The 214891-nt window shown below is 35.0% G+C and carries 201 protein-coding genes, 2 tRNA genes and 3 pseudogenes (1 of these 206 running past the window's edge); 145 read left to right on the forward strand and 61 right to left on the reverse strand.

Annotation, left to right across the window (positions count from 1 at the left end; translation table 11 throughout):
• From H7U22_RS05285 to H7U22_RS05295, 3 genes are all read right to left on the reverse strand, one after another.
• Positions 1-170 carry the 5' end (the start) of a helix-turn-helix domain-containing protein gene (locus H7U22_RS05285; protein ID WP_187070306.1) on the reverse strand. 238 nt of this gene lie to the left of the window's left edge, so the window shows 170 of its 408 coding nt (coding positions 1-170); it begins with the start codon at positions 168-170; the stop codon falls past the left edge of the window.
• Positions 171-259: 89 nt separating this feature from the next.
• A complete protein-coding gene (locus H7U22_RS05290) occupies positions 260-1108 on the reverse strand; it encodes a ThuA domain-containing protein (RefSeq protein WP_187070307.1) in 849 nt (282 codons plus the stop codon).
• Positions 1109-1313: 205 nt separating this feature from the next.
• Positions 1314-2957 (reverse strand): glycine--tRNA ligase, encoded by a 1644-nt coding sequence (locus tag H7U22_RS05295; protein WP_187070308.1) that lies wholly within the window; start codon positions 2955-2957, stop codon positions 1314-1316.
• 377 nt (positions 2958-3334) lie between these two features.
• Between H7U22_RS05295 and H7U22_RS05300 the strand changes: the two genes are divergently transcribed.
• From H7U22_RS05300 to H7U22_RS05315, 4 genes are all read left to right on the forward strand, one after another.
• Entirely contained in the window at positions 3335-4258 is a 924-nt protein-coding gene (locus H7U22_RS05300) for a glycerophosphodiester phosphodiesterase family protein (protein ID WP_187070309.1), read from the forward strand.
• Positions 4259-4438: 180 nt separating this feature from the next.
• Positions 4439-5146 (forward strand): ATP-binding cassette domain-containing protein, encoded by a 708-nt coding sequence (locus H7U22_RS05305; protein ID WP_187070310.1) that lies wholly within the window; start codon positions 4439-4441, stop codon positions 5144-5146.
• 3 nt (positions 5147-5149) lie between these two features.
• On the forward strand, positions 5150-5689 hold the full coding sequence (locus H7U22_RS05310; protein WP_187070311.1) for a hypothetical protein: 540 nt from the start codon (positions 5150-5152) through the stop codon (positions 5687-5689).
• 274 nt (positions 5690-5963) lie between these two features.
• Positions 5964-6530, forward strand: a complete 567-nt coding sequence (locus tag H7U22_RS05315) for an outer membrane beta-barrel protein (RefSeq protein WP_187070312.1) — start codon at positions 5964-5966, stop codon at positions 6528-6530.
• A gap of 64 nt (positions 6531-6594) precedes the next feature.
• Here H7U22_RS05315 and H7U22_RS05320 read toward each other — a convergent pair whose 3' ends face one another.
• The gene (locus H7U22_RS05320; RefSeq protein WP_187070313.1) at positions 6595-7641 is read right to left on the reverse strand and encodes an alpha-L-fucosidase; all 1047 of its coding nucleotides are present in this window, start codon (positions 7639-7641) and stop codon (positions 6595-6597) included.
• 133 nt (positions 7642-7774) lie between these two features.
• On the opposite strand from H7U22_RS05320, the gene H7U22_RS05325 reads away from it, so the two are divergent.
• From H7U22_RS05325 to H7U22_RS05355, 7 genes are all read left to right on the forward strand, one after another.
• Entirely contained in the window at positions 7775-8548 is a 774-nt protein-coding gene (locus H7U22_RS05325; RefSeq protein ID WP_187070314.1) for a hypothetical protein, read from the forward strand.
• Positions 8549-8589: 41 nt separating this feature from the next.
• Positions 8590-9315 carry a gliding motility-associated ABC transporter permease subunit GldF gene (gene gldF, locus H7U22_RS05330; protein WP_187070315.1) on the forward strand — a complete coding sequence of 242 codons (726 nt, stop codon included), beginning with the start codon at positions 8590-8592 and terminating at the stop codon, positions 9313-9315.
• The gene (gldG, locus tag H7U22_RS05335) at positions 9312-10997 is read left to right on the forward strand and encodes a gliding motility-associated ABC transporter substrate-binding protein GldG (RefSeq protein WP_248284687.1); all 1686 of its coding nucleotides are present in this window, start codon (positions 9312-9314) and stop codon (positions 10995-10997) included. The genes gldF and gldG overlap by 4 nt, the downstream gene beginning before the upstream one ends.
• Before the next feature lie 33 nt (positions 10998-11030).
• On the forward strand, positions 11031-12155 hold the full coding sequence (dnaN, locus tag H7U22_RS05340; RefSeq protein WP_187070316.1) for a DNA polymerase III subunit beta: 1125 nt from the start codon (positions 11031-11033) through the stop codon (positions 12153-12155).
• A gap of 86 nt (positions 12156-12241) precedes the next feature.
• On the forward strand, positions 12242-12925 hold the full coding sequence (locus H7U22_RS05345) for a DUF4397 domain-containing protein (RefSeq protein ID WP_187070317.1): 684 nt from the start codon (positions 12242-12244) through the stop codon (positions 12923-12925).
• A 58-nt stretch (positions 12926-12983) separates the two neighbouring features.
• Positions 12984-13688 carry a hypothetical protein gene (locus H7U22_RS05350; protein WP_187070318.1) on the forward strand — a complete coding sequence of 235 codons (705 nt, stop codon included), beginning with the start codon at positions 12984-12986 and terminating at the stop codon, positions 13686-13688.
• Between the two features lie 72 nt (positions 13689-13760).
• Entirely contained in the window at positions 13761-14450 is a 690-nt protein-coding gene (locus tag H7U22_RS05355; RefSeq protein ID WP_187070319.1) for a DedA family protein, read from the forward strand.
• On the opposite strand, the gene H7U22_RS05360 is transcribed toward H7U22_RS05355, so the two are convergent.
• The gene (locus tag H7U22_RS05360; RefSeq protein WP_187070320.1) at positions 14447-15403 is read right to left on the reverse strand and encodes a zinc dependent phospholipase C family protein; all 957 of its coding nucleotides are present in this window, start codon (positions 15401-15403) and stop codon (positions 14447-14449) included. The two genes, H7U22_RS05355 and H7U22_RS05360, sit on opposite strands and share 4 nt — an antisense overlap.
• Positions 15404-15502: 99 nt before the next feature.
• Positions 15503-16063, reverse strand: coding sequence for a hypothetical protein (locus H7U22_RS05365; protein WP_187070321.1), 561 nt, complete (start codon positions 16061-16063; stop codon positions 15503-15505).
• 112 nt (positions 16064-16175) lie between these two features.
• On the opposite strand from H7U22_RS05365, the gene H7U22_RS05370 reads away from it, so the two are divergent.
• Complete coding sequence (locus H7U22_RS05370) at positions 16176-16619, forward strand: DUF4395 domain-containing protein (RefSeq protein WP_187070322.1); 444 nt, start codon at positions 16176-16178, stop codon at positions 16617-16619.
• A gap of 2 nt (positions 16620-16621) precedes the next feature.
• On the opposite strand, the gene H7U22_RS05375 is transcribed toward H7U22_RS05370, so the two are convergent.
• The 3 genes from H7U22_RS05375 to H7U22_RS05385 all read right to left on the reverse strand — a co-directional run bounded on the left by H7U22_RS05375 (position 16622) and on the right by H7U22_RS05385 (position 21308).
• Positions 16622-17653: an Atu2307/SP_0267 family LLM class monooxygenase gene (locus H7U22_RS05375; protein ID WP_187070323.1), complete on the reverse strand. Its 1032-nt coding sequence runs from the start codon at positions 17651-17653 to the stop codon at positions 16622-16624.
• A 334-nt stretch (positions 17654-17987) separates the two neighbouring features.
• Complete coding sequence (gene dnaK, locus H7U22_RS05380) at positions 17988-19844, reverse strand: molecular chaperone DnaK (RefSeq protein ID WP_187070324.1); 1857 nt, start codon at positions 19842-19844, stop codon at positions 17988-17990.
• A gap of 240 nt (positions 19845-20084) precedes the next feature.
• On the reverse strand, positions 20085-21308 hold the full coding sequence (locus H7U22_RS05385) for a glycosyltransferase (RefSeq protein WP_187070325.1): 1224 nt from the start codon (positions 21306-21308) through the stop codon (positions 20085-20087).
• 160 nt (positions 21309-21468) lie between these two features.
• Between H7U22_RS05385 and miaE the strand changes: the two genes are divergently transcribed.
• Positions 21469-22050, forward strand: coding sequence for a tRNA-(ms[2]io[6]A)-hydroxylase (gene miaE / locus H7U22_RS05390; RefSeq protein ID WP_187070326.1), 582 nt, complete (start codon positions 21469-21471; stop codon positions 22048-22050).
• A 118-nt stretch (positions 22051-22168) separates the two neighbouring features.
• Here the strand turns inward: miaE and H7U22_RS05395 are convergent, their stop codons facing one another.
• The 3 genes from H7U22_RS05395 to H7U22_RS05405 are packed head-to-tail and all read right to left on the reverse strand — an operon-like array spanning position 22169 to position 24847.
• Entirely contained in the window at positions 22169-23251 is a 1083-nt protein-coding gene (locus H7U22_RS05395; protein WP_317172946.1) for a DUF3810 domain-containing protein, read from the reverse strand.
• Positions 23252-23284: 33 nt separating this feature from the next.
• Positions 23285-23482 carry a DUF2683 family protein gene (locus tag H7U22_RS05400; RefSeq protein ID WP_187070327.1) on the reverse strand — a complete coding sequence of 66 codons (198 nt, stop codon included), beginning with the start codon at positions 23480-23482 and terminating at the stop codon, positions 23285-23287.
• A 30-nt stretch (positions 23483-23512) separates the two neighbouring features.
• Positions 23513-24847, reverse strand: a complete 1335-nt coding sequence (locus H7U22_RS05405; RefSeq protein WP_187070328.1) for a dihydroorotase — start codon at positions 24845-24847, stop codon at positions 23513-23515.
• Between the two features lie 326 nt (positions 24848-25173).
• Here H7U22_RS05405 and H7U22_RS05410 point away from each other — a divergent pair, with 326 nt between their 5' ends.
• From H7U22_RS05410 to H7U22_RS05425, 4 genes are all read left to right on the forward strand, one after another.
• Entirely contained in the window at positions 25174-26520 is a 1347-nt protein-coding gene (locus tag H7U22_RS05410) for a DEAD/DEAH box helicase (protein ID WP_187070329.1), read from the forward strand.
• Positions 26520-26789 carry a hypothetical protein gene (locus tag H7U22_RS05415; protein ID WP_187070330.1) on the forward strand — a complete coding sequence of 90 codons (270 nt, stop codon included), beginning with the start codon at positions 26520-26522 and terminating at the stop codon, positions 26787-26789. The genes H7U22_RS05410 and H7U22_RS05415 overlap by 1 nt, the downstream gene beginning before the upstream one ends.
• A gap of 129 nt (positions 26790-26918) precedes the next feature.
• The gene (gldC, locus tag H7U22_RS05420; RefSeq protein ID WP_187070331.1) at positions 26919-27254 is read left to right on the forward strand and encodes a gliding motility protein GldC; all 336 of its coding nucleotides are present in this window, start codon (positions 26919-26921) and stop codon (positions 27252-27254) included.
• A 115-nt stretch (positions 27255-27369) separates the two neighbouring features.
• Complete coding sequence (locus H7U22_RS05425; RefSeq protein ID WP_187070332.1) at positions 27370-27768, forward strand: hypothetical protein; 399 nt, start codon at positions 27370-27372, stop codon at positions 27766-27768.
• Position 27769: 1 nt separating this feature from the next.
• On the opposite strand, the gene H7U22_RS05430 is transcribed toward H7U22_RS05425, so the two are convergent.
• The 3 genes from H7U22_RS05430 to H7U22_RS05440 are packed head-to-tail and all read right to left on the reverse strand — an operon-like array spanning position 27770 to position 29231.
• Positions 27770-28273, reverse strand: a complete 504-nt coding sequence (locus tag H7U22_RS05430) for a lipocalin family protein (RefSeq protein ID WP_187070333.1) — start codon at positions 28271-28273, stop codon at positions 27770-27772.
• A 56-nt stretch (positions 28274-28329) separates the two neighbouring features.
• Complete coding sequence (locus H7U22_RS05435) at positions 28330-28722, reverse strand: cupin domain-containing protein (RefSeq protein WP_187070334.1); 393 nt, start codon at positions 28720-28722, stop codon at positions 28330-28332.
• A gap of 29 nt (positions 28723-28751) precedes the next feature.
• Positions 28752-29231: a methylated-DNA--[protein]-cysteine S-methyltransferase gene (locus H7U22_RS05440; RefSeq protein WP_187070335.1), complete on the reverse strand. Its 480-nt coding sequence runs from the start codon at positions 29229-29231 to the stop codon at positions 28752-28754.
• Between the two features lie 209 nt (positions 29232-29440).
• Here H7U22_RS05440 and H7U22_RS05445 point away from each other — a divergent pair, with 209 nt between their 5' ends.
• The 4 genes from H7U22_RS05445 (at position 29441) to H7U22_RS05460 (ending at position 32713) form a co-directional block, all read left to right on the forward strand.
• On the forward strand, positions 29441-30106 hold the full coding sequence (locus tag H7U22_RS05445; protein ID WP_187070520.1) for a heme exporter protein CcmB: 666 nt from the start codon (positions 29441-29443) through the stop codon (positions 30104-30106).
• A gap of 96 nt (positions 30107-30202) precedes the next feature.
• The gene (gene ccsA, locus H7U22_RS05450; protein ID WP_187070336.1) at positions 30203-30865 is read left to right on the forward strand and encodes a cytochrome c biogenesis protein CcsA; all 663 of its coding nucleotides are present in this window, start codon (positions 30203-30205) and stop codon (positions 30863-30865) included.
• A gap of 74 nt (positions 30866-30939) precedes the next feature.
• Entirely contained in the window at positions 30940-31158 is a 219-nt protein-coding gene (locus tag H7U22_RS05455; RefSeq protein WP_187070337.1) for a CcmD family protein, read from the forward strand.
• Between the two features lie 133 nt (positions 31159-31291).
• Positions 31292-32713, forward strand: coding sequence for a Glu/Leu/Phe/Val family dehydrogenase (locus tag H7U22_RS05460; protein ID WP_187070338.1), 1422 nt, complete (start codon positions 31292-31294; stop codon positions 32711-32713).
• 318 nt (positions 32714-33031) lie between these two features.
• On the opposite strand, the gene H7U22_RS05465 is transcribed toward H7U22_RS05460, so the two are convergent.
• From H7U22_RS05465 to H7U22_RS05475, 3 genes are all read right to left on the reverse strand, one after another.
• Complete coding sequence (locus H7U22_RS05465; RefSeq protein ID WP_187070339.1) at positions 33032-34438, reverse strand: hypothetical protein; 1407 nt, start codon at positions 34436-34438, stop codon at positions 33032-33034.
• Positions 34439-34538: 100 nt separating this feature from the next.
• Positions 34539-36560, reverse strand: coding sequence for a hypothetical protein (locus H7U22_RS05470; RefSeq protein WP_187070340.1), 2022 nt, complete (start codon positions 36558-36560; stop codon positions 34539-34541).
• Between the two features lie 51 nt (positions 36561-36611).
• Complete coding sequence (locus tag H7U22_RS05475; protein WP_187070341.1) at positions 36612-37292, reverse strand: hypothetical protein; 681 nt, start codon at positions 37290-37292, stop codon at positions 36612-36614.
• Positions 37293-37552: 260 nt separating this feature from the next.
• On the opposite strand from H7U22_RS05475, the gene H7U22_RS05480 reads away from it, so the two are divergent.
• From H7U22_RS05480 to H7U22_RS05505, 6 genes are all read left to right on the forward strand, one after another.
• On the forward strand, positions 37553-37984 hold the full coding sequence (locus tag H7U22_RS05480) for a cytochrome c maturation protein CcmE domain-containing protein (protein WP_187070342.1): 432 nt from the start codon (positions 37553-37555) through the stop codon (positions 37982-37984).
• A 7-nt stretch (positions 37985-37991) separates the two neighbouring features.
• Positions 37992-40457, forward strand: a complete 2466-nt coding sequence (locus H7U22_RS05485) for a heme lyase CcmF/NrfE family subunit (protein ID WP_187070343.1) — start codon at positions 37992-37994, stop codon at positions 40455-40457.
• Between the two features lie 48 nt (positions 40458-40505).
• A complete protein-coding gene (locus H7U22_RS05490) occupies positions 40506-41270 on the forward strand; it encodes a Rossmann-like and DUF2520 domain-containing protein (protein ID WP_187070344.1) in 765 nt (254 codons plus the stop codon).
• Between the two features lie 40 nt (positions 41271-41310).
• Positions 41311-41643 (forward strand): 2Fe-2S iron-sulfur cluster-binding protein, encoded by a 333-nt coding sequence (locus tag H7U22_RS05495; protein ID WP_187070345.1) that lies wholly within the window; start codon positions 41311-41313, stop codon positions 41641-41643.
• A gap of 77 nt (positions 41644-41720) precedes the next feature.
• Entirely contained in the window at positions 41721-41963 is a 243-nt protein-coding gene (gene iscX, locus H7U22_RS05500) for a Fe-S cluster assembly protein IscX (protein ID WP_187070346.1), read from the forward strand.
• A 61-nt stretch (positions 41964-42024) separates the two neighbouring features.
• On the forward strand, positions 42025-42585 hold the full coding sequence (locus H7U22_RS05505) for a KdsC family phosphatase (RefSeq protein WP_187070347.1): 561 nt from the start codon (positions 42025-42027) through the stop codon (positions 42583-42585).
• Positions 42586-42781: 196 nt separating this feature from the next.
• Here H7U22_RS05505 and arsM read toward each other — a convergent pair whose 3' ends face one another.
• The 4 genes from arsM to sigZ all read right to left on the reverse strand — a co-directional run bounded on the left by arsM (position 42782) and on the right by sigZ (position 45363).
• Positions 42782-43714: an arsenite methyltransferase gene (gene arsM / locus H7U22_RS05510; RefSeq protein WP_187070348.1), complete on the reverse strand. Its 933-nt coding sequence runs from the start codon at positions 43712-43714 to the stop codon at positions 42782-42784.
• A 10-nt stretch (positions 43715-43724) separates the two neighbouring features.
• Complete coding sequence (locus H7U22_RS05515) at positions 43725-44444, reverse strand: PIG-L deacetylase family protein (protein WP_187070349.1); 720 nt, start codon at positions 44442-44444, stop codon at positions 43725-43727.
• Positions 44445-44555: 111 nt separating this feature from the next.
• Positions 44556-44735 carry a hypothetical protein gene (locus H7U22_RS05520; RefSeq protein ID WP_187070350.1) on the reverse strand — a complete coding sequence of 60 codons (180 nt, stop codon included), beginning with the start codon at positions 44733-44735 and terminating at the stop codon, positions 44556-44558.
• Between the two features lie 79 nt (positions 44736-44814).
• Positions 44815-45363: an RNA polymerase sigma factor SigZ gene (sigZ, locus tag H7U22_RS05525; RefSeq protein ID WP_187070351.1), complete on the reverse strand. Its 549-nt coding sequence runs from the start codon at positions 45361-45363 to the stop codon at positions 44815-44817.
• A 235-nt stretch (positions 45364-45598) separates the two neighbouring features.
• On the opposite strand from sigZ, the gene H7U22_RS05530 reads away from it, so the two are divergent.
• From H7U22_RS05530 to H7U22_RS05545, 4 genes are all read left to right on the forward strand, one after another.
• A complete protein-coding gene (locus H7U22_RS05530; protein ID WP_187070352.1) occupies positions 45599-46429 on the forward strand; it encodes a universal stress protein in 831 nt (276 codons plus the stop codon).
• Between the two features lie 100 nt (positions 46430-46529).
• Complete coding sequence (locus tag H7U22_RS05535) at positions 46530-46922, forward strand: hypothetical protein (RefSeq protein ID WP_187070353.1); 393 nt, start codon at positions 46530-46532, stop codon at positions 46920-46922.
• A 99-nt stretch (positions 46923-47021) separates the two neighbouring features.
• Positions 47022-47585, forward strand: a complete 564-nt coding sequence (locus H7U22_RS05540; RefSeq protein ID WP_187070354.1) for a Maf family protein — start codon at positions 47022-47024, stop codon at positions 47583-47585.
• A 59-nt stretch (positions 47586-47644) separates the two neighbouring features.
• Entirely contained in the window at positions 47645-48331 is a 687-nt protein-coding gene (locus tag H7U22_RS05545) for a carboxypeptidase-like regulatory domain-containing protein (RefSeq protein ID WP_187070355.1), read from the forward strand.
• Here H7U22_RS05545 and H7U22_RS05550 read toward each other — a convergent pair.
• From H7U22_RS05550 to H7U22_RS05580, 7 genes are all read right to left on the reverse strand, one after another.
• A complete protein-coding gene (locus H7U22_RS05550; protein ID WP_187070356.1) occupies positions 48326-49240 on the reverse strand; it encodes a Ppx/GppA phosphatase family protein in 915 nt (304 codons plus the stop codon). The genes H7U22_RS05545 and H7U22_RS05550 overlap by 6 nt on opposite strands.
• Before the next feature lie 286 nt (positions 49241-49526).
• On the reverse strand, positions 49527-50690 hold the full coding sequence (dnaJ, locus tag H7U22_RS05555) for a molecular chaperone DnaJ (protein WP_187070357.1): 1164 nt from the start codon (positions 50688-50690) through the stop codon (positions 49527-49529).
• Positions 50691-50762: 72 nt separating this feature from the next.
• Positions 50763-51347 (reverse strand): nucleotide exchange factor GrpE, encoded by a 585-nt coding sequence (locus tag H7U22_RS05560; RefSeq protein WP_187070358.1) that lies wholly within the window; start codon positions 51345-51347, stop codon positions 50763-50765.
• 192 nt (positions 51348-51539) lie between these two features.
• Positions 51540-52223: a cell division ATP-binding protein FtsE gene (locus tag H7U22_RS05565; protein WP_109930004.1), complete on the reverse strand. Its 684-nt coding sequence runs from the start codon at positions 52221-52223 to the stop codon at positions 51540-51542.
• Between the two features lies 1 nt (position 52224).
• A complete protein-coding gene (locus H7U22_RS05570) occupies positions 52225-52428 on the reverse strand; it encodes a fructose-6-phosphate aldolase (protein ID WP_187070359.1) in 204 nt (67 codons plus the stop codon).
• 52 nt (positions 52429-52480) lie between these two features.
• Positions 52481-54385 (reverse strand): T9SS type B sorting domain-containing protein, encoded by a 1905-nt coding sequence (locus H7U22_RS05575; RefSeq protein ID WP_187070360.1) that lies wholly within the window; start codon positions 54383-54385, stop codon positions 52481-52483.
• A gap of 62 nt (positions 54386-54447) precedes the next feature.
• Positions 54448-55464, reverse strand: a complete 1017-nt coding sequence (locus H7U22_RS05580; protein ID WP_187070361.1) for an acyl-CoA reductase — start codon at positions 55462-55464, stop codon at positions 54448-54450.
• A gap of 77 nt (positions 55465-55541) precedes the next feature.
• On the opposite strand from H7U22_RS05580, the gene H7U22_RS05585 reads away from it, so the two are divergent.
• Positions 55542-55892 (forward strand): 4Fe-4S dicluster domain-containing protein, encoded by a 351-nt coding sequence (locus H7U22_RS05585; protein WP_187070362.1) that lies wholly within the window; start codon positions 55542-55544, stop codon positions 55890-55892.
• Positions 55893-55959: 67 nt separating this feature from the next.
• Here the strand turns inward: H7U22_RS05585 and H7U22_RS05590 are convergent, their stop codons facing one another.
• Together H7U22_RS05590 and H7U22_RS05595 are read right to left on the reverse strand one after the other, a co-directional pair.
• Positions 55960-57102, reverse strand: coding sequence for a serine hydrolase domain-containing protein (locus H7U22_RS05590; RefSeq protein ID WP_187070521.1), 1143 nt, complete (start codon positions 57100-57102; stop codon positions 55960-55962).
• A gap of 132 nt (positions 57103-57234) precedes the next feature.
• Positions 57235-57687, reverse strand: a complete 453-nt coding sequence (locus H7U22_RS05595; RefSeq protein ID WP_187070363.1) for a universal stress protein — start codon at positions 57685-57687, stop codon at positions 57235-57237.
• A 109-nt stretch (positions 57688-57796) separates the two neighbouring features.
• Here H7U22_RS05595 and H7U22_RS05600 point away from each other — a divergent pair, with 109 nt between their 5' ends.
• The 5 genes from H7U22_RS05600 (at position 57797) to H7U22_RS05620 (ending at position 61008) form a co-directional block, all read left to right on the forward strand.
• The gene (locus H7U22_RS05600) at positions 57797-58582 is read left to right on the forward strand and encodes a C40 family peptidase (protein ID WP_187070364.1); all 786 of its coding nucleotides are present in this window, start codon (positions 57797-57799) and stop codon (positions 58580-58582) included.
• Between the two features lie 33 nt (positions 58583-58615).
• A complete protein-coding gene (locus tag H7U22_RS05605) occupies positions 58616-59338 on the forward strand; it encodes a carboxypeptidase-like regulatory domain-containing protein (RefSeq protein WP_187070365.1) in 723 nt (240 codons plus the stop codon).
• A 171-nt stretch (positions 59339-59509) separates the two neighbouring features.
• Positions 59510-60223, forward strand: coding sequence for a carboxypeptidase-like regulatory domain-containing protein (locus H7U22_RS05610; protein WP_187070366.1), 714 nt, complete (start codon positions 59510-59512; stop codon positions 60221-60223).
• A 129-nt stretch (positions 60224-60352) separates the two neighbouring features.
• Positions 60353-60559, forward strand: coding sequence for a hypothetical protein (locus H7U22_RS05615; protein ID WP_187070367.1), 207 nt, complete (start codon positions 60353-60355; stop codon positions 60557-60559).
• Positions 60556-61008 (forward strand): hypothetical protein, encoded by a 453-nt coding sequence (locus tag H7U22_RS05620; protein ID WP_248284688.1) that lies wholly within the window; start codon positions 60556-60558, stop codon positions 61006-61008. The genes H7U22_RS05615 and H7U22_RS05620 overlap by 4 nt, the downstream gene beginning before the upstream one ends.
• Here the strand turns inward: H7U22_RS05620 and H7U22_RS05625 are convergent.
• The 10 genes and pseudogenes from H7U22_RS05625 to hisG all read right to left on the reverse strand — a co-directional run bounded on the left by H7U22_RS05625 (position 61003) and on the right by hisG (position 69991).
• Positions 61003-61914, reverse strand: coding sequence for a WD40 repeat domain-containing protein (locus H7U22_RS05625; RefSeq protein WP_187070368.1), 912 nt, complete (start codon positions 61912-61914; stop codon positions 61003-61005). The two genes, H7U22_RS05620 and H7U22_RS05625, sit on opposite strands and share 6 nt — an antisense overlap.
• A gap of 51 nt (positions 61915-61965) precedes the next feature.
• A complete protein-coding gene (hisIE, locus tag H7U22_RS05630) occupies positions 61966-62589 on the reverse strand; it encodes a bifunctional phosphoribosyl-AMP cyclohydrolase/phosphoribosyl-ATP diphosphatase HisIE (protein WP_187070369.1) in 624 nt (207 codons plus the stop codon).
• A 63-nt stretch (positions 62590-62652) separates the two neighbouring features.
• Complete coding sequence (hisF, locus tag H7U22_RS23030) at positions 62653-63438, reverse strand: imidazole glycerol phosphate synthase subunit HisF (protein ID WP_317172948.1); 786 nt, start codon at positions 63436-63438, stop codon at positions 62653-62655.
• Between the two features lie 21 nt (positions 63439-63459).
• Positions 63460-63846, reverse strand: a pseudogene (locus H7U22_RS23035) (endonuclease domain-containing protein); the annotation flags it as partial.
• Positions 63847-63909: 63 nt separating this feature from the next.
• Complete coding sequence (hisA, locus tag H7U22_RS05640; protein WP_187070371.1) at positions 63910-64659, reverse strand: 1-(5-phosphoribosyl)-5-[(5-phosphoribosylamino)methylideneamino]imidazole-4-carboxamide isomerase; 750 nt, start codon at positions 64657-64659, stop codon at positions 63910-63912.
• A 1-nt stretch (position 64660) separates the two neighbouring features.
• A complete protein-coding gene (hisH, locus tag H7U22_RS05645) occupies positions 64661-65305 on the reverse strand; it encodes an imidazole glycerol phosphate synthase subunit HisH (RefSeq protein ID WP_187070372.1) in 645 nt (214 codons plus the stop codon).
• Positions 65306-65388: 83 nt separating this feature from the next.
• Positions 65389-66567 (reverse strand): bifunctional histidinol-phosphatase/imidazoleglycerol-phosphate dehydratase HisB, encoded by a 1179-nt coding sequence (gene hisB, locus H7U22_RS05650; RefSeq protein ID WP_187070373.1) that lies wholly within the window; start codon positions 66565-66567, stop codon positions 65389-65391.
• A gap of 137 nt (positions 66568-66704) precedes the next feature.
• Positions 66705-67745, reverse strand: coding sequence for a histidinol-phosphate transaminase (hisC, locus tag H7U22_RS05655; protein ID WP_187070374.1), 1041 nt, complete (start codon positions 67743-67745; stop codon positions 66705-66707).
• Between the two features lie 55 nt (positions 67746-67800).
• Positions 67801-69090 (reverse strand): histidinol dehydrogenase, encoded by a 1290-nt coding sequence (gene hisD / locus H7U22_RS05660; RefSeq protein WP_187070375.1) that lies wholly within the window; start codon positions 69088-69090, stop codon positions 67801-67803.
• Positions 69091-69139: 49 nt separating this feature from the next.
• Entirely contained in the window at positions 69140-69991 is an 852-nt protein-coding gene (gene hisG, locus H7U22_RS05665) for an ATP phosphoribosyltransferase (RefSeq protein WP_187070376.1), read from the reverse strand.
• A 389-nt stretch (positions 69992-70380) separates the two neighbouring features.
• Here hisG and H7U22_RS05670 point away from each other — a divergent pair, with 389 nt between their 5' ends.
• The 38 genes from H7U22_RS05670 (at position 70381) to hscB (ending at position 102888) form a co-directional block, all read left to right on the forward strand.
• Positions 70381-71832, forward strand: a complete 1452-nt coding sequence (locus H7U22_RS05670; RefSeq protein ID WP_248284689.1) for a L,D-transpeptidase family protein — start codon at positions 70381-70383, stop codon at positions 71830-71832.
• Between the two features lie 330 nt (positions 71833-72162).
• Positions 72163-72738, forward strand: coding sequence for a TerD family protein (locus H7U22_RS05675; protein ID WP_187070378.1), 576 nt, complete (start codon positions 72163-72165; stop codon positions 72736-72738).
• A 15-nt stretch (positions 72739-72753) separates the two neighbouring features.
• Positions 72754-73419: a TerD family protein gene (locus tag H7U22_RS05680; RefSeq protein ID WP_187070379.1), complete on the forward strand. Its 666-nt coding sequence runs from the start codon at positions 72754-72756 to the stop codon at positions 73417-73419.
• Positions 73420-73486: 67 nt separating this feature from the next.
• The gene (locus H7U22_RS05685; RefSeq protein WP_187070380.1) at positions 73487-74038 is read left to right on the forward strand and encodes a TerD family protein; all 552 of its coding nucleotides are present in this window, start codon (positions 73487-73489) and stop codon (positions 74036-74038) included.
• 14 nt (positions 74039-74052) lie between these two features.
• The gene (locus H7U22_RS05690) at positions 74053-74712 is read left to right on the forward strand and encodes a TerD family protein (RefSeq protein ID WP_187070381.1); all 660 of its coding nucleotides are present in this window, start codon (positions 74053-74055) and stop codon (positions 74710-74712) included.
• Entirely contained in the window at positions 74712-75143 is a 432-nt protein-coding gene (locus H7U22_RS05695) for a hypothetical protein (protein ID WP_187070382.1), read from the forward strand. The genes H7U22_RS05690 and H7U22_RS05695 overlap by 1 nt, the downstream gene beginning before the upstream one ends.
• Before the next feature lie 5 nt (positions 75144-75148).
• Positions 75149-75787: a vWA domain-containing protein gene (locus tag H7U22_RS05700; protein ID WP_187070383.1), complete on the forward strand. Its 639-nt coding sequence runs from the start codon at positions 75149-75151 to the stop codon at positions 75785-75787.
• A gap of 5 nt (positions 75788-75792) precedes the next feature.
• Positions 75793-76428, forward strand: a complete 636-nt coding sequence (locus H7U22_RS05705) for a vWA domain-containing protein (RefSeq protein WP_187070384.1) — start codon at positions 75793-75795, stop codon at positions 76426-76428.
• Positions 76406-76915 carry a hypothetical protein gene (locus H7U22_RS05710; protein ID WP_187070385.1) on the forward strand — a complete coding sequence of 170 codons (510 nt, stop codon included), beginning with the start codon at positions 76406-76408 and terminating at the stop codon, positions 76913-76915. The genes H7U22_RS05705 and H7U22_RS05710 overlap by 23 nt, the downstream gene beginning before the upstream one ends.
• Positions 76916-77167: 252 nt before the next feature.
• Positions 77168-78220 carry a TerY-C metal binding domain-containing protein gene (locus H7U22_RS05720; protein WP_187070387.1) on the forward strand — a complete coding sequence of 351 codons (1053 nt, stop codon included), beginning with the start codon at positions 77168-77170 and terminating at the stop codon, positions 78218-78220.
• 10 nt (positions 78221-78230) lie between these two features.
• Positions 78231-79661: a PP2C family serine/threonine-protein phosphatase gene (locus H7U22_RS05725; RefSeq protein ID WP_187070388.1), complete on the forward strand. Its 1431-nt coding sequence runs from the start codon at positions 78231-78233 to the stop codon at positions 79659-79661.
• A 9-nt stretch (positions 79662-79670) separates the two neighbouring features.
• Positions 79671-81179 (forward strand): helix-hairpin-helix domain-containing protein, encoded by a 1509-nt coding sequence (locus H7U22_RS05730; RefSeq protein ID WP_187070389.1) that lies wholly within the window; start codon positions 79671-79673, stop codon positions 81177-81179.
• A gap of 75 nt (positions 81180-81254) precedes the next feature.
• The gene (locus H7U22_RS05735) at positions 81255-81947 is read left to right on the forward strand and encodes an NUDIX hydrolase (protein WP_187070390.1); all 693 of its coding nucleotides are present in this window, start codon (positions 81255-81257) and stop codon (positions 81945-81947) included.
• 68 nt (positions 81948-82015) lie between these two features.
• A complete protein-coding gene (gene prs / locus H7U22_RS05740) occupies positions 82016-82852 on the forward strand; it encodes a ribose-phosphate diphosphokinase (protein WP_187070391.1) in 837 nt (278 codons plus the stop codon).
• 4 nt (positions 82853-82856) lie between these two features.
• Positions 82857-82958, forward strand: a complete 102-nt coding sequence (locus H7U22_RS22820; RefSeq protein WP_222621801.1) for a nucleoside 2-deoxyribosyltransferase domain-containing protein — start codon at positions 82857-82859, stop codon at positions 82956-82958.
• A 12-nt stretch (positions 82959-82970) separates the two neighbouring features.
• Positions 82971-83339, forward strand: coding sequence for a nucleoside 2-deoxyribosyltransferase domain-containing protein (locus tag H7U22_RS05745; RefSeq protein ID WP_222621802.1), 369 nt, complete (start codon positions 82971-82973; stop codon positions 83337-83339).
• A gap of 14 nt (positions 83340-83353) precedes the next feature.
• Positions 83354-83926 (forward strand): NADAR family protein, encoded by a 573-nt coding sequence (locus H7U22_RS05750; protein ID WP_248284690.1) that lies wholly within the window; start codon positions 83354-83356, stop codon positions 83924-83926.
• On the forward strand, positions 83913-84767 hold the full coding sequence (locus H7U22_RS05755) for a DUF2971 domain-containing protein (RefSeq protein ID WP_187070392.1): 855 nt from the start codon (positions 83913-83915) through the stop codon (positions 84765-84767). The genes H7U22_RS05750 and H7U22_RS05755 overlap by 14 nt, the downstream gene beginning before the upstream one ends.
• 30 nt (positions 84768-84797) lie before the next feature.
• Positions 84798-85529, forward strand: coding sequence for a metallophosphoesterase family protein (locus H7U22_RS05760; protein ID WP_222621803.1), 732 nt, complete (start codon positions 84798-84800; stop codon positions 85527-85529).
• A 17-nt stretch (positions 85530-85546) separates the two neighbouring features.
• Positions 85547-87004 carry a nicotinate phosphoribosyltransferase gene (locus H7U22_RS05765; protein WP_187070393.1) on the forward strand — a complete coding sequence of 486 codons (1458 nt, stop codon included), beginning with the start codon at positions 85547-85549 and terminating at the stop codon, positions 87002-87004.
• A 62-nt stretch (positions 87005-87066) separates the two neighbouring features.
• Positions 87067-87471: a hypothetical protein gene (locus H7U22_RS05770; protein WP_187070394.1), complete on the forward strand. Its 405-nt coding sequence runs from the start codon at positions 87067-87069 to the stop codon at positions 87469-87471.
• A gap of 52 nt (positions 87472-87523) precedes the next feature.
• On the forward strand, positions 87524-88354 hold the full coding sequence (locus H7U22_RS05775) for a TlpA family protein disulfide reductase (protein ID WP_187070395.1): 831 nt from the start codon (positions 87524-87526) through the stop codon (positions 88352-88354).
• A 54-nt stretch (positions 88355-88408) separates the two neighbouring features.
• Positions 88409-90448 (forward strand): BatA domain-containing protein, encoded by a 2040-nt coding sequence (locus tag H7U22_RS05780; RefSeq protein ID WP_187070396.1) that lies wholly within the window; start codon positions 88409-88411, stop codon positions 90446-90448.
• On the forward strand, positions 90445-91701 hold the full coding sequence (locus tag H7U22_RS05785; RefSeq protein ID WP_187070397.1) for a dihydroorotase: 1257 nt from the start codon (positions 90445-90447) through the stop codon (positions 91699-91701). Before H7U22_RS05780 ends, H7U22_RS05785 begins: the two co-directional genes overlap by 4 nt.
• Before the next feature lie 64 nt (positions 91702-91765).
• The gene (locus H7U22_RS05790) at positions 91766-92434 is read left to right on the forward strand and encodes a hypothetical protein (RefSeq protein WP_187070398.1); all 669 of its coding nucleotides are present in this window, start codon (positions 91766-91768) and stop codon (positions 92432-92434) included.
• A gap of 11 nt (positions 92435-92445) precedes the next feature.
• Positions 92446-92979, forward strand: coding sequence for a DUF4199 domain-containing protein (locus H7U22_RS05795; protein WP_187070399.1), 534 nt, complete (start codon positions 92446-92448; stop codon positions 92977-92979).
• A 69-nt stretch (positions 92980-93048) separates the two neighbouring features.
• Positions 93049-93624 (forward strand): zeta toxin family protein, encoded by a 576-nt coding sequence (locus H7U22_RS05800; protein ID WP_187070400.1) that lies wholly within the window; start codon positions 93049-93051, stop codon positions 93622-93624.
• The gene (locus H7U22_RS05805) at positions 93614-93781 is read left to right on the forward strand and encodes a hypothetical protein (RefSeq protein WP_187070401.1); all 168 of its coding nucleotides are present in this window, start codon (positions 93614-93616) and stop codon (positions 93779-93781) included. Before H7U22_RS05800 ends, H7U22_RS05805 begins: the two co-directional genes overlap by 11 nt.
• Positions 93782-93894: 113 nt before the next feature.
• Complete coding sequence (locus H7U22_RS05810) at positions 93895-94848, forward strand: glycosyltransferase family 2 protein (RefSeq protein WP_187070402.1); 954 nt, start codon at positions 93895-93897, stop codon at positions 94846-94848.
• Positions 94849-94979: 131 nt separating this feature from the next.
• Complete coding sequence (locus H7U22_RS05815; protein ID WP_187070403.1) at positions 94980-95948, forward strand: glycosyltransferase; 969 nt, start codon at positions 94980-94982, stop codon at positions 95946-95948.
• Positions 95945-96733: a hypothetical protein gene (locus H7U22_RS05820; protein WP_187070404.1), complete on the forward strand. Its 789-nt coding sequence runs from the start codon at positions 95945-95947 to the stop codon at positions 96731-96733. The genes H7U22_RS05815 and H7U22_RS05820 overlap by 4 nt, the downstream gene beginning before the upstream one ends.
• A gap of 111 nt (positions 96734-96844) precedes the next feature.
• Complete coding sequence (locus H7U22_RS05825; protein ID WP_187070405.1) at positions 96845-98341, forward strand: GH3 auxin-responsive promoter family protein; 1497 nt, start codon at positions 96845-96847, stop codon at positions 98339-98341.
• 56 nt (positions 98342-98397) lie between these two features.
• Positions 98398-98775, forward strand: a complete 378-nt coding sequence (locus H7U22_RS05830; RefSeq protein ID WP_187070406.1) for a four helix bundle protein — start codon at positions 98398-98400, stop codon at positions 98773-98775.
• 49 nt (positions 98776-98824) lie between these two features.
• Positions 98825-100012, forward strand: a complete 1188-nt coding sequence (locus H7U22_RS05835) for a 1-deoxy-D-xylulose-5-phosphate reductoisomerase (RefSeq protein ID WP_222621804.1) — start codon at positions 98825-98827, stop codon at positions 100010-100012.
• 29 nt (positions 100013-100041) lie between these two features.
• Positions 100042-101442 carry an RIP metalloprotease RseP gene (rseP, locus tag H7U22_RS05840; RefSeq protein ID WP_187070407.1) on the forward strand — a complete coding sequence of 467 codons (1401 nt, stop codon included), beginning with the start codon at positions 100042-100044 and terminating at the stop codon, positions 101440-101442.
• Positions 101443-101512: 70 nt separating this feature from the next.
• Positions 101513-101824, forward strand: coding sequence for an HTH domain-containing protein (locus H7U22_RS05845; protein ID WP_187070408.1), 312 nt, complete (start codon positions 101513-101515; stop codon positions 101822-101824).
• 83 nt (positions 101825-101907) lie between these two features.
• Positions 101908-102087 carry a hypothetical protein gene (locus tag H7U22_RS05850; RefSeq protein WP_187070409.1) on the forward strand — a complete coding sequence of 60 codons (180 nt, stop codon included), beginning with the start codon at positions 101908-101910 and terminating at the stop codon, positions 102085-102087.
• Between the two features lie 261 nt (positions 102088-102348).
• The gene (gene hscB, locus H7U22_RS05855) at positions 102349-102888 is read left to right on the forward strand and encodes a Fe-S protein assembly co-chaperone HscB (protein WP_187070410.1); all 540 of its coding nucleotides are present in this window, start codon (positions 102349-102351) and stop codon (positions 102886-102888) included.
• A 31-nt stretch (positions 102889-102919) separates the two neighbouring features.
• On the opposite strand, the gene H7U22_RS05860 is transcribed toward hscB, so the two are convergent.
• The 3 genes from H7U22_RS05860 to H7U22_RS05870 all read right to left on the reverse strand — a co-directional run bounded on the left by H7U22_RS05860 (position 102920) and on the right by H7U22_RS05870 (position 104728).
• Positions 102920-103504, reverse strand: a complete 585-nt coding sequence (locus tag H7U22_RS05860) for a YdeI/OmpD-associated family protein (RefSeq protein ID WP_187070411.1) — start codon at positions 103502-103504, stop codon at positions 102920-102922.
• Between the two features lie 8 nt (positions 103505-103512).
• Positions 103513-103965 (reverse strand): DUF1569 domain-containing protein, encoded by a 453-nt coding sequence (locus H7U22_RS05865; RefSeq protein ID WP_187070412.1) that lies wholly within the window; start codon positions 103963-103965, stop codon positions 103513-103515.
• A gap of 70 nt (positions 103966-104035) precedes the next feature.
• Complete coding sequence (locus tag H7U22_RS05870; protein WP_187070413.1) at positions 104036-104728, reverse strand: helix-turn-helix transcriptional regulator; 693 nt, start codon at positions 104726-104728, stop codon at positions 104036-104038.
• Positions 104729-105134: 406 nt separating this feature from the next.
• Between H7U22_RS05870 and H7U22_RS05875 the strand changes: the two genes are divergently transcribed.
• From H7U22_RS05875 to H7U22_RS05905, 7 genes are all read left to right on the forward strand, one after another.
• Positions 105135-106466, forward strand: coding sequence for a site-specific integrase (locus H7U22_RS05875; protein ID WP_187070414.1), 1332 nt, complete (start codon positions 105135-105137; stop codon positions 106464-106466).
• Positions 106467-106469: 3 nt separating this feature from the next.
• Entirely contained in the window at positions 106470-107150 is a 681-nt protein-coding gene (locus H7U22_RS05880) for a hypothetical protein (protein WP_187070415.1), read from the forward strand.
• A gap of 101 nt (positions 107151-107251) precedes the next feature.
• Positions 107252-107536, forward strand: coding sequence for a helix-turn-helix transcriptional regulator (locus H7U22_RS05885; RefSeq protein ID WP_187070416.1), 285 nt, complete (start codon positions 107252-107254; stop codon positions 107534-107536).
• Positions 107536-108507, forward strand: a complete 972-nt coding sequence (locus tag H7U22_RS05890) for a hypothetical protein (protein ID WP_187070417.1) — start codon at positions 107536-107538, stop codon at positions 108505-108507. Before H7U22_RS05885 ends, H7U22_RS05890 begins: the two co-directional genes overlap by 1 nt.
• A 115-nt stretch (positions 108508-108622) precedes the next feature.
• Positions 108623-109225 carry a hypothetical protein gene (locus H7U22_RS05895; protein WP_187070418.1) on the forward strand — a complete coding sequence of 201 codons (603 nt, stop codon included), beginning with the start codon at positions 108623-108625 and terminating at the stop codon, positions 109223-109225.
• Positions 109226-109352: 127 nt separating this feature from the next.
• Entirely contained in the window at positions 109353-109730 is a 378-nt protein-coding gene (locus H7U22_RS05900) for a terminase small subunit (RefSeq protein WP_187070419.1), read from the forward strand.
• A 2-nt stretch (positions 109731-109732) separates the two neighbouring features.
• The gene (locus tag H7U22_RS05905; protein WP_187070420.1) at positions 109733-109981 is read left to right on the forward strand and encodes a hypothetical protein; all 249 of its coding nucleotides are present in this window, start codon (positions 109733-109735) and stop codon (positions 109979-109981) included.
• Positions 109982-109993: 12 nt separating this feature from the next.
• Here the strand turns inward: H7U22_RS05905 and H7U22_RS05910 are convergent, their stop codons facing one another.
• Complete coding sequence (locus tag H7U22_RS05910; RefSeq protein ID WP_187070421.1) at positions 109994-110224, reverse strand: helix-turn-helix domain-containing protein; 231 nt, start codon at positions 110222-110224, stop codon at positions 109994-109996.
• 99 nt (positions 110225-110323) lie between these two features.
• On the opposite strand from H7U22_RS05910, the gene H7U22_RS05915 reads away from it, so the two are divergent.
• On the forward strand, positions 110324-110788 hold the full coding sequence (locus H7U22_RS05915) for a hypothetical protein (RefSeq protein ID WP_187070422.1): 465 nt from the start codon (positions 110324-110326) through the stop codon (positions 110786-110788).
• An 89-nt stretch (positions 110789-110877) separates the two neighbouring features.
• On the opposite strand, the gene H7U22_RS05920 is transcribed toward H7U22_RS05915, so the two are convergent.
• Positions 110878-110957 (reverse strand) — tRNA-Leu (locus H7U22_RS05920).
• 92 nt (positions 110958-111049) lie between these two features.
• Positions 111050-111361, reverse strand: coding sequence for a DUF3817 domain-containing protein (locus H7U22_RS05925; protein ID WP_187070423.1), 312 nt, complete (start codon positions 111359-111361; stop codon positions 111050-111052).
• A gap of 221 nt (positions 111362-111582) precedes the next feature.
• Here H7U22_RS05925 and H7U22_RS05930 point away from each other — a divergent pair, with 221 nt between their 5' ends.
• Positions 111583-111948 (forward strand): response regulator transcription factor, encoded by a 366-nt coding sequence (locus tag H7U22_RS05930; protein WP_187070424.1) that lies wholly within the window; start codon positions 111583-111585, stop codon positions 111946-111948.
• On the opposite strand, the gene H7U22_RS05935 is transcribed toward H7U22_RS05930, so the two are convergent.
• The gene (locus H7U22_RS05935; RefSeq protein ID WP_187070425.1) at positions 111945-114053 is read right to left on the reverse strand and encodes an AAA family ATPase; all 2109 of its coding nucleotides are present in this window, start codon (positions 114051-114053) and stop codon (positions 111945-111947) included. The two genes, H7U22_RS05930 and H7U22_RS05935, sit on opposite strands and share 4 nt — an antisense overlap.
• Positions 114054-114560: 507 nt before the next feature.
• On the opposite strand from H7U22_RS05935, the gene H7U22_RS05940 reads away from it, so the two are divergent.
• The 12 genes from H7U22_RS05940 (at position 114561) to H7U22_RS05995 (ending at position 135913) form a co-directional block, all read left to right on the forward strand.
• Positions 114561-117404 carry a TIM-barrel domain-containing protein gene (locus tag H7U22_RS05940; protein WP_187070426.1) on the forward strand — a complete coding sequence of 948 codons (2844 nt, stop codon included), beginning with the start codon at positions 114561-114563 and terminating at the stop codon, positions 117402-117404.
• Positions 117405-117446: 42 nt separating this feature from the next.
• Positions 117447-119114: an alpha-L-arabinofuranosidase gene (locus H7U22_RS05945; RefSeq protein WP_187070427.1), complete on the forward strand. Its 1668-nt coding sequence runs from the start codon at positions 117447-117449 to the stop codon at positions 119112-119114.
• Between the two features lie 9 nt (positions 119115-119123).
• A complete protein-coding gene (gene galA / locus H7U22_RS05950; protein ID WP_187070428.1) occupies positions 119124-121976 on the forward strand; it encodes a beta-galactosidase GalA in 2853 nt (950 codons plus the stop codon).
• Positions 121977-122287: 311 nt separating this feature from the next.
• A complete protein-coding gene (locus H7U22_RS05955) occupies positions 122288-125449 on the forward strand; it encodes a SusC/RagA family TonB-linked outer membrane protein (RefSeq protein ID WP_187070429.1) in 3162 nt (1053 codons plus the stop codon).
• A gap of 15 nt (positions 125450-125464) precedes the next feature.
• Positions 125465-127117: a RagB/SusD family nutrient uptake outer membrane protein gene (locus H7U22_RS05960; protein WP_187070430.1), complete on the forward strand. Its 1653-nt coding sequence runs from the start codon at positions 125465-125467 to the stop codon at positions 127115-127117.
• A 7-nt stretch (positions 127118-127124) separates the two neighbouring features.
• The gene (locus H7U22_RS05965) at positions 127125-128264 is read left to right on the forward strand and encodes an IPT/TIG domain-containing protein (protein ID WP_187070431.1); all 1140 of its coding nucleotides are present in this window, start codon (positions 127125-127127) and stop codon (positions 128262-128264) included.
• A gap of 56 nt (positions 128265-128320) precedes the next feature.
• Positions 128321-129607: a glycoside hydrolase 5 family protein gene (locus tag H7U22_RS05970; RefSeq protein WP_187070432.1), complete on the forward strand. Its 1287-nt coding sequence runs from the start codon at positions 128321-128323 to the stop codon at positions 129605-129607.
• A gap of 46 nt (positions 129608-129653) precedes the next feature.
• Entirely contained in the window at positions 129654-131891 is a 2238-nt protein-coding gene (locus H7U22_RS05975; RefSeq protein WP_187070433.1) for a glycoside hydrolase family 3 N-terminal domain-containing protein, read from the forward strand.
• A gap of 2 nt (positions 131892-131893) precedes the next feature.
• A complete protein-coding gene (locus H7U22_RS05980) occupies positions 131894-132454 on the forward strand; it encodes a carbohydrate binding domain-containing protein (protein WP_187070434.1) in 561 nt (186 codons plus the stop codon).
• 2 nt (positions 132455-132456) lie between these two features.
• Positions 132457-133689, forward strand: coding sequence for a glycoside hydrolase family 26 protein (locus tag H7U22_RS05985; RefSeq protein WP_187070435.1), 1233 nt, complete (start codon positions 132457-132459; stop codon positions 133687-133689).
• 6 nt (positions 133690-133695) lie between these two features.
• Positions 133696-134670 carry a glycoside hydrolase family 5 protein gene (locus tag H7U22_RS05990; RefSeq protein ID WP_187070436.1) on the forward strand — a complete coding sequence of 325 codons (975 nt, stop codon included), beginning with the start codon at positions 133696-133698 and terminating at the stop codon, positions 134668-134670.
• Between the two features lie 10 nt (positions 134671-134680).
• Positions 134681-135913: a glycoside hydrolase family 27 protein gene (locus H7U22_RS05995; protein WP_187070437.1), complete on the forward strand. Its 1233-nt coding sequence runs from the start codon at positions 134681-134683 to the stop codon at positions 135911-135913.
• Between the two features lie 306 nt (positions 135914-136219).
• Here H7U22_RS05995 and H7U22_RS06000 read toward each other — a convergent pair whose 3' ends face one another.
• Positions 136220-137095 (reverse strand): helix-turn-helix domain-containing protein, encoded by an 876-nt coding sequence (locus tag H7U22_RS06000; protein WP_187070438.1) that lies wholly within the window; start codon positions 137093-137095, stop codon positions 136220-136222.
• 215 nt (positions 137096-137310) lie between these two features.
• On the opposite strand from H7U22_RS06000, the gene H7U22_RS06005 reads away from it, so the two are divergent.
• The 5 genes from H7U22_RS06005 to H7U22_RS06025 are packed head-to-tail and all read left to right on the forward strand — an operon-like array spanning position 137311 to position 143844.
• Positions 137311-138432 (forward strand): glycoside hydrolase family 26 protein, encoded by a 1122-nt coding sequence (locus H7U22_RS06005; RefSeq protein WP_187070439.1) that lies wholly within the window; start codon positions 137311-137313, stop codon positions 138430-138432.
• A 6-nt stretch (positions 138433-138438) separates the two neighbouring features.
• Entirely contained in the window at positions 138439-139593 is a 1155-nt protein-coding gene (locus H7U22_RS06010) for a glycoside hydrolase family 26 protein (protein ID WP_187070440.1), read from the forward strand.
• 25 nt (positions 139594-139618) lie between these two features.
• Positions 139619-141445 carry a sodium:solute symporter family protein gene (locus tag H7U22_RS06015; RefSeq protein WP_187070441.1) on the forward strand — a complete coding sequence of 609 codons (1827 nt, stop codon included), beginning with the start codon at positions 139619-139621 and terminating at the stop codon, positions 141443-141445.
• Between the two features lie 21 nt (positions 141446-141466).
• Entirely contained in the window at positions 141467-142651 is a 1185-nt protein-coding gene (locus H7U22_RS06020) for a glycoside hydrolase family 130 protein (RefSeq protein ID WP_187070442.1), read from the forward strand.
• A gap of 2 nt (positions 142652-142653) precedes the next feature.
• Complete coding sequence (locus H7U22_RS06025; protein ID WP_187070443.1) at positions 142654-143844, forward strand: AGE family epimerase/isomerase; 1191 nt, start codon at positions 142654-142656, stop codon at positions 143842-143844.
• 29 nt (positions 143845-143873) lie between these two features.
• On the opposite strand, the gene H7U22_RS06030 is transcribed toward H7U22_RS06025, so the two are convergent.
• Entirely contained in the window at positions 143874-144200 is a 327-nt protein-coding gene (locus tag H7U22_RS06030; protein ID WP_187070444.1) for a hypothetical protein, read from the reverse strand.
• 175 nt (positions 144201-144375) lie between these two features.
• Between H7U22_RS06030 and H7U22_RS06035 the strand changes: the two genes are divergently transcribed.
• The 8 genes from H7U22_RS06035 (at position 144376) to H7U22_RS06070 (ending at position 157009) form a co-directional block, all read left to right on the forward strand.
• Positions 144376-146004: a DUF6377 domain-containing protein gene (locus tag H7U22_RS06035; RefSeq protein WP_187070445.1), complete on the forward strand. Its 1629-nt coding sequence runs from the start codon at positions 144376-144378 to the stop codon at positions 146002-146004.
• A gap of 344 nt (positions 146005-146348) precedes the next feature.
• The gene (locus tag H7U22_RS06040; protein WP_187070446.1) at positions 146349-149327 is read left to right on the forward strand and encodes a SusC/RagA family TonB-linked outer membrane protein; all 2979 of its coding nucleotides are present in this window, start codon (positions 146349-146351) and stop codon (positions 149325-149327) included.
• A gap of 18 nt (positions 149328-149345) precedes the next feature.
• A complete protein-coding gene (locus tag H7U22_RS06045) occupies positions 149346-150941 on the forward strand; it encodes a RagB/SusD family nutrient uptake outer membrane protein (protein WP_187070447.1) in 1596 nt (531 codons plus the stop codon).
• A gap of 11 nt (positions 150942-150952) precedes the next feature.
• Positions 150953-152002: a SusE domain-containing protein gene (locus tag H7U22_RS06050; protein ID WP_187070448.1), complete on the forward strand. Its 1050-nt coding sequence runs from the start codon at positions 150953-150955 to the stop codon at positions 152000-152002.
• Positions 152003-152060: 58 nt separating this feature from the next.
• Positions 152061-154520 (forward strand): glycoside hydrolase family 31 protein, encoded by a 2460-nt coding sequence (locus H7U22_RS06055; RefSeq protein WP_187070449.1) that lies wholly within the window; start codon positions 152061-152063, stop codon positions 154518-154520.
• Positions 154521-154531: 11 nt separating this feature from the next.
• On the forward strand, positions 154532-155956 hold the full coding sequence (locus H7U22_RS06060; RefSeq protein WP_187070450.1) for an alpha-amylase family glycosyl hydrolase: 1425 nt from the start codon (positions 154532-154534) through the stop codon (positions 155954-155956).
• Between the two features lie 124 nt (positions 155957-156080).
• A complete protein-coding gene (locus tag H7U22_RS06065) occupies positions 156081-156485 on the forward strand; it encodes a hypothetical protein (RefSeq protein WP_187070451.1) in 405 nt (134 codons plus the stop codon).
• A gap of 143 nt (positions 156486-156628) precedes the next feature.
• Positions 156629-157009 (forward strand): hypothetical protein, encoded by a 381-nt coding sequence (locus tag H7U22_RS06070; protein ID WP_187070452.1) that lies wholly within the window; start codon positions 156629-156631, stop codon positions 157007-157009.
• 51 nt (positions 157010-157060) lie between these two features.
• Here H7U22_RS06070 and H7U22_RS06075 read toward each other — a convergent pair whose 3' ends face one another.
• From H7U22_RS06075 to H7U22_RS06085, 3 genes are all read right to left on the reverse strand, one after another.
• On the reverse strand, positions 157061-157687 hold the full coding sequence (locus H7U22_RS06075) for a M23 family metallopeptidase (protein WP_187070453.1): 627 nt from the start codon (positions 157685-157687) through the stop codon (positions 157061-157063).
• Positions 157688-157811: 124 nt separating this feature from the next.
• Entirely contained in the window at positions 157812-159029 is a 1218-nt protein-coding gene (locus H7U22_RS06080; protein ID WP_187070454.1) for a metallophosphoesterase, read from the reverse strand.
• A 100-nt stretch (positions 159030-159129) separates the two neighbouring features.
• Positions 159130-160641 (reverse strand): response regulator, encoded by a 1512-nt coding sequence (locus tag H7U22_RS06085; RefSeq protein ID WP_187070455.1) that lies wholly within the window; start codon positions 160639-160641, stop codon positions 159130-159132.
• A 304-nt stretch (positions 160642-160945) separates the two neighbouring features.
• On the opposite strand from H7U22_RS06085, the pseudogene H7U22_RS23480 reads away from it, so the two are divergent.
• From H7U22_RS23480 to H7U22_RS06170, 18 genes and pseudogenes are all read left to right on the forward strand, one after another.
• A pseudogene (locus H7U22_RS23480) lies at positions 160946-161014 on the forward strand (hypothetical protein); the annotation flags it as partial.
• A gap of 16 nt (positions 161015-161030) precedes the next feature.
• On the forward strand, positions 161031-161477 hold the full coding sequence (locus tag H7U22_RS06090; protein ID WP_187070456.1) for an RrF2 family transcriptional regulator: 447 nt from the start codon (positions 161031-161033) through the stop codon (positions 161475-161477).
• 383 nt (positions 161478-161860) lie between these two features.
• On the forward strand, positions 161861-163951 hold the full coding sequence (locus H7U22_RS06095) for a HEPN domain-containing protein (RefSeq protein WP_187070457.1): 2091 nt from the start codon (positions 161861-161863) through the stop codon (positions 163949-163951).
• Positions 163952-164062: 111 nt separating this feature from the next.
• Positions 164063-164833 (forward strand): uroporphyrinogen-III C-methyltransferase, encoded by a 771-nt coding sequence (cobA, locus tag H7U22_RS06100; protein ID WP_187070458.1) that lies wholly within the window; start codon positions 164063-164065, stop codon positions 164831-164833.
• Positions 164817-166328 carry a TSUP family transporter gene (locus H7U22_RS06105; RefSeq protein WP_187070459.1) on the forward strand — a complete coding sequence of 504 codons (1512 nt, stop codon included), beginning with the start codon at positions 164817-164819 and terminating at the stop codon, positions 166326-166328. The genes cobA (H7U22_RS06100) and H7U22_RS06105 overlap by 17 nt, the downstream gene beginning before the upstream one ends.
• 3 nt (positions 166329-166331) lie before the next feature.
• Complete coding sequence (locus tag H7U22_RS06110) at positions 166332-167051, forward strand: phosphoadenylyl-sulfate reductase (RefSeq protein ID WP_187070460.1); 720 nt, start codon at positions 166332-166334, stop codon at positions 167049-167051.
• A 437-nt stretch (positions 167052-167488) separates the two neighbouring features.
• Positions 167489-168394 carry a sulfate adenylyltransferase subunit CysD gene (gene cysD, locus H7U22_RS06115; protein ID WP_187070461.1) on the forward strand — a complete coding sequence of 302 codons (906 nt, stop codon included), beginning with the start codon at positions 167489-167491 and terminating at the stop codon, positions 168392-168394.
• A gap of 156 nt (positions 168395-168550) precedes the next feature.
• On the forward strand, positions 168551-169801 hold the full coding sequence (locus H7U22_RS06120; RefSeq protein ID WP_187070462.1) for a sulfate adenylyltransferase subunit 1: 1251 nt from the start codon (positions 168551-168553) through the stop codon (positions 169799-169801).
• 321 nt (positions 169802-170122) lie between these two features.
• Positions 170123-170593: a hypothetical protein gene (locus tag H7U22_RS06125; protein ID WP_187070463.1), complete on the forward strand. Its 471-nt coding sequence runs from the start codon at positions 170123-170125 to the stop codon at positions 170591-170593.
• 114 nt (positions 170594-170707) lie between these two features.
• Positions 170708-171127 (forward strand): SRPBCC family protein, encoded by a 420-nt coding sequence (locus H7U22_RS06130; protein ID WP_187070464.1) that lies wholly within the window; start codon positions 170708-170710, stop codon positions 171125-171127.
• Between the two features lie 12 nt (positions 171128-171139).
• On the forward strand, positions 171140-171559 hold the full coding sequence (locus tag H7U22_RS06135; protein WP_187070465.1) for an SRPBCC family protein: 420 nt from the start codon (positions 171140-171142) through the stop codon (positions 171557-171559).
• A gap of 1 nt (position 171560) precedes the next feature.
• Positions 171561-171995, forward strand: coding sequence for an EVE domain-containing protein (locus H7U22_RS06140; protein ID WP_187070466.1), 435 nt, complete (start codon positions 171561-171563; stop codon positions 171993-171995).
• The gene (locus H7U22_RS06145; protein WP_187070467.1) at positions 171985-172437 is read left to right on the forward strand and encodes a MarR family winged helix-turn-helix transcriptional regulator; all 453 of its coding nucleotides are present in this window, start codon (positions 171985-171987) and stop codon (positions 172435-172437) included. Before H7U22_RS06140 ends, H7U22_RS06145 begins: the two co-directional genes overlap by 11 nt.
• A 161-nt stretch (positions 172438-172598) precedes the next feature.
• Complete coding sequence (gene cobA / locus H7U22_RS06150) at positions 172599-173393, forward strand: uroporphyrinogen-III C-methyltransferase (protein ID WP_187070468.1); 795 nt, start codon at positions 172599-172601, stop codon at positions 173391-173393.
• 121 nt (positions 173394-173514) lie between these two features.
• Positions 173515-173658, forward strand: a complete 144-nt coding sequence (locus H7U22_RS06155) for a hypothetical protein (RefSeq protein WP_187070469.1) — start codon at positions 173515-173517, stop codon at positions 173656-173658.
• A 124-nt stretch (positions 173659-173782) separates the two neighbouring features.
• A complete protein-coding gene (locus H7U22_RS06160; RefSeq protein ID WP_187070470.1) occupies positions 173783-175195 on the forward strand; it encodes a glycogen synthase in 1413 nt (470 codons plus the stop codon).
• A 10-nt stretch (positions 175196-175205) separates the two neighbouring features.
• Positions 175206-176474, forward strand: coding sequence for a glucose-1-phosphate adenylyltransferase (locus H7U22_RS06165; protein ID WP_187070471.1), 1269 nt, complete (start codon positions 175206-175208; stop codon positions 176472-176474).
• A gap of 360 nt (positions 176475-176834) precedes the next feature.
• The gene (locus H7U22_RS06170) at positions 176835-178619 is read left to right on the forward strand and encodes a glycoside hydrolase family 15 protein (RefSeq protein WP_187070472.1); all 1785 of its coding nucleotides are present in this window, start codon (positions 176835-176837) and stop codon (positions 178617-178619) included.
• Positions 178620-178773: 154 nt separating this feature from the next.
• On the opposite strand, the gene H7U22_RS06175 is transcribed toward H7U22_RS06170, so the two are convergent.
• The 3 genes from H7U22_RS06175 to H7U22_RS06185 all read right to left on the reverse strand — a co-directional run bounded on the left by H7U22_RS06175 (position 178774) and on the right by H7U22_RS06185 (position 183967).
• Complete coding sequence (locus H7U22_RS06175; protein ID WP_187070473.1) at positions 178774-180963, reverse strand: bifunctional alpha,alpha-trehalose-phosphate synthase (UDP-forming)/trehalose-phosphatase; 2190 nt, start codon at positions 180961-180963, stop codon at positions 178774-178776.
• A gap of 183 nt (positions 180964-181146) precedes the next feature.
• Positions 181147-182505: a sensor histidine kinase gene (locus H7U22_RS06180; protein WP_187070474.1), complete on the reverse strand. Its 1359-nt coding sequence runs from the start codon at positions 182503-182505 to the stop codon at positions 181147-181149.
• 91 nt (positions 182506-182596) lie between these two features.
• Positions 182597-183967, reverse strand: a complete 1371-nt coding sequence (locus tag H7U22_RS06185; RefSeq protein WP_187070475.1) for a sigma-54-dependent transcriptional regulator — start codon at positions 183965-183967, stop codon at positions 182597-182599.
• A gap of 581 nt (positions 183968-184548) precedes the next feature.
• Between H7U22_RS06185 and H7U22_RS06190 the strand changes: the two genes are divergently transcribed.
• The 16 genes and pseudogenes from H7U22_RS06190 to H7U22_RS06265 all read left to right on the forward strand — a co-directional run bounded on the left by H7U22_RS06190 (position 184549) and on the right by H7U22_RS06265 (position 206700).
• Positions 184549-185793 (forward strand): efflux RND transporter periplasmic adaptor subunit, encoded by a 1245-nt coding sequence (locus tag H7U22_RS06190; RefSeq protein ID WP_187070476.1) that lies wholly within the window; start codon positions 184549-184551, stop codon positions 185791-185793.
• 147 nt (positions 185794-185940) lie between these two features.
• Complete coding sequence (locus H7U22_RS06195) at positions 185941-186639, forward strand: ABC transporter ATP-binding protein (protein WP_187070477.1); 699 nt, start codon at positions 185941-185943, stop codon at positions 186637-186639.
• A gap of 277 nt (positions 186640-186916) precedes the next feature.
• A complete protein-coding gene (locus H7U22_RS06200) occupies positions 186917-189286 on the forward strand; it encodes an ABC transporter permease (RefSeq protein ID WP_187070478.1) in 2370 nt (789 codons plus the stop codon).
• Positions 189287-189426: 140 nt separating this feature from the next.
• A complete protein-coding gene (locus H7U22_RS06205) occupies positions 189427-191817 on the forward strand; it encodes an ABC transporter permease (protein WP_187070479.1) in 2391 nt (796 codons plus the stop codon).
• A gap of 140 nt (positions 191818-191957) precedes the next feature.
• Complete coding sequence (locus tag H7U22_RS06210) at positions 191958-194330, forward strand: ABC transporter permease (protein ID WP_187070480.1); 2373 nt, start codon at positions 191958-191960, stop codon at positions 194328-194330.
• Positions 194331-194473: 143 nt separating this feature from the next.
• Positions 194474-196873 (forward strand): ABC transporter permease, encoded by a 2400-nt coding sequence (locus H7U22_RS06215; RefSeq protein WP_187070481.1) that lies wholly within the window; start codon positions 194474-194476, stop codon positions 196871-196873.
• A gap of 131 nt (positions 196874-197004) precedes the next feature.
• Positions 197005-199428 carry an ABC transporter permease gene (locus H7U22_RS06220; protein WP_187070482.1) on the forward strand — a complete coding sequence of 808 codons (2424 nt, stop codon included), beginning with the start codon at positions 197005-197007 and terminating at the stop codon, positions 199426-199428.
• Positions 199429-199559: 131 nt separating this feature from the next.
• The gene (locus tag H7U22_RS06225) at positions 199560-200240 is read left to right on the forward strand and encodes an ABC transporter ATP-binding protein (RefSeq protein ID WP_187070483.1); all 681 of its coding nucleotides are present in this window, start codon (positions 199560-199562) and stop codon (positions 200238-200240) included.
• Between the two features lie 136 nt (positions 200241-200376).
• Positions 200377-201174 carry a helical backbone metal receptor gene (locus H7U22_RS06230; protein WP_187070484.1) on the forward strand — a complete coding sequence of 266 codons (798 nt, stop codon included), beginning with the start codon at positions 200377-200379 and terminating at the stop codon, positions 201172-201174.
• A gap of 60 nt (positions 201175-201234) precedes the next feature.
• Positions 201235-201540 (forward strand): hypothetical protein, encoded by a 306-nt coding sequence (locus tag H7U22_RS06235; RefSeq protein ID WP_187070485.1) that lies wholly within the window; start codon positions 201235-201237, stop codon positions 201538-201540.
• 152 nt (positions 201541-201692) lie between these two features.
• Positions 201693-201774, forward strand: a tRNA-Leu gene (locus H7U22_RS06240).
• Positions 201775-201947: 173 nt separating this feature from the next.
• Positions 201948-203297 carry a trigger factor gene (tig, locus tag H7U22_RS06245; protein WP_187070486.1) on the forward strand — a complete coding sequence of 450 codons (1350 nt, stop codon included), beginning with the start codon at positions 201948-201950 and terminating at the stop codon, positions 203295-203297.
• Positions 203298-203390: 93 nt separating this feature from the next.
• Positions 203391-203717: pseudogene (locus tag H7U22_RS06250) on the forward strand (four helix bundle protein); the annotation flags it as partial.
• 55 nt (positions 203718-203772) lie between these two features.
• Positions 203773-204480 (forward strand): ATP-dependent Clp endopeptidase proteolytic subunit ClpP, encoded by a 708-nt coding sequence (clpP, locus tag H7U22_RS06255; RefSeq protein ID WP_187070487.1) that lies wholly within the window; start codon positions 203773-203775, stop codon positions 204478-204480.
• Complete coding sequence (clpX, locus tag H7U22_RS06260; RefSeq protein ID WP_187070488.1) at positions 204464-205702, forward strand: ATP-dependent Clp protease ATP-binding subunit ClpX; 1239 nt, start codon at positions 204464-204466, stop codon at positions 205700-205702. Before clpP ends, clpX begins: the two co-directional genes overlap by 17 nt.
• Positions 205703-205836: 134 nt before the next feature.
• A complete protein-coding gene (locus H7U22_RS06265; RefSeq protein ID WP_187070489.1) occupies positions 205837-206700 on the forward strand; it encodes an AMP nucleosidase in 864 nt (287 codons plus the stop codon).
• Between the two features lie 90 nt (positions 206701-206790).
• Here the strand turns inward: H7U22_RS06265 and H7U22_RS06270 are convergent, their stop codons facing one another.
• Together H7U22_RS06270 and H7U22_RS06275 are read right to left on the reverse strand one after the other, a co-directional pair.
• The gene (locus tag H7U22_RS06270; RefSeq protein WP_187070490.1) at positions 206791-207450 is read right to left on the reverse strand and encodes an ATP-binding cassette domain-containing protein; all 660 of its coding nucleotides are present in this window, start codon (positions 207448-207450) and stop codon (positions 206791-206793) included.
• A 407-nt stretch (positions 207451-207857) separates the two neighbouring features.
• The gene (locus H7U22_RS06275; protein WP_187070491.1) at positions 207858-208718 is read right to left on the reverse strand and encodes a sigma-70 family RNA polymerase sigma factor; all 861 of its coding nucleotides are present in this window, start codon (positions 208716-208718) and stop codon (positions 207858-207860) included.
• A 406-nt stretch (positions 208719-209124) separates the two neighbouring features.
• Between H7U22_RS06275 and H7U22_RS06280 the strand changes: the two genes are divergently transcribed.
• A complete protein-coding gene (locus H7U22_RS06280; protein ID WP_187070492.1) occupies positions 209125-209772 on the forward strand; it encodes a DUF2975 domain-containing protein in 648 nt (215 codons plus the stop codon).
• Positions 209773-209786: 14 nt separating this feature from the next.
• Complete coding sequence (locus tag H7U22_RS06285) at positions 209787-209993, forward strand: helix-turn-helix domain-containing protein (protein WP_187070493.1); 207 nt, start codon at positions 209787-209789, stop codon at positions 209991-209993.
• A gap of 415 nt (positions 209994-210408) precedes the next feature.
• Here H7U22_RS06285 and sucC read toward each other — a convergent pair whose 3' ends face one another.
• The 3 genes from sucC to H7U22_RS06300 form a co-directional block, all read right to left on the reverse strand.
• On the reverse strand, positions 210409-211608 hold the full coding sequence (gene sucC, locus H7U22_RS06290; protein WP_187070494.1) for an ADP-forming succinate--CoA ligase subunit beta: 1200 nt from the start codon (positions 211606-211608) through the stop codon (positions 210409-210411).
• Between the two features lie 223 nt (positions 211609-211831).
• Entirely contained in the window at positions 211832-212188 is a 357-nt protein-coding gene (locus H7U22_RS06295; RefSeq protein ID WP_222621805.1) for a hypothetical protein, read from the reverse strand.
• Between the two features lie 106 nt (positions 212189-212294).
• Positions 212295-214891: MSEP-CTERM sorting domain-containing protein (locus H7U22_RS06300; RefSeq protein ID WP_187070495.1), on the reverse strand; the 2597-nt coding region annotated here is incomplete at its 5' end.

Below are 214891 nucleotides of genomic sequence, written 5' to 3' on the forward strand. Positions count from 1 at the left end.
GTATTGCTTAAGTGAGTAGGGTGAACATGAATCAGTTCTGCAAAATCTCTAACCTCAAACATTTCAGTAGCCCTTCCAGAAACTACATCATCCAAATGTTTATCTAATTCCTTCAAAAAATCTGCTGCGATTTCATGTTGACGGGCAAAAAACTTCTTCGGGATTTTCATAACGATGATTTTGAGATTAAACAAATATAATATTCAATGCATGGATTATGAAATTAGACGAGTGCGTTTTAGCTTTTGTGACTAAAGAATTATTTTATTTTTTTGCCAGTTCCTAGCCAAATTAAACTATTAACGATCATTTTGCTTTCCATTTCACTATCAAAAGTATTCGATAAGGTTTTATTCGTTTTATCGTATTTATGTTCGTAATCCATATCGTTGTGGCCCATATTTACGTAAACCATTTTGTAATTTTTATTACTCCAAACCACAGGGTAGTAGCCACTCCGCCAAATTTCATATTCCTTTGGCCCCGTTCCTAACGGAAAACTGGTCGAATCGATGGACAGCAGAATTTTAATATCAGGATTTTTTCTTAAATCATTTTGCCATCGATACCACTCGTTGGGCGATGCTTTAAAAGTTTTAGGCAAGTTTCTCGTAACGGGATGCTTTTTGTTTTCTACTTTTAAAATTGCAGATGTTGGTCGCCAGGTATTGCTTCCGTATTCTCCTGAACCTAAAAAAGTATTGTGATACCAATCCCAATCGGCTGGATAAGTTGACTGAGCCAAAGCAAATGCGGAGAAATGAAAACCCATCCAACCACCACCGTTTTCCATATATTTTTTAAAGGCTTCTCGCTGTGCAGTAACTTCTGGGCGGGTATCTAAAAATAACACAACCTCGTATTTTGATAAGAATTCGGCATTCAAATTATCCCAATTCGCTGTAGAATCATAACTGAAATGATATTTATCCGCCATTGCTGGAAACCATTTATTCGCTTCGTGTACAAAACTGATGTGTGCTAAGTCACTTTTGGCGGTATAAAATGCGATTACACGGAATTTGGGTTTTTTGGATTGGGCAAGAGAATATATGAAGCAATTAAGAAGAAAAAGTAATGCTAAGATCGATTTTCGAGAAATGTTCATTTGGATAGATTTATCTACCTAAATTAAATAAAAGTATCCTCAACTATAAAGTATAAAATGCTAATCGAACTAAATATAGGTTTGAACATTAATTCAATCGTTTTAAATAATTGATATTAGATATAAAAAAACCACGAGCTATTCACTCGTGGCTATATTTAAAATCTTCAACTTAAGTTTTCTTAAATGTTTAAGGTGGTGAAAACTAGGCTAACAAATTTTTCCAGCTCACCGCTTTACCAATTATGTTGCCCAAATCTGCAATGGCAACACGTTCTTGTTCCATGCTATCGCGATGACGAATCGTAACTGTATTATCCTCTAAACTCTGGTGATCAACAGTAATACAAAATGGCGTACCCACAGCATCCTGACGGCGGTAACGTTTACCAATGGCATCTTTCTCCTCATAATTACAGTTGAAATCAAACTTTAAAGTATCCATAATTTCACGAGCTTTTTCTGGTAAGCCATCTTTTTTGGTTAATGGGAAAATAGCCACTTTAATTGGCGCCAAAGCAGGGTGAAGGCGTAATAAAGTACGGCTATCCTGTTTATCTTCAGTGCTTAAATCTTGCTCTTCAAACGCATTAATCATTGTTAACAAAAACATCCTGTCTAAACCAATTGAAGTTTCAATTACATAAGGAACGTAATTTCCGTAAGGCTTACCATCTTCATTTAAATCATTATCGAAATATTGCAATTTCTTGCCAGAAAACTGTTCATGTTGCTTTAAATCGAAATCAGTTCTGCTGTGAATACCTTCAACTTCCTTAAATCCGAAAGGGAATTCGAACTCGATATCAGTAGCTGCATTCGCATAATGAGCCAATTTTACATGGTCGTGGTAACGATATTTTTCAGGAGGAGTTCCTAAAGCCATGTGCCATTTTAAACGAGCCACTTTCCAATATTCAAACCATTTTTTGTCTTCACCTGGGCGAACGAAAAATTGCATTTCCATTTGCTCAAACTCACGCATGCGCATAATAAACTGACGGGCAATAACCTCATTTCTGAAAGCTTTACCAATCTGTGCAATACCGAAAGGAATTTTCATTCTTCCCGATTTCTGTACATTTAAAAAGTTAACGAAAATACCTTGCGCCGTCTCCGGACGAAGATAAACTTCATCACTACCTTCTGCCATTGCACCAAATTGAGTGCTAAACATCAGGTTAAATTGGCGAACATCTGTCCAGTTTGATGTTTTAGAAATTGGACAAATTACCTTATAATCAACAATTAAATCTTTCAGCTGTGCTAAATTCTCAGATTTTAATGCAAGGTTCATTTCAACCTCAAGCGCTAAGCCTTTCTTAACAAATTTCCAGCTGGCTTCACCAACAAAAGGATATTTAGCATGATCTAAAATTCCAGTTTCATCTTTAAAACTTGGTATCCAGCTTGCTTGCCCTTCATCACTCAAACCCAAAATTTCTTGTTGAAATTCTTCAAATTTAGCTTTGTTTTCCGTAGAGAAATTTGCTAATTCTGAATATAGTTCATCAATTTTATTTTCTAATAATTGATCAGCACGGTAACGTTTTTTCGAATCCTTGTTGTCGATCATCGGGTCGTTAAAACCATCAACGTGTCCACTGGCTTTCCAAACTTTCGGGTGCATAAAAATTGCAGAATCAATGCCTACAATGTTCTCATGCATTTGTACCATGGCTTTCCACCAGTACGTTTTAATATTGTTTTTTAACTCGGCACCCAATTGGCCGTAATCGTAAACGGCACTTAAGCCATCATATATTTCGCTGCTTTGGAACACAAAACCGTATTCTTTAGCGTGTGATATTACATTTTTAAATTGTTCGTCGTTATTCTTTTGTGCCATAATGGTGGCAAAGATAATTATTTTGAGCTGAAAGACTAAAGACCAAAGATTAAAGTAAAAAGCTAAGGTCAAATGTTCTTAAATGTCTTACAGGATTCAAAATTTTAGAAAAGCAATTATGGTAATTCTTTGGTTTCAGCAGTCCCGCCCTCGCTGCAATCTTTTAAAACTTTTGTCATTCTGAGGTACAAAGAATCTGCAAGCTTTGAAACAGATTCTTCGTGCCTCAGAATGACAGCAAATTAATGGTCTGTACAATTCAAAAGTATTTTCGCTAAGTCGGGTTTATGATGGCAAAACTGTACATCTATCTACGTTTTAAAGCATGGTGCTAAGAACACCTTCTTACATCTTCCATTTTTTTCTATTTTTGAGCCATGAAATTTCATTACCTACTTTTTCTAGTTTTTATCACCGTTTTTTTTGCATCATGCAAGCAAGAAGAAAAAGTTCATCATTATATTAAATTTAATAAAACTGAAGAATTGTATCAATTCCTAAAATGGTCGCCCGAAAATCGTTTCCCATTAATTAGTGCCCACCGTGGCGGACCAATGCCCGGTTTTCCTGAAAATTGTATCGAGACTTTTAATAATGCCACAACATATAATCCTGTAATTATAGAATTTGATATCGCTTACAGCAAAGATTCTGTAATGGTAATAATGCACGATGATAAATTGGACCGGACTTCTACAGGAAAGGGAGAAATTGGAAATTATACCTACGAAGAATTAAAAGCCTTCAATTTAAAAGATGATGAAGGCAAGGAGACGAATTTCAAAATCCCCACTTTAGATAGTGTTTTAAGCTGGAGCAAAGGCAAAGTTTTACTGACCATCGATCTTAAAAAAGGCATTTCTTATGCCAAGGTGATTGAAAAAGTTAAACGATATAAAGTAGAAAGCAATTCGATCATAATCACTTACACAGCCGATCAAGCTAAAGAAGTTCATCAATTGGCGCCAGATTTAATGATTTCGGCATCTGTACAAAAGAAAGCGGAATTGAAACGATTAAATTCAATGGGAATTCCGAACGATAGAATTGTAGCTTTTGTGGGTGTTAGAGCTCCAGATAAAGAACTATATCAGTATCTTCATAACAGAAGAATTACGACTATTTTAGGCACAATGGGCAATATTGATAAAAGTGCAATTGCTAATCCTGCTAAGCTGGTTTACTACCATTTGATAAATAATGGAGCAGATATTTTGTCGGGCGATAATTTGCCACAAGCTTCAGAGCAATTGGATAAATTTAGATATAATAAAAAGTTGAGTTCGGTTTACGTTAATTAATATAAATTCGTCATTGCGAGCACGAAGTTAAACGGCAATCCCTTTAGGACAATCTTAAAGCATTGGGTTTATCGCGATTATAATGAGATTACTTAATTTTTCACAATCACCACTAGCCTTTTTTAAAAACTTCGTGTACTTTGCGAATAACTTTGTGTTCTTTGCGGTTAAATATAAGAAATGAGTATTTCGGTAAAAAATCTTTCCAAACATTACGATAAGCAAAAAGCTGTTGATGCGATTAATTTCGAGGCCAAGCCAGGTCGTATTTTGGGTTTTCTTGGCCCTAATGGTGCTGGTAAGTCAACTACTATGCGCATGTTAACTGGTTATTTAGAACCTACAGCTGGCGAAATAGAAATCTCGGGAAAGAATATTTTATCGCAAGCCATTGATGCCAAAAGGCACATTGGTTACTTGCCAGAAAATACGCCGCTTTATAGTGATATGTATGTTAAAGAGTTTCTTAGTTTTATTGGTGATGCTTATAATCTTCCGAATTTATCCGTTAGGGTGGAGGAAGTAATTAAAAAAGTCGGCTTAACGCCAGAGCAACATAAAAAAATTGGAATGCTTTCTAAAGGCTATCGTCAAAGGGTAGGATTAGCACAAGCCATTATCCACAATCCAGATGTATTAATTCTAGATGAACCAACATCGGGGTTAGATCCAAATCAATTGGTTGATATTCGTGCGCTAATTAAAGAATTGGGAAAAGATAAAACGGTTGTTATCTCAACGCACATTATGCAAGAAGTTGAGGCCATTTGCGATGACATCATCATTATTAGCAAAGGAAAAATAGTGGCCAATAACTCTCTTGAAGGAATTAAAAAAGCGCATCAAAATAGCTCACTAGAAGACATTTTCAGAAAACTTACCGCTTAAATTATGTTTAAATTCAAACTCGCCCTAGTTCTATTTATTCTTTTAATTTATTCAAAATCTCAAGCTCAAAATTCTCCACAGATTAGCGTAGGGGCAGAGCTGGGGTTGCCATCAGGTAATTTTACTGCACTTTCTGGATTCGGAATCGGCGCATCCTTAAAAGCTGATCTTCCAGTTTCGGGAAATCTTGCAATTACATTCAATGGTGGTTATATGAACTTTTTTGGTAAGCGAAATCAAATTATGAGCATTCAAGATTTAACTTATGTGCCATTAAAAGCTGGATTAAAATATCAATTAAGTGAGAGTTTTTATGCCGAAGGCCAGCTCGGTGCTGCGCTCGCTTTAGATAATGGGCAAAGAACACTCTTTGTTTGGTCGCCCGGAATTGGAAATCTATTTCGCCTTTCCGGTAAAAATAAACTGGATTTAGGGATTCGATACGAAGTTTGGACTGGGAAGAATGATAACTTGATTATTTTAAATACCTCCAGCAGTAAAGGTTTTGTAGGCATTCGCTTCGCTTACGTTTTCGATTTATAAACTATCCTGCATTATTTTTACAACCAATGGTTGTGTAGACTATTTTCCTCACATTGGGAAAATAGGGTTTCTTAGTGGGGAAAAAAGTTCCCAATTATTTATTATCCAATTTCTTAGGTTCTACGCTTAAATGTGTTTTTTAAAAACTTTTCCTGTTGATTACAAGGTTATTAACTAATTTTTTAGGTGTTTGTTGCTGATTTGTTTCTAATGGCATTGGCTTTGCCTAGCGGGAGATTAGATATACAATAAACAACTAATTTAAAAAAACAACATGAAAAGTCTAAAAATTGCCATTCTCTTCGTTATCGTTTCTTTTTCTGCTTTTAAAGCAAATGCTCAATCAGAAACATTCAAACCATTTAAAGTCGACATCGCTTTTGGTTACGCTGTACCTGCAGGTTCAGGCAGTAAAGGTGGAGTTCTATTTGCTGTAGAACCAAAATATGCTATCAACGATCAAATCACTTTAGGTTTAAGATTAGAATCTGCATTAACTGCGTATTCGTTTGAATCTAACGGTCAATCTTTTACTGGTGATATTAAATCAACAAGTTCTTATTTAGCAACAGCTGATTACATGTTCAATACTAAAAGTGTAAGACCCTTTGCTGGATTAGGTTTAGGTATTTATAGCGTTGCTGGTGTTAGCATTAGTGATAATAGCCAAAATATTGCTGTAGGTTCTACAACTAAATTTGGTTTCGCTCCAAGAGTTGGTATTGAAACAGGTCATTTCCGTACTGCAATAGAATATAACTTTGCTGGTAAAGACAATGGTATTAAATACAATTACTTAGCTTTTAAAGTAGGTTTCTTCTTAGGTGGCGGTAAAAAATAATTTTATTAAAACTTTGTGTTTAAATGGCTCCAAATTTTTGGAGCCATTTTTTGTTTGATCAAATTTACATCACTTCTTTTTTGAGTGCCATAAGCAAGTCAATATCTGCCTGTCTCATCTTTCCTTCACGATTTGGTGGACAATTTAAAATCAATATATTATTTTGCGCTGTTGCTTTTTTATAACTTTCTGCTAAAACTTTTACTGATTTATAAGTAGTATCCTTGGTATTATAAAACCATCTCGAACTCATACAAATTGTAGATTCCCACGGCATATAACATTGTTTGCCATCGTGAGAGAATGTTTTTGGATCTGGATTGGCTGGTAAATACGGATCGCCAAGTCTAAAATCGCTAGGGAAATAACGAATCGGAAAACTTTCTTTTTGCTTATCTGGCAAAACTGGATGCGCATCTTCGTTTTCTGGTAAACCAATAGTCCAGTTTATTCCAATTTGGCATTGTGGGGCTTTAGATTTTATGGCATTGTAAAGATCTTGCGCTGGCCATCGTTTGTTTGGTTTTAACCAACCTCCATCAAACCAAAATTCTACAACTTTAACCTTTGCATTTTTGGTAATCTCTAAAAGTTCACCAATTTGATTCACCATATATTCATTATAGGCTTTATCGAGGGTTGCATTTTCAACGTCTTCATTTTGTTTCCTATCCCAAAGAGAATAATATAGGCCCAAACCAATATCATACTTTTTGCAGGCTTTGGCAACAGCTTCCACCACATTTGTTTTATTAGTAGAAGATTCTACATCATAATCTGTGTACTTACTGTTCCATAAACAAAAGCCATCATGGTGTTTCGTAACGAGAATAACATATTTCATTCCAGCATTTTTGGCCGTTTTTACCCACTGTTCTGCATCAATTGCCGATGGTTGGTAGGAAGTAGGGGGAAGAGTTCCATCAGACCATTCCACATCATGAAAAGTGTTCATTCCGAAATGGATAAACATTCCGTACTTTCTTTTAATTTGTTCTAATTGGTACTGATTTGGTTTTAAAGAAGCAATTGGGGAGATGTTCGGTTTTTCTTGAGCATTGCAAAAGCAGAACATCAGCATCGCGATGATCGATAAAAATAGTTTTTTCATAAAATTGGGATTAGGTAAAAAAATAAATAGCTTAGATAAGCCGTAAATATATTTATTTTCGATTTTCATCTTAGTAACTAAGGAGTTACAAGTGCAATCAGGCTTTATATTTTTATAATTCTAAACTCAGCTCATGTTTCAATACATATTTTTTCTCTTTTTATATCCATTCCTGCTGCTTTTAAGCGTTTTTGTTGGCGCACGTTACGCCGCACATCGCCTGCGCTTAAACAAATCTTGGAAAAATATTGGGTTAGAATCTAGCTTAATGAGTATTTATGCGCTCTTGATATCTTTTGCGTTAGTGGGCTCTAGTAACCACGCAAGTCAGCGAAATGACGAAATTTATGCTGTAGCAGATAAGCTCTCATTGGTGGTTAAAAAATCTAAATATTACGAACCTGAATTGAGAAAAGGGGTACAGAACTATCTTAAGGCATTTTTTGAAATTCACAATCACAATTTAAATCCAGATGCTAAGCAGAGCGAAGGAATTGTGAAAGAGATTGTAAAAAATGATCAGCAGTTCGATTATTTTTTAATTGAATACATAAAACAGAAGCCAGAATCTAAAGCGGAAATATCTGAAATTACAACCGAAACCAGCAATTTACGTTCTGCATATATTCGCTTAACCATGAATTACGGGAAGAGTACACCATCATTAATCATGAGTATTCTAATACTTTATTCGTTCATGATGGCTTTTTTGATTGGTTTTATGAAAAAAGTGCACAGCAATCAAACCTTTATTGTTACCTGTATATTTATAATTATCAGTTCCGTAATGGTTGGGGCTATCTGGGATCAAGATCATCCGGGGATTGGATTAATTACGCCGAATTATCAAAGTATAACAGATGTAAGCGATTTATTTAAGGCTTATTTACTTCGCGATCATCTTTAATTTGCTGGAATATTTAGTTAACTTCGACGTTTTAATCGCACATGTACGCAGTTTTTAAACGCGAATTATTCAGTTTCTTAAGTTCGATGGTTGCTTATATAACCATCGGCATATTTCTACTGGTTTCGAGCCTTTTGCTCTGGTTTTTTCCAGATACATCATTGCTTGATTATGGCTATGCCGAACTTGGTGGTTTTTTTAGTTTGGTGCCTTATCTTTTTATGTTCCTGATTCCGGCAATTACCATGCGATCTTTTGCTGAGGAAAGACGAGAAGGAACTTATGAGCTCTTAATAACTAAGCCAATAACACTTTGGCAAATTATTATGGCTAAATATTTTGCAAGCTTAGTCTTGGTTTTGTTTGCGCTTATTCCAACATTGGTTTACTATTATTCCATTTCTGAGTTGGGTTTTCCTAAAGGAAATATAGATTCTGGAGCCGTAATTGGCTCTTATATCGGGTTGTTTTTATTGGGTTCAGCATTTACATCCATCGGAATCTTTGCTTCTTCACTCACAAAAAACCAAGTTATTGCTTTCGTAATTTGTGCCAGCCTATGTGCTTTTGCTTTTCTAGGCTTCGATTATACCAGTCAGATTATCGCCTTGCAGAAATTTGAAACTACAATTACAGCTTTTGGCATTAACGAGCATTATATTTCTATAAGTAGGGGCGTTTTGGATACTCGAGATCTGATTTATTTCATCAGCTTTTCTGCTCTTTTTTTATTGTTTACCAAACTTATAATGGGAGGTAAGAAATGATGAAAAGGGAAAATAAATGGATCAATTTTATTGGTGTCTTAGTCGTGTTAATCATTTTAAACTTTGCTGGGCAATACGTTTATCATCGGTTTGATTTTACAGCAGATAAAAGGTTTACCTTAAGTGATAAAACAAAAAGCATCCTTCAAAAAAATGAAAAGCCAGTAATTATAACTGTTTTTTTAGATGGTGAACTGCCCCCAGCTTTTAAGCGATTGCAAACTGCGGTGAAGGATTTATTAGCTGATTATAAAGCCTATTCTAAAAGCGAAATTAAGGTTGTTTTTGTTGATCCAATAGCAGGTCGAAATCAGGCTGATCAAGATACAGTAATTACCAATTTATATCAGCAGGGCATCGAGGCCACCAATATCAGTGTAAAAACAGAATCAGGATTAACCCAAAAACTGGTTTTCCTGATGGCGATGATGGAAAGTGATGGTAAACAAATTCCCATTAAATTATTCCAAAATTTAGAAGCTGGAGCAGGTTATGAAGATAATTTTAACAGATCCATTGAAAATTTAGAGTACACTTTTACATCAAGTTTAAAGAAAATAGTAAGTGGCGAAAATCCTAGGATTGGATTTACTGAATCAAATGGAGAACTAACTGATTTACAGCTTTATGATGCTAGGTTTACACTTTCAAGTAGTTACGAAGTTGGTCGTGTGGATTTAAATACCATTGAAAAGGATGGACTTGATAAACTTAAATTGCTCATTATTGCAAAGCCAAAGAAACCCTTTACCGAAACTGAGAAGTATAAAATAAACTACTTTGTGATGAATGGCGGGCGTGTAGTTTGGAGTATTGATCAGGTTAACGCTGAGTTGGATAGCTTAAAAGGCAGAAATGGGCAAATGGTTTTTAATAATAATTTAAATTTAGACGACATGCTTTTTATGTACGGCGCCAGAATAAATTATAATGTAATTGCCGATCGTAATTGTGTAGATATTCCAATATCAACAGGAAGTGTTGCTGGGCAAAGCCAAATGAGGTTGGTGCCGTGGCTTTATTATCCAATTTTATTGCCAGATACTGTTCACAGTGTGGTTAAAAAATTAGATGGCATAAAATCAGAATTTCCAAGTACAGTTGATACTATTGGAGTTAAAAATGTTAAAAAATCTTACATATTAACAACTTCTTCATTCAACAAGGTATTTAATGTGCCAAAACTGTTTACCTTGCAAATGGTAGCCGAAGAACCAGATCCTAAAACCTTTCAAAATCCTCCACAAAATGTTGGCCTAATGTTAGAAGGTAGTTTTCCTTCTGTTTTTGAAGGACGACCTTTGCCTGCTGGAATAACAAATCCTTTTACGTTGGCTAGTAAGAGTAAACCAACCAAAATGATTGTAATTGGGGATGGTGATATTTTTAAAAATCAGATCGCTGAAAAGGACGGCTCACCATTTCCTTTAGGGTTTGATCGATTTACACAGCGCACTTATGGAAATAAAGCGTTATTATTGAACATTGTAGATTACTTTACCGATGAAGACAACCTCATCGCTCTGCGTAATAAAGAAGTTAAAATTAGATTGCTGGATAAAGCAAAGTTGAAGATTGAAAAAACAAAATGGCAATTCATAAATATTGTGGCGCCTTTGCTATTGTTAATATTCTTCGCAATTTTTCAACATTATTACCGCAAGTACAAGTACGCTAAATAATTTTTATATTTTTGAAGAAGACTAATTGATATCATGAGATTTATTGTATCCACATCAACTTTATTAAAACACTTACAAACTGTAAATGGTGCATCTAGCAGCAGTACAGTTTTGCCTATACTTGAAAACTTTTTATTCGAGATTAAAGACGGTAACTTAACCATCTCTGCTACAGATTTGCAAACCAGTATGACAACCTCTTTGGCTGTAGAATCAAAAGAAGAAGGCAAAGTAGCTGTGCCATCTAAAATTTTATTAGATACCTTAAAAACTTTACCAGATCAACCAATTGCTTTTAATATAGACGATGCTACATTTGCTATAGAAATTAGCGCAGGCGATGGTAAATATAAATTAAGCGGAGAAAATGGAGATGATTTTCCGAAAATTCCAGTTGTTGAAAATGCATCATCTGTAAATTTACCTGCTTCAGTTTTAACAGAAGCCATTACAAAAACAATATTTGCGGTAAGTAACGATGAGTTGCGCCCTGCAATGACAGGTGTTTATTGCCAGTTATCTCCTCAGCACATTACATTCGTTGCTACTGATGCGCATAAATTGGTGCGTTATCGCCGTATGGATAGTAAAGCTGATAAAGCAACTTCATTTATCTTACCTAAAAAAGCATTAACACTTTTAAAAGCAGCATTGCCATCAACAGATATCAATGTATCAGTTGATTATAATGCTACAAGTGCTTTCTTTAAGTTCGAAAACATCAATTTGGTGTGTCGTTTAATAGACGAACGCTATCCAGATTATGAGGCAGTAATTCCAACAAACAACCCAAACAAATTGGTTATCGATAGAGGATTGTTTTTAAATACTTTACGTCGTGTTGTAATTTTCGCTAATAAAACTACTCATCAGGTAAGACTAAAAATAAACGGAAGCGAGCTTAATATTTCTTCAGAAGATTTAGATTTTGCAAATGAAGCTCATGAGCGCCTAAGCTGTCAATATGATGGTGAAGACTTAGAAATTGGCTTTAATGCACGTTTTTTGATAGAAATGTTGAGTAATTTAAGTGGCGATGAGGTTACCTTAGAACTATCTACTCCAAATAGAGCAGGTCTTTTAATTCCACAAACAAATGATGAAAATGAAGATGTTTTGATGTTGGTTATGCCAGTTATGTTAAATAACAGTTATTAATACATTATCTTTTTAGTTAAAATTATAGGAAATGGCTTGGTTTTTGACCAAGCCATTTTTGTAAACTGCCAAATACAAAACATCCTATGAAAATCTATACTAAGCACTCAATCTCTCTAAATAAGTTATTTCTATTTTTAATACTTTCAAGCGTATTTATTTCCTGCAAAAAACACGATCCAGATGTAATAGTAAGAGGTGAGGCAAAAGTTAAAATGATTAATGCTGTACAAACAGAATCAAATCAAGATGTTTATTTCGATAGTGAAAAACTTACTTCAACCGCACTTGCATTTGGAGAAAGTAGCGACTATTTAAAAGTTGGCTCTGGAAGCAGAAATGTTTCTTTTATGGGAACCAATAATATTTCTACAAAAGCCTCTATTAACTTTACCCCGTCAATAACCTATTCGGCTTTTTTAGTGAGTGATAAAACGGGAAACCGGGAAGTAGTTAGCTATGAAGACAATTTAAGCAGTACCGAAGTAGGTAAGGCTAAAATTAAGCTGATTAATTTAACACCATATTTTGCTACTGGGATTAATGTAACTGTTCAGGGCGGAACTCAATTCGTTAATGGTCTGCTATATAAAGAAGATTCAAACTATTTTAATGTTGAACCCGGTATAAATTTACGATTCAATGTAGTTGGTTCAGGAAGTATTAAGACTATAGATGGTGCCACATTAGAAGCTGGCAAAATATACACCATTTGGTTTAGTGGAATTACCGCTTCAGCTCTAGAAGCGCATCTTATTGCTGATAATTAAATCTTCCAAACTAAAATCCTTCTGCTATCTTTACGTTTTAATTGTATAGCAATTCTATATGAAACATTCACAATTTGTAATTTCAAAAATTTTACTATTTCTGAGTACTTTACTTTTGTTAAGCGCTTGTATCAAAAATGATAGTACAATTGCTGGAGATGCTAAAGTTATTTTTTCTAATTATGTAAGCACTGGGTTATCCAAAGATTTCTATCTGGATAGTGTAAAATATGGCTCTTCAGTAAGTTATGGCTCAAGTACAGCTTACGTAGTTATTCCAGTAAATACATACTTGCCAGATGGACAGACCTACAAATTCTCAGCGAAAAATTTTAATACAACCTTAGGCCTTAAAGGCTCTTTAAGTCAGCTGATTAAAATCGGTAAAAACTATTCGGTTTTTTACACGAAAACAAAAGGTACTATGCCAGATTCTTTATTGCTTTTTCATGAAGATGATTTGAAACCTGATGTAAACAATACACGACTTTTTTTTATTAATCTTGGCTACACGCTAGGTTCAAAGGTTGTTATAAGAGATAGCTTAAATACTTTTACTAAAACTTTAGATTATGGCGAAATGACGGATTATATTCCAGTTCGGTTCGCTGGTAAGAACAAAATCTACGTCAATCTAGTTGATTCAGCGAACGTTGTTGATACATTAAAATCAAATAGATTTTCTACAGGTAAAATCGTTACCATCGTGCTTGATGGTAATAAAGGGGGTAAGTTACTCGAACGCCTCATCGCAAATAATTAATTGTAACATTAATATCTTCGATTAGTCTATTAATCATTTTGATATTCCTATTTTTGCCCAAAATCATACACATTGGAATTACTACAACAGCTTTTAGATTTTATCCTTCATATAGACGTTCATTTAGCAGAAATTGTTAATGAATACCAAACCTGGACTTACTTAATCTTATTCTTAATCATTTTCGCGGAAACAGGTTTCGTAGTTACTCCATTTCTTCCTGGCGATTCTTTATTGTTTGCTATGGGCGCATTAATTGCGGGCGAGCATGAAACTGGTTTGAATATTTGGCTGATGCTGATTATTTTAATCATTGCAGCTATTCTCGGTAATACCGTTAATTATAAACTTGGAAGTGTACTGGGAGCTGGTGTATTTAAGGAAAAAAATAAAATTTTAAAGCTTAAATATTACCACCAATCTCACGAATTCTTTGAAAAACATGGTGGAAAAGCAATTATGTTGAGTCGTTTTCTTCCAATTTTTAGAACAATAGCACCATTTGTAGCAGGGATAGCTAAAATGCCATTCGGTCGGTTTACTTATTATAACATTATTGGTGGCGTTGCTTGGATTTTTGCTTTATTGATGGGCGGTTATCTATTAGGTCAAATTCCAATTATTAAAAACAATTTTGAGCTAGTAATAATATTCATAGCAGTTGTTACTTTTGTACCTGCTGTTTGGGCTGCAGTAAAAAGCAGAATGAAACCAAAGAAAATTGAAGAAATTATTGAAGGTGAAGATTCAAAAGCGAGCTAGATTTCTCTTCCAATGATTGCACCTTTCTCAAATTTTTTATCTGCATCATTATTCTCTTTCTTTTCATCGGGGATAAGATCTATTTTTATTAAATTTTTAAGTTCGGGCTGGCCAGCATCTACCCATGCAGAATACCAAAAAGAACCAATTTCTAAAATTGCAGAGCGCATTTGCTTTTCTACCATTTTTTTCATTGCATCATGATAAGCCTTGGAGTATGCCACAGAGTATTGTTTAAGCACTGTATTGTTCCTTTCGGAAAAACTATATTTTTTATCTGAAGGAAAAGAGGCATTTAATTGTGCTTCGAAAGTTAACACAGTATCAACAAGACTGTGCGTGTGTTTAAGAATTTTCCAAGCTTCTTTTAATGGATTTTCGACGTAAAAAGCTTTACCAACCACAAAGCTATAATTCGTTGAAAATAGTTCGGGCAAACGGCTTTCCCAAAAAGCATGTATGCCAACCTGATTTGTTAACTGCCCATTGTGATTAGAAGTGGTGTGCAGGGGAACGTGAGCATCACCGATATAATGGCCTAAATCTGCAGAGTATTTTAAAATCTTGATCGAATCTCGCGTTTTAAAGGCCTTAACCAAGCTGAAGTAAGTTCGTTGAACTTGCCACGGAACAATGCCATTCTCATTCAGTTTTTTTAGAGAATATTTAGCAACAGCATCATTCCATTTCTGTGGAATGCTATCAATTTCCTTTTCATAATTTTCTACATCCAAATAATGTCGTGGTGCCTCTAGTGTATCGGCATATCTGCGTTTATCAGGATCTACAGCATGTTCGGTAATATATTTGATGTTCTTTTTATAAAAACGAATCATACCGTTTGGTAGAGTAAAAATCGCTAAATTATTTATTCTTTGGTGGGCAAAAAAGCCCCAAGAAGTACATAGAAATAAAGGGATGATTAACGCAATTAAAATCGTTAATCTTTTCATAGAATGAAGATAAGAAGATTACTCCGTGAAATAATCTTTCATACTATAAATATTTTCACGTTTCTGTATTAACTGACAAATAATTATTTCGATTAAGATTTAAGGATTTCCACGTTTCACAACATGGAGGATATATCTACATTGATCGCGTAATAAAGTATCTTTTGCGGTTGATATGAGGGGCAAATCTTTCGGCATTTGCCACACCAGGCTTCCATAAGTGTCACAGTTAGTTTTTTCGCTGTATGTATGCTCTACTGACATGTCGACCATCCCTCTTGTGGTTATACTAAAACCGCTTATATTGCCTTTCTTTATTGAATAAAATGCGCTGTCTAGTTTCGGAAATATAAACTTGGGCATGTTGCTGAAGTTGATATCCTTTTGAATAAAACTATTTTCCTTTTCGTTGTCGTGCAGGAAATGAAATTCCTCCACTTCTCCAGGATGATCGAGTTGAGCCTTTCTAAATTTTATAATCGTATCCATATGTTCAACAATTAAATCATTTAGTTTTTTATACGAAGTAAAATCAGCAATAATGGCTTGATTGAAACTGGCTTGTTGAACTAAATCAATTTGTTGCCTTCTATTTTTACAAGAAACTGTTACCGAAATAAGAATAAAAAGGATAATAATTAGAGCGTTTCTTGTTTGCATGCTAGATGATAAGTTAGAGCATTAAATAACAATTGATTTATAGATGTAAAATTATCAAAATGTTAGATAATAAATAAACGAGTTTCCTAAATTCACAACAAATAAATTTTTTATGGAATTATCTTGTCCAATATCTGCAGAAAGAGTTAATGAAAGTGTAATTCGAATTGTTGCTTTTTTGGTGGCTTTGATTACTTTAAGTTGTATCCTATTTTCCAATTATTGGGCAATGCTTTTTCTCGTCTTTGATTTTTCGATAAGAGCATTTACCACAAGAAAACTGAGCATTTTGAAGGCAATATCAATTCGATTGGCGAAATCGTTTTCACTCCCTCCAAAAATGACCGATTTAGCGCCTAAAAAATTCGCGGCAACTTTGGGTGGCGTTTTCAGTTTGTTTATTGCTGTTTTTTACCTGCTAAATTTCCAAACCATTGCTGATATTCTATCTGTAGTTATGCTATGCTTCGCCTTATTAGAAAGTCTGTTTGCGGTTTGTGTGGGCTGTTATGTTTATTCTTTCTGGCAGATTTTCGTTAAAAATAACCAGGAATAGATTTACTTTTTTAACGCTTCTCTAACTTTCGGTGCAATTTGAGTTCCGAATATTTCAATTGATTTCATCATAGCTTGATGTGAAGGACCACCAACATCCATGTGAGCTGAAAAACGCGTTAAGCCAAAAGTTTCTTCCATGGCTAAAATTTTATCTACTGATTCACTTGCATCGCCAATAATTAAAGCTCCACTTTTACTTCTACCAGCATCAAATTGGTTTGGTTGATAAGGTGGCCAACCGCGAGAACGGCCAACTCTATTCATTTGCGCAGAATATAGTGGATAGTAATAATCTGCTATTTCTTTGCTGTTTTCGCCGAATAACGAATGCATATGAACGCCAACCTCGAACTTATTCATATCGTGGCCATATGCTTGATAAACTTTTTTGTAGTAATCAAATAGTGGTTTAAATTGAATGGGCTGACCGCCAATAATGGCAAACATTACCGGTAAACCTAATCTTCCAGCTCGCTCTACTGATTCTGGTGTTCCGCCAACAGCTACCCAAATTTTTAAATGATCGTTTACTGCACGAGGTAAAACTTCTTGATTTACCAGTTCCGGTCTGAATTTGCCTTTCCAGCTTATTTTAGGGTTTTCATTTATTTTCAAAAGTAATTCTAACTTTTCTTCATAAAGCTCATCGTAATCTTGCAGATTATAGCCAAACAAGGGAAAAGATTCAATAAAACTTCCGCGACCAGCCATTAATTCTGCTCTGCCATTAGAGATCAAATCTATCGTAGCAAAGCTTTGGTATAACTTTACAGGGTCTGAAGAGCTTAAAACCGAAACGGCGCTACTTAATTTAATATTTTTGGTTACGGTTGCTGCGGCCGCTAAAATTATTTCAGGACTAGAAACGGCATAATCGGGTCTGTGGTGCTCACCGATTCCATAGAAATCCAAGCCAACTTCATCCATTAATTTAATTTCTTCTATAATTTCTTGAAGTCTTTGTTGAGCGGGTTGAACTTCACCTTTTGCATTAATTTGCAAATCGCCGAACATGCCAATACCTAATTCCATAATTGCTAAATAATTTTAACAAAGTTAAGTGCTTAGTGTTTAGAAATTTTTGATGTATGGTAAGAAAAGAAGGATTTTACCACGGAGAGCACAAAGTTTGCATAGAAAATAGGAGAGTTAAATGTTATAATCTAAGTTATATTGATAGATGTAATTTTGATACGGCCGTCATTGCGAGGCACGAAGCAATCCTAATGCTTTGGGTTTTTATTCCATGCAATAATGTTAAGGTTGCTTCGTGCCTCGCAATGACGACAAAAGTCCTTACAGGAGTTAATATCATCGCACTCTAACGCCATGGTTCGTGTCTCCACGAACCATTAATTATAAATTTTTATTCTATTTTCTTGCCCTTCATTGCTGTAGAAATTGCAGCATCCATAACACGTTCCGCAAATGGGCGGGTAAATTCGTTAAGCTCATCAGCTTTTTTCAAAATCGCATCTTTTTCTTGTGATGCCAAAGCAGTTTTTAACGCTTCAATATGAATCTTTGTCTCTGCAATTTCTGATGCAGTTAAATGCTCCGCATGTTTTTCGATGAAACGCTCTGCCGTATAAAGCAATTGTTCACCTTCGCTACGAGCCTCGATTAACATACGTTGCTCAACATCACTTTTTGCATGTGTAATGCTATCGATTAGCATTTTCTCAACAGTATCATCACTTAAGCCATAACTTGGTGTAATTTCGATTTCTTGTTTTACGCCAGAACGTAATTCTATAGCCTGAACAGTTAAAATCCCATCAGCATTAAGCAAAAAGTTAATATCCACTTTTGGTAAACCTGCTGGCATTGCCGGAATTCCTTTTAAATCAAATTCAGCAAGTTTACGGTTCTCTTTAACTAAGTCACGCTCGCCCTGATAGACCGAGATTTTCATATTTATCTGTCCATCAAGAGAGGTGGTATATTGTCGGCCAGCTTTTGTAGGTACTTTGCTATTTCTAGCAATAATTACATCCATTAAACCACCCATGGTTTCGATGCCCAATGAAAGTGGCGTAACATCCAACAACAAAATATCCGAGCGGTTTCCCGCCAAAACATCCGCCTGGATAGCGGCACCAAGTGCTACAACTTCATCAGGATTGATGTTATCTTGAGGTGTTTTACCAAAGAAATTTTCTACAGCTTGTTTTACAAATGGCGTGCGGGTAGAACCGCCAACTAATATGACTTCATCAATATCATTTGAAGTTAAACTGGCATCGGCTAATGCATTTTTACAAGCCGTTATCGTTTCTTCAACCTTAGCAGCAATTAATTGCTCGAAAGTTTGTTTATCTAAAGTGCACCAAATCTCTCCAACCTGTTCATTAAATAAATTTTGTGTTGATAAAGCTTTTTTTGCCGATTCTGCCTTTAAGCGAAGTGTTTGCATTAAAATATTATCTTCAGCAACCTCTGCCAAATTTAAATTATTCTTCTCAATCCAATAGTTTAAAATTAAACGGTCAAAATCATCGCCACCTAAATATGTGTTTCCATTGGTTGCTAAAACTTCGAAAATTCCATTCTGAATTTGAAGAATAGATACATCAAAAGTTCCTCCGCCCAAATCGTAAACAGCTATCGTTTTTTGCTGCGATGGATCTAAACCAATTCCATAAGCCAAACTGGCTGCGGTTGGTTCGTTAACAATGCGCATCACATCTAAACCGGCAAGTTTTCCTGCATCTCGTGTAGCTTGGCGTTGACTATCGTTAAAATATGCCGGAACGGTGATTACTGCTCGGTTAACAGGCGTTTTTAAAGCATGCTCTGCTCTTGCCTTTAATTCTTTTAAAATCTCTGCAGATAATTCGATGGGTGTGTAAAAGCGATTTCCGGCTTGAATTTTTACTAGAGAATCAGTATCATCATCAATTATTTTGTAAGAGAAAATGGCTTTATGGTCGGCAACGTCATTATAAGAACGTCCCAATAATCGTTTTACTGAAAAAATGGTATTGGTAGGATCAGTGGTTAAGAATTCTTTTGCTTCATTACCTACAACAACATCGTTTTGATTATTAAAATAAACTACAGAAGGTACTAAAATGCCCTTTCCTGCATCATTAATAACCTGCGGGTTTTTATCTGGATTTATAAAAGCAACCAAGCTATTGGTTGTTCCCAAATCTATTCCAACTATAATTTCTTCTTTCTGTAATGAACCTGTGGCCAGATTGATCGATATTTTTGCCATGGGGCGAATTTACGGAGATTGTTGCAATGTTTTAAGGTTGAAATGTTTTAATGTTGTAAAGAAGTTGGAAGCTTGGAAACAGCCAAGTTCAAAATCTATCTATCTTTTTTTGGAAATGTATGGTTCGGTAATGCTTAGCAACTGAATCCCTGCTGTACACTATAGCCTCGCAGAAAATGCTCGGGCTGTCGTTTCCATCAGGTTTATTAACAAAAAATTAACTGCTTCTAGGCCAAAATACTATCTCTTATTCTTTTCTTCAATCCACAAAGAAAAATACTTTGTACTTTGGGCGTTATGATGACTTAAAATTTGGCCAAAGAAATTCTTCTGACGATGGGAAGATAAATTCAGATTTTCTACATGATTAATGAAGTGGTCAGCAAACTTTTTTATCAAATATCTTTCATTGATAATCTGTACGCCATTTTGTTGAGCATTAAGCCACAATGTTTTATCTTGATATAACCTTACAGTTTTATCTATAAAACATTCTAAATCATCTTCAATAATTCCATTCCAAGTCAAGTTGCCTTTCATCGCTTCCGCACCAATTGACGTAGTTGCAGATGGCGTTCCAACTTGCATTGCATCAATAAATTTCCCCTTCATACCAGCTCCAAATTGGATGGGCGCAATTAGAATTCTATGTTGTGAAAGGGTCTGTCGGGCATTTTTAGCTCTTCCATGAACATAAAAATTCTCGCTTTTATGCTCTAACTGCAATACTTTTGGAACTACGTACGCACCATAAATATTTAGGCTTGCTTTTGGTAGTTTTTTGCGTAATGCTGGCCAAACGATTGTTTTTAAATATTGGACCGTATTCCAGTTAGGCTCGTGGATAAAATTACCTATAAATACAAAGCCTTCTCTTTCTTCGAAGGGAATCCATTTTTGAATAATTTCAGATGTGATTTCTTCTTCTAAAAATGGCAAATAGTAAAGTAAAGAACCATCTAAATTAAATTGTTCTTGAAGAATTTTCATCTCCACTTCAGAAATAATTAAAGATAAATCGCAACGTAAAATAGAGGCTATTTCTCGCTTTGCGGTATCTGAAAATAAATCTGCCGGAATTTGTTTTTTGTTGCTTTGTTGCCTTGCCTGGCGGAGAAAATGTAAATCTTCAGTATCTAGAATTAAAAAGGCGTTAGGGCATTCCTCTTTCACTCGCCAGCCGTATTGTTCTTCAATCATAAAGCGATCGAACATTACAATAGCTGGATTAAGTTCTTTTAAAAAGGTATTAAAACTTTCATCATTGAGTTTAATTTCCTGCTCTTTAACATCGATTTTGGAAAAATCATAACTGAAATCGCTTTTTGATGCCGCTGTGGCAAAAGTGATTTCATAACCTTTGTGCAAAAATAAATCAACTAATTGAATCATCCGTGTTCCTGCTGCCGATGAAGTAGGTTCAGGCCAGACTAATCCAATAATCAATATTTTCTTTGCTTTCATATTTGTTTACCTGCAAAATAAGTGCTTTTTTTTTGCTCCGGCAGATAAATGTGATTTTTGCTAATTAAAATTTAAAATCTGCGTATATCTTCTAAATCTGCGTGAGATATTAAACGTATATTAAATATTCTTAATTTTGCATTTCAATTTACATCACCGAATGTTAGGATTAAAACTATTAACAGACCCACGTTGGGCAAATATTGCTGAGTCTAATTTGGAAGAGATTTTATCTGATCATGCTTGGTGCGAGCAAAAAGCCGCAACAAATGCGATAACCCTAATTACCCAAAATTCAGAACATCAAGATTTAGTTGAAGAGTTAACAGCAATAGCGATAGAGGAAATGCAACATTTTCAAATGGTTATTAACATTATCAAACAAAGAGGATATACACTTAGTCGAGAACGTAAAGATGATTATGTGGGTAGATTAGTTAAGTTTAGTAAAAAGGATGGAAGTAGAAACCAAGCTTTTATTGATCGGCTTTTATTTGCTGCGATGATTGAAGCCAGAAGTTGTGAACGCTTTCGTGTTTTGTCTCAAAATATCAAGGATGAAGAATTGGCAAAATTCTACCATGAATTAATGGTTTCTGAAGCCGGACATTATACTACTTTTTTAAACTTTGCCCGAAAATATACAGTTGATGTCGATGTAGATAAACGTTGGAAGGAATGGCTTGATTTTGAAGGCGATTTGATTCAGAGTTTCGGGACAAAAGAGGCAATACATGGATAACCCCCCAACCCCCTAAAGGGGGCTTTGACTTTCTATAGTTGATGTAAACGTACCATAAATAAGCTTAAAAAAATACGCCTCGCTTTTTCATCATGCTTTGATTTCCCCCTTTAGGGGGCTAGGGGGTAATTTCCTTTTTATGGATATTCCACAGCCATATTACAATATCTTGATAGCTATCAATTCCTTTTTTCTGGTTATTAAGTTTTAAAAATCGATCAAAGGCAGCATCCATATATCCAAACATATCGCCATTATACTTTCGCCAGAATTCTTTTTCAGTTTTAAAATCTGCTAAAACTCCAGCAGATAATTTATCATAAAGTAACTTATAATCATCTGGAGATTTCATTCTAATTTCGAACAAAATATACCTCAACATTTCATAGTTCGCAGAATACTTGTAGTAAACATTATTACTGTTACTTGCGGTTAAATAGCCTAAAAGATTTGCCTCATCTTCATAAGCAATTCCTAATTGATGCGCAATTTCGTGGCAAGTAACATAAGGTTTCACAAAATCAGGTAAATTCATGTTGATGTTAGCTTCACCACTTAAAGGTGCATAATAACCCTCAATACCAACTTTGCTAATTATCCAACTGTTCAGTACAGATTTAACGCAAGGATTTTTGTATCTGAATACAGCATTTTGTCTTTCTCTTAATTGATAAGCAGAGGCAGATAAAGATTCCAGTTCTTGAATGGTGTAAGTGGGTATTTTACCTTGTTTTGTGGTTTGAATTTTTTGATCATTCGTTTTTTGTACAAAGTAGTTGCCCAGTAAAACGAGTTCTTTAACATTGTATTTTTTATTTCCTATTCCAAGTTCTTCACTAATAGTTGGCCGACTGTAATTTAGGCCCCAAACAATTTTAAAAATAATATTTAGAATTAAAAAGAAGTTTAAAACTTGAAGAGGAACAGTAATTCTGTGCGATTTATGAAGTTCTTTCTTTCGAATTTTTTGATAGAATTTGATGATTTTATAGAATACAAAAACGATGAGCAAAGCATAAATGATATCGCCAATGGCAAAAGGAAATATCGAGGAGATAAATCTTAAACTTGAAGAAATAATAGGATAGAGGCCTGCTGAATAATATTTTTGAACTTGGGAGGGGAATTGGCCAAAAAAATAAATTAATATAGTTATACTGATTGAAACCAAGAGTGTTTTATATACCGAATGCTTGAACACTATTGATAATGGGCTTTTAAAGATTGAATTTAATTACTTCCATAAATCTTCAGCAACGATTTTCACACCTTTGCCATTTTTGATGTCTTCTCGTGCTTGCAATATATCTTTAACAAATTCTGGATTATATGGGCTTTCTTCAGTTTCAAACTCAATCCTTAAAACTTTCATAACAGCTTTTAAGGCTGTTGCCTGTTCCTCGTTTTTTGGATGTGCGATTAAAGTTTCCACTTTTTTTCCTATTAAACAAATATAACAAAACTATCTTGCAAAAGTTAAGCGTTTCCCAATCTGATCCGTTGTGAATTTGCCATTTTGATAAGCCAAATTTCCCGACACAAATGTGTGCGTTATACTTGCTTGGAAAGTGTCTCCTTCAAATGGCGACCAGCCACATTTATAAAATACATTGAGTTTAGTTACTTTGAATGGATCGTTTAAATTTACCAAAACTAAATCGGCCCAATATCCTTCACGAATGAAGCCTCGTTTTTCTATATCGAAACAAATTGCCAAATTATGAGCTGTTTTTTCAACGATTTTTTCTAAAGAAATTTTGCCTTGTAGGTGCATTTCTAATAAAGCGGGCAACGCGTGTTGAACTAATGGACCGCCAGATGGTGCTTTAGAATAAGATTGTTGCTTTTCAGCTAAAGTATGTGGTGCATGGTCTGTTGCAATAACATCAATATTGTCTTCCAAAACGCCTTTTAAAATTCCTTTTTGATCGTTTTCTGTTTTTACGGCAGGGTTCCATTTAATAAAATTCCCTTTAGTAGCATAGTCTTTATCATTGAACCACAAATGGTGCACACAAGCTTCTGCAGTAATTTTTTTATCTTTCAATGGAATCGTATTATCAAACAAAGCGATTTCTTTTGCAGTTGAAATGTGCAAAATATGCAAGCGGGTTTGATATTGTTTTGCCAATTCTACGGCTAATGAAGATGATTTATAGCAAGCTTCCGCGCTCCGAATTAATGGGTGCATATCTATTGTTAAATCATCACCATATTCCGACTTAAATTTAGCCAAGTTCTCACGAATAGTTTGTTCATCTTCACAGTGCGTGGCCACTAATATTGGTGCTTTACTAAAAATGTTCTCTAAAGTTTTTTCATTATCCACCAGCATATTTCCGGTTGATGAACCCATGAAAACCTTAATTCCACAAACATTTTTAGGATCGGTTTTTAAAACTTCTTCTAAATTATCATTGCTGGCACCCATATAAAATGAATAATTAGCCAATGAAGTTTCTGCAGCGATTGCATATTTATCGGCAAGCAGTTTTTGAGTTAAAGTATTCGGAACGGTGTTAGGCATTTCCATGAAAGAGGTAATTCCACCAACTACGGCTGCCATACTTTCGGTAAAAATATCTCCCTTATCTGTTAGTCCCGGCTCACGAAAATGAACTTGATCATCAATCATTCCTGGTAAAAGATATTGTCCTTCGGCGTTGATTTCCTGAGCTTCTGGCGCAGATAAATTCTGACCGATTTTCTCTATAAATCCATCTTTAATCAATACATCGGCGACAATTTTTTGTCCCTCGTTTACAATTGTGGCGGCTTTTATCAGGTAAGAATTCATAGTTTCAAAGGTAGTAAATTAGTATTAAGTTGCGAGTATCAAGAATCAAGATTTGGGCGGATGAAAGGTGGAAACTGAGTTTTTAGCATAGGTTTAAGTTAAATAAACGTGACAGTAGCGGGCACGTAGCATCAGCCCTCGCGGCTGATTTGCGAAGTAAAGCGAATGGCAGGACTACCATAACCGAAGAATTACTGAAATTGCTTTTCTGAAAATTTTAAACCTTTAAGAAATATAAGAACATTTAAGTGTTTTGTGCATTGGTCTTTTCGCTTTGGTCTCTAAGCTTTTAGCCTTTCGGCTTAAAAAACCTATCTTTGTGCGCTATGGCAAAATCGTTTGAAGAATTTAAGTTAAATAGGCAAATATTAAATGCAGTTGCCGATGCAGGTTACACTGTAGCGACACCCATTCAGGAAAAGGCAATTGCTCCTGTGCTTTCTGGACAAGATATTTTTGGAATCGCAGAAACTGGAACTGGTAAAACTGCCGCATTTGTATTGCCGATTTTAATGCAATTGAAATATGCTCAAGGCGATAATCCAAGAGCTTTGATTTTATCGCCGACAAGAGAATTAGCTATGCAAATTGCAGAACAGGTTAAACTTTTTTCTACTTATACCGATTTACGTTCGCTTGTGATTTTTGGTGGAATTGGTCCGAAAACACAAAAGGAGCAAATTGCGAAAGGAATTGATATTCTGATTGCCACACCAGGAAGATTTTTGGATTTATATTTAGCTGGCGATATTAACACGCAAAGTCTTAAATTTTTGGTTTTAGATGAAGCCGATAAAATGATGGATATGGGCTTTATCGGTTCTATTCATAGAATTTTAGAAATTGTTCCTCGTAAACGCCAAAACTTGCTTTTCTCTGCAACAATGAGCGATTTGGTACAGAAAATTGCTGGTGATTTTTTAAATAATCCTTTAGTAATTGAGGCATCAGCGCAAGCTACCCCAGCGGCGAATGTTACACAGGCTTTATATTATGTGCCCAATTTTAAAACTAAAATAAATCTGCTTCAGCATTTATTAAAGAATGACGAAACTTTTAATCGTTTAATTATTTTTTGTAAAACGAAAACCGTTGCAGATAATATTTACAGTTTTATTGAGCGAAGATATGGTGCCGAAAATGTTCGTGTAATCCATGCCAATAAAGGACAGAATACCAGAATTAACTCTATTAACAGTTTTAAGGAAGGTAACATCCGAGTTTTGGTTGCAACAGATGTGGCCAGTAGAGGGATTGATGTAAGCGATGTAAGCCATGTTATTAATTTTGATGTGCCGATTATTATTGAGGATTATGTACACAGGATTGGTAGAACTGGGAGAGCTTTTTCTAAAGGTGATGCGATTACTTTTGCTACCGATGCAGAGAAATATTACATCCGTAAAATTGAAAAACTAATTCGCCAATATATTCCTGTTGCCGAAATACCTGAAGGTGTATTTATTGACGAAACTCCATATGAGGAGCGTCAGTATATTGCCAAAGAGATCGATTTGCAAAAACGTAAAGAAGATCCTGATTTTAAAGGTGCTTTCCACGAAAAGAAACATGCTGCAGCAATTGAGAAAAAGGTAAGAGAGAAAGCAAAGGCTAAAGCTGGAAAAGAAGTTAAGAGTTTTAAAAAAGGTAAAAAATTCGATAAGAAAAAGTAATGAATGTAAGGATTACACCTTTAAATATTGTAACCTCTATTGCGTTTGCATTTTTGGTAGTAAGTATTTTCCAAACGAAAACTACAGGGCAACATTTTGATATGGGTGGATTTTATAAACTCATTTTAGGTTGCTTAATCGTTGTAACGTTTATTACAGATTTGATTTTCCGTTTCAGTTTTAAAAGTTTAAAGCGGATTTGGGTTGTTGAGTTGGTTTTTATTGTTATCGCTGCGATTTTGATGTTGATTTTGCAAAAAGTAGCGTAATTAAATCGTAAAAATATCTGTGTAGCCCTTTCATTTATTTAATCAAACCAAAAATTAAGCATCTTTGCAACCGTAAAAAATAATCGATAATCTGTGTAATCATTTCATCGGTGGAATCAATTTTTAATAATGAGAAAAGAAAAAATAACAATAACTGTTGAATTGGATGAACAGAATAATCCAGAGAATTTGCTTTGGGAAAGTACTGACGCTGGCAATACAGACAAAGTACCTGTAAAAGCAATGATTTTAGCACTTTGGGATCACAACTATAAAAATTCAATGCGCTTAGATCTTTGGACAAAAGATATGCCTGTTGATGAAATGAAACGTTTCTTTTATGAAACTTTGCAAACCATGGGCGATACTTTTTTAAAAGCAACAAACGAAACTTTAATTGTTGAAGATCTTCGCGATTACTGTGCGCACTTTGCTGATAAAATGGGGATTATTGAGGGACAGTAGGATAGTCATTGGTTCATTGGTTCATTGGTTATTAGAAAATGCAAAACAAGTTAGCTACAAAACTGTGGTCTATTAGCAATTAATTCATTCAAACAAATAAACAGTTAAACAAGATATGTTAATTCTAAATAAATTTTACGCCTGGTTAGGCATTTTGTTATGTGTGATAGCTGGCTTCTGCCCAATGTTAAAAGTGCCCATTAAAGGCAATTGGAACTTGTATCAGTCTGATGCTCGTTTATTTTTAATTACTTATGCAATTATAGCCATATCGGTTCTTTTTCTTTTCATCAGAAAAATTGGCGCATTCAAGTTTATGAGTTTCGTTATGGCAATTTGGTATGTATTAGCAGTAGTTGCCGTGTATTTTACAGCAAATAATTATACAAAATACGGTTTTGCAAATAAACTAATTGGTAGAGTTGTTCATTTCCAATGGGGATGGATTGTACTTTTAGTTGGGGTATTATTTATGCTTTTCAGCGTTAAACGCGGAGAAAAAATTACGGCTTAATTTAGCCCTTAAATTGCGAGGTGAGTTTGCTTACCTCGTAACCTTTTGCCTTACACCTGGCAACAATTTCATCATGAGTCTTTTTCGGCATAGTTTGATTCCGACTCATGATGAATAGAAACTTATGGTCTGGATGACCAACAACCACGTAAGAATAATCTTCAGCAAGCTCGATAATCCAATAGTCTACTTTAATAGGCCATATAAATTGTGCTTGCAATTCTCCATTATTTCCTTCTTCCGATGGAAACATTTTCGAATTTCTTGAATAAATCTTTTCCTCTCCAGGCTTTTTGTAAGTTGTTAATACGTTATAGAAACCATCTTTATTCAAGGTATATTTTGTTGTTGTTTCTCTGCTTCCTTTATCAAAAATAGTAGGGATTGAGTATAAGGAATACCAAGTTCCGGCATATTTTTTCAGATCTAATTTTGCCACTGGAGCATTTTTATCCATCGGCAAATAACTTAATAATAGAAATAGAATGGAGCAGATCGTTTTCATAACATCAATAGGTTTGATGTTATTTACGATTTTTGAATAAATATGGATTTATACGGCTAATCTAGAACGAAATAATCATCAGCGTCAGTTTCCAAAGGAATGTAAAGTCTTTCCCATTCATCGCCATCTAAAATTTCCCAAGTGTGGCCACTGCCCATTGTATCGTTAGCAATTAATATTGTTCCCGGTTCTATAATAAATGTATTTCCGTTGCTTACTTTAAATCTCAACTTACCTTTTAATGTAATTACGTATTGCCTTCTCGGCGCTGGATGAGGAACTTTTTCATAAGCATCAACTTCTGTTTGGGCAAAGAAATAATTAACGTTTATATGCTGTCTGACAGGGATTTTGCCAATTTCGAAATCGCATTTTCCATCTTCAATATTAATTAAACGGATGGCTTTTAAGTAGTTTTTGGGTTTAGTTTCGGCTTGATCGTTCTTCATCTTGTTCTAAATCTGTAAGTTATAGGGTTTTAAAATTTTAATTCTGTCTGTCCTTTTTTAGCTACCTCATGTTCGTGCTGTAAGAGCCATTTTTTACGCCATAATCCACCTGCATAACCAACCAATTTTCCATCGCTTCCAATTACTCGGTGGCAGGGAATAACAATAGCCAGACTATTTTTGCCATTTGCAGAGGCGATTGCTCTAATGGCCAAAGGCTTATGTTCAGAAAATTTTGCATAAGATATCGTTTCAGCGTATGGAATAGTCGTTAAATTTTGCCAAACCTCTTGCTGAAAATCCGTTCCTTTTTGTTTTATTGGGAAATCAAAAGTTTGTAATGTTCCATCGAAATATTGTTTCAATTGATCTGCTACTTTCTTGGTAAGCTTATTCTCTGGTGTTCCTTCCACGTCTTTCTCAGAAAAGGTTACTTCGCTCACGTAATCATCATCAGCAATAATGGTTAATTTGCCAACAGGCGATTCTATAATGGATGCGTAGTTCATAATTTTACCACAGATAAAATGTAGATTCTTGTTTTTGAACTAATACGCAACTGAAAAGCTTGTCTGTGTTCATCCTTTTTATCTGTGGTTATTTAGTTTTTTTTCTTGTACTCCGGATCTAATATTCAGGCACTAAACCTCTAAACAAAATTACAACAATCCAACAATTTATGCGCTCATTATTTATCAATAAAAGTATCTTTGCGGTTATGCAACTGGCCAAAGAGGTTAAATATTTAATCCATAAGGAAGTACTTTTAGAATGGCGCTCAAAATACACGATAAACGGTGTTTTGTTATATGTTGTATCTACAATTTTTACTTGTTATTTATCTTTTGTAAGTCTTGGCGATAAGTTGACTTGGAATGCGCTGTTCTGGGTTATTATGCTCTTTGCATCCATTAATGGTGTTTCAAAAAGCTTCCTTCAAGAAACAAAAGGTCAACAGCTTTACAGTTACATTCTTGCAAGTCCGGCTGCGGTTTTAATCTCCAAAACAGTTTATAACATATTGCTAATGTTGGTTTTAACCACAGTAGCTTTGGGTTTTTACGCTTTGGTTTTTGATACATTTACACCTCCAGATTTATTATTGTATTACGTGGCGGTTGTACTCGGTAGCATTAGCTTTTCAACTGTTTTTACCATGGTTTCAGCGATTGCCAGCAAAGCTGGAAACGGCGGAATGTTGATGGCAATTTTAAGTTTCCCAATTATTATTCCAGTGCTTATTTTGCTTATTAAACTGGCCAAAAATGCGGTTGATGGTTTGCCATGGGAAAATAGTTATGATGAAATTGCAATGCTTTTGGCTGTTAATGTAATTATGGTTGCTACCTCTTTATTGTTATTTCCATACCTTTGGCGGGATTGATAAAATGAGTGAATTATAGAATGATAGATTGAGTGAATGTGAATTTCTAACTCACTCATTTCCCAAAGAGATGCCTTTGGAACAAAATTAAATATTATGAATAAAACTTGGTGGAAAATTTTAGGTTCAGTGCTGGTCATTTATACTGCAATAGCAGGATTATTGCTTGGTGTGCCTCGTTTGCCTATTTTAAATGAAACAATCAGGAATTTGTATTTCCATGTTCCAATGTGGTTCGCAATGATTGTGCTCTTTTCAATCTCCGTATTTTACAGCATAAAATCATTAAGTAGCAAAAGTGAAATTGATGATATTAAAGCTGTAGAAAGTGTGAACGCAGGGATTATTTTTGGAATTTTAGGATTAGTTACCGGTGCAATTTGGGCTAAATATACTTGGGGCCAATTTTGGAGTTTTGATCCCAAACAGAATTTCGCAGCCATTTCAATTCTTCTCTACTTTGCCTATTTAATTCTTCGCAATGCGATAGATGAAGAACAGAAAAGAGCAAAGATTTCGGCCATTTACAATATTTTTGCTTTCCCAATGATGGTGGTTTTACTTTTCGTTTTACCACGTCTAAAAGATTCTTTACACCCAGGGAACGGTGGTAATCCTGGCTTTAACAGCTACGATTTGGATAGCAGAATGCGGATGGTTTTTTATCCAGCTTGCTTGGGTTGGATTTTAATTGGTTTTTGGGTTTATACCATCCGTTTCAGAATCCGCACCATCGAAAATAAACAACAACAGAACTAAAATAAAACCGTCGCGATTTTCAAAATCACAAAGTGAAATGAATAAATCAAGACCTTTAAAATAATTATATAAAGATGAAAAAGTTACTTTTCTCCCTGATATTAACAATGGCGACCATGCAATTATTCGCACAAAACAATGGTGTAGAAATGGCCGATGCGTTGCGTAGTAATGGCAAAATTTACGTTGTTGTGATCTGTATTGTTATAATTCTTGTCGGTTTACTGTCTTATCTATTCTCATTAGATAAAAGATTAAAAAAAATCGAAAAAGAAAACTTACCTAAAAACTAAGTTTAGGCTGTTTAAAGCTATTTTTATACTTAAAATAGATTGGTGTTGGCTTTACACTAAGTGTTTTTTCATTTGGATATATGCGTTTTTTTTAGGCAATTTTGCGGCATACTAAATTCATAAAAAATAAATAATGGCTAATCTAGCAGACGAGAACAAGTTTTTTGCAGATGTATGCAAGAACTTTGACAGTGCGGCTCAATTCACCAATCATCCCGATGGTTTATTGAACCAGATTAAAGCGTGTAACAGTGTATATCGTTTCCAATTCCCAATTCGCCGAGGAAACGGTTTTGAAGTAATTGATGCTTGGCGTGTAGAACACTCGCATCACATGAGCCCAACCAAAGGCGGTATTCGCTACAGCGAAATGGTTAACGAGGATGAAGTTATGGCGCTTGCAGCCTTAATGACATACAAATGTGCCATTGTAAACGTTCCTTTCGGTGGTGCAAAAGGCGGTATCAAAATCAACACGAAACAATATAGTGTTGCTGAGTTAGAAACCATCACTCGTCGTTATACGACAGAATTAATAAAGAAAAATTTTATCGGTCCCGGTATTGATGTTCCTGCTCCTGATTATGGATCTGGTGAACGTGAAATGAGCTGGATTGCAGATACTTACATGACTATGAATCCTGGTCAGTTGGATGCTTTAGGTTGCGTAACAGGTAAACCAATTGCTTTACATGGTATCCGCGGTCGTAAAGAAGCTACTGGTCGTGGCGTTGCTTATGCCGTACGCGAATGTGTTGATGTTGCTGAAGATATGGCGAAAATTGGCTTAAAAGCTGGTTTGGGAGATAAAAGAGTAATTGTTCAAGGTTTAGGTAATGTAGGTTATCATTCGGCAAAATTCTTAGCAGAATTCGGTGCAACCATAGTTGGCCTTTGCGAATTTGAAGGTGCAATTTACAATCCTAATGGCTTAAATGTTGATGAGGTTTTTGCACACCGTAAAAATACAGGCTCAATTTTAGGTTTCCCAGGTGCTAAAGATTTCAAAAATTCAATGGAAGGCTTAGAGCAAGATTGCGATATTATCGTTCCAGCTGCTTTAGAAAATCAATTTACAGAGCTTAATATTCGTAATGTAAAAGCAAAAATTATTGCTGAAGGTGCAAACGGACCAACTACTCCAGAAGCCGAAGCAATCTTTACCGAAATGGGCGGAATCATTATTCCAGATATGTATTGCAATGCGGGTGGGGTTACCGTTTCTTATTTCGAATGGTTAAAAAACCTTTCTCACGTAGCTTTTGGTCGTATGGAAAACCGTTATGCAGCTAACTCTAACGCAAATTTAATTGCAACTTTAGAAAACTTAACGGGCAAAACCATTCTTCCTGAACATCGTTTAATGATTGTTAAGGGTGCTTCAGAAATGGAATTGGTAAACTCAGGTTTGGAAGATACCATGATCCATTCTTATCACGAAATTCGCGAAACGTTAATGAATAAGCCAGCAACTCAAACTTTGAGAACTGCAGCATTTGTTAATTCAATCGATAAAATCGCCGTTTCTTATATGAACTTAGGTGTTTGGCCATAGTAAGCTGAAAGTCGTAAGACTAAAGCTTAAAGCAAAAAATCCTTGCAGATGTAAATTTGCAAGGATTTTTTATTTTCTTCCTTATTTGGTGATCCACCAACCAATATTAAAAAATGCTTATTAAGCCACCAAATATTTGAGTGAGTAATTTATATTTTGAAAATGGTCGGTTCTGTCTTTGTAGGAGAGGCTCGGTCCTGCTAATGCTCCAAGCACCAGAAAATGGTGGCTTTTCGCGTATATCAGGTTTATTAACAAAAGATCGTTTCAGGCATGGAGTTCTCAATTATTATTATCCACTCAAAGAATCCATTAAACTTACCTCGAAAGTGGTGGTTTTATTACCATATTAAAATTAGAATTTAATAAAGTAGTTAATCCATTCTGTGCTAAATTTAAAATCTGTACCAGCGAATTTGCATTTTCATTTGTGAAAGTTAATTCAGATTCTAACTTAATTTTATCTTTTTCTATTGCTCTTCCCCTAATTTCTAATTTTTTAAACAAATTAATTCGACTAATCAGCACATTGAAAGGTTGTTGTTTGCCCAATTTTTCGAAATTCAATTTAAAATACAAGAAATCATCTGAGGCCTCTTTTTTAACTTCCAGATTTTTATTTTTAATTGTACTCAGCTGTACATTGTTTTGATTGGCCTTAAAATAAAAAGAAGAAAATGGAATTATTGGTCCGCTTATTTTGCCTGTCGATGAATTTAAAAGGCCATACTTTTTTAAATAATTAGCCATTTCAGTAGCGTTGGCATCCATATTTATAGAAATATTCGGAACCATATTGTCCTGAAGAATCTTCTTTTCAACCCGCTCAAAATTATCATTGTATTCATAACCAACAACAGTATCTACCTGCTTTGTCGAGCTTAACCATTCAATATCAATATAATCCTTATAAAAGCTTTTTAATGTATTTGTAGATAGGGCAGGACTTTCAATCGCTGGTTCTTTCTTGGTAGAATCCGCTTTGTATTTGGCATTTATCCAAAAACTTATCGTGCTTTCCGAACTTAAAATTCTGTGCTGAGGTTTTAATGCCGGCTCAATTATTTTACTAATAAATTCACTGGTAAAATCGACTTTTCCATCAGTAAAATTCATTTTACTTAAACTCTGCTCATTTTGAAAGCATAAGTGATCAGAAATATCCGTTAAATCTGCAAACTTAGTTTCGCCAATCTTAACTGTATTTTTCTGGTTTAAAAGATCCCTTAAAATGGAGACCGATGCGTCCTTTTTTGGTGCAAATGCAAAAGCAACTTTCTTATTATCGAATAGAATAGTTAAAGTTGAATCTGTTGACTGATAAAAATTATGTTCTATTTTGGTCAATTTGGACGACAGCTTACTCTCGGCAAACTTTTGAAAAGCTACGGAATCACTTATTTTGAAAGTAGAGAAAAAGGTCGATTTATCTTTGCCTTTTAAGCCATAAAAATAAATGTTTGCAGGGATTTCCAATCCTGTTTTTAAATCTTCAATCTTTTGCTTAAAATCTTTTTTGCCCGATCCAGCATATTCTTTTGGGTGTTTAAGGTAACTTATCGCAAGTGTTTTAAACAATCCATCAACGCTAATTTTAATTACTGCATTTGTATTAGCTGGAATTAAAACATTGTTAGACTGAATCTCGCGATATTTAAAAAATGCAAAATAGGAGATCAGCAACAATACTACGATTGTTGCTGATATTATTAAAAATTTCTTCATCAGGTGCTCTTAACTTTTCTTGCCACAGAAACACAGATCTCCACGAAATTTTTTCTATCAAATCTGTGTTTATCCTTTTTATCTGTGGTTAATAGTTTAATTATTTAGTCGCGTTTTCAATTAAAGAAAACAGATACTTTAAAGCATTTTCATGCCCATTGGGAATTTCTGCACTAATTTCTCCAGAAACGACATTGCCTTTTATCGGGTTAGATTTAATGTAAAGATTTCCCATTTTACTTAGCGTGCTGTTCAATTTTTCTGCATTTTCTTCACCACCCATTTCATCAACCGGAAATTTTCCAACCATGTTTTTCGAGTTAAAGAGCAAAGTAAAATTGTTTTTGCTTAACAGGTTTTTATGTTCCTTGCTAATCGACCCTTGGTATTGGTTATTGCTAATGCTCTGCATTTCGGTTAAAGAGTTGCCAAAAAACACAATGCCATCCTTAATCATGAAGTAAATATCAATCGGACTTTTCTTTTTCTCAATTTTATAAATATTCTGATCAACCGAAACATAATTTTTATTTACGCCGTATTTAATTAGTTTATTAATCAATCTATTATCCTCTGATGAGAACATGAAAAGAAAATCAGGCAAAGTTTCCTTTTTAGTTTTGGTAACTTCCTTTCTATTATAATCATCGTCATAATCGTAAGTGGTATAAGTAACATCTTTAGTTGTAAGTCCATTAACAACTAACAGAGCATCACCTTTAATCACATTGCTTACCGCTTCTTCATCTAACAAAAGTGTAAATAAATCAGTACCTAAATCAATTTCCTCATCCATTTTACCACCTAAAAAAGAGCCGTAAGTCTGTTTTAAAAGTTTAGGAAACTCCTCCAAGTAAGCTTTAGTGTCAATAGAATAGCTTGTAAAACCGATGGCTTTTTCGCTGTTTATGTATTTCAAAAAGTTTTTATTCAACTTTCTGTTCATTATCTTCTTGTAAGAATCTGCTTGTTCCTGAGCCAATTCCAAACCTGTAGAAATGCGGAAACTAGTTTTATCCATGTAAAGTTTAGCATTTAAACTTCCGTAACCTTTCATAATTCCAGCTTTGCCATAAGTTCCAAATTCTGGCGCAATCGAATTATATGCATCTTGTAGGCTCGATACCCAAAGCTCTGCAATGGCCTTATCATCCAAACTGGCGGTATAAGATTTATTGTTTGAAATGGATTCGTATTCGCTATTAAAAATTTTGTCGGCCTGTGCATTCATCCACACAAAAGCCAATTGTTTTTTCTTAGCCTCTTGTTCTGCTCTTTCTGTTTGATAAATGTCGTATTGATCATCAACACTTGCCGTATCAACAGACATAGTGGTACCTTCAGCTGGCTCATCCATAATTGGCGCTTCTTCCACTTTAATCTTCTTAGTCTTTATAGCTTTTTTGCTCTTTTTAGGCTTTATAGCTGTTTTTTTACTTAAAGATTTTTTCTTTGTTGATTTTTTTGATCCTACTTTTTTCTGAACCTTTTCCTGTACTGCGGGAACTACAACTTCCTCTACCATAGGTTCAGCAGTTGTTACATAAGTAGTATCTGTTACAATAGTTGCACTATCTGTTAAATCATCATAATTATTTTGATAGCGAATTTCTTTAATTCCGTACTTAGCAGATTTTGTAGAATCTGCAAAGAATGTGCTTCTAATGCTTCCGGTAACAAAATAAAGTGTGTTGTCATTCCATTTTATAATGCTCGTACTGTCAGGCATAACCATTGTTTTTATCCCATTTACAGTTTTAATCTTTTCGTTTTTGTTATTAATTAAGCCTTCAAATTTTGAAGCATCTTTTAATGGAATCAAAAAGCAGTTATAAGTTATACTATCGTTTAACTGATTGAAATAGTACATATTTTTGTTCAGGTTTATCCCAAAGTCTTCAATACTTTTAAATTCTTTGTCAAGAGATTTCGAAGTTTCCGTTAATAATTTTTTGCCTAAAAAAGATTCATTAAAATCTTTAACAAACATTAATTTGAAAACATTGTCGCCTTTAATTGTAGCCACAGCAAAAGCGTTGGATGGGATTTTCTTGACTAAATCTTGAGCTTTGGCAAGATTGAAAATTAAGAATAGGGAGATCGCAAATAGAATTTTTTTCATTAGTTGTAGATGTTAAGGTGATGAAAATTGCTTAAATAAGCAGATTTCAAATTATTTAGATAGTTGTATTTGGTTGGAAACATTAATTTTTCCGTTTATTAAATCCATTATACTGCTTTTTAGCATTACCGCTTTTTTAGATTTCGATACGTTTGATGCAGGATTGCTGGTGTTTGTTACAGGAGATTCGAACCGATAGATGCTGGTGTATGTTGCAGTATTAAAGACGGCTTTATCCTGATTTTTAAGTTTGTTAAACTCTGTTTTAGCTGTGCCAACTGCCTGATATTTTCGGCTAAATGTTTTGGTTAACTTATTATAACTGTAAGATGAGGTGTTTGTTGCCTTGATTTTTTGTTGGGCTAAAATGTTCTTTGTAATGTTATTGATGTTCGAAACATCCTTAAAAGAAAAACTAATCGTGGCGATGTAATTGGTAAAATCACTAGTGCTTTTAACATTTGAGATTCCCTCAGATTTTTTAAGATAAGTCACAGCTTCATTTAATTCTTGCTGAATTTTTGTTTTGCTGGGAACTTTATAACCTTGAATGCTATCTAAGAGCATAACAGAAGCCACCTTAGTTCTGCTCTGACTTAAATTAATGGTTAGAACCACATCGCCAGTACCATCATTTTTCATGGTAATTTCTTCAATAACCTGAAAGCAAGAACTTAGGAGTGGAATAAAAAAAACGATTAGTAAAACTGCATAGAACTGCTTAAGGTTCATAATCTTTAAATTAGGTGCCGGAATGTAATTTTTAAAAGGATTATCTGATGTTTCAAACTTAAGAAATTATGAGCGCAATTTTAGCTGTCTGTTAATTATCCAAGTCTTTTTCTTAGAACCATTACAAATAGTTGCAAAACTGGTTTTAATTTATATTAAACTATCAGCTAATTGTCAATATAAAGACAAGATAAATGTAAAAGAACCATCGCTAAGCCTATTTTTCTATCTTTGTTGCCAGCTTTTACACCAATAGAGAAATGAAAAAAAGTGCCATCATTGGATTGATTACAATCGCGATTTCTGTAGGGATTTTATTCAGCTTAAATGCGAATACGGATACTTACTCTAATTTTAAACAGGCTTCTGCATCTGATAAAGAAGAGCATGTTATGGGTTATTGGGAAAAATCAAAAGGTACTTATTACGATGCTGTTAAGGATGCTAATCACTTCTCTTTCCACATGAAAGATGAAAAAGGAGAAGTTCGCGAAGTTGTTTATAGTGGTACAAAGCCTCAAGATTTTGAAAAATCTGAAAAATTAGTTCTTATTGGTAAAATGGATAAGGATAAATTTTACGCCTCAAAAATTCTAATGAAATGCCCTTCAAAATATAATGATAACCTTGTTGAAGTAAATAAAAACGGTAAGGTGGAAGAAGTGAGCAAAGACGGCGAGAAAAAAATATAAAAATTTAATGGATATTCAATTTGTAGGCGAAAACCTGTTGCCGGGTAAAATCGGGCAGTTTTTTATTGTGTTGGCGTTTTGCGCATCGTTGCTTTCAACAGTAGCGTATTTTTATGCCAGTCGCGATAAAAATTTAGAAGATAAATCTTGGCGAAACCTTGGTAGAATTGGGTTCTTAGTTAACTGGGCGAGTATAATTGGTATCGGAGCCATTTTATTCTATTTAATTTTAGGTCATTATTTTGAATATTATTATGTTCAATCTCACTCTTCAAAACAACTTCCTGTTTATTATATTATATCTGCATTTTGGGAAGGTCAAGAAGGTAGTTTTTGGCTTTGGGCTTTCTGGCAATCGTTTTTAGGCGGACTTTTAATTTGGAAAGCCAAAACTTGGGAACGTCCTGTTATGACGGTAGTGGCCTTTTCGCAAGTTTTTTTAACCTCAATGCTGTTGGGTGTAGAGATTTTCGGCGAACGCATCGGAAGTTCTCCTTTTATATTATTGAGAGATGCAATGGATTTAAAAGCACAGGCGCCAGTTGTTTTTGCTAATCCAGAAAATTATAAAAATTACCTCAAGTTTATAACTGATGGTAAAGGATTAAATCCATTATTACAAAACTATTGGATGGTTATTCACCCGCCAACCTTGTTTTTGGGTTTTGCCAGTATGGTTGTGCCTTTTGCTTATGGTATAGCTGGTTTATGGAAAAAAAGATATAAAGAATGGATTAAGCCTGCCATGCCGTGGACGCTTTTTGCGGTTATGGTATTAGGAACAGGAATTATAATGGGCTCTTTCTGGGCTTATGAAGCATTAAACTTTGGTGGTTTCTGGGCTTGGGATCCTGTAGAAAACGCATCGTTAATTCCTTGGCTTACTTTAATCGGAGCCGTGCACGTAATGATTGCTTATAAAAACACTGGTCATGCTTATTTTACTGCAATTGCATTGGTGTTTTTAAGTTTCTTGCTGGTACTTTATGCTTCTTTCTTAACCAGAAGTGGAATTCTTGGCGACACATCCGTACACTCCTTTACGGATATGGGGATGTTTGGCCACTTAATTCTTTATAACGTTGTGTTTGCTGTTTTGGCAGTTGTGCTTATCGTTGTCAGATGGAAAGAATTACCGATCACTACTAAAGATGAGGAAACTTATTCTCGCGAATTTTGGATGTTTATTGGTGCATTAGTTGTAACCATTGCTTGTATTCAGGTTATTTTCTCCACCTCAGTTCCGGTTTTCAATAGGGCTTTTGGAACAAATTTTTCTCCGCCAATTGATGCTGTAAAATATTATAATCAATGGCAAGCACCTTTTGCTGTTTTAATAACATTGATTTCTGGCTTTTCTCAATATTTAAAATATAAAAGGACCGATCCGAGAAAATTCTATAGCAGTTTAATTTCTGCAATTCTTTTCTCCGTTGTACTCACAGCGGGCTTGGTTTACATCACAGGTATTTACACCAATACCATGTATATTTTAATTACTTTTAGCTGTATGTTCGCGGTCCTTTCTAATGCCAGTGTTCTTTATCAAGCATTTGGAGGTAAGGCAAAATTGGCTGGTTCAGCGATTGCGCACATTGGTTTTGCCTTTTTAATTTTGGGGGCATTAATTTCGGCGGCTACAAACAAACCAATCTCAATTAATACCAATAATTTTATTCCAGTTAAAGATTTCGAGAAAACGGAGAAACCTGGCGAGAACATTATGTTATACAAAAACGAACCTAAAAAAATGGGTAAGTACACGGTAACTTATGTAAGCGATACCACAATCGCTCCGAACACGATATATCAGCTAAACTTTAAGGTTTATGGTGAAGATGGGAAAGTTAAAGAAGATTTTAACCTACATCCTCACGTTCAGGATAATGAAAAAATGGGCTTAATAGCTTCACCTGATACCAAACATTATTTAACTTATGATGTGTACACCCACATTACAAGCGCCGCAATAAAAAAAGAATCTCATGGTGATCATGAAGGTCATTCGGATGATGAAAATTATAAAGAACCAAGAATTGTAAAAGTTTCTGCAGGCGATACCATCCACACTTCAAGCGGGATTGTAACGGTTAAAGAATTAAATAGAAACCCGACTGCTAAAGATTTAGTATTAGCGCAAGGCGATTACGCTGTTGGTTTACCATTAGAAATTAATGCAAGCGGCAAAATTTACAATACAGAGCCAATTTTCTTAATTAAAGGAAATAATACGTTCGATTTTGCCCGGAAAGTAGAAGGTGTAGATTTGAAATTCCGTTTCTCAAAGGTACTTCCTGATGAGAAAAAGGTTGAGCTACAAATCTTTGAAAAACCTCAGCAAGCTAAAGATTGGGTGGTTTTTAAAGCCATAGAATTTCCATTCATCAACTTGTATTGGGCCGGAACAATTGTAATGGTTGTTGGATTCTTGATTTCAATTTTTAGAAGACGAAAAGAAGCTAAAACCGTATAATAAAACTGCATTTTACTACCATTGCTGTTTAATGAAATTACTTATTAAATGAAAATTGTTCTATTAGGTTCTGGAAACGTTGCTACTCATTTAGCTAAAGCTTTAATGGCTGTGGGCGAAGATGTGGTACAGGTTTATAGTCAGAATTTAGAACATGCAAAGCTTTTGGCTAATGAATTAAAAACTACTGCTATTGATCACTTAGATGAAGTTTCTTTAACTGCTGATCTTTATATTATAGCCGTGAAGGATGATGCCATTGAAAGTGTTGCCAAAAGTTTAAAAAATGTAAGCGGATTAGTGGTACATACTTCAGGTACTACCGATTTAAAGATTTTATCTTCGAATGTGAAAGATGCAGGTGTTTTTTATCCACTGCAAACCTTTTCAAAAAATAAAGCGGTTTCATTTAAAAATATCCCAATTTGTTTAGAGGCTAATTCGGATGATAACCTAAAGAGATTAAAAACATTAGCAAATAAATTAAGCAACCAGGTTTACGAACTCGATGGCGAAAAACGTAAGGTTTTGCATTTGGCAGCAGTTTTTGCTTGCAACTTTACCAATCATCTTTACGTACTTGCGAATCAGTTGTTAGAAAAAAATAATTTAGATTTTGAGATTATAAGACCACTAATTGCTGAAACCGCAGATAAGGTAATGGAAAATTTACCTGAAAATGTGCAGACTGGACCAGCCATCCGTAAGGATGAAAATACAATGAATCAGCATTTAAATATGTTGGCAGACCTGCCTGAATTGCAGGAGATTTATCAAACATTAAGTAAGAGCATTAAATTAACGCACAAATAGTTCTTTTTACGCTTTTGCTTGTTACTTTTGCAACACAATTATGAGCATTTATAAATTAAAAATAAATTTTGAAGAAGCAGATCACGAATCTATAGAATTACCTATAGCTGCAGGAGAATCTGTTTTAGATGTTTGCCTAGATAACGGAATTGATCTTCAGCACAACTGCGGTGGAGTTTGCGGTTGCAGTACTTGCCACGTTTACGTAACTAAAGGCATGGATAACATCGAAGAAATTTCTGATAAAGAAGAAGATTTTATCGATAGAGCAGTTCGCCCAAGAATTACTTCTCGCTTAGGCTGTCAGTGTGTAGTTATTAACGGCGATATCGAAGTAACTATTCCAGATCAATCAGATTTTATGGGTCACTAAAAGTCCAAAGCCTTTAGATGCAAGTCGGAAGATTGGATCGAAATTTTAACTATTACAAATTACAACATTAACAAAACATGAATAACGATAAATTTGCTTTACCCTTTTATTGGAACGATTATGAAGATATTGCAATGTCTTTATATGAGAAATTTGGTGATGATTTCAATGAAACCAAAATCTATAGAATTCGTTTTACGGAGTTGCTAGAATGGGTATTGGAATTGCCAAACTTTAAAGGAACTCGCGAAGAAAGTAGCGAAGGTCATTTGGAGCAAATTCAAACCGCTTGGTGTTACGAGTGGCGAGATAATCAGTAACCGCCCATCCCCTTAATGGGGAGCTACAGGCGAGTCGAAAATGGCAATTGCAAAAAAAAACATGGAACAGAATACTACTAATGGTTGGGGAAAGTCTCCTTTAGGAAATTTGGGGATTATTTCTACCTTCATTTTTGATGTTGATGGTGTATTAACCGACGGAAGTATTCAGGTTACAGATAATGGGGAAGGCTTGCGAACTTTCAACATTAAAGACGGTTATGCCATGCAATTAGCTGTTAAAAAAGGATATAACATCTGTATTATATCTGGTGGTGATGGAGTTGCCATGGCGAAGCGCTTCAGCAATTTAGGGATTACCGATGTTTATTTAGGGGCTGGAAATAAAGTTGATATTTTTAAGCAATATCTTATTGATAAAAATATTGTTGCTGAGGAAGTGCTTTACATGGGAGACGACGTCCCTGATTTAAATGTTATGAAATTGGTAGGCTTGCCAACTTGTCCGGCTGATGCTGTAGAAGAAATAAAAGCCGTTTCTAAATTTATATCTCCATACTTAGGTGGTAAAACCGCTGTACGCGATATTATTGAGAAGGTGATGAAAGTGCAGGGAAAATGGAATGATGCACATCCAAATGCATCTGATTCTGGTAAGTAGGAAATTCTAAATTATTTTAATTTAACAATTCTTTCTTTTTAAATTCTTCAGATTTCAGGTTTCATTGTGGGCAAGCAAAGCTCGTCAGCTTAGCGGTTGCACCACTAACAAATGGAATTACAATAGTCGAATCCATATTATTCCGCTAAAAAATAAATCTCATTTGATTAAGTTGTTTTTTACTTTGAACATTACATTAGCAACAACTAGAATTATCGTGATTTGAAGTTGTTCCACAACAAGCAATCTTGTCAGATTTATCTTCATTGGCTGTTTCACTACCACAGCAACTATTTTCTGTTGTATCGCAACAATTACCATCCTCTAATTTGTCGGCATATAAAGTGATACTGTAAATGCCTGAATTAGTTTTTCTGGATTCTGTAAGGTCTTCAGAACTTATGTACTTTAAAAGTAACTCATCAGGTAATTCAATTAATCTTTCCTTTTTAATTTGAATGTTTTTAAAGCCGACAGATTTAATTATTCCCAAATAGGTGCCTTTTTCGCTAGCTCCTGCAACACAACCTGCATACATTTCTGCAGCTGTTAAAATTCCATTAGGAATCTTTCCGCTGTAAACAATATCAGAAATACTAAAATGTCCGCCAACTTTTAAAACTCTGTGAACTTCTTTAAATGCTTTTTCTTTATCGGGTATAAGATTCATTACACAGTTGCTTATTACAACATCTGCGGTTTTATTCCCAATGGTTTGCATATTTTCAATTTCACCCAATATAAACTCTACATTTTGATAACCCAATTTCTGATTGTTCTGCAAAGCACGAATAACCATTTCAGGCGTCATATCGATTCCAATTACTCTTCCGGCTTCGCCTACAATTCTACGGGCAATAAATACGTCGTTACCTGCGCCTGATCCTAGATCAATAACGGTATCGCCCTCGTGTATATTGGCAATTTCTGTTGGAATGCCACAACCCAATGATAAATCGGCATCTTTTTGATAGTCTGTAACATTAGTATAATCCTCCGTCATAGTATTACTAAACTCGGCTGTTGTACAACAAGCTGTATCCGTTGAGCAACAACCTACCTGAATATTCCCCTTCGCAATATCACCATAGGATTTTTTGATTTCTGCTTTAATCGTTTCTGTTTTCATTTTGTATTTTTTAAGTATTTATAAGTTCGGTTACGGAGGAAAGTATTTCATTAAATTCTTCATCTGCCAATTCAAAATGCGTTTCGTTACCAATTCTTTCAATCACATTAGTGGTTTTTACCATTTCCTGATAAGTTTTATAGCAAAGCAAAGCCTGTTTCATTGCATTAACATCTGCATCATTTAATATTATGGTAACAGCAATATCCTCTTTCCTAGTTTGAATAACTCTTGGTACGCCACCATCTAAAAACATTGGTTTTTCTGTGTCGATAACAGTAAAAAAGGCTAAGCGTTTCCAAAAAACTAATTCTGGAGATCGATTATAGTATAGCCTTTTGATTATATGATGCAAGGTAATATGGTCGTGATGGCCACTTCCGCCATGAACAGGATAGGTAATTATAACTGTTGGCTGGTAATGCTTAATCCATTTTGTTACTTCATTTTCAAGTATTAAAGGATTTAATTTTGATAGATTACCATCTTCATAGTCAAGTATTGTCATTTCAGAAATGCCTAATGTTATTTGAACTTGATGCATTTCTTTTTCTCGAACCAATCCCATTTCCTCAACGGATAAGCCCAAATGATATCTTACTTTGGTTGCTCCACCTTTTGTTAATGTTAAAAGGATAACTTCATTGCCTTGTAGAATTTGTTGGTGAATTGCTCCTGCCGGACCGAATGATTCATCATCGGGGTGCGGAAAGATGTACATTATTTTCATTTATTACCTTTTCTATCGTTGGCAACATTGCCATTTGGTAGCAACACGGTGAAACACTTAAAAGGACGCAAAAAAAAGGTTGAGCCGTTTGACTCAACCTAAAAGGGAATACTAATTACATTTTTTTTCGCAACATTTAGGTGTTGCTTTTGTTGTTGGGCAACAACTTGATTTGTTACAACATTCGGTTTTTGCTTTTTCTTTAATCTTTGCTTTCTTTTCATCGCCACCTGCGTAAACAGAAAAAGAAGTTGCAAGAGCTAGTAAAGCAATAATCGTAGCCTTTCTCATTTGCAAAATAAATTAAATTACAGACAATATTATCTGCGATAGTAATGACTTGCAGTGTTTAAAAAGGACGCAAAATAATTTAAGAACAACCGCAATTTTTATTTTCGGGATCTATAATATTGCCATAACGATCACTTTGATAAGCACAACAATTTAAGATAAGTGCTTTCAGTTTTTCCTTACCACGTTGTACCCGCGATTTTGCACCAGAATAGGAAATATTCAACTTGCTAGCTAACTCTTTTTGAGAAATATTTTGAAATTCGGTTATGAGCAAGGCGTCTCTATAATTATCTGGCAATTTATTGATGAAAGGTTTTATACAGCAGTTGGCAATTGTCTCATTTAACGTTTGCGTATCTTCTTCGGTAAATCCCTCTTCAATTTCTGGATTATCAATCACTTGCTTTCTGGATCTAAAATAATCAGCAATGGCATTCTTAACGATGCCGTAAAGATAATGCCTTAGATTTTCGGCCTTACTTATTCTATCAATGTTGAGCATGATTTTAATAAAAACATCTTGTAAAATATCATCCGTATCTACAGTATTACGTGTTTTGTTAAATATAAATGCTTTCAATTCTTGGTGAAAATCAGCCCATATCTTAGTTATTTCAGTTACCATAAATTATTATTGCTAAACAGTAAGACGCATGATAGTTCAAATGGACGCAACAATTTTGAAGCTTGCAAATAAATATTGAAAAATGTTAGGCATCAACCAGTAAAACTTTCAAATAAGATTATAATTATCAGACATTAAAAATTTGCAATAATTAAGTTTATAACCGAAATTTACATTAAAATTAATCAATCGATTGATTAATTTTAAATTAATAATTTTTTGTAAATTGTATCATATGAGCACTTACCTTGTACCTGTCGATTTTTCTAAAACAGCTAACCACGCTGCAAAATATGCTGCCCGATTAAGTTGGGCCATGGAAAATTCTAAAATAATTTTGCTGAACGCATATTATGTTTCTGATTATGAAATGTTTTTGCCTACACCCGATTTGTTGGTAACTACTGATGATCGTATTGCTGAAGAAATTACAAAAAGGAGAGAGGCTTTAGATCATTTAAAAATTAAATTGCTGGAAATTAATCCAGAAGCTGACATTGAGGTATCGTTATCACGAGAAACAATTTTAAGGTCTATAATTGAGATTGTTAATCGCCAGCCGATAGATTTAATTATTATTGGCAGTAATGGTAAAAAAGCAAAGGATGAAAGTGACATTGGTTCAAACGCAATTAAAATTTCAAAGTCAAGCCCGGTTCCAGTTTTGGTAGTACCACCTAAAGCTGAATATCAATCAATCAGAAAAGCAATTTTGGCCTGCGATTTCAAAAAGGTTAAAGAAGCGATTCCGATGAACGCACTTAAAGATATTTTAAGTAAACATGCTTTGGAATTATTGGTTTTGAATATTAATTCTGGAGAAAAAATAGATGTTGATGAAGATCATTTCTTGCATGATATGCTTAGAGATTTTTCTCCTTCCTATCATTATTCTGACCATCCTGATACAATAAAAGGCATTGTGCAATTTGCAAAAGCAGAAGAAGCTCAAATTATAATTGCCTTGCCGAAAAAATATAGTTTCTTCGAAAGTTTATTGCATGAAAGTGTTTCTCACCGGTTAACGATTAAATCTCATATACCTGTTCTTTTGTTAAAGGATTAATTAATCAGGTAAATATTAAAATTGCAACAGCGAAGTTACATCAGTTAATTAAACTTTTGAGTTGATTTGTATTCAAACCTATCTAAAAATTCAAAAAAACATGAAAAAATTAATGATGATTTGCGCATTGTTGTTCTCGGTAATAACTTATGCGAATGCACAACAAGGTGGCGGACGTATGGGCGGTACACCAGAAGAAAGAGCAAAAAGAAACACAGATCAATTGGCTGAGAAATTAAAACTTACCGAAGATCAAAAAACAAAAGTTTTAGCTATTTACACTGCTCAAAATGCAACAATGGCTAAAGCAAGGGAAGAAGCTGGTGGCGATATGTCTGGTATGAGAGAGAAAATGGGTAAAATGATGACTGATACCAACACTAAAATCGAAGCTCTTTTAACTGACGAGCAAAAAACTGCTTTCAAAGCTTTACAAGAAGAACGTAAAAAACAAATGGAAGCTCGCCAAGCTGGCGGCGGTGGAAATAACTAAGAACCACAAAATATTTTTAAAAGCGACCAATGGTCGCTTTTTTTGTTTTATGCCATTTTAAATTATTTTTCTTCTTTCTTTGCGATAAAAATAAAATTCATGTTAATCAATACACCAATCATCCTTGCGTCAAAATCGCCTCGCAGACAAGAACTTTTAACCTTAATGGGTTTAAATTTTAAAGTCGAACTTAAAGATGTTGATGAAAGTTACCCAGATGGTTTAAGTCCTGCGGAGATTGCTGTTTACATCTCCGAGAAAAAGGCAAGAGCTTTTAATGCCAATGGAGAAATTGTAATTACAGCTGATACTATTGTTGCTTTAGATGGAGAGATTTTGGGTAAGCCAGAAGATCGAGCTCATGCGCAAGAAATGCTTAGAAAACTATCAGGAAGCAAGCACGAAGTTTATACTGGAGTTACCATTGTAAAGGGAAATCGTACTCATTCTTTTTATGATCGTACTGAAGTGTATTGCAAACAAGTAAGCCATGAAGAAATCGATTTCTATATCGATAATTATAAGCCTTACGATAAAGCAGGAAGTTATGGTGTACAGGATTGGTGGGGAATTGTAGTTGTACAAAGAATCGAAGGGTCTTATACTAATGTTATGGGTTTACCAACTGAAAAATTATATAATGAGTTGCTAAAACTTATATAAAATGATTTCCTTTTATGGAATTCTATTTGGTTCTTCATCATGTATCCAAATATACGAAGATGAAAAACCCAAAGCCACAGATTAGTATTGCCGAACCTTGCTCTCAAAGTTGGGATGAAATGGGAATTAAAAATGGACACAATTTTTGTGAGGCTTGTAGTAAATCTGTAATCGATTTTACAGGTTATACTAATGCAGAAATTATTAAAACCTTGGCAAATTCATCAACAGAGGTTTGTGGAAGATTAACAAAAACCCAAATAAATCAGTTAAACTATCATTTAGTAGTGGCGCCAGCAAATAAAAACTGGATGAAATACTTAGGTGTAGTAGCCATTGGGGCAAGCATTTTTATGCAAACTGCAAATGCAGCTCAAGTGAAACCTAAAACTGAAATTGTAAAAAGTATTAATCCAAATAAGGATAATATAAAACCTACAACCGTTAACAAAATTAATGGTTACGTTTTGGGCGAGGATAAAAAGCCACTATCAGGAATCCGATTAATTATTCCAAATACGAAGTATTATGCAATTACCGATAAAGAAGGTAGATATGAGATTGTATTTAAAAACGGTTTAGATCCTAAAAATAACGCGTTGGTCGTACAAAGTGCTCGTTATGCAGCGACAATGATCTTAAATTTTTCGAGAGAAAAACAGGTTAACTTAATTTTGAAAAAAGAAGATTTTATGATTGTTGGTAAGATTGCTTATACTCCAGATCAAGGGAATAAAATTTTATAATTGAGTGGCCAGAACACCCATTTTTAAATCATAGGTTGATAAAACCAATTTGTTAATTTTTAAGCGACCGAGAACATAATTAGTGATCAAAGTCGCGATAACAATCATATCTACGCGTAAAGGTATCATTCCAGGCATTTTCATCCTTTCATCATGCGTTGCATTAATCAATTGTATCGTGGTAGCAATATAATCACCATAGTCGAACTCGTAAGTTTTAGCTGTTAGAATATCAATATTTGATTTGTTTTTCTGAATGATTAATTCTGCGAAAGTTTCGAATGCACCTGCAGAGCCTATAAGTTTTTTGGGTTGATGAATTTCGCAGACCTCAAATAAATCTTCCAACTGATTTTGAATATGATTTAGAATCGCATTTTTGTCCTCATCAGAAATGGAGTCGGACTTAAAAAACTGTTGCATTAATCGTGCTGCACCAATATTATAGCTTTTCTTCCAGATTAACTTTTCTGCATCGCACAGAATAAACTCTACACTTCCGCCACCAATATCCATTATAAGGGATTTCTCTTGAATGGCCCCACTTAATTTTACCCCTTCGTAGATCAGTTCAGCTTCTTCATCTCCAGTAATGGTTTCAATTTCGATATCAGCGAGTTTCTTGGTTTCTCTCACAAAGTCTTTTCCATTTTCTGCACTTCTAACGGCAGAAGTTGCTGTTGCTTTAACCTTATCTACATGATAACTCAAAATGGTTTTGTGAAAAGCTTTAAGTGTATGGATGCCTCTTTCAAAAGCTGTAGGAATAATAATATTATCGTTTATTCGGCCTTCACCCAATTTTACGGGAACATTGGTTTTATAAAGAATCTTGAATTGATCACCTTTGGTTTCTGCGATTAATAAATGAAATGTGTTTGTGCCTAAGTCGATAATAGCAATGCGCATATTGTGTTTTTAAAGTTTTGACAACTCTTATAGCTTACTAGAAAATGAGTTGTGAAAGCTAAAATACAAATAATTGAATAGTTTTCTCACCGCTTTGACAACTCTCATAGCCGATTAGAAAGGGAGTTGTAAAAGCTAAATAACGAATAACCGAATGCTTTCTTTACAGCCTTGACAACTCTAACAATCATGTGTAGAAAGAGATGTCAGAACTAATATTAATCCACAATTAAATAAAAAAAACCGATGCTTGCGGGCATCGGTTTTGATTTATTGAATAAATAATTTACTCAAAATACTCTTTCATTCTTTCGAAGAAACTTTTATCGTTTTTACCAGGTTGTGGCTTAAAGTTTGGCGAATCGCGAAATTTTTCTAAAGCATCGCGTTCTTCGCTACTTAAAGCTTTTGGTGTCCAAATGTTGATGTGAATAATTTCATCACCTCTATGGTAAGAGTTTACTTCTGGCAAACCTTTTCCTTTTAAGCGTAATAATTTTCCACTTTGAGTTCCTGGATCGATTTTGATTTTTGCTTTACCATCAATAGTTGGTACTTCAATGCTTATGCCTAATGCTGCATCAACAAAACTTAAATGCAAGTCGTAAACAATATTATTACCTTCTCGTTTTAATGTTTCGTGTGCAGATTCTTCAATTAAAATAATTAAATCTCCCGGAACGCCACCATTTGGAGCTGCGTTTCCTTTTCCGCTCATGCTTAATTGCATGCCCTCGCTTACACCAGCAGGAATATTTATTGTAATGGTTTCTTCACCACGTACAACACCATCGCCATGGCAAACAGTACATTTAGAAGTAATTTGTTGTCCGCTTCCGTTACAAGTAGGGCAGGTAGATGCAGTTTGCATTTGACCCAAAATTGTATTGGTAACTCTGCGAACTTGGCCACTACCACCGCAGGTACCACAGGTACTTACAGATGATTTATCTTTTGCGCCAGAACCATCGCAAGTTTTACAAACAACAAGTTTGTTGACCTTGATTTTTTTCTCGGCACCATGAGCAATTTCTTCAAGCGTTAATTTAACTTTTATACGTAGGTTAGAGCCTTTAGCTACTCGGCGACCGCCACGTTGCTGGCCACCACCGCCTCCGCCAAAAAAGCTTTCGAAAGGATTATGTCCACCAAAAATATCTCCGAAATTACTGAAGATATCATCCATGTTCATGTTACCACCGCCGTAACCTCCAGATGCACTGCTTCCAACCCCTGCATGACCAAATTGATCATAGCGCTGTTTTTTCTCCGCATTACTTAAAACCTCATAGGCTTCTGCAGCTTCCTTAAAATTATCTTCAGCAGCTTTATCGCCTGGGTTTTTATCTGGGTGATATTTAATAGCCATCTTACGATAAGCCTTTTTTATCTCATCCGCAGGTGTGCTCCGCGTTACGCCTAATACGTCGTAATAATCTCTTTTACTCATCTTTATTTAAAATGATTGAATTTTGAATGAGAAATTATTGAATTGTTAATTCACTCACTCAATAATTAATTCTTATGCGCCAACTACTACTTTAGCAAAGCGGATTACATTATCGTTTAATGTATAACCTTTTTCAACTTCATCAATTACTTTTCCCTTAAGGTCTTCTGTTGGTGCAGGAATATTGGTAATTGCTTCGTGGAAATCTGTATTAAATTCTTTGCTGATGCTTTCTACGTCTTTTAAACCTTTTTGCGCTAAAGTATTCTTCAATTTAGTGCTAACCAATAAAATACCTTCTTTAACAGGGGCAATATCAGTTGCAGTTTCCATTGCCTTAAGCGCACGGTCGAAATCGTCTAGAACAGTTAAGAGAGATACAATAACATCTTTCCCAGCAGTTTGCAACAATTCTACACGCTCTTTTTGTGTACGACGTTTGTAATTATCAAATTCTGCATATAAACGCAGATACTTATCGTTAAGGTGTTGAACTTCTTCTTTCAATTTATCTTCTACAGATAATTCAGGAGCTTGTTCGGTTTCATTTGTGGAAGCATCAGTGTTTTCTACGTTTTCCGGAGTAGTATTTTCTGATGTATTTTCAGTATCCATTATATTTTCTTCTTTATAGTTATTTTTCTTCTTATTAAACATATACTAGGCTGAATTTTTTGTGGTAATCTCAACTATTTTGCCATAAACGGAAATCAGCCAAGCTGGCAGATTTATGTAAGTTTATCTGAACAGTTTGGCTGATTGACTGACAAGAGATTGACGATTGTATATTTACGGTTTTAGATTGGCATAGGCTAAATCGTAATTCGTAAATCTACAATCGTAATTATGTTAAGCTATTTGTGCATCTTCATGAACTACGCCACTTTCGCATTTAATAATACGAGAAGGGAATTTGCGAATTATTTGATAATCATGTGTAGCCATTAAAACTGCAGTTCCGGCTTGGCTAATTTGTTTTAAAAGGGTTACAATTTCTTCGGATGTTTCTGGATCTAAATTTCCTGTAGGTTCATCAGCAAGAATAATCTCAGGATCGTTCAATAATGCTCTTGCAATTACAATTCGCTGTTGTTCTCCACCAGAAATTTCATGAGGCATTTTTTTGATTTTTGATCTCAAACCAACTTTATCCAACACATCTTTAATACGTTCGTTAATGAGTTTGGCATCTTTCCAACCTGTAGCCTTCAAAACAAATTCTAAGTTTTTTTCTATGGTTCTATCGGTTAGCAACTGAAAATCTTGAAAAACAACACCCAGTTTCCTGCGGAGAAATGGAACTTGACTTTCCTTTAAATTTTTAAGATCGAAACCTGCAATGTTTCCTTCGCCGTTACCGATATGTAAATCGCCATATAATATTTTTAACAGGCTACTTTTGCCCGAACCCGTTTGCCCGATTAAGAAAACAAACTCATCCTTTTCTATATGCAAATTTACATTTGAGAGCACTAAGTGTTTCTGTTGAAAAACATCAACATTGTTTAAATGAATTACTGCGTTTCCTGCCATGTTATATTTCTAATTTAGCAATCTGCCCGAAAGGCAAATTCTTGACCATTTCCATTATGTATTCAAGTTTATCGCCTAAGCCTAATTTATCCAAAGATTTATCGGGTCTATCTACTCTAAAATAAGCGAGCAAAGTAAACTTCTCATCTCGAAGTTGTACGTAATCTGGAATTTTGGCTATGCCTTTTACTTTAATGATATACATTGAGTCCAAAAATAGCATTTACAAACGATAAGAGAAAGGGAGAAAAACCTTTTTATCGGATTAACATGATCCAGCCTGTATAGGTCTCGAAATCGGAATTGAAATAGATGCTGTAATAATAGGTTGCCGTTGGTAAATCCTTGCCGTTATATTTTCCATCCCAAGGTTTAAACTTTCCGGTGCTTTGGTAAACCAATTGACCATAACGATTTGTTACTTTGATTATCGGGTTCGGAAATGCCTCTGCAGCAGGGATGTTCCATGTATCATTTACAGAATCTCCATTGGGAGAAAATGAATTGGGAATTACAATTTTTGGATACACCTTAATAAAAACATCATCTGAAGCACTTAGGCAACCAGAATTAGATTGTGCGTGAAGCGTATAAGTAATATCTGTGGGAGGATTAGCAATAGGGTTTAACTTAGTTGGATCATCAAGAAAGTCTGAAGGAGTCCAATAATAAGATACATTATCTCCTGTCACTTTTCCATTAAGAGTCAATTTTTGGCCGTTTAAGATTTTTTGATCATTCCCGGCATCTGCTGTAGCATTTTTAATAATGTTAATGGTTACCTGTGTGGTTTCAGAACAAGTTCCGTTAGAAACAGTTACGGTATAAGTTGTGGTTTCTAGAGGTGTTGCGGTTGTTTGTGAGCTATTCGGATTAGATAAACCTGCAGTTGGAAACCATGAATACGATGTTCCGCCGAAAGCCTCTAAATTTAAAGTATTGCCTTGGCAAACGGTAGCCGAATAAAAATTGGCGCTTGGTATAATAGGATTTAGAACTTGAACATTAACAATTGATGATCTCGAACAACCATTTGTAGTCGCGGTAACCGTGTAATCGCCCGTCATGTTTACGGACGCATTTGCAATTATTGGGTTCTTTAGCGTTGACGTAAAACCATTTGGTCCCGTCCAAGCAAAGGTTGTTCCTTCAGTAACATTAAGCTGAATGTTCGAGCCAATGCAAACAGGTCCATTACTACTTGCAATCGGATTCGGCAACGCTGTAACTACAATGGTTAATGGAGCAGAAGCTATTCTACAGTTTGTTGAGGTTATATTAGCTCTTTCTGCAGCAAGTAAGCGGTACAGATAAGTTCCAGTGCTTGCATTTGCAAAGTTAACAGTAGTTTGCTGAGCAGTTTCGCCTGGTAAATCATTCCAGCCATTTCCTGTATTTATTTGCCATTGATAAACTGGGTCAGTATATCCAGATGAAACTGAAGCAGCTAAATTAAAGCTTGCAGACATACCTTCGCAAAGACCTGCTGTGCTCGGTCCATTATTTATTGATGGGATTATTGTTGGTCCGCAGGCTCTAAAGGTAATGTCGTCAAGCGCTAAATCGTTTCCACCGCCACCAGGGTTTTCATTTGTCATTTTAATCGTAATGATCCCAACATTTGCAGGTGTTGTAAAAATTGTTCCATATTTCACCCAATTGGAAGAACTTCCTTCTAAAATATCACCCGTAGAAAATTCTTTAATAGAAACTCCATTATTCTCAATTGTAAACTTCACATTGGGTTTTATTCCTGTTCCGCGAAGAATATTGATAATGTAGGAAGCAAATTCGTAGGTGGTATTAGGGCATAAGTTGTTTACTGTAGATTGATAAAAAATACCCTTATTGAAATTTGCATTAACCACCATCATGTAGCCGTTAGCATCTCCAGTATGATTTGTAATGTCTTGTAACCAGCCTTGATTTAATCCTGCAGTGCTTTTAACAATTGTGTATTGCCCATCGTCTGGTGTACCAGCAATGTAGGTATAATTCGTATTTGCTGGAATTGCATTTCCAAAAGTTGACGTTCCATTTCCAAAATCTGTGCCTGCACCCATCACAGGATCACCTAAAGTTCCAGTACATACTTGGGCATATAGCTGTTGATTAAAAGAAATTAATATAATTAAGAGGAGAATTCTAATTAGACAACGCATTGTTTTTTGGGCATTTAGCGAATATCTGAATAAAAATCATAATAACATATATTTATAGAATGCTAGTTTAAGCTGTTCAAAAACTCTACGGTATTTACATTATCGGCATAATCCCAAAGTTTTGGATGCTGGCTTTGCCCGAAAGTAAATGTACTTGTCTTAAGCGGCGATTTTGTAATTACACATTGGATGTTTTCAGCTTTCTCCGCTAGTTTATCTTCAACATCATTTAAGGTTTTATATTCCTCGTAAAATAAAACTGCCAATGGCGAAGTTAAACTTTCATCTTCCTTTAAAAGTAAAAAGCCATTATCAAAGTGCTTGGCAGCATTTACCAGATAAATTGATTTGTTATAATCATAATTGTTGTTGTACTTAAAATGATTAATTATAGGTTGATAGCTTTCTATCCCTTCATAAAAATTGGCGATTTCGTATCCTTCAGGAAAATAAATTTTGGATACATTTCTACATCCCAAACCGAAATAATCGAAAATATCAGCACCTAAATTTTGAATGTCTTCTTTGGTTTCTGTACCGTCTAAAATTGCTACACTATTTCTGTTTTTGCGGATAATGTTTGGCACCTTGCTAAAGTAGTAATCAAAATATCGGGATGAATTGTTACTTCCTGTAGCTATAACAGCATCAAAATCCTTTAATCGTTCAACGTATTCTATATGATTTTCAAGTGTTGGTTCAATTTTTATTAATTCTGAAAGCAATGCCTTAATCAGTTTATCATCAGATGAAGATAATTTGATCAGCGCAATATTTCCAGTAGCCAAAACACATAAAATATCATGGAAACCAACCATAGGGATGTTTCCAGCTAAAATTAATCCCACTTTTTTAGGCGAGGAACTAAATTTGATAGATTGAAACCAATGGTCTATATCAGCATCATTTAGCATTTCTGCAAAAGAATTTAAAGATTTTTTTATATTTTCCGTAGTAAACCAAGCATTACTATTTTGTGCGCTATAAATTGTATTTTCCAGTATATCAGTAGGATTGGCAAGTAATTTGCCTAGTTTTTTAAAGGCATTAATTACTTTATCGTGTGTTAAGGCTGACATATTTAGAATTATTATTAAGTGATATATGCTATATTTGCATCGCAAAGGTAAACTAAGCAAAAGAATTAGACGAAAACATGGCAATTAAAATAACAGATGAGTGTATAAATTGTGGGGCTTGCGAACCGGAATGCCCTAATAACGCAATTTACGATGCCGGTACTGCATGGCGTTTTTCTGACGGAACCAATTTAAATGGTATTATCGATTTTGGTAACCAACAAATTGAGGCTGACGCATCGCAAGAAGCAGTTTCGGATGAAGTTTATTATATCGTATCGGATAAATGTACCGAGTGTAAAGGATTTCATGATGAACCACAGTGTGCTGCGGTTTGTCCGGTAGATTGTTGCGTAGATGATGAAGATATCCGTGAAACAGAAGAAGAATTGTTAACCAAGAAAGCTTGGTTGCATCAAGAGAGTTAAGCTTGTAGCTTTACAATCTTAGTATAAAATGAAAGTCCCGATGTAAATCGGGACTTTTTTATTGAGATTATTCTACCGCTTGATAAATAAGTGATTTGAATTTATCATTTAATTCTCCATGAGAAAATGGCCACTCTTGGATATAAATTTGAGCTACAATTTTTTTCTTCGGATCTACCCAATAAGTTGATCCGAAAAAGCCTCCCCAGCCAAAAGAGCCAGCAGTTTGTCCTAATTTTGTACTTCCTTTATTGGTCACGATTTCAAAACCTAAACCGAATTTATTATTACCAAGAGAAAGGTTTCCAATTTGATTCATTGTCATTAATGAAACACTTTTTTTGGAAAGGATTCTTTTGCCATTATAAATCCCATCATTGAGAAGCATCTGTAAAAAAATACCATAATCTTTCGATGTTGAAACCAAACCTGCTCCACCAGCAAAATATCCGTTATTATTTATTGGATAATTTACAGTTGCGCCAGGAAAAGTTCCATCTTTCCAGGGCTTTACTAGTTTTGTTTTCGGGTCTTCCGTGTAAACCGAAGCTAATCTTGCCTGTTTTTCTTTTGGTAAAGCGAAGTAAGTATCACTCATTCCCAAAGGTTTAAAAATTCTATTCTTAAAAAACGTATCCAAATTAACTCCAGATACAACTTCAACAAGTCTGCCCAAAACATCTACACCGAGACTGTATTGCCAATTAGTGCCTGGTTGTAAGGCTAATGGGAGTTTTGCCAATTTATCAATTTCGGTTTTTAATAATTTTTTATGGATTACAAAACCTGCTTCCACACCTGCTTTTTCATAAATTGCTTTCATTTCTGGCGATCCAATTTGGGCATAACCTAGGCCAGAAGTATGCGTTAATAATTCGCGAATGGTAATTTCATGTTTAGCAGGTTTAGTTGTATAACTGCTATCGTTTTTATTAAATTTATCTAAAACTCTAGGATTCTTGAATGCTGGGACGTATTTTGAAATCGGATCATCAAGGCCGATCTTACCTTCATCAAATAAAATCATTACTGCCACACTCGTAACCGCTTTTGTTTGTGATGCAATTCTTAAAATATCATTGGTTTTAAAAGGACGATTTACATTATTTCCAAAGGCTTTATTGTACACCGTTTTTCCATTTACCAAAATATTTGCAGTTATGCCTTTTATCCATCCGCTATCCAGATACTGCTTAAATAGATTGTCAATTTTAGCTAATTCTTCGCTCTAAATCTTTGTTTTAGTCGGATTTGATTGAGCTAAAACCGAATTTAGTCCAAACAATAAAAATAGCACTGTGGCATAAAAATGTTTTTTCATTCTGTTTTATTAGATCTTTGTTTAATCTAATTCACTTTTGTTGGGTATAATTAGAACAGGGCAAGCTGATTTACGAGCAACGTGTTCTGCAACACTACCCATTAAAAAGTGGTATAAACCGGTTCTACCATAAGTTCCAATTACAATTAAATCAGAGCCCCACTCATCAGATTGCTGAATAATTCCATGCGCAGCAGTATCAACAATGCTTAAATAGGAGGTTTTTATCCCATTGCCAAATTTGTTTTCTATTTCCTTTAATAAGATATGGCTGTTTTCTTCGCTATTATCGTAGGTTTCCAAGAAAACTGGAGCTAATGTTAAATCAGAATTCACGTTAGCAGGTACAGGTTCTATTATATTGACGAGTGCTACTTCTGCTCCAAATTTTCCTGCCATTTCATATCCTGCTTTAGCGGCTTTTTCTGAGCAGGTACTGTTATCAACAGCAATTAATATTTTTTTAAAATTCATAATGAGCAGATTTAAATATTACATTATAAAAATAACAAATTAATGAGCAATATGTTAGGCTATGGATGTAATTTATTAGTTTTACAATTCGTTTACGAGCAAATTTTAAATGGAAAATCAATACGGTATTTGTAGAGTAGCAGTAGCACCTTTAAGGGCAGATGCATCAGATAAAGCAGAAATAGTTTCACAATTATTGTTTGGAGAGCATGTAGAAATTATTCAGAAAGAAGAGCGTTGGTGGCTTGTTCAAAATGGTTATGATGGCTACGAGGGCTGGTTAGATTTTAGACAGTTGGCGCCAATTTCACAAGATCAGTTTGTAGAAATGCATGATTGCAAAATACTTTCTCCATTAGGTTTTAATCACGCTTTAACAGCAGAAGATGGAACTTTATATCATTTGAGCCCTGCAAGTAATCTTCCGTTTATAAAAGATGGTTTTTGTTATGCGGGAGAAGAGAGGTTTAAACTCAATTTTGAAGCACACAATAGTAAAGAGCATGATTTTAAATCTGAAATAACTTCAACAGCAAAATCCTTTTTAAATACACCGTATTTATGGGGTGGAAGACATTTATTTGGTTTGGATTGCTCAGGTTTTGTACAAACCGTTTTTAAATTATTAGGTATAAAACTAAATCGAGATGCTTCTCAGCAAGCAGAACAAGGAGAGTTGGTTGGTTTTTTGGCGGAATGCAGACCTGGAGATGTCGCCTTTTTTGATAATGCAGAAGGGAAAATTACACACGTTGGGATTATGCTTAGTCCAAATGAAATTATCCATTCATCGGCTAAAGTAAAAATCGATCCAATTGATGATCAGGGAATTTACAATAAAGAATTAGGTAAATACAGCCATAAACTACGGATTATAAAACGCTTTGTGGAATAGCGATTAAAGTTGCATCATTCTTAAAAAAGATTTATGGCAACTCCTTTCAAAATTTCAATTAATAATCCCTGTAACCAGCAATGGGATAATATGCAAAAGAACCAAGATGGAAGGTTTTGCAATTCCTGTCAAAAATCAGTGATAGATTTTACTGAGTTTTCAGACGAAGATTTGAGAAATTGGTTTACCAAAGCGAACGAAAATGTATGCGGTAAATTAAATGCTAATCAACTCGATCGTCTAATCATTACTGAAACAAAGTTTTCAATACATAGGTTTAGGCCTAGTTTAATAGCGGCTTCCTTATTTGCATTTTTAAGTTTTCCAAAGTTAAGTAATGCCAACATAAAAATTATTTATCCCACTTTCCAAAGTGATAAAAGATCCAATCAAATTGATTTGATTGAAAGTGATACATTGATAGATTCTATCGTTACGATTAAAGGGCGAGTTATTGATAAGGATAATAAACAGCCAATATTCCTCTTAAGTGTTGTAATTAAAGGTGCTAAAAAGAGCGTTGTTACAGACAATAATGGCAATTTTGAAATTAAGTTGAATAAAAATAAGTTTCCTGATAAAGTTACTCTTGACTTCAGATATATTGGTTATGAAAGCAAGGAAATAAAAGTGAATTTGAAAAATCAAAATGAATTATTTATCGAAATGAAAGTCTCAGAAGCTATGCTTGGAGGTTTGGGAATTAACAGAGAGAAAAGTACTTTCGAAAAAATAAGGGCGATATTTAATGCTTAAATATCAGCGATATATAATCGCCAGGCACCCTTTACAGTTCACAAAAAATGATATTCCTTTGTTATTTATGGAAAAATAACTTTTCTGTCATCTGTTATTTATAATCTCAGATCTATGTTCAGTACGCCCTTAGTAGATATTCCTAGACCTTGTACTCAAAATCTACAAGAAATGGGAAATACAGAACACGGAAAATTTTGTAGTGCCTGCAATAAGGAAGTTATAGATTTTACTAAAATGAGCCAAATCGAGTTGCTCAATTATTTTAAAAAGTTTACAAATGAAGTTTGTGGAACGATTAATCCGAATCAGTTAGCGGAGTTAAATTTAAGACGAAGTAAAAAATATAGTTTAAAGCCATTGAGTTTGAAAATGATGATTGCTTCTAGCATTACATTTTTAAGTTATACTAAGGTCTTTCCAGCTTCATTAATAAGTACGAATCAAGTTTCTGGCATTGAATCTCCAAAGCGTAAAAATGTAGAAAAGGGAGATTCATTAAGTTATAAAATAAGAGGAGCCGTATTTGATATTGAAAACAATTTACCCATTGGAAACGTAACTGTAAAGTTAAAAAATGGTTCGAGAGCTAATCAAACCGATGAAGAAGGGAAATTTGAATTTATTGTAAAAGGTAGAAAAGAAGATAAAATCGTTTTATCCGTTAATCACATTGGATATTGTAATCAAGAACTGGAAGTGGTGCTTGGAGAGGTGAAATCAGATTATAAGATTTCTATAAAGGCAGAAGAGTGCTCGCTTGATGATATAAATGTTGTTGGAACAAAAGACATTAGAAGACAATCACTGGTTGGAATGATAGAGTATATTAAACGACCTTCGTTTTTTAAACGAGTAATCATCTGGATAAAGAAAACGCTTTAACGCTCCATTTCCCAAACCATAACCTGCCGATCGTCTCCAGTAGAAATTAGTAACCTTACAAAAGTAACGGACGCGTTCTAAAATTTACATCCTATTTGAGTATATTTGTTTAACGTCAAATTAAGAATTATGGAGCCTAAAGTTCGTAAAATTGCAATGGTTGTGAATAAATATAATATGCACGAACATGACCAATCTTTAGAAGATTTGAAATATTGGCTTACTAAAACTCCAATAGAAAGAGTATCTGCAGTCACTTTTTTAATTCAGCAACACTTAAAGCCCGGTCAGAGAATGGACAAAACAAAGTTTAAAAAAATTCAAATCACAAAATGATACTTTCAGATGATTTTGAAGATTTTTTGAAGCTGTTAAACCATTATGATGTAGAATATTTGGTTGTAGGTGGCTATGCTATGGCTTTTCATGGAAAACCCAGATATACCGGAGATTTAGATGTTTGGATAAATATTTCTGAAACCAATGCTTTAAGAATGGTTTCTGTTATAAACGATTTTGGTTTTGCATCTGTAGGATTTACTGCTGAAGATTTTTCTAGACCTAATTTAATTAATCAAATTGGCTATCCTCCTTTAAGAATTGATATTTTAACCAGTATAGATGGAGTGGAGTTTGATGAAGCTTATGAGGTAAAGTTAAAAATAGAATTAGATGCTGGAGTTGATGTTAACTATATTGGACTTGATGAATTGATTAAAAATAAAAAATCAAGTGGAAGAAAAATTGATATTTCAGATGTATCCGACTTAGAAAGTGAATTATGAAATATCCCATTCCTCCATTTCCCAAACCATAACCTGCCGATCATCTCCGGTAGAAATCAAGTATTTTCCATCATTGCTCCAGATAATTTTATTGATGGAGTGCGTATGGCCGATTCCTGATTTTTCTAAACTTAGAATTTTATAGAGTTTAAAATTTTCTGCATCCCATAGTTTTATGCTTTTATCTTGGCTACTCGTTGCAAAATAGGGTAGAGTAGGATGGAAAGCAATTTCATAAACAGTAAACATATGAGCTGGAATGGTTTCTCTGAGCTCGTAACTTGGGAAGTCCCAAATCTTTAGCTGTGCATCTCTACTTCCGGAAATTAGATATTTCCCTTCAGGATGATATGATAATGAAGTAACTGGCAATGAATGATCCTCTAAAGATTGTTTCAAACTGTAATCATTCAAATTATAAATCCTGATTAAATGATCTTTACATCCGAAGGCAACTTCTGTTTGATCGGGAGAAATGGCAATGGCTCGAACAGTATCATAGGCAACTTGGAAACGATAAATCTCAGAAAAATCTTTAAGCGACCAAACAGCCACCGAACCATCTTCGCCAGTAGTTAAAAGCTCGTTTTTACTAGAAACGGTTTGAATATTAAAAATAGGTTTGTTATGTGCATTTATTCTTGCAATTACCTTTTGCTCCAGAAAATCGTAAACACTAAATGCTCCACTTCGTTCGCCAATAAACATCTGATTATTGTAATTATGGAGACAATACACTGAGCTCTGTACAGGTAATTTAACCATTATAAAAGCCATCTCCTTTAAGCTCCATTCTACAACCCCTTTATCGTTTCCTGCGCTAAAAAAGATTCCATCTTTATCCGAATTGGCTAAAGCATAAACAGGATTTTGATGGCCAGAAAGGGTTTTTAGGTGTTTAAGCATGGTTTAATGTTTAGAGGTAAAATTCCAAGGTTTAAGCATTTGCCTTAAGCCTTATTTATGTCTACTTTCTAAATTTTTCGCAATATCCTGTATCGATAAACCTTTTTCCTTCAGTAAGAATAGTAAGTGAAAAATAAGATCGGATGCTTCACCAATTAATTCTTCTTCAGTTTCTGCTAATGCGGCAATTACGGTTTCAACACCTTCTTCTCCAACTTTTTGAGCGATTTTATTTAAACCCTTGCTTCGCATTTTGTTGATATAAGAACCCTCAACCGGATTTTCGTATCTATCAGTTATGATGTTTTCCAATTCAAAAATGAAGTTCTGATTATATTCCGTTTTAAAACAGCTGCGACTTCCTGTATGGCAAGTTGGGCCGACAGCGTCAGCTTTGATTAGGATCGTGTCGTTATCACAATCAACAAAAAGTTCTTTAACATATAAAAAGTTATTGCTGGTTTCTCCTTTTGTCCAAAGGCGATTTTTTGAGCGTGAAAAGAAAGTAACTTTACCTTCAGCCTGTGTTTTCTCTAAAGCCTCGGCGTTCATATAACCCAGCATTACAACCTCTAAAGTTTTATAGTCCTGAATAATTACTGGAACCCCCCAGCCCCCTGAAGGGGGAGTTTTGCCAAAATCTATCTGGCTAATGTCTATTTTTTTTTCAATCATTTTGTATTTTATTGGTGCTTTACCTTATTGAATGGTAATGTCCCCTTTAGGGGATTTAGGGGTTTATATTCTAACCGGGATATGATTCCGTTTTAATTCTTGTTTCAAATCTGGTATTAAGATTTCGCCATAGTGAAATACCGAAGCGGCAAGTGCAGCATCTACATTTGCTTTTTGAAAAACCTCAGTAAAATGTTCCATACTCCCTGCACCTCCAGAGGCAATAATTGGGATGTTGATCATTTGATTTACTTTGTTTAGTAAGCCGCAATCGAAACCTGCTTTGGTACCGTCATGGTCCATCGAAGTTAGTAAGATTTCTCCAGCACCTAAATCTTCAGCTTGCTTAATCCAGTTTTCTGTTTCCAGTTCTGTAATCAATCTGCCGCCATTTAGGTGAACCATGTTTCTACCGTCAACAAATTTAGTGTCGACAGCCAAAACCACAAATTGAACTCCGAAAGCCTTTGCCAATTCTTCAATAAGTTTTGGATTTCTAACTGCTGCAGAATTGATGCTGATTTTATCTGCTCCGGCATTTAATAAAGCCCCCGCATCGGCAATTTCAGAAATTCCACCACCAATTGTAAATGGAATGTTCAGTTGGCGAGCAACGGATTTAACCATTTCAATCATCGTTTTACGACGCTCGTGGGTTGCTGTAATATCTAAAAAAACTAGTTCATCTGCACCTTGTTGCGCATATTGGGCCGCCAATTCTACAGGATCTCCAGCATCTCGTAAATCAACAAAGTTTATACCTTTTACCGTGCGACCATCTTTAACATCGAGGCAAGGAATAATACGTTTTGATAAACCCCCTCCGCTCCCTAAAGGGGGAACTGCAATGCGTTCTTGTATGGTTTGTTTTATTTTGCCCAAAACTTGATTTAAATTATTATAAAGTTCGTGATTTTTAAATCTGATTACTTTTATTCCAAGCTCTTCAAGATTTCTTTGCCTTTCAATATCATTAGTTAAAACTTCTGGCTTATTGTGGATGCCACCATCTAATTCTATCAAAAGTTTAATTTCGTGGCAATAGAAATCTGCGATATAAATAGAAATCGGATGTTGTCTTCGAAATTTTAAGCCTAATTGTTTACCTTTTATTTGCTCCCAAAGCAAGCTTTCACTTTCTGTAACCCTATTTCTTAAAGCCTTTGCATTTTCAAAAATCAAGTTTGAAGCCCCATAAAACATACTTGGTTCTTCTAATCTTAATAGTTCAAAATCATCTTCAATTTGTTGATACATATAATTTAGCTTTTATGCTTTTCCAATCTGAGTGGCAAAGTCCCCTTTAGGGGATTTAGGGGTTTATATTGAACTCAACATCTTCAAATTCCACTCTTTAATTTCTTCGATGGTAATTCTATCTTCGTAAATTGCTTTCCCTACTACAACGCTTCTAATCGGATATTTAGCCAACTCGTAAATATCTTCCATCGAGCTAACGCCGCCTGAAGCAATTAATTTAATCATTGGAGAATGCTCAAGTAGTTTTTTGTATAAATCTACTGCTGCGCCTGCAAGTTTTCCGTCTTTGCTGATATCCGTACATAAAAAGCGAAAGAAGCCTAATGCGAGACATTTATCTACATAGTCCATTAATTTAATCGGCGAACTTTCCATCCATCCAGAATATTTAATTACTTCGTCTAAAACATCAATAGCAATTACTATTTTATTTGCATAGTTGTCCTTTTTAGCAAAAGCTTCACTTAATTCTTGTAAAAAATCTGGATTGGTAATCGCTTGTGTACCTACAATAACCCGGTGGATTCCTGCATCAAGCAAATTTGTTACCTGTTCAATTGTACGGATTCCGCCACCATACTGCACTTTCATTTCGGTTTTTTTGATGATTTCGAAGAGCGATTTTTGATTGCTAAAATCGCCTTTAGCACCATTTAAATCAATAATATGGATGAAATCTGTTCCGTTTGAACGGTATTTTTCTATCATTTCAGCGATAGAAACATCGTATTCAGTTTTTTGGTTATAATCACCTTCACGTAGGCGAACAACCTTTCCATCCAAAATATCAATAGCAGGAATTATGTACATTTTATAAGCTTAAGTTTGAAAAATTTTTTAATATCTGTTCGCCAGCTTTGCCCGATTTTTCGGGGTGAAACTGAACGCCATAAAAGTTGTCTTTTTGTACTGCTGCCGAAAACTTCAATCCGTAGTTTGCAGAGGCGATGTCAAAAGTAGGGTTATATTCAATAAAGTAAGAATGTACAAAGTAAAATTGCTCATTATCATCAACAGATGTAAATAATGAATTGTTTTTATGCTGAACCGAGTTCCAACCCATGTGAGGTATTTTGATATTCAGCAACTTATCGAATTTTTTTGTTTTTACTGGCACAATATCTAAAAGCTTGGCATCACCTTCTTCAGAATGTTCTGTAATCAGTTGCATACCAACACAAATGCCCAAAACAGGTTTTTTTAAAGCTTTAATTGCATTTACCAAGCCAGTAGCTTTTAGCTTTTCCATTGCTGAGCCTGCATGGCCAACACCCGGAATAATGATGTGGCTGTATTTTTCTAAATCAGCTTCTGTGTTTACCATGCCATATTGCACATTCAAACGTTCTAAAGCCGCGGTTAAAGAGAAAATATTGCCTGCACCGTAATTTATTATTCCAACCCCCCTGCCCCCTAAAGGGGGTGTTGAATTTCTATCGTTCTCGTTATTTTGCATAAAACCTTTTTAGATTCTTAACTTTTTTTTTGCAATGCTATTTCCACCTCGCCTGTTGCTCCCCCTTTAGGGGGCGGGGTGGGTTACAGCAACCCCTTTGTACTCGGCAAAACCATCTTCTCTGCATCACGCTTTATGGCCATTTTTATGGCTTTTGCGAAAGCTTTAAAGATAGCTTCAATTTTATGATGCTCGTTTTCGCCTTCAGCCTTGATGTTCAAATTGCATTTTGCAGCATCACTGAAAGATTTAAAGAAATGATAAAACATTTCAGTCGGCATATCGCCAACTTTCTCGCGTTTAAATTCGGCATCCCATACAATCCAGTTTCTTCCTCCAAAATCAATTGCAACCTGTGCTAAACAATCATCCATCGGTAAGCAAAAGCCATAACGCTCAATACCTAATTTGTTACCCAAGCCTTTAGCAAAAGCTTCGCCTAGCGCAATTCCGGTATCCTCAATGGTGTGGTGTTCATCAATATGTAAATCGCCTTTGGCAATTACTTCTAAATCTACACTTCCATGTCTGGCAATTTGATCTAGCATATGGTCGAAGAAGTTTAAACCTGTTTCGATTTTAGCTTTTCCCGTCCCATCTAAATCTAAATTGATGGTAATATCTGTTTCGTTGGTTTTGCGAACATGGTTAATTTTTCTACTCCCTGCCTTAAGCAAATTGTAAATATCTTCCCATTTTTTGGTTTCCAATACAATTACATCCAACAATGTTTCGTGTTTATCCAATGCTTCGGTAGATCCCAATGCATCATTCTGACGAAGAAAAATGGCTTTTGCACCTAAGTTTTTCGCCAAAACAACATCATTCAACCGATCGCCAATTACGAACGAATTTTTTAAATCATAATCTTCGCTAAAATACCTTGTTAGCAAAGCTGTTCCTGGCTTACGCGTTGGTGCATTATCTTTTGCAAAAGTGCGGTCGATTACAATTTCACTAAAATGTACACCTTCACCTTCGAAGGTATCGAGCATAAAATTATGGATAGGCCAAAAATTCTCCTCTGGATTTGATAATGTACCCAAACCATCCTGATTAGTAACCATTACCAATTCAAAATCCATTTCGGAAGCAATTTTCGACAAATAATATATCGAGCGTGGATAGAATTTAAGTTTTGCAAAACTGTCTACCTGTTCATCGTCTGGCTCAATATTTAATGTTCCATCGCGATCTATAAAAAGTACTCGCTTGGCATTTAATGAGGGCGTTAAATTTTTGGCGGATGTATTTTGATTCATTTTTAGTTTGTTTATGTGTTTAGGTATTAACTAAAACGGTCGTCATTGCGAGGCACGAAGCAATCTATTTTAGCGAGAGAGATTGCTTCGTGCCTCGCAATGACGGGATACCGAAAATAAAAAGTACTTTTTTTATCTTAAAAGTTTTTTAGGATGGTTAACAGTTTATCATTTTCTTCTTTCGTACCTACTGTGATTCTCAAACAGCCTTCGCATAAAATAACTTTAGAACGGTCGCGGACAATAATACCTTGATCTACCAACGTATTGTAAATTTTAGTCGCATCGGTTACTTCAGCCAATATAAAATTCGCATCAGATGGATAAACCTCCGTAACTATGTCCAGATTATTTAATTCAATAGATAATCGATCTCGTTCAGAAACTGATTCTTTAATCCACGCATTAACCTGGGCGATGTTTTTAAGTGCTTCGAAAGCTAAATCTTGCGTAGCTTGATTGATGTTATAAGGTGGCTTAATTTTATTTAGAACATCGATAACTTTTGTTGAAGAGAAAGCCATACCCAAGCGCAAAGCAGCCAAACCCCAAGCTTTAGAAAAAGTTTGCAGTATAACCAGATTTGCATACTCTGTTAACTCTTGAATAAAAGTTTTTTGTTTTGCGTAATTGATATAAGCCTCATCTATTACCACAATCCCATTAAAGTTTGCTAAAATGGTTTCAATATCGGTTCTATTTATCGAATTACCTGTAGGATTATTTGGTGAACAGATGAAGATAATCTTTGTGTTTTTATCAATCGTTTCTGCGATTTTTTCCAAATCCAACTGGAAGTTTGGAAGCAAGTTTACCTTCCGAATTTCAACATCATTGATGTTTGCTGAAACCTCATACATGCCGTAAGTTGGGGGCAAAATAATCACGTTATCTTTCCCTGGATTACAAAATGCCCTGAACAATAAATCAATGGCTTCATCACTTCCATTTCCTAGAAAAGTATTCTCAATAGGAACCCCTTTAATTTTGCTAATGGCATCCTTCAAATCCAACTGTAAAGGATCCGGATAGCGGTTGTAATTGGCGGGTAGGGGGGAACCGTAACTGTTTTCATTGGCATCTAAAAAAACAGATGCTTGTCCCTTAAACTCATCTCTAGCGGTAGAGTATGGTTTAAGTTTTTTTATATTTTCTCTTACTAATTCGTTAATATCCATTTTTAAGGTACAAGATAAAAGGTAAAAGGGTTGGCATTTAGCCTTAATTTCCACTTTAACCTTTTAATGTTTTTAATCTAAGCGTAATTGCATTTTTGTGTGCTTGCAAGCCTTCTGCTTGTGCAAGCGTTTCAACAGTAGCCCCAATATTCTTTAAACCATTGGTTGATAAATGCTGAAAGGTTATTTTTTTAAGAAATGCATCAGTTGAAACACCCGAATAAGCTTTAGCAAAGCCACTTGTGGGTAAAGTATGGTTTGTTCCTGATGCATAATCGCCTGCGCTTTCTGGAGTTAAGTTTCCTAAAAAGACCGAACCAGCATTGATTATCAACGAAATAAAATTTTCAAAGCTTTCAGTGGCCAAAATAAGGTGTTCTGGTGCGTATTCATTCGAAAAATCCATTGCTAAATTTAAATTATCAACCAAAATAGCATAAGAATTGGCAATTGCTTTTGAAGCGATTTCTTTTCTAGGGAGTACAGTAAGCTGAATTTCAATTTGTTTTAAGGTTTCTTCTATGATTTCATTTGAAGTAGAAACCAAAATAGCTTGACTATCAGTTCCATGTTCTGCTTGAGCCAATAGATCTGCTGCAACAAAAACTGGGTTTGATGATTCATCAGCAATCACTAAAACTTCTGATGGGCCTGCTGGCATATCAATAGCAACCTGGTTTTGAACTCTAGTTTTCGCTGTAGTAACATACCGATTTCCTGGACCAAAAATTTTGTAAACCTTAGGTACGGTTTCTGTTCCGAAGGCCATTGCAGCCACTGCTTGGGCGCCACCAATTAGATATATCTTTTCTATTCCTAATAGCACAGCGCAGTAGGCCAAATAGCAGTTTGTTTTTCCATCACTTTGTGGAGGAGAACATACAACAATTTCTTTGCATCCGGCAATAATTGCAGGTGTAGCCAACATCAAAAATGTACTTGGCAATACGGCTGTTCCGCCAGGAATGTAAAGACCAACTCTCTCAATCGCTCTAGCTTCTCTCCAGCAAATAACACCGGGCATGGTTTCCACTTTATCTTCAGTTTTGAGCTGAGATTGATGAAAGGTTTTAATGTTTTTATATGCCGTTTCGATTGCCGTTTTTGCTTCAGCCGGAATGTTAGATGCAATTGCTTTTAATTCTTCGGTATCTAAAAAAAGCTTTTCTAATTCAACTTTATCAAATGCTTTTGCGAAATCAATAAGTGCTTTGTCGCCTTCAGATTTAACCGAATTTATGATCTCGGTAACCCTTTCCTCAATCAGTTTATCGTCTTCAATCTGCCTTGAACAGAGCTCTTCAATTTTTGATTTAGATAAATCTGTATAATTGTAGATTTTCAATGTTTTATAATTTAAAATTAACTAATAGTTAATATGAATTTAGATGATTTTAGGTGATTATTTTCTCTATTGGCATCACTAAAATACCTTCAGCGCCTGCTGCTTTCAAGCTATTGATTTTATCCCAAAAATCTTCTTCTGCAATTACCGAATGCACCGCAACCCAGTTCGGTTCGAACAAGGGAACGATTGTAGGACTCTTAACACCCGGTAGTAAATCGACAACTTTTTGAAGGTTATCTTTAGAGACATTAAGCACAACGTATTTGTTTGATTTTGCACTTAGAACAGAACGTATTCTTTGCAATAATTCTGCAACTTCAGGGTTATCGAGAATGGATTCGTTTCCGATTAAAACAGCTTCTGAAGACATCACATCTGCGAAAGGTTTTAGTCCGTTGCTCTTCAAAGTTCCGCCTGTAGAAACGATGTCACAAATGGCATCGCTCAAGCCTAAACCTGGGCCAATTTCTACGGAGCCAGAAATTGTTCTAATGTCAGATTTTATGCCTTTAGATTGAAGGAAATTTTCTAGGATAACTGGATAAGAAGTCGCAATTGCCTTGCCATTTAAATCTTCCAATTTCTCAATATCGCTATTGTTTTGGATGGCGATTTTTAAAGTGCATTTCCCAAACCCCAAACGTTGTAGATATTCTACCCCAGCTTGGGTTTCTGTAATTACATTTTCCCCAACTATCCCCAAATCTGCAATCCCATCTTGAACGTATTCTGGAATATCATCATCGCGAAGAAAAAGAATTTCTAAGGGAAAATTAGTAACTGTTGAGATTAAGGAGCTCTTGTAGTTTTCGAAAGAAAGACCACAATTTTTTAATATTTCTACGGATTTTTCGTTTAACCTACCAGATTTCTGGATAGCGATTTTAAGTGTTTTCAATGTATTGAATATAGAATGAACAAGAAATAATTTTACGGAAAAAAAGTTTTGAAGTACAAAACAAACATATCATATCGCCTATTGGCGATGGTGCAAATGTAAGTGATGATTCAAATTTAATTCCATATTATTTATGCTCGTATCAATACTTTAGCTGATCAGCGATGGCAAATATAAAGATAGAATTGGTAAAACAAAAAATTATGGCACTTAATTTGTCCTTTATGGGTTTTTAAATTGCATTACAATTATTTTTGATCATTAATTAATACGTATTGAAGAATTTCCGCTTTCTACTGATTCCCCTTATTTTAACTATCTCAGCTTGTGGTTGGTTTAAAAAACCACCAGAAATTGGAAGAGTTCTATCAGAACATTTTCAAAATAAAATGTATAAAGACTTTGATACTGTTGCTTATGATAGTGTTTTTGTTCATGTAATGGATAGTTTATCTAGATCTTTCGTAAATCCAAAAACAATCAAAGCCTTTTATTCTAATTTTAATTCTCAGCCCAAATTAGTATCCAAATTTTATATTGATGGAAGTTTAGATAGTTTGGGTTATTATTTACAGAATAGTACAGTTCATGGTTTTAATCCGAAGCTCTTTAAAACTGAAGAAATAAAAAGCTTGATTGAAGAATTAACAGCAAATAAATTTAAAAAGGTCGATGAAAGTTATCCTGTGATTGCAAAATTAGAACTGTTAACTGCCAATGCTTATTTAAATTATACCAATTATTTGAGGTTCGGAGTTGTAAATCCTCGCAATATTTTTTCTAGATATTATATTAAAGTTAAAAGGCCTGATAGTGTTGGTATGATGAATTTATTGGCTTCGGATAATTTACTTGATACTTTAAGAGCGGTTCAGCCCAAATCAGAGCAATATAAAGCCTTACAACAAGCATATTTAAATGCGTCAGGCGAAGATGAAAAGAGAATCTTGCTTTTAAATATGGAACGTTTTCGTTGGAAAATGCCAGAAACAGGCGAGAATTACGTTCAAGTTAATATTCCTGATTTTAAATTAACTTGGTTCGATAAGCAAGATACGGTGATTAGCATGAAAGTTTGCGTTGGAGGTAAACGCGAAACAGGCTACGAAGATAAGATGAAAGCTTTTGCGAAATCTGGCAATTTGGATGATAAGCCAAAAAATCATGAAACCCCATTATTGTTCAGTAAAATTAATTCTATCCAAGCTAATCCAATTTGGAATATTCCGGTAAGTATTGCGCAAAGTGAAATTTATTGGATGGCCAGAAAAGACCCTTATTATTTATCGAATAGTAACATTAAAGTTTATTACAAGGATAAATTAATTGGTGAACCAGACACCATTAATTGGAACAAATATTCGAGAGATAAATTGCCATTCAAGTTTAAACAAGGCTCTGGTGGAGGAAACGCATTGGGTAAATTCAAGTTTATTTTTGATAACAGTTCCAGCATCTATCTCCATGATACAAATAACAAAAATGGTTTCAACTTAACCAATAGAGCAATTAGTCATGGTTGCGTACGAATAGAAAAACCATTAGAATTTGCAGAGAAATTAGTTGGTGATAGTTATACTTACGACAAGTTAAGAGCTGAGGTTGATTTACCTCCAATTGACAGTACGCATGTAAAATGGTATAAAAAGAGGATGGCCGCTAAAGCAGATACTACTAAATCCTTCCAGTTAAAACCGGCTTGGTTCGGTCCAAAAAAAGCTGTCCCATTAATTATAACCTACATTACAGCTTGGTCTCAAAATGATAAAATTGAATACCGACCAGATGTTTATGGCATGGATGAGAAACTTTGGGTGGCTATGAAAAAGTTTAGATTATAGAAATTATTATTCGCTTTGATTGGCCGTATGATTGTTTCGGCCAGATATCAAATATTTATAGAAATCAAATTTGGATTTAAATTCCAAAATAATATATTTGTTAATAAACATTTAAACAAATAAAGCAGGCTGCAGGATATAAAATTAACGCTCAATCCTGATCGCTGTAGCCGTTCCTATATCCCTATTATTTAAGATAAAATTGCCTGCATTTCTTTATGGATTGCTGTTGCAGCTTTTGTCTGTCTTTTATTTGCGTTGTAAATGCAATATAGGAATTTCTACATCTCATTTTTTTTAAACAAAATATTTCAAAAATTAATTTTAACAATGGCTATTAATCTACAAAAAGGGCAAAAAATCGATATTGGATTATCCAAAATTACTGTTGGTTTGGGCTGGGATCCGAATGAGGGAACAGGCTTTGATTTCGACTTAGATGCTTCGGCATTTATGATCGATTCTAATCGCTTAATTCCAGTTGAAGAATATTTTATTTTCTATGGCAATACAGATTCTCCAGATCAGGCCTTACACCACACGGGTGATGATCCAACTGGTGGAAATAGTGCTACTGGAGATGATGAAAGCATTCAGGTTGATTTATCGAAAGTTGATGCCAATATTCAAGAAATTCTTTTTGTGGTAACTATTCACGATGCCATTAGCCGCAAACAAAATTATGGGCAGGTGAGAAATTCTTACATCCGTATTGTAGATGACAATAGTGGGGAGGAAGTAGCAAAATACGAGCTTGGAGAAGATTTTTCTATAGAAACAGGCGTTGAATTCGGTAGACTGTACAAACGAGAAGGTAAATGGAAATTCGAAGCCTCAGGCATTGGTTACCGCAAAGATTTATCTTTTTTTCTCTCTAAATATTTCAAAGGTCAAATTATAAAATAACCAACAACGCTCTTTATGGCAATAAATTTAGTAAAAGGTCAAACTATTGATCTTCGTAAAAATGATAAAGGTGAATCTTTCGATTTATCAAAAGTTACCATGGGTTTGGGATGGGATGTTCGACAAGCAAAAACTGGGTTTTTAGGTAAGCTTTTTGGTGCTAAAGAAGAAGAGTTTGATCTCGATGCCATTGCTTTCTTGCTCGATGGTAATGATAAAATCATGAATTTGGGCAGAACGGTAAATCAAAACGGGCGACAAATTGGGCTGTTTGAGGGCGATGCTATTTTCTTCAATTCCATGCGCCATCCATCCGTCAATATTTGGTTAACAGGTGACAATAGAACTGGAGCAGGTGATGGGGACGATGAGCAAATTATAGTGAAATTAGATGCGCTGGACAATATTTATCAAAAGATTGTTTTTGTAGTCTCCATTTATCAGGGAACGCAAAACAACCAACATTTTAGCATGGTAGAAAATGCTTTCATTCGTGCTGTAGATGCCAATGGAAAGGAAATAACACGTTACAGCCTTTCTGGAGATGCCTCTTTAAATGGCATGTGTACTATGGTTTTCGCCGAGGCTTATCGTAAAGATGGAGGCTGGAAATTCAGAGCAATTGGAGAACCTCATCAAACTGATAGTTTCTTAGAGGTTTTGAAGAAATACGCAAACTAAAAGAGTAATATAAATGGATGTTATTGAGTGAACTGAGAATATCATCCAATAAAAAAATTAACCAAATATGGCAATTAACCTGCAAAAAGGACAAAGGGAGGCAATAAGTGCCCCACAATTTACAATAGGACTCGGTTGGGATACCAACAGCGCATCTACAGGTAGCAGCTTCGATTTAGATACTTCAATTTTCGTTTTAGGTGAGAATAAAAGATTATTGTCTGATGCTCACTTTGTGTTCTACAACAACTTAAAAACACCAGACGGCGCAGTGGAACATACTGGCGATAACTTAACTGGTGATGGCGATGGAGACGATGAGCAAATTAAGGTAGATCTTTCTAAGATTGGTGCTGGAGCAGCAGAAATATGCATCGTGGTAACTGTGCATGATGCGGAAAACAGAAGACAAAACTTCGGACAAATCAGAAATTCTTACATCAGAATATTCGATGGTGCTAAAAATGAGATCCTTAAATATGAACTTGAGGAAGATTTCTCGATAGAAACGGCTGTAGAATTTGGAAGAATTTATAAACGTAACAATGAGTGGAAATTTGAGGCGATTGGCGTAGGGATGAAAGATGGACTTGAATTTTTCTTGAATAAGTATAACTAAAACTGAACTAAACAATGGCAATTAATTTATCAAAAGGGCAAAAAATCGATCTGCGTAAAGAGACTGGCGCAACTTTAACCAGTTTCTGTGTAGGTGTAAATTGGGGTGCAATAGAAACCAAAGGATTTTTAGGATTATCAACTAACAAACAAAGTGTAGATTTAGATCTAAGTTGCATTTTAATTGATGAAAACAATAATCTGTGCGATCACATTTATTCGCCACTTTATAATATCGATTTTTTGCAAAAATTTGGTTTGCCAAAAGGAAAGTTAGTTTCTTTAGATGGTGCTTTAAGACACACAGGAGATGATTTGCAAGGCGATTCTGGTGGTGATGATGGATTAGATAATGAGATTATTACCGTTGATTTATCGAAAATTGATCCAAAGGTGTCTAAAATTTTCTTCTTTTTAAATAATGTGGGTAAGGAAGATTTTTCTCAAATTCCTTATTCCAAAATTAGAATGTACGAGGGAACGCCAACGCATGTAAAAGAAGTTTTTGCATCTTATAATGTTTCTTCAGAACCAAGTTATGCGGGTAAAAAAGCCTTAATTATGGGTAAGCTTTACAAACGTAATGAGGAGTGGAAGTTCGATGCCATTGGCGATCCAACGGCTGATACTTTTTTAGGGCAAACTATTCATTTGATCATTAAATCCTATCTATAATGAACATTCAAAATATCGAGGGTTTATCTGGCGATCAAATTAGAAGTTTGGTAGCACAAGGTGGAAAATTTGTGATGTATAAATATTGCATTTCAGTAGTGTTGATGACATTTAACAATCCATCCGATTTTCATTTTATCCATCCGGGAAAAAGTAGGATTACGCCCGGTTTAGGGCATTTGTTCACCAACCTGTTTTTAGGTTGGTGGGGCATTCCATGGGGTCCAGTTTACACCATTGGCAATATTGCAACCATTTTAGGTGGTGGAAAAGATTATACAGCCGAAATTTTGGCGCACATTAATCAGAACGATCCTACTTACGGAACGGGTACGAGCTATAACATCCCAGGACAAAATAACGGCGGAAGTCCTTACAATATTCCAGCCTCAAATAACGAAAACACCAACACTTATAATATTCCTCAATAAAAAATATGAGAAGATTACCAGTTTACCTTTTGCTAGATACATCGGGTTCGATGAGTGGAGAGCCCATTGAGGCTGTAAAAAACGGTGTTCAGGTCATGATCAGTTCCTTGAGGCAGAACCCACAAGCTATTGAAACTGCTTTTTTAAGTGTAATTACTTTCGATAATGTGGCGCAACAAATTATTCCTTTAACTGATTTGGCATCTTTTCAAATGGTCGATATTAAGGCCACAGGAGTAACTGCATTGGGTGAGGCGCTAAAATTGGTTTCTAATAGAATTGAGAATGAGGTTATGAAAACCACAACCGAACAAAAAGGCGATTGGAAACCTTTGGTTTTTATTATGACGGATGGTGTGCCCACCGATGATTGGTTGCCTGGATTGAACGAATTTAAACGTCAAAAAGTTGCCTTTACAGTAGCTTGTGCAGCAGGATCTGGAGCTGATACGGGTGTTTTAAAGCAAATAACTGAAAATGTGGTGAGTTTAGATACTGCTGATTCGGCAAGTATTGGCAAGTTTTTTCAATGGGTTACAGCATCAATTGGTGTAACCTCTACCAAGGTTGAAGATGCTGGCAAAGAAATCAGTTTGCTTAAAGAACTTCCACCACCACCATCTGAATTAAATATTGTAGTTTAATAATTATGAGAAGATTACCGGTTTATTTTTTAATTGATACCTCAGGTTCTATGTATGGAGAACCGATTCAAGCTTTAAATAATGCCTTGAGTGGGATGATCAATACGTTGAGAGCTGATGCGCAAGCCTTGGATTCGCTATGGTTAAGCATGGTAACTTTCGATCGGGAGGTTAAGGAAATTGTTTCGCTTACAGAACTGGCCTCATTTCAACTTCCAGAAATTACCTGCCCACAAAGCGGACCAACACATACAGGCCAGGCTTTAGAGATGCTGTACGAAAAAGTGCAGGCTGATGTAATTAAAGGAAATCCAAACCAAAAAGGCGATTGGAAACCTTTATTGTTTTTGTTTACCGATGGAAAGCCAAGTGATTTGCAGCTGTACCGAGAGATGATACCGAAAATTAAATCGCTAAACTTTGGTGCAATTGTAGGTTGTGCTGCTGGTCATTCGGCAAATGATGCGCTCTTAAAAGAACTTACGCCCGATGTTGTGCATTTAGATACTGCCGATAGTTCTACTTTGAAGCAGTTTTTTAAATGGGTTTCAGAAACCATCGAACAGGGGAATAAAAGCCAGGGAACCGGCGAGAGCGTTGCCTTACCGCCACCACCAAATGAAATTACAGTGGTTATTTAATATGGGATTTTTTGGAGCAGTAAGTTTAATTATCTCCATAATTAGCTTAATCGTTAAATTCTCATCAAGCGGAAACGATGATAACACTTATCAAGATCATGAATCAGCAAGAGAAGTAGATCTTTTCCCTGAAACTACTCTAGATGGAATTTTGAACTGTTATGAAACTTTCAGGGTGCCTAATTTTAACATCCGCCACTTAGAATTCGATTTACGAAATGCAAATAGTGGAAAGTTTACGGTAAAGGCAAGTCAATTAGAAGGGAATTGCTTATACCTTAATGTTCAGTTTTTCGACGTATTTGATAGGAAAAGTAAAAGTGGAGAAATTCAGGAGTTTCAAAATAGCGTTAACACCTACTTTTCTATAAACTATTTGGAAGATACCAATAATGTGATTATTTATGGAGGTTCAAATTTCAATCAAAGAATAAAAGAGGGTTATAAAACCGTAGCAGCAGAAATTCGTAAAGTAATTTCTCCATGATATTAGCCTTTAAAATTTTTGTAAACGTTTTGATAGTCGGATTATTCCTATACTCAAAATTATTACCGCACCAAGATAAACTAAACAAGCCATACAAAAGTGCCTTTAATTTCTTTCAAAGCATTTTTCAGCCTGTACTAAGTTTGCTTAAATCTTTAATAAAACCATTTCAAGTAGGGCAGGGATTGGCTGTGGATATGACGCAGATCGCACTGCTCATTTTGCTCTTACTGTTAAATAATTATTTATAATATGAGAAGATTACCAATTTACTTTTTAATAGATATTTCTGAATCAATGGTTGGAGATCAAATTCAGCAAGTTGAGGAGGGAATGGCAACCATCATAAAAGCCATTAAAACAGATCCTTACGCCATAGAAACGGTGTGGATTTCGATTATTGTTTTCGCCGGACAAGCTAAAACATTGGTTCCATTGCAAGAAGTGGTAAGTTTTTATCCCCCAAAATTCCCCATTGGTGGCGGCACATCTTTGAGTAAGGGTTTGGGGCATTTAATGTTTCAAATGAGAAAGGATATTGTTAAAACAACCATGGAGCAAAAGGGCGATTGGAAACCAATTGTCTTCCTTTTTACCGATGGCGTGCCAACTGATGATACGAAAACTGCTATTTCTGAATGGAAACAGAATTGGCAACGAACCGCAAACATGGTTGCCATTTCTTTTGGCGATAGCACCGATACCCGAGTGTTATCAGAGCTTACCGAAAATGTTCTTCAGTTTAAAAATGCAGGTACAGAAGATTACAACAAGTTTTTTAAATGGGTAACTGATTCGATTAAAACGAGCAGCATTAGTGTAGAAAATAATGAATCGGGTTTTGAATTGGCCAAATTAGATGGCGATACACTTTCTAAGATCGATATTTCGAAAGCACCAATAAACAATCAATATATCGATAATAATTACGTGGTTTTATCGGCTAAATGCCAAAATACCAAGCGACCGTATTTAATGAAATATCGAAAGGTAATGAATGAATCTGGTTTTGAGGGGTTGAATTTACAAACTCAAGCTTATCGATTAGTTGGCGGTTTTCAGGTAGATAATTCTTATTATGAATTCTGCGATGAAAGCGCAAAGCAGCAAAAAGTAAACAGCGAAGAGCTAATTGGGGCGCCTGCTTGTCCTTGTTGTGGCAACCAATTTGGTTTAGCTGTTTGTGTTTGTCAGAAAATTCATTGTATTGGCAATGAAACGAGCAGTACTTGTCCTTGGTGTGGCAATGTAGGTAGCTATGGTTATGGCGAGGGTGGTTTTGATGTAGGAAGAGCTCAAGGCTAAGGTTATAAGCATGTTCGAAACCAAGCAATATATAGAAAGCCTGCTTCATGAAAATAATATTAACGTATTATCAATTAGGCAAAAACTTTTTGAGGAATATGTTAATGATGAATTTAATATTGAAGCGGTCAAACTGATTAAGGAAAAGCAGAAAATTATGATGGATAAATGGCTTTTGAAAAATAAGATAGAGGATATTTTAGCCAAGCAAATTATTATTCCTAATGCTACCGTGGGAAAACCTTATCAAGCAATTTTGGATTTTAATCAGCCAGATTTGCAAGATATTTCAGGTTTTGAGTTTGAAAACTTAACGCAATACGGATTAAATTTTGATTCTGAATTGAAGATAATCGAGGGAAATCCAAGTCAGAGTGGAGATTTTAAGGTTAAAATGAAATTTAGTGTTTTAGGAGAAGAGGAAAATACCGAGCCACATGAAAAATGGCTTTCACTTGTGATTAACGCCAACCCTAAATCCTTATGGAAAAACATAGCCAGCGATGAAGGGAAAGATGAGGATTGGAAAGCTAATAATTTTTGGAAAGCAGATAATGTTTCAGATTTTCAGCCGATTGGCGATAAACATATTGTAGTTGCTTCCAAAAGAGGAAGAAGCCATGCCAATGTTGGATCTTTTAGGGATGATGATTTCGGCTTTAAACACTATGAGGATAACGGTTGGAGCGTAGTTTGCGTTGCGGATGGTGCGGGAAGTGCAAAGCTGGCCAGACAAGGATCTAAAATTGCATGCGATGCGGTAATCGAATATTTTACTGCAAATTTGAATGACGAAAACTTAACAGCCTTTGATGAATTGCTCTTAGATCATCACCATAAAAAAGGAGAAGATACTCAAAAAAAGATTAGCCATTTTGTTTACAATAACCTTTCTAAAGCGGCATTTTATGCACATCATAAAATTGAGGAATTTGCGACAAAGGCAGAATCATCATTAAAAGATTTTCACAGCACACTAATTTTTGCCCTATTTAAAAAGTATGATTTTGGTTATGCTATTTTAACTTTTGGTGTGGGCGATTGCCCAATAGGTTTGCTAAATAAGGATTTAACCAATATTAAGTTGATGAATTGGCTCGATGTTGGCGAGTTTGGCGGTGGAACAAGATTCATCACCATGCCCGAAATCTTTAACAGCGATAAGTTTTCTACCCGTTTCGGATTTACATTAATCGAAGATTTTTCTTACCTCATGCTAATGACAGATGGAATTTACGACGCAAAATTTGTAGTGGAAGCCAACTTGGAAAAACTCGAAAAATGGAAAGATTTTGTGGAAGATTTACAAGGCGATAATGAAGATAAGGTTGCAGTTTCATTAGACGCATCAAACAACGAAATCGCCAATCAATTATCAACTTGGATGGATTTTTGGAGCTCTGGAAACCATGATGATAGAACTTTAGCTATAATTTTTTAGAACGAAAATATGTCTACAATCACGGTAAAATCAGCATTAACGGGGAATTCCTATCAATATGTAGATAATGGCGATCCTAAAAGTGGTACAGCCAAGAATGTATATTTTAGTCCAGACAGGAAATATGTTGTAGCTATTTTTAAAGAGAAACAAGATTTTAATCAAAAGGAACGTTTAACAAAAATCGTAACAAAATACCTGAACCAAATTCAAACCAAAGAAGCTGGGCAATATTATTTGGATGAAATTTATCGTTGGCCAACCGATATTATTGAAGCAAAGGATAAGATTGGAATCATCGTTCCAATTTACAATTCAAAGTTTTTCTTTTCAAAAGGATATTCCTCGAGCGATCTCATCAAGGGAGAAGAAAAAAATGGAAAATGGTTTGCTGGAGCTAAATTTAGAAATAGGCAATTTCCTTTAAATTTAGATCAAGCTGAATTAGGGAAGTGGCTAAACTATTTCCAAATCGGTGTTAACTTGTCACGTGGTGTAAAAAAAATGCACCAAATGGGACTTTCGCACTCTGATTTATCATACAACAATGTTTTAATCGATCCATCTACGGGTTCTGTCTGTATGATAGACTTGGATGGATTGGTTGTTCCGGGTTTATTTCAGGCAGAAGTGATTGGAACCGCCGATTTTATCGCTCCAGAAGTATTGGCAACCAAACATTTAAATAAAACAGATCCTGCAAGAAAGTTACCAAACCGTTTGACAGATTTGCATGCTTTGGCCTGTTTAATTTATATGTACTTATTACATCGCCACCCGTTAAAAGGCGGGAAAGTTCATGATTTGGATACCGAAAAAGACGATTTGTTGAGCATGGGAGAAAAAGCTTTATTTATTGAGCATCCAACTAACGCTGCCAATCGCCCCAAAATGAATCAAATTTCTAAGTGGGATACGTATTGGGCCGATGTAAATAAAATACCATATACCATTACTGGTCCATATTTGAAAACCTTGTTTGATAAGGCTTTTATAGATGGATTGCACAACCCGATGCAACGGCCAACTGCAGAGGAATGGGAGATAGGCTTGCTAAAAACTACCGATTTGATGCAGCAATGCAGTAATATTTATTGCGAACAAAAATGGTATGTTTTTGATAACACTTCAATACCAAAATGTCCGTTTTGTGGTACAAGCCATAAAGGAACATTGCCGATTTTAGATCTATATTATCAATTTAAACCTGGAGTTTGGAAACCAGAAAATCATCGATTAATGGTTTACAATAATCAATACTTATTTCAATGGCATGTAAACAGAAATGTAGTGAGGAACGAAAAATTAACCGCCGAACAAAAAATCCCTGTAGGTTATTTTACTTTCCATGAGGGGAAATGGGTTTTGGTAAATCAAAAATTAACTTCTTTGATTGATAAAACCGAAGAAAAAGAAATTCCCATTGGCTCGATGGTAGAATTAACTGATGGGAAGAAGTTATTACTATCAAAAGAAGATGGAGGAAGAGTGATTTTGGTAACGCTGGCTAACAAATAATTTATCAATCGTAATTTGTTTTGATTGCTGGTAAAGAAATCCCTTACTTTGTGTTGATTTTACACAAATAGAGGAATGATCAATCAAAACATCAAAATAGCTGTAGATGCCATCGTTTTTGGTTATGAAAAGGGAACATTATACGTTCTCGCTATTCAGCAACGCTTTGGTAAACTTGCTGATAGTTGGGTTTTGCCAGGTGGATTTATCTTGGATGATGAACCGTTGATTAACGCAGTGGAACGAGAGCTTAAGGAAGAAGCTGGCATAGCTGTGAATTACTTGGAGCAGTTGGGTACTTTTGGAGATGATGTTAATCGCGATGATCGTTTTAGGGTAATTTCAGTGGCTTATTTTGCTTTGGTAAATCCCAAAAACTTTGTTTTAAAAGCCGATACAGATGCCAAGGATGCAAAATGGTTTCCGATAAATGAAATCCCAAAGTTAGGTTTTGATCATGATGATATGGTTAAATTGGCTCATCAAAGGTTAAAGAGCAAGCTCACTTATCAACCCATCGGCTTTGATCTTTTAGATGCTGAATTTTTGTTCTCTGATTTGGAAAATTTGTATTGTACTATATTAGAACAAGATATCGATAGAAGAAATTTTAGAAAAAAAATTCTAAGTTTTGGAATAGTTAAGGAAACCAATAAAGTGGTAAAAATAGGTGCTAGCGGTCGTCCAGGCAAGCTTTTTAGTTTCGATAAACATAAATACAATCAACTTTTAAAGGAAAATTTCCAATTCGATATTAGGTTTGCGTAAAATAAACGCAAATTAATTTTTGAATTGTAAAAATCATTTTTATATTTGTGTAAATAATACGCAAATATATGTTGAATTTAAATCAAGGTTTCACTCCGCTAGGCGAAAATAACCAAATCGAATACAAATCTTTCTTGTTTGCAGGTGGTGAACCACACATTAAAATTTCAAATAATTTTGATGCAAATATTCCAATCACTATTACGCAAAGAATAAACTCTTTTAATGATCTCGGGATGATCTGCATAACTGTCGATGCCTTAAAAAGGATGGGTGTAAAGCAGATTGATCTTTTCATTCCATACTTTCCTGCGGCAAGGCAAGATCGGGTTATGATTTCTGGCGAGCCTTTATCGGTTAAGGTTTATGCCGATATTATCAACGCAATGGGCTTTGAAAGTGTTACCGTTTTCGATCCACATAGCGAAGTTACACCAGCTCTTTTAAATAATTGCATTACCATTTCTAACCACGAATTTATTAAGCAGGTTATTGCAAAAATTGGCAACGAAGTACAATTAATTTCTCCTGATGGCGGCGCTTTAAAGAAAATTTATAAGGTTTCTGAATTTTTAGGCGGTGCAGAAGTGGTAGAATGTTCAAAAAGTAGAGATGTTAAAACCGGAAAACTTTCGGGCTTTAAAGTATATGCTGATGATTTAAACCGATCCGATTGCTTAATTGTAGATGATATTTGTGATGGTGGCGGAACTTTTATCGGCCTTGCCGAAGAGCTAAATAACAAAAATGCTGGCAAATTATACTTGGCCATTAGTCACGGAATTTTTAGCAAAGGCTTTGATGAATTGAGTAAATACTTCGAGCAAATTTTCACAACCGACTCTATCAAGGAAGTTGAGCATGCAGGCGTAACTCAAATTAAATTACAGAACATTTTATCTTAAGAAAATGAATACGATACTTCCTCCGCAAAATATTCCATCTAATGGGATTTCTATATTTTTAGCTGGAACAATTGATATGGGAAATTCAATTGACTGGCAGCAATAGGTTGTTGAGAAATTGACAGCAGAGAAAGCTTTAAGCGGGCTAAATATATTTAATCTGCGGAGAAAAGATTGGGATAATAGCTGGACTCAAAGTATTGATAATGAGCAATTTTGTGAACAGGTAAACTGGGAATTGGATGCTATGGAAAAAGCAGATATCATTTTGCTTTTCTTATCTGGCGAATCGAAATCTCCGATATCGATGATGGAACTCGGGTTGTTTGCCGATTCGGGTAAATTAATGGTTTGCTGTGAGGCTGGTTTTTGGAGAAAAGGGAATATAGATATTGTTTGCAAACGTAAGGGAATCCCACAATTTCAAATATTATCTGACTTAACCTCGGCAGTAATTTCTGATTTGAATAGTAGGGTAATTCGTTAAGTTAAATATAAACAATGATGAAATACGATATAGATTGGTTAATTCAAGAAACCGAGAATAAAAAAGTCGATTTCTTAATGTTTTGGGGGCACCAGAAAAGCAGGGATAGTTCTATCATTAAAACTTGCTTGAGCCAATGGTGGGAGGCAACTTTTATGGAAAATGGCTTAAGCTATTTAACTGCTGAACATTATATGATGGCCAAAAAAGCAAGGTTATTTAACGATGAGGAGGTTTTTGAGAAGATCTTAACCAAAAAATTGCCTAAAGATGTAAAGGATTTAGGGCGACAAATTAAAAATTTTGATGCCTCAAAATGGGATGCTTATAAATTTGAAATCGTAAGGCAAGGTAATTTTCTCAAATTTTCTCAAAATGAAGATTTAAAGTCGTTCTTACTACAAACAAAAAATAAGGTTCTGGTAGAGGCAAGTCCTGTGGATTTGATTTGGGGAATAGGTTTAGCGGAGGATGATTTCAATGCAAGAATTCCTAAGAATTGGAAAGGCGAAAATTTGTTGGGCTTTGCCTTGATGGAAGTGAGGGATGAGATTTATACTAAATATTTAGATTATGAGCGCAGTTAAACTTATTGATGAACTTAAATTACCGCCATCTCTTTATAAATACAGATATTATTATCAAGATTCTATTCAGAAAAAGGTTTCAGCAGCTGTGAGTTCATTATATTCTATGGAATTGTACATTCCTTCTGCTGATACTTTTAATGATCCTTACGATTCAGCAATACCTTTTCGATATAATCCAAATGATTTAACAGAAGAAAATATCTATAAAAAGTGTTTACAATTAGCTGGACAACAATTTCCTAACGAATCTGCTGAATTTTTGCAAAATTACGCATATAAGAATCATAGAAAAGGCCTTTTAAATAACCCAGATCATATAGAACAGTTTGACATTGATACCTTTAAGAGATCTTGTAAAGATTTTGGAATATTTTGTTTAACTGAAGACCCAGTGAATACATTGATGTGGTCGTATTACGCAGATTCTCATTATGGTATTTGCATTGGTTATGATACCGAAAAACTTATTTCCTCTAAAATCTTTGGAATGGGTGGGAAAGTTATTTACAGAGATAATTTTCCTTTAATTCCTCTCTTTCCTGATGAGAACCACCATCACTTTCTTAATTTATTTTACACTAAATGGAATGTCTGGTCACATGAAAATGAGTATAGATTGTTACATACTTATAAAAACGGCAAAGTACATAAAATTGATTCTGAGTTTATTACAGAGGTAATTCTCGGATGTAAATTCAGAGAAGAGGATAAGCTTCCATTTGCTGAAAAATTGATAAAAATTTATCCTCATATTCTTGTAAGTGAGATTAAGATGAATAAGGAGAAATTTGAATTGGAGAAAAAAGAAGTCATAAATGGTAAGAGTACTCTTTTTTAAATTTAACAATATTTATATTGAATTTCAATCATGAGAACATTAGTTATCGGAGATATTCACGGCGGTTTAAAGGGTTTGATCCAATTATTTCAAAGAGCCGAAATTACGCCAAATGATAAATTAATTTTTCTTGGCGATTATGTTGATGGTTGGAGTGAGGCTGCTCAAACCATCGATTATCTTTTGAAATTGGAAGAAAACCATCAATGTATTTTTATCAGGGGAAACCACGATGTTTGGTGTTACGATTGGCTGAAGAAAGCGACAATCGATGAGGTTTGGTATCTCCACGGAGGAAAAGAAACAATAAAAAGTTACGAGAACTTAGAAAATTCTGCAAAGCAAAATCATTTAAATTTCTTTGAGCGGATGAAAGATTATTACATCGATGAACAGAATAATCTATTCATTCATGCAGGTTTTTCCTCTATGCATGGTCCAGAAAAAGAACGCTATTCATCAAATTATTCTTGGGATAGAACCCTTTGGGAAATGGCGATTACCATGGACACCAGAATTAAGAAAGATTCTGCATTGTACCCAAAGAGGTTGCTGCTTTTTAACGAAATATACATTGGCCACACACCAACACTTTATTACAATGAAGATATTCCGATGAACGGATGCAATGTTTGGAACATTGATACAGGCGCTGCATTTACCGGAAAATTAACTGGCTTAGATATTAATACAAAACAGTTTTGGCAAAGCGATTCACTTCAAAAGCTTTATCCAAACGAAAAAGGAAGAAATAAAAATTAACAATAAAACATAAAACCATGAATCCATTATTATTAACAGATGGCTATAAAGTAGATCATCGCAGGCAATACCCAGACAACACAACCTTAGTTTATTCTAACTGGACACCAAGAAAAAGCCGATTGGAAAATGTAAGCCATGTCGTTTTATTTGGCTTGCAATATTTTATTAAGAAATACATTATTGAAGATTTCAATCAGAATTTCTTTGCGCAGCCAAAAGAAGATATCCTAAAAAAATACGCTCGTAGAATAAATAATTATTTAGGCGAAAATTTGGTTGGAACAGAACATATTGGCGATTTGCACGATTTAGGCTATATCCCGATGGTTTTTAAATCGCTACCAGAGGGCGCTGAAGTTCCTTTGCGGGTACCCATGTTTACCATGTACAACACCAAACCAGAATTTTTCTGGCTAACTAATTATTTCGAAACATTACTTTCTGCGGTGGTTTGGTTGCCATGCAATTCTGCTACCGTTGCGAAACAATACAGAATAATATTGGATAAATATGCCGCTGAAACGTCGTCTGTTCCTGAATTTGTGGATTGGCAAGGTCACGATTTTTCGATGCGTGGCATGGGCGGAATAGAAGCTGCTATAACTTCGGCGGCTGGTCATTTATTAAGTTTTACAGGTACAGATACCATTCCTGCCATCGAGTTTCTGGAAGAATACTACAATGCAAATTCCGATTTGGAGCTGATTGGCGGATCGGTAGCCGCAACCGAGCACTCGGTAATGTGTATGGGTACAAACACCGGCGAATTGGAAACTTTTAAACGTTTAATTTTAGAAGTTTATCCGAAAGGAATTGTTTCCATAGTTTCTGATACTTGGGATTTATGGAAAGTTTTAACCGAATATTTGCCTCAATTAAAGGAAAATATTATTGCAAGACCAGGTAAAGTTGTTATCCGTCCAGATTCTGGGGATCCTGTTGATATTATTTGCGGTAACCCTAATGGTAAAAACGAGAACGAGCGAAAAGGTGTTATTGAGCTGCTTTGGGATGTTTTTGGCGGCAAAACCAACGATAAGGGTTTTAAGGAGCTGGTTCCACAAATCGGTGCAATTTACGGCGATAGCATTACAACAGAGCGTGCAACACAAATTTGCGAAAAATTAAAGACTAAAGGTTTTGCATCAACAAATGTGGTTTTCGGCATTGGTTCGTTTACCTATCAGTATAACACGAGAGATACTTTTGGCTTTGCCATGAAAGCAACTTACGGTGAAGTAGATGGCGTTGGTAGAGAGATTTTCAAAGATCCAATTACTGATGATGGTACTAAAAAATCGGCAAAGGGATTACTCCAGATTTTTAAAAATGCTGCTGGCGAATACGAACTGAAAGATCAGTGTACTTGGGAGGAAGAAGCGCAGGGCGAATTGAAAGAAGTTTTTAGAGATGGCAAACTATTGATCGATTATTCTCTTGCTGAAATTAGAGAAAGGCTAAAGAATAGTTAACTTCGCCAAGTTTTAATCGACTAGCTTTTTTGTTGGTCGATTAATTTTTTTTAAAGATTACCATGCAAGAAAATTCCAATTTTAACCATCAGGCAGATATAGTTAATAGTGCCACTAGATTTATAAATTCTTGGTTTAAGCAATCAAAATCGATTACTGAAGAATTGAATGATTTTTTCATTCTTCCAAATGGCAAAGTAATTGGTAAGGATGTGATCCTTAGTAGACTGAAAGGTATCTTCGGTAAATCTGACGAATATGTTGGTGGAAGGTATGATATTATTGATGTTAATTTAGAATTGCTGAGCAATGGTAAAGGAATGGGATTTGTTGAAGGCGTTGCGGGTTATAGAGATGTACTTCAAAAAGAATCAAAGATAGTAAGCGGACCATTTAAACTTTTTTTCGCTTTGCAGGGTAGAGAATGGAAGATTGTTAATATTGAATTTCCGGGGTTTATTTATTAATAAACTATCCTTTTAGTTTTTTATTTGTAGATTGTTATTCTTTATTGAAATTATGAGAAATCTACTTATTATTATTTGCGTTTCAACATTAGTTTCTTGTAATCAAAACTCAAAAACTATCAAGTTAGATGACAGTGTTGCAGTGGTTGCTCCAATGAAAAAAGACTTATCAAATGTAGGTCAGCCGCAATTCCCATTATCAGAAATAACTAAAGATTTTCTTACTTATTGGACCTATCATACGCACTATGTTAAACTTTATAATAAATTTTTGGCTTTTGACGAAGCTGGAAAGGAAATCAAAAAATTAGCTTTTCTTGAAAAATTGAAGTCTGGCAATTATCTACCGTTGTTGTTAAACTCTAAAAATGACACCTTAAATTATAAATTAACTAAAATTCCTGCAAAATCGTTTAAAGATTTATCATCTGTGATTAGCAATGATGCAATTACTGAAATTAAACATTTTAAATTGGAAGGTAAACCAGTTCCACCTTTCAAGTTCAAAGATGTTAACGGAATCGAATATTCATCAGCCAATACAAGAGGGAAAATTGTGCTTTTTAAATGCTGGTTTATTGGTTGTGTGGCCTGTGTAAAAGAAATGCCAAAATTAAATCAGCTTGTAGCTTTCTATAAAAATAGAAAAGATATTGTTTTTATAAGTTTGGCGCCAGATAACGACAAAGCCTTAAAAGAGTTTTTTACCAAAACAAAATTCGATTATAGTATTGTTGGTAATCAAGATCAGTATATTTCTAAAGTTCTAGATGTTAATATATTTCCAACGCACATTATAATTAGTAAGATTGGAAATATCGTTAGCGTAGTAAATAATGGTGATGATGTTGAAACAATTTTGAATGCCCAAGCCAAGCTATAATATTAATTGCTTTCAATTTTCCACTATCCATATTTTTTCTATCTTTGATTTTTAATGAATTTCCTTTATCCGGGCTTTCTTTTCGCACTATTATCGGTTGCTATCCCGGTCATTATTCATTTATTCAATTTTAGGAAATTTAAAAAGGTTCATTTCTCTAATGTTCAGCTTTTAAAGGAAGTAGAGCAACAAAATTCTTCAAGAGAGAAACTCAAAAATCTACTCATTTTACTTTCCAGAATTTTAGCCATAATCTTTTTGGTATTGGCATTTGCCCAACCTTACATTCCCCAAAACAATCAAAAAAATAGTGGACTAAATAATTCGGTCAGTATTTATATTGATAATTCATATAGTATGGAAGCCGTTAATAAAGATGGCAACTTACTTGATGAAGCTAAAAGAAGAGCTAAAGAATTAATTAAGGGTTTTGGATTAAATGATCGTTTCCAGCTCTTAACCAACGATTTTGAAGGCAAGCATCAGCGATTGCTTAATGAGGAAGAATTTTTGAAAGCCTTAGATGATGTCAAAATTTCATCAGTTTCTCGAAATCTTCAGCAAATTTTAAACCGACAAGGAAATGTTTTAACGGGTTCGGAAAATAAATACAGTTTTGTAATCTCCGATTTTCAGAAAAACATTTCAACAAATCACAAGCTTGAAACTAAACCAGAGATTCAGTATTCATTTTTAAAACTAAACGCAACAACTTTGCCCAATGTTGCTGTAGATAGTGTTTGGGCACTTTCGCCAAACCACCAGCCCGGTGCAAACGAGAAAATAGTAGTACAGTTAAAAAACTATTCGGATGAAGAAGCCGTAAACATTCCTTTGAAGTTGAACATCAACAATCAACAGAAAGGTTTAAGCTCGGTAAGTATTCCGGCAGGGAAGATAAAAAGAGATACCTTGAGTTTTTCAGGATTAAAATCAGGTTGGCAAAAAGGAATTATAACGATTAAAGATTTTCCGGTAACTTTTGATGATTCTCTTTCTTTCAGTTTTAAAGTTGATGAAAATTTACCTGTATTAAGCATCAATGGAGCAACCGCAGGAAATTACATTAAATCTCTTTTTGGAGTTGATCCATATTATAAACTTACCGAAAATGCAGAAACTAATGTTAACTATAGCGGTTTCTCCAACTTTGGTTTAATTGTATTAAACGGATTAAAAAATCCTTCGACTGGCTTGGCGCAACAGCTCAAAACTTATTTAAATACTGGTGGTTCTGTGGTAATATTTCCAGATCTTGATGCTGACATTCAAAATTACAATTCATTTTTGAGCAACCTTTCCTTGCCCAATATCCAAGCCTTAAACACTATAGCTACTAAGGTTGACAAAATAGATTTAGAAAATCCCATTTTCAAAACTGTATTTGAGCAGGTTCCTAAAAATTTAGATTTACCAACAGTTAACCGGTATTTTTCTTTCGCAGAGAATAACAAATCGAACAAAGAGAATATTATGGAACTGCCGGGTGGAAAATTGTTTGTTGCGAAATATGGAATTGGTAGTGGGCAAATTTATTTGTCAGCTACAGGTTTAAATGCAAACGATGGAAACTTTGCACGTCACCCCGTTTTTGTGCCCTTAATGTATCGCCTAGCTTTAAATGGCGGACAGGAGCAAAAATTATATTCCAGTTTGGGCAACGATAATGCCTTAACGAGTAAGCAGATCAGCTTGGGTAAAAATCAAACTTTAAAACTTACTTCTAAAAATTTCGAAGCGATTCCTGAAGTCCGTCAGGCAGGTGGAAAAACAATTATTTATACGGCCGATCAAATAAAAACCGCTGGCTTTTACAATCTGGAATTAGCCGATTCATTACTGGCAGTTTATAGTTTTAATAATAGCAGAACAGAATCTGATCTGCATTATCTAAGTAAAACCGAGTTAGATCATTTGGCTGAAAAAAGTAATCTGAAGATATTCGATACGGATAAAGATGCCGTAAAATTAATTGCTGGCGGAAACAAAATCGGACAGACTTTATGGAAACTTTGTCTAATTTTGTCGCTGATTTTTATTGCAATCGAAATTTTGCTCATCAGATTTTTTAATAACCCTAAAAAAACAATATGAATCTCCTTGTTAAGAACATAACAATCGTCGATCCGCAAAGTAATTTTAACAAACAGCAATGCGATTTGCGGGTAGTTGATGGTAAAATTAAAAACATAGGCAAACTCGAAGCCGAAAAAAACGAATCTGTTTTTGATGCTGAAGGTGCTTTCTTAACTCCTGGATTTTTCGATTTAAACTGCGTTGCCGGAGATCCTGGTTACGAAACCAAAGAAGATATTGAAACATTAACGGCAACCGCCAAAGCGGGAGGTTTTACAGGGTTGGCCTTATTGCCTCAGGCAAATCCAGTGGTACAATCAAAATCTCAGGTAGAATACATTATCAATAAAGCAAAAAACAATCTGGTTGATGTAATGCCGATTGGTGCCATTAGTCAAAATAGAGAGGCTAAAGAACTTGCCGAGCTCTTTGATATGCAAAGAGCAGGTGCGGTGGCCTTTTCTGATGGAGATCGGGCATTGCAAGATGATGGTTTTATGAGTCGGGCTTTGCAATACGCCAAAGGTTTCGACGCTTTATTAATGGTTTATCCCGAAAACAAATCGATTGCTGGGAAATCGCAAATTAACGAGAGCAAAAATTCTGTACTTTTAGGTATGAAAGGTTTGCCTGCCTTGGCAGAAGAAATGCATATTGCCCGCGATATTTTCTTGGCCACTTATAACGAAACTAAAATTCACATCAATAATATTTCTACAGCGGGTTCAGTTTCGCTAATTCGTAAAGCCAAAAAGGATGGCGTTCAAGTTACTTGCGATGTAACAGCGCATCATTTGGTATTTACCGAAGAGCTTTTAAATGATTTTGATAGCAATTATAAGGTAAAACCACCATTGCGAGGTAAAGCCGATGTTAAGGCCTTAATTGCAGGTTTAAAAGACGGAACAATAGATGCAATTACTTCTCAGCATCGCCCAGAAGAAATAGAATTTAAAAGTGTTGAATTTGAAATTGCCCATTATGGAATCATTGCTTTGCAAACCGTTTTGCCATTATTGTTAAAGGCTGGATTGGATGTAAGTTTAATTGCCGAGAAATTAGCCATTAACCCACGTAAATTATTAAATTTAAATATTCCGGTAATTGAAGAAGGTGCAGAGGCAAATTTCACAGTTTTCGCTACTGATGAGAAATGGATGTACAATGCTTCTAGCAATTATTCGAAATCGGCTAATAATCCGCTAATGGGTACCGAATTGACTGGAAAAGTAATACTAGTATATAACAACAATCAATACCAAGAAAACTAAAAGTTAAAAGACTAAAGCTGAAAGCTATCTTAGGTCTTAATACTAAATACTTGATACTAATAAAATGGATAATAGAGTAAAAAAGGCGTTAATCGCTACAGTAAATAAATATGCTGAAGTTTCGGCAATAAATGTTGAAGGTTTCGAAAAAGAACTAATTGCTTCATTTGAGCTGGAAGTTAATTTTTTAGATAAGGCAATTGCATTTGATGCAGTTTTCGATTCTTATCCAAAGTTTGAGGAACTTAGAGAGGTATTTTTTGATTTGTTAATGGTGAATTTCTTCAGTAGCGATGTTCAAAAATTAGAGGATGATTATTTGGAAGGTGATGAATGGGCAAATATTGAGGAAGAAACGATCGATAGAGGAACCGAACTTTTAAATCTTCTTTTATACATTAAAGAGTGCAAGGATGAAGAATTGGATCCAGAATTGGGCGATTTCCTTAAAGAATTCTTATTGGTAGAAGATGATGAATTTCAGGATGAGTTTGAGATCTATGAAGAACTGATCAGTAACCAACAATTGGCAGAAAGTAGCGTTGAGGAAATTTGTAATACCGCTCCTACACTAAATGTTAGTGAGGAGATGAAAGAATTATTCGTCCCTTTTATGGCATTTTTCCTTGATACTGAGGGAAGTGCAGAAACAAGTAAAGAATTAATTCAATTTAGCAGTAACAAATCGTTTGATTCTGCTACTTATACATTGATTACTACAATTAATAACTAAATTATACTCAAATGGAACAACAGATTGCTCAAGAAGAAAAAAAACCTAATGCATTAGCGTTTCAGGTTGCGATAACTTTTGCACTATACACTTTGGCTTTGGTATTTGTAATGAATCTCTTAGGGATGAGTGCACAAATTGAAGGCACACCGATATGGCAAAAAGCAGTTTCTATGATACTATCTTATGGAACTTTTATTTTAGCTATTTATTATGCTCAAAATAAACATAAGCAAGATTTAGGAGGTTTTATAACCTATGGAAGAGCATTCTCTACAGGGTTTAAAGTTGCAGCTTATTCTGGATTGTTCATCGGTTTATTAATGATGCTTTATTACGGTTTAATTGATAAAGGTGCATTACAAGAGATTTTGGATACACAAATGAAAGCTGCTGGAGATAATGAACAAGCAGTAAAAGGAATTCAGATGATGAGTAAGTATATGATTTATATGATCGCTTTTGGTTCTGCAATTACTTACACTTTATTCGGATTAATAATTAGTTTGATTACAGCTGCGGTAGTTAAAAAGGAACGTATTTAATTTGGTTGACAAATAATCAAAATTTTATACGTGTAATTTTTTAAGATTTGCACGGTATTTAACAACTTAATGCCAAACTTATATATAATTTCTGGATGTAATGGAGCAGGAAAAACAACTGCATCATTTACGGTATTGCCAGAAATGTTAAATTGTAAAGAGTTTGTTAATGCTGATGAAATTGCGAAAGGTATATCACCTTTCAATCCTGAAAGTGTCGCTATTCAAGCTGGTAAAATTATGTTAACCAGGATTGATGAATTGTTAAATAATCAAAAAGATTTTGCCATTGAAACAACATTAACAACAAAGTCTTATCTTAATACTATTGCTAGAGCTAAATCCGTAGGATATAAAATTACGCTTTTGTTTTTTTGGCTTAACGATGTAGAATTGGCAATCGAAAGAGTAAAAATAAGGGTTTCGGAAGGCGGGCACAATATTCCTGAAGAAGTTATTAGAAGACGATATTTTAGGGGGATGATGAATTTAAAATTATTTTGTGCAGAAGCTAATTATTGGTTAATTATTGATAGTTCGGATGGTCGTTTGCAATTTATCGCCGAAGGAAATTTAAATAAGGAAATAACTATCTTTGAAAAAGGTATCTGGTCTAAACTTAATCTAATGTCTAATGGAAAATAATCTGATAAGTAATATTGAAATAAGAGAAAAGATTAGAAATGGGCTTAATCTCGCTTTTGAAAAGTTAGTTGCCCAAAAAAAGAAAAACAGTGGAGTTTTTGTTTTTTCTGATCAAGGAAAAATTATTAAAGTAAAAGCCAAAGACATAAAATTATAATAAATATCAAAATTTTGAACGTGCACGTTTTATCATTTAATTTGATGAAATTTGCACGTTTTATTTTAACAAACCTCGTAGGTTTTAAAACCTACGAGGTTTATGCTTGAAAAATGGATATATCAGTTGTAGTACCCTTATTTAATGAAGATGAATCTTTGCCAGAATTAACGGCATGGATTGCCAAAGTGATGAACGACAATAATTTCAGTTACGAAATTGTGTTAATTGATGACGGCAGTACGGATAAATCTTGGGAAGTTATAGAATCGCTAAGAGAACAGAATGATGCTATAAAAGGGATTAAATTTAGAAGAAATTACGGAAAATCAGCTGCGTTAAATGTTGGTTTCGAAGCCACACAAGGTGATGTGATTATTACCATGGATGCAGATTTGCAAGATAGTCCTGATGAAATCCCCGAATTATATCGCCGTATAAAAGAAGAAAAGCTTGATTTAATCTCGGGCTGGAAAAAGAAACGCTACGATCCAATCACGAAAACAATTCCTACAAAATTATTCAATGCGGCTACCCGCAAAATGAGTGGAATTGAATTGAATGATTTTAATTGCGGATTAAAAGCTTACCGGAGTGATGTGATTAAAACCATTGAAGTTTACGGAGAAATGCACCGCTATATTCCAGTCATTGCAAAATGGGCTGGTTTTAATAAAATTGCCGAACAAGTTGTAGAGCACAGAGCTCGTAAATATGGAACAACGAAATTTGGTTTCAGCAGGTTTATAAATGGCTTTTTAGATTTACTTTCCATTTTCTTTGTCGGCAAGTTTGGTAAACGCCCAATGCACTTTTTTGGTTCTCTGGGTGTGTTGAGTTTTTTAATTGGAACATTTATGGCGCTCTGGATGATTGGAGTAAAGCTATATCACATTGCTGCTGAAATTCCATATAAAAGAGAAATAACCGATCAACCTTTGTTCTACATTGCTTTAGTTGCAATCGTTGTAGGCTCGCAAATGTTTTTAACTGGTTTTGTTGCCGAATTAGTTACCCGTAACGCACCTGAAAGAAATCAATATTTAATAGAAAAAAGAACCCCCTAGTCCCCTGAAGGGGGAACTAATAGCATGGGTAAAAATACTTAAGCTAAAATGGCTCAAAAAATAATAGACTTTAATAATAGCCCAATTTTGGATCTGGGTTTTAACTCCCCCTTTAGGGGGTTGGGAGGTATATGTTCTTTTCTATAATAATCCCACTTTATAATCGCCCGCAAGAAATAAATGAGTTGCTTAATACGCTAACTAAGCAAACCTATTTGCAGTTTGAGGTATTGGTAATCGAGGATGGTTCTAAGCAAGATGCAAGGGCGATTGTAGAAAGTTTTAGCAATAAGTTGGATGTTCGGTATTTCTTTAAGGAAAATGAAGGGCAGGGATTTACACGGAATTATGGTTTCGAAAGGGCGAAGGGAGATTACTTCGTCATATTTGATTCTGATTGCTTAATCCCCGCAAATTATTTAGAAGAAGTTAAAAATTACCTTTACGAGCATCATTTAGATGCTTACGGCGGGCCAGATGCTGCGCATGAAAGTTTTACTCCAGTTCAAAAGGCAATAAGTTATGCCATGACTTCTCCATTTACAACAGGAGGAATCCGTGGGAACAAAAATCATATTGGTCAATTTCATCCGCGGAGCTTCAATATGGGGGTTTCGAGACAAGTTTGGGAAAAGGTTGGGGGTTTTATTCTAACCCGATTGGGCGAAGACATTGAATACAGCATTCGGATTCATGAAAGCGGGTTCAAAATCGGATTAATCCCTGATGCTGTAGTATACCATAAAAGACGAACGAGCTTTAGCCAGTTTTATAAACAACTACACTTTTTTGGCAGAGCGAGGATTAATATTTATAAACATTTTCCATCGCAACTAAAGCTTGTCCATTTCTTTCCCGCAGTTTTTACAATCGGTTTTATAATTACTATTCTTTGTAATATATTATATTGGCCTTTGGGCTTTGTTTGCAACTTTTTCCTTTTACTATACTTTATGTTGATATTTTTTCACTCATGGTCAGTAAATAAAAGTTTAAAAGTTGCATTTTTGAGCATTATATCTTCATTTATCCAATTAACCGCTTATGGCTTAGGATTTATACAAGATTTTATAAAGAGAGTGGTATTTAAACAACAATGATAAATTATCTAAAAGAAAGTACGTTTGCCGTTAATGAAGTAATTCAAAAGGCTTGGGGCATTACCAAAAAACATTATTTTTCTATAGCTACGCTATGTTTCTTAATGTTTATTACGGCAAGTGCATCCAGTTTGATGGCGTTTTTTATTAAAGATGTTAGTAAGGTTCTTAGTTTTGTAATGGTAATAATTTTCATTATGCTTTATTTTACCATCAACCTTTCTTTGTTTAAATACATTTTCCATTTGATGGATGATGAAGAAAATGATGTAAAAATTGTTGATACCTTACCAACCAGACTCCAAATTATTAGATTTCTAATTGCAACCTTATATTTTGTAGGATGCATTTTGGGCGTTTATTTGGTTGTTATCTTAATTGCCTTTCCATTTATTTATACAGGCATAAATATTAGCATCGTTAAAAACGTAGCCATTTCGGTTGGGATTATTGCCATTTTTATTACCTGGCTGAGAATTTCATTTTTTCCATTTTTTATAATTGATAAAAATGTTGGCCCATTCGAATCTATCAAACTAAGTTTGGCCACTACCAAAGGGAATTTTACCAAAATATTATTGCTTCTAGTTGTTCTCGGTGGTGGTTATTTAATTTACCTTTTACTAAACTATTTGCACTGGCCTCTTGTTGCATTTATTGTAAATATTTTAAGCTCATTTATTATTGTTCCACTATCTAGTGTTGCATTAACCGTGGCTTACCGCAAAATTTCTAGTGAATATCAAGGCGATGAGCATCCAGATATTTTACATAATATTGTTTAACCTCTAAATCCCCTAAAGGAGAATTGCAAACTGCATTATACTATGCGTATTAAAATTAGCAAACTGAATATTAACATTAGAAAGGAGAAGCCCCTTTAGGGGTTTGGGGTTATGGGATTAAAATCAGCATTAAGTAAACCGTTTGCGGCCTTTGCAGTTTGGCAAATAAACAAGTGGAAGAATAATGCCGTAAAAGCTCAAAATATAATACTTCAAAATCTAATCGAAAGCGCCAAAGAAACCGCTTTTGGAAGAGATCATAATTTTGCTGAAATTAAAAATTATTCTGATTTCAAAAGCAATATTCCTGTTCGAGATTATGAGGGATTAAAGCCTTATGTTGATCGAGTTGTACATGGAGAGGAAGATGTTTTGTGGAGAGGAAAGCCATTATACTTTGCTAAAACTTCCGGTACAACTTCTGGCGTTAAGTATATTCCACTCTCAAAAGAATCAATGCCTGAGCACATTAAGGCTGCTCGAAATGCTATTCTAACCTATATTAACGAAACGGGTAAGGCCGATTTTGTTAACGGAAAAATGATTTTTTTACAGGGAAGTCCTACGCTAAGTTTAAAGCACGGAATTAACGTGGGTCGACTTTCTGGAATTGTAGCACATCATGTGCCTAGATATTTGCAGAAGAACCGTTTACCATCTTACGAAACGAATATTATAGAAGACTGGGAGCAAAAAGTTGATGCCATTGTGGATGAAACCATTAACGAGGATATGACTTTGATTTCTGGAATTCCACCGTGGGTACAAATGTATTTTGATAAACTTTCGGAAAAATCTGGAGGTAAAAAGATAGGAGAAATTTTTAAAAACTTTAGTCTCTTTATTTACGGTGGCGTAAATTTTGAACCTTACCGAGCGAAAATAGAACAGAGCATCGGCAAAAAGATCGATTCTATTGAAACTTATCCAGCCTCAGAAGGATTTATAGCGTATCAGGATTCGCAAAAAGATATGGGATTGCTTTTACTTGCGGATGCAGGGATTTTTTATGAATTTATTCCTTCTGATGAATATTACAACGATAATGCAACTCGATTATCGCTTGGAGAAGTTGAATTGAATACCAACTATGCATTAATTTTAAATACGAATGCTGGTTTATGGGGATACAGCATAGGTGATACGATTAAATTTGTGTCAAAAAATCCGTATAAAATTGTAGTTACAGGTAGAATCAAGCATTTCATTTCTGCCTTTGGCGAGCATGTAATAGGTGAAGAAGTAGAGCAAGCGATTTTAAGTGTTGCAAATAATGAACAGGTAGAAATTACTGAATTCACTGTTGCACCGCAGGTTAGTCCGAAGGAAGGATTGCCTTACCATGAATGGTTTATAGAATTTTCTAAAGCACCAAAAGATCTAAATACTTTTAGTAAAAAGGTTGATGAAGCACTTCAGAAGAAAAATATTTATTACTTTGATTTGATTGAAGGAAATATTCTTCAGCCTTTAATTATCCGTACTTTGCAAAAAGATGCTTTTGTAAATTATATGAAGAGCGAAGGTAAGTTAGGTGGGCAAAATAAGGTGCCAAGGTTAAGTAATGATCGGAAATTGGCGGATGGGTTGGAGAGATATATTGTTTAATTGTTTTATTGTTATATTGTTTGCATGATTCCCTAATGCAATTCAAAACAATAACAATGGAAACGAAATATTTGCAATTGAATCAAATTATAGCTTATAAAAAATCATTTCATCTTAGTAATCTGATATGGGAAATTACATCAAATTGGGATAGCTTTGCTAAGCACACCATAGGGCGACAGTTTGTGAATGCTATCGATTCAGTTTCGGCTAATTTAGCTGAGGGCTTTGGAAGGTATCATAAAAAAGATAAGATAAAATTTTATTATTACAGTTTTGGATCAGTAAAAGAGTGTTTAGATTGGAATGAAAAAGCAAGAGTAAGAAAGTTAATCAATGAGGAAACTTATTCGAAGATTTTTGCAACTTTGGAGATATTGCCTAAAGAAATTCATCAATTAATTAAATTTACAAACGAAAAATTAAAGATTTGATTAAGTTTTAGGCTTTAACAATTTTTAACACGAGAGAAAGAAATAACAATTGAGCAATATAACAATACAACAATTTCCTAAGCGAATCGCTATATTAGGTTCTACAGGAAGTGTAGGTACACAGGCGCTTGAAGTGATTAGAGAGAATCCTACAGTTTTTAAGGTTTCTGTATTATCAGCGCTAAAAAATTCAGCATTACTCATTCATCAAGCTTTAGAGTTTAAGCCTGAGGTTGTGGTAATTTGTGATGTAAATAAATACGATGAAGTTAAAAATTCACTTTCTGGATTAAATATTAAAGTTTTCGCTGGCGAAGAAGCATTAACAGAAGTTGCCATTCATCCATCAAGCGATGTTGTTTTAACCGCATTAATGGGCTCGGTTGGTTTAAAGCCGACTATTGCCGCTATTCAAGCAGGTAAAAATATCGCATTAGCCAATAAAGAAACACTGGTTGTTGCGGGCGAATTAATTACCAAACTGGCCGAAAAACATCAAGTCAAAATACTTCCGGTAGATTCTGAGCATTCTGCCATTTTTCAATGTTTGGTAGGAGAGGAACATAATGAAATTGAAAAAATTTACCTCACTGCATCGGGCGGACCATTTCTTGGCAAGAAAATAGATTTCTTATCTTCAGTAAAAAAGGAACAGGCTTTAAAACATCCCAATTGGGTAATGGGTGCAAAAATCACTATTGATTCTGCATCTTTAATGAACAAAGGTTTAGAGGTAATAGAAGCTAAATGGCTTTTTAACCTTAATGTTGATCAAATCGATGTGATTGTTCATCCTCAATCTATCGTGCATTCGCTTGTGCAGTTTACAGATGGTTCCATGAAAGCGCAAATGGGTGTTCCTGATATGAAATTGCCAATTCAGTATGCAATAAATTATCCCGATAGGCTAAAAAACAATTTCAAACGTTTTAACTTCTTGGATTATCCAAATTTCAGCTTTGAAAAGGCAGATCTCGATACCTTTAAAAATTTAGGGCTTGCCTTTGATTCGTTAAGAAAAGGAGGGAATATGCCTTGTATTTTGAATGCCGCAAATGAAGTTGTTGTAGAAGCTTTTTTAAATGATAAAATCGGTTTCTTGCAAATGAGCGATGTTATTGAACGGTGTATGCAGGAAATTAAATTTATAGAAAAACCAGAATTGAACGATTATTTAGAAACTGACAAACATAGCCGTATCTTAGCCGGCGAATTAGTAACAAAAAGTATATTTTAACATCTAACAGAGAAATTTTATAAGAAAATATGAATGGATTGATTATGGCGGGGCAGTTGTTGCTCGGATTGTCTTTATTGGTAATATTACACGAATTGGGGCATTTTTTGGCAGCAAGGGCATTTGGTATTAAAGTAGAAAAGTTTTATTTATTTTTTGATGCTTGGGGGTTTAAACTTTTTAGTTTCAAAAAAGGTGATGTAGAATATGGTATTGGCTGGTTGCCCTTGGGTGGCTATGTTAAAATTGCCGGAATGATTGACGAAAGCATGGATACAGAGCAAATGGCTCAACCTGCTCAACCTTGGGAATTCCGTTCTAAACCAGCTTGGCAGCGATTAATTGTAATGCTAGGCGGTATTATCGTAAATGTTATCGTCGGTATTTTTATATTTTGGATGCTTACTTTTACATATGGAAAGAGCTATACTATAAATGAAAAATTAACTAATGGTATTGCTGTAGGGAATATTGGTAAAGAAATTGGTTTAAAAAATGGCGATAGAATTTTGGCCATTAATGAGAATAAGCTAATCCGTTTTGAAGATGCAATTTCTAGCAAAGTTTTATTTGATGGTGCTAGATTGACAGTTTTAAGAGCTAATCAAACATTATATATTTCTGTTCCAGATACTATCTTAAACAAGCTTTCTAAAAATGATAAGGAAAACTTTATTTCTCCAAGATATACAATGGAACGAATTGATAAAGTTTCTGTTCCAGATCCTAGGATAGATGAGCAATCTTTCATTGGTAAAATACTGGATAAATTATTTGGAAGAAAATTTGAAAAGCCTATTTATCCGGCCTATAATGCAGGAATTAAACCTGGCGATAGTATTCTATCCGTTAATGAAAAGACTATCACTTTTCTTGATCAGTTTAAGGATGAGGTTTCTGCAAACAAGAATAAGAAAGTTTCTATTACTGCGTTGCGAAATGGTAAAAGAATAAGCTTTAGTCCTACAGTTAGTAAAGATGGAACAATTGGTGTCATTCCCAATGTAAAACTGCCAGAGTCTGCGCATATCGATTTCAGCTTCACTCAATCTTTACCAGAAGGAGCAGCTATGGCTTGGAGTACGTTTGTAGATAATGCGAAAGGTATTGGTAAAATGATTACTGGGAAATTGAGTGCTCGTAACATTAGCAGTCCAATCGGGATTGCAAAAGTTTATGGAAGTACTTTTGATTGGGTTAAGTTTTGGACCTTAACAGGCCTAATATCAATGGCTTTGGCATTTATGAACTTATTGCCTATTCCGGGTTTAGATGGTGGCCATGTGGTATTCCTTTTAATCGAGATGGTACAACGTAAGCCTGTAAGCGAAAAAGTATTAGAGAAAGCACAAATTGTTGGCTTTGTTATTCTAATCTGTTTAATGGTGTTTGCTTTTGGTAATGATATTTTAAAATCCTTCGGTAAGTAAAACTAAGTTTATATAAATTTTTCAGATGTAAGTTTGATATCTGTAGCTTACAAATTTATCAATAGGGGATATGAAAATTTTTCAATATATAGATCGCATTAATTTATTGCACAAACTTTTAAGAGAGAGTAAGACAGGTAGGCCTGAAACCCTAGCTCAAAGAATGCACGTTTCAAAATCTAGAATTCTTAGAATAATAGAAGAATTAAAATTAAACGGAGTTCCAATAAAATATTCGAGGCAGACTCAAACATATTATTACACTAAAAAATATGAGATGCACGCATCTTTAATATTAAAACCATTGGATGAAATAGAAATCCAAAATATAAATGGCGGGTATTTAAATTCTATTAATCTCAGTGCTTTTTTTGTGCATTAAAGAAGTATAATTTAGTAGTCTCATATCAAAGGGTTTGTTATGAGAAATCTCTTAAAGAGTAGAAACCACTAAATTAAATTATTATGAAAAAGTTAGAAATTAAAAATTTTAATGTTAAAGAATTAAAAATTGAAGATCAAAAAATAGTAAATGGCGGCGGGTTTGGTCCATTTAATTCTGGAATTAACTTGGCATTAAGGCTTTTCGGGACCTTTAATAGATATGGTAAAGATGACAGATATAATTCTTTAAACATGGTTTAAATTAATCTTTAGAATATGAAAGTCGTTATTACTATTTTTATCCTCATAAATTTAATAAATGTTTCGTCACTTTTATATCGAAGATTTATTAAAGGAGAAGAGAAAATTCAGTGGAGAGAATATTTTTTTCTTTGGTAATAGAAATTTATCAATGATATTTTAAAATCCTTCGGTAAGTAAAACGAATTTTATATAATTGCCGCTGATGTAAGTTTTGATAAATTCAAAGTCTTATATCAGCGGTTTTTTAATTTAAGAAAGATGAGTGCGACAAAACAACTTCCCAATTATTTTGAGTTTTACGAATTGCCAGTTCAGTTTAATCCTGATTTGAATGCGGTTAAAACCAAATTCTATGCTTTTAGCAAAAAGTATCATCCAGATTTTTTTGCTAATGAAAGCGACGAAAAGCAGCAGGAAGTTTTAGATTTATCTACTTTAAATAACAAAGCCTATCAAGTTTTAAGTAATCCACAAAAACGACTTAAATACGTTTTAGAACTAAAAGGTATTGTAGAAACAGATGAAGGATACCAATTACCGCAATCTTTTTTAATGGAGATGATGGATGTAAATGAGGCCTTGATGGATTTGGAATTTGAACCGGATGCAGAAAAATTAGAACAGGTTAATCGAGATGTAGATGCAATTGAGCATCAATTGGTTGATGAATTAGCAAATTTAACTACACAGTTTGATTCTAAAAATGAAGATGCCGAGCAAATATTGTTAGCCATTAAAGATCTTTATTATCGCCAGAAATACATTAGCAGGATCAGAGAGCGTTTGCCTAAAGATTAGTTAAACATACCGCTTTTTTAAAATCAATTGATCAAAACTGTTTTGGCTTCAATTTCTGACCAGCGAACATCACAATTTCAGTAATTCTATTTTGTCTGGTTTCTGGTCGTTTGGCTAAAACAATCCATTGGAGCATCGCTTTTCTGACCGATTTACTCAAGCTTAAAAAAAAGTCTTTCGAACCATTTTTTATTGTGAATTCTTTATCTAAATCCTCTGGAATTAAGAGTTCTTCAACTTCATCTAGAATTGTCCAAGATCCGTTTTGTTTTGCTTTTTCAATGCTTTCAAAACCTGCGGTCATCATCATTTCTGCTTCAATGAGATATGCAATTTTCACTTTGTTTACTTTAGACCAAGTTCCGTTTGGTTTTCTTTTACTGAAGAACTGAATAAACTTTTCATCATCTACAGTTTTTCGAATACTGTCAATCCAGCCAAAACAAAGGGCTTCATCTACAGCATCACCCCAGGAGATACTCGGTTTTGCAGATTTCTTCTTGTACTGAACAAGCCAGACGGCTGGTTTTGAACTATGATTTTTTTCTAACCATTGTCTCCATTCTTGTCGGCTTGCTGGGCAAAAAATTTCTATATCTTTTTCCTTTTTAATCATGATGTAAATTAAGAACCAAACTGCCTTAAATGATGATCGAAATGTTTCCATTGCATCAGCGCCCATTCGTTTGGTGTAAGTGGTCCAAAAAAAGCTTGCGGATGTGCGGTGCATTTTGAAGGTCCGCCTTCAGAAAATGCCTTTATTTGGCTAATCACTTTGACTTTTTCCGTTTCGAAATCTGGATTACCCGTAATGATGTAGCTTTTATCAGTTGCACTATTTTTAGGAAAGGGTTGTTCACTAAAAAACTTTGGCTTTAAGAGCTTGCCAAAAAGGCGACCGACAAATCCCAGTCTTTCAGGATTATGAAGTCCCATTGCAGTTTCCAAAGAAGCGTTGCAGTGCGCCAACATTTGATTTACATTCATTTTTCCCCATTGCTTTTGAGCAGTTGGCATTAAATTTTCAATTCGTGATAAAATTCCATCAGTATCGGAAGGATTGAATAAGTTATTCATTTTTAATTTTTTGTTTATGCCACAAAACTAATGGAGCGTAATGACAGCCCTATGTCAGGGGTTGAAAAAATTAATGGTAACGTTCAAAATATTCTTGTAAAGTCATTTTATGTGGCGAGAATTTCTCGGTAAGAATTTCCAGTTTTTTAATTCTATCTATCCTGAAAAACCTAAACTCATTACGCAAACGACACCAAGCTAATAACAGCCAATTTTCTTGCGTACTTACTAATGCAAATGGTTCTATCAATCTTTCGGTAGTATTATTTGCTTCATTGGTGTATTCAATTTTTATCAAATAGAAATTTGTGAGCGCAAATTGTAAATCAGACAGGTTATGGCTATTTCTTTCGTTGTTGTAGTTTTGGTTAAATCTTGTTCGTTCTGCAAGTAGATTTGCTTTATCTTTTATTTTATGACCTAAAACGGCTTTGATTTTTTCAATCGCATCTAAGTAATCTTTAACAAATGATGAATCTTTATTTTTTAATACAAGTTGTTCGGCTAGGATTAAGGCATTGGCTTGAGTTTCGGTAAACATAATTGGTGGAACCCTGTAGCCTTCCATTAAAGTATAGCCTTTCCCGTCTTCAGTTATTATCGGAACTCCCGATTTCTCTAGTGCTCTAATATCTCTATAAATCGTTCTAACACTTACTGTAAATTTCTTTGCCAGTTCGGTAGCGGTCAAAAGTCGTTTGGTTTGCAATTGGGTTAAAATTGCAGTTAACCGCGAAAGCCTCTTAGTGTCGTTTTCGTTCATTCTTTAGGATTTCAAGCCTGGAATTAATTGTTGTAGTATAATTTGATCTAGCTCCTAGCTAAGATATAAAATAATAATAAATCAAATTTTTTAGTAATTACTAAATCGAAATCTGTTAATTACGGGTTTGTTTTCAAGAAGATTCTATGATTTTCAGCCAAAAATAAAGACTTTAAAAAGAGAAAGCCTTAACAGTCAATATGTTAAGGCTTTTTTATTCTCTGTACCCAGTGCCGGAATACATTTATCAAAATGTTAGAGTTTACAAAACTTTAATAAAGACAATAGAAATGCCTATTTAATGCAATTAATGCACTTTATTGATATTTTAAAATAAAATGAGATATAGTAGGATTTAGTTAAAACTGTACCTAAATTTGTACCTAACAATCAAATCGGGTACAGTATGGCAAAGCCTAAATTTTATTTAGATACTTTAATAAGCGCAAAAGGAACACAAGCAATAAAAATGCTTTATTCATTTAATGGGCAAAGGTTAAAATACCATACACAAGTAAGTGTAAATGAAAAGCATTTTCAACCTAAGTGCAACACAAGCACCAACATTAAACCAATTAAGACAATTGCACCCTACGGAGAACAGCATAATAAAAGACTTGCAGATATTGCATTAGATGCTGTTAATATCGTTACAGAAACCAAAGGCGAAAACTTAAATGTGAAATATATTCGTGAGCAATTGGACTTAATCTATAAACCAAAGCCAGCCGAACCCGAACCAGCCCCCAAATTTAAGCACAATTTAATTAGCTATTTAGAGCAAATGATTGCTGACAGCATAAGTGGAAAACGTTTAATTTCAATTGGTAAAAGTGCAGGAAATAGATATACTCGAAACACAATTAAAAATTACGGAATTACAATCTCTGCTATTAGGAGATATATGCAATTCCATCACATCAGCATCTTACCCCTAGAGGAAATAAATAAAGATTTCTATGAGGCTTTTAGATTTTACTGCTATAACGAAGAAAAAAAGGAAGTAAGCACGTTTGCCAGCTACATAAAAGATATTAAAACCGTAATGAGCGAAACTGGCTCAACTGAATTTAAAGCCAAAGATTTTATAATGCCCAGCTACGAAGCTGACACGCTTTATTTAACATTAGAGCAAATTGATAAAATAGCAAGTTTAGATTTATCAGACTACAAAAAAACAGTACAGCATATCAGAGGCAAAATAATTGAACAATTAAGTTATGCCTCTTTAGATAAAGCAAGGGATTTATTTTTAATTGGATGTTTTACAGGATTACGGTTTAGCGATTTTAATACTTTAGAACCTAAAAGTATTGATGGCAGTTTTATAAAGGTTAAACAGATTAAAACGGGAGGCAGAATAACTATACCAATAATGAGCCGTTTGCGCCCGGTTTTGGAAAAATACTCAAACAACCTACCTACACTATCAAATCAAAAATTTAACGATTATATAAAAGAAGTTGCAAAACTTGCAGACTTAACAGAGGAGCGCAAAGTAACGGATACCAAAGGCAATACAAAAAACGAAACCATACATCCTTTGTATAGCCTTATTACCTCCCATTGTTGCAGACGTAGTTATGCTACCAATATGTTTAAAGCAGGTGTACCGCCAATGCTTATTATGAGTGCAACTGGACACAAAACAGAAACCAGTTTTTTAAAATATATCCGGGCAAACAATGAAGATAAAGCAAATTTATTGGCAGAAACATTAAAAAAATTAGGATTGTAGCGCATGGAAAAATATATAAAGATGATGGATAGTACAATTCTTTCTTTTGAACGAAAGTATCCAAACTGTGCCGAATTTATTAAAGATGAAATTCCGAATATAAAAAATGAAACCCTAGCATCTATAAAAAGATACCAAGAGGATATTGAAGTATTAGGCAATGAAAAAGTAACCCCCATATTGGAGGCTTTTTTAATTTCTGCAATAGAACTATATAATTTAGGAATTGACTATTTACAACCTCATAATGATAATGATTTCAAGAGTGCTGCCGATAGTATATTGTTAGGAATGTTAGAAATAATGTGGATTAAATCTCTTTTAAAGGAAATCAAGCAAACTAATTCAATTCCAAAAGATAATACAGTTTTTGAAAATTTAACTGATGCTGCGGTTAATGAAAAAGCAATGTATCAGATACTAGCACTTTTGGTTGAAGCTGATTTAATTGATAGGGAAACTAATAACTTCAAAGACAGCGCAAACGGACATAAAGGACATTTTATAAGCACGATTATTTTATTCTTTGAAAAGAACTACCTAAAAAGAAAACCAACCCATGCGGAATATCTAAATATTTGTAAAAACAGTTTTAAATTAGAGGTAAGTATCGGTACTATAAAAAAGACTAATGCACACCCTTATAGTTCTCTTACAATCCCTCCATTTAACTCAAACGATTAGACAGTTTAGACTTTAAGAGATAAGTCTAAACTGTCTAATCAACATATTCTTTTTAAATAAATTGCAGTAAGATATTTGCCTCTGTACCAATTATACAGCAAATGGAAAATATCATTCTTACTTCAATTAACCTACATAGTTTAGAGTTAATTATTCAAAAAAGCGTTACCGCAGCAATGGCGTTATCTATGCCAGAAAAAACGTTAAAAGAACCAGATCAAACATTTTCAATCCCAGAGTTAGCGGAATACCTAAAGGTTACTAAAGCAACAATACACGCCTATAAGAAGCGAGGTATTTTCAAATATTACCAGACTGGCAGAACTGTATTTTTCAAAAAATCAGAAGTTGATGCAGCTTTAGCCATTGGCAAAAAGAAAGGGTAATGGTTGACTGGATTAAGTTAGAAGCCCAGCACCCAGACCCTAAATTGCTGTTGAATAGTTTTGACTTTACAAGGGATGTAAATATCTATACAGCCGAAATAAAGACAAAGTTTGATAAAGCAACTATTGGTAGAGATGGTTATTCAGTAGAAGCCATGACGGTTAAGCTATACCCATCCGGTAGGATGTGGCTAACTGGAAGTTTGCATAAACTTTGGCACGGCAATAACTATTCTAGTTTTACGTATCCAGAACTAAAAGCTTGTATTGATTATGTATGCAACCAGTTTGGCATAATCCCAGAAAACTGGAATATCTTAAAAATGGAATATGGTGTAAATATTTCAACCAGCTTTGAGACAACCAGCTTTTTAAATCGCTTAATTGGCATAAAATACCATCCTTTCAACAGAATGAAGCCAACCCAGAAAGTAAGCGGACACGATTGTTATTTTACTGATTGGGCTGCAAAAATTTATAATAAAGGGAAACAATATAACTTATCATATCCATTATTAAGAATTGAAAAAAAAGTAATAAAAGCCCGGTATTTACAAAAGCTTAAAATCAATACCCTAGCTGACTTAACCCCAAGTAATTTAAGTGTTTTAGGCAATGATTTATTGCAAATGCTAAAGCTTGTATTGGTTAATGACAAATCAATCAACCTAAACCAGCTCACAAGCCGTCAACAGATTGCATTAGCTAATTATCGCAACCCAAATTATTGGCAGAATTTGAGTAGATACGCAGCCCCAAAAGCCCGGATAAGATTTGAACAAATGAGTTCAAATTATGGGAGTGAAAATTACTATGCAGATGTATTGGAATTGACCCATTTAAAACTAATTCAACTAAACCCAAGAGGCAACATTTGCAAAGCTGTTAAGGAGACAAAGCAGAAAACAAATGCTATCCCAGAAGTCAATAACAATTCTCTAACCACGGCAACATTTGCAAATAGGTTTTAAAAAAATTCAAGGCAACAAATGTTCAATTCAGATAAGAGTTTGCAAACGTTGCTTTTCACATATTAACAAATAGAGTAATCAATCTAATTTTTCAACAACAAAAACAACAAATAAAATGGAAACCCCAACACTAAAAACAGAAGTTCAAACAAGGGTGCTAGACCAGCTAAAAAACAAATTTGGCTCTACACTCCCAGCCCCAGTAAACGATGATATAATGAAAACATTTTCAGCGTTTCCAGACATTGAATTAAAAGCAAGTGCCAACCCAGCAAATTTCAGTTTATCCGATGTAATTCTAACAAGCACAGAGCGTGGAACAAGTTGCCATCATAACCCAGAGGAAATTATAAAGAATTTGGAAAAGAAATATGCTCCCGGAAGCCCAGAAGCAGCCAAAATGCCTACACAATTGGAGGTGAAAATTTGGGCAAAGGATGAAAGTAAATTATTCGATTTTCTGAATAATACTAATATTCCATCAGCAACACGTTTAGAAGTTTCAGAGGTTTGGGAAAGAAAGCCAGACCCAGAAGCTGAATATGTTAAAAAACTTTCTGATAACAGCTTAACATTAGATGAACGCCTAAAAATGATTAGGGATCATGATGGAGAGCAAGATCCGGCAGAACTGCAAGCAAGGCAAACAGAAAGAATAAACCAGCTTAATGATGATAAAATAAGCACATTAGAAAAACTGGACATTTATTTCGATTAGAAACCAACGTTATTTAGTGCTAAAAACGTTCAAGAGGCAACATCAATGTTAGCGCAACAGTTTACAGGTGCGCTAATTTGAATGCTTTAAAAAGCCTTAAAATACCACAATTCCAAACGACACAATTATGACCCACAAGCAAAACAAATTTATATCTGAATATTTAAAATCTGGCAACGCAACAGAAGCAGCAAAATTTGCCGGATACTCTGAAAAAACTGCATATAGTGCTGGGCAAAGATTGTTGAAAAATGTTGAAATCCTTAACGAAATTTCCAAGTACCATAACAACGCAATTGCAAATGCTGAAATAACAGTAGCAGGGGTAATTACAATGATTAAAAATATTGCTTTGAATGGAAAAATCGAGGGTAATAGATTGAGGGCAATGGATTTGTTAATGCGACATTTAGGGGCTTATACAGATGAATTAAAAATAATTTCATCAATGAAAGACCATGAGATTGATGAACTTGTAAAAAGATTAATAACTAAATTAAATTAAACATGAGCGATAAAAGAGAGTTTTTAAAAGCTTTGTTGACAGGAAACGTGAAAAGGGCTAATGAATTATTTGAAAGGCTTAAACTAATTAATAAACCGGATAAATGGATAACTGCATTTGAAAAGCATGGCATTGTGAAATGCCAAAATAAAGTGTTTACAGAAACCGAATTTAGAACCTACATAAAATTATTGAGAAATGAATTTAATTTGAGAGTAACGATTTTTAAAACTAAAGAGCGGAAAAGATAAAAACCTGCCAGTTTACAAGATTGGATTATCGGGTAAAAAATCTTTTGGACTACACTCCAACACCTCCGCTAATTTGTTGAGGTGTTTTAAATTATAGTGGTTTGAATACTTTGAACTTTCAACCATACCAATAAACCCTACTGAAACATTTAATTCATTGGCTATATAGCTTTGACTGTAACCTTTTGTTAGCCTAAATTCTTTTACTTTTGCTATAACGTAATCATCAATTGATGCGACCATTCTCACTAATAGATTAGTGAAGCAAAATCACTTTAAAACGAAAATCTGACAATCACTTATAAGTGAGTTATTTTTTATTACTTTGTTAAAAAAAGTATTATGAAAAAAATAACGCTACTGCTTGCACTCATATTAATCTATTCTTTATGTTTCGGACAAATAAAAAAACTGGAAATTCCTAAAAAAGAATTAATTGGTAAAATTGCCCCGGGTGGAAATTCAACTATCTCAATAGAATGCTATAAGTATGAAGATAGCACGTATTTATTTAGATACTTAGATGCTAAATTTTCAAGAATTACAGAATGGAAACAATTCAGCATAAAATCAACAGAGGATTTAAATACATTGTATTCATATCTACAAAATGGCTTCAAAGAGATGCCTAAAGAAAATGTTTTATTAGATATTGGAAACGGTTATTTGCTTTTGAACTTTAGCAAGTTTTTAGGTGGTAAAGTAGTTCGCATCTACCATTCTACAACCTTAGATGAAAATGGAGTTGTTGGATATACTAATATGTACACCGTAAAACAAATTGATAAACTATTCGGCAAGGAATAATCTTTTAAAGATTTATAGAAATTTTTGTACCCAAAACCGTACCCTAAAATAACAAAACCCTCTCTAAATAATATAGAGAGGGTTTTTTGTACCCAGTGCCGGAATCGAACCGGCACGGTTTCCCACAGGTGTTTGAGACCAGCGCGTCTACCAATTCCGCCAACTGGGCATTATTATTTGGACCGGGTTGCAAATGTAGATAACGAAAGCCTAAATCACAAAATTATTTTCAATTAGATTTGTGATAAATTGTAAAACGTTCTAAATGTTTGTGTTGGCTTCCACAGGTCTTTCGTCTTTTAACTTTCTATCTACTATAAATGGGGCAAATGGGAGGAGAGAAGCCAAAAAGATTAATACGGCCTTGCCAAATTTCCACTTTTGTTCTTGCCAAGCTAAAATTAATGTTGCAGCATAAAGCACAAATAATAATCCATGTGCCCAGCCTGTGTATTTTACAACCTTATCAAAATGGAGTAAGTATTTTATAGGCATTGCGATAAATAATAAAAGGAGGTAAGAAATACCTTCAGCTACTGCCACCTTACGGAAAATTGAAATGGAACTATTCATGGTCTGATTTTGATTTGCATCGAAAGTAAAGTAAAGCATTTGGCATTCAAAACCTAAAAAATGATTTTACAATCTGGTGTTGTTGTATGCCCTTGGTTTATCAATTAAAGCATTTTTAACAATATTGGAAATAAAAATTGAAACAAATTTTCGCTTCAAAGGTTAATATATTAATCTTAACTACTTTATAATTAAGATTTAATGAATAAAAGGGGTAGAAAATGGGAAAGCGAATTTGTGTATTAGAAGATAACGACGATATAAGAGAAATCATTTCATTTGTTTTAGAAGATGAAGAATATGAAGTGTTTTCTTTTTCGAGTATAAAAGATTTTGAAAAAGGGGTCAAAGGACTTCATCCTGATGCATTTTTGCTTGATGTAATGCTGCCAGATGGAAATGGACTTGATGTTTGTTGCGAATTGAAATCGGAAAATGAAACCAAGAATGTGCCTGTATTAATGATGTCGGCAAACTTTTCGGCCACTCAAATGCGCAAAAGATGTACTGCAGAAGATTATATTCATAAGCCTTTTGATATTTATGATTTTGTAAAGCGTATAGATGCTCAAATCCATCACAATTAAAAAAGCGAACTGGTTCCTAAATAATCATTAACTAGTTTAGTAATTGCACCTCCAAGTTGTACTGCGTTTCCTATTCCAACACCCTTTACGGAAGCTAATTGTTCTGTATTTCGTGGTAATTTTGAGGCAATAAGAATCAATGTCTGATCAGAAAGTACAGTATGTTCAGGTATGTTTTTCTGCTCTCCATGTATCCTACGCCAGTTTACCAAGCTCTTATATAATTGCAAATTCGAAATATCTTTGGGTAGAATTGTTTTTTTAGGAGCGAAGAATGAATTTTCCGGTTTTCCATTTTGGCTAGCGGAATGAAGCATTTTTATATGCGATTTTACCGAAAAAGAATCCCAATCAGATTTAAATAAGGATAACTTTACGGAAAGGGAATTTTTACATTCAGTAATCAAACCCATAACTTTATCGGAATTAGGATCGTTGTAAAAATTAAGGTTAATGATTTTATTTAATTCTAAAATACTGGCTTCTAATTTTGGAATAAAATAATTAGATGCTTTCTTTAACCTTTCAATAAACGATTTTTCTTGATCAAATGGCTGTGAACTTGATACTTTAGAAAGCTCTTGTCGCACAAAACCTTCTGCAATTTTAAAAATTTCTAATTCTATTTTCTGATTTAAAGGTTCGAAAAGTTGTTTAAAATCTTTTTGCTCATCCTTATCTTTAAAATTGCTTTTTTTAAGGATCAACCAGTCGTTTTTTATAGATAAGAAATCCAATAAATCATGAATTAAATTCCAACCATATTCGTTTTCAAACTGTTTTAAAGCCGATTGATCTGAATTTGTGATAGAAGATTTTTGGGTAAAAGCTACAACTCTAGGATCGGTGATTATATTTTCAAGCTTAACAGGCGATTTTAAAATCAATCCTTCCAAGCTTCTACATCTACTTAAAGCAACATAAGCATGGCCATGTGCGAAGGCAGCACTAACATCTATAATGGCTTTATCAAACGTTAACCCTTGACTTTTATGGACGGTTATTGCCCAGGCCAACTTAAATGGAAACTGAGCGAATGAGCCCGTGTTTACTTCATTAATTTTATTTTCGGTATCGCTTAAATTATATTTTACATTCTGCCAGATTTCTCGCTCTACTTCAATTTCACTGCCACCATCCATAAATTGCACTTTTATCGTATCATTTTTTATGCTAACAATTTTTGCAGCCTTTCCATTATAAAATTGTTTTTTGCCCGATGAATCATTTTTAATAAACATGACCTGCGCACCGGCTTTTAAGGTTAAAATTTCATCCACTGGATAAGCATCCTTAGGGAAATCGCCTGTAATATTGGCCTTAAATGAATGGATTTCGCCTGAAAGTTTTTCTAAACAATTGCTGTTAATTTCGGTAACTAAATTATTGTGGGTGGTTAAAGTGATGTATTCGTCTTTCCAAACATCATTTAGTGTTGAGTCAAAGCGCTCGTTAAGTTTGCCTAAAAGTTCTTGATCAATATTATTTTCCCTTATTCTATTTAATATCTCCAAGAAAACCGGATCAGATTGCCTGTAAACTTTTTCTAGTGTAAAGGTGGTTATGTCAATGGCTCTAAAAGCTTGACTATCGAAAAAATATGGACTTTGATAATAGTCTTTTAGGATGTGCCAAGCATCGTGAAAAATAGGAGAGAGCTGGTATAAATCGCCTATCATAAGAAGCTGTATGCCACCAAACGGGCGATTAGAGCCTTTCACTTTTCTTAGTGTAAGATCAATAAAATCAATTAAATCTGCCCGAACCATACTAATCTCATCAATGATTAATAATTCTAGGCATTTTAATAGTCTAACTTTCTCTTCTGAATATTTTATAGCCTGATTATGTTCCCCATTCTCCGTTCTTAATGGAATGAGCGGACCGAATGGAATTTGAAAGAAAGAGTGTAAAGTTACCCCGCCAGCATTTATTGCGGCAACAGCAGTAGGGGCAACAACAGCAAAATTTTTATCTATTGTATTTTTTATGTGCCTGAGTAATGTCGTTTTACCCGTACCTGCCTTTCCTGTTAAAAATATAGGTCGATTTGTAGAAGTAAGGAAATCTAAGATAATTTGATTGTCGGGACTCGGGCTATTCATAATTGTCAAAAATAACCTAATTGGACATAAGTTTATGAATCAACTTTTAAACAATCGAAATGGAAATTTTTTAGGATTTATAGAAACTCACTATCGGTAAAATAATATCAAAACATAGATTTATGCAAACGATTGCTCTAAACCGTTTTAGTAAGTGCTTTATTGGAAAAAAATCACATAAAGTTATTATGAATAATGCTCCAGTTTTGCGCCAAATTTTTTTAATATTGGATGTAAAATCAAACCGAAACACAAAAAAAATATTCATCAATCAATTGATTTATAGTTATTTAAAAAAAAAATTATATCTTTTCAGCAACAACCGTCACTCATAAAAAACCAAAAGACTTTTTTTAAAAGCTATCGATAAAAAACTATCACCAAATGGAGGAAAAGTATGCGTAATAAGGGACAAACAAAATTGTAATTCGTTAATTGCTTTCTATCTTTATCTTATTAAAAAACCAAATTTATTTAAGCGCTCAAACGGCGGTTTCCGATAGTTTTATGAGAAAACTTTATACTTTTTTAAGTACATCAATATTTTTATTGGTCTTTTCTTTTTCTTCTTTTTCACAAGATGTTCATTATCAAAAAACAGATAATGGAATAATTGTACAGCCAAGTATTAATGGTGTAAATATTGGCAAACAGATAAAAATCGAAGTCATTTCCGATAAGATTATTCACACGGTGGTAACACCCGAAAATAAATTTTCATTGGAACCTAGTTTAATGGTTATCCCTGTTAAATCTAAACCAACTTGGTCTGTAAGCGAAATTGCAAACTTTATCCAACTCAAAACACAATCGCTTTTAGTAAAGATTAATATTGCTTCTGGTCAAATTCAATATCAGGATCTTAATGGCAAAAGTATTCTCGAAGAAAAGGTGCAAACAACAAGGTTATTTAAACCTGTTTCAAACGATGGAGAATCAAGTTATGAAATAGAACAAATTTTCAATTCTCCTAAAGATGAAGCCATTTATGGTTTAGGGCAACATCAGGATGATATGATGAATTATAAAGGCAAACAGGTTTTGTTGCTTCAAAATAATACAGATGTTGCCATTCCATTTTTGCTGAGTAATAAAAACTATGGTATCCTTTGGGATAATTATTCAATTACTAAAGTAGGTGATGTTAGAAATTATCAACCCTTATCGAGTCTGCGCTTATTTTCTAAAGAGGGCGATCAAGGTTGGTTAACCGCAACTTATGCAGATAAGAAAACCGGAAAGGAAACCATTAAAAGAGCCGAATCGGATATTGATTATTCCTTTTTAAGCGATATGAAAAAATTTTCAGATAGCTTTAAAATGGCGGATGGAATTGTGAAATGGGAAGGCAAAATTTCATCAGGATATACTGGTCTACAACATTTTAATGTTAAATATGCAGGTTACATTAAGATTTGGATTAATGGTGAATTGCTCGTTGATAAATGGAGACAGGCTTGGAACCCAGGTTCGGCAGTGGTAGAAACCGAAATGCAAAAAGATAAAAAATACGATGTAAAAATTGAATGGATTCCAGATGGTACAGAATCTTATCTAGCCATTAAATGCTTAACGCCAATACCAGAAGAAGATCAAAATCAATATGCCTTTTTATCCGAATCGGGGAATGAAATTAACTATTATTTTATATTGGGGGGCAATGCCGATGAGGTAATTAGCGGTTATAGAACGCTTACAGGAAAGGCGGTTTTAATGCCGAAATGGGCAATGGGTTTTTGGCAAAGCCGAGAAAGATATAAAACCCAAGAGGAACTTTTGGGTGTGGTTAAAGAATTTAGAGATCGAAAAATTCCGATTGATAACATTGTGCTCGATTGGCAGTATTGGAAACCAGATCGTTGGGGTACGCATGAGTTTGATAAAAGTCGTTTTCCAGATCCTGAGGGGATGATTAAAACCCTGCACGATACCTATCATACTCGTTTAATGATTTCGGTTTGGCCAAAATTTTATACAGGCAATTCCAATTATGATTTGATGAATAAAAATGGCTTCCTATATAAACGAAATATTGTTGATGGGAGAAAGGATTGGCTGGGTTATCAATCTACTTTTTACGATGCTTTTAATCCTGAAGCTCGTGAAATGTTTTGGAGTTTGATGAATAAAACACTCTACAAAAAAGGCATTGATGCTTGGTGGATGGACGCTACTGAACCCGATATCCATTCTAACCTACCAATTTGGGAGCGTAAACAAAATATGACGCCAACTTATCTTGGTTCGGCTACAAAATATTTTAATGCCTTTCCATTGCAAAATTCAAAAGGCGTTTACGAAGGGCAACGTAAAGAAAATCCAGATGATCGGGTATTTATTTTAACGAGATCTGCTTATGGTGGTTTACAACGATATGCTGCGGCAACTTGGAGTGGGGATATCGCTTCGCGCTGGGAAGATATGAAATCGCAGATTTCTGCTGGAATTAATTTTTCGTTATCTGGTTTGCCATATTGGACTATGGATATTGGAGGCTTCTCCGTTGAGCGTAGATATGAAAACCCTAATCCTGCAGATTTGGCTGAATGGCGAGAGTTGAATACCAGATGGTATCAGTTTGGGGCTTTTGTGCCATTGTTTAGGGGGCATGGTCAATTTCCGCTTCGCGAGGTGTATAATATTGCTCCAACCGATCATCCAGCATATAAAAGCATTTTATATTACAATAAATTGCGCTACAGATTAATGCCTTATATCTATTCTCTTGCTGGGCAAACCTATCAAAAGGATTACACCATTATGCGAGGTTTAGTTATGGATTTTGGAGCAGATGAGAAGCTAAAAAATATAGCCGATCAATATATGTTTGGTCCATCACTGCTTATCAATCCGGTTTATAAATACGGTGCCACCAATAGAAAAGTTTATTTGCCAGAGGGAAATGGATGGTACGATTTATATACAGGGGGTTACGTTAAAGGCGGACAAACTATTACTGCTAAAGCGCCTTACAGTCAAATGCCTATTTACGTAAAAGAGGGTGCTATTATTCCTTACGGACCAGAAATTCAGTATACTTCAGAAAAACCTAATGATCCAATTACGTTATATTTATATACGGGTAAAGATGGCACATTTACGCTATACGAAGATGAGGGCACAAATTATAATTATGAAAAGGGCGCCTTCTCCACAATCGATTTTGAGTATAGTGAAAGTGTCAAAACGCTTACCATTTCAAATCGGAAAGGAGCTTTTAAAGGGATGTTGGAGAACAGAACATTTAACGTTATCCGCATAACGGCTAAAAAGGCAAAGGCGCTAAACTTCAATCAAGCTCCAGATAAAACGGTAAGTTATGCTGGTAAAAAGATCGTAATTAAATTTTAATCAATCAATTGGGTCGTTATTAAGATTTATCAGATTAGATAGATGATGTTTCAGAAAAATATACTTTATTTTTTGCTGACTGGCTTAACAACAGCATGGAGTAGCCTTGCATTTGGGCAAAATCCACAAGGGTTTTTCCTAAATGATGCCGTACGTAAGAAAGTAGAACAACCAGATTATGTAAAGCATAAGCCATCGGATAAGCCTGTTTCACTGGCGGTTAATTTAGATGCTAAGCAAACCAATGGCTTGATTTCTAAATACATTTATGGTACGAATTCGAATACGTATATGGGCCCGATTGTAGATCAAACTGAACTGTTAGAAAATATCAAAAACCTTTCTCCAAAAATTATCCGTTTCCCAGGTGGCAATTTAAGTAACGTTTACTTTTGGAATGCTTCAAAAAACAAAAGGCCAGCAGATGTTCCACAGGTTATTTTATATGGAGATGATCGACCAGTAAAGCCAGAAAATTTGTGGTATGGAATAAGCGATGATCAGAATTCCTTTTCGCTTGATCGTTATTATCAATTACTTAAGGCAACAAATACTGCGGGTATTATTTGCGTAAATTATAGTTATGCCCGTTATGGAACAGGTAGTGCACCTGTTCAAAATGCCGCACATTTGGCTGCAGATTGGGTGCGTTTTGATAAGGGTAAAACCAAATTTTGGGAAATCGGCAATGAAAATTATGGAACTTGGCAAGCGGGCTACAAAATAGATACTCTTCAGAATAAAGATCATCAGCCAGAGTTTATTTCTGGTAAGCTTTATGGAGAACATTTAAAGGTTTTTGCCGATTCGATGAAAGCGGCGGCTAAAGAAATCAAGTCGGAAATATTTATCGGTGCGGTAATGATAGAAACTGCCAAAGATAAATCGTGGGAAGGAGGAATTACAAAAAACTGGATCGATGGTTTGCTAAAATCAGCCGGTTCAGAAATTGATTATTATGTGCTCCATAGTTACTATACGCCATATAATCAAAATTCTACACCAGAAATTATCTTGAATTCTGCAACAACTGAAACGGCTAAAATGGTTAGTTATATGAAAGAACTCTCTTCAGTTTATCATTTACCAGAAAAACCATTGGCATTAACGGAGTGGAATATTTTTGCATCTGGCGCCAAACAATCTTGTTCTTTTATTAATGGGATGCATGCAGCTATTGTTCTTGGCGAACTTTCTAATTTAAAGTTTGGAATGGCTAGCCGTTGGGATTTGGCAAATGCATATTCCAATGGAGATGATCATGGTATGTTTAACAAGGGTGATGAACCAGGGGTTCCACTTTGGAATCCAAGACCCGTATATTACTATATGTATTACTTTCAGCGATTTTTTGGAGATGAGTTGCTTAAAACAAATTCCCCTACAAATGGTGATGTTTTGACTTATGCTTCGAAATTTTCTAGTGGGGAAATGGGCGTAGTAATTGTAAACAAAGGAAGTTCTGAACAAGTTATCGAATTGGATATCGCCAATTTTAAACCCTTAAAAACCTATTTTCTTTATAGTTTAACAGGTGGGAATGATAATGGAGCCTTTTCGCAAAAGGTGCTGGTTAACGGAGAAACGACCAAATATTCAGCAGGTGGACCACCAAATCCTAAAAAGGTAAAAGCGCTCTCTGCCAGCTCAACAGGTAAAATCAAATTCGAATCTGCACCGCTTTCGGTTCAATATCTTTTGATAGAATAAAATATTCAAATGAAAATATCAATCTTAAAAATATTTGCAAGCTTATTCATAATTATAGTTTGCCATGCGTTCACTTCCTCAGCACAGATAAGTGTTGAAAAAAGGCGAGAACATATTCTGATTGATACTAGTTGGCGTTTTGCTTTTGGACATCCTTACGATACAAAAAAAGATTATCAAAACGGAACCGGCTATTTTTCTTATCTGGCCAAAACAGGTTATGGCGATGGCGCAGCAGATCCGGCTTTTGATGATCGAACTTGGAGAAAACTTAATTTGCCACATGATTGTGCTGTAGAACAACCCTTTAATGAAAAGGCAAGCTTTAGTCATGGTTTTAAAGCAGTCGGTAGAAATTTCCCTGATGCCAGCGTTGGTTGGTATCGCAAGTCGGTTTTTATTCCTGCAAGCGATTTGGGGAGAAAGATAAGTATTGCATTTGATGGTGTTTTTAGAAATTCTATTGTTTGGGTAAACGGAAATTATTTGGGTACCGAACCGAGTGGTTATTTAGGTTTTGAATATGATATTACGGATTATTTAAATTATGGTGGTGAAAATGTTATTGCGGTAAGGGCTGATGTTACTATGGAAGAAGGTTGGTTTTACGAAGGTGCTGGAATTTATCGCCATGCCTGGTTAAATAAAACCAATGCGCTACACGTAATCCCTAATGGAACTTTTGTTCGAAGTAATTTAAGTGCTAATAAAGCGATTGTAACTGCAAGCGTAACCCTAAAAAATGATGCTTTGGTTTCAGCGAAATTCAATATTCAACAAGATGTTCTTGATGCAACTGGAAAGGTTGTCGCCTCTCAAACACTTTCAAATCTTGACTTAAAGGTATTGGAGGAAAAGGAATTTACGCTGGATATTCCCCTCGAGAACCCTCAACTGTGGGATTTAGAAAATCCTTATCTGTATTCCTTATCCACTACCGTGATTAAGAACGGACAGATTGCTGATTTATATAAAACTCCCTTTGGAATTAGAACAATTAGGTTTGATGCCGAGAATGGATTCTTTTTAAACGGAAAGCGAGTAGAGATTAAGGGAACCAATAACCATCAAGATCATGCAGGTGTTGGTGTGGCCCTGCCAGATGAGCTCCAATATTTCCGAATTAGCAAACTCAAGGAAATGGGTAGTAATGCTTATCGGTGCTCACACAATCCGCCAACCGTAGAATTGCTAGAGGTCTGTGATAAACTTGGGATGTTGGTGATTGATGAAAACCGTTTAATGGGCATAAACGATCAACATCTTAATGATGTTAAAAGACTAATCGTTCGCGATCGTAATCACCCCAGTATCATCAGCTGGTCTATAGGAAACGAAGAATGGAACATAGAAGGTAACATAACCGGGGCTAGAATTGCCAGTACCATGCAAGCCTTTGTAAAAACTATTGATACCACGAGAGCTGTAACTGCGGCAATAAGTGGAGGGATTGGAAATGGGATATCAACAGTTATCGATCTTTTAGGTTATAATTATGTCGCGACAAAAAATACCGATGAACAACATCAAAAATTCCCCAAGCAGTTTAGTTGGGGAACAGAAGAGGGATCTACCGTAGCCACAAGAGGTATTTATGTTGATAACAGGGATAAAAATGAGCTCGCTGCTTACGATGTTAGGCAAAATGCAAATTTTTTAAGCCTCGAAGACGGATGGAAACACTATGCTTCCCGCCCTTATTTAGCTGGAATGTTTATTTGGACGGGTTTCGATTATCGGGGTGAGCCCACGCCTTTTGGATGGCCATCTGTACTTTCTTATTTTGGAATGTTGGATTTATGTGGTTTTCCAAAAGATAGTGCTTGGTTCTTAAAATCATGGTGGAGTGATCAGCCCACACTTCACCTTCTGCCACATTGGAACTGGAAGGGAAAAGAAGGTAAGCCAATTGAAGTTTGGGCTTATAGTAACTGTGATGAGGTTGAGCTTTTCCTCAATAAAAAAAGTCTTGGTAAAAAGCCGATGGAAAAAAATGGACACCTGAGCTGGACAGTAAATTATAGTCCGGGTGTATTAGAAGCCGTAGGATTTAAAAATGGAAAAAAAATATCCGATGTTGTTAAAACGACATCCGATCCTAAAAGTGTTTCTGTTAAACAAGAAAATATTGAGGTTACGAAGTCAGATATTGCTGTGCTTACTGTAAATGTAAATGATGCTTTAGGGAATTTGGTGCCTACAGCAAATAATGAAATAAATTTCGAAATCACCGGTCCTGCTGAAATTATTGGGGTAGGGAATGGAAATCCTACTTCTTTGGAGAAAGATCAGTTTTTAGAGGAGATCGGTATTGTAGGGATCAGCAACCTTAAAGAAAAAACAATCTCCCACTTGGAAGATGTAAGCGAACTTTCTACAGATGTAAATGGTTGGGTTGATGCTTTCAAAGAAGATAGAAACCAAGAATTTGGAAAAAAAACAAAGTCACTGATTTATAGAGGAGATTTTGAACTTCCAGAATGGAATGATCAAACCAAAATTACATTCTTTTACAAAAGCATTGGCAAGGAACAATCAATTTATATCAATGGCAAAAAAATAGCGGATAAGATTTCTGCGGATAAAAAAGGAAATATTTTCGTTCTTGATCGATCTGTTATAAAGCCCGGAAAAAATACGATAGCGATACTTGCAACACCCTTATTAAAAGTGAATAGTTGGGATGTAATCAATTCAGATCCGGGTGCTTTTCAAGTATTAAAGCCTGCGTTAGCATGGAAACGCAAGTTATTTAACGGCTTTGCTCAAGTAATTGTTCAAAAAGCAGGCGAAAAGGGGGATGTTTATATATCAGCTACATCACCAGGACTGAAGTCTGCCAATTTTAAAATTAAATTATAATCCAATATAAGAGCGGATCATCTAAAACAAAAGATGAAAACATAATCTGAGTAGTCTTTTGGTAACATTCTCTTTATCTAGAGTATTTTCGGATTACGTAGATAGTTAATTATTTTAAAAACGTTGGTAAAAAAGTACAACATTAAGTTTAGTGTGTTTTTAGATAAAAATGTTGATAATGATTGTTTTAATTCGGTTTTCTATAACCAACAGTAGTTTTAAGATTATCTTAAGTTAAAATAATATTATAAATATACTTCACAATGATGTTAAATTTGAATTAAGTAAACAAATAACTAAATATAAACATTATGAGTAAAACGTTACGAGCAGCTATGCTGTTTGTCGTATTTCTGGCATCGCTATTTCCAGCGCTCGCCCAGAATATTACAAATAGGCAAATTACAGGAACTGTTTCAGATGAAAAAGGTGTTACCTTGCCAGGAGCAGGGGTATCTATAAAAAATTCTCAAACTGCCGTTTCCACAAATTCTGACGGTAAATATGTGATTACCGTTCCTTCAGGTTCAGCAACCACATTAATCTTTTCTTTTATCGGTTCGGTGAAGCAGGAGATTGTAGTAGGCGATAGAAGCGTGATAAACGTTGTTTTGAAACCTGCATCTACCGATTTATCTGATGTAGTTGTAATTGGATATGGTAACCAGAAAAGGGGTGATGTTAATGGTGCAATTTCTTCTGTTAAAGCCGCAGATATTGCAAATGTACCTCAGGTTAGTATAGATCAAATGCTTCAGGGCAAGGCTTCAGGATTAACCATTACGCAAAACTCTGGTGCTCCAGGGAGTTCTACCTCTGTACGTGTACGCGGGGTAACCTCTTTGAGTTTATCCAATGAGCCTTTATACGTAGTGGATGGTGTTCCAATCTCTGGAGATGCAACCAACCAATCTACCAGCGGAAGAACGGTTGGTTTGTCGGCTAACAATGGCGAATCTGCAGTGAGTCCACTTTCTTCTATTAACCCAAGCGATATCGAATCTATCGATGTTTTAAAAGATGCCTCTGCAACTGCAATTTATGGTAGCCGGGCGTCCAATGGTGTAATCATCATCACCACAAAACGTGGTAAAAATGGCTCAGCACGAGTTACTTATGATGGATATGGAGCCATTTCACAACAAGGAAAATTTCTTGATGTAATGAATCTTCAACAATATGCCGTTTTACAAAATGCATTAGCAGATGTTACTGGTGTACAGAGAAGGGCAGAATTTGCAGATCCAGCTTTATTGGGTAAGGGAACCGATTGGCAAGATGAAATTTTCAGAAATGCAGTAATGCAAAATCATCAATTGGGTATATCTGGTGGTAAAGATGGTTTGGATTATTATATTTCAGGCGGATATCTTAAACAGGATGGTACAATTTTAGGAAGTAATTACAAGAGATATACTTTTCGTTCAAACATTAATAGCCAGGTTAAACCATGGTTAAAAGTTGGAATGTCCTTATCGGGAAGTCGCTCGAACGAAAATCAAGGTTTGTCAAATAACACAGGTGTTGTTTACAACGCTTTATTAAGTGCTCCAGATCAAGCGGTAAGAAACCCTGATGGCTCTTTCGCTGGTCCTATTCCAAATTCAAACCAACAAGGCGGACAAATTAATCCTGTTGCTCAGTCATTAGATATTACCAATGTTTTAAATCGCAGCAATCTTAATGGAGCGCTTTATGGCGACATTAAATTTACCAATGATTTAACGTTGAGATCTGAAGTAAATGGTGATTTTAACTATTCTGCAGCAAGAGTTTTCACACCAACTTATCAATATGGGATATATGGAAATGCAACTGCTAGATTACAAGAATACAATTCAAATACCACTTATTGGGGATGGAAAGAGTATTTAACTTATGCACATACTTTCAATAAGAAACATAATTTAACAGCATTGTTAGGTTACGAGGTTAACCAATCTACTTGGGGTGGAACTGATGCATCTATTCAGAAGTTTTTAAGTAATGATTTGCAGACGCTGGGTTTAGGTGATCTTAAGACTGCAATTATTGGAGAGTATAAAGATAGCCAAGCGTTAGAATCTTTTTTTGCTAGGGGTATTTATACTTATAATAATAAATACAGCATTACGGCAACTGTTCGTTCGGATAAGTCATCGAAATTTGTTCAAGGTAAGCAAACAGGTTATTTTCCTGCATTTGCCGTTTCATGGCGACTATCTGATGAGCCCTTCATGGCTGGTATAAAAGATATTGCCGACAATATCAAATTTAGAGTAGGTTATGGTGAAGTGGGTAATCAAAATCTTCCTAATTACCAATATGGTTCTGCATTAACTCCAGTAGTTACTGGTTTAGGTACCGGTTTTGCAATAGATAAAGTTGCTAACCCGAACTTAACTTGGGAAAGTGCGGTACAAACAAACGTGGGTGTAGATTTCAGTTTAATTAAAGGAAGAATTGATGCCTCTTTTGATTACTTTAACAAAACATCCAAAGATTTCCTTTTCCAAAAGCCATTACCAGCATATCTTGTTGGGCAAACAGCAGCTTATTCAGGAACGGGTGTAATTAGTCCGCCATATATTAATGGAGGAAAAGTAAGTAACAAAGGTTTTGATTTTACTTTAAATAGTAAAAACTTAACTGGTAAATTTAAATGGAATACCACAGTAATATTCTCAAAATATAAAAATGAAGTTTTATCATTAGCAGATGGTGTTCCATTTATTGATGGTAAAATTAACGTAAGTTTCCTTCAAATGACGGTTACCAGAACACAGGTGGGTGGATCGATAGGTGAGTTTTACGGTTATAAAGTGAAAGATATTTTCCGCACTGATGCGCAGTTAAGGGCAGCTCCAGTTCAGTTCGGCAGACCTTTAACAAATAATAGTGCTGGTACTTGGTTAGGAGATATTCAGTTTGAAGATTTGAACGGTGATGGCAAAATTGATGAGTCAGATCAAACTTCATTAGGAAATCCAAATCCAAAATTCACTTATGGAATTACGAATAGTTTTTCATACAAATCTTTTGATCTTTCGATCTTTTTAAATGGCTCTTATGGAGCGAAAATTTTAAATGCATTAAATTATCAATTATCAGGATTATCTGGACTTTATCAAAATCAACTAGCCTCAGCTATTGATTTCTGGAGCCCAACCAATACAGGTTCTAATATTCCAGCACCTCGAGGTGGAGACAATCCAAACTTAAAAAACTCAGATCGTTTTATAGAATCTGGTTCTTTTCTACGCGTTCAAAATGTAAACTTGGCTTACAGCCTTCCATCAGAGTTTATTCGTAAAGCAAAGCTGAACAGGTTAAAAGTATTCGCAAGCGTACAAAATCTATATGTGTTTACAAAATATAAGGGTTTAGATCCAGAGGTTGGTAACCAGAATTATAATGTGTTTCTAACCAATGTAGATAGTGGTAGATACCCTATTCCACGCACATTTACTTTTGGAATTAACGCAGAATTTTAATTATAAGAAAGAAATATGAAAACATATATAAAATATTCACTTGCAATCGCTGTACTCATTATGAGCACGGTAACCAGTTGTAAAAAAGAATTTTTCGATCGTCCGCCACAAAGCGCCATTACGTTGGATAATTTTTATAAAACAGCAGATCAGGTAAAATCAAGCACTAATGTTCTTTATAGCGCAGCTTGGTTTGGTTGGGTAACTAAAGGGGGATGGGCCATCACAGAAATGGCTGGTGGAAACGGTCGTTCGTATTCCTCAGATGTAGCGAATTTTGGAAACTTCTCTGTAACCGACGGGAATACAGAACTTGCAAATGCTTACAATTCGTTATGGATTGTGGTTGCGCAATCTAATGCAATCATCAATAATTTGCCTGAGAAAGTGCCTGCATCCGTAGATAGAAAGGTAGTTAACCAAGCTTTGGGAGAAGCTCGCTTGTTTAGGGCATTATCTTATTTTCATCTAGTTAGGTTATTTGGAAATGTACCAATTATAGAAAATACATTGGATTATGTAGAAAACTTTCAAGTTAATACTAACCCAGTTCCAGATGTTTATAAATTTATTTTAAACGATCTTAAGTTCGCCGAAGCCAACCTTATTCCACAAATTAGAAGTGGTAATTCTATTGCTCAAGGTCGTGTTTCTAGCGGATCTGCTTCGGCACTTTTGGCAAAGGTTTATCTGTATATGCAAGATTATACCAACGCCCGCCTTGAGGCAGAAAAGGTAATCAATAGCGGAGAATTTAAGCTTTATGGCGTTGATGTTCCTGGAAAAGAGTTTAAAGATTTATTCTTGACAGCAAATAACAACAACGAAGAATCAGTAATTGCACTTCAATGGGCAGGTGCTGGAGGTTATGGTAAAGGAAATCCTTTGCAAGCTTCTTGGGCAGCCAATACCTCAATTACAGGAACAGGCGATGGATACGGAGTGTTAGGAGTTACTTTTGATGCCTTGTATAGTTTTCAGCAAGATGATAAACGCTTTAAGCCAACTATTATGGTTACAGGCTCTTTTTATCCTGAAATTAATCAGGCAACTGGAGGTTACACACAAGCCGCCAATCAAGGGCAAGGTACGAGTGCATTCGTTAAAAAATATGTAGTAGGTACACCTGCAGATAATGGTGGTATAGGTTCAGCACAATCGTCGGCCAACAATACCTACATGATGCGCTATGCTGAAGTTTATTTAATTTTGGCTGAAGCCATAATGGGAACTTCAAAAAATAGTACAGATGTTCAGGCGCTAGCTGCCATTAACAAAATAAGAAGCCGTGCAGGCCTTGGTAATTTAACACAAATTAGACGTGGCTATTTTACGGCGAACAATACGCCAGGTAAGCCCGGCAATGCACCGGCTCAGTTCTATCGTGATGATATTTTAGAAGAACGCAGACGCGAATTTATGTTTGAATTTGATTATTGGTTTGATCTGGCTCGTTTAGATGGGTACAATGTTTCTAGCCATCCAAATGCAATTACAATTATTAATCAACAAGATCGCGGAGCTGGCGATAATAGCGTGCCTTCCAATAGCTACGGAAATGGGTATTATTCAATGACGAATAGTAAATTCCTATTCCCTTATCCAGCAACAGAAGTAGCATCAAATCCTAAATTATTACAACCACCAGTACCTTATGTTTTTAAATAAAATGAACATGAAAAAGATAAATAATCAAACAAGATTCACTACGCTCCTATTATTTGTGGCAATAGTGGTAGGTTTTGCTTCATGTAAGAAAACCGACGAGGGTGCTGGCGGTGCACCAAAAATTACAAGAGTAAGGTTAATCAGCAAAACAGATACCCTAAAAAATGTAGTGCACAGAATTAATTTAGATTCTAACTTGGTTTATAACGAAACAAGACAGGTTAAATTTGATTCGACAGTTGTAGCCGGAAGATTGAATAATCAATATGCTATAGTTGGAGAAAATCTGATGACAACACTTTCAGTTTCATTCAACGGCTTGCAGGTTAATTATAATCCAGCATTGTTAACGGATAACAGCATTATTATTTCTATACCTGCTGAAACGCCTTATGGACCAAGTCAAAGCAATAAATTAATTGTAACCACTAAATTTGGAACTGCAAGTTTTGATTTTCCTATTCTGCAACCTCCACCAACAATCACCTCTTTTAGCCCGGTTGCTGCAGGCGCAGGAGAAACTGTAACGATAGTTGGAACAATATTCGAAGGGGTTACGAAAGTTACTTTTGATTCTATCCCAGCTCAAATTGTTGGAACACCAACCAAAACTCAGATTCAGGTAAAAGTACCTGCAGGTGTTGTTCAGTCGCGTATTTTGGTAACTACTCCCGGTGGTACCACTCGTTCTGCTGGCTCATTCGGGTTCAAAGCTTTGCTTTATGATGATTTATTCGCAACTGGATGGGGTTCTTATTTAGGATACAACAGTACCATCAACTTAGCAAGTACAGTTCGTGTTAAGCGTGGTACAAATGCCATTGCAACAACCTTTACCGATGCCTATGGTGCACTACAGATTGGTTACAATGGAGCAACAATTAATGTTACAAGTGCAGGATTAACTGCTATAAAATTTTCTGTATACGGTGGAACAGGAATAGTAGCAGGAAGCAGAGTTCAGTTGGTTATCAATGGAAATTATGGTAACGCTGTTGCCATAACACTCGTTCCTGGTGTTTACACAGATTATACCATTCAATTAAAAGATGTAGGTAATCCATCAGTCATTACCGAATTTGTACTGCAAAGTTTAGGCAATGCAGTACCGAGTACAATTTATGTAGATGATATAGGATTTATTTAGTGCATAACAAAGTTACTGCCCTGATCTTAAACAGATCAGGGCTTTTTTTAATAAAAATGGTCAAAAAAATACACTTACTAATTGCTTTCGCACTTTTTATTAATGTGGCAAACGCACAGCAGTCATTCGTTAAGCAAAAAGGTCATCAGTTTCTGATTGGAGAAAAACCATATTATTACATCGGTACCAATTATTGGTACGGTGGATTATTGGCTTTACAAAAGAATCCAGCAAGAGGTAAACAAAGATTAATTAAAGAGCTCGATTTTTTGAAATCAAAAGGTGTAAATAATCTTCGTGTTTTGGTTGGCTCTGAAGGTGAGGGGAAAATTAACGGAGTAGATCGGGTTAAGCCTGCCTTACAAACTCAACATAACGTATATGATACCGAACTTTTGAAGGGACTAGATTTTTTATTGATGGAAATGGCGAAGCGAAAGATGTATGCCGTTTTGTACCTGAGCAACAACTGGGAGTGGAGTGGTGGCTTTATGCAGTATTTAAACTGGAATGGCCAAATTGATAGCGATACCTTAAAACGAAAATTAACTTGGGATGAACAGCGTGATTACACCAGTAAGTTCTACTCATGCGATGCCTGCAAAATCGATTATCAAAAACAAGTCTATTTTATACTTCAACATAAAAACGCCTACACTGGTAAAAAGTACATTAATGAACCCGCTATTATGGCTTGGGAATTGGCTAATGAACCACGGCCAATGAGGACAGAAGCCATTGTAGCTTTTAAAAACTGGATCGCAAATACTGCGACCTATATCAAATCCATTGATAAAAATCATTTGATTACAATTGGTACGGAAGGTTTTATGGGTACGGAAGAAAACTGGGATTTGTTTAAAGAAATCCATGCCAATAAAGGCATTGATTATTTAACGATCCACATTTGGCCAAAAAATTGGGGCTGGTTTAAAGATGCTCCAACCACTGAGAATTTACCTGCAGTTATAGAAAAAACTTCAGCATACATTAAGCAACACGAAAGTATTGCTCAACAAATAAATAAACCTTTGGTAATTGAAGAATTTGGTTTGCCAAGAGATGGTCATGCTTTTGATCCATCGACTGCAACAAAACTTCGTGATGAATATTTTGGAAATATTTTCTCGATTTGGGCGAAGAGTAGGGCTAAGGGTGGCGCAATAGCAGGCTGTAATTTTTGGTCGTTCGGTGGTACATCCCGACCAACCAATGGCCAGCTGTTTTGGAAAGATGGCGATGATTTTTCTGGAGACCCGCCACAGGAAGAACAGGGTTTAAATTCTGTTTTTGATTCTGATCAATCGACTTGGAAAATTATTCAAACCTATTTAAAAAAGTAACCATCCCGATTTAAACAATACCAAACCAATCAGTTTATAAATTAAAATGAAAAAATATTTTTTAATAATCGCAGTTTTCGTTTCAGCAATAAGTTTAAAGGCACAAAAAGTAGATTTAAACCAAAAAAAGGTTGATGCCATTTTGGCTAAAATGACATTGGAGGAAAAAGTTGGGCAAATGACCCAAATTACCTTAGGTGTGGTGGGTACGCAAACCGATGGTGAAATAAATCCTGAGGCATTAAAAGATGCAATAATCAAACATAAGGTTGGGTCAATTTTAAATGTTACCAACCATGCTTTAACGGTAGATCAGTGGCATAATTTGCTTACTAAAATCGCCGATGAAGCTAAAAATACAAGATTAAAAATTCCAGTTTTATATGGTTTAGATGGAATCCATGGTCAAACTTATACCTTGGAATCAACGCTTTTTCCACAAAATATTGGAATGGCTGCAACTAGAAATTTGGAACTGGCCAAAGCGGTAACCAAAGTAGCGGCTAAAGAATTAAGAGCAAGTGGCGTACGGTGGAATTTTGCAACTGTTTTAGATTGTGGTAGACAGCCTTTATGGTCACGTTTCCCGGAAACTTATGGTGAAGATGTTTTTATTGGAAAAACAATGGGCGCTGCGGTAATTAAGGCTTATGAGGAGGATGGATTAAACAAAACAACAGCCGTTGCAAGTTGTATGAAACACTTTTTGGGTTATTCAGCCTCCAGAAATGGCAAGGACAGAACACCAATCTATCTGCCAGAAATAGAAATGAGAGAGTATTATCTGCCTCAATTTAGAGAAGCAGTAAAAGCTGGTGCATCATCGGTAATGATCAATTCGAGCATTATAAATGGGATGCCAGTTCATGCAAGTAAGTATTTATTAACAGATATTTTGCGTAAAGAATTGGGTTTTAATGGCGTTGCTGTAAGCGATTGGGAAGATATTAAACGTGTTTATGCATGGCATCACGTGGCCAGTACACCAAGAGAAGCGGTTGCTATGTGCGTAAATGCTGGTGTAGATATGAGCATGGTGCCAAGCGATTTTACTTTTTATGATCTATTGATTGAAGCGGTTCAGAAAAAAGAAGTTTCAATGGCTCGTATTGATGAAGCTGTTAAAAGGATTTTAATGCTGAAAATGAAGTTAGGCTTATTTGATAATCCTTATCCCGAAGAAAATGCAAAAGCGAATTTTGGCAAAGCAGAATATCAAACACTTGCTTTGGATGCGGCGCATGAAGCAATGACTTTACTGAAAAATCAAGATAATGTTTTGCCTTTATCCAAGAGCAAAAAATATTTGGTTGTTGGTCCTGGCGCACAAAGTATTAGTGCCTTAAATGGTTGCTGGAGTTATACTTGGCAAGGGAAAGAGGAACAATGGTATCCAAAAGATAGTAAAACCATTTTGCAAACCATAAAAGAAAAAGTTGGCGAAAAAAATGTTTTAACCACCACAGCTAAAGGTTTTGAAAGCCCTGAAAATTTTGATGCAGATGCGCTGACCAAATCTGCAAAGAATGCCGATGCTATCATTTTATGCCTTGGTGAAAATGCGTATGCAGAAAGCCCTGGAAATATTGCAGACTTAGCCTTAGATGAAAATCAACAGCTTTTAGCAAAGGCAGCAATTGCAACTGGAAAACCAATTATTTTGGTTTTAACAGAGGGCCGACCAAGATTTATCACTAACATCGAACCTAAAATTAATGGAATTTTAATGGCTTATTGGAGCGGTAAAAAAACTGCAGAAGCCATTGCTGATGTGCTTTTTGGCGATTATAACCCAAATGGTAAACTTCCATTTAGCTACCCAAGAAGTAGTGGGGAAATAGTTTTATATGATAGAAAGCCTGCAGAAGACATTAGAGAAGTTTTTAATGATGATGTACACACTGGCTACAACCCATTATTTGCATTTGGTACGGGTTTAAGTTATACCAATTTTACCTACAGCAATTTAAAATTGAGTACCAAAAACCTAACCGGTGATAACAATTTGCAGGTATCTGTTATGGTCAGCAATACAGGTAAAATGGATGGGAAGCAGACTGTAGAATTATATTCGAGAGATCTGTATGCTAGCATTAGCCCCGATATGAAAAGATTAAGAGCTTTTCAAAAAATCGATCTAAAAGCTGGAGAAAGTAAAACGGTGAGCTTTACATTAAATAAAAATGATTTGGCTTTTGTAAATACATCGTTAAAAACAGTAACCGAAGCCGGAGCTTTTAAAGTAATGATCGGCGATTTAAGTGATGAATTTCAATATAAATAGCAATGAAAAAATATATCTATTCTTCGTTAATAATTTTGCTTTTTAGCATCAATCAAGCTTCTGCACAAAAGAATTTGATTAGCAATGGTGGCTTTGAAGATGGTTTAAATAGCTGGGGAGCTGGTAATGCCAAGGTTAGTACGGTAATCCGGAAATCTGGTGAAGCCAGTTTAGCATTGGTTTCTTATGTTAAAGGAAAATGGGAGGGAATTGATCAAAAAGTTAAACTTCCAAAAAACTCAAAAGCAATTGTAGTTTCAGGCTTTTATAAAATGGATGAGGTAGAACAAGGCGCAAATACTTGGAATACAGCTGTAATAATTTTAGAATTTACTGATGGAGATAAGAAGTTAGGTGAAGGGATTCCATTAGTCGAAAAAATAGGAACGGAAGATTGGTCTGCTTTTAAGAAAAACTTGCGAGTGCCTGATGGAGCAACAAGTTTCAGAATAATGATTGCACTAAGCGAAGCCTCGGGAACTCTTTTTGTTGATGATTTAAATGCAAAGGTAATTTTAATTGAAGATTTTGAAAAAGAAACCGCGGTTTCAAAAACGAATTAACAATGAATGTTAAAAAAATATTTAATGGTATTGCAATATGTGCTATTGCATTCTCTTCTTGCAAGAAAAGTGCAGAGATTATTGAGCCTGTAGCTCCGCCTGTAACACCTATTGTACCCATTACTCCAGATCCAACTTTAGCAACAGTTAAAACTTGGTTAGTAAATAAAAATGCGACAGATGAAACAGCATCTTTGTTTTATAATTTAAAACAAAGTGCAAAAACTAACGTGCTTTTCGGCCATCAAGATGATACCAAAAGAGGCGTTACAAATGCGACAACCCAATGGGCAAATGAGCAACAGTTCTCTGGCGTTTCCACAACTCAAAGTGATGTAAAAACCATTACCGGTTCATATCCTGCGGTTTACGGACATGATTTTATCCACATGACAAATTTTGCAACAGGGAATTGGTTTGATTACGAAAAATCTATCGCCCGCACTTTAACCATTGAGGCTTATAATCGTGGCGGAGTAAATACCTATATTTGGCACTATGCAAATCCAGTTTCAAAAGGTGGGTTTTACTGGTCTGATTCTCCAGTTACGGCGGTTAATCAGGTTTTGCCTGGTGGAACAGCAAATGAAACTTTTAAAGCTTCGTTAAAAATTGTAGCTGATTATGCTAAAACACTAATCGGTGCAGATGGAAAATTAATTCCGATTATCTTTCGTCCTTTTCATGAAATGGATGGCAACTGGTTTTGGTGGGGAAGTGGCCACTGTACATCTGCCGAATATATTGCGATGTATCAATATACGGTTAAATATCTTCGAGATGATTTAGGCGTAAGGAATTTTCTTTTTGCTTGGTCGCCAGATCGGAATTTTACTTCTCAATCGCAATATCTAAATTACTATCCGGGTGATGATTATGTAGATTTGGTGGGTACGGATAATTACGAAGACATGAAAGCGAATGTTTCGCCAAATATTGCTGCATCTAAATTTAAAATCGTTTCTGATTATGCAAAAGCTCACAATAAACTGGCTGCATTAACCGAAACGGGTTTGCAAAACCTAACTAGAAATGATTGGTTTACGCAACAATTATTAAAGTCCTTAAAGAATCAAAATTTAGAATTTGCTTATACCTTAGTTTGGGCCAATACCAAAGATGCTTATTGGACACCCTATGCCGGCCACCCTGCTGCAAACGATTTTCTGAGCTTTAAAAATGATGGCTTTGTACTTTTTGCAGATAAGATGCCTTCAGTATATCAAATTAAATAATTTTATATGAAAAGAGTTGTTTTCCTACTTCTTTTGGCCTGTTTTTGTAGCATCGGCTTTGCACAAAATATTAATTGGGTTAATCGTAATGGCGCATTAAAAGTTGTTGGCGGTAAAATTTTAAACAGCAATAATATCGAACCTCAACTCCGAGGTGTGAGTTTGTCATGGAGCATTTGGGGAGGAAAAAAATATTATAATCCAAATGTTGTAAACTGGCTTCAATCTGATTTTAACATCAGTTTATTGCGGGTTTCCATGGCGGTTCAGCCAGATAGTGGCTATTTGCAAAATCCGGTTGAGCAAGAAAAGCTGATTACCAAAACCATTGATGCTGCAATTAAAAAGGGATTGTATGTGCTTGTCGATTGGCATGATCACCATGCAAATGAGCATTTGGAGCAATCAAAAATGTTCTTCGCCAAAATGGCCAAAAAATATGTGGGTAAACCGAATGTCATCTATGAAATATTTAATGAACCAGAAAAAATAGAATGGAAAACGGTTAAAGATTATGCTGTTGAAGTGATTAAAGAAATCAGAAAATACGATGCTGAAAATATAATTGTTGTGGGTAGTCCGCATTGGGATCAGGATATTGACATTGTTGCTAAAGATCCGATTAAAGGTTTCAATAATATTGCATATTCTTTCCATTTTTATGCCTCAGAACCCACTCATCAAGAACTTTTAATGAAACGAGCTGATGAAGCAATTGCTGCTGGGTTGCCTGTTTTCGTAACTGAGTGGGGTGTTGGAGAAGCCAATGGCGATGGGAAATTTGATGTTGAAAAAACGGAGAAGTGGTTTGCTTGGATGGAAAAAAATAAATTGAGTTGGGCAAATTGGAACATTACCGATAAAAAGGAAACCACCGCAATATTAGCGCCTGGAGCATCTCCGGCTGGAAAATGGAAACTAGATATGCTTACTCCGGCAGGTATCTATATTAGAACTCAACTTAAAAAATTTATTAAATAATATTCCTTTTATGAAGCTCAGATTTCTTCTATTGATTGCATTTTTTTCTAGTTCAGTTGCCTTAGGACAAGGAAATAATTACGTTCAAAATTATAGCAAATTCGATGGCTTGGCATTAACGCCACCAATGGGATGGAACAGTTGGAACAAATTTGCCTGTAATGTAGATGAAAAATTAATTAAAGAAACGGCTGATGCCATGATCAGTTCGGGTATGAAACAAGCCGGTTATACTTACATTAATATTGATGATTGTTGGCATGGAGATCGCGATAGTTTAGGTTTTATTCATCCCGATGCAAAAAGATTTCCCTCAGGAATGAAAGCCTTGGCCGATTACATCCATAGTAAAGGCTTGAAATTAGGTTTATATTCTGATGCCGGATCTCAAACTTGTGGCGGCAGACCAGGAAGCAGAGGTTACGAATTTCAAGATGCACTAACCTATGCAAGTTGGGGAATTGATTATTTAAAATACGATTGGTGCAACACCGATGGGTTGAAAGCTGAAGGTGCTTATAAAACCATAACGGCTGCTTTACGCAAAGCGGGCAGACCAATGGTTTTGAGTATTTGCGAATGGGGAACAGATAAACCTTGGGTTTGGGGTCCGGCGGTTGGCCATTTGTGGCGCACCAGCGGAGATATTTTTAACTGTTTTGATTGCGTTGAAGACCATGGAACATGGAAATCGTGGGGTGTAATGCAGATTTTAGACAAGCAAGATGGCTTGCGTCAATATGCTGGCCCGGGCCATTGGAATGATCCCGATATGTTAGAGGTAGGAAATGGAAAACTTACACCAGGCGAAGATAGAGCACATTTTGCAATGTGGGCCATGTTAGCGGCACCGTTAATTGCTGGAAATGATTTGCGGAACATGAACCAAGAAACAATAGAAGTTTTAACGAACAAAAATATTATTGCAATTAATCAAGATGTTTTGGGGATTCAAGGCTTTAAGTATTCAAAACTAAACGGATTTGAAATTTGGTTTAAGCCTTTAAATAATGGTAATTGGGCAGTTTCATTTTTAAATCGATCTGCAGAAACTAAAAAGATAGATTTTAATTGGAAGGCTGAAAAAGTTAAGGATGAAGTTTTTCAGAAGGAATTAAATGCTGATGCTATTCTGTATAAAATTAAAAATGCATGGACCGGAAAATCTGTTGGAACAACAAAAAGCAGTTTGAAAACAGAAGTTCCATCTCATGATGTTTTAACTTTGATTTTGGAAAAGTAAGTTAATCTTGGCTTTTTCGGTCGGTGAGATACCAACCGATAGATAAAAAACGGAAGTTCCATCTCATGATGTTTTAACTTTGATTTTGGAAAAGTAAGTTAATCTTGGCTTTTTCGGTCGTGAGACACCAACAGATAGATAAAAAAAACTAAACAAAATTATTGGGCCTATCGGTGGATGAGACACCAACTAATAGATGAAAAAAATTAAACAAAATTGTTAGGACTATCGGTTGGTGTCTCACCGACCGAAACTTAAATTCAGGAAGTTTCAAGTTTTACCTGGTAATTAATCCTCTTTAAAAAACTAAATAAATACCCTCGTTCCAGAGAAATTTTCTCTAAATTCTTTAGGTGTACAATGTTTCTTTTTCTTAAACAGGCGATTGAAGTTTGAAATATTATTAAATCCACATTTATAAGAAATCTCCGAAACAGAATGCGTGGTTTCAATGAGCATCCGAGTAGCGTGACCCAATCGGATTTCATTTAAACTATCTATAAATGTATTTCCGGTACGTTTTTTAATAAATCGGCTAAAGGAAACTTCTGTCATGCTCACCAATTTCGATAAATCTTTTAAGGTAATTGGCTTATTAAAGTTTGCGTTCATAAACTCGAAAGCCTTATCAATTCTTCTGCTGTTGTAATTTAAAACTTGGTCGTTATTAAAAGTAGCATCGGATAATACCCGCATACTTTTTGATGAGGATAAATCGTGTAAAATGCTCATTAATTCTAGAACAGAATCAAATCCTTGGAGCTGGTTAATATCCAATATCCGTTGATGAACCTTTTCGATGGTTTCTCTCGGGAATAAGATTCCCCGAACTGAACGTTCGAACATTTTGCGAATAAAACTGAGCTGATTTCTGCGCAACATTTTATCATCAAAAAGATCTTTATGCCACTGAATAGTAACCTCAGTAATCTCCTCGCTTTTGCAGTTATGGGTTGTCCAAACATGAGATAAATTAGGCCCAACCAATACCAATTCCATGTCGGTAATTTCTTCAATATTATCACCTACAATTCGCTTTGCACCTGGAGCGTTTAAAATTAAATTAAGTTCAAACTCTTCGTGAAAATGTAGCGGAAAATCGAAGTCTTGTTTTACCCTCGAAAAAATAGTGAAACAATCATTTTGAGTGAGTGGCGTAATTTCTTTAATGATGTTATTCATAACTTATAGGTTCAAAAAAAATATCTTTAAGATAAAAGAACATTGATGCAATGTAACAAAAATATATTTGTTTATTAATATTCTAAGGAGTTAATAAGGTTTAAATTATGTTTATTATATACTAATTGGTTAAAATAGTATTATTTTTAATTCAATTGATGGACTATTTTAGACTATTATTAAATGAGCCAAAATACTAACCAAGCCTTATTAGAATGATGAAAAAAATACTGCCATTTTTCTTGTTTTTTTGCATTTCATTTATTCCTGTTTTTGCTCAATCAATTGATGGAAAAGCAACGCAACAGACTAAAAATTTGTTTAAAAATTTAACGAAGTTGTCTGGTAAGGAAGTGCTATTCGGGCATCAAGATGATATGGCTTATGGAGTGGGTTGGAAATATCAGAATAATAGGAGTGATATAAAAGATTTAACTGGACAATATCCTGCAGTTTTTGGTTGGGATATTTCTGGTTTAGAAACCAATCAAAAGCAAAATATTGATGGCGTTCCATTTGAAAAAATGAAACAATACATTAAAAAAGCTTATGATTTAGGTACGATAAATACTTTAAGCTGGCACATGGGTAATCCAATAAATGGAAAAACCTCTTGGGATACCAGTTCAGTTGCCGTTAAGTCTATACTCCCAAATGGTTCAAAACATTTACTTTATAAAAGCTGGCTGGATAAGTTTTCTGTATTCATTAAGTCATTAAAAGGTACTGATGGAAAGGCAATCCCAATTCTATTTAGGCCGTTTCATGAAAATGGCGGAGGTTGGTTTTGGTGGGGAGCAAAATCTTGTACCCCGCAAGAATATAAAGCTTTATGGCAATTTACTGTAGAATATTTAAGAGATAAAAAACAGGTTCATAATTTGATTTATGTATTTAATCCCTGCGATTTTAAAACACAAGAACAATATTTAGAGCGTTACCCAGGTGATAATTTTGCGGATGTGCTAAGTTTCGACTACTATCAATATGGAGGAATCGAAAAGGGAGAATCATTTATCCAAGATGTTGCTAGAAACTTAGCCATTCAAAATAAAATAGCCAAAGGAAGCAAAAAATTAAGTGCGCTTGCAGAAACTGGATTTGTCGAGATTCCTGATGCTAACTGGTGGACAAATGTTTTTGCGAAGGCAATTTTAGAAAATAAACCATCTTATGTTCTGTTTTGGCGCAATGCTGGCTATCGAGAAAAAGAAAAGGATAATCATTATTATGCGCCATATCCCGGACAAGTTTCCGCTCCAAATTTCCTAGAATTTATAAAGGGTAATAAAATTCTTCTTCAAAAGGGATTAAAAAAGTATTCAATTTATAATTAGAAAAGCATGAAAAAATATCTTCCCTTGTTGCTTTTCTTATTTCTTGCCACGTTCGGGTTTTCCTATGGACAAAAATCTGTATTAGAAAATAATATTATAGATCCTAAGGCAACTACAGAAACGAAAGCCCTGTTTTATAATTTGAAAAACTTGGCTGGAAAAGGAGTGCTTTTCGGTCAGCAAGATGCTTTAATGTATGGGGTTGGTTGGAAAGGTGAATATGATAAGAGCGATGTTAAGAGTATAACGGGTTCTCATCCGGCACTATTCGGATGGGATTTGGAATCTATTGCCAAAGATGATTCGGAACAAAATCAACTTCAAAATGCCGAAAAACTTAAAAGTTATTGCTTGCAAGCATACAAAATGGGTGGAATAAATACATTGAGCTGGCATGTTCAGAATTTTGTGACTGGAAAGAATTTTTACGATACCACAAAATGTGTTTCCTCTATTTTGCCTGGTGGCGAAAAACATAAGGAATTTACCAAATCTTTAGATAAAGTTGCCTCGCTAATTAAATCTTTAAAAACCGATAAAGGGGTTTCCATTCCAGTAATTTTTCGTCCATTTCATGAGAATACCGGCAATTGGTTTTGGTGGGGAAAGCCTTTTTGTACCCCGCAAGAATATAAAGCTTTATGGCAATTTACGGTTCAATATCTTCGAGATAAAAAGCAACTACATAATATAATTTACGCTTACTCTCCAGATAGAACTTCGGGTAATTTTGAAAATTATATGGAGCGCTACCCTGGCGATGACTTCGTTGATGTACTTGGTTTTGATAACTATTACGAATTTAAAGATTTAGATGATGAACGATCAATTGATTTAGCCGTTAAATCGATCGGGCAAATTTGCGCTTATGCAATCTCTAAAAATAAGATCGCGGCGCTTACAGAAACGGGACAAGAGAAACTTGTTCAGCCAAAATGGTTCACAACTATTTTTAACAAAATAATGAACGATGCTGAAGCTTCAAAAATATCTTATTTGATGGTTTGGCGAAATGCGCATACAGGTCATTTTTATGCGCCATATCCTGGTCACCCGAGTGAAATCGATTTTAAAGAATTTTATAATAACCCAAAAACACTTTTTCTTAAAAATATAGGGGATATGTACGATACGAAGAAACCAATAATAGTACCTAACTAAATAATTTACAGAATAATAACCAAATATGAAGTTACAATTAATAGACGTTTTAATCATCATCCTCTACCTCGCTACAATGATTTTCATTGGCTTTTGGTATCGAAAAAAAGCCAAGCAGAACAAGGAAAGTTATATGATGGGTGGAAAATCTCTGCCTTGGTATAAGCTTGGGCTGAGTGATGCATCAGATATGTTCGATATAAGCGGAACCATGTGGATGGTTGCTTTATGCTTTGTGTACGGCTTAAAAAGTATTTGGATTCCATGGCTTTGGCCAGTATTCAATCAGGTTTTTATGATGATGTTTCTAAGCAAGTGGTTGCGTAGAAGTAATGCAAATACCGGAGCAGAATGGTTGCAAACAAGATTTGGAACCATCGGGAAAGGTGTAAAAGGATCTCACGTTGTAGTAATTGCATTTGCATTAATTAGTTGTTTTGGATTTTTAGCTTATGGTTTTATCGGTTTGGGAAAATTCATGGAAATTTTTATCCCATGGGATTTTGTAAAAGCTTATGTACCGTTTGATGTTCCAGCCAAATACGTTCCGCATTTCTATGGGATTGTATTTACGCTTTTCGCTATGTTTTATTCCATTTTAGGTGGAATGCACAGCATCGTTTTGGGCGATATGATTAAATATGCCTTTATGACGATTGGCTGTGTGGCCATTGCAGTAATAGCGATGAACCATCTTCATGGACAAACGTTGAATGTTCCTAAAGGTTGGGATGATCCATTCTTCAGCTGGAAATTAGATTTGGATTGGAGCAAAATCGCTGCAGATGCCAATAAAAAAATTGCCGATGATGGATTCAGTTTATTTGGAATCTTCTTTGGAATGATGTTGTTGAAAGGTGTTTTTGCATCATTGGCAGGCCCAGCTCCAAATTATGATATGCAAAAGGTTTTAAGTACTAGAAGTCCAAAAGATGCGAGTAAAATGACGGGCTTTGTGAGTATCATTTTATTGCCAATTCGTTATTCGATGGTGATCGGTTTAACTGTTTTGGCATTGTTATATTACAATCAAATTTATTTAAAAGGCCCGGATGGCGTTACCGATTTCGAACGGATTTTACCTGCAACCATCAATAATTTTCTTCCCGTTGGGATCTTGGGAATTGTACTTACAGGTTTGTTGGGCGCATTTATGGGTACTTTTAGCGGTACGCTTAACGCTGCTCAAGCTTATATTGTAAACGATATTTATTTAAAATATATTAACCCTTCTGCAAGCACCAAAAAGGTAATCAACATGAATTATATTGTTGGTATTGTAGTGGTTGCAATTGGGGTAATTCTAGGTTTTTTCGCCAATAACGTAAACGATATTCTGCAATGGATTGTTGGCGGCTTATACGGCGGTTATGTAGCTGCAAACTGCCTTAAATGGTATTGGTGGCGTTTTAATGCAAATGGTTTTTTCTGGGGAATGGCCGTTGGTATAGGGGCAGCCTTGGCAATGCCTTATGTAACGCATGGCTTGCCGCTCTACTGGTGGCCACTATTATTTGCACTTTCTATGATTGGTTGTATTGTTGGTACTTACGCTGCACCTCCAACGGAAGAAGCTACTTTAAAATCGTTTTACAAAACCGTTAGACCATGGGGTTTTTGGAAGCCAATCCATGCCTTGGTTGTCGCAGATGATCCAACTTTTCAAGCCAACAAAAGATTTAAGCTCGATATGTTTAATGTAGTGCTGGGAATCATCGCCCAGCTTTGCTTAACCATTTTACCTATGTATTTCATCTTGAGCATGCACACACCACTTTTTATAACCATTGCCATTTTAGCAGTAATCGTATTTATTCTGAAAAGAACATGGTGGGATAAATTAGAAGATTAAAAAAGATAATAAAATATTTTTATGATAGATTTTGAAAAAAGAAGACAGCAATTAGAGGAAGCACACCAAAATTTAGTTGCAATTAAGAATAAAAAAGCAGGTTTGGGAAATGGGATTTTCGACAGATATGAAAACCCTATTTTAACATCAGGTCATGCGCCTTTAAATTGGAAATATGATTTCAATCCGCAAACGAACCCCTATTTGTTAGAGCGAATTGGGATTAATGCAGCCTTTAACGCCGGTGCAATTAAGTTTAACAACAAATATATTTTAGTTGTTAGGGTAGAGGGAACAGACCGAAAATCTTTTTTTGCTGTTGCTGAAAGCGATAACGGAATAGATAATTTTACTTTTTGGGATGAGCCTGTAAAACTTCCAGAAACGAGTGAGCCTGATACCAATGTTTACGATATGCGTATTGTTGCCCATGAAGATGGTTGGATGTATGGTTTGTTCTGCACAGAAAGAAAAGACCCGAATGCGCCGGCGCACGATCAATCTATGGCTGTTGCGCAGTGTGGAATTGTGCGTACCAAAGATTTAAAAACTTGGGAACGTTTGGCAGATTTAAAAACACCATCTCCACAGCAGCGAAATGTGGTTTTGCATCCAGAATTTGTGGATGGTAAGTACGCTTTTTACACTCGTCCGCAGGATGGTTTTATTGAAAGCGGAACCGGTGGTGGAATTGGATTTGGATTAAGTGCATCCATTGAAAATGCAGTGATCGATAAAGAAGCAATCGTTGATAATAAAAATTACCACACGGTTTACGAGGCGAAAAATGGAATGGGTCCAGAGCCAATTAAAACACCACATGGCTGGTTATTTTTAGCGCATGGTGTAAGAAATACCGCCGCTGGATTACGTTATGTGCTGTATATGTTTATGACAGATTTAAACGATTTAACCAAAGTAATTTATAAACCTGCTGGATATTTTTTAGCTCCAGAAGGAGAAGAACGAATCGGAGATGTATCTAACGTAGTGTTTAGCAATGGATGGATTTTGGATGAAGACGGAACAATGTTTATTTATTACGCCTCATCCGATACGAGAATGCATGTTGCAACCAGTACATTAGATATTCTTGTAGATTATGTAATGAATACGCCTGCCGATGAATTGCGTTCGGCCGCTACGGTAAATAGAATTTTAACCAATATTGAAAAGAACAAAGTAAGTTCAGTAATTTCGGAATAGGTTTGGAATTAGATTTAGCAAAATATAAAGAAGAATTAAGCTCAGAATTGGAAAATATTCTGAGCTATTGGAAGAATTTTACTGTTGATAATGTTAATGGAGGCTTTGTAGGAAAGATTGATAATGACAATAACATTGATTATACAGCGCCGAAAGGAAGTGTATTAAATGCTCGGATTCTTTGGTCTTTTTCCTCAGCTTATAATTTAAAAGGGAATGTTGATGATTTAGCAATTGCTGATCGAGCCTTTCAGTACATTATAAACCATTTTATTGATGATGAATTTGGTGGTGTTTATTGGTTGCTAGATGCAAAAGGAAACCCAATCGACACAAAAAAGCAGGTTTATGCCATAGCTTTCACTATTTATGCCTTTAGCGAATATTTTGTTGCCAGTAAAAATAACCTTGCTAAAGAAAAGGCTATTGAGCTGTACAAAAACTTGGTCGCCAATAGTTATGATGCTGAAAAGGGTGGCTATTTTGAAGCATTTAGTAGAGAATGGAAATCTTTGGATGATTTAAGATTGAGCGAAAAGGATGCGAATGAAAAGAAAACGATGAATACACATTTGCATGTTCTAGAGGCTTTTACAACGCTCTATAAAATTTGGCCAAATGAACATTTGAGGCGAAAAATTATGGAGCTTATCCAAAATTTCACTTCACATATTATCAATGAAAAAACTGGAAATTTAGTTTTGTTTTTTGATGAAAACTGGGTTCCAAAATCAGACATAATTTCTTACGGACACGATATTGAGGCCGCCTGGTTATTGCTCGAGGCTGCAGAAGCGGTGCACGATGAAGCATTAGTTGAAACCATAAAAACAATTTCAGTGAAGATGGCCTATGTTTCTAAACAGGGCTTAGATGCCGATGGGAGTTTATGGTATGAGGATGAACCCTCTAAAAAACACATTGTAAAAGAAAAACATTGGTGGGTTCAGGCAGAAGCTATGGTTGGTTTTTTCAATGCATGGCAAATATCGAAAAACGAACAATTCTTTGAAATTAGCTTGAAAAACTGGTCGTTTGTAAAAGATAAAATCATCAATTACGATAAAGGCGAATGGTTTTGGGGAATTACCGAAGTTGGAGAAATTATGCCAAACGAAGATAAAGTAGGTATATGGAAATGCCCTTATCACAACAGTAGGGCATGTATAGAGCTTATCCGTAGAATTGGATAAAATTCAATACTAACAGAATACATAATTCATTAAAAAAGTAATTTTCTTTCAATTCTTTTTCCTGCTCGTTTTGCAAAAATGCCACCGACTAGCCTAAAAAGAAAACCAGATTTTTTTAGTAGCGTTTTCTTAACCACCGTAGATAAAAGTTTTCCGATAGGATTATTTGCGACGGCACTTTTATTCATCACGCTTCCTAAACTAGATTTGTGTTGAAACATTTTAGAAGGAAAGCTTTTTACTATCCCTTTTGAATTCTTTTTCATTGCCTGCTCTTTCTCTATTAAGTCAGATTTTAAAAAAAGCATATATTCTCTTAACGATTTCTGATTGGTGATTGTAATCTTTTTATTCATAGGCTTAAATTCATATTAGTTGAACACGAACAAATGAGAAGTGGTTTTGAGAAACTTTATATAAAGTATTCTTAGAAGTTTTATTTTCTACTATGCTTTGTGAAGCTTTTTTTAGTCTATTTTGCAAACGAAAAATTATTGCTAATTTTAAGATTCCAATCCCTAATCGGATCTAATGAAACTAACCAAGCACATCCCGTTATTTATTGTCTTCCTATTTTTTTCGCTGAACGCGTTTTCACAATCGCTTAATGATAGTCTTTTGAACGAACTCAATTTGGTTCTTCAGAAAAAGGAAATCTATATCGAAAAAAAGCAGGAGCGCATCTCAAAGCTTAGAAACCAATCTTTTGGAGCAAAAAATCATCAAGAACAATTTAAAATTTACGAAGCTTTATACGAAGAGTATAAATCATTCAGTTACGATTCATCTTATAATTATGCCAAAAAACTAGAACAAACCGCAGTAGCTTTAAATGATCCTTTACGCATCGCATCTGCAAAAATGAAGATGGGTTTTACACTTCTTTCTTCAGGAATGTTTAAAGAAACGCTCGAAGTTTTAAATAGTATTAATGTCGATATTATCCCAACGGAAGATAAAATCGCTTACTACTTTTTAAAATCGCGAAGTTATTTTGATTTGGCTGATTACAATAGAAATCCAGATTATACCAACATTTATAATCCCAAAGGTATTCAGTGTATAGATTCAGCCTTGAAAATTGCTAAACCAAACTCTACAAGCTATTTGGAACTGCAAGGTTTAAAAGATTTAAGAACAGGAGATTATAGTGGTGGCGAAAAGGTTTATAAAGCTTTATTGGACGCCCCAAATTTAACGCCTCATCAATTTGCCATAAATGCCTGCTGTTTAAGTTTTATTTACGAAAGCAAGGGATTAGAAGAAAAGTCTGTTCGGCTACTCATCCAAGCGGCGATTACCGATCTGCAATCAGCTACCAAAGAAACGGTTGCAAGTTATAAACTGGCTGATCTGTTATATAAAAAAGGAGACATTACAAATGCCTATATCTACATCAAACAAGCTATGGATGAGGCAACTTTCTATGGCGCCCTGCATCGCCAGGTAAAGATCAGTAATATTTTACCCATTATCGAGGCGCAATGGATTAATCAAATCGAACACCAAAAAAAGCTCCTTTACATCTACTCTTCCATTATTACTTTGCTGGTGGTTTTTGTAATTATTTTTGCCGTTATTATTTTCCGTCAGCTTAAAAAAATTAGGCTGGCAGATGCCATTATTAAAGAAGCGAATATCAATCTTCAACAAACTAATGAAGCCTTGGAAGAGGTAAACAAAAAGCTCAGCATTGCCAATACCATTAAAAACGAATACATTAGTTATTATTTTAATATCAATTCGGTTTATATTGAGAAACTTGAAAATTTTAAAACTTCTATTGATAAAAAACTAACGAGCAAAAGATACGATGATGCGATACGGGCGGTGAATAGCCTAAATTTGGAAAATGAAAGACATGAGCTCTTCAATACTTTCGATAATGTTTTTTTAAGATTGTTTCCTGATTTTATAAGCAAGTTTAATTCTTTCTTTAAACCGGAAGATGAAATCCAGATTCCTAAAGGCCAGCAATTAAGTACCGAACTCAGAATCTTTGCGCTGATTAGAATGGGGATTCATGATAATGACCGTATTTCTAAAATTTTGGGTTATTCTGTAAATACAATCTACGCTTATAAAAATAGAATAAAAACGAAATCAATCATCCAAAACGATGAGTTTGAAGATCGAATTATGAAAATCGAAGCGGTTTAACTTCCGAAGTTTTAAGGGCTGGGAGCGTTGAAGAACTTAAAAAAAAATTAAAGTATTTCTCAAAGAATGATAAAATTTCTCTCCAGCATAACCCAAGCAAAATTTTGTTAGACGTGTTTATTCTTTTATGAAAAAGCAATATCACTTAATATTAGTTCTATATTCCAAGTATGTTAATTGGTATTTAATATATTGATAATCAGATTTTTAACGTTTGTATTTTCCATTTAATTTCTATATCGGCTTTTGATAAATTGTTTTTGATTTCAAAGCCTCGTTTCTTTGAATTGTGAATTGGGCAACAACTCAATCACCACAAACCAAATTATAAACATATTGAGCTAATGGAAAAGATCTACTCCCTAAGGAACTGGTGTCTGCTATTTTTGTTATTCTTATCCAATTGGGTATTCGCCCAAAACGGTGTGGTAACAGGACAAGTAAACGACGAAAAGAACCTCCCACTACCTTCAGCAATTATTACTGTAAAGGGTACAACAATCAAAACCGCTACAGATGTAAACGGTTATTTTAAACTTTCTGGCGTTCCAACGGGTTCGCAAACCTTGGTGGCAAGCTTTATTGGCTACAATAATTTAGAAAAGCAGGTAACCGTAAACACATCAACAAATTTAAGTTTTCAACTTCAGCCATCTTCCCAAATACTGAATGATGTTGCTGTTATTGGCTATGGAACCATTCGCAAAAGCGATGCAACAGGGTCATTAAGTGTGGTTACCGCAAAAGATTTTAATAAAGGTGCTGTAAATTCTATTCAGGATGCAATCGTGGGTAAACTGCCCGGAGTTGTAATTACCTCAAATAGTGGCGCACCTGGAAATACATCTACCATTCGCATTCGCGGTGGGGCATCTTTAAATGCCAGTAACGATCCATTAATTGTAATTGATAACGTTCCGATAGATAATACACCAATGGGCGGTTCTGCCAATATTTTGGCAAGTATAAATCCTAACGATGTGGAGAATATCACCGTTTTAAAGGATGCTTCAGCCACTGCTATTTATGGAGCTCGAGCATCAAATGGGGTTTTATTAATCACCACAAAACGAGGTACTAAACAGTTTCAGGTAAATTATGGCTTAACCACTTCGTTATCGGTTTTGCCAAAGTATGTAGATAATTACACAGGCGATGAATTTAGAGCTGTTGTAAATAAAGTTTACGGTGGCCAAACTGCAATTACTTCTTTATTGGGCTCGGCAAATACAAATTGGCAGGATGAAATTTATCAAAAGGCTTTTGCGCAAGATCATAATTTAAGTGTTTCAGGAACAGCCAAAAATCTTCCATATCGATTATCTTTAGGTTACAACAATTCTGATGGTGTTTTAAAAACTTATAATTTTAGCCGTACAACTTTGGCTTTGGGCTTGGATCCGAGTTTGTTTCAAAATCATTTAAACATTCACTTAAACCTAAAAGGATTATATAATACCAACAATTTTGCCGAACAGGCCGCAGTTGGCAACGCTGTAAATTATGATCCAAGTCAACCGGTTTTTAATGGTAACACAAGGTGGAGAGGCTATACAACGTGGACAAGCGATCGTACTCCAAATGGCCCACCGGTAACTTTAGCAACTGCAAATCCTGTTGCCATGTTAGATTTAACAGATAATACTTCGGTAGTTAAAAGAAGTATTGGGAATGCACAATTTGATTATAAACTTCATTTCTTTCCAGATTTGCATGCCAACTTAAACCTTGGTTATGATTACGAAAAATCGGTTGGGCATAATAACGTTCAAGACAATACACAGTGGGTTTACACTCCAGTTGTTGCTGGCGGTCGGTTAAGCAATTACAATGAAAGTCGAAAAAACCAGTTGGTAGATTTTTATTTAAACTACAATAAGGATGTTAAATCGATAGAAAGTGTATTTAACGTAACTGGTGGTTATTCTTGGTCGCATTTTTACAGAGAGGGCGGAGGCACATCATCTGATGTAGCCATGACTTCCATTCAACCACCTAACGAGTACATAACAGAATACTATTTATTGTCTTTATTTGGACGATTAAACTATACTTTCAAAAACAAATACCTTTTAACTTTTACCCTTCGTGATGATGCGACGTCGAGGTTTGCGCCTGATAAACGTTGGGGCTTATTTCCTGCAGGTGCTTTAACCTGGAAAATTAAAGAAGAAAGCTTCCTTAAAAATAGCAATACTTTATCCGATTTAAAATTAAGATTGGGTTATGGAGTTACAGGTCAGCAGGATTTGAATAATGGGAATAACTATCCTTATTTAGCAAAATACACCATTAGCGATCAAACTTCTAGATATCAGTTTGGCAATACATTTTACAATACTTTGCGTCCTGATGGTTATGATGCAAACATAAAATGGGAAAGCACTACTACATCGAACATTGGTTTAGATTACGGTTTTCTTAATAATCGCTTAACAGGTTCATTAGATGTTTATTACCGTAAAACGAAAGATTTATTAAGCATTGTAAACGTTCCCGTTGGAACCAATTTTACAGCTACTGTTTTAACCAATATCGGTAGTATGGAAAATCGCGGTGCAGAGTTTAGTTTAAATGCCGTGGTGATTCAGAAAGAAAATTTTAACTGGCAATTAGGGTATAATATCAGTTATAACAAGAATAAAATTACACGTTTGGCTTTAAATGATGATCCGAATTACATCATCCAATTGGGCGGAATTTCTGGAACAACCTCCGGAACCATACAAGCTCAAAAAGTAGGTTCGCCAATTAACTCGTTTTTTGTGTATCAGCAAATTTATGATGCAAATGGAAAACCTGTAGAAGATTCTTATGTAGATCGAAATGGCGATAATATAATCAATAGTGCCGATCAGTATATCTATAAAAAACCAGATCCAACAGTTCAAATGGGGATAAATTCGAAACTGACCTATAAAAAATGGGATTTTAGTTTCTCTGGAAGATTAAGTCTTGGAAATTACAATTACAATAATGTTGCTGCCGGAAGTACTTATCGCGGTTTATATTCTTCGTTAGGTTATCTATCTAACCAAACCAAAGCAGCAGAAGATACCCAATTCACTACAGCTCAACAAACTGTTTTATCTGATTATTACATTCAGAAGGCTTCGTTCTTCCGTATGGACAACATTACATTGGGCTATTCTTTACCAACTTACGTGAAAAATAAGTTAAAAATCCGTCTTAATGCCGGTGTTCAAAATGTGTTCGTAGTTACACAGTATAAAGGCTTAGATCCAGAAATAAGTGGAGGGTTGGATAACAATTTCTTCCCTCGAGCGAGGATTTACCAATTAGGATTAAACTGTAATTTTTAATCATTAGATCAAGAAAACATGAAACTTCATAAATCAATACTTAGCATATTTTTACTTTCAGCAACGCTGATTACAGCTTGTAAAAAGGATTTGGATGTAAAACCAAAAGATCCTAAAATTATTTCTTCGGCTACGGTATTCGATAGTCCTGAATCTTACAAACAATTTTTGGCAAAATTATACGCCACACTTTCATTAACAGGGCAAAAGGGCGAATTCGGTGCTGCAGAAATTTCTGCTCCAGATGAAGGCACTACAGCTTTTTTAAGAGAATATTGGTCTGCACAGGAAGCAACTACAGACGAATGCATCAACGCATGGGGCGATGGTGGCTTGGTAGAATATCATGGGCACAATTGGTCTGATCAGAATTCTTACGTAAAACTGATGTATCAGCGTTTGTTCATCAATATCAGTTATTGCAATGAATATATCCGTTCGGTAAACGATAAAATGAGTGGTTTAGATGGGTCGCTAAAAGCAGATGTAACCCGCTATCAGGCAGAAGCAAGATTTTTAAGAGCTTACTTTTACTGGTGTGCAATGGATTTATACGCTAACGTTCCTTTTGTAACTGAAGCTGATAAACCAGGTGCTTATTTGCCAAAACAAATTAAAAGAGCCGAATTATTCGCCTATATAGAAAGTGAGTTAAAAGCAATTTTGCCAGCATTGGCTGATGCCGGAACAAACGAATACGCAAGAGCTGATAAGGCTGCTGCATGGGCATTATTGAGTAGATTATATTTAAACGCTGAAGTTTACACAGGCCAAGCCAGGTATACCGATTGTATTACCTATACCAACGAGATTTTAAACTCTGGAAAATATGCCTTAAATGCGAGTTATCCGCAATTGTTTTTGGCTGATAACCATAAATATAGGCAAGAAATAATAATGCCTATTGCTTGTGATGGAACTAACTCGAGAAGTTATGGCGATATGACATTTATTATTCACGCTGGAGTTGGAGGTTCTCAAGATGCTGCAAACGATTATGGAATTGCTTCTGGAGGTTGGGCAGGAAACAGAATGACAAGTTCTTTTGTGACTTCTAAATTTGCTGATCCATCTGGAGCGACAGATAAAAGAGCGATTTTCTACACTAAAAATCAGACATTAACGATAACGCATCCAACAATTTTTACAGAAGGATATATATCTGCAAAGTTTAAAAATATAACTTCAACAGGCGCTGTTGGCTCGAATAGCACCTTTGCAGATACCGATTTTCCTTTGATTCGCTTGGGCGAAATTTATTTAAACTACGTTGAAGCAACAGTTCGTGGTGGAGCAGGTGGCGATGCTGTTAAAGCTTTAAAACTAATTAATGATTTGCGCACCAGAGCCTATGGAAATACATCAGGAAATATTTCTACTGCGCAATTAAATCTAAATTTCTTGTTGGATGAACGCGGAAGAGAGCTTTATTGGGAAGGCCATAGAAGAACAGATTTAATCCGTTTTGGAAAATTTACTGGCAGTGGCTTACTGTGGGATTGGAAAGGGAATGTTATAACTGGAACAGGCACTGATGCCCGCTACAACATTTTCCCAATTCCTGCTTCAGATTTATTGCTTAACACAAATTTAGTTCAAAATCCAGGTTATTAAATCTCCCAATCATGAAAAGATTAATATATTTCATCCTATTTTTTGTAACTGCTTTTACAGCCTGCAAAAAGGATAATAACATTGTTGCAACAATAAAAACCAATGTTGGTGCACCAATTATAACGATTCCGGTAAATGCTTCAGCAATTGTAATTACTGCTCCCGATACCACAAAAGCCTTTAAAGTAAAATGGAAAAAGGCAGATTTTGGCGTGGCTGTGGTTTTAAATTATACGGTTCAGCTAGATGCTGCTGGCAAAAATTTTGCAAGCGCCGTAAATATTGGTAACTCAAACGCCGATTCAGTTTCTATGTCGCTTGGGAGTTTAAATACTACTTTGCTAAATGTTCTAAATCTAACTGCAAATGCAAAATCAGATGTAGAAATTAGAGTTACCGCAACTTTAAGTAATAACAACAAAATCACTTCGGTACCAATTAAAATTTCGGTTACAACGTATAAAGAGCTGGCGCCAGATAAATTATTTGTTCCTGGAGCTTACCAAAATTGGGCACCAGATGTTGCGCCGTTTATTCGTTTCGTAGCCGACTCTAAATATGAAGGTTTTGTTTATATGAGTGTGGCCGATCAATTTAAATTTACCTCTGCTGCGGATTGGAACCATATTAATTATGGTGATGGTGGCGCTGGTAAATTAACAACCGATGGTCTTGCTGGTGGTGTAACAGTTAGCGCACCAGGTTATTACAAACTTAATGTAGATACCAAAAACTTAACTTATTCTACCGCTTTAATCCAATCTTTCGGAATTATCGGTTCTGCAACTTCAGGCGTTTGGGACAATTCTACACCAATGACTTATGATAAAACCAATGGCGTTTGGAAAGTTACTGCAAACTTGGTGGCAGGTGCGCTAAAATTCAGAGCAAATAATGTTTGGGATATCAATTTTGGTCCGGCAGATGTAAATGCTTTTACAGGCACATTAATTCAAACCAACGATGCCATCACCATTACCGCAAATGGAAATTACACCATCACTATTGATTTTAAACAAGCTACAGCCAACAAATATTTGTACACGGTAGTTAAAAATTAGATTCGTACAAGGAAGAACGAAATTAAAAGTTCTCGTTCTTCCTTTTTAAATTCTTAAAATGAAATTTAGAAATATATTCTACCAATTCATATTCGCACTTGTTTTTTCGCTTTCTGCTTTTAGTCAAACTAAACCCGTTATACAAATTGGGCAAGTAAAGGATGTAAAAATTGGGAAACAGGATGTAGACATTACTTTAGATAATGCCTTCGCTAAAATAAGTGTCTATTCCTCATCCGTAATCAGAGTTAGGATAGATCAGAAAGTATTAGATGCTGATTTTTCGTATGCAGTTGTCGGGAAACCGTTAGATGTAAAATCCGTGATCACACAAAATGATCAAGAGATAAGCATCACCACAGATTCTTTGAAAGCCGTTATCCAGAAAAAACCTTTCAGTATAGCATTTTACACTTTGGATGGAAAAGTAATCAATGAAGATGAAAAAGGGTTAACCACCTCTTGGGTTTCATCATCAGTTACTAATTATAAAAAAATGCAGGCTGATGAACATTTTGTGGGCTTAGGAGAAAAAACTGGAAATTTAGATCGCAAAGGAAACGGCTATACTAATTGGAACAGTGACGTTTATGGCTACGCGGTTACTGCTGATCCACTATACTCTACTATTCCATTTTACATTGGTTTGCACCATGGGCTAAACTATGGGTTGTTTTTAGATAATACATATCAATCTGATTTTAATTTTGGAGCAAGCAACAATCGTTTTTCATCTTTCGGTGCGAGAGGAGGAGAACTAAACTATTATTTTATCTACCATAAAAAGGTAGCAGATATTATCCGTTCTTATACTTATTTAACAGGAAGAATGCCTTTGCCTCCGATGTGGTCGCTTGGTTATCAGCAAAATAGATATAGTTATTATCCAGAGGCCGAAGTGATGCGCATTGCAAACACATTAAGAGAGAAGAAGATTCCTGCCGATGGAATTACTTTGGACATTCATTATATGGACGCTTACAAGCTCTTTACATGGAATAAAGATCGTTTTCCAAACCCATTGAAAATGAATACCGATTTAAATAAATTGGGTTTTAAAACAACTGTAATTGTAGATCCTGGAATTAAGGTAGAAAAAGGCGCAGGTGCTTATGAACGAGGTATTAATGATAATATCTACATTAAATATCTAGATGGAGAACCCTACACAGGTCAGGTTTGGCCGGGTTGGTGTAATTTTCCTGATTTTACAAGCATAAAAGGAAGGGCTTGGTGGCGCAATGAAGTTAAATTCTTTTCGGCATCTGGTGTAAGTGGCATCTGGAACGATATGAATGAAATTGCGACTTGGGGACAAAAAATGCCAGATAATGTGCTATTTGATTACGATGGAAAACAAACAAGTCACTTACAGGCACACAATGTTTATGGTTTGCAAATGGCCCGTTCGAGTTATGAAGGAGCCAAAGAAGAATTTAAAGAACGGCCATTTATTTTAACGCGTTCTGGTTATGCTGGGTTGCAACGTTATACCGCAATCTGGACTGGTGATAATCGGGCAGAAGATGATCATATGCTTGCAGGTGTGCGTTTAATGAATAGTTTGGGCTTAAGTGGCGTTGCGTTTTCGGGAATGGATATTGGCGGGTTTACCGGAAATCCAACTCCAGCATTATATACAAGATGGATCGAATTGGGGGCATTTACGCCTTACTACAGAAATCATACAGCTTTGAATACCAAATCATCAGAACCATGGAGCTTTGGTGAAGATGTTTTAGATATTGCTCGCAATTACATCAGTTTACGTTACCAGTTGTTGCCGTATTTATACTCAAATTTTTATGAAGCCACGCAAAGTGGATTACCAATAATGCGTTCATTGGCAATTAATTATACTCACGATCCTAAAATTTTGGATGCTCAGTTTCAAAATCAATATGAGTTTGGAAACGCCTTTATGGTTGCGCCATTTGAAAGCAGTAAAGAATATGGTAAAATTTATTTTCCGACAGGTAATTGGTACGATTTATTTACCGATGCAAAATTGGCTGGAAATCAAGAGAAAATTATTCAGTTGAACGCCAATAAACTTCCTGTTTTTGTAAAGGGAGGAAGCATTATTCCACAACAATCGTTGATTCAAAATACTGGTGAAAAACCCACGGATACGTTGACCATTCATATTTATAAAGGCGATGTTGCAAATAGTTTCGTGTATTACGAAGATGATGGCAAAAGCTATAATTATGAAAAAGGTGGCTTTTATAAACGCCTAATTACTTTTGATCCAGTAAAAAAACTGATCAATTTTAACCAAGTAGAAGGAGATTACAAGAGCCAGTTTAAATTTATAAAACTCGCTTTCCATGGTTTTGAAAGTACATCTGGATTTAAAATTGAGAACAAAAAAATCGATTACACTACAAGTAAGTTTGCTTGGATGGGCGCTGCAAACAATACCGATCCTCAAGCTAACCCATATCCACCTGAAAACTGTTTAATAAAATTTTTTTTGATTAAAAATGAAGCAGGAAGCATTTTAATAAATTATTAAGAATAAGAAATATGAAACTCACAAACATCCGTACCCGAATGAAAATATTATCGCTACTCTTTCTAGTTACTATTTCGGCTGTTCAATGCAAAAAATCTGGACCTGATTCGCCCACACCAACGCCACCAATTGTAACGCCGACAGATGGTTATAAAGATCCTGTAGCTTATGGAACACCATTTGCAAAGGTGCCGAATACTCTAGATGCAGTGGTTTATGAGGTAAATCTTCGCTCTTTTAGTCAGCAGGCAAATTTAAAAGGTTTGCAAGATCGCTTGGATAATCTTAAAAGTTTGGGCATAAATGTAATTTGGTTAATGCCAATTTATCCCGTTGGGCAATTAAAATCGGCAGGCGGCTTAGGCTCCCCTTATGCGGTTAAAGATTACAACGCCGTAAATCCAGAATTCGGTACTTTGGATGATTTGAGACTGGTAGTTGAAGAGGCACATAAGAGAGATATTGCCGTAATTTTAGATTGGGTTGCAAATCATACTTCGTGGGATAACGCATGGATTAGCAATAAGGCTTGGTACAAACAAGATGCAAATGGAAATATAATAATCCCGCCAGGTACAAATTGGAATGATGTGGCTGCCTTAAATTACGATAATGCAGATATGCGCAAAGCAATGATTAGGGCAATGAAATATTGGGTTTTAACGGCTAATGTAGATGGTTATAGATTTGACGCGGCAGATTTTGTGCCAACAGATTTCTGGAAACAAGCTCTAGATACGCTAAAAAAATTCGATACCAGAAAGCTGATTTTATTGGGTGAAGGAAGTAAAAAAGAACAATTAACAGCAGGTTTCCAACTCAATTATGCCTTTGATTATTACAACACTTTAAAGGGGATTTTTGCTGATACGCAAGCACCAAGCTCCATTTTTGCAACCAATACCAATGAAAATAATACCTTGGTTAGTGGAAGTTACAAATTGCGATACATTACCAACCACGATGTTACATCTTCTGATGGAAGTGCAATAACCATTTATAAGGGTAAGCAAGGTGCTTTAGCTGCATTCGTTTTGGCCAGTACAATGGATGGAACGCCGCTTTTATACAATGGACAGGAGGTTGGTTGCCCTAAAAAGATTGATTTTTTTTACAAAGATGCAATTGATTGGACCACAAATCCAGATATGCTTGATGAATATAAAAAGCTAATTGCATTTAGAAAAACCAGCGAAGCTGTAAAAAGAGGAGCGCTAACAGTTTTTAATAATACAGACATTATTGCTTATGAAAAAGTTTCTGGAACGGATGATGTTGTTATCTTAGTTAATGCTAGGGCCACGGCAATTAATTACGCTTTGCCTGCAACTTTACAAAATACAACTTGGAAAAATGCACTTACTTTGGATAATGTTGCCCTAGCTACTCAGCTTACGTTGCAACCTTATCAATATTTAATCTTGAAGAAAAACTAATTTCAAATACACAAATGGTTTTAGCAATAGGCTCTAGCATTAATTTGTTAGAGCTTTTTGTTTTAATTTATTTTTAGTGTAGCGTTTCCGCAGTATCATTCGTTTTAGAAATAAATTATTACTTATGAAACCAAACGCTAAAACCTTTTTGTTGCTCTTCATTACAATGGCTATGTTTTCGGCTTTGTTTTTTACCTGCAAAGAGCCTGGCCTGAGGACTAAAAGCGTCGATGAACAAATTCTCAAAGTACTTTACTCGGATATAGAAAAGCAAGCACATCAATATCCATGTGAAAATGCTGGCGAATGGAAGTTTGTAGAGGTTGGATCAAGACCTTGTGGTGGAGCATCAGGATTTATTGCCTATTCTTCAAAGGTTGATGAGAAAGCCCTTTTTGAAAAGATAAAATTATTTACAGAAAAAGAAGCTATTTATAATGAGAAATATAATGCTATGGGGCCTTGTGCAATTATTGTGGCGCCAAAAGGCGTGGCTTGCGAAAATGGAAAACCAAAGCTCACTTATTAATCATTAAAAAGATAATCTTAAAATTCTTATCAAGTAAAAACACCTTTCTGTAACGGTTTTGAACCTTTCCACATATCATCCTTTATAGAATTAAAACGTTTATTAATCTTTACAAACTAATCAAAGCAAGTAACCCAATTATTATGAAGAGGCTCTCAATTCTTTCCATTTTGCTACTTTTTGTTGTCTTACACTTTTCATGCGAAAAAGATGTTCAAACAAAAATGTGCTATCAAGTAAAATACATTTCCGCTTATTGTCCAAATCAAGATGCTTCTTTAGTGAGCTTTACAGCTAAAAATAAAGATGCTACGCCAATATTAGATAGTAATGGAGATGTAATCGATTATCAAGCTGCATTGCTTAACGTTCCTGAAAAATTTAAAGTTCCAGGGAAAATTTTCTATGTAAAATACCATTATAAAGATGGCGAAGAAGAAAGTGTTCCTTGTCCGGCAATTACACTACCTGTAAAGGTTTTGTCTGCAGATGGAGTATCAGCAGAAGATTGTAATTCAAACTAATTAAAAGCTGTTGTGTATTCCAGTTTATGGTAGCACAACAGCTTTTTTAATTTATTTTACGTATTCCTTAATAAAGATTTGAGGGTTATAATACCTTTCATTCAATTGTGTTTTGTTCATGGTAAGCCAGCTTGCACAGCCGTAATCATCAAACTTCTTTCTAATCTCTAAGTGAAGGTGATGATAGTCTCCACCATATTTTTTGCTTTCCGCAGGCGTAAATAATCTTGCTAGTTTAGTGTGTTCATTAACCTGCTGACCAGAGTTTACGTAAACTTCCTTTAAGTGTTTGTAGGTTGTAAACATAATGGTTCCATTTTTCAGTTGGTGCTTTATAACAACGGTACGTTGGTTTTCTGTTAAATGGATAGAGCAAACAACGCCATTTGCCATTGCAAATACACTTACTAATTTATCTTTCGGCTTTGCCGGATTAACATCTATAGCGGTGTGAATATGGCCTTTTAAAAAGCTATCGCGATGATCGCCAAAAATGCTAATGATTTTTAAGTTTTTTACATTTTTGCGGTCTCCACCCTCGAAAGGCAAAAACCATTGATCGGCAATTTTAGCAGGAGCAACATCTACGTAATAGGGTTTCCATCGATTTTTATCGCTCTCTATGGTTGGCGTTTGAAAAAAAAATGCAGAAAAGAGAATAAAAAGAATTGATCTCATGCTTAGATTGGTTTAAAAAAACAAGATAAGATTTTATTCTTTATGGTTGTTGATCAAACATCAATACTGAATCCTTGGTCCGTGTCTTCACGTACCAATATTTAGGCCTTCAATAATCTTCTAATCATTTTTTCTTTAATTCAATTACTGTAATCTCTGGCCAAATACCAATCCGACCAGAAAAGCCAAGAAAGCCAAAACCTCTGTTTACATTAAGATATCTTCCGTTTTCGGTTTTGATACCCGCCCAATGTTTGTAACGATATTTTACTGGACTCCATTTAATTCCGAAGGCTTCTATTCCAAACTGCATCCCGTGGGTATGGCCCGCTAAAGAAAGCTGAATTTTTGAAGGATTGTTTTTAACTTGGGCATCCCAATGAGAAGGATCGTGAGATAAAAGAATTTTGAAATCATCAACAGATGTGTTCTGTAATGCTTTTTTCAAATCGCCACGTTCTCCAAAACCTATTCCCCAGTTTTCTATTCCGGCAAGAATAATTTTTTGATCACCTTTGGTTAATTCTACGTGCTCATCCAACAGCAATCTAAATCCCAGTTCTTTATGATAATCTTTTAATTGTTGGAGATTTTGAGTTTTAGCCAACTCTGATGGCCACTTTACATAGTCGCCATAATCGTGATTTCCTAGAACAGAGAATTGCCCGAAAGGTGCTTTAATTTGCGAGAAATGGCCAATATAAGGTTTAATCTCTTCTGAAGCATTGTTTACCAAATCACCTGTAAAAACAAATAGATCGCTCTTTTGAGCATTAATCATATCAATTCCTTTCTGTACCGCTTTTGGATTTGTAAAACTTCCGGCGTGTACATCAGAGATTTGAGTTAAAGTAAAGCCATCAAAATTTGATGGTAAATCATCAAAATATAAAGTATGCTTAATCACTCGGTACGCATATTTCCCTTGGGTAATTCCGTAAGCAAACAAAGCAATGGTTAAGCAGAACATTACAAAAGCAATATCTACCCAATAATTGCTTCTTGTTAGCCAATGATAACCTTCAGCTTGGAAATTTGAGGTAAGTGCTAAAACAAATCTATAGAAATCGCCCAAGAGCAGAAATAAAGCAAAAACAAACTCCGCAACAAAAACAATTAAAAAGGCGTGACTAACAATCTGAAAAAAACGATTCATGCCTTGAATCCGCATTTGTTGGATGGCATAAAAAAGCGTAAAGGTTAAGCCAACAATGAAAATCCAAAAAATAGGACTTAAATATGTAGAACTATTTAAGGTGCTTAAGCCAGATAAAACGTAAGCATTAAGCGCTAAAAATAATAGGGTAATTATGAGGATTGGTAATAAACTGAGTCTTTTCATTAAAAAATGCAATTAAAATTTAAGTAAAATTAGATTTTAAACGCAGATTAAAATGCTTGTAAGCTGTGGTTTACGTATTTTGACTGTTGTTTGATTAATGTTAATTCGCTTTAGTCCACTTAATCATTACCGATCTTAAATCATCAAGTGTAAAGGGTTTTGCCAAAAAATCTTTCATTCCAGCATTTAAACAAGCATCTTTATCCGTTTGCATGGCATTGGCACTGCATCCAATTATAACAGGAGGCTGAACGTTTCTTGATTCATATTGCTTCAAAATTTCTGATGTTGCGGTTAAGCCATCCATTTCTGGCATTTGCATATCCATTAAAATTATATTGAAATGTTCCTCATCTACTTTTTCTACAGCCTCAACGCCATTATTGGCAATCTCATATTTATAACCAGATTTTTGAAGCATTTTTGAAACTACAATCTGATTAAAAACATTATCCTCAGCTATTAAAATGCGCATTCCAGCTATGGGAAGATTATTTTTATTTGGAATAAGGTTTGTGTTTTTGGCTAACAAACTTGTATGATAGGCTTCTACCGGAATTGTAAAAGTAAATGCAGAACCCACATTTATTTGGCTTACAGCAGCAATTTCTCCGCCCATCATTTCTGCAAGTTTCCTGCAAATAAGTAAGCCTAAGCCGGCTCCACCAAATTTTCTGGTAATGGTTGGGTTAATTTGAGAAAAAGGTAAGAAAAGTTTTTTTATATCCTCCTCGGCAATTCCGATTCCTGTATCTTTTAATATGGAAGTAAGAAAGCCTCTGCCATTTTGAATAGAATATTTTACAATCAGCTTAACATATCCTGATTCTGTAAACTTGACGGCATTGCTTAATAAGTTGATTATGATTTGTTTGTATCGAATTTCATCTGTAATAATATATTCTGGCGTGGTCGATTCTACTTCTAGAATTAAGCTTATATTCTTCTTGCTGAAAAGAGGTTTTACAATATCTTCCGCATCTTTAATGCAATTTCTAAATTCAAATGGATGGTTATGGATTTCCATTTTATTCGCTTCAATTCGTGAAATATCGAGTAAATCATTCACAATATCAATCATGATACTGTTACTTGCCTGCAAAGTATTTAAAAGTTCGGATTGCTCGGTGTCCAGTTTAGTTAATTTTAAAAGTTCAGATGCACCAGTTATGCCGTTTAATGGTGTTCTAATTTCATGACTCATATTGGCCAGAAATCTCGATTTAGCCTTGGTAGAAGATTCTGCCTCTTCTTTGGCAATTAACAGTTCTTGTTGAGACATTTCCAAGCGTTGTTTACTTTTCGTTAAAAGAAAACGTTCATAATCTGATACTTTTCTGTACACGATTAACATGAAAATCATCATGAAAGAAATATTCAAGAAAGCGAAAATTAAATCGAAATTTCTAGCAGAATCATTTGGGTAGGGAGTAATTAATGATGGAAAAATATGCTCTAAAACAATGCAAGATCCAGCAGTAGCAATAAAAAAAAAGACAAATAATAATTGAAATTTTTTTGAAAGCGAGAGAATCGCAACGCTTAAATAAAATATTAAAAAAACTGGTGTAGAGCCAAGTGAGCCTCCATTTAAAAACCACGATGGAAACATGGTTATGCAATTGAAAATGAAATACCAAAATCGGCCGTTTTCCGAAATTTTATCTTGTAGTGCAAAATAGTAAAACGTGGAATGAACAATAATGTAGAAAATAATTAATAAGTTATTTAGCCAGGTTAATCCTAAAATTAAATTGCAAATTATGCTAATGGCAGAAACAATAACCAGGCATAAGCAAAGAACTGCGAACAACTTTGATTCGATGCTAATTTTACGATTCCCAATATTTAATAGACTGATATTTTTTAGCATTAAAAGTTGTTTTTTAGATAAATATAAAGAATTGCAGTAATTTTTGTACGTCAATAAATATTTACTGTTAATCGTTGTATTTATCGCTTGTTTTATATATTACATACTTTTATTAGCTTTGTGCAAATATGCTATCCAAAAAAACAAAATACGCCATCAAAGCACTTGTTGCACTTGGCAAAAATATAGAAAAACCGCCAATGCAAATCTCGAAAATTGCAGAGGAAGAGCATATCCCTAAAAAATTCTTAGAACAAATTCTTTTAGATTTACGTAACGCAGGCTTTTTATATAGTAAAAAAGGTGCTGGAGGTGGTTACAGTTTGAACAAAAAACCAGAAGAAATCTTATTGGTACACGTAATGCGAGTTACTGATGGTCCAATTGCGATGGTTCCCTGTGCCAGTTTAAATTTTTATCATAAATGTGATGAATGCGTAGATGAAAAAACTTGTGGAATTAGAAGTGCATTTATCGATGTTAGAGATGCTACACTTAAGGTTTTAACCGAAACCAGCATTGCTGATGTAATTGGTAGAGAAGATACCCTAAAGCTAGGAATCGATAATCTTTAAAATCTAGATTTCTCGTCATTGCGAGGCACGAAGCAATCCTACAACTCTGGCTAATTGAAAATTTAATTCATCCGTTTGTTTCAAACAGATTGCTTTGCAAATTATCTGCATGGCAATGACGACAGTATATTAAATTTTCTTTATTAAGAATTCCCAATAAAGTCATTAAATAATCTTTTTTAATAAAAATTACGACTATTCCTATATACTTTATATATTTGGCAGATGAACTTCAGTTTTATACAGAATCAAATTTCTACCCACATGATGTGCTATTGTTGTAAAACAAAGTAGAAGAGGGTATTTTAATAATTTATAGGTATAAAATATTGGATGCTTCTCAGTAAAAGAGAGGCATTTTTTGAATAAAGCTAACAACACATATGCAAAGTTTCAGAACAGAACTCGAAAACAATATTGTCGAGCAGGACATTATCGATTTAGAGAATAAGATTAAGGCTTTTCGCGATGGAACCATTCACGATGAGAAATTTAGAAGTTTACGTTTAGCTCGTGGAGTTTACGGACAAAGACAGCCAGGCGTACAAATGATTCGCATTAAGTTGCCCTTTGGAAAAGTAACCTTTAAGCAACTTTTGCGCATTGCCAATATTGCTGATGAATATGGAAGTGGAAACCTTCACTTAACAACCCGTCAGGATATTCAATTGCACTATGTAAGTTTAGATAGAACACCAGAGCTTTGGGCAAAGCTAGAGCAAGATGATATTACGCTTCGCGAGGCTTGCGGAAATACCGTTCGGAATGTTACTGCATCACCAAATTCTGGAATTGATGCCGATGAACCTTTCGATGTTTCGCCTTATGCACACGCAGTTTTCAAATACTTTTTACGGAATCCGATTTGCCAGGAAATGGGCAGAAAGATCAAGATTTCATTCTCATCAAGCGATAAGGACACAGCTTTTAGTTACATTCATGATTTAGGATTTATTCCAAAAATTGATGAAAATGGTGAACGTGGCTTTAAGGTTCTATTTGCAGGTGGTTTGGGTGCACAACCTTTTCTGGCCAATGCCGTTCACGAATTTTTGCCCGAAGATCAATTGATTCCTTTCACCGAATCGGTTCTACGTGTTTTCGATCGTTACGGTGAACGTACCAATAGAAACAAGGCTCGCTTAAAATATTTAGTTCAAAAATTGGGTTTAGATGAAGTTTTACGTTTGGTTGCTGAAGAGCGTATTGCCAATAAAGTGAAAACTTTCAAAATAGACACCACAACAGTTCCTCAGCCCATTTTGCCTTTAGAGCAAAATTATACCGAGGTTGAAATCTTAAACGAAACCCATTATAAGCATTGGTTGGCTACAAATGTAGTGGAACAAAAACAAGCTGGATTTTATGGCGTTTACGTTAAAGTTCAGGTTGGCGATATTAAAACAGACAAAGCTCGTGCTTTTGTAGATGCCATTAGACTTTACGTTGCTGATGAAATCAGGATTACTCAAAATCAAGGCTTGTTATTAAAATTTGTACGCAAAGAAGCGTTGCCTTCATTGTATTCGTCCTTAAATAAAATTGGTTATACAACCGCAGGCTTTGATAGTTTGGCAGATATAACCACTTGTCCAGGAACTGATACCTGTAATTTGGGGATCTCCAATTCAATGACTTTGGCTGAAGTTTTGGAAGATGTAATTTATACCGATTTTCCAGAATTAATCTATGAGAAAAACATCAAGATAAAAATAAGTGGCTGTATGAATTCTTGCGGTCAGCATGGTTTGGCAGAAATTGGTTTTCATGGAAGTTCTGTTAAAGCCGATGGAAAAGTTGTTCCCGCAGTGCAGGTTATGCTTGGTGGGGGAACAGTTGGAAACGGTGTTGGTAGAGTTGCAGAACGTGTAATTAAAGTTCCATCGAAAAGAGCAACTAGCGTTTTGCATTTCATTTTAAATGATTTCAAAGCCAATAACTTAGAAGATGAAAACTTCCATCAGTATTATGATAGAAAGGGTAAAGATCATTTTTATCAACTGTTGAAACCATTGGCAGATTTAACCAATCTTCAGGATGAGGAATTTGTAGATTGGGGGCATGTAGAGCAATTTGCAACGGCCATTGGTGTTGGAGAATGTGCCGGTGTGGTAATAGATTTGGTAGCTACGCTATTGTTAGAGTCTGACGAGAAATTTGGATGGGCACAACAAAATCTAGAGAAAAAAGCTTATGCTGATGCTATTTATCATACTTACAGCACATTCGTTAGTGCAGCAAAAGCATTGCTTTTGGATAAAAATGTAAACAGCAGTACACAAGTTGGCGTAATCAGAGAGTTTGATAATCACTATGTAGAAACGGGCGAATTCGATTTGCCGACAAACTTTTCAGATTTGGTTTTGCAAATCAACAAAAACGAACCGACAGCAGAATTTGCAGAGAAATATTTTAACGAGGCTGATGCTTTTTTAAGCCAGATTAAGGAAAAAAGAGCAGTAGCAGTGAAGTAGATTTGAGAGATTTGATATGAGATTTGAAAACTTTTTAAGCGCCAAACGTAATATGCCAAACGCTTTTAATTCACTCATTCAAAAAGCACTCATTCAATAATTTAAAAAATTATGATTAATCAAAATAAAGAATCAAAAATTACACTTTTAGGCGCTGGTCCGGGCGATCCTGATTTACTTACGCTAAAAGGTGTTAAGGCACTACAAACAGCTGATGTGGTATTGTATGATGCTTTAACAAATGAAGCATTATTGGAACATGCTCCAGCTGATGCGATTAAAGTTTATGTAGGTAAACGCTCTGGAGAACATTCTTACCCTCAAGATACCATCAATAAATTAATGATTGATTACGCATTAAATTACGGGCATGTTGTGCGGTTAAAAGGTGGCGATCCATTTGTTTTTGGAAGAGGATATGAGGAATTGGATTACGCGGCGTCTTATAGCATTCCGGTAAGTGTAATTCCAGGTATTTCGAGTTCAATCGGCGTTCCAGGTTTACAGCAAATTCCGGTTACGCACCGCGGAATGAGCGAAAGTTTCTGGGTAATTACAGGCACAACAACTTCTGGTGAGGTATCAAATGATATTTATCATGCGGCGCAATCAAATGCGACTGTAGTTGTTTTGATGGGATTGAAAAAATTATCTAAAATTGTAGAAATTTTTAAAGCTGCTGGTAAAGGTAATTTGCCAACGGCTGTGGTTCAAAATGGCTCGGCTGAGGATGAGAAATTAGTGGTAGGAATAATAGATACCATTGAAAATTTAGTGGCACAAGAAAATGTTAAAGCCCCAGCACTGTTAATATTTGGAGAAGTGGTTTCCCTTCATCCATCGTTTAAAACTTTAGTTAAACAATATGCAGCTATCTCCTAATCAAGAAAATAATGCGGAAACTTTTTCTGATGAGGAAAAAGGAAATCAGCTATTTCCAGTTTTTATAAAACTGAACAAGCTCCGTACATTATTAATTGGTGCAGGAAATATTGGTCTGGAGAAATTAACGGCAATTGTAAACAACAGTCATCACGCAAAAATTACGATTGTTGCAGAAATTATTTCACCAGAGGTTTATACACTTATCGCAAATTATCCGCTAATAAAAGTAAAGCAAAAAAGTTTCGATGTTGATGACTTGAATGATATCGACATTGTTTTCGCCGCTACAAATAACATAATTTTAAACGAAGAGATTAGAGTGGTTACACATGAACGCGGCCTGCTCATTAATGTAGCCGATAAGCCAGATTTATGCGATTTCTACTTGGGTTCTATCGTTCAAAAAGGAGATCTTAAAATTGCGATTTCGACCAATGGAAAATCTCCAACCATCGCAAAGCGATTAAAGCAGATCTTGAACGAGGGAATTCCGGCTGAGCTTGATGAGACCTTGCAAAATATGAGTGCCCTGCGGCAAACTTTAAATGGTGATTTTTCAGCGAAAGTTAAGAAGTTAAATAAGGTTACTCAAAGTTTAATTAACCCTAAAAAGAGTTTTGCCGAACGAAACATTAAGTGGTTAATTTGGGTTGCAGCGGTTTTGCTAATCGGTGCCATTGGTTTCTCTTTGTGGAACACCGAGCCAGAATTTCAAACTTTCCTAATCAATATCGATCCTTTATTTTATTGGTTTTTGGGTGCGGGTTTTGTTTTTGCTTTAATTGATGGGGCTATCGGAATGTCATATGGTGTAACCACTGCATCTTTCTCTTTAGCAATGGGCTTACCGCCTGCATCTGCAAGTATGGCCATCCACATTTCCGAAGTGATGAGTAATGGTATTGCCGGTTGGATGCACTATAGAATGGGAAATGTTAACTGGAAATTATTCAAAATATTAATTCTTCCTGCAATAATTGGCGCTGTTTTAGGGGCTTATATTTTATCCTCTCTAGAGCATTACAGTTCTTATGTAAAACCTGTTGTTGCAGTTTACACCTTGTTTTTGGGTGGCGTAATCTTGATGAAAGCTTTCAATATCCGAAGAAAAAAAGCAAGTGAAAAAATTAAAAAAATTGGATTGCTTGGTTTCGTTGGTGGTTTTATTGATGCTGCATTTGGCGGCGGATGGGGATCAATCGTTTTATCTAGTTTAATTGCAGGTGGAAGGCACCCGTTATTCTCTTTGGGAACCGTTAAAATTAGTCGTTTTTTTATTGCAACATTAAGCTCGTTAACATTTTTCACCATGTTGGGTGGTAAACATTGGGAAGCTGTTTTAGGCTTAATTATTGGTAGTGCTATAGCATCGCCAATAGCGGCAAAGGTTTCAAACAAAATTTCTGCTAAAACCATTATGGTGGCAGTTGGAATTATTGTTATGATTGTTAGCTTGCGCAGCGTAATTGTGTTTATATTAAAATTGATTTAAGTGATGGAGAATCTAGAGGTGATAAAACAAGAACTATCAGGGTTGACCACTATAGATAAGTTAAAATTTTTGGCAGATAAATATGCCGATAGAATAATCTTTTCAACCAGTTTTGGCTGGGAAGATCAGGCGGTAACACATTTAATTTTTGCAAATAATATCCCAATTAAGGTTTTTACCTTGGAAACCGGTCGCTTATTTCCTGAAACCTATTATGTTTGGAACCGTACTTTAGAAATTTATAATAAGCCAATTCATGCCTACTATCCTAAAAACGAATTATTGCAGGATCTGGTCAATACAAAAGGACCAAATAGTTTTTATGAGTCGGTAGAAAACAGAAAAGAATGCTGCTCCATTCGTAAAATCGAACCTTTGAAGCGAGCACTTCAAGGGAACGAAATTTGGATTACTGGCATTCGAGCCGATCAAAGTGCAAATCGTGAAGATATGCATGATCTAGAATGGGATGAAGGAAATCAATTGATCAAATTTCATCCAATATTCGATTGGACGCTAGATGATGTTAAAAGTTATATCAAAGAAAACAACATTGTTTATAACACGCTACATGATAAAGGTTTTCCAAGTATCGGTTGCGCACCATGTACAAGAGCAGTACAACCCGGAGAAGATTTTAGAGCCGGAAGATGGTGGTGGGAAGATCAAAGTAAAAAAGAATGTGGCTTGCATGCTACAGCGGTTGAAAAGGTAAAAGACTAAAAACCAAAGCAGATAGCGATTTGCTTTAACCAGTGGTGAAGTTAAACTCTGAGGAGTATCTCCCTTTTGAGGGGTTGGGGGAGGAATTAAATAAACGGTTCGTGGAGACACGAACCATGGCGATGGGATGTCTATGCACCCTGTAATTCCCCTCTTTTAGAGGGGTGCCCGTAGGGCGGGGTGTTTCTTTCAAATAGCAGAAAACCTCACCATTTGCAAGGCAGAACTTGACGCGGTTCACTGCATCCCTCTCCTTGATCCCGATAGCTATCGGGAGAGGGAAATTGTTAGACAGTAGGTTTGCATTAGCCGAAGCACAAAACTGAAATCCCTCTCTTCAGGGAGAGGGACAGCAAAAAAAAAGCCAAAGCCCAAACATTGATAGGGTGAGGTTTTTAGAGTCATCACAATGACAACAAAAAAGACAACAATAAAGTATGAGTACATATAATTTTGATTATTTAGATGAATTAGAGGCCGAGGCAATTCACATTTTACGTGAAGTTGCGGGGCAATTTGAAAAACCTGCCTTGTTATTTTCTGGCGGTAAAGATTCAATTACTTTAGTTCGTTTGGCAGAAAAAGCTTTTCGTCCGGGAAAATTTCCTTTTCCTTTAGTTCATATTGATACAGGTCATAACTTTCAGGAAACAATCGATTACCGCGATAAAATGGTAGAAAGAATTGGCGAAAGATTAATCGTTGGTTCCGTTCAAGAATCTATCGATCAAGGTAAAGTGGTAGAGCAGAAAGGTAAAAATGCCAGTAGAAATGCATTGCAAACCGTTACTTTATTAGATACAATTGCGAAATATGAATTCGATGCCTGTATCGGCGGTGCCCGAAGAGACGAAGAAAAAGCCAGAGCAAAAGAACGTATTTTCTCAGTTCGAGATGAATTTGGACAATGGGATCCGAAACGTCAGCGCCCAGAACTTTGGAATATCTACAATGGTAAAATCCATAAAGGAGAAAATGTTCGTGTTTTCCCCATCAGCAATTGGACGGAGCTTGATGTTTGGAACTACATCCGCAGAGAAAATATAGAATTACCCAGCATTTACTTCTCGCATGAACGCGATGTAATTACCAGAAACGGACAATTAATGGCCGCATCGCCGTTTTTAAATATGGATGATGAGGATTTGGTATTCAAAAAGCAAGTGCGTTTCCGTACTGTTGGCGACATGTCTTGTACGGCTGCGGTAGAATCTGAAGCGACATTAATTGATGATATAATTTCAGAAATCAGTGCTTCAAAAATTTCTGAACGTGGTGCACGTTTGGATGATAAGGTTTCGGAAGCAGCAATGGAGGACAGGAAAAAGGGAGGATATTTTTAAGGGAGATTTGAGTATTGAGATGTGGGATTTGAGAATTTTGCATCTGTTTAACATATCACATTTAAAAATAAAAAGAAATTCGAGTATTGTGATATGAGATTTGTTGGCCTTACACCTGTCTAACATCTCATATCTATTATCTCAAATCTATAAAACATGAACATATTAAAATTTTTCACAGCAGGCAGTGTAGATGATGGTAAGAGTACCTTAATCGGTCGTTTGTTGTATGATACAGATTCCATTTTAGCCGATCAGTTAGAAGCTTTACAAAGTTCTAATCGTAAAAACGATGATGGTACAATAGATTTAGCAATCCTTACTGATGGCTTAAGGGCCGAACGGGAGCAAGGAATTACCATAGATGTTGCTTACAAATATTTTCAAACGGATAAACGTAAGTTTATTATTGCAGATACTCCTGGACATATCCAGTACACCAGAAACATGGTTACAGGTGCATCTACGGCAAACTTGGCGATCATTTTAGTGGATGCTAGAAACGGTGTTGTAGAGCAAACCATCCGCCATTCTTATTTGGTCTCTTTATTGGGGATTAAACACGTTGTAGTTTGTATTAATAAAATGGATATGGTTGATTATAGTGAATCTGTTTACACCACCATAATCGACAAATACAAAATTCTGGCACAGCAACTTAAGCTTAAAGATGTAACCTACATTCCGGTTAGCGCACTTAAAGGCGATAACATTGTTCAACTTTCAGAGCGGATGGCTTGGTATGAGGGAGAAAGTTTATTACACTTTTTGGAAAAGGTAGATACCGATAATCTTGATAAATCTCAATTGGCAAGGATGCCTGTTCAGTGGGTTATACGCCCTCAAACGAAAGCTTTACATGATTATCGCGGATATGCAGGTCGGGTTTTAAGTGGAACATTTAAATTGAACGACAAAGTAACCGTTCTGCCTTCAGGAGCAAGTTCAACTGTAGAAAAAATTGAGTTTTTCGATCAATCTCCAGAGATCGCTCATGCTGGTCAATCCGTTATTCTCCATTTAAAAGATGATGTAGATATTAGTCGCGGAGATACTATTGTAAATGCTTCGGCTTTGCCACAAGAATCAAAGTTGATTGAGGCCGATTTATGTTGGATGGATGGAAGGGCTTTGGATACTTCAATCATGTATTTAATTCAGCATAACAGTAAAACAACAAAATGTAAAATCAGCGAAATCCTTCATAAAGTGGATATTAATACTTTAGAAAAACATCAAGCTGAAGAATTTAAATTAAATGATATTGGCCGTGTGATTATCAAAACGGCTGATGCTTTGGCTTTTGATTTATACGATGATAACCGTGCAAATGGATCTGCAATTTTAATTGATAGTCGTACAAACTTAACTGTAGGTGCACTTATGTTTAGAGCGGCAGTAGAATAGTAAATATATTATAGGTGATGTGAGATGGAAGATGTTTTTGGCAAAACCCTAGAGAACCACAACCAAATATAATAATGAGAACTCTAGATTTTTAAATTTAGAGTGAAAGATCCAGAGGAGTTCTTTTGGTACAATTTCAGCGGGGCATCGGAAACGATAGCCCCGTTTTTCTTTAAAGGTTGTTGATGCCTTATTTTAATTTACCAGTTTAAGTCCAAAAAATAATATCCTGATGCAGGAATTATCTTATGGAAACGATTAAAAATTATCATCGTGTTAGTACATTAGAAATAACAAATCAAAATCTCTAAAAATTAAACCATGAAAAGAAGTATAATTTACCTTGCACTAATCTCCATTCCTTTTGTATTTGCTTGTAATCAAAGTAATAAATCTAGCGCTGATTCAGCTGAAAAAAGTGATTCAGTAACAAACCAAACCTGTTATGCCTCTTCATTCGAAAAGGATAGTGCTGCTATGATTGTTAAAACATATTCATCTGGTAGAGTAAAAGGATCATTGTTAATTAAATACGGGAGTAAACCTGAAAACAATGGATTAATAGAAGGCAATTTTAAAGGCGATACACTTTACGTTAACTATAGATTCAATACTGGGGGAGATACTACAAACGTTTTTACAAATCCATTAGCCTTTTTAAAGAAGGATGGAAAGCTTATAATGGGCGTAGGACAGATTGAAACGACTTTAGGTCGATCGTATTTTGTGAAAGGAAAGCCGATTAACTACGTGGCTGGAAAGTTTACTTTTAATGAAGTAAATTGTAAGTAAATAAACTATAATATAGATTTTCTTGCTTTAAAAAAGCTTTTGTAAATTTTTTTTAAAATTTATTTGCATATAATAAGTATACTTATTATAATTGTACATATAATTTAAAACGATATGATACAAAGAACATTTTCAACCACGACAAGCATGATTACCAAAAAGCAAATTTGGAATTTAATGTCAAACGTAGACCAATGGAAAAATTGGGATACTTCAGTAGAAAAATCAGAGCTGAAAGGCAATTTTGAAACTGGATCAACTTTTTTATTTAAGCCAAAGGGCGGGCCTAATGTTAATATCAAACTTATAAAAGTATTACCATATGCTTATTTTAAAGATGAAACTGTTTTTCCTTTAGCAAAAATGAACGGGGAGCATTGGTATGAGGAAACCCCGGATGGATTAAAAATTACGGTGACAATGACTATGAGAGGAGCATTGTCTTTTCTATGGAATAAAATAGTAATGAAAGGAATTGTAGCGCAATTAGAAAGCGATATACTTTTACAAATAAATAGTGCAGCGAAAAATTAAAACTTAGAAATCATGATACAAAAAACATTTTCAGTAACAACAAAAGAGGTAAATAAAGAACAAATTTGGAAATTAATGTCAAATGTAAACCAATGGAAAAATTGGGATACCTCAGTAGAAAAATCAGAGTTGAAAGGCAATTTCGAAACTGGGTCACATTTTCTATTCAAGCCAAAAGGTGGACCAGATATTAATATTAAACTTATAGAAGTGATACCCTATGCTTATTTTAAAGATGAAACTGTTTTTCCATTGGCGAAAATGAACGGGGAGCACTGGTATGAGGAAACTGCTGACGGATTAAAAATAACTATAACAATGACCATGAGGGGAGTACTATCTTTTTTATGGAATAAAATAGTGATGAAGGGAATTGTAGCACAATTGGAAAGCGATATACTTTTACAAATAAAAAACGCAGCGAAAAACTAAAATGGAACATAACGAAAGATATTGGATAGTTGTAGCTTCAAAAGATCACGTTAAAAGAGGCATAGATGGAGGTTTTATGCAAGCTAATCATGGTAAACTGCCTCCATTAAAGAGATTAAAGGAAAATGATTGGGTAATTTTCTACTCATCAAAAAAAATAATGGAAACTGCAGATAAATGTCAGGCGTTTACGGCAATTGGAAAAGTTAAAGCTGAGGAGCCTTATCTTGTTAACGTTTCAGAAAATTTTAAACCTTATAGGAGGAATATAAATTTTTTCCATTGCGATGAAGTTTCGATATTGCCGCTGGTTGCCGATCTTGAATTTATTGAAAATAAAAAATCTTGGGGATATCCTTTTAGATTTGGATTTTTCGAGATCAAGAAACCGGATTTTGATTTAATTAGTAAAAAAATGATGGAAAATGTCAGATAAAAATTTTAGTGTCAAAAATGCTGATGATAGCTCAGGGTTTTTGCTTTGGCAAGTCACAGCACTTTGGCAACGCGGAATAAAAAAGGCCTTAAACGTACATAACCTTACACATTCTCAATTTGTGCTATTGGCTAGCTTGCTTTGGCTCTCGCGTCAAAGTGAAGAGGTAACACAAATTGATTTATCGGCACACAGTAAAATCGACCCGATGACAACCTCTACTGTTTTACGAACTTTACAAACCAAAAAATTTCTGAAACGCAAAGAACACGTTACTGATACGAGAGCCAAAGTAATTGAACTTACTGATGAAGGTGCTAGTGTGACTAAAGTTGCGCTGAAAACTGTAGAAAAATTTGATTCTGATTTTTTCTCTACGCTTGGGGAAGGCCAAAAGGATTTTAATAAAATTGTGCTCAATCTAATTTCCAAAAATAAATAAACTAAATCTGTTAATCGTTGGCAACAGCGAGTGCCATTTAAGGCTATTAATTGAAAAAATCACAATAAGTAAAAATATTTTAAAATAAATTACTACAATTCCTATAGACTTTATATATTTGTTTAATTAATAAGAATTATAACGAGCTAATATTTTCTGTCATGATTTTAAATAAAGTAGAAAAAGCGAACATTGAACCAAGAATTACACTAATAGGAGCGGGTCCTGGTGATCCTGATTTATTTAGTTTAAAAGGTGTTAAAGCATTAAAAACAGCTGATGTTGTTTTATACGATGCAAATGTGAACGAAGCTTTATTGTGTCATGCTCCAGATGGGATTCCGAAAGTTTACGTTGGTAAACGCACTGATGATGAAGATTTCTCGCAAGATGCGGTAAACAAGCTAATTGTAGATTATGCTTTAAACTATGGTCATGTGGTTCGTTTAAAAAGTGGAGATCCATTTTTCTTTGCTAAAGGCTATGAAGAAATAGATGCTGCAGAATCTTACAGCATCCCAACTGAAATTATTCCGGGTATTTCTAGTGCGACTGGTGCGCCAAGTTTACAGAAAATCCCAATGATTTATAAAGACTTAAGCGAAAGTTTTTGGGCAGTTACCGGTACAAATTCAAGAGGAGAAATATCAGAAGATTTATATATCGCGGCTAAAACTAAGGCTACAATTGTTGTTTTAAACGGAATTGAAAAAGTGGCAGAAATTGCTGCAATCTTTCAAGGAGAAAATAAAGGCTTACTACCTGTCGCAGTAATTCAAAACGGATCTTCACCAGATGAAAAAATTGCTATCGGCATTGTAGATACCATTGCAGAAATTGTTGCCGATAAAAAAATAAATGCTCCAGCATTATTGGTTTTTGGCGATGTAGTTTCGTTACATCCGCAGTTTCAACCCATCAGAGATTTTTACGAAGTTATTGCTAATGAATATTAAGGTGTAATCAACCTAATCTAAACCACATATATTTGTTTTGTTGTTGAAACCGCTGGCGAAAGTTTAGCGGTTTTTTTGCGTTTGGGAAGTTTCCCGCAGATTACGCTGATTTAAATGTGATATGAGCAAGCTTTTGTTTTTAAGCCTGATTGAAACGGCAGCCACCAATTTTTCTATTGGTGCTACAGTGCAAAGCAGGGCTGTAATCTGCCACAAAGTGATGACCTTACGCTTTCAGAAAAAAATTGGCCTAATTATTTATTAAGTCTTAATTCTTCCAAAAAATTCTAAATCGAAGAGAAAAACCACTCTTCAAAATTTAATATTCTAATATTTCCAAATCAGAAAACAATTACTAACTTAACGAAGTTATCTACACCAAATATTTGATGGAAATTATACATGTTAGTGCCGAGTGTTACCCTGTTGCAAAAGTTGGCGGTTTGGCCGACGTGGTAGGGGCTTTACCGAAATATCAAAATAAGTTAGGCCACATTGCCAAAGTGGTTGTTCCTGCATACGATACCAAATTTATCCGCGAAAATGATTTCGAGGTAACTTACGATGCTTGGGCAAATTATGGCAATAATCACTTCCAATTTCGTGTGTTTAAAGAGAAAACCAATAAGCTTGGTTTTGATTTATATATCGTTCATATTCAAGGTTTAACAGATAGACCAAATGTTTATGGTTACGCTGATGATACCGAGAGATTTATTGCTTTTCAAATTGCTGTTTTAGACTGGATTGTACAATGGGAGCATCGTCCGGATGTAATTCATTGTCATGATCACCATACTGGCTTGATTCCTTTCATGGTTACAAATTCAGTAAAGTACGCAACTATCAGTACCGTTCCAACGGTTTTAACCATTCATAATGCACAATACCAAGGGCAGTTTGGATGGGATAAATTATACTACTTACCCGCTTTCGATTTATGGAAATCTGGTTTGCTAGAATGGGATAAAGACATAAATCCATTAGCATCTGCAATTAAATGTGCCTGGAGAGTAACCACAGTTTCGCCAAGTTACTTGGAAGAAATGATGAATAATGCTCGTGGATTGGAAAGTTTATTGCGGCAAGAGAGATATAAATGTGTTGGGATTTTGAACGGTATTGATACCGAAGTCTGGAATCCGGAAACCGACCCAATGCTTGGAAAAAGTTACAATATTAAAACAGTTGAAGCAGGTAAATTAGCAAACAAAACGGCGCTTTGCAATGTTTTTCAATTAGATCCATCTAAGCCATTATTTACTTTTATTGGTAGATTGGTAGATGAAAAAGGAGCGGATTTACTGCCTGATATTTTCTACACTGCGCTACAGCAACACGGCGATAATATCAATGTGTTGGTTTTAGGCTCTGGCGACAATTGGGTTGAAGGAAGATTGAATCAGCTTAAAGATATTTTCGGTGGAAAATACAACGCATACATTGGTTATAACGAGCAAGTTTCGCATGAGATGTATGCTGGTGCAGATTTTCTCTTAATGCCATCAAGGGTGGAACCTTGTGGTTTGAATCAGCTTTATGCATTAAGATATGGAACAGTTCCTATTGTGCGTAGAGTTGGTGGTTTGAAAGATACAGTTGTAGATATTGGCGATGGAGGCTTTGGAATTTGTCATGATCAAACCAGTATTTGGGATGTTACCCACGCCATAAACAGATCAATAGAATTATATAACGACAAAAAGAAATTTAAAGCGGTGCGAAAAACAATGATGAAAATAGATCATTCTTGGGACAGGGCAGCGCTAAATTATACAGAATTATACCAAATATTAAAATAAGCTTAAACGTATGACTGACAAAGTTTTAGGCGTTATCCTCGGCGGTGGCCAAGGCTCTAGATTATCGCCATTAACACAAACACGATCTAAACCTGCAGTACCAATTGCTGGTAAATATCGCCTTGTAGACATCCCAATTTCTAATTGCCTAAATTCTGGCATACATAGGATGTTTGTGTTAACACAGTTCAATTCAGCATCCCTAAATAAACACATTAAAAACACCTATCACTTTAGCCATTTTAGTACGGCTTTTGTTGATATTTTGGCGGCTGAGCAAACTGTACAAAACTCGGGTTGGTTCCAAGGAACTGCTGATGCAGTTAGGCAATGTATGCACCACATTGTTTCGCATGAATTCGATTATATTTTAATTCTCTCTGGAGATCAATTGTATCAAATGGATTTTAAAGATATGATTGAAAAACATATCGAAGCCAATGCAGAAATTACCATTGCAACCATTCCGGTAACGGCAAAGGATGCAACTGATTTTGGTATTTTAAAAGCAGATGAAGAAAATATGATTACTTCATTTATCGAAAAACCAAAAACAGGATTAGATGAATGGATTTCGGATACAGGCGAAGAAATGCAAAGTGAAGGACGTAACTTCTTGGCTTCTATGGGTATTTATGTTTTCAATCGCCAATACTTAATCAATATTCTGAATGAAAATGAAGAAGAAAAGGATTTTGGTAAAGAAATTTTACCTAGAGCAATTGAGCAAAGTAGAGTTTTAAGCTATCAATACGAAGGTTACTGGACGGATATTGGTAACATATCTTCGTTCTTTGAAGCCAATTTGGGCTTAACCGATGAATTGCCAAAATTCAATATGTTCGATAGTAATCATACTATTTTTACTAGAGCAAGGATGCTTCCTCCATCTAAAATTTCGGGCACTACTTTAGAGAAAACGATTATAGCCGAGGGCTGTATTATCCAAGCCAGTAGAGTGGAACATGCTGTTTTAGGGATCAGATCTAGAATAGGTAAGCACACCGTAATTACCAATGCTTACATAATGGGAAGCGATCGTTATCAAACTTTGGAAGAAATACGATCTGAAACTGATGCTGGTCATTCGTTAATTGGAATCGGCGATCGTTGTTACATCAATAACGCCATTATTGATAAAAATTGCAGTATCGGTAACGATGTAAAAATTAATGGAGGTCCACATTTAGAAGATGGCGATTTTGAACTTTATGCTGTAAAAGATGGCATCGTAGTAATAAAAAAAGGAGCAGTTTTGCCAAGTGGAACTGTAATTTAAGATAATCATTATCATTAACTAGAGCCAGTTTAGATTTTTCTAAACTGGTTTTTTTATTGCAACAATTTGCCAAATCCTAGCTTTCAGTTGGCTGAGGTTTTTTTGAAAGCGGGCGTTCGGTATTCTTTGGGATCTGCAGTTCTGTGCAAAAGGCATTTCTTTTGAACTTTTAATTCCAAGTCCTCGCTGCGCTTTGGGCTTTTCATTTTTCTAAGGGAATCCGCATGCGACAATCAGGCTTAAAAAACAAAGAAGCGTTTCAAACATGATGCATCAAAAACAAGATAGATGCTCAAAAACCCAAAATAACTCCAACATTTTCTGCATCGACTTGTTAGTTAATAAACATATAAATTGCTTATGGCAGATCAACACCTTTATCAAACCGGAATTATAGGGAACTGTGCTTTTATTGCACACGTAAATAAAAACACAGATATATCTTGGCTTTGCTGGCCACGATTTGATAGTCCTTTTATTTTTGGAAGTTTGTTAGATAAGAAGAAAGGAGGAGAATTTTCTATTCTACCTCAAGGAGAGTTTACTTCTAATCAATATTATATAGAAAATACAAATGTTTTAAGAACGGAAATTACAGCCGAAGATGGGAAATATCGAATAACAGATTTTGCACCTAGATTTCACCTTTACGAGCGATATTTTAAGCCTTTAATGTTAATCAGGAAAATTGAGCCATTAGAAGGGAGTCCAAGAATTACCGTAAAATGTGATCCTGTTTGTGATTATGGACAAGGAAAAATGAAAGCCAGTATTGGCAGCAACCATATCGATTATTTGGGTTGCGATGAAAATACCAGATTAAGCACAAATGTATCTTTAAATTACATAGTCGACGAAAAGGCATTTGTGCTTAATGAGGCTAAGTATTTAATTTTAACTTACGGACATAATCTTGAAGCACCTGTTGTAAGTACAGCAGAGCGGTTTTTGAGAGAAACAATAGCTTATTGGCGCTTGTGGATTAAACATAGTTCAATCGCTGGGTTTTACCAACCTTTTGTAATCCGTTCGGCATTGGTTTTAAAAATTCATCAGTACGAAGATACGGGAGCAATTATAGCAGCAAGTACTACCAGTTTGCCAGAATTCCCTGGAAGCACGCGAAACTGGGATTATCGCTATTGTTGGCTTCGCGATTCTTATTATGTTTTAACCTCGCTCAATCACATCGGACATTTTGAAGAAATGGAAAAGTATTTCAGTTACTTATCTGATATTTCTCACGCTGAAGATGATCGTTATCAGCCACTTTATAGTATAACCGGAGAAAGAAAAATAACAGAAAATATTTTAGAGCACTTAGATGGTTACGAAGGTGAAAAGCCAATTCGAATTGGTAACCAAGCTTATGAGCATATTCAGAACGATATTTATGGTCAGGTTTTAATTTCTATGTTGCCTTTATATACCGACCATCGTTTTGTATTTTCAGAAAGAAGCGATTCAGTAAAATGGATTGAGGGCGTGTTATCTAAAATCGAAAGAACAATTGATGAAAAAGATGCCGGGATTTGGGAATTTAGAAATATAGCAAACGTACATTGTTACAGCAATTTGTTTCAATGGGCTGGAGCAAATGCGGCTTTAAAAATGGCAAAAACTATTGGAAATCTAGATTTTGAAAAACGGGCTCAGATTTTGATCGATAAAGCTGCTTCACATATCGAAGCTTGTTACGATCCCGAAAGAAAGGTTTATACAAATGCCGTTGGAAGTAAGCATTTAGATGCAAGTACTTTACAATTAATTATGATGAATTATTTAGATCCTGCTTCAGATCGTGCGAAAGATCATTTAATTGCCTTAGAAAGAGAATTGAAAACAGAAGATGGATTATTCTATAGGTACATTCATGAGGATGATTTTGGAAAACCTAAAACCACATTCTTAATTTGTGCATTCTGGTATGTTGAAGCTTTGGCTTGTGTGGGCAGAATGGATGAAGCCATTAAGGAATTTGAAAATATAATAAAATACTGCAATCACTTATTACTTTTTAGCGAAGATGTTGATGCAAAAACTGGAAGTCAGTGGGGGAATTTCCCGCAGGCATATAGCCATGTTGGTTTAATGAACGCGGCTTATCGCATTGCTATTAAATTAGATAGACCAATATTTTTATAATATTTGGAATAATTTTTTCCCGCAGATTAGGGAGATAAACGCAGAATACATCAGCGAAAATCTCCTAGATCTGCGGGATTTTTTTTAAAAATATTCAGATTGAGTTTTTCGAAATGCCAATTAAAAAAATCGGCAAGCTCAAAAGAACAATTACCTAAATTCGGTCAATAAATTCTTCCTTAACCAAACTCCAAAGCAACTTTCTTACTTCTTTAAAATCATTCAAATAATACTTGGCTTCAGAAATATTATTTCCAACTTTAATCGTGAAAGCATTATCTGGCAGTGCCTTAAAAATATCTTCATCAGTATGGTCATCACCAAGTGCTAAAATGAAATCGGGATTTTTATTATAAAGCCAATTCAAGGCAGCTTTTCCTTTATTAACCTCCATGTTTTTAAACTCGATCACTTTATTACCAGGCATTAACTGTAAACCTTTATCTGCAGCCAAAATCTTCATGTGACTAACTATTTCATTGGCTCTTAAATCTCCCAAACCTTCCTCAGCTTTGCGGTAGTGCCAAACCAAAGAATAACTTTTTTCTTCGATAAAAGAACCCGGAGTTCTATCTGTATAAGTTTCTAATTGTGATTTTATTTCCTGTTTCCACTGATCGGTAAGTAGGGGAAGGCTGTTCCATTTTTCGCCCTGCGATTTTTGCCAGGCGCCATGTTCCGCAATTAAATCTACTTTTAAATGCCCAAACCAAGTTTCTAGTGTTTCATGTCTTCTACCGCTAATAATTACAACTTTATTGGCTTTATCAATCGTTAGGTTTTCGATAAGGTCGTACAATTCTTCATCTGGAGATGCGTCATCTATATTTCCTGTAAAATCTACAAGTGTTCCGTCATAATCTAAAAAGAGCACTCTATCCTTTGTCTGTGCGTGTTTTGTGGCAATAATTTCGTTAACAGAATTTACTGCATGTTTTGTTAATAATGATTTTTGAGAATCTTTCACTTCGTTTAATCTTAAAATAAAATTATTTACCCAATGCTTTACATTGAATTTTTCTACAATCGCTCGCATGGCAACCATGCGACGGTTTTGTTCTTCCATTGGCATTTTTAAAGCCACAACTATAGCATCCATAATATCACCAAGGTTATTAGGGTTTACCAATAATGCATCAGTTAATTCTTTCGATGCACCTGCCATTTCGCTCAGGATGAGTACACCATCTTCATTATTTCTACTGGCAATATATTCCTTGCTTACCAAATTCATACCATCTCGCATGGGCGTAACAAGGCAAATATCAGCAGATGAATAGAGTGCAGATAAAACCTCAATTGGAAAAGAACGATAGAAGTAATTTACTGGAATCCAATCCATAGATCGGTATCTAGCATTTAAATTTCCTACAAATTGGTCTATTTGATCTCTTAAATCGCTGTATTGTTGAACGGTATCTCGTGAGGGAACCACAATCATGAACAGTTCTATTTTGCCAATATATTCTGGATGGATTTGTAGAAGCAGTTCTAATGCTTTTAAACGTTCCAAAATTCCCTTGCTGTAATCCAATCGATCTATAGAAAGAATAATTTTCACCTCTTCTTTGCCATGCCTAAAGTAATCGATTTCCTTTTTAACTTCATCAGTCGAGGTTAAGTTGGAGAATTTTTCAAAATCAATTCCCATTGGGAAAGCCTCTACTACAATTTGTCTTTCGTTGCTGCTTAAAACATTTGAGGATGAATTTACAGGCAATAAACGAGTAGCGGTACTGATAAAATGTCGAACATCATCAAAGGTATGGAAGCCAATTAAATCTGCTCCGATAAGTCCATTCAATATTTCTTCACGCCAGGGAATCAGTCTGAAAATTTCGTAAGATGGAAACGGGATGTGCTGGAAAAATCCAATGGTTGCTGTTGTTAATTTTTCTCTCAAAATACCTGGGAGAAGGAGTAATTGATAATCTTGAATCCATATTTTATCTCGGCGATTTAACACTTGCATTGCACTCTTGGCAAACTTCTCGTTAACCGATTTATAACAATCCCAATAGCTCTGTTCGTAATGCGCATAAGTAACCAGGTAATGAAATACCGGCCATAAAACTTCGTTTGAAAACCCCTCGTAATATAAATTGATTTCTTCCTGTGTTAAAAAAACTGGATAGAGGTTAAGTTCTGCTAATTTTTGTATCACTTCTTCTTGGCGTTCTTCAGGAACTTCTATTCCCGGCCAGCCTATCCAAATTGAGTTTCCAGATTTGTAAACATCTCCCAATCCCGTTGCAAGTCCGCCCTCACTTGGAATAAAGGTATATTCGCTGTTTTCTTCGATTATTTTAACGGGAAGTCGATTCGATATTATAACTGTCTTCATGCTTGTATTTGATGTATCCACATAAATAAAAGCGTGTAATTCTGTTTTTGTTTGAAATTAAGGTTTAAAAAACATTCAAATGATTTAAAGGAAAGACATTAACCATAGATGAAAAGGATGAACACAGATAAGGAAAAATTAATTTTAATATGCGTTTATCTGTAAAATCTGAGGTCGAAAAATCTACACGTAATTAAACAGCAAAGAAAATGTAGTTTGCTCATTAGGAGTAGAAACTACTTCGATACTGCCTTTGTGCATTTTCATAATATTGCGACTGATTGTTAATCCAATTCCTGATCCATTTTTGCGAGTGGTGTAGAACGGGACGAAAATTTTCTCTATATCTGCTGATTCTATACCTTTTCCGTTATCAGTTACATCTATGTACAATTTAGTGTTTTCTAAACGATAGCTCACAGAAATGTGTGGGTTCTCATTTTCCTCAACCGAATAAATACTATTTGTTATTAGGTTAATAAGCACTTGTTCAATCAGTTTTAAATCCAATTGAACTGTAATTTTAGAGGAGGTTTGTTCTACCTCCAAAACCACATTTTTAACTTTGGCAAAAGGTTGCATTAAAACTTTAATGTGCTTTAAAATTTCTCCAATAGTATGCGATTCTAAATTTGGGGTGGGAAGCTCTGCGATTAATCGGTAATCCTTTACGAAGTCCAATAAACCTGAAGACCTTCTTTTAATCGTTTGAAGAGCGGTTTTTAAATCCTCCATTTCTTCGAGATCAAGATTTTCTTTATCTGTAACCATACTATTTATCGTGTCGGATAAGGAACTGATTGGCGTAATAGAGTTTAATATTTCATGAGAAATTACGCCAATTAATCTGTTCCAAGCTTCGGTTTCCTTTTGTTCAATTTCATCCTTAATGTTTTGAAAACTGATAATGGTATAGTTTTTTCCATAAAGGTTTAAAGGAATAACTTCGGTAGAAAGCTGGATGAGTTTCTCCTGTATTTTAAGTTCTAAAAACCGTTTTCCTCCAGATGAAATTTGTTCAACCTCGTTGGTAAAACTTGGTAAATGTTGTTTTAATCTATGCCAGTATTTATAAGCTGGAACACCCAAAAGAGAAGATGCGGCTTGATTAAAAAAAGCAATTTCTTCGTTTTCACCCTCACTTTGAGAGCGATTAATAACAATTACACCAACAGGAACCTGCTCTAGAATAGTTTTGATAAGTTGAAAAATCGCTTCCTGTTCTAGCCTGATTTGCTTATGAACTTGCAAAATATCGCCAAAAGATTCATATAGTTCTGGGAAGCTTCCTCTAGTCGCTTTGTTTTTAAAATTTAATGTATGATCCCTAGTTTTTACAGCTAAAATAAAACGCTTTATATCCGATCGGATTTCGTTAATATAGTAGTAAAGCGAAACGATAGACCCTAATAATATTAAGCCTACTCCAATTATTGTAAACCAAAGCTGAGTGTTGCTTATTAAATAAAATAGGAGATAGGCCAGTAGGTTTATAACCAAGAGCTTAATAATCAATCGAAAGGTAAAGCGTTTGTAAAACATTTTTTTAAAGCTAAAAGACTAAAGGTAAAAGACCAAAGCTGAAAGACCAAGATGAAATACAAGTTTAGTCTTTAAGTTATTCGCTTTGAGCTCAGATCCCAAATTTTTCAATTCTTCTATATAAAGCTGCTCTTGTTAAACCTAAATCTGCTGCTGCTTTTGATATATTTCCTTTGTGTTTATCGATGGCTTTTTGTACCATCATTTTTTCCATATCGCCCAATGCCATTTCCTCATGCATTGCATTGTTTTGAGCAAACCGTTGCGGACTTAACTGTAAATCGTCTTCAGTAATTTCATTTCCATCGCTCATAATTACAGCACGTTCCAATACATGTTGCAGCTCTCGAACGTTTCCTGGCCAGTTATAATTCAGTAAAACCTCTTGAGCTTTAATTCCTAAACTTCGGATTTCTTTATGGTATTTAGAACTAAAAACCTGCATGAAATGGTTGGCTAAAAGTAAAATGTCGGTTCCGCGTTTACGTAAAGGAGGCAATAAAAGCTCTACAGTGTTTATTCTGAAAAGTAAATCCTGTCTAAAAGTATTTTTCGATACCATTTCATTCAAGGGCATGTTTGTAGCGGTAATCAATCTAACATTTACTTTACGCTCTTTGCTCTCGCCCAAGCGGGTTACCGTTCGGTTTTGCAAAACGCTTAACAACTTTGCTTGCAATGGCAAGGTGAGGTTTCCAATCTCATCTAAAAATATCGTTCCACCATCCGCCAATTCAAAACGACCAGGTTTATCTTCCTTTGCATCGGTAAATGCACCTTTTGCATAACCAAAAAGTTCACTCTCGAAAAGGTTTTCATTTAACGACCCTAAATCTACATGCATAAAAACTTGGTTTTTGCGTTGCGAATTTCCATGGATTTCGTGAGCGAAAACCTGTTTCCCAGTTCCATTTTCTCCTAATATTAAAATGTTTGCATCCGTGGGAGCAACTTTTAATAACGTGTTTTGAAGCTGTTTAATCACATCTGCTTCGCCAACAATATTTTCAAATCCTCTGGTTAAATCTTTTTGTAATGAGGAATGAATTTTCTCTAGCTTCTTTACTTTTCTGGTTGATTCGCGAAGTTTTGATGCTGCGGAAATGGTTGCAAAAAGCTTCTCGTTTTCCCATGGTTTTAGAATAAAATCTGTAGCGCCCTTTTTTATCGCTTTAACTGCAAGTTCTACATTTCCAAAGGCCGTCATTAAAATTACCACATAATCCTTATCAATTGATAAAATATGTTCCAACCAATATAATCCTTCACGACCATCACTCGCACCTTTTTGATAGTTCATATCAAGCAAAATGATGTCTACTTCATTTTTACTCAGCAAAACATTAATTTCTTTTGGCGATTTACAGGTAATCACTTGCTTAACCTGTTGTTTTAAAAACAGGCGGGCACTTAGTAAAATATCATCATCATCGTCGATGATTAAAACTGTGGCGTCTAACATAAGTTGTTTTTTAAAAAACCTCTCCCTATTAAAGGTGGTGGTGTTTGTTTTTTTGTGCTGTCCCTCTCCTTGAAGAGAGGGAAGTAGCGGTAAAGTGGTATTAACCTATTTCAAGCATAAACTCTATAAAAACCTCATCCTATTAAAGATAGGGGTAGTTGTTTTTTGTACTGTCCCTCTCCTTGAAGAGAGGGATTTAGCTGTAATTTGGTTTTAACCTATTTTCAGGCATAAATTCTTTAAAAAACCTCACTTTATTAAAGGTATGGGTAGTTGTTCTTTTGTGCGATCCCTCTCCTTGAACAGAATGAAATAATGGTAAAGTGTTTCTAACCCAACATTTTAACCGCTTTGCTATTTTCTGCTCTTCGCCCCCTCTCTTCAAGGAGAGGGGATGAAGGGGTGAGGTTCTTTCTCCACTCAAAAATACTCAAACTGTCCGATGTCGCACATTCACTGTTCGGAAATGAACAGTTAAAAATCAATAAAAATTTTATAATTCTGATAATCAGTTATTTATGATGTAAATTCCTTTTGGCACAAGCTTGGTTAATAAGGAAATCAAACAGTACAACCGAACAATGGACAAGAAAATAGAGAAAAAAAGATTTAGCACTAAAACCCTGATTATTATTGGTGGGGCAATTGCCTTTGTGGCAGTTGTAATTTATGGCTACACTTTATCACTAAAGAAAACTTACAATGCCGATGCCGATAAATTAACCATTAGTAAAGTTGAATATGGTGATTTTGAAGATGTTGTTTTATTAAACGCGAGTGTTGTACCATTAACTTCTGTAATTGTAAGTTCATCAGAAGGCGGAACAGTAGCGGAAATTTTTACCGAAAACGGTGCCTCTGTTGTTAAAGGAACGCCATTATTAAGAATTTCAAATTCAAATGCGATGTTGAGTTATACTTCAAGCCAAACAGCAGCTACAGAGCAAATTAATCAATTGCGTAAATCAAGATTAGATTTGGAGCAAAATCAAAGGGTTTTAAATCAAGATGTTTTAGATGTTGAAAATAGCCTAAGAACTGCAAGTCGTCAATATAGATTAGATAGCACACTCTTTTCGAAGAAAGTAATTACTCAACAAGAATTTAATAAATCGAGCCAAGATTATGAATATTATCAAGGCAAATTGAAAATTGTTCGCCAAGCAATTAAACAAGAAAATCAAAGTCGTAAAATGCAACTTTCTCAAATCGACCAATCGATGGGACAGATGAATGAAAGTTTAGAAATGATTCGCAAAAATATTGAGAATATGACCATCAAGGCGCCCGTATCTGGCAAGCTTTCTTCTTATGATCCTGTGATCGGTAAATCCTATAACTCGAACGAAATGATTGGGAAAATAGATGTTTTGCAAGGTTATAAACTGCAGGCTGGCGTTGATGAGTATTATATCAATCGTGTTAAAGAAGGTCAAACTTCAACTTGCGAATTCAATGGTAAAACCTATAATTTAACCGTGAGTAAAGTTATTCCGGAGGTTACTGCAGGTCAGTTTCAGGTAGAAATGGTTTTTAAAGGACCTGCGCCAGAAGGTTTGCGTCGCGGATTATCATTACAAACAAAACTTACCTTATCTGATAACAGTAAATCTTTATTACTTGCTCAAGGCCAGTTTTTCCAAAGTACAGGCGGTTCGTGGGTATTTGTGGTACAGAATGGTAAGGCAACGAAGAAAAACGTTAAAATTGGAAGAAAAAATTACTTGTACTACGAAATATTAGATGGATTGCAAAAAGGCGACGAAGTAATCACCTCATCTTATGATCAATTTAACCAGTACGACCAAGTAGAAATTAGTAAATAATAGGCCCCACCCGACCTCCCCAGAGGGGAGGAAAGCAAGGTAGAAATAATACGAACAAGCTAGAATATTAGCACAAAGAAATTTAATAATCACATTCCAAAAGCCCTCCTGCTGGGAAGGGTTGCGTGGGGCCAATACTAAAGAGCTATGATTAGAATAGAAAATCTAGAAAAAGTTTACAAAACTGAAGAAGTAGAAACGACTGCTTTAAACGGAATTAATCTTCATGTAAAAGCGGGAGAGTTTGTTTCCATCATGGGGCCATCAGGCTGTGGCAAATCTACTTTGCTAAACGTAATGGGTTTATTGGATAAACCGGAAAGCGGAAGCTATAAGTTTATTGATACCGAACTTTTGACCTTAAATGATCGAGAACGTTCTAATTTCCGCAAAAGAAATATGGGCTTTGTTTTCCAAAACTTCAACTTAATTGATGAGTTAACCGTTTTCGAAAACATCGAGTTGCCATTGATTTACAACAAAATCCCGGCAGGCGAACGTAAGACTTTAGTAAACGAAATTATTGAAAGAATGAATATCGTAAACAGAAGTGGTCATTTTCCTCAACAACTTTCTGGTGGTCAACAACAGCGGGTTGCGGTAGCAAGAGCCTTGGTTACAAAACCGAAATTGGTTTTAGCTGATGAGCCTACTGGAAACTTGGATAGCTCGCATGGTAATGAAGTAATGGAATTGCTTTGCGAACTGAACGAGACAGGAACCACCATTGTGATGGTAACACACTCAAGTCATGACGCAAGTTTTTCGAACAGAATAATCAATTTGAAAGATGGTCATGTGATTTCTGAAAAAATAAATAAAAGCAGAAACGAGGAATTGATTTAGATGCCTAGCACAGCCTCCCCAAAAAGGAGGAGCTTCAAACGCATAAATAAAAACAGTGTAATTGAAAATTTTAGTTTAGTTAATGATAAGCCTGCCGACATCTTCCTGGATGGGAAGATTCGGGAATGGCGATTAGAGACTAAAGCTGAGAGACCAAAGACTAAAGCGGCTGGTCAGGCCTTAAATATGGCACACCGCAGAAATAAATTGCACTTCCAGCTACCTCTATTCAAGGAGAGGGCCGGGGGTGAGGTTACCTACTACTTGATACTATAATATGTTCAAATTAAACTTAAAAATCGCTTTGAGAAACCTTTGGAAAAATAAAGGATTCTCTTTGATAAATATCGGGGGTTTAGCCATTGGTTTAGCCAGTTGTATGATTTTGCTTTTGTATGTTGCGTATGAATGGAGTTACGATAAGCAGTTTAAAAACAATGATAAAACCTATGTGGTTTACCAAAGCGTAGTTGCCAACGGTAAAACCTTTAGCTGGGGTTGGACACCTAACGTAATGGCCGAGGAGCTACAACAAAAATTTCCTAGTGTTAAATATGCTTCGCATTCAACATATCCAAGGCCGAATTTAGTTTCCGATGGAGAGAAAAAAATAAGTAGTAAAGTTATTTATGCAGACCAAAATTTTCTCAAAATATTAGATTATAAATTTATTAAGGGAAATGCTGAAAAAACTTTAACAGATGTAAATACCATTATTCTTACTAAATCTTTTGCCGCAAAATTATTTGGAAATGAAGATCCAATTAACAAAACAGTTAAGCTGGAAAATCAGGATGTTTTAAAAGTTGAAGCCGTAATAGAGGATGCTCCTGCGAACAGCAGTATAATTTTTGAATGCATAATGCCTTGGCAATTATTTCTAAAAAGAGAAACCTGGGCAAAAGAACCTAATTGGGGGAATAATATGTGCCTTACCCTTGTTCAATTAAAGAACAACGATGCCTTTTCTAAAGCAAACGCAGATATTAAAGATATTTACAAAAAACACAACAAAGAGATTACTGCCGATGCTTTGCTTCATCCTTTAACCAAGTGGCATTTATACGGCGATTTTGAAAACGGAAAATCCATTGGTGGCAAAATAGACCAGCTAAAAATATTTTTATTGTTAGCTTTTTGCATATTACTAATCGCTTGTGTAAACTTTATGAATCTGTCTACCGCCAGATCTGAGCGTAGGGCAAAGGAGGTTGGTGTTCGTAAGGCAATTGGCTCAACACGTAAATCTTTAATCAGCCAGTTTTTTTTAGAATCGTTGCTTATCACATTTATTTCGACTGTTTTCGCTTTTATTTTGGTTGAAGTTAGCTTACCATATTTTAACGGACTATTAGATATTAAGCAAACCATCGATTACGAAAATGGCATGTTTTGGCTGGTATTATTTGGGTTGATGATTTTTACAGGATTTATTGCCGGAAGTTATCCTGCATTATATTTATCTTCTTTCGAACCCATCAAAGTACTTAAAGGCTTCAGCGTAAAAACAGATTCATCAGTTTCTGTAAGAAGAGTTCTAGTTATAGGTCAATTCGTTTTTGCCGCCTGTCTAATCATTTGTACTGTAGTTATTTATCAGCAATTAAATTACATCAAGAATAAGCCGATTGGCTACAATCAATCTAATTTAGTTCAAATTGATGTGCAAGGTAAAATGCGTGATGCAGGTAAAGTTGAATTACTTAAATCACAGTTGCTCAAGTCGGGAGCTACAGTTAATGTAACTACTTTTAGTTCGGATTTTACGGAGGGTGGTAATAATACAACTGGTGTATCCTGGGAGGGTAAAAATCCAAATGAGTTAATTTCATTTAACCATAGGGGTATAGGATATGATTTTACCGAAACTGTTGGTACAGGACTAGTGAGTGGAAGAGAATTTTCTTCAAAGTTTCCAAATGATACGAGCGGTGTAATGCTCAACGAAGCTGCGGTAAAAATGATGGGTTTAAAAAATCCACTTGGTGCCGTAATTGACTTTTGGGGTAGCAAATTAACTAACGTTGGTGTGGTGAAAGATTTTGTAGTAGAAAGTGCCTATCAAAAAGTTGCACCTATGATTTTTTATTTAAATCGTACTGATAATACTAACGTCATCATCGCCCGTTTAAGCCCTGATGAAAATATTAGTACATCACTTGAAAAAATTGATGAATTGGTTAAACAAATGGAACCTAATTATCCCGTTAACCGCAAATTTGTTAATGAATCTTTCGAACTAAAATTCCAAAATGAAAAACTTTTAGGAACACTCTCTAATTGGTTCGGTGGCTTTGCAATTTTTATTTCTTGTTTGGGATTATTAGGCTTAGCACTTTTTATGGCCGAGCAACGTAAAAAAGAAATCAGCATCCGCAAAGTTTTAGGCGCTAGCACAGGTAATATTCTTACACTTTTAAATAAAGATTTCATAAAACTGGTGGCCATTGCAAATATAATTGCGTTTCCATTAGCTTATATCATTATAGATAAGTGGCTTTCTGCTTACGAATACCGAGTTTCTATATCGTTTTTACCTTTTGCCTTAGCTGGTGGCATATCGATTTTAATTGCTGTTTTAACAGTTAGTATCCAATCAGTAAAAGTAGCGAAGGCAAACCCAGTTGATGCTTTGAAATATGAATAATAGCCCCACCCAGCCTCCCCAGAGGGGAGGAGCTGCAAATTTTTATACCTTTTGAACCGAATAATAATGTTAGCAGAAATGAATTTTTTTAACCACAAACTAAAAGTCCTCCCTACTGGGGAGGATTTAGGAGGGGCTATATGTTCAAATTAAACTTAAAAATCGCTTTGCGAAACCTATGGAGAAATAGAATAATCACATCGATTAATGTAGGTGGTTTGGCTATTGCTTTGGCTGCTTTTATTTTGGTGGTGATGTATTTCACTTATGAAACCAGTTTCGACAAGACAAACCCTAATTACAATAATATTTATGTTGTAGGTAGGATTTATCCCGATTTTAAAACGAATTATACGTCTCCGCCTTTTGCAAAAGCAATAAAGCAGAATTTCCCTGAGGTAGAAAATGCAGGAATTACAAAACGAGGCTTTTTTGAGTTTACAATGAAGAATGGCAAGAATACCTTATTTGCTAAAAACTTTATGCAGGCTGATTACAATGCAGCTAAAATTCTTGATTTGAAACCTACCGGTGGTTTAGAAAAACCCGCTGGCGAAGTTGATAGACTTTCTTACCTGAGTGAAGAAAGCATGAAAGTCCTCTACCCAAATAAAACAGATAACAAACCGGAAATGGTGGGTATGGGCTCGAGTAACTCGGGAATTACGAGCAAAATTAATGGCTCAATAATTAATAATTTGCATTCTAACATCACTTTCGATGGGATCTCAATCGGTAATGAAATAGGACAGGGTGAAAATTATGGAATGAATAATTACACCACTTATATTCAAGTAAAACCCGGCACTGATGTTGCAAATCTAGAGCAAAAAATCACGAAATTATACAGAAATGAATTATTAAAAGGCGAAACAGATCAAAAGACAATCGAAGAAATCAAAAGTATATCTACGTTTTTAGACCCACTCTCCAATCAACATTTAAAGCCTAAAGCGGGCAATGATGCGCCTTATAAAATATTAATAGCCTTATCGGTACTTGGAATTTTAATTTTGGTTATAGCCTGTATTAATTTTACCAACTTAAGTATTGCTCAGGCAACTAAGCGAGCTAAAGAAGTTGGTATTAAAAAGGTGATGGGTGCCTATCGTTTCCAACTTACGACACAATTTCTTGCCGAAATTTTTATTCAATGCCTTTTCGCTACAGTTCTTGCCTTAATCGTAGCAGAGCTGGTATTACCATACTTTAATAACCTGTTCCAAATTAACTTATCTGTTTGGCATATCGATAATGATTTAATTTGGCAATTGCCATTAATTCTATGTTTGATAACACTTATCGCAGGTATTTATCCAGCCATTGTTTTATCAGGTTTTAAGCCTGCCTTAGTTTTAAAGGGTAATTTCTCTACCAGTAAACAGAGTTACTGGCTGCGAAATAGCTTGTTAGTGTTTCAATTTAGCATTGCTGTAATTTTTATTATTGGCTTATTCATTATCAACTCCCAGCTCAAATATATGCGCAGTGAGGATTTAGGATTTACAGCCAATCAGGTCGTTTATATAAAAAACCAAACACTCTTTAACAATCCAGTAAAATTTGGATCGCTTAATTTTGAGTCGGTTAGAGATAAGATTTTAAAAATTCCAGGAATAAAATCGGCAACTGTAGCCACTGATGTTCCTGATGGTGCCGAAAATGGAACAAATGGTTACACATTTGAAGGTGTACAATCAAGCCTTGATTTTGTAGATGTAGATTTTGATTACTTCGAAACGCTTGATATTAAATTAAAACAAGGTCGTTTTTTCTCACAATCATTCAGCACTGATACCGCAAATTCAGCTGTAATAAATGAAAGTGCTGTTGCAAAATATGGCATGAAAAATCCTGTCGGCAAGACAATCAAGGGTTGTAATATCGATTATAAAATTGTCGGAGTAATTAAAGATTTTAAAGCACAAGGCTTTGAAAGTGCAGTTCAACCAACCATTTATACAATTAAAAACCCTTGTGGGAATTACAAAACTCAAATTATGCTGAAGATTGAGGAAAACAAAATGGCCGATGCTTTAGCTACTTTGAAAGCACAATGGCCACAGATTAATCCAAAGGATGGCCAAGATTTTAGGTATGAGTTTTTAGATGAACTTTATGGCAAACTGTTCAAAAAGCAAGAACAACTACAGTCGGTATTTTTTGCCGCGGCTTTACTAACTATTTTCATTGCCATTTTAGGCTTATTTGCTTTTGCAAAATACATCACCAATGGTCGAATCAAAGAAATTGCAGTGCGTAAAATTTTAGGTGCGAGCGATATACAAATTTTCAAATTAATCAATCGTTCGTTTTTGGTGATGGTTCTTTTGGCTAATGTTATTTCGTGGCCAGTAGCTTATATCCTCACTAAAAAATGGTTAGAAACCTTTGCGTACAGAATCGATTTGCCAGTTTTGCCTTTTATGAGCAGTGCTTTAATCACCATTTTATTAACAGTAATAACAGTTAGCATTCAGGCTAAAAAAGCAGTAAAAGCGAATCCTGTTGATGCTTTGAAATATGAATAAAAGCCAAAAGCTTAAAGACCCAAGACTAAAGCGATTTGCTTGAGTCTTTAATAAATACACGTAATAACATAATAGCAATTCCAGCTCCCTCTCTTCAAGGAGAGGGCGGGGGGTGAGGTTACTAAATACTTGATACTGACATGTTCAAATTAAACTTAAAAATCGCGTTGCGAAACCTTTGGAAGAATAAAACTTCTTCATTCATTAACGTAATTGGTTTGGCTATCGGCCTTGCAGCCTGTTTAATGTTGTTGTTATACGTTTCTTACGAATGGAATTTCGATAAGCAGGCCAAAAATTGGCAAAATGTTTATGTAGCCATGACGAATGTTCCTGGTGAGCATAATAAAATTGCAGGAACCTTTAATGGTACAACAACAGCTTTGGGCCCGCTTTTAAAAGAAAATATGCCCGAGATAAAATATGTTGCCAGAATGGATTATGGCAAAAAAAGCTTAATTGCTAACGGACAAAATAGCTTTAAAAAGGATTCTAAATTTGCCGAACCCAACATTCTAAAAATGTATGATTATCAGTTTATCTCAGGCGATCCAAAAACAGCACTAAATAATCCGCTTTCAGTTATTTTAACAGAAAATACAGCCAAAACGCTCTTTGGAACTGCTGATGTGTTGAATAAATCTGTCCGTTATCAAGATAAAGAAGACCTAACCATTACTGGTGTAATAAAAGATTTGCCCGAAAATAGTTCTAACCGCTTCGACTTCTTAATGCCCTGGTCATTCTATGAGATTGTTGATCCCAGTGCCAAAGATTTGAATTGGAACAATTACAGTTTTATAACCATGGTTTCGCTAAATCCTGATGCAAATGTTGATTTGGTGAATCGTAAAATGGAGGCACTCGTAAAAGCCTATACGCCACCAAATTCGCAACCGCATTTTCTCTATCAATCTAGCAAATTGCACTTATTTGGAAAATTTGAAAATGGGAAAAATATAGGAGGCGATATTGAGCAAATCTGGCTTTTTATGGGTTTAGCTTTTGGCATTTTATTAATTGCCTGCATCAATTTCATGAATATGGCTACGGCCAAATCAGAGAAACGAGCTAAGGAAGTTGGTATTAAGAAAACAATTGGCGCAAATCGTACCTCGCTAATTTTTCAATTTTTAACCGAATCTATGGTGCTCACTTTTGTCGCCGTTGTTTTGGCTATTGCTTTACTCGAAATTTGTTTGCCCTCATTTAACAGACTTTTAAATATTAATCTGGGTATTTCGTATTTTAATGCAGCAAGTTGGGTAGGTATATTAGGAATTGTAGTGGCCACAGGTTTAATTGCTGGCAGTTATCCGGCTTTTTACTTATCATCATTCAACCCGATTCAAACTTTAAAAAGAAAAATCAAAACACGAGGCTTTCTTTCAATTAGCTTAAGGCAAGTGCTTGTTGTAGGCCAGTTCTGCTTTGCAATTATTCTGATTATATCCACTTTGGTTATCTATCGCCAAATTCAGTATATTAAAAATAAACCAGTTGGTTTTGATGTAAATGCGCTGGTCGAAATTCCTCAAGACGGAGAATTAAAAACCAAATTCGATTTGTTTAAAACTGAACTGCTAAAATCTGGTGCTGTTACTTCGATGTACCAATCTACAGTTAGTCTTTCTCATCGTGGCCGCAATTTTATGGATATGAAGTGGGATGGAATGACCAATCCTCAAAATACAGTAATGTTTAATCAGGTAGCTACATCTTACGATTTTATCAAAACGAACGGCATTAAATTATTGCAGGGAAGAGATTTCTCGAAAAATTTCGCATCAGATACCGCTGCCGTTATGGTTAGTGCATCAGCCGTTAAAGTATTTGGCTATAAAGACCCAATTGGGAAAAAAGTTATGGTCTTTGGTTCAAACGCACATATAGTTGGTGTTTTCGATGATTATGTTTGGGATTCTCCTTATAAATCGAACAATCCGCAGATTGTATATTTAACTTCAGGACAAACAGGTACAATTACCATGCGCCTTAACAATGCGAATAATTTACAAAGTAATATTGAAACCATTAGCCGAATTACCAAGGCATTTAATCCTTCATATCCTACCGAAATTACATTCATCAACTCCTTGTATCAGGAGAAATATAAATCCGAAAAAACCCTAGGTATTCTTTCAAACCTTTTCGGCGGATTAGCAATCTTCGTTTCGTGCTTAGGCTTGTTTGGCTTGGTGGCTTACAGTGCCGAGCAAAGAACCAAAGAGTTTGGCGTACGAAAAGTGCTTGGTGCATCGGTTGCTAATTTGATGCAATTACTCTCGCTTTCTTTTATAAAAATGATTTTAGTTGCGATTGTTATTGCTGTACCGATCAGTTATTTTGCTATGGGAAAATGGCTTTCTAACTTCGAGTTTCACACAGAAATAAATTGGTGGATAATTCCTGTTGCAGCTATCGGAACATTGTCTATGGCATTAATTACCGTAAGTTTTCAGGCTTACAAAACAGCAAAGGCAAATCCTGTTGATGCACTTAAATATGAATAAAGCAGAAAGCTTAAAGACCAAAGACTAAAGCGATTTGCTAAACCTTAAATCTTTGCCACAGCATAACAAAATAGCACTTCCAGCTCCCTCTCTTCAAGGAGAGGGCGGGGGGGTGAGGTTACTAAATACTTGATACTCAAAAAATGTTCAAACTTAACTTAAAAATCGCCTGGCGAAACCTTTGGAAAAACAAAGGTTATACATTTATAAATGTTCTTGGCCTTTCAATAGGAATGGCTAGTTGTATTTTGATATTTATTTTTATCCGTTATCAAATGAGTTTTGATGAGGATTTTAAAAATGAAGATAGAATTTATCGTATAACTACAAATTGGACTGCTGCGGACGGCTTTTCAGAATCGCAAGGTGTCCCAAAACCTGCCCCAGATGCGTTGAAGAATGACTTTAAAAATCAAATTGAAAAGGTTGGAGCTATTCGTCAAGATGGTGGAATTATAAAAGTGAAAGACGATGCCGGAAAGGAGCGCATTAAATCTTTGGAAGATGTTTTTTATGCCGACCCAGAGTTTTTTCAGATTCTGAGTTTCAATTGGCTGCAGGGAAATCCCATTCAATCGCTAAGTGAACCCAATACAGTTGTATTATCAAAAAATATGGCTACCAAACTTTTTGGCGATTGGAATAAAGCTGTGGGTAAAACAATCAATTATCAAAATAGAGAAAACTTTACGGTTACAGGGATCCTCCAAGAGATGCCAGAAAACACTTCTTTTCCGCTAAATATTGTAGTTTCTTATAAAACCTTTAAAAGTTATAAAGATGAAAAGTTTACCGAGTGGGGAAATACTTCTTCAAACGATGAATGCTATTTCCTCTTGAAAAAGGGTGTTTCGATTGATGAAATAAGAGGTGCATTACCAAAATTTTCAGAAAAATACTTTGAAAAGGATGCTATTTCCAAAGAAGAAATTAGTGCACAAGCATTAGCTGATATTCATTACAATGAAAATCTGGGAAATTTTGCAAATAAAACAATGCCTAAAAAAGAGCTTTATGGTTTGGCTATAATTGGAGCATTTCTATTGTTAACAGCTTGCATAAACTTCATAAATTTAGCTACCGCACAAGCAGTAAGTAGAAGTAAAGAAGTGGGTGTTCGTAAAGTGATGGGCAGTTTAAGAAATCAACTGGTTGTTCAATTTCTTACCGAAACTTTAACAATATGTGTATTTGCATTGCTTGTAGCCTGTGTTTTAACGGAAGTTGCCTTGCCTGGAATGAAAAGTTTGTTTAATGAAAATATTTCCTTCAGTATTATTCAGCACCCAATAATTTTCGTTTTTATGATTGGATTGGTGATTATCGTAAGTTTTCTTGCTGGCTTGTATCCTGCAATGATTATGTCGGGCTTTAGTCCGGCTTTGGCCATTAAAAACAAGATAACCGCAAATGCTGGAGGTTTAAGCTTGCGCAAAGTATTGGTTGTACTTCAGTTTACCATAACCATTATCTTAATTATTGGCACACTAGTCGTATTAAGACAAATGAAATATACGAGAGAAAAGCCCCTTGGATTTAATCCCTCTGCTATTGCCATGGTGAGTGTTCGGAATGATAGTTTAAGTTTATTGAAATACCAGATTTTACAAGATAGAATTTCCAAAATACCGGGCGTTTTGTTGACTAGTTTTTGTAGAACGCCACCATCTTCTAGCAACAATAATGAAAGCAATTTTAGATATAATGGAACAGAAAAGGCAAATTTTCAGGTGAATACAAAAGTGGCTGATGAGCATTATTTTAAAACATTTGGGCTAACGTTTGTTGCTGGGAAAGGCTTTTCTAAAAGCGATACCATTAAAGAATTGGTGGTTAATGAAACTACATTGAGAAAACTTAATGTGGTAAATTTTAATGAAGCCTTAGGTAAACAAATAACCATATGGGGCAAAAAAGGAACTATCGTTGGCGTAGTAAAAGATTTTAATAACCTCAGTTTACATGAGCCAATATCGCCAGTGATCATAACATCATTAAAAGAAAACTATCGAAATCTAGCCATTAAAATGGATAGTAAACAAATTATATCTGTAATGCCTCAAATAGAAAAAATATGGAACGATACCTTTCCAGAAAATTTCTACAAATCATCTTTTGTTGATGATGATATTAGTCAATATTATGAGCTTGAACGCATAATGGGGATTCTATTCAAAGTTTTCGCTGGTGTAATTATCTTTATTTCGTTTATTGGCTTATTTGGAATGATTTCTTTTGTTGCAACACAAAGAACCAAAGAAGTAGCCATTAGAAAAGTTTTAGGCGCATCAACAATCGAGTTGGTAAAAATGCTTAATGGTTCTTTTTTAATGATGGTATTTATAGCAAACTTAGTTGCTTGGCCCTTAGCTTATTTAATTGTTTCAAAATGGCTGGCAACTTTTACCTATCGGATAGATTTAAGCATTTGGCCTTTCATAATTGCTATGGCCATTTCTATGATTATTACGCTGGTTACGGTAAGCATTCGTTCTTATAAAGCTGCGGTAGCGAATACAATTGATTCCTTAAAATATGAATAAGCGAAAAGGATAAAGACTAAAGCGATTTACAAAGTCTTTTAAAAAACGATTGAAAAAATAAATTAGCACTTCCAGCGCCATCTCTTCAAGGAGAGGGCGGGGGGAGAGGTTACTAAATACTTGATTCTAACATGTTCAAACTTAACTTAAAAATCGCCTGGCGAAACTTATTTAAGAATAAGATTTATGCTGCTATAAATATCGGAGGATTGGCGCTTGGTTTAACGGCGTTTGTATTGATGCTACTCTATATTAATCACGAGGAAAGTTACGATTCATGGTCGCCTGATTTAAAGAATGTTTATCAGCTCAGAGAAAAACACGATCAATTTACACCAGATAATAAGGAGCATTGGAACGAGCTTGCAAATAGCAAAATTGCGGCATTATTGCGAGAAAAGATGCCTCAGATACAGGCAATAACTAAGGTATCGCCAAATTGGGATTTTGTTAAGGGCTATTCCATAAAAATTGCAGGTGCCGATCCTATTGTGGTAAGTAAGATGACCGATTCTGATAGTAGTTTTTTTAAAGTTTTTAAGTACAATTTCATTCATGGTAATGCGGAGAGTGCACTTAATAAACCAAAATCAATTGTTCTTAAACGAGATTTAGCCTTAAAGTTATTTGGAACAGAAAAAGTTTTAGGCAAAACTTTAAAGGTAATGATGTGGACTTCAGATCCTGGTCAAGATTTAACCATAACAGGTGTAGTAACTGATCCATCTACACCACAATCTGTAAATTTTAATGCTTTAATGAGAACTGGAGAGAAAGATTCAGATCCAAAAGGAATAGGAAATACAAATTATTGCGAACTCTTTGCTAAGCTAAATGAGGGGCAGGATACTTTAGCATTAAGCAAAACGCTTCAATATGTTTATGTAGATTTTAAAAAGGCTTTAATGAGTCAACAAAAAATCAACTTTAAAGATGTTTATAAAAATGGCAAAACTGCCGGGCTAAAATTTGTATCTATAAAAGATGTTCATTCAAATCCACCTTTTCAAATCAATTGGAAGGAAAAGCTCAAGCCTATTATTGCTATTGCGATTTTTCTTTTATTGGTATCAATTATAAATTTCATAAATCTTGCAACTGCTCAATCTGTACAACGCGCTAAAGAAGTAGGGGTTAAAAAAGTTTTGGGTGCCTACAAAAAGCAACTTATTACTCAGTTTTTATTAGAATCTTCATTTCAAACCATAATATCCTTATTTCTTAGCGTAATTTTAATAGAAATTGTTCTACCTGGTTTTAACACGCAATTTAATGTTGAGCTAAGTTTTTGGCATAATCCCAATCTTTCAAGCTTAATAGGACAACTGTTTGCGGTCTTCATATTTGTAACCTTGATGGCTGGATTTTACCCGGCCTATATTTTGTCTAACTACAAGCCGGTCTCAGTACTTAAAGGGAATTATGAAAACGGTTTGAGTGGACTTACTTTGAGAAATGTTTTGGTAGTTTTTCAATTTGTAATCTCGGTTACTTTCATAACAGCAATAGGCGTAATGCATAAGCAAACTCAATACTTAAATAATAAAGATTTAGGTTTTGAGCGTAGTAATCTGATCAACATCAGGACTAATTATGAAGATAATTTGGCCAATAGAATAATGAAAATTCCAGGTGTAACTTACGTAGCAACCACCACCCAAGTTATGGGAAATACTTTTAATGTTCCTGAAAAAATAAAGTATAAAGGAAATGATATTAACCTTAATACGGTGAGTGTTACAATGGATGCTTTGCCAGCTTTAGGTGTAAGGATTATACTTGGAAGAATATTTTCTAGAGACTATAAGCAAGATACTGTAAATGCTGTTGTATTGAATGAGGCTGCCGCAAAGTTAATTTCTAAAAATCCTATTGGGGAGAAATATGAAGTGTTTAATGGTTCAAAAAATGTTTCATTTCAGATTATTGGTGTCATTAAAAACTACCATAATGAGGGATTTAATAATCAGGTTTTACCAACTTTATACAAGGTTACAAATTTGGGCGGAGCTGCAACTACTAATAATCTTCTAGTTAGATTTAATACATCAGCAAATTCGGATATTATTAAGAAAATTAAAAAGGAATGGAGTATTTTATATCCCAATTATCCAATGGATTATACCTCTTTAGATGATGAATTTACCAAAATACTTGACGAAAATTCTAGATTTATGAACATGATTATTCTTTTTAGCATCATTTCGGTTTCACTCTCGCTTTTAGGTTTGTTTGCACTTTCTACTTTTGTGGCTAAACGCAGAACAAAAGAAATCGCAGTAAGGAAAGTGCTTGGTGCATCGAATCTTCAAATTGTAAATATGCTTAATAAATCTTTCTTGATTCTTGTAATTTCAGCAAATTTAATCAGTTGGCCTATTGCTTATATCATTATAAAAAAATGGCTCGATGGCTTCGCATATCGAATAGAAATGCCATTTTTTCCTTTTATAATGGCTACATTAATATCCATTGTAATTGCAGTTTTAACGGTGAGCATTCAAGCAAGAAAAGCAGCGGTAACCGATCCTGTAAATGCACTTAAATACGAATAAAGCTGAAGGACAAAAGACTAAAGCGATTTACAAAGTCTTTTAATAAACGATTGAAAAATAGATTAGTACTTCCAGCTCCCTCTCTTCAAGGAGAGGCGAAGGAGGTTTCTAAATACTTGATAATTAACAAAATGATAGAACTTAAAAATATAGAAAAATATTACGCCACAAAAGGCATTAAACATTATGTACTTCGCCACGTAACTACGAATATTAAGCAGGGCGAATTTGTATCTATAATGGGTCCATCTGGAGCAGGGAAATCTACATTGCTTAATATTTTGGGCATGCTCGAAGAACCAACTTATGGCAGTTACGAATTTATGGGTGAAGATGTAACCACCTTAAACGAACGTAAAAGAATTGAGCTTTATCGCAATCACATCGGCTTCGTATTTCAGGCTTATCATTTAATTGATGAAATGACGGTTTATGAAAATATTGAAGCACCACTTTTATATAAAAAAATTGGTGGCTCGGAACGTAAAAGCCGCATCGCTGATTTGTTAGATCGCTTTAATATCGTGGCCAAAAAGGATCTTTTTCCAAATCAACTTTCAGGCGGGCAACAGCAGTTGGTTGGCATTGCCAGAGCTTTAGCTGCTCAACCAACAATCATTTTGGCTGATGAACCAACGGGTAACCTACAATCTGCTCAGGCCGAAGAAATAATGGCCCTTTTTCAAAAATTGAATAGAGAAGAAGGAATAACCATTATTCAGGTTACGCATTCAGAGAAAAATGCACAATATGGAAATCGGATTTTGCACATTGCTGATGGGGTAGTTAAGGATGATATCGCAATAGCCTAGCCAAAGTCTAATATTGATCCGATAGCTATCGGATTTAATTCAGCATCTTTCCTATTGTTCGTTGGTGCAACAAACGGAATAAATTATTTATATCTGTGTTTATCCTTTTTATCTGTGGTTAAATTAACTTTGTTCCATGCAAAAATCTTTTACCGATCAAATGGGGCGGGAAATAGCCATAAATTTTCCGCCCAAGCGTATTATTTCTCTGGTGCCTTCTCAAACAGAACTTTTGTTTGATTTAGGTTTAGATAAAGAAATTATCGGATTAACTAAATTTTGCATCCATCCGATAGAAAAATTTGCCGAGCGAACCAAAGTTGGAGGAACCAAAAAATTAAACATCGATTTAATTAAAGATTTAAAACCCGATTTAATTATCGGCAACAAGGAAGAAAATACGCAAAGCGATATAGAAGAGTTAGCTGAACATTTTCCAGTTTGGATGAGTGATATCTTTAACTTAGACGATGCCATGAAAACCATTAGTCAAATAGGCGCATTGGTGGATAGAGAACCCGAAGCTTCTTATTTAAATCACCTCATCTCCGCAGGTTTTAATGATTTAAAAACATTGGCACTTCAACATAATATAGATAAAAAAGTTGTCTATCTAATTTGGCGAAAGCCTTTTATGGTTGCAGGTAAAAATACTTTTATCGATGATATTCTCTTGAGCAATGGAATGACGAATGTGATCAAGCAAAGCCGTTACCCTGAAATAAGCTTAGATGAGCTTAAAAACACCAATTGCGATCTTGTTTTACTATCTTCTGAACCTTATCCTTTTGGCGAAAAACATATTGATGAAATTCAAACTGCTATGCCAAATGCAAAGGTTATGCTTGTAGATGGTGAAATGTTTAGCTGGTATGGAAGCAGATTAGTTAAGGCCGTACAATACTTTTTTGAATTTCAGAAAGAACTTTATTAAGTATTCCTTGTTGATTCTTTGTAAATTGAATCATTAAAACCATCATCTCAATATTTCATCATGAAAAAAATATCAATATTAGCGCTCTTTGTAGCTGTAATTTCTGGCTGTGGCTCAATGAGAAGTGCATCCAGTAGTAGTGTTATAACACTTTCAGGCAGTATCCAAAAGATGAATATGTCTACTTATCAATATGGAACACACACCATAAGCGCCAATGGTAAACCCTATGCGTTAAAAAGTTCGTCAGTTATTCTCGATACCTATTTAGATAAACAAGTAACCATTACAGGAATCAAAGTTGCAGGTTATCCGTTAGAGGGCGGACCAGAACTTATCGAAGTTTCGGAAGTTATATTGAAGTAGAATATAATGATCTATTAGGAGCGCAAAAAATCTTTCTCGTTTAAAATTAACGACTTAGCTTTTTAACCGAAAATTATTTAAGAATTTCTTGCGTTTCCTTTTTGATAATTCATTCTAATTTCTATCTTTGCAATCCAAAATAAATCCTAATTGCGGATGTGGCGTAATTGGTAGCCGCACCAGACTTAGGATCTGGCGCTTCACGGCGTGGGGGTTCGAGTCCCTTCATCCGCACTAAAAATGAAGCCGTTCCGATTTAAATCGGAACGGTTTTGTTTTTTAAATAACATTGGTTAAAATATAAAAATCGATGTGCTGTTTTAATTAGAGCGATATGTGCCATTTGTCTCAAATCATATCTCGATTCTTAATCTAATTGCATATCTCAATACTCATATCTCAAAAAAATGAATATTACACAGGAAAAAACCGGCAACTTAAATGCTGTTGTAAAAATCAAAATTGCACCTGCAGATTATACTGAAAAAGTAGATAAAGCCATTAAAGACCAAGCTAAGAAAGCACAATTGCCTGGTTTCCGTAAAGGAATGGTGCCTGCAGCTCACATTAAAAAAATGTACGGTAAAAGTATTTTGGTAGAAGAGGTTAACAGCTTGTTAAACGATACCTTAACCAATTACATTGCCGAACAAAAATTAGAAATCTTAGGTCAGCCACTTCCTAAAATGGATGATGAAAGAGATTTTAAATGGGATAATACAGATGAATTTGAATTTGACTATGAACTAGGTTTAGCGCCTACTTTTGATGTAGAAATTACATCTAAAGATAAGTTTATCGAATATGTAGTTAAAGCGGATCAAGAAACTCTAGAGGGTCGCATCAAAAATATCCGTCGTAGTTATGGTAAAATGAGCAATCCAGAAGTTTCTGCTGCTGATGATGTTTTGTATTCTGAATTAACTCAATTATCTCCAGATGGTTCTGTTTTTGAAGGTGGCATTACAAGTACCGCTACAATTCGTTTAGATCAAATTAAAGACAAAAAAATCCTTAAATCGTTAATTGGTTTAAAGCAGGATGATGAAGTTGTAATTGATTTACAAAAAGCATTGGAAGATGTTGCAATTATTTCTAAAGCACTAAATATCTCAGAAGAAGATGCTGCCGAATTAAAATCTGACTTTAAATTGGTTGTTAAAAATGTTAACCGTTTAGAAGAATCAGAATTAAATCAAGAATTTTTCGATAAATTATTTGGCGAAGGAACAGTAACTGACGAAGCTGGCTTCAGAGCAAAAATGACTGAAGAAGTAGAAAGCATGTTTAAGCAAGATGCTGATCGTAAATTATCAAACGATATTTATGAGCAACTTCTAACTAAATACAATTTCGAATTACCTGATGAATTTTTGCGTCGCTGGTTAAAAGCTACAAACGAAAAATTAACAGATGAAGAGTTGGCAGAAGGTTATGACGATTTCGCTAAAAACCTAAAATGGACTTTAATCGAAAACAAAATCATTAAAGACAATCAAATCGAGATTAAATACGAGGATGTTGTTCAAGCTGCTAAAGCAAAATTAGATGCTCAGTTTAGAATGTACAGCCCAAGCCCACTTCCTGAAGATCAATTGGCACAGTACGCTGTTCAGTTTTTGCAAGAAAAAGAAAATGCAAATCGTGTTTTCGAAGAGGTGAAAGCTTTAAAAACTTTCGAGCAAATTAAATCAATCGCTACTTTAGAGCAGAAAGAAATTGCTTACGATAAGTTTATTGAATTAGCGAAGAACTAAACATAAAGCACTCTGAATAGGGTGTTTTTAAAAGGATTGTTCTATTGCTTATATTTAGCAATTGCTCAATTTTAATTTCAATCACTCGAAGTTTGGCAGTTATCAATCATATTAACTGATAAATTACTTGATATAGCTGACCGATTGTCAGTTGATAAAAAATATAGATTTGCAGAGCAGCTCAATGGGGCTGCTCTTAGCATATCTAATAATATTGCAGAGGGTTCTGGGTCGGTTTCAAATAAGGAATTCACTCATTATCTGAATATTGCGCATCGATCAGCATTTGAGAATGCAAATATTTTAGTAGTTTTAGAAAGAATAAAATACATTTCTGACATTGAACTGAATGATTATCTGGAAGATTTAGATAAATTGGCACGGAAATTAACCAACTTCAGGAAATATTTATTAAAATAACTCGCGTATTTGTTAGGCTATCAAACGCTTATCGCAAAGCGCCAAACTCATAACCATGAACATAGATTCACAAGAATTCAGAAAATTTGCCGTTAAACATCAGGGTATTGGCGGTTTACACGTAGATAAATTCATCGCACAGGCAAACCTTTCGCCACAATCGATGACTCCATATATTATTGAAGAACGCCAGCTTAATGTGGCACAAATGGATGTTTTTTCAAGATTAATGATGGATCGTATTATCTTTTTAGGTGATGCGATTTACGATCAGAATGCAAATATCATTCAAGCACAGTTGTTGTTCTTACAATCTACCGATGCTGAAAGAGACATTCAGATCTACATCAATTCTCCAGGTGGTTCGGTTTACGCAGGATTGGGTATTTACGATACCATGCAATACATCCAACCAGATGTTGCAACAATCTGTACCGGTATGGCAGCATCAATGGGTGCAGTATTATTGGTAGCTGGAGCAAAAGGAAAACGTGCTGCGTTGCCTCACTCAAGAGTAATGATTCACCAACCATCAGGAGGTGCACAAGGTGTGGCATCTGATATGGAGATCAACTTGAGAGAAATGTTAAAATTGAAAAAAGAATTGTACGATATTATTTCTGAGCACTCTGGTCAAACTTACGACTGGGTTGAGAAAGCTTCAGATCGCGATTACTGGATGACTGCTGATGAAGCAAAAGGATTTGGTATGGTTGACGAAGTATTATCGAGAAACTCTAAAAAAGATGGCGAAACAAAATAAGGAATCCCGTTGTTCATTCTGCCATTCTGGCAAGCATGAAACGTTAATGCTGATTGAGGGAATGGATGCATTTATCTGTGATAAGTGTGTAACCCAAGCCAATCAGTTATTGGCACAGGAACTGGGAACAAAGAGTACCAAGAATATACAATCATCAATTTCGCTGTTAAAACCACTTGAAATTAAAAATCACTTGGATCAGTATGTTATTGGTCAAGATGACGCGAAAAAGGTTTTGTCTGTAGCGGTTTATAATCACTATAAACGCTTAAATCAAAAAATCGATAAAGATGAAGTTGAGATTGAAAAATCTAACATTATGTTGGTTGGCGAAACTGGAACGGGTAAAACGCTTTTAGCTAAAACAATTGCCAAAGTTTTACACGTACCCTTCTGTATTTGCGATGCAACCGTTTTAACTGAAGCTGGTTACGTAGGTGAAGATGTAGAAAGTATCTTAACTCGTTTACTACAGGCTGCGGATTACGATGTTGCTTCGGCAGAACGCGGAATTGTATATATTGATGAGGTAGATAAAGTTGCTCGTAAAAGTGATAATCCATCTATTACTCGTGATGTATCTGGAGAAGGTGTGCAACAGGCATTACTTAAAATTTTGGAAGGTACAGTTGTAAATGTTCCACCTCAGGGCGGACGTAAACATCCTGATCAAAAAATGATTCCAGTTAACACAAATAACATTTTATTTATCTGTGGTGGAGCTTTTGATGGGATAGAACGTAAAATTGCTAATCGTTTGAGAACTCAAGCTGTTGGTTACAAAGTGAAGAAAGACGATACCGTTCTAGATCTTAAAAACCTTTACAAATACATTACACCTCAAGATTTGAAATCATTTGGCTTAATTCCAGAATTAATTGGTCGTATTCCAGTTCTTTCTCATTTAAATCCATTGGATAAAGAATCTTTGAGAAATATTTTAACAGCGCCAAAAAATTCATTAATTAAACAATACGAAAAGCTTTTTGCTTACGAAGATGTTAAATTGGTATTTGAGGATGATGTTTTAGATTTTATTGTAGATAAAGCAATGGAGTATAAATTGGGAGCAAGGGGTTTAAGATCCATTTGCGAAGCCATTATGCTTGATGCGATGTTTGATACTCCAACACAGTCAGATGTGAAGGAATTGCACATCAATCTAGATTACGCAGTAGAAAAATTTGAAAAGGCCGACTTTAAAAAGTTGCAGGCCGCATAAAAAAAATCAAATCCTCTCGCGAAAAACGAGGGGATTTTTTTTAACTTGTAAAATTGGTAGTCGTTAAGATTTTTAACGTTGCCGATTTTTGTAAATACGCTTAGTGTTTTTCACTCAGCGCTAAACTTATTATTATGAATGAAGAAAAAGACGTAAAAAAAGACGAGGCCACTGTAGAGAAATCAAAAAAGATAAAAGAAGTAGAAAGCCCAGTAAAATCGGGCTTGAAATCGAAAGATGAAATAGTTAAAAATTGGTTGCCAAGATACACCGGCAGACCTTTGGATCAGTTTGGTGATTATATTCTGTTAACTAATTTCAGTAAATATTTAACGATGTTTTCTGAATGGAACGATAATGCGCCAATTATGGGCTTAGATAAGCCTATGCAGAGTGTTACAGCAAACGGAATTACATTAATCAACTTTGGGATGGGGAGCCCATTGGCGGCCACCATGATGGATTTATTAACAGCCATTAAACCTAAAGCAGTTTTGTTTTTAGGAAAATGTGGTGGTTTAAAAAAGAAAAATCAACTTGGCGATTTAATTCTACCAATCGCTGCCATTAGGGGAGAAGGAACATCAAATGATTACCTTCCGGCAGAAGTGCCAGCATTACCAGCGTTTGCTTTGCAGAAGGCGATTTCTACCACTATTAGAGATCATGGTAGAGATTATTGGACAGGAACTTGTTACACCACCAACCGTAGGGTTTGGGAGCACGATAAAGAATTTAAAAAGTATTTGAAAACTTTAAGAGCAATGGCCGTTGATATGGAAACTGCGACAATCTTTACAACAGCATTCGCAAACAAAATCCCTGCAGGTGCATTGCTTTTGGTTTCTGATCAACCGATGATTCCAGAAGGCGTAAAAACTGCAGAAAGCGATAGCGCTGTTACAGAAAAATATGTTGAAACACATTTGAGAATCGGAATTGATTCTTTAAAACAGCTAATTAATAACGGATTAACCGTTAAGCACTTGCTGTTTTAAGTTCGATTTGTCGTCATTGCGAGAAGGAACGACGAAGCAATCTTAATGCTATAAATTAGGGATTTCAGATCAGCATCAGCTGATCTTTTTTTATGCCTTTAGATCTGGTAAGTAACCATGCAGGATTAAGTCGTCAATGTTGTTTATTTTATAATTGCTACCATTGTGAAGCAACACAACTCTGTTAGATACGTCCAATATTGATCTGTAGTAATGATCTGTAATTATAAAACCTTTAAATTGCTTCATATAGTGGATTTGTTGCTTTACTTCATCAACCAATAATGGCGCTAATTGAGAGAATGGTTCATCTAACAATGCAAATTTAGAATCGCTGTAAATCAAGATCAAAGCTTCTAAAAATCTGCTTTCTCCTCCTGAGAAATTTCTAAACTTCTTTTTTAAATTATTGTAAACAAATTGAATTTCAAGCAATTTCTGCTGATGTGTTTTGCAAAATATTTCTATTGCATCTGATACAGTAATTTCATTTGGGATAAAATTATCTTGTGGCAAATAAGAAATTTCCTTTGATAAATAGCCTTTAGTTAATAGTTTGTCATCAAGTTTTAAATATTTGTTATCGGGTTTTATGCTTCCGAAAATTATTTTCAACAGGGTTGATTTACCACTTCCGTTTCTGCCCAACAAGCCAACAACTTCACCAATTTTGCAGTTGATAAATACGCCATTTAGTATTGTTTGTTCACCAAATATGTGGGTAACACTGTCAATAAAAAGTTCCTGCATAGCAAACATAAAGTAACAACCAAGATAAGGATAACAACATCATATAAAATTATATTGGCTAATATTTTACGAAAACTTAAGCCCATGTTTTTATAGAAATAAGAAGCTTTCTTAAAGAAAAAAAGTTCGACAATAAAGCAAAATGCCCATCCAATTGGCTTCATAATTAGGGCCATAGCATAAGCTCCTGGTTTATTGAATCCGTCTATCACAAAGAATAACCCAATAAGCATGCTGAGTAAAATATTCCAGAGCAATAATGGCTTATAGACTAAAAGGGATTTTTTAAGGAGCGCAATAGACATGTTTAAAGATATAGAATTAATACATAAGCTCCGTAAGCAAAAAAAGGACCGACAATTTGTCGATCCTTTTAAATATTCTAAATATTCTATTTGAAAAATCTCTTAACCTAAATAAGATTTTAGGATTTTACTTCTAGAAGTATGACGTAAACGTTGTAACGCTTTATCCTTAATCTGTCTAACACGCTCGCGAGTTAAGTTAAATTTTTCTCCAATTTCTTCAAGAGATAATGGATGATTAGAACCTAAGCCAAAGAATAAAACGATGATTTCTCTTTCTCTCTCTGTTAAGGTAGATAAAGAACGTTTAATTTCCTCTGATAAAGACTCGTTAATCAACGAACTATCAGTATTTGGCTCATGGTTTTCCAATACATCCAATAACGTATTTTCTTCACCTTGAACAAATGGAGCATCCATCGAAACGTGACGGCCAGAGTTACTCAAAGTGTCAGAGATTTTATCAACTGTAGTTTCTAAAATATCTGCCAATTCTTCTGGAGAAGGTTCGCGTTCAAATTCTTGCTCTAATTTAGAGAAGGCTTTACTGATTTTACTTAATGAACCAACTTGGTTTAAAGGTAAACGAACAATACGACTTTGCTCAGCAATTGCTTGCAAAATAGATTGGCGGATCCACCAAACGGCGTAAGAAATAAATTTAAAACCTTTAGTCTCATCAAAACGCTTAGCGGCTTTAATTAAACCTAAGTTTCCTTCGTTGATTAAATCTCCTAAAGTTAAACCTTGATTTTGGTATTGTTTTGCAACAGAAACAACGAAACGTAAATTGGTTTTGGTAAGTCGCTCTAATGCAGCTTGGTCACCCTCACGAATCTTCCTTGCTAAAATTACTTCCTCTTCTGCTGTTATTAAATCTACTTTACCAATTTCATGTAAGTATTTATCTAACGATTGACTTTCACGGTTGGTAATGGATTGCGTTATCTTGAGTTGTCTCATTTATACGTATTGTGTGCTCTTTAATTATTGAGTGTGCAAAGCTACGAAATTGTATAGCAATTTGAAAGGATAAAATGCTGAAAATGTAGGTGTTTGCATAAGTATTATACAGTTTTACTTACAACAAAAATCATTCCAATAAAGTTTTTGACATTATTTTGTTAGATAAAGGTATTATAATTGATTAACGAATATAATTTATTGTAAATCAATAAATATATTATGATTTATAATAAATAATTATTTATGTTTGACCTGTAAATAATTAAATAAATATGACGATTGCCAATTTTCTGTATCAGGATATAAAAAACTTTGGTTCAGATTCTTGAAGGATTTTTGAGGCTAAGAACTTTTGTCAGATTTTATTAAAAACTAATTAATTGATCACCGTAATTTTTATTAAATGAAAACGCAGATAAAATTTATAAAACTAGCTTACTTGGTTATCTTAACTTTAACCTTCGCTTTTGGATTTATTTATGGTGGTAGGGAAAGTTTTGAAGAAGGATATAATGAGGCCTCAAACATCGAAGGAAGCAAGAAGTTGTCACCTATGCTTATAAAAGCTAATAATCCATTGTTTTTAAATCTCAAAGATCACGTTTCGGGTGATTCTCTAAATCTTAATATTAGTTATTTAGCCGACGTGCGAGTATTTAAAAAGTCGCAAGATACCACTAGTCTTCTAGACGCTTTATCATTTTTAAAAGGTTGTATATTGTTAATCATTACATTTTTTGCTTTACGGGTATTGGTATATCTGTATAGATTTATCGATTCGATTCAGCGTGGAGATGTTTTTAGCACAGAAAATATTAAACGCTTATCCTTGATGGGGTATTATTGTATGAGTATTCCTTTTGTAATACTTGGTTTAGATTTAATAACCTATACCATAAATAAAAGTTTTTTTAAAAATCTTCCCTACAAGGTCGTTTATCAAGGTGATTTTGACTTTTGGCTTTTAATTTTTGGTCTAACGCTTTTAACTATTGCCTTTGTTTTTAAAAAGGGTATTGAAATTAAGCAAGAAAATGATTTAACTATTTAACTTTACATCATCCCATGCCAATAATTATAAATTTAGATGTAATGTTAGCCCGTCGCAAAATGTCGCTCACCGAGTTAAGTGATCGGGTTGGGATTACAATGTCAAACTTATCTATCCTTAAAACAGGTAAAGCAAAAGCGGTTCGTTTAGAAACATTGGAGGCCATTTGCAAGGCTCTCGAATGCCAGCCGGGAGATATTCTCGAATTTCGTGCAGATTAACTTACGACGTTTCGATGGGGAGAATGAGGCATAACTTCGTAAGTTTAGTTGGGAAGTGATTTTGCCAAGAACAATTTACCCAAGTTAAATAAACCTGATAAAACGAAAATACTTTTTGTTGATTACATCTAAAATCTCGGGTGACATAAACAAAAAGATTGGAGGGATAGCAGGACTATCGAAGCCGAGGAACACAGAACCCTGATTTTCCAAATTGTATTATTTTGATGGGGTCTTATGGGGTTATAGTAACCATCACGTTATTGCGAGGTATGGAGCAATCCTAATGATTTCACGATTAAATCCGTAGTAAGATTGCTTCGTGCCTCGCAATGACGAGAAAAGTAGAGAAACAAAAAAACCTTCCAGTTCGCACTGAAAGGTTTTAATACTTTATAATTGTGCTCTAAGCTAATTACGCTTGTTCAGCCAATACTTTAGTTACTAAATCTGCAGCTTCTTTTAAAGCAATTGCCGAATAAACTTTAAGTCCAGACTCATCAATTAATTTTTTAGCTTCTACAGCGTTTGTACCTTGTAAACGGCAGATAATCGGAACAGGAATGTCGCCAATTTCTTGGTAAGCATCAATAACGCCTTGTGCAACGCGATCGCAACGAACAATACCACCGAAAATATTAATTAAAATTGCTTTAACATTTTTGTCTTTCAAAATAATATTGAAAGCCGCTTTAACTGTTTGTGCGTTTGCAGTTCCACCAACATCTAAAAAGTTAGCGGGCTCACCACCAGCCAATTTAATAATATCCATAGTTGCCATTGCTAAACCAGCACCGTTAACCATACAACCTACGTTACCATCAAGGTTAACGAAGTTTAGGTTACTTGCGCTAGCTTCAACTTCCATTGGATCTTCTTCCATCGTATCACGCATTGATGCGTAATCTTTATGGCGGAATAAAGCATTTTCATCTAAATCAACTTTCGCATCAACAGCAATAATTTTATCATCACTAGTTTTTAATACCGGATTGATTTCGAACATTGCAGAATCAGTTGCGTCATAAGCTTTATACAAAGCAGTTACAAATTTAACCATTTCTTTATGTGCAACACCGCTAAGCCCTAATTTGAAAGCTATTTTACGAGCTTGGAAACCTTGTAAACCAACTTTAGGATCTATATCTTCCTTAAAAATTAAATGTGGCGTATGCTCAGCAACTTCTTCTATATCCATACCACCTTCGGTACTGTACATAATAATGTTACGACCTTTTGCACGATCCAACAACACCGAAACATAGAATTCTTTAGTTTCTGAAGCACCTGGATAATAAACATCCTGAGCAACTAAAATCTTACTCACCAATTTACCTTCTGGTCCGGTTTGAGGGGTAACCAATTGCATCCCAATAATATCGGTGGCACGTTGTTTAACTTCCTCTAAGTTTTTGGCTAATTTTACACCACCACCTTTACCGCGTCCACCTGCATGGATTTGCGCTTTAATTACAACCCAATCAGAGTTATAATCAATTTTCAGTTGCTTGGCGGCCTCAACAGCTTGCTCCGGAGTATCGGCAACAATTCCTTCTTGAACGTTAACACCGAAACTTTTTAATATTTGTTTACCCTGGTATTCGTGAATATTCATTTGCTACAAAATTTGCCCAAAGCTACAATTTCAAACCCTTTAAACAAATAGCAAATGCCGATTTTTTCGAGAAAATGAACGTTTTATGTTAATCGGTAAATACAGCCCCGCCAACGCTACAATCTTTTTATTTCTAGAGTTGACAACTTTAATAGCAAACGGGACAGAAAGTCGTCAGCTCTTACCGAATAAAAAGTATTTCCGCTTATCTCGGGTTTATTTTTCAAAAATTGTAGTTCTTGGCAAATTGGTTCCGGCAGGGTTTTAAAGAACTAACTTCCAGCAAATGGAGTTCCGAAGATCCAACTGCCAGTTCTGCCCAGATTAGAAACAGTGCTAATAGAATCACCAAAAGTAATATCGTTCTAAAAGTACCAATTTTCATATTTCTAATTACAAGCTCTGTCGCCAAACCCGTGCTTAACAACAATATTCCGGCAGTAATAAAATCCGTTGGAGTCCATTTTACTTCGCTTGTAAACTGCATAGCGATTAATGGTATGCTCAAGATTAAAGCTGTAACGATTAAAATAATTGTAATTCTACGCTTCGAGGAGCTGAGTAATTCTTGATTTTTCATGATGTTCATATTAATGGTTTTGTATAAAAAATACTTAACCCTTGCTTTCCCGATGCAAGCATCGGGAATAAACTAAATCCAACAAAAGTTTAGCAAAGGCGAGCGGTTAATTATAAAAGGATTTGATTTTTAACAGATTTAAGTATTCTATCTTTTTCTTATAAATTAAAATAGCAAGGAGTAATAATAACACGATGTAAAAATTAGGCTCATCCATTCTTTGGGTATCTTCATCAGGGTCTAAATTTTTGTTTCCCGATAAAATTTGTTCCTGCTTTTTTTTCAAGGCCATTTTTTGCGCTTCATTTTCTACAACTATATAGGAAGTTAGTGGACATAAAATACCTGTTCGCATACTCGCTTTTATTATCTCCAAGTGAGAATTATCCGTTGATGATTTTTTGGTCAGATTTTTTAACCACTTCCCTTGTAGATTTAAGCCTAATAACCAAACATTTTTATCGTCAATTAAGTCTTTCTCATTTTCATCAGATGTTAAAATGATTGATGGTTGATCATCATTAGCCAAATAGTTTATCCCATTCGGCAACATTAAAACACCCTTGTTTTCCATTACTGATGTTTTGTTAACCCTGTTTTTAGGATTTGAGATTAATGAATGTTCCCATAATTCATTCGCTTCATCGAGCTCATAAAAATTATCAGATTCAGGAAAGGCCATCCTATAATCAGCAAAATCACTTTGAACAATACTATTTTTAATACTATCTGTAACTGAAATAATTATTGGAAATGAATGAGGTTTAGTATCGTAATCATTGATCAGGATCTTTTTTATTGCACCTTCCAAATAATAACCACCATCAAATGTTTTTTCTGTCAACTGTTTTTTCCAGTCGTGGCTATAAGAGATTTCATTAACAACGGAATTGGTGAAATCAAGTTTTACACGCTCTGGATTAATTTTATTATCTACAACAAACTTTTCAATCCTGTTATAATAGCTTGATTTCTTTCGATCTTTATTTTTTGAAATATCAATTATGAAATGGTATTCTGGTGTTCTTTTAACTAATTTAAGTTTTGCCTTTTCAACTTTGGGAATATAAGCGGCCCCATTTATGGATTGGGTTTTGATATTATTATTATCGATTTTATTTCCAAGCTCAACGGTGTGCCCATCAATTACAATAATTAAAGGCTCTTTATGAATGAGTTCCATTCCACTTTTTCTTGTTTCTTGAGCAGAAAAAGGAAATATTTTAAAGGCAACTTTATTCCCGGTTAAATAATACAAAATGCCAGGATCACGATTTTCATTTCTTATCTGAGAAAAAACCCACATTGCCGATTTTTTTTCAGCCAATAAGCCATATTCTTTCCTGTTGCCAATGTTTAGGTAATAATTAGTTATCCAGCAACCATTGGGAAGGTTAAGGGTGGTTTCAAAGCTTGCTAAGTTTGTATTTTCAGGATTAGTGATTTCTAAATCGATATTACTTTTCCAAATCTGTTGTTTAATATCGAATATGCTTGTGGTTTTTATTTTCGATATTTTAGCTTTTGCAGAAAAGGGCTCAACAAAAGCTACTTCTGGTTTTTCCGTTCCTTCAAAAATTGCTGTTAAGGTGTTTATTTTGGTTTCGGATAAAACCATATTATCTAACACCAACCAATTGTAGTAAGCACTTAAGAACGGAATATTTCCATCGGAAGCGCCACGATTTCTGCCTTTATTCTGCTCAATAGTTTTAAGTGTAGCCAATAAAGATTTCTTATTTATTTTATAATTTTTTGAATAATTGGGATTATAAACATATTCCAATGCAGAGTTAAGAATATATTTATCCCTTAAATAGACACTCGATAAGGCAATTGGAATAACCAAAATCGATAAACAAACAGCTATATTTAATTTGAGTGAAGTGTAGGTTTGTTTCAGTATAATAAATTCACTGTACAATTCATTGCTCTGAAAAATGAATAAAAATAATGGACTAAGCATTAAAAAACCGATTCCAATGGCTACAACTGCAACAACAGCCAACGGTAAAAAAGGAAGAAATACAAGAAAGAAGTATAAGGTATAGGGAAAACATACGCAGAGCCCAATAAATCTAAATAGTCTAAATTTTATATTTTTAAAGTTTGGTAAGCAAATTAAAATCCCATTTATTAAAGCAATAACAAAGAACCAAATATTGCTGAAGTCACCAAAAATAGAATTACCGATTCCATAATGCGATGAAAGTAAACCACTATTAAAGAGCAAGCCTAAAATTGGAAGAATAATGCTGAATAAAAATTTGAAATAAACTTTAAATTTTAGCAACGTTTGAGATTTCAGATTAATGAGGATATAGATACCTCTGCAGATAAAAAAGAGGAATAATATTGATGCAATTATTGATAGAATTATTAATGTGTGCAAACCAAAATTACTTTCTGTTCTTTGCCATAGGGGAAGGATAATTTGTATAAACACATATCCCAACAAAGGAATAGAAATGCCATATAAGAAACTTAGCCAGGCAGATGATGATTTGCTTTTTTTGCTGGAATAAATAATCAAAATAAACAAAGAATGGATCAAAGTGGGCATCAAAAAAGTACCTGGGTATAAAATGGTATCTACATTAATCATCCATCTAGCAATTGAAAATGGAATTAACGTTTCCGCTTCGCCACCATAAAAATATAAGCTTACAGAATAAATAACCAGAGTTGCCAAACCGTAAGAAA

This window comes from Pedobacter fastidiosus, from assembly GCF_014306625.1.
In the GTDB taxonomy this organism is placed as follows: Bacteria; Bacteroidota; Bacteroidia; order Sphingobacteriales; family Sphingobacteriaceae; genus Pedobacter; species Pedobacter fastidiosus.

Coding starts and splice junctions, on each gene's coding strand:
- H7U22_RS05290 (WP_187070307.1), bottom strand. CDS start 1,108: ATGAACATTTCTCGAAAATCGATCTTAGCATTACTTTTTCTTCTTAAT.
- H7U22_RS05295 (WP_187070308.1), bottom strand. CDS start 2,957: ATGGCACAAAAGAATAACGACGAACAATTTAAAAATGTAATATCACAC.
- H7U22_RS05300 (WP_187070309.1), top strand. CDS start 3,335: ATGAAATTTCATTACCTACTTTTTCTAGTTTTTATCACCGTTTTTTTT.
- H7U22_RS05305 (WP_187070310.1), top strand. CDS start 4,439: ATGAGTATTTCGGTAAAAAATCTTTCCAAACATTACGATAAGCAAAAA.
- H7U22_RS05310 (WP_187070311.1), top strand. CDS start 5,150: ATGTTTAAATTCAAACTCGCCCTAGTTCTATTTATTCTTTTAATTTAT.
- H7U22_RS05315 (WP_187070312.1), top strand. CDS start 5,964: ATGAAAAGTCTAAAAATTGCCATTCTCTTCGTTATCGTTTCTTTTTCT.
- H7U22_RS05320 (WP_187070313.1), bottom strand. CDS start 7,641: ATGAAAAAACTATTTTTATCGATCATCGCGATGCTGATGTTCTGCTTT.
- H7U22_RS05325 (WP_187070314.1), top strand. CDS start 7,775: ATGTTTCAATACATATTTTTTCTCTTTTTATATCCATTCCTGCTGCTT.
- gldF (WP_187070315.1), top strand. CDS start 8,590: ATGTACGCAGTTTTTAAACGCGAATTATTCAGTTTCTTAAGTTCGATG.
- gldG (WP_248284687.1), top strand. CDS start 9,312: ATGATGAAAAGGGAAAATAAATGGATCAATTTTATTGGTGTCTTAGTC.
- dnaN (WP_187070316.1), top strand. CDS start 11,031: ATGAGATTTATTGTATCCACATCAACTTTATTAAAACACTTACAAACT.
- H7U22_RS05345 (WP_187070317.1), top strand. CDS start 12,242: ATGAAAATCTATACTAAGCACTCAATCTCTCTAAATAAGTTATTTCTA.
- H7U22_RS05350 (WP_187070318.1), top strand. CDS start 12,984: ATGAAACATTCACAATTTGTAATTTCAAAAATTTTACTATTTCTGAGT.
- H7U22_RS05360 (WP_187070320.1), bottom strand. CDS start 15,403: ATGAAAAGATTAACGATTTTAATTGCGTTAATCATCCCTTTATTTCTA.
- H7U22_RS05365 (WP_187070321.1), bottom strand. CDS start 16,063: ATGCAAACAAGAAACGCTCTAATTATTATCCTTTTTATTCTTATTTCG.
- H7U22_RS05370 (WP_187070322.1), top strand. CDS start 16,176: ATGGAATTATCTTGTCCAATATCTGCAGAAAGAGTTAATGAAAGTGTA.
- H7U22_RS05375 (WP_187070323.1), bottom strand. CDS start 17,653: ATGGAATTAGGTATTGGCATGTTCGGCGATTTGCAAATTAATGCAAAA.
- dnaK (WP_187070324.1), bottom strand. CDS start 19,844: ATGGCAAAAATATCGATCAATCTGGCCACAGGTTCATTACAGAAAGAA.
- H7U22_RS05385 (WP_187070325.1), bottom strand. CDS start 21,308: ATGAAAGCAAAGAAAATATTGATTATTGGATTAGTCTGGCCTGAACCT.
- miaE (WP_187070326.1), top strand. CDS start 21,469: ATGTTAGGATTAAAACTATTAACAGACCCACGTTGGGCAAATATTGCT.
- H7U22_RS05405 (WP_187070328.1), bottom strand. CDS start 24,847: ATGAATTCTTACCTGATAAAAGCCGCCACAATTGTAAACGAGGGACAA.
- H7U22_RS05410 (WP_187070329.1), top strand. CDS start 25,174: ATGGCAAAATCGTTTGAAGAATTTAAGTTAAATAGGCAAATATTAAAT.
- H7U22_RS05415 (WP_187070330.1), top strand. CDS start 26,520: ATGAATGTAAGGATTACACCTTTAAATATTGTAACCTCTATTGCGTTT.
- gldC (WP_187070331.1), top strand. CDS start 26,919: ATGAGAAAAGAAAAAATAACAATAACTGTTGAATTGGATGAACAGAAT.
- H7U22_RS05425 (WP_187070332.1), top strand. CDS start 27,370: ATGTTAATTCTAAATAAATTTTACGCCTGGTTAGGCATTTTGTTATGT.
- H7U22_RS05430 (WP_187070333.1), bottom strand. CDS start 28,273: ATGAAAACGATCTGCTCCATTCTATTTCTATTATTAAGTTATTTGCCG.
- H7U22_RS05435 (WP_187070334.1), bottom strand. CDS start 28,722: ATGAAGAACGATCAAGCCGAAACTAAACCCAAAAACTACTTAAAAGCC.
- H7U22_RS05440 (WP_187070335.1), bottom strand. CDS start 29,231: ATGAACTACGCATCCATTATAGAATCGCCTGTTGGCAAATTAACCATT.
- H7U22_RS05445 (WP_187070520.1), top strand. CDS start 29,441: ATGCAACTGGCCAAAGAGGTTAAATATTTAATCCATAAGGAAGTACTT.
- ccsA (WP_187070336.1), top strand. CDS start 30,203: ATGAATAAAACTTGGTGGAAAATTTTAGGTTCAGTGCTGGTCATTTAT.
- H7U22_RS05455 (WP_187070337.1), top strand. CDS start 30,940: ATGAAAAAGTTACTTTTCTCCCTGATATTAACAATGGCGACCATGCAA.
- H7U22_RS05460 (WP_187070338.1), top strand. CDS start 31,292: ATGGCTAATCTAGCAGACGAGAACAAGTTTTTTGCAGATGTATGCAAG.
- H7U22_RS05465 (WP_187070339.1), bottom strand. CDS start 34,438: ATGAAGAAATTTTTAATAATATCAGCAACAATCGTAGTATTGTTGCTG.
- H7U22_RS05470 (WP_187070340.1), bottom strand. CDS start 36,560: ATGAAAAAAATTCTATTTGCGATCTCCCTATTCTTAATTTTCAATCTT.
- H7U22_RS05475 (WP_187070341.1), bottom strand. CDS start 37,292: ATGAACCTTAAGCAGTTCTATGCAGTTTTACTAATCGTTTTTTTTATT.
- H7U22_RS05480 (WP_187070342.1), top strand. CDS start 37,553: ATGAAAAAAAGTGCCATCATTGGATTGATTACAATCGCGATTTCTGTA.
- H7U22_RS05485 (WP_187070343.1), top strand. CDS start 37,992: ATGGATATTCAATTTGTAGGCGAAAACCTGTTGCCGGGTAAAATCGGG.
- H7U22_RS05490 (WP_187070344.1), top strand. CDS start 40,506: ATGAAAATTGTTCTATTAGGTTCTGGAAACGTTGCTACTCATTTAGCT.
- H7U22_RS05495 (WP_187070345.1), top strand. CDS start 41,311: ATGAGCATTTATAAATTAAAAATAAATTTTGAAGAAGCAGATCACGAA.
- iscX (WP_187070346.1), top strand. CDS start 41,721: ATGAATAACGATAAATTTGCTTTACCCTTTTATTGGAACGATTATGAA.
- H7U22_RS05505 (WP_187070347.1), top strand. CDS start 42,025: ATGGAACAGAATACTACTAATGGTTGGGGAAAGTCTCCTTTAGGAAAT.
- arsM (WP_187070348.1), bottom strand. CDS start 43,714: ATGAAAACAGAAACGATTAAAGCAGAAATCAAAAAATCCTATGGTGAT.
- H7U22_RS05515 (WP_187070349.1), bottom strand. CDS start 44,444: ATGAAAATAATGTACATCTTTCCGCACCCCGATGATGAATCATTCGGT.
- H7U22_RS05520 (WP_187070350.1), bottom strand. CDS start 44,735: ATGAGAAAGGCTACGATTATTGCTTTACTAGCTCTTGCAACTTCTTTT.
- sigZ (WP_187070351.1), bottom strand. CDS start 45,363: ATGGTAACTGAAATAACTAAGATATGGGCTGATTTTCACCAAGAATTG.
- H7U22_RS05530 (WP_187070352.1), top strand. CDS start 45,599: ATGAGCACTTACCTTGTACCTGTCGATTTTTCTAAAACAGCTAACCAC.
- H7U22_RS05535 (WP_187070353.1), top strand. CDS start 46,530: ATGAAAAAATTAATGATGATTTGCGCATTGTTGTTCTCGGTAATAACT.
- H7U22_RS05540 (WP_187070354.1), top strand. CDS start 47,022: ATGTTAATCAATACACCAATCATCCTTGCGTCAAAATCGCCTCGCAGA.
- H7U22_RS05545 (WP_187070355.1), top strand. CDS start 47,645: ATGAAAAACCCAAAGCCACAGATTAGTATTGCCGAACCTTGCTCTCAA.
- H7U22_RS05550 (WP_187070356.1), bottom strand. CDS start 49,240: ATGCGCATTGCTATTATCGACTTAGGCACAAACACATTTCATTTATTA.
- dnaJ (WP_187070357.1), bottom strand. CDS start 50,690: ATGAGTAAAAGAGATTATTACGACGTATTAGGCGTAACGCGGAGCACA.
- H7U22_RS05560 (WP_187070358.1), bottom strand. CDS start 51,347: ATGTTTAATAAGAAGAAAAATAACTATAAAGAAGAAAATATAATGGAT.
- H7U22_RS05565 (WP_109930004.1), bottom strand. CDS start 52,223: ATGGCAGGAAACGCAGTAATTCATTTAAACAATGTTGATGTTTTTCAA.
- H7U22_RS05570 (WP_187070359.1), bottom strand. CDS start 52,428: ATGTATATCATTAAAGTAAAAGGCATAGCCAAAATTCCAGATTACGTA.
- H7U22_RS05575 (WP_187070360.1), bottom strand. CDS start 54,385: ATGCGTTGTCTAATTAGAATTCTCCTCTTAATTATATTAATTTCTTTT.
- H7U22_RS05580 (WP_187070361.1), bottom strand. CDS start 55,464: ATGTCAGCCTTAACACACGATAAAGTAATTAATGCCTTTAAAAAACTA.
- H7U22_RS05585 (WP_187070362.1), top strand. CDS start 55,542: ATGGCAATTAAAATAACAGATGAGTGTATAAATTGTGGGGCTTGCGAA.
- H7U22_RS05595 (WP_187070363.1), bottom strand. CDS start 57,687: ATGAATTTTAAAAAAATATTAATTGCTGTTGATAACAGTACCTGCTCA.
- H7U22_RS05600 (WP_187070364.1), top strand. CDS start 57,797: ATGGAAAATCAATACGGTATTTGTAGAGTAGCAGTAGCACCTTTAAGG.
- H7U22_RS05605 (WP_187070365.1), top strand. CDS start 58,616: ATGGCAACTCCTTTCAAAATTTCAATTAATAATCCCTGTAACCAGCAA.
- H7U22_RS05610 (WP_187070366.1), top strand. CDS start 59,510: ATGGGAAATACAGAACACGGAAAATTTTGTAGTGCCTGCAATAAGGAA.
- H7U22_RS05615 (WP_187070367.1), top strand. CDS start 60,353: ATGGAGCCTAAAGTTCGTAAAATTGCAATGGTTGTGAATAAATATAAT.
- H7U22_RS05620 (WP_248284688.1), top strand. CDS start 60,556: ATGATACTTTCAGATGATTTTGAAGATTTTTTGAAGCTGTTAAACCAT.
- H7U22_RS05625 (WP_187070368.1), bottom strand. CDS start 61,914: ATGCTTAAACACCTAAAAACCCTTTCTGGCCATCAAAATCCTGTTTAT.
- hisIE (WP_187070369.1), bottom strand. CDS start 62,589: ATGATTGAAAAAAAAATAGACATTAGCCAGATAGATTTTGGCAAAACT.
- hisA (WP_187070371.1), bottom strand. CDS start 64,659: ATGTACATAATTCCTGCTATTGATATTTTGGATGGAAAGGTTGTTCGC.
- hisH (WP_187070372.1), bottom strand. CDS start 65,305: ATGCAAAATAACGAGAACGATAGAAATTCAACACCCCCTTTAGGGGGC.
- hisB (WP_187070373.1), bottom strand. CDS start 66,567: ATGAATCAAAATACATCCGCCAAAAATTTAACGCCCTCATTAAATGCC.
- hisC (WP_187070374.1), bottom strand. CDS start 67,745: ATGGATATTAACGAATTAGTAAGAGAAAATATAAAAAAACTTAAACCA.
- H7U22_RS05670 (WP_248284689.1), top strand. CDS start 70,381: ATGTATAAAGACTTTGATACTGTTGCTTATGATAGTGTTTTTGTTCAT.
- H7U22_RS05675 (WP_187070378.1), top strand. CDS start 72,163: ATGGCTATTAATCTACAAAAAGGGCAAAAAATCGATATTGGATTATCC.
- H7U22_RS05680 (WP_187070379.1), top strand. CDS start 72,754: ATGGCAATAAATTTAGTAAAAGGTCAAACTATTGATCTTCGTAAAAAT.
- H7U22_RS05685 (WP_187070380.1), top strand. CDS start 73,487: ATGGCAATTAACCTGCAAAAAGGACAAAGGGAGGCAATAAGTGCCCCA.
- H7U22_RS05690 (WP_187070381.1), top strand. CDS start 74,053: ATGGCAATTAATTTATCAAAAGGGCAAAAAATCGATCTGCGTAAAGAG.
- H7U22_RS05695 (WP_187070382.1), top strand. CDS start 74,712: ATGAACATTCAAAATATCGAGGGTTTATCTGGCGATCAAATTAGAAGT.
- H7U22_RS05700 (WP_187070383.1), top strand. CDS start 75,149: ATGAGAAGATTACCAGTTTACCTTTTGCTAGATACATCGGGTTCGATG.
- H7U22_RS05705 (WP_187070384.1), top strand. CDS start 75,793: ATGAGAAGATTACCGGTTTATTTTTTAATTGATACCTCAGGTTCTATG.
- H7U22_RS05710 (WP_187070385.1), top strand. CDS start 76,406: ATGAAATTACAGTGGTTATTTAATATGGGATTTTTTGGAGCAGTAAGT.
- H7U22_RS05720 (WP_187070387.1), top strand. CDS start 77,168: ATGAGAAGATTACCAATTTACTTTTTAATAGATATTTCTGAATCAATG.
- H7U22_RS05725 (WP_187070388.1), top strand. CDS start 78,231: ATGTTCGAAACCAAGCAATATATAGAAAGCCTGCTTCATGAAAATAAT.
- H7U22_RS05730 (WP_187070389.1), top strand. CDS start 79,671: ATGTCTACAATCACGGTAAAATCAGCATTAACGGGGAATTCCTATCAA.
- H7U22_RS05735 (WP_187070390.1), top strand. CDS start 81,255: ATGATCAATCAAAACATCAAAATAGCTGTAGATGCCATCGTTTTTGGT.
- prs (WP_187070391.1), top strand. CDS start 82,016: ATGTTGAATTTAAATCAAGGTTTCACTCCGCTAGGCGAAAATAACCAA.
- H7U22_RS22820 (WP_222621801.1), top strand. CDS start 82,857: ATGAATACGATACTTCCTCCGCAAAATATTCCATCTAATGGGATTTCT.
- H7U22_RS05750 (WP_248284690.1), top strand. CDS start 83,354: ATGATGAAATACGATATAGATTGGTTAATTCAAGAAACCGAGAATAAA.
- H7U22_RS05755 (WP_187070392.1), top strand. CDS start 83,913: ATGAGCGCAGTTAAACTTATTGATGAACTTAAATTACCGCCATCTCTT.
- H7U22_RS05760 (WP_222621803.1), top strand. CDS start 84,798: ATGAGAACATTAGTTATCGGAGATATTCACGGCGGTTTAAAGGGTTTG.
- H7U22_RS05765 (WP_187070393.1), top strand. CDS start 85,547: ATGAATCCATTATTATTAACAGATGGCTATAAAGTAGATCATCGCAGG.
- H7U22_RS05770 (WP_187070394.1), top strand. CDS start 87,067: ATGCAAGAAAATTCCAATTTTAACCATCAGGCAGATATAGTTAATAGT.
- H7U22_RS05775 (WP_187070395.1), top strand. CDS start 87,524: ATGAGAAATCTACTTATTATTATTTGCGTTTCAACATTAGTTTCTTGT.
- H7U22_RS05780 (WP_187070396.1), top strand. CDS start 88,409: ATGAATTTCCTTTATCCGGGCTTTCTTTTCGCACTATTATCGGTTGCT.
- H7U22_RS05785 (WP_187070397.1), top strand. CDS start 90,445: ATGAATCTCCTTGTTAAGAACATAACAATCGTCGATCCGCAAAGTAAT.
- H7U22_RS05790 (WP_187070398.1), top strand. CDS start 91,766: ATGGATAATAGAGTAAAAAAGGCGTTAATCGCTACAGTAAATAAATAT.
- H7U22_RS05795 (WP_187070399.1), top strand. CDS start 92,446: ATGGAACAACAGATTGCTCAAGAAGAAAAAAAACCTAATGCATTAGCG.
- H7U22_RS05800 (WP_187070400.1), top strand. CDS start 93,049: ATGCCAAACTTATATATAATTTCTGGATGTAATGGAGCAGGAAAAACA.
- H7U22_RS05805 (WP_187070401.1), top strand. CDS start 93,614: ATGGAAAATAATCTGATAAGTAATATTGAAATAAGAGAAAAGATTAGA.
- H7U22_RS05810 (WP_187070402.1), top strand. CDS start 93,895: ATGGATATATCAGTTGTAGTACCCTTATTTAATGAAGATGAATCTTTG.
- H7U22_RS05815 (WP_187070403.1), top strand. CDS start 94,980: ATGTTCTTTTCTATAATAATCCCACTTTATAATCGCCCGCAAGAAATA.
- H7U22_RS05820 (WP_187070404.1), top strand. CDS start 95,945: ATGATAAATTATCTAAAAGAAAGTACGTTTGCCGTTAATGAAGTAATT.
- H7U22_RS05825 (WP_187070405.1), top strand. CDS start 96,845: ATGGGATTAAAATCAGCATTAAGTAAACCGTTTGCGGCCTTTGCAGTT.
- H7U22_RS05830 (WP_187070406.1), top strand. CDS start 98,398: ATGGAAACGAAATATTTGCAATTGAATCAAATTATAGCTTATAAAAAA.
- rseP (WP_187070407.1), top strand. CDS start 100,042: ATGAATGGATTGATTATGGCGGGGCAGTTGTTGCTCGGATTGTCTTTA.
- H7U22_RS05845 (WP_187070408.1), top strand. CDS start 101,513: ATGAAAATTTTTCAATATATAGATCGCATTAATTTATTGCACAAACTT.
- H7U22_RS05850 (WP_187070409.1), top strand. CDS start 101,908: ATGAAAAAGTTAGAAATTAAAAATTTTAATGTTAAAGAATTAAAAATT.
- hscB (WP_187070410.1), top strand. CDS start 102,349: ATGAGTGCGACAAAACAACTTCCCAATTATTTTGAGTTTTACGAATTG.
- H7U22_RS05860 (WP_187070411.1), bottom strand. CDS start 103,504: ATGATTAAAAAGGAAAAAGATATAGAAATTTTTTGCCCAGCAAGCCGA.
- H7U22_RS05865 (WP_187070412.1), bottom strand. CDS start 103,965: ATGAATAACTTATTCAATCCTTCCGATACTGATGGAATTTTATCACGA.
- H7U22_RS05870 (WP_187070413.1), bottom strand. CDS start 104,728: ATGAACGAAAACGACACTAAGAGGCTTTCGCGGTTAACTGCAATTTTA.
- H7U22_RS05875 (WP_187070414.1), top strand. CDS start 105,135: ATGGCAAAGCCTAAATTTTATTTAGATACTTTAATAAGCGCAAAAGGA.
- H7U22_RS05880 (WP_187070415.1), top strand. CDS start 106,470: ATGGAAAAATATATAAAGATGATGGATAGTACAATTCTTTCTTTTGAA.
- H7U22_RS05885 (WP_187070416.1), top strand. CDS start 107,252: ATGGAAAATATCATTCTTACTTCAATTAACCTACATAGTTTAGAGTTA.
- H7U22_RS05890 (WP_187070417.1), top strand. CDS start 107,536: ATGGTTGACTGGATTAAGTTAGAAGCCCAGCACCCAGACCCTAAATTG.
- H7U22_RS05895 (WP_187070418.1), top strand. CDS start 108,623: ATGGAAACCCCAACACTAAAAACAGAAGTTCAAACAAGGGTGCTAGAC.
- H7U22_RS05900 (WP_187070419.1), top strand. CDS start 109,353: ATGACCCACAAGCAAAACAAATTTATATCTGAATATTTAAAATCTGGC.
- H7U22_RS05905 (WP_187070420.1), top strand. CDS start 109,733: ATGAGCGATAAAAGAGAGTTTTTAAAAGCTTTGTTGACAGGAAACGTG.
- H7U22_RS05910 (WP_187070421.1), bottom strand. CDS start 110,224: ATGGTCGCATCAATTGATGATTACGTTATAGCAAAAGTAAAAGAATTT.
- H7U22_RS05915 (WP_187070422.1), top strand. CDS start 110,324: ATGAAAAAAATAACGCTACTGCTTGCACTCATATTAATCTATTCTTTA.
- H7U22_RS05925 (WP_187070423.1), bottom strand. CDS start 111,361: ATGAATAGTTCCATTTCAATTTTCCGTAAGGTGGCAGTAGCTGAAGGT.
- H7U22_RS05930 (WP_187070424.1), top strand. CDS start 111,583: ATGGGAAAGCGAATTTGTGTATTAGAAGATAACGACGATATAAGAGAA.
- H7U22_RS05935 (WP_187070425.1), bottom strand. CDS start 114,053: ATGAATAGCCCGAGTCCCGACAATCAAATTATCTTAGATTTCCTTACT.
- H7U22_RS05940 (WP_187070426.1), top strand. CDS start 114,561: ATGAGAAAACTTTATACTTTTTTAAGTACATCAATATTTTTATTGGTC.
- H7U22_RS05945 (WP_187070427.1), top strand. CDS start 117,447: ATGATGTTTCAGAAAAATATACTTTATTTTTTGCTGACTGGCTTAACA.
- galA (WP_187070428.1), top strand. CDS start 119,124: ATGAAAATATCAATCTTAAAAATATTTGCAAGCTTATTCATAATTATA.
- H7U22_RS05955 (WP_187070429.1), top strand. CDS start 122,288: ATGAGTAAAACGTTACGAGCAGCTATGCTGTTTGTCGTATTTCTGGCA.
- H7U22_RS05960 (WP_187070430.1), top strand. CDS start 125,465: ATGAAAACATATATAAAATATTCACTTGCAATCGCTGTACTCATTATG.
- H7U22_RS05965 (WP_187070431.1), top strand. CDS start 127,125: ATGAAAAAGATAAATAATCAAACAAGATTCACTACGCTCCTATTATTT.
- H7U22_RS05970 (WP_187070432.1), top strand. CDS start 128,321: ATGGTCAAAAAAATACACTTACTAATTGCTTTCGCACTTTTTATTAAT.
- H7U22_RS05975 (WP_187070433.1), top strand. CDS start 129,654: ATGAAAAAATATTTTTTAATAATCGCAGTTTTCGTTTCAGCAATAAGT.
- H7U22_RS05980 (WP_187070434.1), top strand. CDS start 131,894: ATGAAAAAATATATCTATTCTTCGTTAATAATTTTGCTTTTTAGCATC.
- H7U22_RS05985 (WP_187070435.1), top strand. CDS start 132,457: ATGAATGTTAAAAAAATATTTAATGGTATTGCAATATGTGCTATTGCA.
- H7U22_RS05990 (WP_187070436.1), top strand. CDS start 133,696: ATGAAAAGAGTTGTTTTCCTACTTCTTTTGGCCTGTTTTTGTAGCATC.
- H7U22_RS05995 (WP_187070437.1), top strand. CDS start 134,681: ATGAAGCTCAGATTTCTTCTATTGATTGCATTTTTTTCTAGTTCAGTT.
- H7U22_RS06000 (WP_187070438.1), bottom strand. CDS start 137,095: ATGAATAACATCATTAAAGAAATTACGCCACTCACTCAAAATGATTGT.
- H7U22_RS06005 (WP_187070439.1), top strand. CDS start 137,311: ATGATGAAAAAAATACTGCCATTTTTCTTGTTTTTTTGCATTTCATTT.
- H7U22_RS06010 (WP_187070440.1), top strand. CDS start 138,439: ATGAAAAAATATCTTCCCTTGTTGCTTTTCTTATTTCTTGCCACGTTC.
- H7U22_RS06015 (WP_187070441.1), top strand. CDS start 139,619: ATGAAGTTACAATTAATAGACGTTTTAATCATCATCCTCTACCTCGCT.
- H7U22_RS06020 (WP_187070442.1), top strand. CDS start 141,467: ATGATAGATTTTGAAAAAAGAAGACAGCAATTAGAGGAAGCACACCAA.
- H7U22_RS06030 (WP_187070444.1), bottom strand. CDS start 144,200: ATGAATAAAAAGATTACAATCACCAATCAGAAATCGTTAAGAGAATAT.
- H7U22_RS06035 (WP_187070445.1), top strand. CDS start 144,376: ATGAAACTAACCAAGCACATCCCGTTATTTATTGTCTTCCTATTTTTT.
- H7U22_RS06040 (WP_187070446.1), top strand. CDS start 146,349: ATGGAAAAGATCTACTCCCTAAGGAACTGGTGTCTGCTATTTTTGTTA.
- H7U22_RS06045 (WP_187070447.1), top strand. CDS start 149,346: ATGAAACTTCATAAATCAATACTTAGCATATTTTTACTTTCAGCAACG.
- H7U22_RS06050 (WP_187070448.1), top strand. CDS start 150,953: ATGAAAAGATTAATATATTTCATCCTATTTTTTGTAACTGCTTTTACA.
- H7U22_RS06055 (WP_187070449.1), top strand. CDS start 152,061: ATGAAATTTAGAAATATATTCTACCAATTCATATTCGCACTTGTTTTT.
- H7U22_RS06060 (WP_187070450.1), top strand. CDS start 154,532: ATGAAACTCACAAACATCCGTACCCGAATGAAAATATTATCGCTACTC.
- H7U22_RS06065 (WP_187070451.1), top strand. CDS start 156,081: ATGAAACCAAACGCTAAAACCTTTTTGTTGCTCTTCATTACAATGGCT.
- H7U22_RS06070 (WP_187070452.1), top strand. CDS start 156,629: ATGAAGAGGCTCTCAATTCTTTCCATTTTGCTACTTTTTGTTGTCTTA.
- H7U22_RS06075 (WP_187070453.1), bottom strand. CDS start 157,687: ATGAGATCAATTCTTTTTATTCTCTTTTCTGCATTTTTTTTTCAAACG.
- H7U22_RS06080 (WP_187070454.1), bottom strand. CDS start 159,029: ATGAAAAGACTCAGTTTATTACCAATCCTCATAATTACCCTATTATTT.
- H7U22_RS06085 (WP_187070455.1), bottom strand. CDS start 160,641: ATGTTTCCATCGTGGTTTTTAAATGGAGGCTCACTTGGCTCTACACCA.
- H7U22_RS06090 (WP_187070456.1), top strand. CDS start 161,031: ATGCTATCCAAAAAAACAAAATACGCCATCAAAGCACTTGTTGCACTT.
- H7U22_RS06095 (WP_187070457.1), top strand. CDS start 161,861: ATGCAAAGTTTCAGAACAGAACTCGAAAACAATATTGTCGAGCAGGAC.
- cobA (WP_187070458.1), top strand. CDS start 164,063: ATGATTAATCAAAATAAAGAATCAAAAATTACACTTTTAGGCGCTGGT.
- H7U22_RS06105 (WP_187070459.1), top strand. CDS start 164,817: ATGCAGCTATCTCCTAATCAAGAAAATAATGCGGAAACTTTTTCTGAT.
- H7U22_RS06110 (WP_187070460.1), top strand. CDS start 166,332: ATGGAGAATCTAGAGGTGATAAAACAAGAACTATCAGGGTTGACCACT.
- cysD (WP_187070461.1), top strand. CDS start 167,489: ATGAGTACATATAATTTTGATTATTTAGATGAATTAGAGGCCGAGGCA.
- H7U22_RS06120 (WP_187070462.1), top strand. CDS start 168,551: ATGAACATATTAAAATTTTTCACAGCAGGCAGTGTAGATGATGGTAAG.
- H7U22_RS06125 (WP_187070463.1), top strand. CDS start 170,123: ATGAAAAGAAGTATAATTTACCTTGCACTAATCTCCATTCCTTTTGTA.
- H7U22_RS06130 (WP_187070464.1), top strand. CDS start 170,708: ATGATACAAAGAACATTTTCAACCACGACAAGCATGATTACCAAAAAG.
- H7U22_RS06135 (WP_187070465.1), top strand. CDS start 171,140: ATGATACAAAAAACATTTTCAGTAACAACAAAAGAGGTAAATAAAGAA.
- H7U22_RS06140 (WP_187070466.1), top strand. CDS start 171,561: ATGGAACATAACGAAAGATATTGGATAGTTGTAGCTTCAAAAGATCAC.
- H7U22_RS06145 (WP_187070467.1), top strand. CDS start 171,985: ATGTCAGATAAAAATTTTAGTGTCAAAAATGCTGATGATAGCTCAGGG.
- cobA (WP_187070468.1), top strand. CDS start 172,599: ATGATTTTAAATAAAGTAGAAAAAGCGAACATTGAACCAAGAATTACA.
- H7U22_RS06155 (WP_187070469.1), top strand. CDS start 173,515: ATGAGCAAGCTTTTGTTTTTAAGCCTGATTGAAACGGCAGCCACCAAT.
- H7U22_RS06160 (WP_187070470.1), top strand. CDS start 173,783: ATGGAAATTATACATGTTAGTGCCGAGTGTTACCCTGTTGCAAAAGTT.
- H7U22_RS06165 (WP_187070471.1), top strand. CDS start 175,206: ATGACTGACAAAGTTTTAGGCGTTATCCTCGGCGGTGGCCAAGGCTCT.
- H7U22_RS06170 (WP_187070472.1), top strand. CDS start 176,835: ATGGCAGATCAACACCTTTATCAAACCGGAATTATAGGGAACTGTGCT.
- H7U22_RS06175 (WP_187070473.1), bottom strand. CDS start 180,963: ATGAAGACAGTTATAATATCGAATCGACTTCCCGTTAAAATAATCGAA.
- H7U22_RS06180 (WP_187070474.1), bottom strand. CDS start 182,505: ATGTTTTACAAACGCTTTACCTTTCGATTGATTATTAAGCTCTTGGTT.
- H7U22_RS06185 (WP_187070475.1), bottom strand. CDS start 183,967: ATGTTAGACGCCACAGTTTTAATCATCGACGATGATGATGATATTTTA.
- H7U22_RS06190 (WP_187070476.1), top strand. CDS start 184,549: ATGGACAAGAAAATAGAGAAAAAAAGATTTAGCACTAAAACCCTGATT.
- H7U22_RS06195 (WP_187070477.1), top strand. CDS start 185,941: ATGATTAGAATAGAAAATCTAGAAAAAGTTTACAAAACTGAAGAAGTA.
- H7U22_RS06200 (WP_187070478.1), top strand. CDS start 186,917: ATGTTCAAATTAAACTTAAAAATCGCTTTGAGAAACCTTTGGAAAAAT.
- H7U22_RS06205 (WP_187070479.1), top strand. CDS start 189,427: ATGTTCAAATTAAACTTAAAAATCGCTTTGCGAAACCTATGGAGAAAT.
- H7U22_RS06210 (WP_187070480.1), top strand. CDS start 191,958: ATGTTCAAATTAAACTTAAAAATCGCGTTGCGAAACCTTTGGAAGAAT.
- H7U22_RS06215 (WP_187070481.1), top strand. CDS start 194,474: ATGTTCAAACTTAACTTAAAAATCGCCTGGCGAAACCTTTGGAAAAAC.
- H7U22_RS06220 (WP_187070482.1), top strand. CDS start 197,005: ATGTTCAAACTTAACTTAAAAATCGCCTGGCGAAACTTATTTAAGAAT.
- H7U22_RS06225 (WP_187070483.1), top strand. CDS start 199,560: ATGATAGAACTTAAAAATATAGAAAAATATTACGCCACAAAAGGCATT.
- H7U22_RS06230 (WP_187070484.1), top strand. CDS start 200,377: ATGCAAAAATCTTTTACCGATCAAATGGGGCGGGAAATAGCCATAAAT.
- H7U22_RS06235 (WP_187070485.1), top strand. CDS start 201,235: ATGAAAAAAATATCAATATTAGCGCTCTTTGTAGCTGTAATTTCTGGC.
- tig (WP_187070486.1), top strand. CDS start 201,948: ATGAATATTACACAGGAAAAAACCGGCAACTTAAATGCTGTTGTAAAA.
- clpP (WP_187070487.1), top strand. CDS start 203,773: ATGAACATAGATTCACAAGAATTCAGAAAATTTGCCGTTAAACATCAG.
- clpX (WP_187070488.1), top strand. CDS start 204,464: ATGGCGAAACAAAATAAGGAATCCCGTTGTTCATTCTGCCATTCTGGC.
- H7U22_RS06265 (WP_187070489.1), top strand. CDS start 205,837: ATGAATGAAGAAAAAGACGTAAAAAAAGACGAGGCCACTGTAGAGAAA.
- H7U22_RS06270 (WP_187070490.1), bottom strand. CDS start 207,450: ATGCAGGAACTTTTTATTGACAGTGTTACCCACATATTTGGTGAACAA.
- H7U22_RS06275 (WP_187070491.1), bottom strand. CDS start 208,718: ATGAGACAACTCAAGATAACGCAATCCATTACCAACCGTGAAAGTCAA.
- H7U22_RS06280 (WP_187070492.1), top strand. CDS start 209,125: ATGAAAACGCAGATAAAATTTATAAAACTAGCTTACTTGGTTATCTTA.
- H7U22_RS06285 (WP_187070493.1), top strand. CDS start 209,787: ATGCCAATAATTATAAATTTAGATGTAATGTTAGCCCGTCGCAAAATG.
- sucC (WP_187070494.1), bottom strand. CDS start 211,608: ATGAATATTCACGAATACCAGGGTAAACAAATATTAAAAAGTTTCGGT.
- H7U22_RS06295 (WP_222621805.1), bottom strand. CDS start 212,188: ATGAAAAATCAAGAATTACTCAGCTCCTCGAAGCGTAGAATTACAATT.